General features: G+C 38.4%; 227 protein-coding genes, 1 other RNA gene, 1 pseudogene and 1 other annotated feature (1 of these 230 running past the window's edge). Of the genes and pseudogenes, 57 read left to right on the top strand and 172 right to left on the bottom strand.

Annotation, left to right across the window (positions count from 1 at the left end):
- Positions 1-585: the 5' portion of an MDR family MFS transporter gene (locus MHH44_RS08065; RefSeq protein ID WP_339264260.1), read on the bottom strand. It extends 588 nt beyond the left edge of the window; the window shows 585 of its 1,173 coding nt (coding positions 1-585); its start codon is at positions 583-585; its stop codon lies off the left edge, out of view.
- A 155-nt stretch (positions 586-740) separates the two neighbouring features.
- On the opposite strand from MHH44_RS08065, the gene MHH44_RS08060 reads away from it, so the two are divergent.
- Positions 741-1,988, top strand: coding sequence for an MFS transporter (locus MHH44_RS08060; RefSeq protein WP_340798244.1), 1,248 nt, complete (start codon positions 741-743; stop codon positions 1,986-1,988).
- Positions 1,989-1,992: 4 nt separating this feature from the next.
- Entirely contained in the window at positions 1,993-3,279 is a 1,287-nt protein-coding gene (locus MHH44_RS08055; protein WP_340798243.1) for an alkaline phosphatase family protein, read from the top strand.
- Positions 3,280-3,385: 106 nt separating this feature from the next.
- Here the strand turns inward: MHH44_RS08055 and MHH44_RS08050 are convergent, their stop codons facing one another.
- The gene (locus MHH44_RS08050) at positions 3,386-4,018 is read right to left on the bottom strand and encodes a hypothetical protein (protein WP_340798242.1); all 633 of its coding nucleotides are present in this window, start codon (positions 4,016-4,018) and stop codon (positions 3,386-3,388) included.
- Between the two features lie 183 nt (positions 4,019-4,201).
- Between MHH44_RS08050 and MHH44_RS08045 the strand changes: the two genes are divergently transcribed.
- The 3 genes from MHH44_RS08045 to MHH44_RS08035 are packed head-to-tail and all read left to right on the top strand — an operon-like array spanning position 4,202 to position 7,260.
- The gene (locus MHH44_RS08045) at positions 4,202-5,110 is read left to right on the top strand and encodes a DoxX-like family protein (protein ID WP_340798241.1); all 909 of its coding nucleotides are present in this window, start codon (positions 4,202-4,204) and stop codon (positions 5,108-5,110) included.
- A 1-nt stretch (position 5,111) separates the two neighbouring features.
- Positions 5,112-5,720 (top strand): DUF4166 domain-containing protein, encoded by a 609-nt coding sequence (locus MHH44_RS08040; protein ID WP_340798240.1) that lies wholly within the window; start codon positions 5,112-5,114, stop codon positions 5,718-5,720.
- Positions 5,689-7,260 (top strand): YndJ family protein, encoded by a 1,572-nt coding sequence (locus MHH44_RS08035; RefSeq protein ID WP_340798239.1) that lies wholly within the window; start codon positions 5,689-5,691, stop codon positions 7,258-7,260. Before MHH44_RS08040 ends, MHH44_RS08035 begins: the two co-directional genes overlap by 32 nt.
- A 79-nt stretch (positions 7,261-7,339) precedes the next feature.
- Here MHH44_RS08035 and MHH44_RS08030 read toward each other — a convergent pair whose 3' ends face one another.
- The 6 genes from MHH44_RS08030 to MHH44_RS08005 form a co-directional block, all read right to left on the bottom strand.
- Entirely contained in the window at positions 7,340-8,395 is a 1,056-nt protein-coding gene (locus MHH44_RS08030; protein ID WP_340798238.1) for a YkvI family membrane protein, read from the bottom strand.
- Between the two features lie 327 nt (positions 8,396-8,722).
- Positions 8,723-10,717 carry a catalase gene (locus MHH44_RS08025; protein ID WP_340798237.1) on the bottom strand — a complete coding sequence of 665 codons (1,995 nt, stop codon included), beginning with the start codon at positions 10,715-10,717 and terminating at the stop codon, positions 8,723-8,725.
- Positions 10,718-10,979: 262 nt separating this feature from the next.
- The gene (locus MHH44_RS08020; protein WP_339264251.1) at positions 10,980-11,804 is read right to left on the bottom strand and encodes an MBL fold metallo-hydrolase; all 825 of its coding nucleotides are present in this window, start codon (positions 11,802-11,804) and stop codon (positions 10,980-10,982) included.
- Positions 11,805-11,855: 51 nt separating this feature from the next.
- On the bottom strand, positions 11,856-12,875 hold the full coding sequence (locus tag MHH44_RS08015; RefSeq protein WP_339264626.1) for a Ger(x)C family spore germination protein: 1,020 nt from the start codon (positions 12,873-12,875) through the stop codon (positions 11,856-11,858).
- Between the two features lie 315 nt (positions 12,876-13,190).
- Positions 13,191-13,892 (bottom strand): GerAB/ArcD/ProY family transporter, encoded by a 702-nt coding sequence (locus MHH44_RS21175; protein WP_445683049.1) that lies wholly within the window; start codon positions 13,890-13,892, stop codon positions 13,191-13,193.
- Between the two features lie 44 nt (positions 13,893-13,936).
- Positions 13,937-15,448, bottom strand: a complete 1,512-nt coding sequence (locus MHH44_RS08005) for a spore germination protein (protein WP_339264249.1) — start codon at positions 15,446-15,448, stop codon at positions 13,937-13,939.
- A gap of 251 nt (positions 15,449-15,699) precedes the next feature.
- Here MHH44_RS08005 and MHH44_RS08000 point away from each other — a divergent pair, with 251 nt between their 5' ends.
- Positions 15,700-17,238, top strand: coding sequence for a glycine betaine uptake BCCT transporter (locus tag MHH44_RS08000; protein ID WP_340798235.1), 1,539 nt, complete (start codon positions 15,700-15,702; stop codon positions 17,236-17,238).
- A gap of 101 nt (positions 17,239-17,339) precedes the next feature.
- On the opposite strand, the gene MHH44_RS07995 is transcribed toward MHH44_RS08000, so the two are convergent.
- From MHH44_RS07995 to MHH44_RS07985, 3 genes are all read right to left on the bottom strand, one after another.
- The gene (locus MHH44_RS07995) at positions 17,340-18,197 is read right to left on the bottom strand and encodes a cytochrome c oxidase assembly protein (protein WP_340798234.1); all 858 of its coding nucleotides are present in this window, start codon (positions 18,195-18,197) and stop codon (positions 17,340-17,342) included.
- Complete coding sequence (locus tag MHH44_RS07990; protein ID WP_340798233.1) at positions 18,190-18,669, bottom strand: DUF2243 domain-containing protein; 480 nt, start codon at positions 18,667-18,669, stop codon at positions 18,190-18,192. The genes MHH44_RS07995 and MHH44_RS07990 overlap by 8 nt, the downstream gene beginning before the upstream one ends.
- Positions 18,670-18,783: 114 nt before the next feature.
- Positions 18,784-20,112 carry an amidohydrolase family protein gene (locus MHH44_RS07985; RefSeq protein ID WP_340798232.1) on the bottom strand — a complete coding sequence of 443 codons (1,329 nt, stop codon included), beginning with the start codon at positions 20,110-20,112 and terminating at the stop codon, positions 18,784-18,786.
- Positions 20,113-20,210: 98 nt separating this feature from the next.
- Between MHH44_RS07985 and MHH44_RS07980 the strand changes: the two genes are divergently transcribed.
- The gene (locus MHH44_RS07980; RefSeq protein WP_340798231.1) at positions 20,211-20,726 is read left to right on the top strand and encodes a GNAT family N-acetyltransferase; all 516 of its coding nucleotides are present in this window, start codon (positions 20,211-20,213) and stop codon (positions 20,724-20,726) included.
- A 56-nt stretch (positions 20,727-20,782) separates the two neighbouring features.
- On the opposite strand, the gene MHH44_RS07975 is transcribed toward MHH44_RS07980, so the two are convergent.
- The 3 genes from MHH44_RS07975 to MHH44_RS07965 form a co-directional block, all read right to left on the bottom strand.
- Positions 20,783-21,721, bottom strand: a complete 939-nt coding sequence (locus tag MHH44_RS07975) for a ring-cleaving dioxygenase (RefSeq protein WP_340798230.1) — start codon at positions 21,719-21,721, stop codon at positions 20,783-20,785.
- A 120-nt stretch (positions 21,722-21,841) separates the two neighbouring features.
- The gene (locus tag MHH44_RS07970; protein WP_340798229.1) at positions 21,842-22,435 is read right to left on the bottom strand and encodes an NADPH-dependent FMN reductase; all 594 of its coding nucleotides are present in this window, start codon (positions 22,433-22,435) and stop codon (positions 21,842-21,844) included.
- Between the two features lie 199 nt (positions 22,436-22,634).
- Positions 22,635-23,162 (bottom strand): YceI family protein, encoded by a 528-nt coding sequence (locus MHH44_RS07965; protein WP_340798228.1) that lies wholly within the window; start codon positions 23,160-23,162, stop codon positions 22,635-22,637.
- 318 nt (positions 23,163-23,480) lie between these two features.
- Here MHH44_RS07965 and MHH44_RS07960 point away from each other — a divergent pair, with 318 nt between their 5' ends.
- Positions 23,481-23,966, top strand: coding sequence for an RNA polymerase sigma factor (locus MHH44_RS07960; RefSeq protein WP_008408421.1), 486 nt, complete (start codon positions 23,481-23,483; stop codon positions 23,964-23,966).
- 2 nt (positions 23,967-23,968) lie between these two features.
- Positions 23,969-24,841 carry a DUF3298 domain-containing protein gene (locus MHH44_RS07955; RefSeq protein ID WP_340798227.1) on the top strand — a complete coding sequence of 291 codons (873 nt, stop codon included), beginning with the start codon at positions 23,969-23,971 and terminating at the stop codon, positions 24,839-24,841.
- Positions 24,842-24,989: 148 nt separating this feature from the next.
- Here the strand turns inward: MHH44_RS07955 and epsC are convergent, their stop codons facing one another.
- Together epsC and MHH44_RS07945 are read right to left on the bottom strand one after the other, a co-directional pair.
- Positions 24,990-25,919 (bottom strand): serine O-acetyltransferase EpsC, encoded by a 930-nt coding sequence (gene epsC / locus MHH44_RS07950; RefSeq protein ID WP_340798226.1) that lies wholly within the window; start codon positions 25,917-25,919, stop codon positions 24,990-24,992.
- Between the two features lie 124 nt (positions 25,920-26,043).
- Positions 26,044-27,000 carry an arsenic resistance protein gene (locus tag MHH44_RS07945; RefSeq protein WP_340798225.1) on the bottom strand — a complete coding sequence of 319 codons (957 nt, stop codon included), beginning with the start codon at positions 26,998-27,000 and terminating at the stop codon, positions 26,044-26,046.
- Positions 27,001-27,191: 191 nt separating this feature from the next.
- Between MHH44_RS07945 and MHH44_RS07940 the strand changes: the two genes are divergently transcribed.
- Positions 27,192-28,892: a M3 family oligoendopeptidase gene (locus MHH44_RS07940; protein ID WP_340798224.1), complete on the top strand. Its 1,701-nt coding sequence runs from the start codon at positions 27,192-27,194 to the stop codon at positions 28,890-28,892.
- Positions 28,893-28,971: 79 nt separating this feature from the next.
- On the opposite strand, the gene MHH44_RS07935 is transcribed toward MHH44_RS07940, so the two are convergent.
- The 6 genes from MHH44_RS07935 to MHH44_RS07910 all read right to left on the bottom strand — a co-directional run bounded on the left by MHH44_RS07935 (position 28,972) and on the right by MHH44_RS07910 (position 35,119).
- Complete coding sequence (locus tag MHH44_RS07935; RefSeq protein WP_340798223.1) at positions 28,972-30,981, bottom strand: ABC transporter permease; 2,010 nt, start codon at positions 30,979-30,981, stop codon at positions 28,972-28,974.
- Positions 30,971-31,738 carry an ABC transporter ATP-binding protein gene (locus MHH44_RS07930; RefSeq protein ID WP_065217137.1) on the bottom strand — a complete coding sequence of 256 codons (768 nt, stop codon included), beginning with the start codon at positions 31,736-31,738 and terminating at the stop codon, positions 30,971-30,973. The genes MHH44_RS07935 and MHH44_RS07930 overlap by 11 nt, the downstream gene beginning before the upstream one ends.
- A gap of 20 nt (positions 31,739-31,758) precedes the next feature.
- Positions 31,759-32,175, bottom strand: coding sequence for a hypothetical protein (locus MHH44_RS07925; RefSeq protein ID WP_340798222.1), 417 nt, complete (start codon positions 32,173-32,175; stop codon positions 31,759-31,761).
- 162 nt (positions 32,176-32,337) lie between these two features.
- On the bottom strand, positions 32,338-33,351 hold the full coding sequence (locus tag MHH44_RS07920; RefSeq protein ID WP_340798221.1) for a sensor histidine kinase: 1,014 nt from the start codon (positions 33,349-33,351) through the stop codon (positions 32,338-32,340).
- On the bottom strand, positions 33,348-34,016 hold the full coding sequence (locus MHH44_RS07915) for a response regulator transcription factor (RefSeq protein ID WP_340798220.1): 669 nt from the start codon (positions 34,014-34,016) through the stop codon (positions 33,348-33,350). Before MHH44_RS07915 ends, MHH44_RS07920 begins: the two co-directional genes overlap by 4 nt.
- 215 nt (positions 34,017-34,231) lie before the next feature.
- Complete coding sequence (locus tag MHH44_RS07910; RefSeq protein WP_340798219.1) at positions 34,232-35,119, bottom strand: DMT family transporter; 888 nt, start codon at positions 35,117-35,119, stop codon at positions 34,232-34,234.
- Positions 35,120-35,265: 146 nt separating this feature from the next.
- On the opposite strand from MHH44_RS07910, the gene MHH44_RS07905 reads away from it, so the two are divergent.
- The gene (locus MHH44_RS07905; RefSeq protein ID WP_340798218.1) at positions 35,266-36,639 is read left to right on the top strand and encodes an aminotransferase-like domain-containing protein; all 1,374 of its coding nucleotides are present in this window, start codon (positions 35,266-35,268) and stop codon (positions 36,637-36,639) included.
- Positions 36,640-36,716: 77 nt separating this feature from the next.
- On the opposite strand, the gene MHH44_RS07900 is transcribed toward MHH44_RS07905, so the two are convergent.
- Entirely contained in the window at positions 36,717-37,691 is a 975-nt protein-coding gene (locus tag MHH44_RS07900; protein ID WP_008408444.1) for an alpha/beta hydrolase, read from the bottom strand.
- A 141-nt stretch (positions 37,692-37,832) separates the two neighbouring features.
- Positions 37,833-39,083 carry a helix-turn-helix transcriptional regulator gene (locus tag MHH44_RS07895; RefSeq protein ID WP_339264229.1) on the bottom strand — a complete coding sequence of 417 codons (1,251 nt, stop codon included), beginning with the start codon at positions 39,081-39,083 and terminating at the stop codon, positions 37,833-37,835.
- Positions 39,084-39,273: 190 nt separating this feature from the next.
- Between MHH44_RS07895 and MHH44_RS07890 the strand changes: the two genes are divergently transcribed.
- Entirely contained in the window at positions 39,274-40,566 is a 1,293-nt protein-coding gene (locus tag MHH44_RS07890; RefSeq protein ID WP_340798217.1) for an MFS transporter, read from the top strand.
- A 717-nt stretch (positions 40,567-41,283) separates the two neighbouring features.
- Positions 41,284-42,456, top strand: coding sequence for a hypothetical protein (locus tag MHH44_RS07885; RefSeq protein ID WP_340798216.1), 1,173 nt, complete (start codon positions 41,284-41,286; stop codon positions 42,454-42,456).
- 80 nt (positions 42,457-42,536) lie between these two features.
- Here MHH44_RS07885 and MHH44_RS07880 read toward each other — a convergent pair whose 3' ends face one another.
- Both MHH44_RS07880 and MHH44_RS07875 read right to left on the bottom strand, forming a co-directional pair.
- Complete coding sequence (locus MHH44_RS07880; protein ID WP_008408453.1) at positions 42,537-42,746, bottom strand: hypothetical protein; 210 nt, start codon at positions 42,744-42,746, stop codon at positions 42,537-42,539.
- A 51-nt stretch (positions 42,747-42,797) separates the two neighbouring features.
- On the bottom strand, positions 42,798-43,130 hold the full coding sequence (locus tag MHH44_RS07875) for a redox protein (RefSeq protein WP_340798215.1): 333 nt from the start codon (positions 43,128-43,130) through the stop codon (positions 42,798-42,800).
- A gap of 110 nt (positions 43,131-43,240) precedes the next feature.
- Between MHH44_RS07875 and MHH44_RS07870 the strand changes: the two genes are divergently transcribed.
- A complete protein-coding gene (locus MHH44_RS07870) occupies positions 43,241-43,501 on the top strand; it encodes a hypothetical protein (protein WP_008408455.1) in 261 nt (86 codons plus the stop codon).
- Between the two features lie 263 nt (positions 43,502-43,764).
- On the opposite strand, the gene MHH44_RS07865 is transcribed toward MHH44_RS07870, so the two are convergent.
- The gene (locus MHH44_RS07865) at positions 43,765-44,340 is read right to left on the bottom strand and encodes a 3D domain-containing protein (RefSeq protein WP_008408456.1); all 576 of its coding nucleotides are present in this window, start codon (positions 44,338-44,340) and stop codon (positions 43,765-43,767) included.
- Positions 44,341-44,662: 322 nt separating this feature from the next.
- Between MHH44_RS07865 and MHH44_RS07860 the strand changes: the two genes are divergently transcribed.
- Complete coding sequence (locus MHH44_RS07860; protein ID WP_008408457.1) at positions 44,663-46,009, top strand: MATE family efflux transporter; 1,347 nt, start codon at positions 44,663-44,665, stop codon at positions 46,007-46,009.
- Positions 46,010-46,149: 140 nt separating this feature from the next.
- On the opposite strand, the gene MHH44_RS07855 is transcribed toward MHH44_RS07860, so the two are convergent.
- A complete protein-coding gene (locus MHH44_RS07855) occupies positions 46,150-46,578 on the bottom strand; it encodes a hypothetical protein (protein WP_008408458.1) in 429 nt (142 codons plus the stop codon).
- A 232-nt stretch (positions 46,579-46,810) separates the two neighbouring features.
- The gene (locus MHH44_RS07850; protein WP_340798214.1) at positions 46,811-49,027 is read right to left on the bottom strand and encodes a YcdB/YcdC domain-containing protein; all 2,217 of its coding nucleotides are present in this window, start codon (positions 49,025-49,027) and stop codon (positions 46,811-46,813) included.
- Positions 49,028-49,184: 157 nt separating this feature from the next.
- Here MHH44_RS07850 and MHH44_RS07845 point away from each other — a divergent pair, with 157 nt between their 5' ends.
- Positions 49,185-49,376 carry a hypothetical protein gene (locus MHH44_RS07845; protein ID WP_008408460.1) on the top strand — a complete coding sequence of 64 codons (192 nt, stop codon included), beginning with the start codon at positions 49,185-49,187 and terminating at the stop codon, positions 49,374-49,376.
- Between the two features lie 263 nt (positions 49,377-49,639).
- On the opposite strand, the gene MHH44_RS07840 is transcribed toward MHH44_RS07845, so the two are convergent.
- From MHH44_RS07840 to MHH44_RS07815, 6 genes are all read right to left on the bottom strand, one after another.
- A complete protein-coding gene (locus MHH44_RS07840; protein WP_340798213.1) occupies positions 49,640-49,903 on the bottom strand; it encodes a hypothetical protein in 264 nt (87 codons plus the stop codon).
- A 102-nt stretch (positions 49,904-50,005) separates the two neighbouring features.
- Positions 50,006-50,260: a thymidylate synthase gene (locus tag MHH44_RS07835; RefSeq protein WP_340798212.1), complete on the bottom strand. Its 255-nt coding sequence runs from the start codon at positions 50,258-50,260 to the stop codon at positions 50,006-50,008.
- A 13-nt stretch (positions 50,261-50,273) separates the two neighbouring features.
- A complete protein-coding gene (locus MHH44_RS07830; protein WP_014824219.1) occupies positions 50,274-50,804 on the bottom strand; it encodes a tubby C-terminal domain-like protein in 531 nt (176 codons plus the stop codon).
- A gap of 10 nt (positions 50,805-50,814) precedes the next feature.
- Positions 50,815-52,593 carry a glycerophosphodiester phosphodiesterase gene (locus tag MHH44_RS07825; RefSeq protein ID WP_339264219.1) on the bottom strand — a complete coding sequence of 593 codons (1,779 nt, stop codon included), beginning with the start codon at positions 52,591-52,593 and terminating at the stop codon, positions 50,815-50,817.
- Positions 52,594-52,623: 30 nt separating this feature from the next.
- Positions 52,624-53,274, bottom strand: a complete 651-nt coding sequence (locus MHH44_RS07820; protein WP_014824221.1) for a DsbA family oxidoreductase — start codon at positions 53,272-53,274, stop codon at positions 52,624-52,626.
- 117 nt (positions 53,275-53,391) lie between these two features.
- Positions 53,392-54,753, bottom strand: coding sequence for an aspartate kinase (locus MHH44_RS07815; protein WP_340734919.1), 1,362 nt, complete (start codon positions 54,751-54,753; stop codon positions 53,392-53,394).
- 383 nt (positions 54,754-55,136) lie between these two features.
- Here MHH44_RS07815 and MHH44_RS07810 point away from each other — a divergent pair, with 383 nt between their 5' ends.
- The gene (locus MHH44_RS07810; RefSeq protein ID WP_340798211.1) at positions 55,137-57,311 is read left to right on the top strand and encodes a DNA topoisomerase III; all 2,175 of its coding nucleotides are present in this window, start codon (positions 55,137-55,139) and stop codon (positions 57,309-57,311) included.
- 79 nt (positions 57,312-57,390) lie between these two features.
- Here MHH44_RS07810 and MHH44_RS07805 read toward each other — a convergent pair whose 3' ends face one another.
- The 4 genes from MHH44_RS07805 to MHH44_RS07790 all read right to left on the bottom strand — a co-directional run bounded on the left by MHH44_RS07805 (position 57,391) and on the right by MHH44_RS07790 (position 59,501).
- Complete coding sequence (locus tag MHH44_RS07805) at positions 57,391-57,744, bottom strand: Clp protease ClpB (RefSeq protein ID WP_340798210.1); 354 nt, start codon at positions 57,742-57,744, stop codon at positions 57,391-57,393.
- 60 nt (positions 57,745-57,804) lie between these two features.
- Positions 57,805-58,155, bottom strand: coding sequence for a hypothetical protein (locus MHH44_RS07800; RefSeq protein ID WP_014824224.1), 351 nt, complete (start codon positions 58,153-58,155; stop codon positions 57,805-57,807).
- A gap of 72 nt (positions 58,156-58,227) precedes the next feature.
- Positions 58,228-58,752 (bottom strand): AAA family ATPase, encoded by a 525-nt coding sequence (locus tag MHH44_RS07795; RefSeq protein WP_008408470.1) that lies wholly within the window; start codon positions 58,750-58,752, stop codon positions 58,228-58,230.
- A gap of 50 nt (positions 58,753-58,802) precedes the next feature.
- Entirely contained in the window at positions 58,803-59,501 is a 699-nt protein-coding gene (locus MHH44_RS07790; RefSeq protein ID WP_340799492.1) for a Type 1 glutamine amidotransferase-like domain-containing protein, read from the bottom strand.
- Positions 59,502-59,861: 360 nt separating this feature from the next.
- Here MHH44_RS07790 and MHH44_RS07785 point away from each other — a divergent pair, with 360 nt between their 5' ends.
- Positions 59,862-60,254, top strand: coding sequence for a glucosamine 6-phosphate synthetase (locus MHH44_RS07785; protein WP_340798209.1), 393 nt, complete (start codon positions 59,862-59,864; stop codon positions 60,252-60,254).
- A 59-nt stretch (positions 60,255-60,313) separates the two neighbouring features.
- On the opposite strand, the gene MHH44_RS07780 is transcribed toward MHH44_RS07785, so the two are convergent.
- Positions 60,314-60,790, bottom strand: a complete 477-nt coding sequence (locus MHH44_RS07780) for a sigma-70 family RNA polymerase sigma factor (protein WP_008408474.1) — start codon at positions 60,788-60,790, stop codon at positions 60,314-60,316.
- 1,029 nt (positions 60,791-61,819) lie between these two features.
- Here MHH44_RS07780 and proB point away from each other — a divergent pair.
- The 3 genes from proB to MHH44_RS07765 all read left to right on the top strand — a co-directional run bounded on the left by proB (position 61,820) and on the right by MHH44_RS07765 (position 65,201).
- Positions 61,820-62,902 carry a glutamate 5-kinase gene (proB, locus tag MHH44_RS07775; protein ID WP_340798208.1) on the top strand — a complete coding sequence of 361 codons (1,083 nt, stop codon included), beginning with the start codon at positions 61,820-61,822 and terminating at the stop codon, positions 62,900-62,902.
- A gap of 12 nt (positions 62,903-62,914) precedes the next feature.
- Entirely contained in the window at positions 62,915-64,180 is a 1,266-nt protein-coding gene (locus MHH44_RS07770; RefSeq protein WP_008404720.1) for a glutamate-5-semialdehyde dehydrogenase, read from the top strand.
- Between the two features lie 127 nt (positions 64,181-64,307).
- Positions 64,308-65,201, top strand: coding sequence for a DMT family transporter (locus MHH44_RS07765; RefSeq protein ID WP_008404721.1), 894 nt, complete (start codon positions 64,308-64,310; stop codon positions 65,199-65,201).
- A 70-nt stretch (positions 65,202-65,271) separates the two neighbouring features.
- On the opposite strand, the gene MHH44_RS07760 is transcribed toward MHH44_RS07765, so the two are convergent.
- The 4 genes from MHH44_RS07760 to MHH44_RS07745 all read right to left on the bottom strand — a co-directional run bounded on the left by MHH44_RS07760 (position 65,272) and on the right by MHH44_RS07745 (position 70,250).
- A complete protein-coding gene (locus tag MHH44_RS07760) occupies positions 65,272-66,468 on the bottom strand; it encodes an aldehyde dehydrogenase (protein ID WP_340798207.1) in 1,197 nt (398 codons plus the stop codon).
- Between the two features lie 134 nt (positions 66,469-66,602).
- Positions 66,603-67,724, bottom strand: coding sequence for a virulence factor (locus MHH44_RS07755; RefSeq protein ID WP_008404724.1), 1,122 nt, complete (start codon positions 67,722-67,724; stop codon positions 66,603-66,605).
- Between the two features lie 10 nt (positions 67,725-67,734).
- Positions 67,735-69,621 carry an ABC-F family ATP-binding cassette domain-containing protein gene (locus tag MHH44_RS07750; RefSeq protein ID WP_340798206.1) on the bottom strand — a complete coding sequence of 629 codons (1,887 nt, stop codon included), beginning with the start codon at positions 69,619-69,621 and terminating at the stop codon, positions 67,735-67,737.
- The gene (locus MHH44_RS07745; protein WP_008404728.1) at positions 69,618-70,250 is read right to left on the bottom strand and encodes an HD domain-containing protein; all 633 of its coding nucleotides are present in this window, start codon (positions 70,248-70,250) and stop codon (positions 69,618-69,620) included. Before MHH44_RS07745 ends, MHH44_RS07750 begins: the two co-directional genes overlap by 4 nt.
- Positions 70,251-70,526: 276 nt before the next feature.
- Here MHH44_RS07745 and MHH44_RS07740 point away from each other — a divergent pair, with 276 nt between their 5' ends.
- Positions 70,527-70,679: a hypothetical protein gene (locus MHH44_RS07740; protein WP_008404730.1), complete on the top strand. Its 153-nt coding sequence runs from the start codon at positions 70,527-70,529 to the stop codon at positions 70,677-70,679.
- Positions 70,680-70,837: 158 nt separating this feature from the next.
- On the opposite strand, the gene MHH44_RS07735 is transcribed toward MHH44_RS07740, so the two are convergent.
- Positions 70,838-72,517, bottom strand: a complete 1,680-nt coding sequence (locus MHH44_RS07735) for a formate--tetrahydrofolate ligase (protein ID WP_340798205.1) — start codon at positions 72,515-72,517, stop codon at positions 70,838-70,840.
- Positions 72,518-72,706: 189 nt separating this feature from the next.
- Between MHH44_RS07735 and MHH44_RS07730 the strand changes: the two genes are divergently transcribed.
- A complete protein-coding gene (locus tag MHH44_RS07730; RefSeq protein WP_008404734.1) occupies positions 72,707-72,907 on the top strand; it encodes a cold-shock protein in 201 nt (66 codons plus the stop codon).
- A 42-nt stretch (positions 72,908-72,949) separates the two neighbouring features.
- Here MHH44_RS07730 and MHH44_RS07725 read toward each other — a convergent pair whose 3' ends face one another.
- The 3 genes from MHH44_RS07725 to MHH44_RS07715 form a co-directional block, all read right to left on the bottom strand.
- On the bottom strand, positions 72,950-73,756 hold the full coding sequence (locus MHH44_RS07725) for a VOC family protein (RefSeq protein WP_008404735.1): 807 nt from the start codon (positions 73,754-73,756) through the stop codon (positions 72,950-72,952).
- Positions 73,757-73,839: 83 nt separating this feature from the next.
- Positions 73,840-74,502, bottom strand: a complete 663-nt coding sequence (locus MHH44_RS07720; RefSeq protein WP_065217160.1) for a phosphopantothenoylcysteine decarboxylase domain-containing protein — start codon at positions 74,500-74,502, stop codon at positions 73,840-73,842.
- 14 nt (positions 74,503-74,516) lie between these two features.
- A complete protein-coding gene (locus tag MHH44_RS07715) occupies positions 74,517-75,389 on the bottom strand; it encodes a LysR family transcriptional regulator (RefSeq protein WP_014824237.1) in 873 nt (290 codons plus the stop codon).
- Between the two features lie 227 nt (positions 75,390-75,616).
- Between MHH44_RS07715 and MHH44_RS07710 the strand changes: the two genes are divergently transcribed.
- Together MHH44_RS07710 and MHH44_RS07705 are read left to right on the top strand one after the other, a co-directional pair.
- The gene (locus tag MHH44_RS07710; RefSeq protein WP_340734912.1) at positions 75,617-76,516 is read left to right on the top strand and encodes a DMT family transporter; all 900 of its coding nucleotides are present in this window, start codon (positions 75,617-75,619) and stop codon (positions 76,514-76,516) included.
- 234 nt (positions 76,517-76,750) lie between these two features.
- Positions 76,751-77,746 (top strand): YecA family protein, encoded by a 996-nt coding sequence (locus MHH44_RS07705; RefSeq protein ID WP_008404739.1) that lies wholly within the window; start codon positions 76,751-76,753, stop codon positions 77,744-77,746.
- Between the two features lie 310 nt (positions 77,747-78,056).
- Here the strand turns inward: MHH44_RS07705 and MHH44_RS07700 are convergent, their stop codons facing one another.
- Positions 78,057-78,248, bottom strand: coding sequence for a zinc-finger domain-containing protein (locus MHH44_RS07700; RefSeq protein ID WP_008404740.1), 192 nt, complete (start codon positions 78,246-78,248; stop codon positions 78,057-78,059).
- 111 nt (positions 78,249-78,359) lie between these two features.
- On the opposite strand from MHH44_RS07700, the gene MHH44_RS07695 reads away from it, so the two are divergent.
- Positions 78,360-78,749 (top strand): reverse transcriptase-like protein, encoded by a 390-nt coding sequence (locus tag MHH44_RS07695; protein ID WP_339264201.1) that lies wholly within the window; start codon positions 78,360-78,362, stop codon positions 78,747-78,749.
- A gap of 147 nt (positions 78,750-78,896) precedes the next feature.
- Here MHH44_RS07695 and MHH44_RS07690 read toward each other — a convergent pair whose 3' ends face one another.
- The 28 genes from MHH44_RS07690 to MHH44_RS07555 all read right to left on the bottom strand — a co-directional run bounded on the left by MHH44_RS07690 (position 78,897) and on the right by MHH44_RS07555 (position 109,814).
- Positions 78,897-80,087, bottom strand: coding sequence for an MFS transporter (locus tag MHH44_RS07690; protein ID WP_251688694.1), 1,191 nt, complete (start codon positions 80,085-80,087; stop codon positions 78,897-78,899).
- A 5-nt stretch (positions 80,088-80,092) separates the two neighbouring features.
- Complete coding sequence (locus MHH44_RS07685; protein ID WP_014824240.1) at positions 80,093-80,491, bottom strand: MarR family winged helix-turn-helix transcriptional regulator; 399 nt, start codon at positions 80,489-80,491, stop codon at positions 80,093-80,095.
- 137 nt (positions 80,492-80,628) lie between these two features.
- On the bottom strand, positions 80,629-81,465 hold the full coding sequence (gene coaW / locus MHH44_RS07680; protein ID WP_014824241.1) for a type II pantothenate kinase: 837 nt from the start codon (positions 81,463-81,465) through the stop codon (positions 80,629-80,631).
- Between the two features lie 103 nt (positions 81,466-81,568).
- Complete coding sequence (locus tag MHH44_RS07675; protein ID WP_340798204.1) at positions 81,569-82,639, bottom strand: 3'-5' exonuclease; 1,071 nt, start codon at positions 82,637-82,639, stop codon at positions 81,569-81,571.
- A 190-nt stretch (positions 82,640-82,829) separates the two neighbouring features.
- Complete coding sequence (locus MHH44_RS07670; RefSeq protein ID WP_340798203.1) at positions 82,830-83,408, bottom strand: GNAT family N-acetyltransferase; 579 nt, start codon at positions 83,406-83,408, stop codon at positions 82,830-82,832.
- 21 nt (positions 83,409-83,429) lie between these two features.
- Positions 83,430-84,197 (bottom strand): hypothetical protein, encoded by a 768-nt coding sequence (locus MHH44_RS07665; protein WP_340798202.1) that lies wholly within the window; start codon positions 84,195-84,197, stop codon positions 83,430-83,432.
- Positions 84,198-84,218: 21 nt separating this feature from the next.
- Positions 84,219-85,070 carry an alpha/beta fold hydrolase gene (locus MHH44_RS07660; protein ID WP_340798201.1) on the bottom strand — a complete coding sequence of 284 codons (852 nt, stop codon included), beginning with the start codon at positions 85,068-85,070 and terminating at the stop codon, positions 84,219-84,221.
- A 150-nt stretch (positions 85,071-85,220) separates the two neighbouring features.
- Positions 85,221-86,900 (bottom strand): arginine--tRNA ligase, encoded by a 1,680-nt coding sequence (argS, locus tag MHH44_RS07655; protein ID WP_340798200.1) that lies wholly within the window; start codon positions 86,898-86,900, stop codon positions 85,221-85,223.
- 37 nt (positions 86,901-86,937) lie between these two features.
- Positions 86,938-87,157 (bottom strand) — a binding site (T-box leader).
- 474 nt (positions 87,158-87,631) lie between these two features.
- Positions 87,632-88,393, bottom strand: a complete 762-nt coding sequence (yidC, locus tag MHH44_RS07650) for a membrane protein insertase YidC (RefSeq protein WP_008404756.1) — start codon at positions 88,391-88,393, stop codon at positions 87,632-87,634.
- 204 nt (positions 88,394-88,597) lie between these two features.
- Positions 88,598-89,707, bottom strand: a complete 1,110-nt coding sequence (locus MHH44_RS07645; protein WP_340798199.1) for a CaiB/BaiF CoA transferase family protein — start codon at positions 89,705-89,707, stop codon at positions 88,598-88,600.
- 77 nt (positions 89,708-89,784) lie between these two features.
- Positions 89,785-90,579, bottom strand: coding sequence for an enoyl-CoA hydratase/isomerase family protein (locus MHH44_RS07640; RefSeq protein WP_340798198.1), 795 nt, complete (start codon positions 90,577-90,579; stop codon positions 89,785-89,787).
- Between the two features lie 12 nt (positions 90,580-90,591).
- Entirely contained in the window at positions 90,592-91,353 is a 762-nt protein-coding gene (locus tag MHH44_RS07635; RefSeq protein ID WP_340798197.1) for a 3-hydroxyacyl-CoA dehydrogenase, read from the bottom strand.
- 141 nt (positions 91,354-91,494) lie between these two features.
- Positions 91,495-93,018 (bottom strand): class I adenylate-forming enzyme family protein, encoded by a 1,524-nt coding sequence (locus tag MHH44_RS07630; RefSeq protein ID WP_340798196.1) that lies wholly within the window; start codon positions 93,016-93,018, stop codon positions 91,495-91,497.
- Positions 93,019-93,094: 76 nt separating this feature from the next.
- Positions 93,095-94,297: an iron-containing alcohol dehydrogenase gene (locus MHH44_RS07625; protein WP_340798195.1), complete on the bottom strand. Its 1,203-nt coding sequence runs from the start codon at positions 94,295-94,297 to the stop codon at positions 93,095-93,097.
- A 24-nt stretch (positions 94,298-94,321) separates the two neighbouring features.
- Positions 94,322-95,839, bottom strand: a complete 1,518-nt coding sequence (locus tag MHH44_RS07620; RefSeq protein WP_008404766.1) for an aldehyde dehydrogenase family protein — start codon at positions 95,837-95,839, stop codon at positions 94,322-94,324.
- Positions 95,840-95,895: 56 nt separating this feature from the next.
- On the bottom strand, positions 95,896-96,780 hold the full coding sequence (locus tag MHH44_RS07615) for a R2-like ligand-binding oxidase (RefSeq protein WP_008404767.1): 885 nt from the start codon (positions 96,778-96,780) through the stop codon (positions 95,896-95,898).
- Positions 96,781-96,914: 134 nt separating this feature from the next.
- Positions 96,915-97,295, bottom strand: a complete 381-nt coding sequence (locus MHH44_RS07610) for a MaoC/PaaZ C-terminal domain-containing protein (RefSeq protein WP_008404768.1) — start codon at positions 97,293-97,295, stop codon at positions 96,915-96,917.
- Between the two features lie 11 nt (positions 97,296-97,306).
- Complete coding sequence (locus MHH44_RS07605; protein WP_008404771.1) at positions 97,307-97,714, bottom strand: FAS1-like dehydratase domain-containing protein; 408 nt, start codon at positions 97,712-97,714, stop codon at positions 97,307-97,309.
- 57 nt (positions 97,715-97,771) lie between these two features.
- A complete protein-coding gene (locus tag MHH44_RS07600; RefSeq protein ID WP_008404772.1) occupies positions 97,772-98,944 on the bottom strand; it encodes an acyl-CoA dehydrogenase family protein in 1,173 nt (390 codons plus the stop codon).
- Between the two features lie 36 nt (positions 98,945-98,980).
- Entirely contained in the window at positions 98,981-99,892 is a 912-nt protein-coding gene (locus tag MHH44_RS07595) for an SDR family NAD(P)-dependent oxidoreductase (RefSeq protein ID WP_008404773.1), read from the bottom strand.
- Positions 99,893-99,919: 27 nt separating this feature from the next.
- Entirely contained in the window at positions 99,920-101,206 is a 1,287-nt protein-coding gene (locus tag MHH44_RS07590) for an acetyl-CoA hydrolase/transferase family protein (RefSeq protein ID WP_340798194.1), read from the bottom strand.
- A 23-nt stretch (positions 101,207-101,229) separates the two neighbouring features.
- The gene (locus MHH44_RS07585) at positions 101,230-102,423 is read right to left on the bottom strand and encodes a thiolase family protein (protein ID WP_340798193.1); all 1,194 of its coding nucleotides are present in this window, start codon (positions 102,421-102,423) and stop codon (positions 101,230-101,232) included.
- Between the two features lie 68 nt (positions 102,424-102,491).
- Entirely contained in the window at positions 102,492-103,667 is a 1,176-nt protein-coding gene (locus MHH44_RS07580; RefSeq protein WP_008404776.1) for an acyl-CoA dehydrogenase family protein, read from the bottom strand.
- A gap of 87 nt (positions 103,668-103,754) precedes the next feature.
- The gene (locus MHH44_RS07575) at positions 103,755-104,873 is read right to left on the bottom strand and encodes a thiolase family protein (protein ID WP_340798192.1); all 1,119 of its coding nucleotides are present in this window, start codon (positions 104,871-104,873) and stop codon (positions 103,755-103,757) included.
- Positions 104,874-105,405: 532 nt separating this feature from the next.
- Positions 105,406-107,307: an LTA synthase family protein gene (locus tag MHH44_RS07570; RefSeq protein WP_340798191.1), complete on the bottom strand. Its 1,902-nt coding sequence runs from the start codon at positions 107,305-107,307 to the stop codon at positions 105,406-105,408.
- A gap of 227 nt (positions 107,308-107,534) precedes the next feature.
- Positions 107,535-107,975, bottom strand: a complete 441-nt coding sequence (locus tag MHH44_RS07565; protein WP_340798190.1) for an ASCH domain-containing protein — start codon at positions 107,973-107,975, stop codon at positions 107,535-107,537.
- Positions 107,972-109,585, bottom strand: coding sequence for a ribosomal protection-like ABC-F family protein (abc-f, locus tag MHH44_RS07560; RefSeq protein WP_340798189.1), 1,614 nt, complete (start codon positions 109,583-109,585; stop codon positions 107,972-107,974). The genes MHH44_RS07565 and abc-f (MHH44_RS07560) overlap by 4 nt, the downstream gene beginning before the upstream one ends.
- A gap of 97 nt (positions 109,586-109,682) precedes the next feature.
- Complete coding sequence (locus MHH44_RS07555) at positions 109,683-109,814, bottom strand: RAxF-45 family protein (protein ID WP_008404783.1); 132 nt, start codon at positions 109,812-109,814, stop codon at positions 109,683-109,685.
- Positions 109,815-110,134: 320 nt separating this feature from the next.
- Here MHH44_RS07555 and MHH44_RS07550 point away from each other — a divergent pair, with 320 nt between their 5' ends.
- The gene (locus MHH44_RS07550) at positions 110,135-110,956 is read left to right on the top strand and encodes a squalene/phytoene synthase family protein (RefSeq protein WP_340798188.1); all 822 of its coding nucleotides are present in this window, start codon (positions 110,135-110,137) and stop codon (positions 110,954-110,956) included.
- Between the two features lie 42 nt (positions 110,957-110,998).
- Here MHH44_RS07550 and MHH44_RS07545 read toward each other — a convergent pair whose 3' ends face one another.
- From MHH44_RS07545 to MHH44_RS07535, 3 genes are read right to left on the bottom strand one after another with little or no spacing between them, the layout of a single operon-like run.
- Positions 110,999-111,349, bottom strand: coding sequence for a DUF4181 domain-containing protein (locus tag MHH44_RS07545; protein WP_008404785.1), 351 nt, complete (start codon positions 111,347-111,349; stop codon positions 110,999-111,001).
- A 14-nt stretch (positions 111,350-111,363) separates the two neighbouring features.
- Complete coding sequence (locus tag MHH44_RS07540; protein ID WP_340798187.1) at positions 111,364-112,692, bottom strand: D-serine ammonia-lyase; 1,329 nt, start codon at positions 112,690-112,692, stop codon at positions 111,364-111,366.
- Complete coding sequence (locus MHH44_RS07535) at positions 112,693-113,151, bottom strand: YaiI/YqxD family protein (RefSeq protein WP_039966605.1); 459 nt, start codon at positions 113,149-113,151, stop codon at positions 112,693-112,695.
- A 171-nt stretch (positions 113,152-113,322) separates the two neighbouring features.
- Here MHH44_RS07535 and gdhA point away from each other — a divergent pair, with 171 nt between their 5' ends.
- Positions 113,323-114,690 carry an NADP-specific glutamate dehydrogenase gene (gdhA, locus tag MHH44_RS07530; protein ID WP_340798186.1) on the top strand — a complete coding sequence of 456 codons (1,368 nt, stop codon included), beginning with the start codon at positions 113,323-113,325 and terminating at the stop codon, positions 114,688-114,690.
- A 64-nt stretch (positions 114,691-114,754) separates the two neighbouring features.
- Here gdhA and MHH44_RS07525 read toward each other — a convergent pair whose 3' ends face one another.
- The 3 genes from MHH44_RS07525 to MHH44_RS07515 all read right to left on the bottom strand — a co-directional run bounded on the left by MHH44_RS07525 (position 114,755) and on the right by MHH44_RS07515 (position 116,643).
- Complete coding sequence (locus MHH44_RS07525; protein WP_340799483.1) at positions 114,755-115,618, bottom strand: IS3 family transposase; 864 nt, start codon at positions 115,616-115,618, stop codon at positions 114,755-114,757.
- Positions 115,582-116,145, bottom strand: a complete 564-nt coding sequence (locus MHH44_RS07520) for a helix-turn-helix domain-containing protein (protein WP_340797817.1) — start codon at positions 116,143-116,145, stop codon at positions 115,582-115,584. Before MHH44_RS07520 ends, MHH44_RS07525 begins: the two co-directional genes overlap by 37 nt.
- Before the next feature lie 75 nt (positions 116,146-116,220).
- Entirely contained in the window at positions 116,221-116,643 is a 423-nt protein-coding gene (locus MHH44_RS07515; RefSeq protein ID WP_008404789.1) for a universal stress protein, read from the bottom strand.
- A 176-nt stretch (positions 116,644-116,819) separates the two neighbouring features.
- Here MHH44_RS07515 and MHH44_RS07510 point away from each other — a divergent pair, with 176 nt between their 5' ends.
- From MHH44_RS07510 to MHH44_RS07495, 4 genes are all read left to right on the top strand, one after another.
- Positions 116,820-117,506, top strand: coding sequence for a phosphoribosylaminoimidazolesuccinocarboxamide synthase (locus tag MHH44_RS07510; RefSeq protein ID WP_014824260.1), 687 nt, complete (start codon positions 116,820-116,822; stop codon positions 117,504-117,506).
- A gap of 167 nt (positions 117,507-117,673) precedes the next feature.
- Positions 117,674-119,056 (top strand): Na+/H+ antiporter NhaC, encoded by a 1,383-nt coding sequence (gene nhaC / locus MHH44_RS07505; protein ID WP_340798185.1) that lies wholly within the window; start codon positions 117,674-117,676, stop codon positions 119,054-119,056.
- 160 nt (positions 119,057-119,216) lie between these two features.
- Positions 119,217-119,531: a PadR family transcriptional regulator gene (locus tag MHH44_RS07500; RefSeq protein ID WP_014824262.1), complete on the top strand. Its 315-nt coding sequence runs from the start codon at positions 119,217-119,219 to the stop codon at positions 119,529-119,531.
- The gene (locus MHH44_RS07495; RefSeq protein WP_340798184.1) at positions 119,528-120,241 is read left to right on the top strand and encodes a DUF2812 domain-containing protein; all 714 of its coding nucleotides are present in this window, start codon (positions 119,528-119,530) and stop codon (positions 120,239-120,241) included. The genes MHH44_RS07500 and MHH44_RS07495 overlap by 4 nt, the downstream gene beginning before the upstream one ends.
- Before the next feature lie 130 nt (positions 120,242-120,371).
- Here the strand turns inward: MHH44_RS07495 and MHH44_RS07490 are convergent, their stop codons facing one another.
- Together MHH44_RS07490 and MHH44_RS07485 are read right to left on the bottom strand one after the other, a co-directional pair.
- The gene (locus tag MHH44_RS07490; RefSeq protein WP_008404798.1) at positions 120,372-121,511 is read right to left on the bottom strand and encodes a cation:proton antiporter; all 1,140 of its coding nucleotides are present in this window, start codon (positions 121,509-121,511) and stop codon (positions 120,372-120,374) included.
- Between the two features lie 172 nt (positions 121,512-121,683).
- Complete coding sequence (locus MHH44_RS07485) at positions 121,684-122,544, bottom strand: patatin-like phospholipase family protein (RefSeq protein ID WP_008404800.1); 861 nt, start codon at positions 122,542-122,544, stop codon at positions 121,684-121,686.
- A 155-nt stretch (positions 122,545-122,699) separates the two neighbouring features.
- Between MHH44_RS07485 and pepF the strand changes: the two genes are divergently transcribed.
- Complete coding sequence (gene pepF / locus MHH44_RS07480; protein WP_340734901.1) at positions 122,700-124,505, top strand: oligoendopeptidase F; 1,806 nt, start codon at positions 122,700-122,702, stop codon at positions 124,503-124,505.
- A 103-nt stretch (positions 124,506-124,608) separates the two neighbouring features.
- On the opposite strand, the gene MHH44_RS07475 is transcribed toward pepF, so the two are convergent.
- Positions 124,609-125,823 carry an NAD(P)-dependent malic enzyme gene (locus MHH44_RS07475; RefSeq protein ID WP_014824266.1) on the bottom strand — a complete coding sequence of 405 codons (1,215 nt, stop codon included), beginning with the start codon at positions 125,821-125,823 and terminating at the stop codon, positions 124,609-124,611.
- A 388-nt stretch (positions 125,824-126,211) separates the two neighbouring features.
- Here MHH44_RS07475 and MHH44_RS07470 point away from each other — a divergent pair, with 388 nt between their 5' ends.
- Together MHH44_RS07470 and MHH44_RS07465 are read left to right on the top strand one after the other, a co-directional pair.
- Entirely contained in the window at positions 126,212-127,027 is an 816-nt protein-coding gene (locus MHH44_RS07470; protein WP_340798183.1) for a S1C family serine protease, read from the top strand.
- 75 nt (positions 127,028-127,102) lie between these two features.
- Positions 127,103-127,345, top strand: coding sequence for a hypothetical protein (locus tag MHH44_RS07465; protein WP_340798182.1), 243 nt, complete (start codon positions 127,103-127,105; stop codon positions 127,343-127,345).
- Here MHH44_RS07465 and MHH44_RS07460 read toward each other — a convergent pair.
- From MHH44_RS07460 to MHH44_RS07440, 5 genes are all read right to left on the bottom strand, one after another.
- Positions 127,325-128,341: an inorganic phosphate transporter gene (locus MHH44_RS07460; protein WP_008404804.1), complete on the bottom strand. Its 1,017-nt coding sequence runs from the start codon at positions 128,339-128,341 to the stop codon at positions 127,325-127,327. The genes MHH44_RS07465 and MHH44_RS07460 overlap by 21 nt on opposite strands.
- A gap of 17 nt (positions 128,342-128,358) precedes the next feature.
- A complete protein-coding gene (locus MHH44_RS07455; protein WP_008404805.1) occupies positions 128,359-128,979 on the bottom strand; it encodes a DUF47 domain-containing protein in 621 nt (206 codons plus the stop codon).
- A 391-nt stretch (positions 128,980-129,370) separates the two neighbouring features.
- Positions 129,371-130,177 carry an MBL fold metallo-hydrolase gene (locus tag MHH44_RS07450; protein WP_340798181.1) on the bottom strand — a complete coding sequence of 269 codons (807 nt, stop codon included), beginning with the start codon at positions 130,175-130,177 and terminating at the stop codon, positions 129,371-129,373.
- A gap of 143 nt (positions 130,178-130,320) precedes the next feature.
- The gene (locus MHH44_RS07445; protein WP_340798180.1) at positions 130,321-131,121 is read right to left on the bottom strand and encodes a sulfurtransferase; all 801 of its coding nucleotides are present in this window, start codon (positions 131,119-131,121) and stop codon (positions 130,321-130,323) included.
- Between the two features lie 14 nt (positions 131,122-131,135).
- On the bottom strand, positions 131,136-134,747 hold the full coding sequence (locus MHH44_RS07440) for a dynamin family protein (protein WP_340798179.1): 3,612 nt from the start codon (positions 134,745-134,747) through the stop codon (positions 131,136-131,138).
- Positions 134,748-135,080: 333 nt separating this feature from the next.
- Here MHH44_RS07440 and MHH44_RS07435 point away from each other — a divergent pair, with 333 nt between their 5' ends.
- Entirely contained in the window at positions 135,081-135,542 is a 462-nt protein-coding gene (locus MHH44_RS07435; RefSeq protein WP_340798178.1) for a DUF2691 family protein, read from the top strand.
- A gap of 255 nt (positions 135,543-135,797) precedes the next feature.
- Here MHH44_RS07435 and MHH44_RS07430 read toward each other — a convergent pair whose 3' ends face one another.
- Positions 135,798-136,682, bottom strand: a complete 885-nt coding sequence (locus tag MHH44_RS07430) for a LysR family transcriptional regulator (RefSeq protein ID WP_340798177.1) — start codon at positions 136,680-136,682, stop codon at positions 135,798-135,800.
- 111 nt (positions 136,683-136,793) lie between these two features.
- On the opposite strand from MHH44_RS07430, the gene MHH44_RS07425 reads away from it, so the two are divergent.
- Positions 136,794-137,804, top strand: coding sequence for a DUF2332 domain-containing protein (locus MHH44_RS07425; protein WP_340798176.1), 1,011 nt, complete (start codon positions 136,794-136,796; stop codon positions 137,802-137,804).
- Between the two features lie 95 nt (positions 137,805-137,899).
- Positions 137,900-138,631 (top strand): metal-binding protein ZinT, encoded by a 732-nt coding sequence (locus MHH44_RS07420; protein WP_340798175.1) that lies wholly within the window; start codon positions 137,900-137,902, stop codon positions 138,629-138,631.
- Between the two features lie 84 nt (positions 138,632-138,715).
- Here the strand turns inward: MHH44_RS07420 and MHH44_RS07415 are convergent, their stop codons facing one another.
- Complete coding sequence (locus MHH44_RS07415) at positions 138,716-140,635, bottom strand: penicillin-binding transpeptidase domain-containing protein (protein ID WP_340798174.1); 1,920 nt, start codon at positions 140,633-140,635, stop codon at positions 138,716-138,718.
- A 189-nt stretch (positions 140,636-140,824) separates the two neighbouring features.
- Here MHH44_RS07415 and MHH44_RS07410 point away from each other — a divergent pair, with 189 nt between their 5' ends.
- A complete protein-coding gene (locus MHH44_RS07410) occupies positions 140,825-141,739 on the top strand; it encodes a LysR family transcriptional regulator (protein WP_340798171.1) in 915 nt (304 codons plus the stop codon).
- Positions 141,740-142,201: 462 nt separating this feature from the next.
- Here the strand turns inward: MHH44_RS07410 and MHH44_RS07405 are convergent, their stop codons facing one another.
- The 4 genes from MHH44_RS07405 to MHH44_RS07390 form a co-directional block, all read right to left on the bottom strand.
- Complete coding sequence (locus tag MHH44_RS07405; RefSeq protein WP_008404823.1) at positions 142,202-142,426, bottom strand: sulfurtransferase TusA family protein; 225 nt, start codon at positions 142,424-142,426, stop codon at positions 142,202-142,204.
- A 13-nt stretch (positions 142,427-142,439) separates the two neighbouring features.
- Positions 142,440-143,489: a YeeE/YedE family protein gene (locus MHH44_RS07400; protein WP_340798170.1), complete on the bottom strand. Its 1,050-nt coding sequence runs from the start codon at positions 143,487-143,489 to the stop codon at positions 142,440-142,442.
- Positions 143,490-143,711: 222 nt separating this feature from the next.
- A complete protein-coding gene (locus MHH44_RS07395; RefSeq protein ID WP_087618163.1) occupies positions 143,712-144,059 on the bottom strand; it encodes a DUF6176 family protein in 348 nt (115 codons plus the stop codon).
- A gap of 11 nt (positions 144,060-144,070) precedes the next feature.
- Positions 144,071-144,808, bottom strand: a complete 738-nt coding sequence (locus MHH44_RS07390; protein WP_340799491.1) for a DUF2087 domain-containing protein — start codon at positions 144,806-144,808, stop codon at positions 144,071-144,073.
- Positions 144,809-145,283: 475 nt separating this feature from the next.
- Here MHH44_RS07390 and abc-f (MHH44_RS07385) point away from each other — a divergent pair, with 475 nt between their 5' ends.
- Positions 145,284-146,744, top strand: a complete 1,461-nt coding sequence (gene abc-f / locus MHH44_RS07385; protein WP_340798169.1) for a ribosomal protection-like ABC-F family protein — start codon at positions 145,284-145,286, stop codon at positions 146,742-146,744.
- Positions 146,745-146,796: 52 nt separating this feature from the next.
- Here abc-f (MHH44_RS07385) and glsA read toward each other — a convergent pair whose 3' ends face one another.
- Positions 146,797-147,717, bottom strand: coding sequence for a glutaminase A (gene glsA / locus MHH44_RS07380; protein WP_340798168.1), 921 nt, complete (start codon positions 147,715-147,717; stop codon positions 146,797-146,799).
- Positions 147,718-147,862: 145 nt separating this feature from the next.
- On the opposite strand from glsA, the gene MHH44_RS07375 reads away from it, so the two are divergent.
- The 3 genes from MHH44_RS07375 (at position 147,863) to MHH44_RS07365 (ending at position 150,153) form a co-directional block, all read left to right on the top strand.
- Positions 147,863-148,852 (top strand): S66 family peptidase, encoded by a 990-nt coding sequence (locus MHH44_RS07375; protein ID WP_340798167.1) that lies wholly within the window; start codon positions 147,863-147,865, stop codon positions 148,850-148,852.
- 72 nt (positions 148,853-148,924) lie between these two features.
- On the top strand, positions 148,925-149,377 hold the full coding sequence (locus MHH44_RS07370) for an NUDIX hydrolase (protein WP_340798166.1): 453 nt from the start codon (positions 148,925-148,927) through the stop codon (positions 149,375-149,377).
- Positions 149,378-149,688: 311 nt separating this feature from the next.
- A complete protein-coding gene (locus MHH44_RS07365) occupies positions 149,689-150,153 on the top strand; it encodes a chemotaxis protein CheX (protein ID WP_340798165.1) in 465 nt (154 codons plus the stop codon).
- 278 nt (positions 150,154-150,431) lie between these two features.
- Here MHH44_RS07365 and MHH44_RS07360 read toward each other — a convergent pair whose 3' ends face one another.
- The 9 genes from MHH44_RS07360 to MHH44_RS07320 form a co-directional block, all read right to left on the bottom strand.
- Positions 150,432-152,333, bottom strand: coding sequence for an ATP-dependent DNA helicase (locus MHH44_RS07360; protein WP_340798164.1), 1,902 nt, complete (start codon positions 152,331-152,333; stop codon positions 150,432-150,434).
- A 187-nt stretch (positions 152,334-152,520) separates the two neighbouring features.
- On the bottom strand, positions 152,521-153,660 hold the full coding sequence (locus MHH44_RS07355; RefSeq protein ID WP_340798163.1) for a THUMP domain-containing class I SAM-dependent RNA methyltransferase: 1,140 nt from the start codon (positions 153,658-153,660) through the stop codon (positions 152,521-152,523).
- A gap of 4 nt (positions 153,661-153,664) precedes the next feature.
- On the bottom strand, positions 153,665-155,413 hold the full coding sequence (locus MHH44_RS07350) for a putative bifunctional diguanylate cyclase/phosphodiesterase (RefSeq protein ID WP_340798162.1): 1,749 nt from the start codon (positions 155,411-155,413) through the stop codon (positions 153,665-153,667).
- 198 nt (positions 155,414-155,611) lie between these two features.
- Positions 155,612-155,994: RNase P RNA component class B (gene rnpB, locus MHH44_RS07345), an RNA gene on the bottom strand.
- A gap of 63 nt (positions 155,995-156,057) precedes the next feature.
- Complete coding sequence (gene gpsB, locus MHH44_RS07340) at positions 156,058-156,357, bottom strand: cell division regulator GpsB (protein WP_008404845.1); 300 nt, start codon at positions 156,355-156,357, stop codon at positions 156,058-156,060.
- A gap of 100 nt (positions 156,358-156,457) precedes the next feature.
- Complete coding sequence (locus MHH44_RS07335) at positions 156,458-157,720, bottom strand: ribonuclease H-like domain-containing protein (RefSeq protein WP_340798161.1); 1,263 nt, start codon at positions 157,718-157,720, stop codon at positions 156,458-156,460.
- Between the two features lie 4 nt (positions 157,721-157,724).
- Positions 157,725-160,001, bottom strand: coding sequence for a DEAD/DEAH box helicase (locus MHH44_RS07330; RefSeq protein ID WP_340798160.1), 2,277 nt, complete (start codon positions 159,999-160,001; stop codon positions 157,725-157,727).
- Positions 159,994-160,359 carry a YppE family protein gene (locus MHH44_RS07325; protein WP_008404849.1) on the bottom strand — a complete coding sequence of 122 codons (366 nt, stop codon included), beginning with the start codon at positions 160,357-160,359 and terminating at the stop codon, positions 159,994-159,996. The genes MHH44_RS07330 and MHH44_RS07325 overlap by 8 nt, the downstream gene beginning before the upstream one ends.
- A gap of 99 nt (positions 160,360-160,458) precedes the next feature.
- Positions 160,459-160,689, bottom strand: coding sequence for a hypothetical protein (locus MHH44_RS07320; protein ID WP_008404851.1), 231 nt, complete (start codon positions 160,687-160,689; stop codon positions 160,459-160,461).
- A 181-nt stretch (positions 160,690-160,870) separates the two neighbouring features.
- Here MHH44_RS07320 and recU point away from each other — a divergent pair, with 181 nt between their 5' ends.
- Both recU and MHH44_RS07310 read left to right on the top strand, forming a co-directional pair.
- On the top strand, positions 160,871-161,554 hold the full coding sequence (gene recU, locus MHH44_RS07315; RefSeq protein ID WP_340798159.1) for a Holliday junction resolvase RecU: 684 nt from the start codon (positions 160,871-160,873) through the stop codon (positions 161,552-161,554).
- A complete protein-coding gene (locus MHH44_RS07310; RefSeq protein ID WP_340798158.1) occupies positions 161,541-164,228 on the top strand; it encodes a PBP1A family penicillin-binding protein in 2,688 nt (895 codons plus the stop codon). The genes recU and MHH44_RS07310 overlap by 14 nt, the downstream gene beginning before the upstream one ends.
- A 113-nt stretch (positions 164,229-164,341) precedes the next feature.
- Here MHH44_RS07310 and MHH44_RS07305 read toward each other — a convergent pair whose 3' ends face one another.
- The 19 genes from MHH44_RS07305 to dapB all read right to left on the bottom strand — a co-directional run bounded on the left by MHH44_RS07305 (position 164,342) and on the right by dapB (position 183,613).
- On the bottom strand, positions 164,342-164,692 hold the full coding sequence (locus MHH44_RS07305) for a YpoC family protein (protein WP_340798157.1): 351 nt from the start codon (positions 164,690-164,692) through the stop codon (positions 164,342-164,344).
- On the bottom strand, positions 164,689-165,348 hold the full coding sequence (nth, locus tag MHH44_RS07300; RefSeq protein WP_087618177.1) for an endonuclease III: 660 nt from the start codon (positions 165,346-165,348) through the stop codon (positions 164,689-164,691). Before nth ends, MHH44_RS07305 begins: the two co-directional genes overlap by 4 nt.
- Positions 165,349-165,366: 18 nt before the next feature.
- Positions 165,367-166,098, bottom strand: coding sequence for a DnaD domain-containing protein (locus tag MHH44_RS07295; protein WP_087618178.1), 732 nt, complete (start codon positions 166,096-166,098; stop codon positions 165,367-165,369).
- Between the two features lie 84 nt (positions 166,099-166,182).
- Positions 166,183-167,478: an asparagine--tRNA ligase gene (gene asnS, locus MHH44_RS07290; RefSeq protein ID WP_087618179.1), complete on the bottom strand. Its 1,296-nt coding sequence runs from the start codon at positions 167,476-167,478 to the stop codon at positions 166,183-166,185.
- A gap of 32 nt (positions 167,479-167,510) precedes the next feature.
- On the bottom strand, positions 167,511-168,704 hold the full coding sequence (locus MHH44_RS07285) for a pyridoxal phosphate-dependent aminotransferase (protein ID WP_339264150.1): 1,194 nt from the start codon (positions 168,702-168,704) through the stop codon (positions 167,511-167,513).
- A 13-nt stretch (positions 168,705-168,717) separates the two neighbouring features.
- Entirely contained in the window at positions 168,718-169,200 is a 483-nt protein-coding gene (locus MHH44_RS07280; protein ID WP_008404867.1) for a cell wall elongation regulator TseB-like domain-containing protein, read from the bottom strand.
- A gap of 76 nt (positions 169,201-169,276) precedes the next feature.
- Positions 169,277-172,057, bottom strand: coding sequence for an ATP-dependent DNA helicase DinG (gene dinG / locus MHH44_RS07275; RefSeq protein WP_340798156.1), 2,781 nt, complete (start codon positions 172,055-172,057; stop codon positions 169,277-169,279).
- Between the two features lie 583 nt (positions 172,058-172,640).
- Positions 172,641-173,789, bottom strand: coding sequence for a cation:proton antiporter (locus MHH44_RS07270; RefSeq protein WP_014824291.1), 1,149 nt, complete (start codon positions 173,787-173,789; stop codon positions 172,641-172,643).
- A 167-nt stretch (positions 173,790-173,956) separates the two neighbouring features.
- Positions 173,957-174,295 carry a hypothetical protein gene (locus MHH44_RS07265; RefSeq protein ID WP_014824292.1) on the bottom strand — a complete coding sequence of 113 codons (339 nt, stop codon included), beginning with the start codon at positions 174,293-174,295 and terminating at the stop codon, positions 173,957-173,959.
- Positions 174,296-174,409: 114 nt separating this feature from the next.
- Complete coding sequence (gene lpdA / locus MHH44_RS07260; protein ID WP_340798155.1) at positions 174,410-175,747, bottom strand: dihydrolipoyl dehydrogenase; 1,338 nt, start codon at positions 175,745-175,747, stop codon at positions 174,410-174,412.
- A gap of 136 nt (positions 175,748-175,883) precedes the next feature.
- Entirely contained in the window at positions 175,884-176,462 is a 579-nt protein-coding gene (locus MHH44_RS07255; RefSeq protein ID WP_065216954.1) for a 3D domain-containing protein, read from the bottom strand.
- Between the two features lie 193 nt (positions 176,463-176,655).
- Entirely contained in the window at positions 176,656-177,039 is a 384-nt protein-coding gene (panD, locus tag MHH44_RS07250; RefSeq protein WP_008404875.1) for an aspartate 1-decarboxylase, read from the bottom strand.
- The gene (gene panC, locus MHH44_RS07245; protein WP_340798154.1) at positions 177,032-177,895 is read right to left on the bottom strand and encodes a pantoate--beta-alanine ligase; all 864 of its coding nucleotides are present in this window, start codon (positions 177,893-177,895) and stop codon (positions 177,032-177,034) included. Before panC ends, panD begins: the two co-directional genes overlap by 8 nt.
- The gene (gene panB / locus MHH44_RS07240) at positions 177,895-178,731 is read right to left on the bottom strand and encodes a 3-methyl-2-oxobutanoate hydroxymethyltransferase (protein ID WP_008404877.1); all 837 of its coding nucleotides are present in this window, start codon (positions 178,729-178,731) and stop codon (positions 177,895-177,897) included. Before panB ends, panC begins: the two co-directional genes overlap by 1 nt.
- A 313-nt stretch (positions 178,732-179,044) precedes the next feature.
- A complete protein-coding gene (locus MHH44_RS07235; protein WP_014824298.1) occupies positions 179,045-180,031 on the bottom strand; it encodes a biotin--[acetyl-CoA-carboxylase] ligase in 987 nt (328 codons plus the stop codon).
- Entirely contained in the window at positions 180,009-181,214 is a 1,206-nt protein-coding gene (locus MHH44_RS07230; protein WP_340798153.1) for a CCA tRNA nucleotidyltransferase, read from the bottom strand. The genes MHH44_RS07235 and MHH44_RS07230 overlap by 23 nt, the downstream gene beginning before the upstream one ends.
- Positions 181,138-182,310, bottom strand: coding sequence for an N-acetyl-alpha-D-glucosaminyl L-malate synthase BshA (bshA, locus tag MHH44_RS07225; RefSeq protein ID WP_008404880.1), 1,173 nt, complete (start codon positions 182,308-182,310; stop codon positions 181,138-181,140). The genes MHH44_RS07230 and bshA overlap by 77 nt, the downstream gene beginning before the upstream one ends.
- Positions 182,311-182,394: 84 nt before the next feature.
- On the bottom strand, positions 182,395-182,799 hold the full coding sequence (gene mgsA / locus MHH44_RS07220) for a methylglyoxal synthase (protein ID WP_014824300.1): 405 nt from the start codon (positions 182,797-182,799) through the stop codon (positions 182,395-182,397).
- A 16-nt stretch (positions 182,800-182,815) separates the two neighbouring features.
- Positions 182,816-183,613 carry a 4-hydroxy-tetrahydrodipicolinate reductase gene (dapB, locus tag MHH44_RS07215; RefSeq protein WP_014824301.1) on the bottom strand — a complete coding sequence of 266 codons (798 nt, stop codon included), beginning with the start codon at positions 183,611-183,613 and terminating at the stop codon, positions 182,816-182,818.
- 188 nt (positions 183,614-183,801) lie between these two features.
- Here dapB and MHH44_RS07210 point away from each other — a divergent pair, with 188 nt between their 5' ends.
- A complete protein-coding gene (locus MHH44_RS07210; RefSeq protein WP_008404884.1) occupies positions 183,802-184,668 on the top strand; it encodes a YitT family protein in 867 nt (288 codons plus the stop codon).
- A 134-nt stretch (positions 184,669-184,802) separates the two neighbouring features.
- Here the strand turns inward: MHH44_RS07210 and MHH44_RS07205 are convergent, their stop codons facing one another.
- The 43 genes from MHH44_RS07205 to MHH44_RS06995 form a co-directional block, all read right to left on the bottom strand.
- Positions 184,803-185,483: a zinc metallopeptidase gene (locus MHH44_RS07205; protein ID WP_340799490.1), complete on the bottom strand. Its 681-nt coding sequence runs from the start codon at positions 185,481-185,483 to the stop codon at positions 184,803-184,805.
- Between the two features lie 49 nt (positions 185,484-185,532).
- Positions 185,533-186,132, bottom strand: coding sequence for a DUF1405 domain-containing protein (locus MHH44_RS07200; RefSeq protein WP_340799489.1), 600 nt, complete (start codon positions 186,130-186,132; stop codon positions 185,533-185,535).
- A 185-nt stretch (positions 186,133-186,317) separates the two neighbouring features.
- Entirely contained in the window at positions 186,318-187,112 is a 795-nt protein-coding gene (locus MHH44_RS07195) for a menaquinol-cytochrome c reductase cytochrome b/c subunit (protein WP_340798151.1), read from the bottom strand.
- Positions 187,113-187,151: 39 nt separating this feature from the next.
- Positions 187,152-187,826, bottom strand: a complete 675-nt coding sequence (gene qcrB, locus MHH44_RS07190; protein WP_340798150.1) for a menaquinol-cytochrome c reductase cytochrome b subunit — start codon at positions 187,824-187,826, stop codon at positions 187,152-187,154.
- Between the two features lie 22 nt (positions 187,827-187,848).
- Positions 187,849-188,355 carry a QcrA and Rieske domain-containing protein gene (locus MHH44_RS07185; RefSeq protein WP_251688852.1) on the bottom strand — a complete coding sequence of 169 codons (507 nt, stop codon included), beginning with the start codon at positions 188,353-188,355 and terminating at the stop codon, positions 187,849-187,851.
- 175 nt (positions 188,356-188,530) lie between these two features.
- Positions 188,531-188,974, bottom strand: coding sequence for a YpiF family protein (locus tag MHH44_RS07180; RefSeq protein WP_008404894.1), 444 nt, complete (start codon positions 188,972-188,974; stop codon positions 188,531-188,533).
- A 70-nt stretch (positions 188,975-189,044) separates the two neighbouring features.
- Positions 189,045-189,593, bottom strand: a complete 549-nt coding sequence (locus MHH44_RS07175) for a ReoY family proteolytic degradation factor (RefSeq protein WP_014824302.1) — start codon at positions 189,591-189,593, stop codon at positions 189,045-189,047.
- Between the two features lie 15 nt (positions 189,594-189,608).
- A complete protein-coding gene (locus MHH44_RS07170) occupies positions 189,609-190,853 on the bottom strand; it encodes a tetratricopeptide repeat protein (RefSeq protein ID WP_008404898.1) in 1,245 nt (414 codons plus the stop codon).
- 153 nt (positions 190,854-191,006) lie between these two features.
- The gene (aroA, locus tag MHH44_RS07165; RefSeq protein ID WP_340798149.1) at positions 191,007-192,293 is read right to left on the bottom strand and encodes a 3-phosphoshikimate 1-carboxyvinyltransferase; all 1,287 of its coding nucleotides are present in this window, start codon (positions 192,291-192,293) and stop codon (positions 191,007-191,009) included.
- Positions 192,294-192,305: 12 nt separating this feature from the next.
- Positions 192,306-193,403, bottom strand: coding sequence for a prephenate dehydrogenase (locus MHH44_RS07160; protein ID WP_008404902.1), 1,098 nt, complete (start codon positions 193,401-193,403; stop codon positions 192,306-192,308).
- Positions 193,400-194,500 (bottom strand): histidinol-phosphate transaminase, encoded by a 1,101-nt coding sequence (hisC, locus tag MHH44_RS07155; RefSeq protein WP_340798148.1) that lies wholly within the window; start codon positions 194,498-194,500, stop codon positions 193,400-193,402. Before hisC ends, MHH44_RS07160 begins: the two co-directional genes overlap by 4 nt.
- Before the next feature lie 25 nt (positions 194,501-194,525).
- The gene (aroH, locus tag MHH44_RS07150; RefSeq protein WP_008404905.1) at positions 194,526-194,888 is read right to left on the bottom strand and encodes a chorismate mutase; all 363 of its coding nucleotides are present in this window, start codon (positions 194,886-194,888) and stop codon (positions 194,526-194,528) included.
- Between the two features lie 2 nt (positions 194,889-194,890).
- Complete coding sequence (aroB, locus tag MHH44_RS07145) at positions 194,891-195,976, bottom strand: 3-dehydroquinate synthase (protein WP_340798147.1); 1,086 nt, start codon at positions 195,974-195,976, stop codon at positions 194,891-194,893.
- 1 nt (position 195,977) lies between these two features.
- Positions 195,978-197,159: a chorismate synthase gene (gene aroC, locus MHH44_RS07140; protein WP_340798146.1), complete on the bottom strand. Its 1,182-nt coding sequence runs from the start codon at positions 197,157-197,159 to the stop codon at positions 195,978-195,980.
- Positions 197,160-197,424: 265 nt separating this feature from the next.
- Positions 197,425-198,195 (bottom strand): CheR family methyltransferase, encoded by a 771-nt coding sequence (locus MHH44_RS07135; RefSeq protein ID WP_340798145.1) that lies wholly within the window; start codon positions 198,193-198,195, stop codon positions 197,425-197,427.
- A gap of 80 nt (positions 198,196-198,275) precedes the next feature.
- Positions 198,276-198,515 (bottom strand): hypothetical protein, encoded by a 240-nt coding sequence (locus MHH44_RS07130; RefSeq protein ID WP_008404912.1) that lies wholly within the window; start codon positions 198,513-198,515, stop codon positions 198,276-198,278.
- A 21-nt stretch (positions 198,516-198,536) separates the two neighbouring features.
- Complete coding sequence (locus MHH44_RS07125) at positions 198,537-198,758, bottom strand: hypothetical protein (RefSeq protein ID WP_008404913.1); 222 nt, start codon at positions 198,756-198,758, stop codon at positions 198,537-198,539.
- Between the two features lie 39 nt (positions 198,759-198,797).
- A complete protein-coding gene (locus MHH44_RS07120; RefSeq protein ID WP_008404914.1) occupies positions 198,798-199,013 on the bottom strand; it encodes a hypothetical protein in 216 nt (71 codons plus the stop codon).
- A 153-nt stretch (positions 199,014-199,166) separates the two neighbouring features.
- On the bottom strand, positions 199,167-199,586 hold the full coding sequence (gene ndk / locus MHH44_RS07115; RefSeq protein WP_008404915.1) for a nucleoside-diphosphate kinase: 420 nt from the start codon (positions 199,584-199,586) through the stop codon (positions 199,167-199,169).
- A gap of 293 nt (positions 199,587-199,879) precedes the next feature.
- Positions 199,880-200,854 (bottom strand): heptaprenyl diphosphate synthase component II, encoded by a 975-nt coding sequence (gene hepT, locus MHH44_RS07110; RefSeq protein WP_008404916.1) that lies wholly within the window; start codon positions 200,852-200,854, stop codon positions 199,880-199,882.
- Positions 200,855-200,876: 22 nt separating this feature from the next.
- Positions 200,877-201,578 (bottom strand): demethylmenaquinone methyltransferase, encoded by a 702-nt coding sequence (locus tag MHH44_RS07105; protein WP_008404917.1) that lies wholly within the window; start codon positions 201,576-201,578, stop codon positions 200,877-200,879.
- 25 nt (positions 201,579-201,603) lie between these two features.
- Positions 201,604-202,344, bottom strand: coding sequence for a heptaprenyl diphosphate synthase component 1 (locus tag MHH44_RS07100; protein WP_340798143.1), 741 nt, complete (start codon positions 202,342-202,344; stop codon positions 201,604-201,606).
- 69 nt (positions 202,345-202,413) lie between these two features.
- Positions 202,414-202,629, bottom strand: coding sequence for a trp RNA-binding attenuation protein MtrB (mtrB, locus tag MHH44_RS07095; protein ID WP_008404919.1), 216 nt, complete (start codon positions 202,627-202,629; stop codon positions 202,414-202,416).
- Positions 202,630-202,684: 55 nt separating this feature from the next.
- On the bottom strand, positions 202,685-203,254 hold the full coding sequence (gene folE / locus MHH44_RS07090) for a GTP cyclohydrolase I FolE (protein ID WP_014824310.1): 570 nt from the start codon (positions 203,252-203,254) through the stop codon (positions 202,685-202,687).
- A 338-nt stretch (positions 203,255-203,592) separates the two neighbouring features.
- Positions 203,593-203,865, bottom strand: a complete 273-nt coding sequence (locus MHH44_RS07085; RefSeq protein ID WP_004232618.1) for an HU family DNA-binding protein — start codon at positions 203,863-203,865, stop codon at positions 203,593-203,595.
- Between the two features lie 199 nt (positions 203,866-204,064).
- Positions 204,065-205,579: a stage IV sporulation protein A gene (gene spoIVA, locus MHH44_RS07080; RefSeq protein WP_008404922.1), complete on the bottom strand. Its 1,515-nt coding sequence runs from the start codon at positions 205,577-205,579 to the stop codon at positions 204,065-204,067.
- 97 nt (positions 205,580-205,676) lie between these two features.
- The gene (locus MHH44_RS07075) at positions 205,677-206,399 is read right to left on the bottom strand and encodes a hypothetical protein (protein ID WP_065216962.1); all 723 of its coding nucleotides are present in this window, start codon (positions 206,397-206,399) and stop codon (positions 205,677-205,679) included.
- Between the two features lie 20 nt (positions 206,400-206,419).
- Positions 206,420-206,689, bottom strand: coding sequence for a DUF2768 domain-containing protein (locus tag MHH44_RS07070; RefSeq protein WP_008404924.1), 270 nt, complete (start codon positions 206,687-206,689; stop codon positions 206,420-206,422).
- 143 nt (positions 206,690-206,832) lie between these two features.
- Positions 206,833-207,846 carry an NAD(P)H-dependent glycerol-3-phosphate dehydrogenase gene (locus tag MHH44_RS07065; RefSeq protein WP_008404925.1) on the bottom strand — a complete coding sequence of 338 codons (1,014 nt, stop codon included), beginning with the start codon at positions 207,844-207,846 and terminating at the stop codon, positions 206,833-206,835.
- A gap of 113 nt (positions 207,847-207,959) precedes the next feature.
- On the bottom strand, positions 207,960-209,270 hold the full coding sequence (der, locus tag MHH44_RS07060) for a ribosome biogenesis GTPase Der (RefSeq protein WP_008404927.1): 1,311 nt from the start codon (positions 209,268-209,270) through the stop codon (positions 207,960-207,962).
- A gap of 135 nt (positions 209,271-209,405) precedes the next feature.
- Positions 209,406-209,618, bottom strand: a complete 213-nt coding sequence (locus MHH44_RS07055; protein ID WP_014824312.1) for a hypothetical protein — start codon at positions 209,616-209,618, stop codon at positions 209,406-209,408.
- Positions 209,619-209,652: 34 nt separating this feature from the next.
- Positions 209,653-210,795, bottom strand: a complete 1,143-nt coding sequence (gene rpsA, locus MHH44_RS07050; RefSeq protein ID WP_008404928.1) for a 30S ribosomal protein S1 — start codon at positions 210,793-210,795, stop codon at positions 209,653-209,655.
- A gap of 115 nt (positions 210,796-210,910) precedes the next feature.
- Positions 210,911-211,585: a (d)CMP kinase gene (gene cmk / locus MHH44_RS07045; RefSeq protein WP_008404929.1), complete on the bottom strand. Its 675-nt coding sequence runs from the start codon at positions 211,583-211,585 to the stop codon at positions 210,911-210,913.
- A gap of 176 nt (positions 211,586-211,761) precedes the next feature.
- Positions 211,762-212,415: a flagellar brake protein gene (locus MHH44_RS07040; protein WP_008404930.1), complete on the bottom strand. Its 654-nt coding sequence runs from the start codon at positions 212,413-212,415 to the stop codon at positions 211,762-211,764.
- A gap of 108 nt (positions 212,416-212,523) precedes the next feature.
- On the bottom strand, positions 212,524-213,807 hold the full coding sequence (locus MHH44_RS07035; RefSeq protein ID WP_340798142.1) for a PepSY1/2 domain-containing protein: 1,284 nt from the start codon (positions 213,805-213,807) through the stop codon (positions 212,524-212,526).
- A 14-nt stretch (positions 213,808-213,821) separates the two neighbouring features.
- Positions 213,822-214,610, bottom strand: coding sequence for a spore cortex-lytic enzyme (gene sleB / locus MHH44_RS07030; protein ID WP_008404932.1), 789 nt, complete (start codon positions 214,608-214,610; stop codon positions 213,822-213,824).
- A 219-nt stretch (positions 214,611-214,829) separates the two neighbouring features.
- Positions 214,830-215,501: a glutamic-type intramembrane protease PrsW gene (gene prsW, locus MHH44_RS07025; protein WP_014824315.1), complete on the bottom strand. Its 672-nt coding sequence runs from the start codon at positions 215,499-215,501 to the stop codon at positions 214,830-214,832.
- A gap of 126 nt (positions 215,502-215,627) precedes the next feature.
- Positions 215,628-216,593: an asparaginase gene (locus MHH44_RS07020; protein ID WP_008404935.1), complete on the bottom strand. Its 966-nt coding sequence runs from the start codon at positions 216,591-216,593 to the stop codon at positions 215,628-215,630.
- A gap of 12 nt (positions 216,594-216,605) precedes the next feature.
- The gene (locus MHH44_RS07015) at positions 216,606-217,571 is read right to left on the bottom strand and encodes a YpdA family putative bacillithiol disulfide reductase (RefSeq protein ID WP_340798141.1); all 966 of its coding nucleotides are present in this window, start codon (positions 217,569-217,571) and stop codon (positions 216,606-216,608) included.
- A gap of 42 nt (positions 217,572-217,613) precedes the next feature.
- On the bottom strand, positions 217,614-218,372 hold the full coding sequence (locus MHH44_RS07010) for a metallophosphoesterase (RefSeq protein ID WP_340798140.1): 759 nt from the start codon (positions 218,370-218,372) through the stop codon (positions 217,614-217,616).
- A 180-nt stretch (positions 218,373-218,552) separates the two neighbouring features.
- Positions 218,553-219,260 (bottom strand): LysM peptidoglycan-binding domain-containing protein, encoded by a 708-nt coding sequence (locus tag MHH44_RS07005; protein WP_340798139.1) that lies wholly within the window; start codon positions 219,258-219,260, stop codon positions 218,553-218,555.
- Positions 219,261-219,341: 81 nt separating this feature from the next.
- Positions 219,342-220,787, bottom strand: a complete 1,446-nt coding sequence (locus MHH44_RS07000) for a RecQ family ATP-dependent DNA helicase (protein WP_340798137.1) — start codon at positions 220,785-220,787, stop codon at positions 219,342-219,344.
- Positions 220,784-221,824, bottom strand: coding sequence for a helix-turn-helix domain-containing protein (locus tag MHH44_RS06995; RefSeq protein WP_340798136.1), 1,041 nt, complete (start codon positions 221,822-221,824; stop codon positions 220,784-220,786). The genes MHH44_RS07000 and MHH44_RS06995 overlap by 4 nt, the downstream gene beginning before the upstream one ends.
- Before the next feature lie 102 nt (positions 221,825-221,926).
- Between MHH44_RS06995 and MHH44_RS06990 the strand changes: the two genes are divergently transcribed.
- The 6 genes from MHH44_RS06990 to MHH44_RS06965 all read left to right on the top strand — a co-directional run bounded on the left by MHH44_RS06990 (position 221,927) and on the right by MHH44_RS06965 (position 225,447).
- Positions 221,927-222,175 (top strand): ferredoxin, encoded by a 249-nt coding sequence (locus MHH44_RS06990; RefSeq protein WP_008404945.1) that lies wholly within the window; start codon positions 221,927-221,929, stop codon positions 222,173-222,175.
- Positions 222,176-222,311: 136 nt separating this feature from the next.
- Positions 222,312-223,091 (top strand): enoyl-ACP reductase FabI, encoded by a 780-nt coding sequence (locus MHH44_RS06985; protein WP_269454591.1) that lies wholly within the window; start codon positions 222,312-222,314, stop codon positions 223,089-223,091.
- Between the two features lie 86 nt (positions 223,092-223,177).
- On the top strand, positions 223,178-223,453 hold the full coding sequence (locus tag MHH44_RS06980; protein WP_340798135.1) for an excalibur calcium-binding domain-containing protein: 276 nt from the start codon (positions 223,178-223,180) through the stop codon (positions 223,451-223,453).
- Positions 223,454-223,467: 14 nt separating this feature from the next.
- Positions 223,468-224,166, top strand: coding sequence for a glycerophosphodiester phosphodiesterase (locus MHH44_RS06975; protein ID WP_340798134.1), 699 nt, complete (start codon positions 223,468-223,470; stop codon positions 224,164-224,166).
- A 221-nt stretch (positions 224,167-224,387) separates the two neighbouring features.
- Positions 224,388-224,567: a hypothetical protein gene (locus tag MHH44_RS06970; RefSeq protein WP_008404951.1), complete on the top strand. Its 180-nt coding sequence runs from the start codon at positions 224,388-224,390 to the stop codon at positions 224,565-224,567.
- A gap of 361 nt (positions 224,568-224,928) precedes the next feature.
- Complete coding sequence (locus tag MHH44_RS06965; RefSeq protein ID WP_340798133.1) at positions 224,929-225,447, top strand: YusW family protein; 519 nt, start codon at positions 224,929-224,931, stop codon at positions 225,445-225,447.
- Positions 225,448-225,644: 197 nt separating this feature from the next.
- Here MHH44_RS06965 and MHH44_RS06960 read toward each other — a convergent pair.
- Positions 225,645-226,131 (bottom strand): annotated as a pseudogene (locus MHH44_RS06960) (DUF421 domain-containing protein).
- A 302-nt stretch (positions 226,132-226,433) separates the two neighbouring features.
- Here MHH44_RS06960 and MHH44_RS06955 point away from each other — a divergent pair.
- On the top strand, positions 226,434-226,574 hold the full coding sequence (locus MHH44_RS06955; protein ID WP_340798132.1) for a YjcZ family sporulation protein: 141 nt from the start codon (positions 226,434-226,436) through the stop codon (positions 226,572-226,574).
- Positions 226,575-226,851: 277 nt separating this feature from the next.
- Positions 226,852-227,127: a hydrolase gene (locus MHH44_RS06950; RefSeq protein ID WP_340798131.1), complete on the top strand. Its 276-nt coding sequence runs from the start codon at positions 226,852-226,854 to the stop codon at positions 227,125-227,127.
- A 420-nt stretch (positions 227,128-227,547) separates the two neighbouring features.
- On the opposite strand, the gene MHH44_RS06945 is transcribed toward MHH44_RS06950, so the two are convergent.
- Positions 227,548-227,748 (bottom strand): cold-shock protein, encoded by a 201-nt coding sequence (locus MHH44_RS06945; protein ID WP_008404960.1) that lies wholly within the window; start codon positions 227,746-227,748, stop codon positions 227,548-227,550.
- A 358-nt stretch (positions 227,749-228,106) separates the two neighbouring features.
- Here MHH44_RS06945 and MHH44_RS06940 point away from each other — a divergent pair, with 358 nt between their 5' ends.
- On the top strand, positions 228,107-228,670 hold the full coding sequence (locus MHH44_RS06940) for a nitroreductase family protein (RefSeq protein ID WP_340798130.1): 564 nt from the start codon (positions 228,107-228,109) through the stop codon (positions 228,668-228,670).
- An 84-nt stretch (positions 228,671-228,754) separates the two neighbouring features.
- Here the strand turns inward: MHH44_RS06940 and MHH44_RS06935 are convergent, their stop codons facing one another.
- A complete protein-coding gene (locus tag MHH44_RS06935) occupies positions 228,755-229,168 on the bottom strand; it encodes a MarR family winged helix-turn-helix transcriptional regulator (protein ID WP_008404964.1) in 414 nt (137 codons plus the stop codon).
- A 173-nt stretch (positions 229,169-229,341) separates the two neighbouring features.
- Here MHH44_RS06935 and MHH44_RS06930 point away from each other — a divergent pair, with 173 nt between their 5' ends.
- The gene (locus tag MHH44_RS06930) at positions 229,342-229,845 is read left to right on the top strand and encodes a CarD family transcriptional regulator (RefSeq protein ID WP_008404966.1); all 504 of its coding nucleotides are present in this window, start codon (positions 229,342-229,344) and stop codon (positions 229,843-229,845) included.
- 318 nt (positions 229,846-230,163) lie between these two features.
- A complete protein-coding gene (locus tag MHH44_RS06925) occupies positions 230,164-230,673 on the top strand; it encodes a DUF3231 family protein (protein WP_340799488.1) in 510 nt (169 codons plus the stop codon).
- The last annotated feature ends 13 nt before the right edge of the window (positions 230,674-230,686 follow it).

Genomic DNA, 230,686 nt, shown 5'->3' with positions numbered 1-230,686 from the left:
TCTTTTTTGTTTCATTTCATAGCGGTTTAATATTACGAGTAAAAATATGCCATACAATGCATACATAATGCCGGTAATCAGAAACGGTGTCGCTGGACTTGATAAGCCTGCGACCCATACACCAAGTAGTGGTCCCATTACAGCCGCAATATTAATGGCCGTGTAGCGTACAGAAAATAACCGTCTTTTTTTCGCATCCTCTGTAAAATCAATCATCAGTGCTTGGGTACCCGGTTCAAAAAATGAACGACATAGCCCATTCATTGCATTCAACACGACAAAATACACAGCTGAAGGAGCCAGTGCAAAACCAATAAAGGTAAGACTCCAAATAAAGACTGTAATAATAATAACCGCTTTTCGTCCAAATCTGTCGGTCAAGTAGCCGCCGATCAGTCCGCCAAAGGTTGAGAACAGCGGCGCAATTCCAATCGTAACCCCGATTAATAACGGCGAGGCTTGAAGTTCATTATGTAAATATAAAGCTAAAAACGGGATTGCCATAAAGCTCGCAGTCCGTACAAAAATCGTCCCACTTAATATAATCCATACAAGTGGATGAAAATAGTTAAAAATCCTTGTCATAGCCGGCCTCCTGTAAATTTTTAGAGATAACTTCCATTATACAGAGTTTACGTAAACAATATTTCACTAATATGAAATTTCTGTATGTCTTCAATATTTAATTTCAAGATAATGGTATAATGACTGAAAATAGTAGGTTAGGAGGTTTTAATTAAGTGAAGCTGACAAAAGAAGAAAAGTCCTGGATTTTGTATGACTGCGGGAATTCTGCTTACTCCATTGCGATCACAACCGCCCTTTTCCCGATTGTCTTTGGAATGTTTCAAGGTGTTGACAACATGGATTTAGGCTATTTCAATTCACTTGCAAGCATATTAGTCGCCGTTCTTAGTCCCATTTTAGGAGCCTTTGCGGACTATAAGGATAAGAAAAAGCGTTTCTTCACATTTTTTGCGTTAGTCGGCATTATTTCTACTCTTTCCTTTACATTTATTTCACCCGATAGCGGGCAATGGCAGCTATTAATCGTCATGTACATTCTTTCTTGTATCGGCTTTGCCGGCGCTAATATTTTCTATGATTCTTTTTTAGTCGATGTGACGACAGATGAGAAAATGGATAAAGTATCATCGTCCGGCTTTGCTTTCGGCTATATTTCAAGTGTCATTCCATTTGGGATTAGTTTAGCCGTCATCTTAATTATGGGAATGGATGCCGCAATCGGATATCAAATCGGATTTTGCATTACCGCGCTATGGTGGGGGTTACTGACAATCCCGATGATTAAAGACGTTAAACAGCGCCATTATATTGAACCCGAACCAAATCCGATCGGCAATAGTTTCAAACGATTAGGGCAAACCTTTTTAAATATAAAAGACTATAAAATAGTATTCATGTTTTTAATCGCCTATTTCTGCTATATCGATGGTGTCGATACAATTATTAAAATGGTTGTTCCATACGCGACAAGCGTTTTAGGTTCCGACGGGTTGAATACCTTTATGCTGTTGGCCATTTTACTCGTTATTCAAATTGTAGCATTCCCCTTTGCCCTTCTTTATGGGTCACTCGCAAAAAAATATTCGACTCGGGCGTTAATAATCGTCGGGATTACGACTTATGTCATTGCCTGTATCGCAGCTTTTTTCATTTCGGAAATGTGGCATATCTTTATTCTAGGGATTATGATTGGTTCTGCTCAAGGCGGTATTCAGGCATTGAGCCGTTCCTATTATGGTAAAATTATTCCGAAAGAGCGTTCCAACGAATTTTTCGGTTTCTATAATATTTTCGGTAAATTTGCTGCAATTATCGGACCTTTTCTAATGGCACTGACAACAACGATGACCGGTGATGCCCGATATAGCATTTTATCGATTATCCCTCTATTCATAATCGGGCTCATTGTCTTTTTAATGCTGCCAAAAGATGCGCATGAACAAACTAAATTAGTAAGGTGATCAGATGCAGAAAAAAAGTAATTATGTGATTGTTGTTTCGTATGACGCCTTTTCTAAGGATAATTGGGAAAGTGCAGCGTCTAAACCGAATTTAGCCAAACTGATTGAACGAGGGGCCTCTACAAATTTACTGAAAAGTGTGTACCCAACCCTCACGTATGTCATACACAGTTCCTATGTGACTGGTGTCTATCCAGACCGGCACGGGGTTTTCCATAATAATCCGTTCCAGCCTTTCGTCCCTGAAAACGAGCAAAACTGGCACTGGTTCCGCAGTGATATCCAAGCTCCAACTGTATATGAAGCAGCTCGAGAAAAAGGACTCACGACAGCCGGGCTTTTGTGGCCGGTATCAGGAAAAGCGAATATTAACTTTAATATCCCGGAAATAAAAGCGATCAAAAACGAGAATCAGGCATTAAAAATACTAAAAAGCGGCAGTAAATTGTTTACATTGCAAATGGAAATGAAGTACGGAAAAGTTCGGCAAGGGATTCAGCAGCCTTATTTAGATGACTTCACAACAGTATGCGCAGTAGATACGATTAAGAAGAGAAAACCGAATTTACTTTTAATGCACTTAATTGACCTCGATGATACGAAGCATTTACTTGGAACAAAAGGACCACATATCGAAGAAGTAATCGAACGGATGGACCGTCGGATTGGAGATCTAGTCCAGGCGACAAAAGATGCAGGTATTTATGAAGAAACGACTTTTATAATTGTCGGTGACCATAGTCAGCTCGATGTTCAGTACAAAGTGTATTTGAACCGAATTTTATACGAGGAAGGTCTTATTTATGAGGAAAATGGAAAATGGCATTGGCGCGCATATGTCCAAAGTGCCGGTGGAGCTGCTTATTTGCATGTACAGCCAGGCGATACGGAAGCAGAACAATTAGCTCTTTCTATTTTACAGGAAGCTGCACGCAAAGAAACTTACGGCATCGAAGCCATTTTGAGTACGCAGCAGTTACAAGAGTTTCATGTAGACAGTCAGTTCAGCTATATGATTGAGGCAAAAGAAGGCTATGCTTTTGAAGATGACCATTTACAGGAAGCTGTCATCGACTTACATGCACTCGGTAAAAAGTACGCGACTCACGGCTACTCACCAACTAAACCTGACTATTCGAGCAATCTGATTATTTCCGGCAACAATGTAATTGCCGGCTCAGACATTGGCGAAGCTTGTGTCGTCGATCTCGGTCCGACAATTGCTCATATTTTGGATTTGGATTTTGGAAATACAGACGGCCGAGCATTGACTGAAATATTTAAGCGATAATAATATGATCCAAACCCCTTTTGAATGAATAATCAAAAGGGGTATATTATTTCTTTAAAAACTCACTCCATTTAATCTATTTTAGTTAGTTAACCGGATTTGCCCTTTATGATTTCTTTTTCGGGAATAATGTATATGATAATGTAATCACAAAATCAATGGCCAGAATTAGCAGCCACACCTGACTGAATTTATTAACCCCTTCATTGTTAAAAGGGAAATTACTGTTTTCATCATCGAACCACATTCCGAATAAATCATTAAGGGGCGTTTGCTGCAAACTGTCTGAAAAACCGACTCCAATAGCAAACCCTATATGAACAAGAACAAAAACTACGAAATGCCCCGCAAATTGCTTCCATTCTTTTAACGCATAAGCCTTACCATACAATTTAACAGGATGGAGTGATTCATTGATCGGCTCTCCCCGTTTTTTAGCAACCCACCTTTTAATAAAGGCATCTAGCTTTTTAAAGTCAGATTTCCCGAATGTCATCGCGTACACAATAATGATGACGATGATAATTTGATAAATCGAAAATTCACCTGTTCGCTGGTAATCGAAATAAGCCAAAAGTGCAATCCATAAATCATTCACGATAAAAATTATAAGAACAAACAAACTCAGCTTTTTCAGCTGAAACCAGTAGCGCAAGAGCAAAAAGGCAATCGCACATACCCAGAAAACAACCTCTGCAGTAATGAGGAAAAACCACTTATAATCTAAAATAAAGTCCATTGCTTCCTCCCTTAAAATCGGTTACTTGATCTATCCATTCTTATAATACTTGATAATGTAATAGATTAACATTTATTCTGCAAATTCATTCACTTTAAATTCTGACTAATCACAGAAGAAATATTAGGGTATGATGAATGAGTAGAATACTTTTTTTACATTTTGATAGAGGAGCTGAGTATTTTGAAGAAAAAGCCGATTTATGTGGAAACCGTAATAGACAGCTCGATTGAAGAAGTATGGCATTATACACAGCAGCCTGACCTGCATGAACAATGGGATTTACGCTTTACATCCATCACCTACAATGAAAAACAGCATGCGGACGCGCCTCAAACTTTTACATATACAACTAAAATAATGCCGGGATTGTCAGTTGCAGGTTGGGGTGAAAGTAAAGGAACACATGAAAAGGCAAGTGGTGTTAAAACTTCATCTCTCCATTTCGGGACTCCGCAAGTGATTTCCCCGATTAAGGAAGGACGTGGCTATTGGCAATATATCCCGAATGGCGACCGTGTAACCTTTCTAACCCATTATGACTATGACGTTCGGTTCGGTCGATTCGGGCAAATATTTGATCTGCTGTTCCGCCATGTTATCGGTTGGGCAACTGCACTTAGTTTCAATGTACTGGCAAGATGGATAGAAATCGGAGAAAAACCGGCAACCCAATACCGGCGATTTTTCAGCTATTATTTACTCTGCTTCCTGTTCAGTTTTACATGGCTCTACCAAGGTCTCATTCCGAAAGTGTTGATGAAGCATCCACTTGAAATTGATATGCTGATGAAACTGTCACCGCTAACGTTTGGTCAAGCATCAACGGCCATTATTTGGGTAGGTATTTTGGAGATGATCATTGGGTTACTGTTTTTGGTCCCTAAATTGCAAACGCTGCTGATAAAGGCACAAATTTTATTATTCCCATTGCTGACATTAAGCGCTATTATTGCTGCGCCTTCAGTTGCAACGGCTCCATTTAATGTCGTTACATTTAATATTGGTTTATGGATTGCTTCAATCATTGCTTTACTGCTGACAAAAGAATTGCCGACAGCAAAATTCTGCAAACGGAAAAGAGATGCTTAATATGATTTACGAAACATTGCTGGCCAAAGACTTTAACAGGCTGCATCCAAAACTGCAGGAGAGATACCGCCTTCCATTTGGCCTGCCATTTCATGCACAAGGAACAATGCACGTCATTCATTCAGGACCACGTTTTTTACGACCCTTGTATCAACTATTTACGAAAACAAACTTCCTTTTCCCCGAGTACGGCGAGGAAATTCCTTTTACAATAACGAATACAGCAAGAATGAACAATGAAAAGGAAGCTGAAGTTTATTGGGAGCGCACTTTCCACTTTCCACTGGAAACACGCAAGTTCAATGCGACAATGACGGTCGATTTGGAGCGGCAAATTGTAAAAGATTATTTAGGGGATCCGGCCCTGTTCTACTCCGATTTAAAAATGGATGTTACAAAGGACGGTTCCTTAATGATCCGCTCCGCAGAACAGCGTGCCGTAATCGGTCAGAAAGAAATTGCCTTGCCAAAGAAACTGACAGGCCGAGTTGTTGTAACGGAAGGGTATGATGATGTGCTGGATGTGTATACGATTCATGTCTCCATTTATAATGATCTCATTGGAAGGATGATGATGTATGCTGGTCAATTTACGCCATGTTCTCAGTAGACCTTTAACAATCATTGGCCTTGTTTGTATGGCTTGGCTTCTGTTATTTAACGAAACAACATCTATGTATTATTATTTGACGCTAGCTCAACTTATCTTTGTACCAGTCATGCTGGAACAATTAGTTTTGCTGAAAAATTGGCAAAAGCTGATTATTGTAATCGGCCAATTTGCTGTAACAATGCTGTATTTCACGCAACAGGATTTCCTCATCCTACTTTGTGTGCTGGCTTATTTGCTAAGTACACTTGTCATTGCTTCCCATGGGGTCAACCGATTTTTGAGACGGGGATTTACGAATACGGCTGAAATAATGATTGATATCGGACTGATTTATATTGTGATGGGTGGACTATGGTTTTTGGCATTCCATTTACAGTTGAATACAGGATTTAGTCCAATTATTACATGGCTAACTGCTATTCACTTTCATTATTCCGCCTTTTTACTTTGTATTACAGTCGGATTGATTGGGCGTCTTCATATGACCCGATACTATAAATTTTGCTGTGCCGTTATTGCCGCAGGACCAATGCTAGTAGCTGTCGGAATTACCTTTTCAAGAATTGTCGAAATCATTTCGGTCAGCTTATATGTACTTGCTATTTTCAGTATTAGCTTCTATGTCATGAAATGGCGGTTACCGCCCGTGCAAAGCCTTTTTATCCGGCTTGCCTTTATAACGTTATGTTTTACAATCATTTGGTCATTTTTATACGCTTACAGTAATTTAACTGGAATGATTATTGTAGATATTCCGGATATGCTGGACTTTCATGGGCTTTTAAATTGTTTAGGGTTTGGTATTGCCGTGGTAATCGCTTGGAGTCTTTATACTCCGCCGACAAAGCATAACGATTATTCATTCCCGGTAAGTAAAATCCGAGGCAACTTTTCTCCGACTAACAAGCCGGCTCACGGATTGGTTGATGAGATGTCTTCTTGTATTAATAAAGAGGATATCCCTGTTTTAATCGCTGATTTTTATGAACGTACTACGCAGTTTGAATTAAAAGCATCTGTACAGTGGGCACCATGGTTTAAACCTTTTGCTTTTGTATATCAGTTTATCAGCCGGAAAATGGGACAGTTGAATTTACCCTTTTCTTCAAAAATGATTATGATGGACGGTGAAATTTGGCAAGTCGAGCCGCAAAATGACGGCCGGGAAAAACCGCGCGTCTGGCAACGGTCGATCAATGGCGAACCTGTATTTAATGCGATTTATTCGCAGCATAATGATGCAACCAATACCTATATGAATATCGCCCTGCCCTTGCCATTCTCTTCAATGCACGGAATCTTACAGCTTTCCGCAAAAGACCGGGCACTTTACTTAACAAGTGATGGACAAGGCGATGCAGGTACATATTTGGCGATCGGTTCCTATGTTTTCAAACTGCCGCTCCATGAGTATTTTGTAATAAAAGAACAAAAAGGGATACTTACCGCTACACATGATATGAAACTTTTTGGAATGAAGTTTTTACATATTGATTATACGATACAAAAAAGCCTTAAAGAGCATGAATCAAATTAGAAATAGACAAATGTATAGTAAAAAGCTACCACTTTTCTTTGTTGAAAAATGGTAGCTTTGAGCTTGTACAGATAGATTATTATTGCGCCTCTTTCCTCTTAATAATAAACGGAGCTGCCAATAGCGCAATAATGAGGATAATTCCCAAATAACCGATTAGTGGATAAAAATAACTAACCAGTCCTGTAAACCCTACATAACTTGCCAAATAGCCAATAATCATTGTAATCGTAAAGAATGTTTTAAATTTCTTTGTCCCTGTTTCCGCAAAGCGTGCTGAGAAAGAAAAGAACATTCCAACCGCTGTATTATAAATCATACCAAAAATAACTAATGACATGATTATACCTAGTGTTGGCGATAAATTACTAACTATCCCCAGCATTGGCATGTCCAATGTGCCCACTTCTTCGATTTTCGAAAAAATGGCTAAATGAATTAATAAAATGAGAATTCCTAATACAAGTCCTCCAACTAATCCGCCTAACGCTGCTGTTTTTGGATTTTTTTCAGCCCCACCCATAACAATTGACATCGAAGCACCAACTGCAATATTAAATGAAACGTAATTAATACTGGAAATAAACCAGTTTGGTAAAGTAGTCGGTGTTGCTAGAGCTATATCATTTAGAGATGTAAAAGTCCCATTCATCGTTAGAAAACTGTAAATCGCAATAAATATAACAAAAATAATGAGAATCGGCGTAATGCTTCCAATAATGGAAACGACCCGATTTACTTTCAAAAAACCTGTTAATAATACGAGTATTGTCATAAGAGTCGTACCTACAAAGATCGGTAATCCAAACTGTTGGTTTAAGTTTGAACCGGCACCCGCTAGCATAACGACACCTACACCAAACAACGTAAAGATAAGAATAAAATCGATTACAGTACCAAGATAACGCCCGCTAATTCTGTAAATAACATCTTTATGTGATGTCGTTTTTGTATAACTGCCAAGCCATACTAAAAGCATACCAATGCCTGAAAACAGTACCGTTGATAAGATTGCTCCGAATATCCCGAGTATTCCAAAGCTCGTAAAGTATTGCAGTATTTCTTGTCCTGAAGCGAACCCTGCACCCACGATTACGCCAATAAATGCGCTTCCAATTTTTAATATATTTTTCACACGTCTAACTCCCCTTTTAATCCTTCGATCACTATGTATTTTATTAAAATAATTACTAAAGCTAGATTCCCCATTTTAAATTCTTCATTTATTATAGCCCTTTTCAGTTTTCTCCCTAAATATCCCCCTTCCGATTTTAAATTAACTACAATTTTTATATTATAGCACACTATTATTATGATATTTTATTATTCAAAATATTCATTTTTTATAAATCGAGTAGGAAAATAGAGATATAGATTGAAACATAGTGCAATTAAAAAAACATTTTTCTCAATGAGAAAAATGTTTTTTGGACTTTGTGATTCTTAAGTTTTGTAAGGAGAATCAACCCGTTGCATCTGTTCGGTCAAAGTGGCGGCCTTTTTTCAATGCTTCTACAAATTCCGTGATTTCTGTTACGACACCCGGTGCATTGGCATAGTCTTTATCCATACTTTCAACGGATACATACCCTAATGCTTTGTAATGGTTGAAAATTTCATCAGCAAACGTTTGGACTTTTCGGTTTGGTACTACACCTTCAAAAGTTGCAGCAACGATTAAGCCATCATAAAGTACTGGAGATGCAGTTTCCAGCGTATGGTCAATTTCACGCTGGCCGATTCTTCCTTGCTTATCGCTGATCAATTCAACGACAACCCCCTCTTTTTCCAAAGGTGTAACAAGTTCTTTTAAATTACTGTTTGTATCAACAATAATACCAACCTTTTTTGTTTTTAAATACGGAACTTGATTTTTCAATATACTAACTGCATCAGATGGCAGTTGATCTGCAACTTGCTGGATAGATTCATCTGGTGGTGTAACACCGATATTTTGGGCAATTTGCTCAGCCATTGCACGGTCTACTCGGGCAAACATATCGACTGTGGCCTTGCGGATTTCGATTGTTTCTACTTTCCCCAATTCAAAACTAAAAGCATTAATAATGTGCTGCTTTTCCACATCTGTTTGACTTAACCAGAATTGACGAGCTTGGCTATAATGATCCTCAAAGGATAAGCTTCGGGCTCTTACTTTACGTCCTTCAATTTTTTCCTGATAATGAGCATAGCCGCCTTCATTTTGAGTCACAACATGCGGTGTATTATTTTGCAAGCTGTTTTTCCCGTATGCAACACGGCCCTTATTGATTGTCATACGTCCATAGCCATCACGCTGATTATTATGGAATGGGCATACAGGACGATTGATCGGTAACTCATGGAAGTTTGGCCCACCTAATCGAATCAATTGTGTATCCGTATAAGAGAATAAGCGTCCCTGCAGTAAAGGATCGTTTGAGAAATCGATTCCCGGAACGACATGTCCTACATGGAATGCAATTTGTTCCGTTTCAGCAAAGAAGTTATCCGTATTTCGATTTAATGTCATTTTTCCAAGTTTGCGCAGCGGAATCAGTTCTTCCGGCCAAATTTTTGTTGGATCTAAAATATCAAAATCAAATTTGAATTCATCTTCTTGTGGAATTAGCTGTACAGCAAGCTCATATTCAGGATAATTGCCTGCTTCTATATTGTCGAAAAGGTCACGGCGGTTAAAATCCGGATCTTTACCTGCTATTTTTTGAGCTTCATCCCACACTAAAGAATGTGCACCAAATACAGGTTTCCAATGGAATTTAACGAAGTGTGCTTCCCCGTTGGCATTGACAAAACGGAATGTATTTACACCAAATCCTTCCATTGTACGGAAACTTTTCGGAATTGCTCGGTCCGACATATGCCACATTGTCATATGTGCCGTTTCTTCATTGCTTACAACAAAATCCCAAAAAGTATCATGGGCACTTTGCGCTTGAGGAATTTCATTATGAGGCTCCGGTTTTACTGCATGAACAAAATCTGGGAATTTTATCGCATCCTGAATAAAGAATACAGGGATATTATTTCCTACTAAATCGTAATTGCCTTCTTCCGTATAAAACTTTGTCGCAAATCCTCGCACGTCACGAACGGTTTCTGCTGAACCTCGAGACCCTGCTACTGTAGAAAATCGTACAAAGACAGGTGTTTGTCGACCTTTCTCACCTAAAAAATGAGCCATTGTTATATCTGAAGCATCTCCATAGCTTTCAAATACGCCATGAGCTCCCGAACCTCGAGCATGCACAACTCGCTCCGGAATACGTTCATGGTCAAAATGCGTCATTTTTTCACGGAAATGAAAGTCTTCCATTATTGTTGGACCACGCTCACCAATCGTTAATGAATGCTCATCATTCGTTAACTTTAATCCATGATTTGTTGTTAGCGGCTGCCCTTCATCTTTCGTAGTAAACTGTTTCAATTGCTCGACTTTTTTATTGTTGTTTTCCAATTTACATCCTCCTCATACAAAAATAGCGTATTTATAAGATTAGTTTTCCCTCAACCATCTCTGTTACTTTTCTACCCTATTTTTCAAAAAGTAGTCCAGTGAAATATAATCGTAATATTTTTTCCTTCAAAATTTAGTACTTTTCTATATCTTATAATTATGAATTCCGCCTGTACCAGGTTAAGTTTCATTATCTGCACTGCCACTGTCCCCAACAAAAAATCACCCATTCTCTTATTGAGTAAATGGATGATTTTTATCATTATTTTGCTTTTTTCGGCAGTGCGATTTGTTGGAACTGATCAACGAGCTTCTCCAGTCCATTGGAAAGTTCTGCCCCGCTCATCGGCACACCATGGCCTGTTACCGCTATAGAAGGTTTCAAGGCTGCTAATTTTTTTACCGATTCAAATGCTGCTTCCCAGTCCGGTGTCAAATATTTCGGTGGACCGTTCACTTCTTTTTCCTGAGTAAACACTTTATATAATGATTCTTGCTTGACCGTCACAAAAGCATCCCCTGCAATGAGTGCCCCGTCTCGCTCTCTGAACAATGAAACATGTCCAGGTGTATGTCCCGGTGTATGAATCCACTTGAACCCTTCCATAAATGGCACTGTTCCATCTGATGGCAGTTCCTGAACAAACTCACCTAAGTCAATCGCTTCATTCGGGAACATCGGTGACATTTTAGCAACCAATCCGCTGTCCACACTTGGATCCGGCTCTGGATAATCTTGTTCGCCTGTTAAATACGGTAGTTCCAGTGCGTGGGCAAAAACAGGAACTTGCCAGTGCTCTACAAGTTCAATGATTGCACCAACGTGATCAAAATGACCATGTGTCAAAATAATCGCCTTTGCTTTAGCATTTTCCCCAAATCTATTCTCTGCAACAGCAATTATCTCTTCTGCACTTTTCGGCATACCCGCGTCTATTAAAACAAAGTCGTTACTTCCAGGAATGCTGTAAAAAACAATATTTGCAATTTGAATTGTATGTGCATACAAGTCCGGCAATATTTCCTGGCTTACACCGCTTTGTACAGATGTAGCAGGAATAAATTTATAATCATCACCGTAGTTCATATTTTTTTCACTCCTTTTTCAAATATTCAACTGTATTATGATGCAATACAGTTACTCCAATATACCCGTTTTCACAATTTCAACTTTTAACTTAGCCGAAATATCCAATTCTGAAAAACGTTCGTTCCAATCTTTTTTAAACCATTCTGGATGAAATGCTCGAACGCTACGACCAAGTCCTAGAGCATCACTCTTTGCTTCCTGCAATTTTTTGATAACTTCATTCAGATCATGCTCAATCTTTTCCTTCAGAAATCCTTCCAGCTCTTTTCTTGTACTTTTTTTATCTAAGTTATCCTTTGGAAATTCAGAAACCATAAACTGAATTTTAAGATCGATTACAATTTTATTTTCGGATATGTTAAGCTTTCTTTTTAAGTTATTGACCCTTACTGTTAAAGGACTTTCTTTATATAAATGAGAAATACGCGTCGAAAATCCAAGTGTATCATTTAAAATATTTAACAATAATCCTTCATCAGCTGTTAAAGTCTTGCCAGTAAAGGATTTACCTGAAAACAAGGCAACCCCGTCTGCTTTGGGCCGATTATCCTCCCCCATTTTTAAATAGGGCAAAGCCAAGTCCTGGGCATCTTCGAAAATGATAGAAGTAGCTGTCTGCAAAGTGTAAGGAATAACAAAAGAGTTATCTTCCAGACTTGTTATAAATCGGTCATAAAATTCCCCTGCTGTAGATTGCTTATTTTCGCTTAGTTCAAAAAATGGTTTTAAATCCCCTTGTACAATTGCCATTTTCGAAGTTATTGGACTGTTCGCATCCCGAAAATAAATATCTAAATATTCATAAATATCATGTTTCGCGGTATCCTCTGAGATTAGAACTGTTGATAAGACAGATAAATCCATTGTCTGCTCAACTTTTAGCTCAGCATCCTGTCGTACATCACGAGGCGAAACCCCATCTCCGGTAATAACAATGGTTTTCATTTCTGTTGCTGTAGCTTCCGGATAGGCATAGTAAGCAGTTAAACTTCCTATTGTCCCTTCTATGCCTGTAAGCGATACGACGGATGAATTTTTATAGAGCCTTTCATCCCAGCAACCTGCCAGTATCAGTGGAGTAATTATTAAGATGATTTTTCCGATCCGGATAAGGTTCTCCCCCTCACTCTATTCAAGAGAATAATAATCATCGGCAACAAAAAGGTAAAAAAGATAGTTCCATACACTAAATAGTCTTGGAATAATTCAATTGCTGAAAATCGGATAAGTGAATTAGCAGATACGGCAATAACAGCAAAAAAAATAAGTTGCTTTATTTTCGGTAATTTCACTTTTTTCTCAAAATATAAGAGGCGCATAACGAGTACATAATTGACAATGGTAACTAACGACCATGAAAGCCAAATATATACGAAAAATAAATCAAGCCGTTTTACAAATGTTACTTCCACAGCGTGTAATATATATAAAATCGGTTCGGGAATGATTTTTATTTCGTCCAATGCAAAATACATTAAAGTAAAAGATATCGACAATAAATAAAAGCTCGTTAAAATAATGGAATAAATAGCAATTGTTTTTTTTGGAAATTTTTTCACTTTTCACCAAATATTTTCGAAGTACGAAATACGTTTCCGCTCCACTAAATGCATAAGTACAATAAATGAAGCCTTTAAACCAAGTATTTGATCGATCATAAAAAAGTGGAAGCAAATTGGTCACATTTAAGCTCTTCACCGTTAAAAACATAAATATTAGAAACAAGAAAAGCATTGGAATTAGCACAACACCTATATTAATGGCAGTTTCGGGTCTGCTAATACTCGCATAAAGGCAAACCGATAAAAAGATTGTTATTAAAACCAGTGTAGGTGTATTAGGAAACACCCATATCGTTAATACATACGTAATATAACTGACATAAATCGTAATATAAATGGTCCAATAAATCAGGTAAAGTGCTTTTACAAAATTATTTAAATACATGTATTGATGCATTCGTTCATAAAACAATAATTGCAGAAAGAAAATGAACGCTATAATTAAATATTGTATTGTAGCGTCCCGATGTGCATGCTCGATGATCAGGTTTTGAACAGATATATAGACAAAGCCGGTTTGCATAACGAACATAAGAAGAAATATTTGTGCCTTCGTCAACTGTACAGTCATGCTTTATCTTCCTTTTTTGGAGAAAAGTCTTCTGCCTGTCGTTTAGCTCCATAATAAGGACCACGGAAAAAGATCTTTCTCACTTCTACTGGATCAAATGGAATAATTGGAGAAAAATATGGCCGCTTAAATGAGCTTAAATTCAATAAATGAACAACTAATAAAAATGTCCCGATGACAATTCCAAAGAAACCAAAAAGAGATGCTAAAAACATAAATGGGAAACGGAGCATTCGAATTGTTGTATTGAGTTCGATAGATGGGACAACAAAGCTTGAAATCGCCGTAAACGCTACGACAATTACCATTAAGTTCGATACAAGTCCCGCGCTCACAATCGCATCCCCAATAACAAGTCCCCCGACAATACCAATTGTCTGTCCAATCGATTTCGGCAGTCGAACACTCGCCTCACGAATCAATTCAATGGTTATTTCCATGATCATCGCTTCAATAAGTGGCCGGTATGGTATCTGGTTTATATCCGTCTTCACTTTATTTGCCAGTTCAAGCGGCAGTATTTCAAAATGAAAGCTTACAATGGCTATATAAAATGCTGGTAGAAAAATGGCGGCAACGACACTGAATAGTCTCATCAGCCGATAGAAAGTTCCGACAAATACACGTGCATTAAAATCATCCGGTGTTTGATAAAAAGAAAAAAATGTAACTGGTCCAATGAGTGCATTTGGTGATAAATCCGTCATTATGGCGATTTTACCTTCCAAAATATTGGCAACTACACGATCTGGCCGTTCTGTATTCAAAAGTTGTGGAAAAGGAGACCATACTTGATCTTCCAAATAGTCACTAAGCTGGCCAATGCTATAAAACATATCCACATCAACTGCATTTAATCGCTTTTCTACCGTTTTAAGTGCCTCGTTGTCAACTACATTTTCTACAAACATATAGTAAACTGTTGTTTTGGTCTCATTTCCGAGCGTAATTTGTTTTACAACAAGCTTATTATTTTTTATACGCTTTCTAATAAGTTGCATATTCATTTCAAAATTTTCCACAAAACCTTCATGCGAACCTCTTAATATTTGTTCATTTTCAGGCTCTTCTGGTGTTTTGTGAGCAAATTCTGCATTATTTATTCGTATCATCTGCTTTGACTGCAACAAGATGATTAAAGTCTCGCCATTGCAAACATAATCATTAATTTTTTTCTGATCATATTTTTCAGTAGTAATAGTAATCGAATCTTCTTTCAATAACTGATTCTGTCCGGCGCTATTATCCCCATTATTATTTTCATTCGATTTTTCCCCATCTGTATTTTCACTCGTATCCTGACTTACTTGATTGGACTGTTGAGTTAACTGTTTTAGATTCCAAAGGTTTTGTTCAACATCTTTTTTATTTACTAGTGAAGAGTAATAGCACAAAATTGCGTTCTCATCTTGCCCTAACATGATCTCTTTCACAACAAAATCCGATGAATGGAGGAATTCCTTATTTAGTCGTTTAATTTCCTGCTTAATTTCCAATGTTTGTGTCAATACGACTCCCCCCTTTTTGACACAGTATAGGAAATTTATAAAAAGGTTATTCATTTTAGTTAAAGTCTGCAAATTTGGGTAATATAAAGAAAAACCAGTGTTGTTTCCTTATAAATATTTAATGGCCGAATAATGCTTAAACGTACGATTCTAAATAAGTACTGCACTATTTGCTAAATAATTGAATAAAAATGTTTATTTTTTTCAAACTGGGAAATACATTTATATGTCGCTGAACGGAGGTAATTTAAATGAAAAAAGTAGGCATTGTTTTTTGGAGCTCGTTTACTTTAGTAATGCTGGCTGTTCTGGTTGGTGTACTTGCGCCACAAACATTGGAAAAAGTAACAAAGAATGTCCAAAATTTACTTACTTATAATTTCGGCTGGTATTATTTATTAGTCGTTGCAATCATTATTGCGTTTTGTGTTTTTCTAATCCTAAGTCCTGTTGGTGCCATTCGCCTCGGGAAGTCGACTGACCGACCGGACTATAGCAATGCCTCTTGGTTTGCGATGCTATTCAGTGCGGGTATGGGAATTGGTTTAGTATTTTGGGGTGCTGCAGAGCCATTATCACATTTCGCTATTAGTTCCCCCCAAGCTCCTGAAGGTTCCCAACAGGCATTAAAAGATTCGTTTCGCTTCACATTCTTCCATTGGGGAATTTCCGCTTGGGCCATTTACGGTGTAGTTGCTCTTGCACTTGCCTATTCCAATTTCCGTAAAGGAGCACCTGGTTTAATAAGTTCAACGCTTTTCCCTCTTTTTGGCGAAAAAACAAAAGGTCCTATCGGTTACACAATAGACATTATTGCCGTATTCGCTACGGTAATCGGCGTGGCAACTACACTAGGTTTAGGTGCCCAACAAATTAATGGCGGTCTATCCTATTTATTTGATGTTCCAATAAACTTTACTGTTCAATTAATCATTATCGTTATTGTTACGGTACTCTTTATTGTCTCAGCCTCAACAGGTCTTGATAAAGGGATACAACTATTAAGTAACTGGAACCTCTATTTAGCAGCTACCTTACTATTATTAACGTTATTTATTGGACCTACTGTTGCAATAATGAATGATTTCACTTCGGGGCTTGGCAGCTATTTGCAGAATTTCGTGCATATGAGCTTACGCATGGAACCGGGTGATGCGGGCAGTCGTGAGTGGATTAATGGATGGACCATTTTCTATTGGGCATGGTGGATGTCGTGGTCACCATTTGTCGGTATTTTCATTGCACGTATTTCAAAAGGACGGACAATCCGTGAATTTTTAATGGGTGTTATTTTAGCACCGACACTTGTTAGTATTTTCTGGTTTGCTACGTTCGGTACTACAGCGATAGAAACATACCTTACGAAAGACCAGACACTAGTTGAATTACCGACAGAGCAACTATTGTTCGGTGTATTTGGTAATATGCCATTCGGTTTTATATTATCAATTATCGCACTGTTTCTTGTTGCGATTTTCTTTATTACTTCAGCAGATTCGGCTACATTTGTTCTAGGTATGCAAACAACTTTTGGATCGATGAATCCATCATTTAAAATTAAGCTGATTTGGGGGATTTTACAGGCAGCCATTGCGGCAAGTCTTTTATTCTCAGGTGGTCTGACCGCACTGCAGAATGCAGCGATTATAGTTGCCTTCCCGTTTTCATTTATCATATTACTGATGATGCTTTCACTCTACAAATCGTTAATGGCAGAACGGAAGAAATTAGGACTATATATTCGACCGAAAAAACAGCATACCCCGGATGGTCAGAAAAAAGATGGCTGACTTTCAAATAAAAAAGCGCCGCAAATTTGCGGCGCTTTTTTTTGTATTAGTTGAGGGTGATAAAAGTTTTACCGTTACATGGAGTTGAAAAGACTTTAAGACTAACCTTCCTTTCCATACAAAGCAACCTGTTCTTCCCGATTGAACTCGACTGCAGCACTTCTGCGCGGCTTCGTCGATTTATACCATTGCCAGCAAAAAATAACAATGAGCACCACTTCAATCCAATCCCCTGCATAGTACATGACCATACTCCCCATCTCTGCTTCTTGCCGTGAAACTCCTGCAGGCGGATTCGCATACATATACTTCGACAATATATCATGACCGGCTATCGCAGCAATTAAAACAGCAGCCCGGAACCGGTAAGAATACTGATGGTGGACAGGATCGAAATAAATTATGGAAATTGTGAATACGTAGCCTGCAATGAAAAAATGGAAATGTACAAATAGGGCAATAAACGTATTTTCATGCATGTAAGTATATAAATTCGTTGTATATAACAACCATAGTCCGCCTACATTTAAGACGGCGGCAGTAATCGGATGCGAAATGTATTTTAGCAAACGACTTTTTAAAATGGACGTTAGCTTACGTGCCAATGTAGTGTTTGCTGTTCTGAGCAGCAAAGTCATCGGTTTGGCAATTGCCATAAAAATCGGTGCGATCATGCTTAATAATAAGTGACTTATCATATGTGCCGTAAAATTGGTATGAGCGTTGCTTGCCAACGGACCTACAACGGCCACAAGTGCAAACCCGATCCCTATTGTCCAGGAAACTGTACGGAAAACGGGCCATTTTTTATAGCGCTGGTTCGTTATGAAAACAGCGATTATATATGCCGTAAATAACAGTACAAATAATAATCCGAGCAATAGTTGAACATTGGATACAGGCGCCGAATGGTTCATTTCAGCATGGTTATGACTATGCAACAAGTACAGGCTACTCATTAGCAGTCTTCTCTTTTAATTTACTGTTTTGGGATTTGCGGAATAAAAGAAAAAGTCCGATAAGTAAAATGATAAAGGCGCTGACATTCCATACAATATCGTAAACGATGACATTATCCACATAACGAATTTGGTGAATTCGCATCCATTTATGTTGAATAAGGCCATCATACAACTGGAATACTCCAATCCCTAGTAATACGCCTCCAAGCCAGCGTTGAAAGATTAAGCCATTTCTCCGACGCAGATCCGCAAATAAGAATAATCCTGCAATCGTTGCAAACCAGCTGAATGCATGAAAAATACCATCGGAAATCAACCCAATATCCGTTGTCGATTTATCGTAGAAATGGTGCCATCTTAATAACTGGTGAAAAACGGTTTCATCAATAAAGGCAATCAAACCGACACCAAACAAAATACCAGACCACATGTTACGGCGCGAAACTTCTTTATCGTTGTTATTTTTCATGTACTTTAGAGCTCCTTTACGTGTAATTACTTACATTTAATTTCTCCAAATACTTCACAACATATTCGATAATAGAAATTCCCCTCTTGCCCACAAGACTAAACCTGATGATATCTAATTTCCTGCATTTAATCCTAGTTCTTCAAAAGTTTTAATTAATTCTTTGGTATAATCGTTTATCTCTTGCTCCGTCGGAATATTTTCAAGTAGCTCATGAATGGCATACAGTTTGCCATCCTTTACTATCCGATCGATTTTCATTGTATTTTCTATATCGCTAAGGGGATTTTCATTCAATACTAATAGATCCGCAGTAAAACCTTCTTTTATATCTCCTAAATCAGCTACTTTCAAAGCTTTCGCTGCATTAATTGTAGCTTGTTGAAGGGCCTCTAATGGTGTAAATCCGGCATCAACAAACAGTTGAAGCTCCCGATGTAACGCAAAGCCCGGATATGTAAAGCTTCCCGCAGGTGTATCTGTCCCTGTCACAACAGTACCGCCCATTTTATAATAGGTATAGGCAATTTTTTGAATCGTTTTCGTTTGAATTCCAAACGTAACCTGTCCTTGTTTTGCCTGTACAGCTTGTGGCCAATGCTTAAATAAGTAGTCACTATTTTCCATATGATGAACAACTTCATGTGTTGTTGTCCAATAGTGCTCTGCTAATCGCATCTGATCATATAAAACGATTGTTGGGCAAAGCTTAATATCCTTTTTCAATAATTCTTTACATATGCTTTCTATCAATTGTTCATCCGGCTGTTCCCAAGGTATTGAATCCCAGATCTCTTTCGGTGCATCCATTGACCATTCTGGATACATCGCCTGAATAATACCAGAGCCATGTTCCAGCCAATCAATCCCTATGGCTGCCGCATGAAGTGCATCTACTTTTTTTGAATATAATATATCACTACTTACTTCTAAATTATGTTTTCGCGCTTCACTCACTACTACTTCCATATATTCCGGATCAAGCCAGCCGTAAACTTTAATAAAATGTGCACCAAGCTCTACTTGCCGTGCTACTTCCTGTTTTGCAAGATCTGCATTGTCGACATTAATGTTATAGGCAGTATCATCTCCCCACAACCCTGGAGGTCCGTCAATCATACGATCTGCAGAAATAACGCGCGGTTCTATTTTACTCCCGTTCGCATCGATAAATGGTTTAAGTTCAATAATGCTTCCTGCAGTATTGCGAACCGTTGTAATACCTGCTGCTGTGAAGTAATTGGCAAAGTGTTTTTTTATATGGACATGCATATCAATCAATCCTGGAATCAGCCATTTATTCGTACAATCAATCGCTTCTACATCATCCATTTGAATATTGGGAGCTATTTTTATAATTTCATTATTTTCAATATAAATATCCTGCCTACTAAACTCCCCTGTTTCCATATTAACGATAAACCCGTTTTTTAATAATTTCATATTCAGTCCCCTTTGAATTTCATTCTATTTAATTTTAGTCTAATTTAAATATTCTGGAAATGATATAATTTTCTTACAATAAGATAGAGGTGAATTAGATGAACAAAATCGGTGAAAAAAGTATAGTTAGAAAAGCGAACGAAAGTGATACATCACAAATACTTGCAGTGATGAAAGATGCAGAACAGTCCGGATTTATGCTCTTTGCACCGGATGAAAGAAACATGGCACCAGCTGCTTTAAGCAAGTTAATCAATTCCATTAATCAAACACCAACATCCGGTTTCTTTATCGCAGAGCATCAGGATGAGATTTTAGGGTATCTCCTTTTAAAAGCGGAAACGTTATCCCGCACTTCTCACCGGGCTCAAATTGCTGTCGGTGTACATAGTAAAAGTCGCGGTAAAGGGGTCGGCACCGCTTTGTTCGCCCATATGATTCAGTGGGCAAAACAGGGGCAGCTCCTCCGACTTGAATTAACGGTCATTGAACATAATGAACAAGCCGTCCATCTTTATAAGAAAATGGGGTTTGAAGTTGAAGGCGTAAAAAGCAATTCTTTAATTATTGACGGACAATATGTAAATGAACTATATATGGCAAAATTACTTTAATTCTAAAAGGGTTCTACTCAAGTAAAACTGAGTAAATCCCTTTTAGTGTCACACTATTAATCTAGCTCTCTAACTTTAATCGGGACAAGCGAGTTTTCCAAACGGTCACGGAACTCTTCATATTGCACCGGCAATTTTAATTGCTCGCCCATTGTTTCCGGCGTTTCATCATGCGCAAATCCTGGTGGGTCTGTCGCAATTTCGAATAAAATTTCACCAGACTCACGGAAGTAAACAGCATTGAAATAATTGCGGTCTTTTATTTCCGTTACATGCTGACCTTTATCCAAAGCGTATTGCTGCCATTCTTTATGATCTTGATCGTCGTTTGCACGCCATGCAATATGGTGCACCGTTCCAACACCCATCGCCCCACGATTGCCGACCGTCATTTTAACGTCGACAATATTGCCAATGGATGCTGTTGCTTCTAGTCGTACATAGTCTCCTTCACGGCCAATCTTTTCAAGCCCCATTACGTCAACTAATGTATTAATTGTTTGTTCTGGCTGCGATGAATATAAAATTGCACCGCCAAAGCCTTTGATTGCTACATCCGCAGTGATTCCACCAAACGTCCAACCGTTTGGTGAACCCCCATCACGTTCAACAATTTCTAAATGCAGTCCATGTGGATCGTCGAACTGTAGATAGTTCTCTTCAAATCTTGTTTCTTCTTTAAATAGTATATTGAATTTTGTTAACCGTTCTTTCCAGAAGTCCATTGCTCCCACAGGCACCAAGTATGTCGTCACGCCAACTTGACCATCGCCGATTTTACCTTTATATGCTGCCGGCCAAGGGAAGAAAGTAATGATTGTCCCTGGCTCCCCGCCTTGATTCCCGAAATATAGGTGATATGTTTCTGGATCGTCGAAATTGACTGTTTTTTTTACGAGTCGTAATCCGAGAACACCTGCATAGAAATCGACATTTTCCTGAGGATGACCGACGATTGCTGTAATGTGATGAATACCCGTTGTATGTTTTTTCATATTCATTTCCTCCATTCGTAAAAACTGAACACAATATTCTATTTGATAAAACACTCTGTCCAATTTTTATGTAATTAGTCTAGCACATGAAATAACATGTGCTAGACCGATGATTGTTAATTAACGAATTGTTTTTAAAGCTTTTGACCATGGAATTACTTGGTCTAACATTTCATTAACTGAGTTTTGTTGGTGGACAGCTGGTTTAAAGTCTGTTCCGTTTTCGAAGTCCGTAAATAATGATAATGCCGGGTGCACACGTACATCCGCAACCAATAATTCCCCTAGAATACCGCGTAAATGTTCAGTAGCGCGTGCTCCTCCTACAGAACCGTAAGATACAATACCAGCTGCTTTATTGTTCCACTCTTCACGTAAATAGTCTAATGCATTTTTCAATGCGCCTGTAATTGAATGATTGTATTCCTGAACAATGAATACGAAACCGTCTTGTTTTGCGATTGCTTCAGACCAGCCGCTAGCACCTGACGCATCCCCACCAGGTTCGCCTAGCAATGGTAGTTTAAAGTCCGCGATATCAATAATTGTATAGTTCGCGTCTCCGCGTTTATCCGCTATTTCTTTTACCCATGCACCGACTTGAGGGCTTACACGGCCTTCACGAGTTGATCCTAAAATAATACCGATGTTTAATTTTTCCATTTTTGTTTCCTCCATTTTCTTATTTCCAAATAGTTTACTGATGAATCCCATTTTTTACACTCCTTCAATTATCTCGAAATAAGATATCAATTAAAAATTTGAGGGTTTTAATAGATTGATTTAGGTATGCATATAAATAATTGAAGTTTTGCCTCAAATTTTAACTTTGTACTATTATGCATTCTTATCAGTAACGTAAATCATTATTGCCGTTTTGCTGACAATTTATCCTTATAAATGCCTTCATATTTTAAGCAGCAGGGTTTAATTCTAACTCTACTTTAATTTTGATATCTTTCCCTACGAGTACACCACCTGTTTCTAAAGCAGCATTCCATGTTAATCCGAAATCTTCACGATTAATCTTTGTTTCCGCTTCAAAACCGTATACTTCTACGCCCCATGGGTTCGTACCTTTACCACCGTATTCCACATCAAATGTTACCGGCTTTGTTACGTCTTTTATTGTTAAGTCACCAGTTACTTTATAATCATCGCCGTCTTTCGCAATGTTCGTAGCAGCAAATTTGATTTTTGTAAATTCTTCTGCACCGAAGAAGTCTGCAGATTTCAAATGGTTATCGCGGTCTTCGTTACTTGTATTGATGCTTGCTACATCCAGTTCAAAGTTGATTGTCGCTGTCGTTAAATCCGTTAAATCCTCTGCTTTTACATCAGCAGTATAGTTATTGAATTGACCTTTTACTTTTGATACCATCATGTGTTTTACTTCAAAACCGATTGTTGAATGCGTTTGATCGACTGTAAATGTTGTCATTTTAAATTCTCCTCCATTTTATCTCGATTTCAAGATATATTATAAAAATAAATTTCGAAATTAAATATCTCGAACTTGAGATAAATATAACAAAGGATTTTACAAACGTCAAGTGGTTCTTATAATTTTTTCTTTATTGGTGTTTTGAAGGATTGTAATTGCATTGGCTGCTTATGTGGGGGTTACCTCTTCTTTATAAATTGGTGAATACAAGTGTATAGAATGGTATTTTATAAAAAAAGTTTCACCCTTTTAAACTTTCCACCTACCATCAGTCGTCTTATAATTGTCGACAGAGTAAAAAAGGAGCTTCAAATAATGATTGAAGAATTAGAAAATGCATTTATTACATTTATCCGGACGCAGCAAAATTCGCTATATTTACTGGCATATAGCTATACAAAAAACGAGCAGGATGCACTCGATGTCGTGCAGGACAGTATTCAAAAAGGTTGGCTTGCACTTGAGAAACTGACAAACCGTGATCAGATGAAAAGCTGGTTTTATACGATTTTAGTCCGAACAGCGATTGATTTACTACGTAAACAAAAGCGGGTCGAGCTCATTGGGGACGATTCCCTTCTGCTATTATCTGAGGAAGATTCATACCTCAATCTTGATTTACAGCAAGCATTGCATCGTTTACCTCTACAGCTGCGTGAGGTGGTAGTGCTGCGCTATTTTGAGGATCTGAAAATCGAAGACGTCGCGCACATTTTGACGATTCCTCTAAGCACGGCGAAATCAAGGCTTTATAGAGCGTTAAAGCTATTAAAAATTGAGCTTGAAACGGAGGAGAATTAAACATGAATGATAAATTAAAAAAGCTACACACACAATATAAGGATATACCGATTCCACAGGAACTTGAGATGATGATTGAAAAAAATCTGCAACGTCCTCCTAAGAAGAGAAAACGTAAACTGCCTCTTTTTTTAACATCTGTTGCTGCGGCGGCAATTCTGTTTACAGTAGGCCTTAATACAAATCCTGCGATGGCGAAAAATTTGGCAGATGTACCGGTCATCGGTCAAGTCGTCAAGGTGCTTACATTTACAGAATATGAAATGGTCAAGGATGAATATACAGTTGATATCCAAGTGCCTCAAATTTCTGGTTCTTCTGCTGACATCGAAGCATTGAACGAAAAATACGCTCAGGAAGGTAAATTACTTTATGAGCAGTTCAAGACGGATATTGAGGAAATGGAAGCTGGAAATATGGCAGTGAACAGCGGCTACGTTATCAAAACAGATACCGATGAAATATTGTCATTCGGTCGTTATGTAGAAGTTATTGTCGCCTCCTCTTCATCTGTTATGCAGTACACTACGATTGATAAACAGGCGGAAACGGCCATTACATTACCGAGTCTGTTTAAAGACGATCGCTACGTAGAAATTATTAGTCGCTATTTGGAAGATGAAATGCGCAGGAAAATGAATGAAACAAAAGGTGATGAAATGTACTGGGTAGGCGGAACTGAATGGCATGACGAATCATTTGGTGTCTTTGAAGGCATTTCACCTGAGCAAAACTTCTATATTACAGAAGCAGGTAAGCTTGTGATCTCCTTTGATGAATATGAAGCAGCACCAGGCTTTATGGGACTTGTAACATTTGAAATTCCGACAGAGCTGCTTCAGGATGTGCTGGTGAGCAATAAATATATTAAGTAATAAATAAGCAGGTGTATCCTTTTTAATGGTTACACCTGCTTTCCTTTCTTCCATGGCACATTCTATGATCCCTATTAACGCCATAATAAAAAACGGAATGAAGTTATATGACTCCATTCCATCCCGTTCAACATATTCTTTTTTCCGATTAAATTTCGTATTCGATTACAACTTCTTTACTATTGCTAATATTCGGAGATGGCTGTGAATTATAAACACGTGAATATGGCGGCACCGAATATGTCAGCCAAATATTACTGCCAAGCACCGTATCATGACCAATTGTCGTTTTCCCGCCTAAAATTGTAGCTCCAGCGTAAATGACAACATTATCCTCAATATTTGGATGACGTTTTACACCTTTAATCGGGTTACCGTTTTCATCAAGCGGGAAACTTAATGCACCTAACGTTACACCTTGATAGATTTTAACATTGTTGCCGATTGTGCACGTTTCTCCAACAACGACACCTGTGCCGTGGTCAATGAAAAACGAATGGCCGATCTTGGCACCTGGATGAATATCGATTCCTGTTAACTGGTGTGCATATTCAGACATGATACGTGGAACGATTGTGACATCCATTTTATACAGTTCATGTGCAATACGATGGATAAATACAGCACGTATCGACGGGTAGCTTAACATGATTTCTTCCGTTGATGTAGCAGCAGGATCTCCGTTATATGCAGCCTGGATATCTGTTTGAATTGTTTCACGGATTTCAGGGAAACGGTCCATTAACTTCATTACAACATGATCCGCTTTTTCTCGGCATTGCCCATCACAATTATCAAAGTTTTGGTAGATTAATACTTTCTCGATAATATCACGCAAATCCAACGCTGATTGACGAAGATTATTATTCAGTTTCATCAATGTACGTGTTTCATCGACAACACCTTGATTATAAATCGTCGGGAAGAAAACTTCATAAAAACTATCCAATATATGATGGATTTGATCACGGCCAGTGAATCCAATCGATTTTTCCACTTCAATATGTTTTTTGTTATAGTTGATTAGCTTATTAGCGATTGTTGATGTTTCTTTATTTAACCAGTCCTCGATTTTCATGCTAAAACTCCTTTTCTATTTAAAATACATAGTAATGAAGATTATACTACACAAAACGCGCAGTTTGACCCTTCTTTTCAAAATTGTAAAACAGCTAACGGACAATAGCTAATAAAGTGCTTCTCTATTCATCTCGCAAGATGATAAGTGGAATGATGCGAATATAGATAAGCTCCCCCACAATTTCAACAAGTGTCTGGGTGACAATAATCGCCACAACGAGCGATCGGATTTCCTCAGGCATTGCAAGTGCAAATGGTAATACAACAAGTGAATTACGTGTCGATCCGCTAAAGATCAATGCACGGCCTGTCCGGATATCTAGATGAAGCTTTTTCGCGATGATCTTTGAGATGAAAGGCATAATGATTAAAAATGCTATGTAGATGGGGATTACTTTTAAAATCCATTCAAATGAACCCGACAATTTGCCGATTTGTGAGGCAACAATTACAAAAAGAGTTAAAGCCATAAATGGTACCGGAAGCCACGAAGATATCTCAAAAACACGATCGCCCTCTTTTAATGAAATTTGTACAATAAGTGCAACAACTAATGGAAAAACAATAAATGAGACAAACGCTTCAAAAAATGGAGCCACTTCTACTATATTTGCCGCTTGTTCCCCGATAAACAACCATAAATAAAACGGCAGTAACAGCATTTGTGCAACAAAAAGAAAGGGTGTGGCACTGAGCATCACTTTTTCATTCCCCTTGCCAAGCATTGTAAATACTATGACATAATCTATACATGGAGTGAGTAAAACAAGATAAACGCCTAAAAGTAGTGGCGGATAATCTGGAAGAAACAACGTCAGGGTCCATACGACAATGGGAACCGCAATAAAATTGACTATACAGAGTGCGTAAAAGAAACGCCGGTTTGAAAAAGTTTCTTTTAAAGCTGCAAAAGGAATTTGAACAAACATACTGTACATTAATATTCCAAGGATAAACGGGATTAATTTTTCCAATTCATTTTGAAACTCCAGAAAATTCAATCCTGTAAATCCGGCCAATAGTAAAGTTATGATATATATCGTTACTTGATTCTTTTCAAGCTGTTCTCTTGAAATCATGACAAAAACTCCTTTTACCGATCCATTTCCAATGAGACCATGTTATCCTTTTATTTCTTCTTTTACAAACTGTTCTCTTCATCCTCTTATTATTTAGTAATTTATTTTCAAAAAAAGAATGAATGACCAGCAATCTATAATATAATTAATTCATTAGTCAAAATAATCTGAAGGTAAAGGGAGAATTATTCATGTCTCAAGCGAAAAGTATTAACTATTACAAAGAATTAATTGATTTGAAAGATGTCGAAGGGATTGAAGCCCAGTTTCAACGTTTACTTGATGTTTCAATTGAATCCATCCAGGATCTGGAGAATTGGATCGAGGATGAAAAAAATTTACGCTTTGAAATAGAAGAGGCGTTAACAGGCCATCTTGTCGACTTCTACCGAAATACCGAAGATCCGCATATCAAATCAACCTACCTTCAGGATCAGCAAGTCATTCAGCCTCTTTTAATGACATACGAGGCAAAGTTAAATGATAAATGCTGTGAATCCCCTTATTTCAATGAATTGGATGAAAATCGTTACGGCTTAATGAAACGTTTTCGTGAGTCAAAAGTGAAACTGTTTAGAAAAGAGAATATCCCTCTATTAGTTAAGGAACAAGAACTATGCACAAAGTACAGTGAAATTATGGGTGGTCTCACTGTGGAATGGGACGGAGAGGAAAAACCTTTCCCTTTTATCGAATCGCAGCTTGACAATTTGGACAGAAACATTCGGGAAAAAGCTTATCATTTAATTAGAGCTGCTTACCGTCAAATTAAGCCGGATACGGATGCGCTCATGGATGAACTCGTTCAACTACGCCACCAAATCGCAATCAATGCCGGATTTGAAAATTACCGTGATTATATGTTTGTCGCAAAAAACCGTGAGTACAGTATTGAAGATTGTTACGACTTTCATGAAAATGTTGAAAGGCATATTATTCCGGCTTGGAACAGGCTTGCAGATGTTTTCAAGTCTAAACTTGGTGTCGAAACATATCTGCCTTGGGATAACACTGCAAAACTGTTGAAAAATCCTCCTTACGCTGAGACATCAGAGCTTTTGGACGGGGTTGCTGAAATGTTAGGAAAAACCGACCCGTATTTTTCAGACCGTTTGCAGTACATGAGAGAACACGGATTACTTGATCTTGGAGACCGTAAAGGTAAAAGTCCGGGTGGTTTCTGTGTCCCATTACCTGTTTCCGGTGATACATTTGTTTTTGCAAACTTTAGTCCTTCCTTTTTCTCGCTCATTGCTTTAATCCATGAGATGGGGCATGCGGTGAATGGTTACCTCCAAGCTTCAGAACAGGGCCCTATTGAAGAATTCCAGTGGCGAGCGGAAATAGCTGAATTGTATTCACACGGAATGGAATTGTTATTATTGGATAAATTTAATCTATTTTATCCGGAAGAAGAGGAATTCAAAAGCGCACAACGTGAAGAACTGAGACGGGCATTTACGATGTTATTCGGCCCATTGTCTGGAGATCTTTTCCAACATTGGATGTATACAAATCCTCAGCATACAGCAAAGGAACGTGATGAGAAGTTTTATGAAATTTCAAAACGTTACGGGTTGAGCCCAGTTGATACGACCGGTTTTGAAAAGGTAATTGGCATGAGCTGGATCGGGACCCTCCACTTTATTCAATATCCTTTTTATGATATTGAATACTCGATGTCAATGCTCGGTGCACTTCAATTACTTGAGAATTATCAAAAGAATCCGCAGCAAGCTGTCGAATTTTACAAAAAAGGTGCAAGTGCGGATTACAGTCAATCCATTGCATCGATTTATAAAGAAACTGGCGTCAATTTTGACTTTTCAGAGTCAACTGTTAAACGCATGGGTGAATTCTTGGAAAAAGTGATACAGGATATTAATTCATAATCGCTATCGAGCAACATGAAAAGAGCGAATTCCCTTTACGGAAATTCGTTCTTCTTTTAATTATAGCCATTCATGTAACCTAATTACTACCTTTAACAATGTTCTTTACACCGACATACGTTGCATAGAAATACCCGCCATAAATGATGACAAGAATTAATGAACTGATTAGGACGCTTTCGTAGTTGAAATGGAACATTCCGCTGACCGCCTTGATTCCGACAATGGAATGAATGACAGCCAGACCTAAAGGGAGTAAAAAATAGATGAGACATTGTTTTAATATAGCCCCATTTATCAATTTATCCGTGACACCGATTTTCTTTAACGACTTATATCGTTCCAAGCTGTCACTTGCGTCAGATAACTGCTGCAATGCCATTACGGCCGCGCTCGATATAATAAAGATGAGCCCTAAAAACAGGCCAAGGAATATAAATAATGCTGCTGAACCCTTTTCTTGCTCTTTAATCTGATTTTCTGTACTTCCAATGACTAATCCTGGATTAATGGATCTATATTTATTTTCATCAAGGTCATTAAACAGGGTTGTAAATCTCTGTTCTGATTTTTCATTGTAGCGATCTTCATATATGACATTAAAACTTGTATACTCTAATTGAAGGTTTCCTGTAAAATTATCAGGAATAATAAGATAAAAGAAATTACTGCCCCTGTTAATTTTTATATTTTCTTCAATAGGCACATCATTTTTTATTTTATATGCTTTATCCTCAATGATAATATTTTCTTCATTTTTCATATACTCAGGCAAAGCTTGAATGATCTTGCCATAGGTTGATACAACGAGTATTTCGTCTTCCTTTAAATCAACAGACTCTTGCCCCGTCAGATTGATAATTGCATTATAATCCGATATTTTTAGTGCAGATACCGGACCATACATGTAATTTTCCTGTATAGCAATCTTTTCCTCGTCGCTTAAATACTGTGATAACAGACCCTCAATCGTTAAATCAAGAAGATATTCATCAAAGAAGGCATGTTTTTCATATGCTTCAAATGTAAAGTCTATATTGTTTAAGTAAGCTTCAATATCATTTACCGCGGAATCCTCTTCCTCTTGATTAACAACAAGAAATGCCGAAGCATCAAAAGGAGTTGTATGTGCTGTATTTTTATCAATCGTTCCTTTTAAATCAAACGCGGTAAAGATGAGTGAAATAGTTAAAAAAAGCATTAGACTGATAATTGTCATCGAAAGAAAGTTCGTGTTGACCTTATTGTTTATTTGTCTTAAGACAAAAATATTTATATTTTTAAAATAGAACCCCTTATTCTTTTGCGCAATTTGTATAAAGAAGCTCGATAGGCTGAAAAAGAATAGGAGCGTTCCAAAGACCCCCATTAAGATCGTAATTATCAGATCCGTATCTTCAGCATTTAAGCCTGTCTCTAGGATTCTCATATATGCGAATATCAGAAATGCTACTGATAAAATAAAGGTTAGCACTGATACGAAAGGATTTTTCAGCTTTACTTCTTCATTACGTTTTGAAGCATTTAATAGATCGATCAGTTTGTATTTGGAAATCGTAAACTGGTTGAAAATCATGACAAGTAAATAAATGATGCCAAAGTAGACAATCGATTTCATCATGGCGGCAAGTGAAAAAACAAACTTATATTTATCAAGATCCATAGACAGGATGTTTGCCGTCAGCACTGACAGACCCTGCGATACAATAATCCCAAGTCCAATACCTACGATTAAAGAGACTACACCGATTAGGAGAGTTTCGACAATTAAAATTCTCGAGATTTTCCCTTTTGACATACCTAATGTCATGTATAAGCCAAGTTCTCTTTTCCGCTTTTTGATCAAAAAGTTATTGGCGTATACAATCAAACCTCCAAGAATAATTGATACAAACACTGATGTTCCAGACATAAGCAATTCCAATGATTCACGAAAAATCGTATTCTTGTTCATTTCCTGGATAGCATTTTGCGAGTCAAGAGAGTTGAAACTGTAAAATATACACACTCCCAGAGTTAATGTCAGAAAATAGATTGAATAATCCTTAAAGCTTCTTTTGACATTGTTGATTGCGATTTTAGAGAACATTGCTAACATCGCCTCCAAGTAAAGTCACCACTTCAATGATTTTATTAAAGAATTCCTTTCTCGTATCATTTCCGCGCACTAGCTCATTAAAGATCCGACCATCTTTTATAAACAATATCCTATTGGCATAACTTGCCGTAAACGAGTCATGGGTAACCATCAAAATTGTTGACTGGTATTCTTTATTCAGCTTTTCAAAGGAATCCAACAGTAATCGTGATGATTTTGAGTCAAGTGCACCCGTTGGTTCATCGGCTAAAATGAGGGAAGGCTCAGTTACAATCGCTCTTGCACAAGCGACTCTTTGCTTTTGGCCTCCCGATAATTGAAATGGAAATTTGCTAAGGATGCCCGTAATATCAAGCTTTTCCGCAACGGCTTTAATGAGTTGATCGATTTCCATTGCTTCTCTTTTTTGAATCGTCAAAGCCAAAGCAATGTTTTCATAAGCTGTCAGAGTATCCAGCAAATTAAAATCCTGAAAGATAAAACCTAACTCGTCCCGTCTGAATGCTTCAAGCCCTTTCTTCTTTAAAGTTGTAATATCCTGATTATTGATAATTATTTTGCCAGTTGTAACATGATCAATTGTCGAAATACAATTCAGGAGCGTTGTCTTTCCGCTCCCTGAAGGACCCATAATTCCTAAAAATTCACCTTCATTTACGTTAAAGCTGATATTATCTATTGCTTTTGTAATATTACCTTTGTTTCCGTAGTATTTTTCAATTTTTTCTACACTTAATATCGGTTGCATGCTTTTCCTCCAAGATACATCTATTTTTTCACATCAAATTCGGCTTTTGTTTCCATAATTTTTTTCCCTTTTACATATATCGTGACACCGTAATGCCCTTCTTCAAGACCTTCCGGAACGGATAGCTCGGCAGTGAAATATTTCGCATCGTTCACAAGTACTTCCTCTTCCACTAAAAATCGATTCTCTTGTTTTATTTCGCCTTTATACCAAACCACTTCGGCTTCATTGGTCCAGAATCGGTTTCTCTTTGCGGAAAAATAAACTGTTTCCCCTTGTGTAAATAAATTCGTTATATCAGAAGGTCTGCCCTTATCATCAATCGCTTTTGACGTGACACCTTCTACAATTTTTGGTTCTGTCGCATATTCATACACCAGGAAAATTCCAAGACCTAACAGAAAGATCCCTAATATTATTGGAATTGCTTTTTTCATTTTTTATTCCCCCTAATTGATTTCTAACTGTATCTTATCAATAGCTATCGGGAAGACATATTGCTTTATATTTTATTAAAGTGACATTTTTGCAAGATAAAAAAACGGACTTATAGCAATTGTAATGTACAATCGCTATAAATCCGCTATTCTAAAGTTGAATTACTGCATGAAGACTACACTGCCTAAAGGGAAAATAATACTCACCTTTGTTCCTTCGACAATTTTTGAAGTGATGGTAAGACCTAGACCAAGCTGATCTGCAAGTTTTTTACATAAATAAAGACCGATACCGGTAGACTTCCCGAATTTTCGTCCATTTTCCCCGGTAAACCCCTTTTCAAAAACCCGATGTATATCCTTTTCTGTTATCCCTATCCCGTTATCCTCAATCGTAAGGACAATATTATTTTCATTTTGGACCGTATGGATGATCACCTTTCCATCACGTTCACGGATATACTTAATTGCATTCCCGATCAGCTGATTTATGATAAACTCCAGCCATTTTGCATCACTGAAAACAGTCCCTTCAACTTTTTCAAGATCAATCGAAATCCCTTTACTAATAAAGTCCCTTGAATTTCTCTTTATAACACTTCTTACAAGACCTGCTAAAGACACCTCTTTTATGAGGTAATCCTTGCTCACATTGTTACTTCTTGAATAATAGAGAACCTGCTCAATATATTCTTCAATCTTTTTTACTTCTTCTTGAATATTTCGGGTAACGTTACTATGATTATTTTCAATAATCAGCCGTGTTGAGGCAATGGGAGTTTTAATTTCATGGATCCATGTTTCAATATATTCTCTATACTCATTTTCCCGATCCCGATAACTCTTTACATGCTCATGCATATCTTTGTTTGCCTGACGCAATACCTCATACAATGCCTTACCTTCCACAGTTTCAGGTTCTTTCATAACTTCCGGCAGCAAATATTTCTGATCTAAATTGTCCATAATGCTAGTTATTTCGTTATAAAATGTTTTCTGCTTAAAATATTCGATCATTACATATGTGATGAGAGGGAAAAACCAAATACAGAAAATAAGAAAAACAATTTGGACATTCACCCCGACAAGTATCATAATGCCGCCAATAATGATAAATAAGATGAAATTAATGAGCAGGAAAACGGTTCTGTCTTTAACATATTCTTTTAGTGTCATGGAAGTATATATCCTAACCCGCGTCTCGTTTCAATATTTTTCTCCATACCTAACGCTTCCAGTTTTTTTCTTAATCTCGTAACATTGACCGATAAGTTATTATCATCTACAAAGACATCTGCGTTCCACATAAAATCCATGAGATCGTCCCTTGATACGATTTTTCCTTTGTTTTTATAAAGGCAGGAAAGTATTTTGATTTCATTTTTAGTGAGCTCTGCCTTCTCCCCTTTATAAATAACAGAACCGTTGGATAAATTGAGCTTTAAATCATTATAAACAAGGGTATCCCGTATACTTGACCCCTGAACTCTTCTTAAAATGGTTTCAATTCTCGCCAAAAGAATCTGAGTGTTATAAGGCTTTGTGACAAAATCATCCGCGCCTAAATTCATACTCATCAATTCATCCATTTCATTATCCCTGCTCGTCACGACAATGATCGGCACATCCGATTGCTTCCTGATTTCTCTGCAAATATAGTATCCGTCAAAAATGGGTAGGTTAATGTCCAGCAAAATAAGGTCCGGTGCTTCGTTTAGCGTTTCCTGAATAATATTTTCAAAGTTTGACGGTGCAATTGCCTCAAATCCATATGTGTTTAAAAAGCTTTTCAATTCTTCTCTTATTGTTTCTGTATCTTCTATAATCACGATTTTTGACATACGTTCACTTCCTTTTAACATTTAGATTCCCAGATTAAAATTCATTTACACTTATACCATGCTTAATCATTTATCACAAACATATGTGCAGACAGAGCTATGTAATTTATTTCAACATAAAAATATTTTTATCCTTTTATGGACAACAAGAAAAAGAACGAATCCCCTTATAGGAAATCATTCTTTATAAAATATGAATTATAAACTCTGCAGCCCTATTTCTGCTCCAAGCTTTGTTTATCATCAGCATTTTTCCCCACTATTACGCAAAGCACAACGATCATAGCTAAAACAATTGTAATCCATGTGATCGATTCTCCTAAAAATAATAAAGAAAAACCAATCATTAAAAAAGGCTGCAAGTATTGAATCTGCCCTACCCTAGCTATACCTCCTAAAGACATACCACCATACCATGCTACATAAGCTAAAAACTGACTGACGATCCCTAAATAGAACAAACTGATCCATGCTTCAATAGGCGCATCCAGCATTCTGTCAGATAAGCCAAGGCCTACAGGAATAATAAAAAAGGGTGCACCAATTAAAATAGCCCAGGCAATTACTTGCCAGCTACCAACTTCCTTTGAAAGTTTGCCACCTTCTGCATAACTTAATCCAAGTAATATGACCGCTGCAATCAGCGCAAAGTCTCCTTTATGCAATTGCCCTAATCCTAAATAGATGGCATAAATAATGACCGTTACCGCCCCTGTTGCACTCGCAATCCAATAGCGTTTCGAAGGTCTTTCGCCTCCTCGCCACATCGCAAAGCCTGCTGTCGCAAGCGGAAGTAAGGCCAATTCAATTGCACCATGTGAAACCGGCAATGACTTCATCGCATAAGTTGTTAATATCGGAAAAGCCAGTACAGCTCCAACAGCGACAATAAGTAAGTTCTTAAATTGGCTTATACTCGGTAAAGGCTGCTTTTTCACAATAAATACTGTTCCTACTATAATTGCTGCAATAACTGTCCTACCCAATCCGACAATTGTCTCACCAAAATAAGGGACAGCAATACTTGTAGCCGGTAATGTAAAACTGAAACAAACGATTCCAATAAAGCCTAACAGCATCCCTTTTTTCATACTGATTTCCATTTCGTTCCCCCTTCACAGTTTTAAAAAAATATTCCATAATTAGTTAATACGATTAAGCTAATTAAACAGATTGTAAGGAATATCCGCTCTTTTTAAAATAAGAGAATTCCCCATCTGTCATGGGACAGATAGCAAAGGAGAACTGGATGACAACTAAATATATTGGCATTTTGGAATGGGTCAAACAACAAATACAGAATGAGAAGTTAAAAACAGGAGATAAATTACCATCAATTCGACTGCTCGCTGAACAATTTCAATGCAGCAAAAATACGGTCGCGAAAGCATTACTTGAGTTGGAAAAACAGCATATTATCTACGCTAAACCGAAAAGTGGCTATTATGTAGTGGATAATCATAAAACTTCCGTTCAGCAGGACATTGCTATTGATTTTTTATCGGCCGGTCCAGATCAAAGGATTATGCCCTATGAGGACTTTCAGCATTGTATTAACCAGGCGATCGATCATTATAAAGAACAATTATTTACTTATAGTGATCAACAGGGACTCTTTTCTTTACGTAAGGAGCTTGCGAAGTATTTACAACATTTACAAATATTTGCGAAACCCGATCGACTGGTCATTACGTCCGGATCACAGCAGGCCCTCCATATTCTTGCTGCCATGCCGTTTCCAAACGGGAAAAAGAATGTATTAATTGAGCAGCCCACTTACTTTGGTATGATTGATGCCTTACAAGTAAACGGAATTACAACATTTGGAATTGAAGTGACAATGGAAGGAATGGATTTTAAAAAACTGGAGAAGTTATTTCGCACCGATGATATTAAATTCTTTTACATCATCCCAAGATGCCACAACCCATTAGGACATCATTACACGAATGAGGAAAAGAAAAAAATTGTTGCTCTTGCAGAAAAATACGATGTATATATCGTAGAGGATGATTACTTGGCAGAACTTGATACAGACTTAAAAGCCGATCCTTTGTTTGCATATGAACCTAATGAAAGAGTCGTTTATGTTAAGAGCTTTTCCAAAGTATTTTTGCCTGGACTGCGAATTGCAACAGTGGTTCTCCCTGAAAAAATGATTTCTTCGTTTGTACACAGTAAATTCAGCGCGGATTTCTATACATCGCCACTTTCACAGGGGGCTTTGGAAATCTATTTAAAAAGCGGGATGTTTCAATACCATTTAGAAAAGGTAAAAAAATTATATTCAAATAAAATGAATTTATTATTAGAAGCTTGTTCATTGCATTTACCTACCTATGTACAATTTACAAAGCCTAAAACTGGTTTTTATCTCACCATCTTCTTGCCTTCCGGTATTGATGTCGATAAATTAATATACATGCTGCATAAAAACTATATTTATGTAGATAATGCGTCGAGGATGTTTTTAAGCGAATATAGTCAGAAAGCAATTCGACTAAGTATTTCACAAGTAAACGAAAACAAAATCCATCTCGGACTTCAGCAATTAGCCGCTCATATAATTGATCTGTATGAAAAACGGAATTATAACGTGCTTTCGTTTAAATCCTATCTTTAAATTCAGTAACACCTCTCAAAATAAAAATGCCCGGTTCAATATAGAACCGAGCACTTGTCAATTTAAAAACAATGAATTTATTTCACTTCTTCCACTTGGTCAGCACTTGCTTTCACGCGGTCAAAGCCTACTTTAATTGCATTTACATATTCTTTAATCACTTTTTGAGCAAGTTCTGACTGAGGATTCAGTGATTCAAAACCATGGTATGCACCAGGATATAAGTGGAATTCCACATCAACACCTGCCTGTGCCAATTTAGATACATACGTAATTGTTTCGTCACGGAAAGGATCCAGCTGACCTACACATGTATACGTATATGGAAGATTACGATAATCCTCAGCTCTTGCCGGTGCAGCATAAATCGGTACTTCATCATGCCCGTGCAATTCGGCTAAATAGCATTTCCAGCCAAAATCATTCGTTTTTTGGTTCCAGATCATACCTTCTGTAATTTCGTTCGCAGAAGGTGTATCGTTACTGTCATTAATCATCGGGTAAAGCGGCATTTGGAAACAAATTGACGGATACTCACGGTCACGCGCAAGCAATGTTAAACCCGCTGTCAAACCACCGCCGGCACTTGCCCCGGCTACGCCAATACGACTTTTGTCGATTTGCAGTTCTACTGCATTATCCGCAATCCATGCAAGAGCACTATAGCAATCTTCAAGTGGTGCTGGATAAGGATGTTCCGGAGCTAAACGGTAATCTACGGAAACAACGACACAGTTTGCTGTTTCTACAACTTGTACACAAAGATGATCATTGTCTTCGATGGAACCTAATATATAACCCCCGCCATGAATCCACAGTAAAACCGGTAATTCTTGATCGTGGTGGGCTGGTTTATAAATACGAACGCGGATTTCATTATCATCAATGCCAGTAATAGTTTTATTGATAATATTCACTGTTTCAGTGCTTGTTAAAGGTAATACCGCTTGTGCCATACCTTCACGCATAGCTTCCAATTGTTCTACCTTAAAATCAAAGTCCGTAAATGATTCTAAACCGGCTAAAAATTCTGGATTTACTCGTTTGATCATCTTCATTCCTCCATGTCACAAAAATTAAACTCACCCTACCAATCTATTCAGCCAACTGAATGATTAGAACTTCATATGGAGTAATTTAAACTAATACCGCAGAAAAACACGGATAATCTCTAGGATTATCCGTGTCTTCGATTACTTCATTATTTCTTCATATGCATCGATGATGAACTGGATTTCTCTTGTGACTTTCAAATCTTTCACACCATCCATTGCATATAAAATATCGCGTTTGGCGTTTTCTTTGTCCCCTAGTTTGAAGTAGCATAATGCCCTTACAGCAAACGCCCGGTACATCATCGACAAATCAATCGGGTGCTGATTGTATTCCAATATTTCGATGTCTTTCAAAGTTTGCAGTGCTTCTTCATACCGCTCAAGCATGTAGTAGGCAAAGCCATATTGCCCATTAAAGAAAATGTCCGTGCTGTATAAAAAGCCTTCTAATTCAAAATCATTTTCAAATCGGATCTCAACCGTTTTCTCGTAATCTTTTTCAATTTGATTTGTATATAGAAGCGTTACTAGCCGTTCCATGAGCGTTTCAGTCGGGTCTTCCATAATTTCTGCGAATGCCCGGATTTTCTTTAAATAATAAGTAGCCTTTTCCTCTTCTTCTTTTGAACAGTGAATGAAAAACAAAAAGCGGTAAAAATCATTTAACCGATATACGATTTTCTTCTCTTTTGCCAATTTTAAAGCTCTTTCCAAATAAACTTCCATTTGAACATCATCATTCAGCGCTGCATAGGAAACTGTAATGTTATAGTATAGATCGAGTTTTTCAAGGTCGTCTATCAAATCCCCGTATTTCTCGATATACTTTTCCCCTTCATGTAAATAGCGAAGACCTTCCGCATAATCATTTTCCAGAAACTTAATGTTCCCCATGCGGGAATAAATCTTCAATATTTTTGAATAGCCATGTACTTGTTCATACATTCTGACGAGCTTGACGAATGGCTTTTCCGATAAATCCATTTTCGCAAAGTAGCGCATTGTCAAATACACTTCGTAAATGCGTACTTCCTCAAAAGTTGCCCCCTTAAGGCTGCCATTTTCATGAAATGGATGAATCAGATGATACAGTTCGAGAACTTTTTCGTTTATTTTTTTATCATCATGCTCTTTATTTAGAGCTAAACGTTTTATTTCAACATCACGGTATAATTCTTTCATTTGCTGATGATTTTCGTTTTGCATGAGCTCGGACACATCAATGTCGAGCTGTTTCGCAATATGCTGAAGGCTCTCCATTGACGGCTGTGCCTTCCCGTTTTCAATCAGGCTGAGCATCCCTTTCGTTATTCGGTCTCCCGCTACTTGGGCAAGCGTCATTTTACGTTCTTTTCTTAGTTCTTTTATTTTTGCACCAATATTTAACACGTCGTCACCTCATTAAATACAGTTTACCAAAAATCATTTAAAAGGCGAATATTTTAACCTTATTAAACATTTGATTCAGGTTTTAATGTAACAAAGAGAAATTATTTTAATTAAATTAAACTTTTGTATTGTAATTTTAAAAACTCCGCCATATAATAAGTTTAATTAAATTAAACAAAGGGGTTTGTTTATGAATGAACAACAGAAATTGAAAAAAGCAACGTATCATTTATACACGTTTCTAGTAAGTAAAATGATTGGTGCACTTGGGTCACATGTTTACAGCTTTGGGATCAGTATGTATATTTTATCGATGACAGGCTCTTCGCTCAGTTTTGCGACAAATATTATTTTAAGCTACTTGCCGCGCACAATCATGTCACCGATTGCAGGTCTCTTAGGGGATCGTTTCCCCAGGAAATGGCTTGTGCTCGGTGGGCAAACCGGGGTCATCCTGACAGTAAGCGGCTTATTGCTCTACACGCATGAATTCGGATTATCTTTAATGGCGATTTATATCACAACGGTGTTCAATAGTATTTTCAGTACTTTTTCCGGTGTAGCGTTTTCCGCATCTATTGCCAATTTGGTCGATGAAGCTCGACTGCAAAAGGCGATGAGCTTTAATCAGTTGTCCTATTCTATTTCAGGAATTGGCGGACCGATCTTCGGCGGGATGTTATTTGGTTTTGTATCGATGGAAATGTTCCTTATTATCTTCATCTGCGCTGCTGTAGTGACATTAATGCTGGAATCAACAATGAATTTTGTACTATATAAGAAAGAAACAATAAATGATAATGCTGAAAAAGAATCGATGTTCGAAAGTTTCAAAGCCGGCTTCCGCTATGTCAATACAAAGCCGATTATTAAAGCGATTTTATGGACAGCACTTTGGTTAAACTTATTTTTCACAGCAATCAATGTTGGCGGGGATTATATTTTATTGACGATTTTGAATTTAGATCCAAAATACATCGGTTTTACAGAGGCTGGAGGTGCAGTCGGAATTTTAATTACATCCATTTATTTCGCATCAAGAGCAACCGTCAAATTTCCTTTACTGACAGTTAAACGGTCCGTGTTCGCCTCTTCTATTGTTGTCATTTTATCGGCACTGCCGCTCATTGTAACATTTTCGGTATTGATGAATTTCATTTATTATTTAATTATCATGTTTTTATTTGGAGCATTGGGGGTTATTACAAATACCCCGCTTGGCGTATTGATGCAAACTTCTATTGAAGAAGAATACCGGGGGCGGGTTTTTGGAATTATCGAAATGATGGCGATGAGTGCCATGCCTGTTGGAACACTTGCATTCGGGATTTTATACGAATTCATTCCGGCCCAATATATTTTAATCGTCAGCGGGCTGATTCTAATTGGTATTGTACTATTATTACTGCGCCCTTCTATATTGGAAATGGCTCATCCTGAACTGAAAAAGGCGAAATTAGAAACAGAACCTGTAACTGAATAATATAATCTAGAATTAGGGCTAATTTTCTAAATTTAGCTCTTTTTTTATTAAATTGGAACCTATATTAGTTTGATATACGATTAAAGATTCTGTACAATTTATATTGTATTAATTTCCATAATAGAGAGGCTGATATTTCATTGAATTTCCATAACTATTATTTTGTTTCAGGAGATAAGTATTCAGAATTTCAGCAGCTCCTGTCAAACTACCCATTTCTGGCCGTCCATTTGGAAGATTATAATCAATGTTATAATTTTTATTATCAATTTGTTTATAATCTGTATACATATTTAACTACAGATGATTATGAATTAATAATGGATGACAACATACGTTTTTACTATCCTTTTCAATCGTATATTCATGAGTTAACGATAAAGCAAAGCGAACTTCAGAAATTCAAAAAAAGAAAAAGTAATAATCATTTAATATGCTTACTCTTTTCCGTTCTCCTAAAAAATAAATTAAAGCAGATGATACAAAATCTTGTAGATGAAACAGGTTTTGAATCTGAATTACCGCTGGAACTAATTAACTTTTATGAAAACAATCCAAGTACCTCCTCACCAAGTCTGACTATCAATCAAATCCATATCCAATTTCTAAGCAGTTTAAAGGCGAAAATTATTGTGGACACCTATTTCAGTCAACTGATTACAGATTCTATTGACGGTACAAATCGATATTATTTTATCTATCTAAAGGAGTTTTGATATGCATACCTGTTCCCAATCATCTTTACAAAATAGTTTGAACAACGAATTGCGATTGATCGAAAGCTCTTTAACGCTGAGTATAAAGCATTTTCAGACTTATTATTCAAACAAACAGTTTGACGAAGCATTTGCTCAGCTTCAGTTTATTTTGGCGACCATAGAAAGATCGGGCAACCCGGAACATGTGACAGAAGCGCTTGTTTGCTGTGTTAAATTTGCTTCCATAGTCGCTATTATTCCACAAAGCGACATGCTGATTAACTCAATCATTCACTCAATTGATTCAGATTCTTCCCCTCAAAATCTGTCAATGTGCTACTATTTACTAAGCATCCTGGCACTTGAAAAAAATAATAATCCCGAAGCGGTTCAATATGCTAAAAGTGCGTACTTTTATGCTTTGGAAATGAAAGAGGAACGATTATTTTATGAATGTAATGCACAGTTACAGCTCGTTACCACCCTATTGGAAACGGGAAGCTTTGAGGAAGCAAGGAAATATATTGGCCAGTTTAACTGGTATATTGAACATTGTAAAAATGATGCGGAAGTTGTTTTTGTCCATTCCATTCAGGCAAGTACAAATTTCTTAAAGCAAAATTATGAAATGGCTGTTTTTTCGATGTCTTCATTGTTAAAAAAATTTAATGAATCGAACGAAATTATGTATACTTCTTTTTTAGCCCGGCATTTTTACCGGATAATAAAAAAACATCCGGATTCCAGTGATCTATATAGCGATCTGCTGACATTTTGCAAGGAAATAATTGAACGTCATAATTCATTTATGCCATCTGAAATCAATAAGTCTCAGAGTGTTCTCATATATAATTCAAAGCAGTTTTATCAAATTGCCAATACATTTTTCAGTGAGCACTCTAATGAAAACAATTTGATTTCAATGTATAAATTTAAGCTGAAAAATCATATGAATTTTAGGAAACTGTTTGAGACAATAAATATTGAAACAGCCAACAGTCAATTAATCATCTATCCTTACTGTGAGCAAAAGTTTTTACTCATTACTACCGGAAAATATATAGAAATACTGTCAAACAGCCTGCACTTTAAAAATAGTGTTGTTTATATAGGCTCTGCAGAAAATACTGAACATAAAAGTTTTTATGAACTTTATAATGAACTAAATCTGACAATTGTTAGCGATTCATAATGAACGAAGCAACAGTCAAAAACGCTGACTAGTTTATTGCTAGACAGCGTTTTTGACGTATTTGTATACCGTTTATTTCTTTAGCGTGATTCTTTCGGTGGCTGGCACACTTCACATTTTTGCTGTTTGTTTTCTTTGAATTTTTTCCAAGGTTTTTGGAATGTGTTCCCACAAGCACATTGGAAATCTAATTTTTGCGAAAACCCTTTAAATTCTGTTGATATTAATTTTGTATCTGTATTCTTTTCTACATATTCGCGAATCGAATGGATTGTCCATTTCTTTGACATTAACTACACCTCCACAAGCTATTTATTATAGCATGAAAATTTATCATTTCCTTAATTAAATAACCAATCGACCAAAAAACCAAAACCTTTAAAAGCAAAATAAAGTAAAAGGAAACCAATAACGATAAATCCTAAGCAGCCGAATAAACCAGAAAACATTAAAAGTTTTATATTTGGTCCTTTCCTACCGCCCCATTCCTCTTTTTTATCACTCGTGACGGAGTTAATTGTTTGGCAATGCGGACATTCCTTAATATAAGTCCATTTCTGTTGTTTTTTTCCATTAAATATTTGGATTTCCGAAGAAAAATGATCTGTAGAAAAATCGATCGTCATCCTTTCGTGACAGTTTCTGCATTCAATTTCTACTTTTTTGCCATCCATGACTACCAACTCCTTTTATTTCGTCCTTAACGCAATGATCCTGTAATGAAAATTTTTCAGGCGTATATACATATGGTAAAGGCATCTGCCTATGAATAGGAGGAATATATTTGAATAATGGTTCGGATTCTACACCCTCTTTAGAAGTAATCGCAGCCAGGCTTGCCTATGCAGGTGCTGCTGTTACAACGATTGGCGATGTATTGTCTATGATTTCTGCAGGAATTTCATTAAAGCTGCTTGAGGAGCAAAACGGACAGCAGGCTTCGGCTTCCTATGGCAGCGAATCTGATTTTAAGCAAATGCAAGATGAAATCGATAAATTAATTCGGGAACTTCGGCAAATAAGAAAAATGATGGGCAAACCCTAATCCCGATTAAACAAATATTTTCTTGAATCTGCTTCGATCCGCCGTTCACAATCATCACAACTGATGCTTGCTTGTCGGTTTACTTTATATTGATTATATTTTTTTGTACCTTCCATCAACTTGAATGGCTTCCGGCAATACCGGCAAGTTGTCTCATAAAAAAACATTTCAGATCCATTCCTTCCGCAAAATCTTTTTATATTATAACTTAAAATAAAAAAAACCTATTGCGAAAAGTAAGTTTCATCGCAATAGGCTTTGTTTTATGATTTTAAAAGTTTAACCGTGACTGTTTTTCGACCCCAATTTTTAGCTGTCGATTTTTTACTCATAAAAATATCAATTTTCTTTCCTTTAATGGCACTGCCAACATCACCCGCAACGGCAATTCCATAGCCTTCCACCCATACTTTAGAGCCAAGTGGAATGATTTTCGGATCTACGGCAATAACCTTCAAACTAGGATTTTTACGTAAATTCAACCCGGTTTTCGTAATACCAGAACAGCCTTTGCAGTTAGCTGTGTAAGCCGTTGATGACATCTTAATTGTCTTTTTTACATTAGAAGGATGTGTGGCTGATTTTTTTATTGTCGCTTTCTTTGCTGTCGGCTTATTTTTAATATGGCTTGGTAACTTAAGGACTTGTTTAATTTGTACTTTTGTAGTCTTTAAATCATTCAATGCCATAAGTTCTTTTACTGATGTATCGTATTTCTTCGCAAGCATTGTTAAATTCTCGCCTTTTTTAATTGTATGTGAAGCTGCCTCTGACGTTCCTGCAAAAATGAATGTGCTTGCGACCATAACCGCAATAAATGCTACTATTTTCTTGATCATACTTGAATATTTCCCTCCAGAGAAAGTGTCGTGAAAAATCTTTTTGATTCAACATGACCTAGCATAACCTTCCAATGTTTCAGTGAGATGACATGTTCATGCCGTCAATATTACAATTCGATAACAAATAGTCGAAATATGTCGAGAATATATTACAAATATCTGAATAACTTTATTATTCGCATAAAATAGAACCATATATTAACATTTTTTACATGACTTTTTACCTTCTTTTAAGCGGTGAGTAAAAAACTATCCTATAGTAACAATTTATGCTAATATATTTTTTGTTTTGATTTAAACAATAGAAAGAGTGAACTGATTGGAAAATAGCACGAAAGAATTGAGTTTATTTAAGTTAACTTGGCCATTATTTTTAGAGTTGTTCCTATTTATGCTGATGGGGTTAGCCGATACATTTATGTTAAGTGCTGTATCGGATGATGCAGTAGCAGGCGTTGGAACAGCCAATCAATATATACAAATTGCAATTTTATTATTAGGGGTAATCGGTACGGGTGCATCCATTGTCGTTTCTCAATATTTAGGTTCCCGCCTAATTGCTGAAGCATCCCAAATCGCAGCTTTATCGGTAACACTCAATTTACTCGTCGGTTTAGTCATTAGTGGGTTATTTATATTATTTTCCGATGTTCTAATGAAGATGATGAACCTGCAAGGTGCTGTATTGGAAGCAGCGCAGAGCTATTTGGTCATTGTCGGAGGCTTTATATTCGTTCAAGCTTTAATTACTTCCATGTCTTCAATTATTCGTGTGCAAGGCTGGACGAAGCAAACGATGTACGTGTCGCTTGCAATGAATATTGTACACGTTGTTTTAAACTATATTTTAATCTTTGGTAAATTTGGAATGCCGGAACTTGGCGTGGAAGGTGCAGCAATATCTTCTGTTATTAGTCGTGTCTTGGCATCAGTTGTATTTTTTTGGCTTTTATACCAGGCGTTGGAGGTTCGTATTGAATGGGCAGATTACTATAGGTTGTCCAAAAACTATATTTCAAAAATATTGAAAATCGGAATTCCGTCTGCCCTTGAGCAGGTGCTCTACCAGACCAATCAAATTGTCCTTCTCTATTATGTAACATTTATTGGAGCCGAGGCATTATCTGCCCGTCAGTATGCCGTGAATATCTCGATGTTTACTTATCTTTTTGCAATGGCAATCGGGATGGCGACAGCTATTTTAGTCGGCCGGTATGTCGGAGCAGGCGAGAAAGAACTTGCCTATAGTAAAGTATGGTTTGGTGTAAAATCGGCTTTAATTTTTACATTGTCCATGGTCGCAATTATCATCCTCTTTAGAGAACCGTTCATGCGCATCTTTACTGACAATGAAGAAATTATTCAAATCGGGGCGAGCGTACTATTATTAAGTATTTTACTGGAGACAGGACGTACGATTAACATTACGATCATTAACTCTTTGCGTGCTTCAGGGGATGCCGCTTATCCTGTCCGTATTGGTTTTATTTCCATGATCGTTATCGGTTTATCCCTAGGTTATTTATTCGTCTTCGTTCTTGACTTAGGCCTTGTCGGTGTATGGCTTGCTATTGCATGTGATGAATGGATCCGCGCAGTACTCGTTATTTTCCGCTGGCGCAGTCGGAAATGGGAACGCTATGCCATTGTTAGTTCTGATAAATAGATATATTGAAACATCCATATTCCCTTGTGAGGAGATGGATGTTTTTTTATTTGTAATCCATTTAAATTATCGGCTTCTCACTATTGTATGGCGTAATCAAAACGCCTTCTTCAATTATATTGAGAAGGCGTTTCACATTATTATTTAGATGATTCTTCAGCCGAAGCTTCTTCAGTTGATGCTTCTTCTGCTACAGCTTCTTCAAGTTCTGCATTTTCTTCTGCTAGCAATGCTTCTTCAGCTGCACGACGTTTCGCTTCTTCTGCAGCTTTTTTCGCCGCTTCTTCAAGTGGTTTGTTGACAACACCTAAGCACCAAATAAATTCTTCCCAAGCCATGTTCCAACCTTTGAAAACTTCTTCCGAGTCATCCCATTTTACTGAATAAGCGATCCCATCTTCAGTTTTTACAATCGATAGTGATAAATCTGCTCCAGCACGGTCACTTAATAATTTGATTTTTCCCTCTTCATCAAAACGTTCCTCGATATTATCCTTTTCTGTGAATGAACGGCTTTGTGCAATTTCAAACAGAACATTACTATGAATTCGGTATTTATTTTTTTGCATTTTTTTCCCAACTTCCATTATTGATTCGTTACTTGTACTATCTTACAACGTTTCAAAAAAATTATCGCGATTTTTTTCAGTTTAGCACTTTAAATTATTTTATCACAAGTCGGTACAGTTAAACCACTAACTATTGCACAAAAGAGAACGTATATTCCTTATTTTATGAAAAAAAATAAAAAAAACCCGTGGAGTCTTAAGAAACTTCACGAGTTTAAAACCATTATAAAGGTTAGTAGTAATACGAACCGCTATTGCGTTTTTCTGCTATTTCATATGCAAGTTCAATAATAGATTTTGCAAGCTGTGCATATGTTACTTCTTTTTTCGGTAAGAACATCGATTGTTCCGCACCTTGAAGTCCTAATACATGCGAAATTGCCACATATCCGATTTTTTCCGGATCAACATCAGCCGCATCTTTTATCGTTAACTGATAGATGTCCGCATGCTTTGCCGCTTGTTCAAGACCTAGTGTTCGGATATACCAAACGGCTAATTGCTCATTTGTTACTTTTTGGTCGATGTTTAATTCATCTTCCAGCGGATTTAAAATGCCTAGACGTGTTGCAGTTTCCACTACATTATAATACGGATGATCCGGATTGATTTCATCGAATGAAACTGGTGGCTGCTCCGGACGATATGCATAATAATCCTCATAGAAATAAGTGATGGACTTAATGATAGTTTGAAGCGCCTGCCCTTGTGAAATGGCCGTATCCGCATTGAAAGTTTTCGGATCCTTCACTTCAATTGCACCAGCCTGAATTAAATAATTCAGTTCCTTTTCGGCAGTCGGGTGAGTTACTTTCGCTTTTTCAGTTTGTACATACGGACTGACAATCTCGCCACTGTTGGCATCGATTTGGTAGTACTCTTGTCCCTTTACTGTCGGGACATATACAAGCTCGTATTTACCGTCTTCATTTTGCAGTCGGTGGTAAACAAGTTTAACATCCAGTGCATCTGCAAATAGTTTCTTTGCCTCTTCGCCTGAAACTGTTGCTGATGCATCTGGCCATTCCTCAATATCCAATGGATAGCGATAGAATGATTTCAATTTCCCTTCGTCATCAATTGTTACCGATAGACTGTCACCATTTACAATCAGTCCATTTTTAATTCGTGGGAAATTCACATAATGCACTTTTGATTCCTTATCATAAACCGGATCTGTATGTGCCTTCGCATATTCATGTACGGATGTTGGAGCAAGCTCCTTCACATATTTTTCCGCTGCTGCGAGGACCTTATCTTTATCCAGTCTTGGAACTGTATTTTCCGTTTCATCATCTTCTAGCGGGAGTGGACTATAGAAGTCAGAGTAAGAGATAAGTTCCCCAGTGTTTTTATTGAATTCGATTGATGAACCGAACGAGCCGTTTCGGTAGCGGTAAGAATAGGAAACACTGATTACGGCTTGATCATTCATTTCATGTTCATAGGCATGATCAATTGTGAATTTTGTTGTATTTCCCTGGCTTGCTACTAACTGTTTTGCAATTTCTTTCGCGTCTTCAATTGTAATTGGTGATGGTTCTTTTAATTGGTTTGGCGCAAGCGGTTGTAATGCTACTTTGCCATTTAACGAATCCACTTTGCCTGTTGTAGTTGCCCATTTATTAGAAGTCGCATGTAAACCAATTACATTTGGGGCTGGCAAGTAAACAAGTTTAACAGCAGGCTTGGAAGATGTTAAGGAATAATCAACCGTGTATTGCAAAGTTAAATTTAGTTGATCTTTCATTTTTTCTAACGCTGCTTCTTTTGTAACAACATTTGTCGTCTCTTCAAACGACATGCGTTTTTGATCAGGACTCATTTGTGTGAAATACTGGATTTTACCATCGCCAAGTACACTTACTATCATTGACTGATCCTGGATTGGAATATTTTTTTCGGTTGAAGTGAAGCTGTAATTGTACGTGATCGGCTCAGTAATTAGACGGCTGAAATAACTAGGTGTTTCAGTTGATATCACGTAATTGGATGAAGAGGCCACCTTTTTAACGAAATCTTCTGCAATTTTACGTCCTTGTTCTTCAGTTATTTTACCTGGGAATAAAGCATCCTTCACACTTGCAGGACTGAAATATAAATGCTCAATTTCTAGGTTGTCCGATCTGAATGAAACACTGCCGCTTTCCATCTGTTTATTGACCTTTTTTTGGAACATTAATTCATAACGTGTAGTTAAATCATCAGCATAATGATAACTCATAGAAGTCATTTGGAAATCACTATCAGAGTATGTAGCAAACATCTCCGGTAATTTCGTTTTTAAAATTTTAATCAACTGTTCTTTTGTTACACTTTCATCTGTCATCGCAACATAGATGGGTACCCTTTCTTCTTTCGGATTGACAGAAGCCTCTGCAAGAGCAGGACTGGCAAGCAATCCTAAAGAAACAATCGACATGCCTAAAGCGGTTGTCCATTTTTTCATATTCAATTCCTCCTTTGTTTCTATCTATTATACGCCTAATTATTGGCAATAGTTTCAATATATTGTACATTTTATAAAATTATTACTTTTTTCCAGTAAAATACTATACATTGTGTTCAATAGTAAGTCATGTTAGAATCTTTCAGAGGTGAAGTTCGTGAATATTGTAACAGCAGGAATGCTTGTATCATTTTCCGGCATTATTGTCGTTTGTTTAGGTTTGTTTGGCATCCTACCTAACACTAACCAAACATTGAATTATGTATTTATCGGCATCGGATGGGTGTTTATCCTAATTGGCATCGTCATCCGCATTATCGGTATGAAACTTGAACGGAAAAATAAATAAAAAGAGGCTGGGACAGAAGTAGAAATTTCATAAACTAAGGAGAAAAACCTTATTAAGAAACGGATATTTTATAAAATTGATTGGAATGGAGGGCGACTCCTGCGGGAATAGCGTGACGCCTGAGACTACAGGCTCAGGCCACGCCCGCGGAAAGCGTCCCGGAATGGAAATCAATTTTTACGCTCAGCAAAAAATGCCATTTTTCTCTAAGAGAAAAATGGCATTTTTGGGTTATGTCCCACCCTCTTTTTCCTTTACCTATATCATTTTAAAATCAGTTCCTCTTCAAGCAAATAATATTTTGCTCCGTATATATCCACTTCATAGGTAACGACTCCGGCTGGACTTATATGAATGTTTGTTATTTCCCCTGCTTTATTGATGATATGGGCTTCATAAAATTTGCGATAATGATACGTTTCACTATCCAATTGTTCATCGATTAAGATTATTTTTACAGTGTCCATCAATTGAAACTTCGGCTGATGCTGTTCAAACTCCAGTTCAAATAAATTTAGCTGCCGCAAAAAAATTCACCTGCCAATATGTATTCAACATTACATTCGACAAGTGAATTTAATTCCCTTTATTCAGGCGAAACATGAATCTAATTAATGCAGTCAACTACGTTAATCCTGCATTTTTGGTAATGGCAAAATCGTTTCATTATTTTTCTGCTCTGGCTTTAAATAAATGACAAGCTCTTGCTGATATGTACCATTTTCCAGTAAATAATGATCAAGTGTATGGCTGTCATACTGATAGTTGCCAAATGGAAATGAAACACTTTCGCCTTTTACAGCAGCTAGCAGTCCCGCAACATCCTTACTGACCATCTGCAAAACTTCTTCAGCCGTTTCTGTTAATACAAATACTACATTCATCTTTTTTACTCTCCTATACCCCTATGAATAGTGTCGCCTGCGCAATGGCGATATAAAACGCCGGGTCCTGTACCGGTGCTTCTTCCCATACTACCAGCTTAACCGAAAACATATCCGATTGTTCATTATAAACAGCAAGCCACCTTGCGATAACCTCGTCATTTATAATAAAGTTGGACCAGTCTTCCATTTCTTTATCAATTTTCATCTTAAATTTATCGCTTGATATAAACAGTTCGGGAACGCCAATACGCCAGTTCTCATAATTAATGATATATTTTTCGTTTAAAACAAGATCCTTTCCTTCAAACCACACTTTTCCGCGTCTGAAGATTTTCTTCACTTCGAATAATGATTGTCCATCATTACCAAGCACCGCATATTTCAAAAAATAGCGGTGATCGAAATAGCCGTCCAGCAATTTTTTCAAACCGTTATCATAAATACGCTGAACTTTTAGGATTTGCTCCCCCGCTTCATTGTAAACAGGCTGTTGTTCCGTTGATTTTATATTTCCTAATACTTCGTACGTATAAGTCTGCATTGATTTCCCCTTAATAAATAATCTTAATTTTATTGAGTATCCGTTGTAAAAAATTTTGCTTTTCATCAAATTTTTCCCGTATCGAAAGTGCCTCATCAGGATGGTCGGTAATGACACCATTTACATTTTTCTCGTAAAATTTCTGCATATCCGACTCATCATTAATCGTCCAGACGAACAACTCCATATCACGATCCTCTACTTGCTGCTGGATATTTTTCGTAGCAAAAGACTGCTCCACCGAAATAAAGTCGGCATTTGATTCTGGTAACTTGCCGTATGCGATGGAATACACATGCCCAGTATGAACACGGGGTTCCAGTTCTTCAAGCAGCTCCATTGTCGGTAAATCAGGTGATTGAACATAATGATAATCCAAGGCATCATATTCATCAAGCAGATCAACAAAGCGCTGTAAAAAGTCCTCTGTTTCAAAACCATGAGTTTTCAGCTCAATAAGCAATTTTATATTTAAATCATGACTCATTTCAAGCACTTCCTCAAATGAAGCGATCGTGTCACTGAATCCATCCGCCAAAACGGTTGTTGTGACTAATTCATTTAGCGTTAAATCATAAATAATATCATCTTCACCTGACAAACGTGATAAAGTTTTATCATGATAGACGACAAATTCCCCGTCCTTCGTTTGCTGGATATCGATTTCTACTAAATCCGCATCTGCTTCTTTAGCCGCTTCAATCGCACTCAATGTATTTTCCACACCGCCATCCATAAAGCCGCGATGGGAAACAATATTTGTGTCCGGTTCGTAAATCGTTTTTCCCAAATTGATATAATTAATACCGCTCACCAGGAAAAACGCATATACAGCAATTAGAAAGGACCACTGACGAATTGTTAGTCTAAATGGCTCTTCCTGTATGATTAACGGTTTATGACGTGTTAACTGGAATGCCACCATAACGATTAGCTGAGTAAACAAAACCTGCAATATTGTGAAGAACAGGATGATGACGCCCTGTGCAAGTGTCATTGTAAAACTTGCAGTGACAAGTCCCCAGCTCGGCTTAAATCTTTCAATGATAAAGAGCGGTGTCAATACGATAAATAACGCGAACAACAAAAGCGTTATATTGACGATGACAATAACCCCGATCATCCCGACCGTCTCAATTAGTTTTCTTTTTGAAAACTGCCAGCTCATCTTTAATGCTTCAACTATTGAAACCTCTTGATAAACCGTAAAAAACGGCCATGTAAAAATGAAACGTAAGCCTATAAAACTCAATATAATTATTAGCACAACATATAGAAACGTACCATTACGAGAATTTAAAAGTTCGTCTATAATAAAGCTTGGTATATTTATATTTTGAATCAACGAAACTGGCAAAAATGATGAAATAAGTGGAATCAATAATAGTAAGTAAACTGCAATCAATAATGTCTGCAAGCTGATAAAATAGACAACCTTCTGATTTAACCGTTTTAAAAGCTCTTTCCATGTATATGGAATTCCACGCTGCTGATAGTATGCCAATAGTATTAAAAATCCTAATTCATAATAGATGAATACAATTCCGATAAATAAAATAATTCCTATTCCAAATAACGCAAACGGATTTGTCAGTAAATAAAGGATACTATCTTGCGTAATTACCTGTACTCCGGTAATATCCATGACAACTGCGGTAATCAGCCAGATGATAGGCAGTAAAATGAATGCCTGCACAATCCGTAATATCGCAAACGTCCGTATATAATCGACTCGATAATAATATAGATTTCTGAAAATCAGTTGAATAACGCGTTTAATTCTGTCCACAAGGCTTCCTCCGACTAGTCAATTCTATCTCTATTTTTGGTTTTTCTTAATATATTCCTTTGTTTGAAGCAAAGTATTTGTAAATACTTCCATTGGCTCCACCCCTCTAATTCCGTAATGGTCTTCAAATACGAAAAAAGGGATAATCTTTATTTGAAGTTGCTGTGCTTCATATCGATCCAGCACTAACTCTTCTGTGAATTGTTCTTCTTTTATTATTTTTTGTGCCATGCTCCGATCGATGCCAATCTGTTCGCAAATGGTCAGAAGTGATTCAGTGTCATTTAAATTAAGACCTTCCGCAAAATAATTTTTCATTACAACATCTACAAACTCCAGTTCTTTTTCATAGAGTTTTGCAAGCTTAGTTAAGCGATGCGCATTTTTCGTATTGGCGAGAACTATCTTATCAAAGTTGAATACGACTCCTACATCCTGGGCATGCATTTGCAACGCTTCCATGAACTCCTCTGTTTTACGGAGGTCATTATTTTTCTTTTTAAAAATGGAATCCACATAAGATAACGTTTCCGTTTTTGAAGCGGCAGGGCTTATTTCAAACGCTCTGTAAACGACTTCCGTTTCTTCACCTAAATTTAATTGTTCGATAGCTTGAAATAACTTCGTTTTAGCGATATAACAAAACGGACAAGCAAAATCAGAAAAAATCTCTATTTTCATATTGTCTCCCCCTAATAATTATGTAATTATATCCCTCTATTCTATGGGTTTTTTATTACAATACCCAAAAATCCAAAGAAAAAAGCCGAACCCGACATGGATTCGACTAAATAATATCTAAAATGAAGTAATTGTTGCAAAAAACTCTTCATAAAGTCCCTTTAATATTTGATCTTCATATTCCGAACGAACGCCAAATACAAGACTAACTTCCGAAGAACCTTGATTAATCATCTCAATATTCGCTCCTGTTGCAGAAATCGCAGTGGCTGCACGTGCTGCCAACCCTGTATTATGGCGCATGCCTTCCCCGACAATGACAATCATAGAAAAATTATGGCTGAATTGAACATCATCTGCACATAGTTCCTCCTTAACGCGCTTTACAATTCGCGCTTCAATTTCAGGTGACAGCTGGCTAGAACGCATAATAACTGAAATATCGTCTAAACCAGATGGTGTATGCTCATAAGAAATGTTTTCCTCTTCAATAATTTGAAGTAGCTTGCGGCCAAAGCCAACTTCTCGATTCATTAAATATTTTGATACATATAGAATTGAAAAACCACTATCCGCAGAAATCCCTGTAACCGGGCGATTCGTTGCCGGACGAGTCGGTAAAATTAACGTCCCAGATGCCGAGGGGTTATTTGTGTTTTTAATATTGACCGGAATACCTTGTTTATAGACTGGCATTAATGCTTCATCATGGAACACGGAAAAACCGGCATACGATAGCTCACGCATTTCGCGATAAGTAATTTCCTTAATATCGACTGGATCGTTTACGACTTTAGGGTTAGCAGCGAACACACAGTCCACATCCGTAAAGTTTTCATATAGCTCAGCACCAACAGCTGATGCCAAGATCGAACCAGTAATATCAGATCCGCCACGGTCAAATGTACGTAATACGCCTGATTTTGTATATCCGAAGAATCCCGGGAAAACAATAATCTCCTCTGTATTTTTCAATACACTTAAGTTTTCGTATGCTTCTGGCAATGCATACGTACGTTCCGGGAAGTCATTTAAAATTAGTTTATCTTTTGGACTTATATATTTTGCGGGCATGCCAATTGCATTAAAATAACACGCAATTAGTTTTGCATTGTTATCTTCACCGCTTGCTTTCATATTATCTAAGAATAAGTCTTTGTCTGACCAATTTTCTGTCACACGCCCGCGTATATCTTGCTCAATAATATCTGAAATTGTATTGTCTAAACCAAGATCTTCAGCAATATTACGGTAACGATTTACAACAGCTTTAATTTTTGCTTCAACATCGCCTTTATTAATCACGGTGTTTGCTAAATCTATTAATAAATCCGTCACTTTAATATCATCACTTGAACGCTTACCAGGCGCAGAAACAGCGACAATCTTTCTTTCAGGATTAGACTTCACAATGCTTGCTACTTTTTTGATTTGTTCTGCACTCGCGACAGATGTGCCGCCAAATTTACATACTATCATCTCATCATATCCTTACTCTCAAAATTGATATTTGTACTCACCGAAAAAACATTTGACTTTACACAGTGTACAAATTTATCCTATTTCAGTCAAGACTATTCAGTAAATTCATTAATCTATTTGTCAAAATACGAATAATTCGTCATTTTGTCAATATATTATATGAGATTTTTATATAAAATGATATTTATTTGTTCAATTTTATAACATTTTTACAATAAAAAATAAATATAATTTGTTAGGCAAATGAAGTGTCACAATAGTTAAACAACCTTCCCGTCAATCCCTAGCAATGAAAAAATGTTTGTTCCCCCATTCTACTGCAAATTAATCTATAATTATTAGAAAAGAAGTTGTAATTATTATTAGTAGGAGAAGGATATATGAAAATAGTAATTGCAGAAAAACCAGACCAGGCTGCAAAACTGGCTGCCCCATTTTCATTTACTAAAAAGGCTGGTTATTTTGAAGTAAAGCCAAACACATATTTTCCGGAAGGTGCTCTTATAACATGGGCAATCGGTCATCTTTGTGAATTGAAGGCCCCGGAAGAATACAACGCTTCCTGGAAAAAATGGACGTTGGAAACATTGCCGATCATTCCAGAACGTTTCGAGTATAAAGTAACGAAAACAAAATACAAGCAATTTAATATCATTAAGACACTCGTGAAAAGACCGGATATAAGGGAAATTATCATCGGCGGGGATGCAGGGCGCGAAGGTGAACTTATTATAAGGACCATTTTAAAAGTTTGCGGCGTGAATAAACCAATGAAACGTTTATGGATATCATCTCTAACGGAAAATGCGGTGAAAAACGGATTTGCAAACTTACTACCGGAAGAAAAAACGAGAAATATTTATTTTGAAGCACTAAGCCGTTCCTGTGCAGATTGGCTAATCGGGATTAATACATCGAGATTGTACACAGTGCTGCTTAAACGAAATGGAGTAAAGGATGTATTTTCCATTGGACGAGTTCAAACACCTACACTAGCACTCATTGTAAAACGAGAGCATGAGATTGCAAACTTTAAACCTGAACCGTTTTGGGAAGTGGAAGCGGAATTTAATTTTAACGGCAAGATACTAAAAGCGAAATGGCATAAAAATAGCGTGACAAGGCTTCTAGAGGAACGCCAAGCAATTGCTGCCGCCAATTTTTGCATCAATAAAAACGTAGAAATTAAGAATATCAAAAAGGAAACGAAGGAATATGCGCCACCTCTTTTGTTCAATCTGTCTGCACTACAGGCAACAGCAAACAGAGCGTTTAAATTTTCACCGCAAATGACGCTCGATATTTTACAGAAGCTTTATTTAAAAGGTGTCGTTTCCTATCCTAGATCGGATTCCCAATTTTTAACGAATGAGGAAGCAAAAACATTGCCGGCCATTCTCGGACAGCTAGGTAAGTTAGATCAATATAAAAATCTGTTGCCTCCACCGACAACTTCACTTATGAACAATAAACGGTTCGTGAATGAAAAAAAGGTAACCGATCACCATGCCATTATTATTACAGAACAAGTTCCGAATATGGGAAAGCTCAGTGCCGAGGAAGCAAAGATTTATGATTTAGTTGCAAGACAAGTCATTGCGGCACATTACAATAATGCCGTATTCTCCTATACAACGATTCACTCACTTGTCGATAATCGTGCTGAGTTTATTTCTAAAGGAAAGGTATTGCTGGAGGAAGGTTGGCGCAAAGTCATTCATCATTCGAAAGATAGTGCTGACAAAGATGAACTGCTCCCTCTTCTGCAAGAAAATGAGCAAGGGACTGTCGTGAAGGCAAATGTAAAAAAAGGTGAAACCCAACCGCCAAACCGCTATTCGGAAGGTAATTTAATTACAGTTATGAAAACAGCGGGCAAACATTTGGAAGATGCGGAACTGGAAAAGGTTTTATCGAAAACGGAAGGCTTAGGGACGGAAGCTACACGTGCCGGAATTATTGGTACACTGAAAGACCGGAATTATATCGAAGTGAAGAAAAACCAAGTGTTTGCAACGACGAAAGGAATGCTGCTCATTGAAGCACTAGGTGAAAGCATTTTAACGTCCGCTTCAATGACAGCTAAATGGGAGCAGCGCCTTTCTGAAATTGGTGAAGGGAACGCTTCCCCGCAAGTATTTATGGAACAGGTGAAAAAACTGGCCGATAAATTGATAGTAGATGCAGGCGAACGTGAAAAAGAGTGGGCATTCAACCAAAATGATGTGGAGAAAATTACCGAAAATAATCCATATACGAAAAAGTATAACAAAGTAAAAACGGTTGTCGGTAAATGCATCCTTTGTGATGGATCCATTGTCGACCACGGTACTTTTTACGGTTGTTCGAATTATAAGAAAGCCAACTGTAAATTCTCGGTTTCCAAAAAAATTCTCGGAAAAACAATTACGCAAACGAATTTGAAGAAACTTTTGGCTTCCGGTGAAACAGACTTGATCAAAGGATTTAAAAGAGGCGGTAAAATCTTCAACGCCCACCTCATTTGGGATGAGAAGGAACGAAAGATAAGTTTTAAGTTTACAAATACAAAGTAATCAACTTCCTTTAAAAGATATCCCCCCCCGAAAGTTAGTGTCGAACATTTAACTTTCGGGGTAATTTCTTATCTCTTAATCAATAATTTAACCTGTTATCATTCCTGTATTTTAACCACGCATCTATTTCTGTTTTCATAAATCTTTTCTGATTATCGAGCAATACATAGGGGATGAACTGATAAGTATCATAGCTGCTTAACCCCTCTCTTAACGAATCATCATTCGATATAATGATTTCAATCGATTGTTCGCTTATTTGAAGGTAGTCAGCCAGTTGAGTGATTGTCATCAAATCAGGTATTGAACTATTGACATTTTGTGAATCTATATCGGAATTCTGTATGTTCGTTGAGTTACTTATTATAAAAGCAGATATTACAACAGATAAACCCAACAGTACTGCTCCCATTAAATAAGTCGACTGTTTCATAATAGAACCTCCTACTAATATATAGTTTACAAAACACTTTGCCTTAAAAAAAACCATTTATCATTTTAATTGTAATTGGATTGTTTCTGATTGACTGTTCCACTTTATTGTCGCTTTAAGTTCTGATCCTTCCGTTGCATTCGAACAGCCGTAAGGCATAAAAAACATTCCATTTTCATCTAAAGAGATGGAGGCCCCTTCTTTATTATCCACACTAAACTCCAATTGCTCAGGCAGCGGATCATTATTTAGGTATTTTATATAGCCTTTAGTAGAATTGCAGCTATTATCATCAGTCACTACATATTGAACTCTCCAATTTTCACTTTCACCAAAAAACACATAATCTTTTTGTATGCAGCCAGATAAAAGAGCAACACTAAACAAAAGGATTAACATTCTGCTTTTCATTTAAAATCCCCCTTTTTTACTCTTTTCCACTTACAATTTCCTTAAATAAAAAAACGATATGCAGAGTATGGCTTACTCCTTAATAAAACGGATTACCTGATCTATGTATCTCTCTAAAGGTTGCTTAGTATTTACAACGATGTATAAACCTTCATTTGGTTTCTTACTATTTTCAATGGTAAATTTAAATGTTTCTTCTGAGCTGGCTACTTCAATTTGACTAACCATCCTATTTCGGCTTTTCAATCTATTATTAATTTCTTGAAAATCATTCAGATAACACTCCACGTATTTGTATGTGGTTTTGTACTTTTTTGACAACTCGATGCCTCGATCTACCATTTCCTGATAAAGGCATGGACTATCCAACAAGACATTTTGTCCTTGGGATAAGTGAAATTCCACTAAAGACCAATCTACATTGTAGGCCATTTTACCAACAAGTTTTTCATCGATCGAAATTTCCTCCAGCGACTTCAGTAACGCAGATTTTACAATATCATGATCTATTATGACTGCCCCTGTTCTCTTGGCAATCTGTCGAGAAAGCGTCGACTTTCCAGACCCCGGGAACCCGGACATTTGTACAAAAAACATACTTAAACAACTCACTTTTATCGGAATTTTATTCACTCGTCAAAATTAAACTATTCAGAACCCAAATATTCTGCATGGAGTTCCCTCTCTGTAATGCCCTTTTCCAGAGACACACTGTACGCCTTGGCATTTGGTCTTGAGCTTACGATTTTATGAATTTCCTTTTCTTTATAATGAATCGCAACGCCATCATCTAAAGCAATTCCAGAATGTAATTTATTGGTCTCCATCAGTTTATGATATGCAGGTCTTCTTTCGGTTTCTCCATCGTAATGCGGACAATTACTTCCCTTTAAAAACCCCAAACAGTTAATAGGCTCAAGTCCATCCCCATAGGAATCCGTCACCCCTTGTTCAAACCAACAGATTGCTCCTGCACTCAGCCCAGCTAAAATAACACCTTCCTCCCATGCTTTTCGCAAAATACTGTCTAATCCCCATTCCTTCCACAAAGCTAAAAGGTTTTTCGTGTTTCCACCACCTACATATAAAATGTCTTTTTCTAAAACAAAACTTTCCAAGTCTCGAGAAGGTGGGTTAAATAAAGATAAATGTGAAGGATCACAATTTTGGTCATTAAAAAAACTATAAAATCTTGATATGTATTGTTCGGAATCACCACTAGCTGTAGGAAGGAAACAGATTTTCGGATTAGCAGTCTCCGCTTGTTTTAAAATATAGTGATCTAATAACGGGTTATCGGGTTCCATTGAAAAACCCCCGCCACCCATAGCTATTATTTGTCTCATTTTCATTTATGTACTCCTTTCGTCCATATACACTCAAAACATTATCCTTATGATTTCAAGATTTTCTTCATTTCTCTCCAGCCCAGCCCTTCCTCAGTCACTTTTAACTACTTAATCATTCATATTCTATAAAGTTCGTAATAATCCCTTTGATATCAAAACAATAACTTGGAGCAGCGTCATGAAGGAAGCTCCTCCTTTAACGATATGTTGATTTGAAATACATGTTCAAACGCCATCTAAAAACGATAATAGGGTTATCGACCAACAATAATCCTCACCGAGATAAATATTATCCCAATGTAGAAAATATGAACTTTTCAATGTTATACTAATGATACAAAAAGGAGGATTTATTTTATGGAGAAAAGAAAGCGGACGATTTTTTGGATCATACCAATCGGGGTAATCGGGGTATTTTTTTATTTTTTCGGTCCACAAAAAGCCGTAACTGATAACGACTACATTACATATATTCATGCTACACCCGTTATGGAAAATAGCGATATTACAATAGAAGATGCCCTCAAAAATTATTGTGAAGAAAGCCGCTGGGAATATTTCCAAACTAAAATGATGGAGCATGTAGTAGAATTTAAAGGTAAATGCAACATTGATAACAAAGTACAGCCTGTTAATCTACAGTATGTTGTTGAAAAAGGACAAACAGATTACCGTATGGGGGCAATGCTTGTTGATGGTGAACAGCAATCCGAAGAGCAGCGAACAGCGATTTTGGATATAATTCAATAAAGTATTACAAAGTGGAAACTTCATAAGCTTCCACTTTTTATATACCAAAAACCCTAAAATTATATTAATAAACCTCTTAACTTCGACAATAATCGCTGCCGTCTTTTCTTTATTGTTTCATAATTCAGCCTATACTTGTCAGCAAACTCCTTTACCGAAAGCTCTTTTTCGTACAACGCGATCAACAGAAATTGCTCATCTTTATTTAACTCCTCAAACCATTCGGGCCACTCCATATTAGATGTAATAAAATGATGTTGTTGCGAATTAATGATCATTACGTCTTCTTCCACTGCTAATTCATGCTCAGATACATGATTGGCTTTGGATAACGCTCGAATTATTGCATATTTAACGCTCATGTAAGCAAACATCGCAAAGTCCCCTTTTGTTTCATCAAATTTTTGCGATGCCTGCCATAAAGCGATCCTCCCTACTTGCATATATTCATCAATATCTCGATAAATTTTAAGATTAAAAATGACCTTTTTTATTAATGTTTCATTTTCAAAAATAAGTTGCTCCACATCCAGCATGATTCCAAATCCTTTAAGCTGTGCACAACTGATTATTCCTAGGTACTACAAATTTAAAAAATAATTGAAAAAGAAACAAAGTACAGATTTATCATGAAAAATAACATTTGAATAGAAAATAGTCGTAAAATTCACACTTTTATGCAGTAAATCGGTACAAAAAGGAGATTTTCGCATAGTTTTCAAATAAATCAGACTTAACGATATTGACAAAAAACCGGCTATCATGCATGCTATTAGAAAATATAAAGGCATATTGAAGACGAGTACGTAGCAATTGGCTAAACAAGAGAGCACATTCCACAGGCTGAAAGAATGGCATAGCAAAACCTACCGAACCTACTTCAACAGCTCCTAGAAAAATAGGCGCAGACTCAGCGTTATGAGATGAAGTGGAATGCAAGTATTAGCATTCAATTTAGGTGGTACCACGGAAAAAGCACATTTCGTCCTAATCGATAGGATCGAAATGTGCTTTTTTAATGTAATAAAGTGAAACTTCAATCAGTGGGGAATCCTTACCTCCCCACTGATTGTTAGTTGAACCAATCGGGCTTTTACGAGTAGTTGACCTCCCGCCCAAATGCGGGAGTCTAACTACCCGTTAATGCGGGATAAAGTGAAACTTCAATCAGTGGGGAATCCTTACCTCCCCACTGATTGTTAGTTGAACCAATCGGGCTTTTACGAGTAGTTGACCTCCCGCCCAAATGCGGGAGTCTAACTACCCGTTAATGCGGGATAAAGTGAAACTCAATCAGTGGGGTATCCTTACCTCCCCACTGATTGTTAGTTGAACCAATCGGGCTTTTACAAGTAGTTGACCTCCCGCCCAAAAGCGGGAGTCTAACTACCCGTTAATGCGGGATAAAGTGAAACTTCAATCAGTGGGGAATCCTTACCTCCCCACTGATTGTTAGTTGAACCAATCGGGCTTTTACGAGTAGTTGACCTCCCGCCCAAATGCGGGAGTCTAACTACCCGTTAATGCGGGATAATTTCAATATTTCTATGGAAGGGGATTTTTTGGTGGAAAGAAAACGAGTTGTAGTAAAAATCGGAAGCAGTTCTTTAACAAATAGTAAGGGTGAGCTTGATCATGAAAAATTTCATGACCATGTTGCCGCCATTGCCACAATGAAACAGGCAGGTCATGAAGTCATTTTAGTATCTTCAGGGGCAGTAGCGGCAGGTTTCAAAAAGCTTGGCTACCCTTCTCGACCAATTACCCTTAAAGGGAAACAAGCTGCTGCCGCGGTCGGCCAAAGTATCTTAATCCAAACTTATGCAGATAAATTTGCCACATATAATGTGACGTCCGCCCAAATTTTACTTACACGCTCTGACTTTAATGATAAACAGCGCTATAGAAATGCTTATGAAACATTAACAGAGCTATTGGAGCGTTCAATTATCCCAATTATCAATGAGAATGATACTGTATCTGTTGCTGAGTTGACTTTTGGTGATAATGACATGCTTTCCGCTTTAGTAAGTGGGCTCGTTCACGCAGATCAGTTAATTATTCTAACAGATGTGAATGGGCTCTATACGGCAAATCCTTTAACAAACACAAATGCTGTTCGTATTGATCGTATCGAAAAAGTAACAGAAGAATTGCTTCAATTTGCTTCAGGCTCAAGCTCAAAAGTTGGTACCGGCGGGATGCAGTCAAAACTTGTTGCAGCCAATTATGCCGTCAATACAGGTGTCGAAGTCTTTATCGGCACAGGTATCGGCCATACAAAACTAACAGATATTCTCGATAATAATGGGGACGGTACCTATTTTGAACGCAATGAAAAGTATATACCGACAAATAAACAGTGGGTCCAGCTCTCAAAATCTTCCGGGAAGATTTTTATAGATGAGGGTGCAGTTCAAGCATTGCAATTTGGCGGAAAAAGTTTATTGCCGGCCGGTGTCTATGCATATGAAGGACAATTTGAAAAAGGTGATGTTGTAGAAGTTTTTGACCGGCATAATTGTATCGGGCGTGGAGAAATTCTTTATTCTTCAACAGAATTGGAGCAAGCAATGGGGAAAAGAACGACAGAGCTCATGCATTACCCGATTGAAGTTATTCACCGGAATCAATGGGTCAAAATTTAAGGAGGTCATTTTATGTCAAAAACGATAACAAACGAAGTTGTGGAAAAAGGCAAGCGCGCAAAAAAGGCAAGCTATTTAACAAATACCAAATCAACAGCAGAAAAAAATGAAGCATTAAGAAGTATTGCACAGCAGCTTCTTACCGATTTGGATGTTTTGCTGGCAGAAAACGACAAAGATATTACTGCCGGTAAAGCGAATGGACTCGATCAAGCTACTATAGATCGGATTTTACTGAATGAAAACCGTATTCAGGCGATGAGCGATGCAATCTTACAGCTAATAGAATTAGAGGATCCTGTAGGTGAAGTAGTCGAACAGATTACGAAAGAAAATGGTCTGCGAATTATTAAAAAGCGTGTTCCACTCGGGGTTATCGGCATGATCTATGAAGCACGCCCGAATGTAACGATTGATGCAGCAACACTTTCGATTAAAACCGGTAATGCGGTCATTTTACGAGGCAGCTCATCTGCCAAACACTCTAATATTGCACTCGTTGCATCGATTCACCGGGCATTGGACGCTGTCAGCTATCCGAAAGATGCTGTTTTGCTTATTGAAGATACGAGCCGTGAAACAGCGAAATCTTTATTTACATTGACTGAATACTTGGATGTACTTATTCCGCGTGGCGGGAAGAACCTGATCGATTTGGTCGTGCGTGAATCAACGGTTCCTGTCCTCGAAACCGGTGCAGGGAATTGCCATATTTATTTGGATGAATTCGCTAATATTGAAATGGCAAAATCAATTGTAAAAAATGCGAAAACACATCGTTTGTCCGTGTGCAATGCAGCGGAGAGTTTATTGCTTCACCAGAAATTTTTCCAAAACTACGGTACAGAATTTTTACATTACTTACAGGATGAACTTAAAATCAAAATCTATGGCGATAAAAAAGTATGTGCTTTACTGCCAGAAGCAATTGAAGCAACAGAGGCACATTATGCTGAAGAATTTTTGGCGCTGACATTAAGTGTCAAAGTAGTGGAGGATGTAGTTGAAGCCGTCCATCACATTAATCTGTTCGGAACAAATCACTCGGAAGCCATTATCACGGATGATCGTCATAATGCGGATATCTTTTTAAATTCTGTTGATGCGGCAGCAGTATATCATAATGCGTCCACTCGCTTTACAGATGGATTTGAATTCGGGTATGGCGCTGAAATCGGAATTTCTACTCAAAAGCTGCATGCACGAGGCCCAATGGGTTTACCGGCATTAACATCTACAAAATATTATATTCATGGCAACGGTCAGATCCGTGATTAATATTCACCTTCTGTAAAGTGAAACTTCGATCATTGTCTGGAGGCGGAGTTTTGCCTGTGCCCCACGCTTTCGAGGCAGATACATTTTACTATCCGTTAATGCGGGATAAAGGAAGCAGGTTCATCATATGAATGTACGTTCGATGCTTAAACTTACTATTTCCATGGCTATTTTCGGCTCTATCGGCTTCTTTACAACACAAACCGGATTGCCAGCAGTGGAACTCGTTTTTGTACGCTGTATATGTGCGACAATCTTTTTAGGCGGATTGTGGTTGATTACAGGTGGTCATAAAACAGAAGATTGGAATAGAAGCGAAGTGATGAAAACAATCGTTTGCGGCATATTTCTTGTCTTAAACTGGGTGTTTTTATTTAAAGCGTTCGAAGTTATGTCAATTTCAGTCGCCATTTCGATTTATAATTTAGCTCCGATATTTGTATTAATTTTAGGTTCGATGTTTTTGGCAGAAAAAATGGGCCTACGTTCAATTTGTGCAACAGCTATTTGCTTTTTCGGCAGCATTCTCATTATCGGTATTGAGAGCTTTACAAGCGTTTCGCAATTTATGAATTCAGGATTTATATGGGCGCTTCTTTCGGCCATTTGCTATGCACTGACAATGTTCACGAGTAAAACCATTCATGGCATGTCATCTTATGCACTAACATATATTCAAACGATTACCGGGATTATACTGTTGCTCCCATTTTGCGATTTTGCTGCTTTTGAAGGTTTAACGAATACAAACTGGCTCTACATACTTGGTACAGGTTTAATCCATACGGGATTTGTCTACTATTTATTTTTTGACAGTGTTCGAGACCTCCCTACTGTCATCGTTTCAGTACTCGTATTTGTCGATCCGGTAGTAGCCATATTATTGGATGCTTTGCTGCTATCCTTCCGACCAGATTTATTGCAAGTGCTTGGAATTGTGCTCATTTTTGGAAGTATTTTATACACCGTTTTCTATCCTAAACAAACCATAAACAAGGTAAAAACAAGTAGTTCACAATAAAATCCAAAATAGAAATAAACTCTCAATAGTGGCTGAATTTAAGCGCTTACTATTTAGAGTTTATTTTTTATTATTTAAATTGGGCCAGTTGTTGGGGAATCAATATTTTATCTGCAAACCATATTTGCTGCAGTTTTGTTTTATCCCCCATATAAATAACGACAATTTCAATATTTTTTAACTTTTTGTAGTGGGTTACAGCCGATATCCAATCTTCTTCATTTGGAAAGTCATCAAATAGTAATTCATTGCAGATAAAATAGATTTTGCCGCTACTGCTATGGGATAATTCTAACTTCAACATCGTAAAGGCATAATTAATCACACCTTTATAGTTAATCGGTTCGGTTTTAAGTCCGAATGATTTATCCAGCTCAAAGTAATAATTATAATCTGTAGTATCTTTATGTGTAATCATTTCCTGATCAATTGCGTTTATGAATGGTAAAAAAACAAAATTGTGTTCATGTTTTTGTGAAAATTCCGAAACGGCCAGTGCCAATCCTTTTTGTAAAGTAAGGCTGCGTTTCATTGATATATCTTTTTGAACACAAAATACATATGTACTGTTCGGATCCAGACCAACTTCCAGAAATTGTTCTGTCTGAAATTTGGTTTTCCAAAACAAAACTTCTGAAAAGTGCCTTGATTCAATATAACTCAATAATTTCTTTAAATTCTCATTGCTGATTGTTTCCCATATCGTGTCACCGAATAGCAGTTCTACCGCTTTGGTTTCTTCCAGGGCTTCTTCGAAAATTCTGTCGTAAATAGAATTGAACTTAAATAAATTCAAGTACCAATTATTTTGAATCTTCAAATGCATTTCGTGATAAATGTCCTTATTAACTTGATTATCGGCTTGTTCCTTCACAAATTCATTGTTAAATTTTTCGATCTTCAATGTTTTCCGCATATCCAGAAAATATTCTCTTTTAATTTTTTTCCATATGTATAGTGCTATAAAAAATTTTTTTACAGAGGAATTGGTTAAGTATTCAAAGTTCAATTTATCTAAATTTCTGGCAGAAAAAAATTCCAATATAAAAATTCGCCATTCTTTCAGTCTAATATCTCCATCTACAATTTCACTTTCATACTTTTCTCCAATTTCAAAAAGTGACCAAATATCATGAAAAAATAAATAAAAATCATCACTTTTCAATATTATGGAGTCAGTGCATTGTTCGGAATAAAGTAACTTTAACAGTGCCTCTTTACGCTCAGCGCTTAAAGAGCTAGGATTTTTCAACAATAGCTCCTCCATCATGGACCCACCTCTCTTTAGTATATTTTTAAATATATACCATATTCTCAAATTATACCATTTACCAAACTAAATAATGTAAATTTAAATAAACAAAAAAGCTGCTGACGATTATTTCGTTAGCAGCTTAAAATTTATGCTTTGCGGCTTTCTGTCATTTGTTTCCACACTGAACCTTTAGCCTCTTCTCCGCCTTCAATACGGGCAAGCGCCATTTTTGCCTGTAGTTTTACTTCGAATTCTTTATCTTCACTCGCCATTTTTAATGCGTCAATTGCATGCTCTGTACCTGCTTCATACAAGTACATTGCCGCGCGCCAGCGGACGAGTTTATTTTTGTCACCTAATGCAGCGATCATGGCCGTCTCAAATTCCGGTAATCCTAAATCACTCATACAGTCGCCTGCTGTACGGCGAACGGCTGCACTTTTATCATTCAATGCCTTCGTCAAAGCTGGAACGACCGCTACATCTTCAATCATCCCTAAATAAACGGTTGCAAGGCGTCGTATCGACATTTGCTCATCTTCCAGCGCTTTTTCGAACAAAGGAATATCCTTTACTTCCGGATCCGGTAATTGATCCAACAGCTGGAAGCGTTGTTGCCAATCTTCCACTCGCTCATATTGTTCTAAAGTCACTTCTTTACGCTCATGCGCTGCTGTGACAACTTGTTCGTTAGCAGACTGAACAATAGTTTCCACTCGATCTTGCGGATAAAGTGCATCTACTTCTTTAATCACTTCTTGTACAACTTGTTCTTTATCGCCATAGCGAACACCAAAATCGACCCATTTTCGTTCAAAAATATAATTTTCGTCAGTCACACTGAATTGCAGACGTTTAAAAGCTGTCGTGAAACGGTCTCCAGCGCTAATTCGCACTTCTCCTTCACCATCAAATGCTTTAATTTGCAATGGAATCGCTTTGTACATTTGAACATGCACATTTACTTCCCCATAATGCTCATTCATCTCATACTCCGTGCTTTCCGTTGCCTCTCCGCCAATTGCGCGGCGAATATCGGCTAAAATATTTTCCCAAGCATATTTCGAATTACGTTCAATCGCCAGGAAGTTCGATACATGGTAAATGCCTTTTACACCTTCTACTCCAAAGATGGCTTGCATCTCAGGTGATGCCTCACCAATATTGTCTTTTGTATAATTAAAGCTTTTACCAAATGGTAAATCCTGATCGATGATTACTTTCATTGAATTTGGACTTGGTGTTGGTTCAATTGATAAAATTTTCATTGTTATGCTCCTATCCATTTGCAATTTCGTCTAAATAGCTCCAACGCTCGATTAATTGCTCGTATTCCTGATTTAGTTTTTCAAGATCAGACGTCAGTTGTTGAAGTTTTGTAAAGTCCGAACCAGCTGATGAAATTTCATCTTCAGTTGTCATAATTTTTTCTTCAACCTGAGCAATTGTATCAGCAATCGATTCCCATTCTTTCTGCTCTTTAAATGATAGCTTTTTCTTTTCTGATTTCTGTTTCTCAACTTTTGGCTTTTCCAGCTTCATTTCTTTCGCTTCCTGTTGCAGCTCGGACTCGCGTTTTGCTAAATAATCGGTATAGATATCCAGGCTTTCCGATACACCGCCTTTTCCATCCAAAATCCACAGCTTTTTCGCAATACGGTCCAAGAAGAAACGATCGTGACTGATTGTAATAACAACGCCAGGGAAGTTTTCGATGAAATCTTCAAGAACACCCAATGTTTCGATATCCAAATCATTCGTCGGCTCGTCTAAAAGCAATACGTTTGGCTGCTCCATCAATAGACGAAGCAAGTGAAGTCTTTTGCGCTCACCGCCCGATAACTTGCTGATCGGTGTCCCGTGTGTGTTCAGCGGGAATAAAAAACGTTCAAGCATTTGCGATGCAGAATAACGAACACCGTCAGAATCGGTAATATCATTTGAAGCTTCACGGATATAATCAATCATTCGTGCATTTTCATTCATGGCAGGCAATACTTGTTTGAAATGCAGACGCTTTACAGTGGACCCGACAATGACCTCACCTTTGTCCGGTTCAATTTCCCCTGCAAGCATGTTAAGGAGTGTCGATTTCCCGTAACCATTTGCGCCAATTATGCCAATACGGTCCCCGTGCTGCAGTAAAAATTCGAAATCCTGAATAATGACTCGGTCTCCATAAGCTTTGGAAATCCCATCCGATTCCAATACTTTTTTTCCTAAACGTGTTGTTGCCAGTCCTAATTCCAGATCCGTCTGATCATTCGAACGGTCGATTGATTCATCTAATGCATCGAAACGCTGAATTCGTGCCTTTTGCTTTGTTGTACGTGCCTTTGCACCACGGCGTATCCATTTTAATTCCGAACGGTAGCGGTTACGCAGTTTCGCCTGGGAAGCTGCATTCATTTCTTCACGAATTGCCCGCGCTTCCAGGAAATCCCCATACGATCCTGTATGACGGTATAATGTTTTATCTGCCAACTCATAAATATGTGTTGCTGTTTCATCCAGGAAATAACGGTCATGGGTAATAAAGATGACCGCTCCTTTTAGACGTGCTACCATTTCTTGCAGCCATTCCGTCGATGTGACATCCAAATGGTTTGTTGGCTCGTCCAGTAAATATAAGTCTGCCGGTTCAATTAATACTTTTGCCAATGCAACACGTTTTTGCTGTCCACCCGAAAGGCTCGTTACTTGCTGGTCAAACATGTCGATCCTAAGCTTCGTTAATGCTTGCTTTGCCAAAGCATTGACGTCCCAGGCATTTTCCGTGTCCATTTGTTGCTGTAATCGAAATAGTTCATTTTGCAGCTTTTCCGATTGCGGATTTTGGGACAATGCCGCTACCGCCTCTTCATAGGCACGGTTTAACTGTAATATTGGTGAATCTCCGCTAAATACAGCTTGTAAAACCGTTAAATCTTGCGGAAATTGGGGATCTTGTTCCAAATAGGCAATACGGTATTTATTCGGATGGTCAAATTCCACTGAATCCGCATCTTGTTTTCGAGCGATAATCGATAATAAAGTAGATTTTCCTGTCCCGTTTATCCCGATTAATCCTGCACGTTCCCCGTCATAAATGGTAAATTCAATATTTTGAAATAGCGTTTTTTCGCCAACTGTTTTTGTTAAGTTTGATACGATTAAATGACTCATGAAATCCCGTCTCTTTCTTTTTTTAACTGCTCTAAAAATTGTACCATAAAGGCATGACGTTCTTCAGCCATTTCGCGCCCTTTTGCAGTTACCATTAAATCTTTCAATAATAAAAGCTTCTCATAAAAATGCGTAACAGAGGCTGTGGATTGACTGCGATATTGTTCTTTCGTCATATTTACACGCACTTCTTCTGCATCATCATATAACTTGCGTCCTTTCGCACCACCGTATGCGAACGTCCGCGCAATCCCTACCGCACCAATCGCATCCAGTCGGTCTGCATCCCGGACGATTTTCGATTCAACTGTTGTAATTTCCCGTTCATTGCCTCCATTAAATGAAACCTCTGCAATAACCGTTTGGATATGTTGTTTTTCCTCTTCCGTTAAATCAAGTTCATCCAGGATCCGCTGTTCCTGCTGTTTATCGACAGCATATTTTTCGTCACTGACATCATGCAGCAGCACGGCTAAACTCACGATTTTTCCACTTGCTAAAGGTTCTGATTTCAGTATTGTCATAGCGTTTTGATAGACACGCTCAATATGTTGAAAATCATGGCTTGCATCCATTGTTTCATAAATTTCTTTTACTAATTGTTCACAACGTACGATTACTTCGGACATGTTACATTCACCATTTTCTTTTTATAGTTTACATAATTATATTACCACGAGAAGTAGGATGACTTCAGTTATTTGACATGTTTATTGCTAAAAAATTCCGTCTTCCCCACACTTGCCCTAACCCCCTCCATAGCAACTTTTACACGAAAAATCAAGTATCCTTCATTATGCGGAGATAATTTTTGTCCAAAATGTGAACTAAATGCTTGTTTTTTACAAATTTGTGACATATACTAGAAATAAGGAAACATAAAACAGGGAAAAGGAGTGTTAATTATGCAAAGAATGATGCAAGCTGTAGCACCAAATATGAATGAAAGTCAACGTAAGGGACTAATTGTTATTTCACCAATTTTAATTGGATCGGTTGCATACGGATTAAGTGCCACTTTTATGATTGCGACTAACCTTCTACAAATCATGTTTTAATGGACGAACGTAAATTTAAACTAAATATTCACAGCAAATAAAAGAAACGTATTCGAATGAATAATCAAACGAATACGTTTCTTTTACTTTTATTAATCGCTCAGGCGTTTTTTTGTCCTCAGACAGCAATTTCTTGTCGGTCGCTATATATTTTCATTTTAAAATAATCCAAGTGCACTCCCGTCTTCAGCCACATCCATATCCAGTGCTGCCGGCTGTTTTGGCAAGCCTGGCATTGTCATAATATCCCCAGTTAAGCAAACAAGGAATCCTGCACCTAACTTCGGAAGAATTTCACGAATTGTAACAACGAAATCGGTTGGTCTGCCTACTAAGCTTGGTTGATCCGATAATGAATATTGTGTTTTCGCCATACAGATCGGCAGAGTGTCCCACCCATTTTTTTCGATGACTGCTAACTGTTTTTTCGCAGCATCCGTTAATTGCACACCTGCACCACCATACACCTGTTGTACAATTTTCGTTAATTTTTGTTCCACGGTTTCTTGCAAATCATATAAATGGTGGAAAGTATTCGGCTGTTCAATTACTTCGAGTACTTTTTCGGCAAGCTCAATACCGCCTTTACCGCCTTCTTCCCAAACATTCGTGCGGGCAATCCGAACTTCATTTGCTGCGGCCCATTGTAAAACTGCTTTCAGTTCCTGTTCAGAATCCGTAATAAAACGATTCAAGGCAATTACCGGCTCTAACCCAAAGTTACGAACATTGGCTATATGCTGTGCTAAATTGGCAATACCTTGTTTTAATGCGTCCACATTTTCTTCCACTAAGTTAGCCTTTGCTACACCGCCATGCATTTTTAGTGCACGAATTGTCGCAACAATAACAACAGCGCTCGGTTTAAATCCTGCTTCACGTGCTTTAATATTTAAAAACTTCTCCGCCCCTAAATCGGAACCAAATCCTGCTTCTGTTACTACAATATCCGCAAGTTTACGTGCTGTTTGCGTTGCTGTAATTGAATTACATCCATGGGCAATATTGGCAAATGGTCCACCGTGGATCAGGGCCGGTGTGCCTTCAATTGTTTGAACCAAGTTTGGATTCATTGCTTCCTTCAAAATAAGAGCGAGTGCTCCTTCTACTTCTAAATCACCTACAGTTACCGGATTACGATCATACGTATAACCGATTACAATGCGTGCTAAACGCTGTTTCAGATCTTTCAGGCTTGTCGCCAAACAGAAAATGGCCATAATTTCAGAAGCTACTGTAATATCAAATCCGTCTTCACGAGGTACGCCTTGCATCGGACCTCCTAACCCGACCGTTACATGGCGCAGTGCACGGTCATTTAAGTCCAGTACACGCTTCCAGACAATTCGTCTTGGATCAATGTTCAATGCATTCCCTTGGTGGATATGATTATCAATCAATGCAGATAATGCATTATTCGCAGTCGTAATTGCATGGAAATCGCCATTGAAATGCAAATTGATTTGCTCCATCGGCAATACTTGTGCATAACCGCCGCCGGTAGCACCGCCTTTTACACCCATTACCGGTCCTAATGAAGGTTCTCGTAAAGCGACCATTACTCGCTTATCCAATTGGTGCAATGCATCCGCCAAACCGATTGTTACCGTTGATTTCCCTTCTCCTGCAGGTGTAGGACTTATCGCTGTTACAAGCACCACATTCGCCGTTGCTTCACCACTAATTTTACTTGTATCAATTTTTGCTTTAAAGCGACCATATTGTTCAACCGCATCTAATGGAATTTGTGCATTTTCAGCAATTTCCAAAATTGGCTTCATTGTCGCTTTGTTGGCTATTTCAATATCTGATAATGGTTTTTTCGTAGTTGTTGTCATGCTTTGCCCTGCTTTCTATATGTAGTCACTTTATTATAGTCTGTTTTGTCTGAATTAATAAATATAAAAAGCGATGTAAATCGACAAATTATTGACAGTTCTTATCTTTATAGGATATAGTTTATTCGTAATATTCTGGAATCTTCATGTTTCATCAATTGATTTTGACAGTATCGGAGGAGAAAGCGGATGCACCAAGGCACTGTAAAATGGTTTGATAATGAAAAAGGTTATGGATTTATAGAATCTGCAGATGGTGAAGATGTTTTTGTACACTTTACTGGCATACAAGAAGAAGGATTTCGTTCACTGGATGAAGGACAAGTGGTTGAATTCGATTTAGTCGATGGTATCCGGGGTCCACAGGCAGCGAATGTTATAAAAAAATAGACAAAGCTGTAAACGAAAGATTTTCATCGTTTACAGCTTTTTTTATTTCTTATTAATTTCGTATTGTGCACCATCAATTGTAAAATGCTTTTGCTCTGTCGCACCTGATATGATGACCTTTTTTATGCCGTAGCCATGTTCAAGCATATAATCCCAGGCGACTCCATCACCGATTGGCTTGACAAATATAAGCTTCACTTCATCAAGCAGAATAATTGAATACTCTACATTCTCTTCCTCATTGACCTTTTTTAAAATTGTCGCACCACATAGTTGGGCAATTTGCTCCACTGCATCAAAATTCGGTACAACAAAATGGACAGCCTGAAGCGTTAAATTCCCTAACGGATGTTGCGCTATAATACCGCGGTCCGTCAGTTCTTTGCGTCGAAGTGTATCTGCTTCATCCCATTGAATGAAAAAAGGAAATTCAATTTTCGATTTCGGATGACCAATATAAAGCAGTTGCCAGCTTACTTCAGAGCCGTCTTCCCGTATTCGGGAATAACGTTCCGGTCCAACTACTTCCAAACCTGCTTGCGCAAATAGCTTCGCATCATGTTCAATTGTCGTTGTACGAACAGCAAAACGCGTCAATCCATCACGTCGGCGATTTTCTTTATAGCTTGCATGTAATGAATACTTCTTATTGGCAGCTTCCTGAAACTTTTCTTCATTTTCAATGCCGATCAATTCAATATAAGCCAAATCAAAGTAGCTTAGTGTATTATATGTACCCCACGCTTCATGGCTTCCTCCCGGCACTACATGAAGGCCTTCTTCTTGTAATTTTAACAATGTCTGTTCTGGATATGAAACAAAATGGACGAGATGATCGAACTGGTACATGCTTCAACCTCATTTCAGTTTAAAATAGATTAAATATTCTAAATTATAACATATATAGATAATTGAAAATGAGCAAACTCCATTTAAGAAAGGACATTGATTAATGTAGTTGCAGCGTTCTTTTTCCCATCAACTTTAACAGTCTCCCCTGATTTATGAATAATATAGTGAGGCTCCATCGCACCATATAAAGATTTGGAACTATTTGCGACCATATAATCCGCTTTTGCCGTTTCCATTCTTGCAGAAGCTCGTTCCAACAAATACGTTTCATCATCCGTTGCTTCCAGTTTAAAACCGATTAATGTTGTTTCAGGCGCCCAGTTTTTAATTTGTGCCAATATTTTCGGCGCTTTTTTAAAATGGATAATCGGTGGTTCATCCGATGGCATTTTCCCTTTTTCCGTCAGCTCATGGCCATGCTGATCGAACACTTTGTCAATAAGCCAGTCTGAGCCGGCCACCGCCATAATGACATAGTCAATTTCCTCGGATTCAAGAATTGTTTTCAGCTTTTCTCCTAAGTCCTCAATACCTTCAAATTTAATAAGCTGCATCTTATTTTGATGTTCCGGCAGCTGTGTAAATACACCGTGCATATATATGACGCTCGCACCTTTTTCAAGTGCGGCTTCTGCTAAATAGCACCCCATCGTCCCTTTTGATAAGTTTGTATGGCCGCGGACATTATCCCATTTTTCAAATGTACCGCCACTCGTTATTAATACTTTTTTTCCTGTCAGCATTGTAGTTTCCCCTTTTAGTGTTCTTCGTTTTCCAGCCACTGTTTTAATATCTCCACAAATTTTTGCGATGCCGGTGACAGCTTCTGCTTTGTCGATAAACCGAGGATCCGGTAACTTTCCTGTACTAGAGGCAGTGCCTTTACAGTATCCGGCAGCATCGAAATCGCCATTTCAGGCAGTATGCTAATACCTAGATTATGTTCTACCATTGATACGATGGCTTTTTCGTCATAAAGTTCAAAACGTATATTCGGAAATACACCATATTTCTCAAATGTTGTCATAACATCATTTGTTCCTTTATAGGAAGGCATTATAATCGGGGTATCTTCAATTTCAAATAAATCGATCTCTGCTCTATCATATAGTGGACTATGCGACGACACAATACATAACAGCGGGTCGCGTTTTAGCGGCATAAACTCGAACTGTTTGGAGCTTGTCCGATTTAAAAATCCGCAGTCGACTTCCCCCTGTAATAGCCACTGTTCAATCTCATAATAATCCCCTTCGCGCAATTCAATACGAATACCCGGAAACTGCGAATCCATAATATGAATGATGTTCGGCATCCAATGTGTAGAAATCGTCGATATTAGGCCAATTCGAACTGTCCCTTGGCTTACACCTATAATATTGGATGCGGTCTGCTGCAGATGCTCCTCCGCCAACAATACTTTGCGCATTTCATATAGCATTTTCATACCGTCTTCAGTCAGCGTTACACCTGTACGATTTCGGTGAATTAAATTAAATCCAAATTCCTTTTCCAAACTTGAAACCGCATGACTTACTGCTGATTGCGTCAAGCCCAAAATAGAGGCCGCTTTAGTAAAGCTATGTACTTCCGCCACTTTATTTAAAATTTCGTATTTTACTAAACTCATTATAATTCACTCCACTAATAAATTTTAAACATGAATTATTTTCATATCAATCATTATAAACATTCGTTTTACTAATCACAACATCGTGTTTTATACTGTTTTATAACAGGTCAGATTTGTAGATGATACAACATTTTCAATCTATTAATCTTATAGTTAAATTTGGCGTATAATACATATTTTTACTGGTTATTTAAAACTTACTTTTTAGAAATGTGGTGACATCTTTGAGTTTACAAGGAAAAGCAAATATTTTAATGGTGATTGTTACAATGTTTTGGGGGCTATCGTATACATTCATGGTCATGGGCCTTGAGAGTTTGGAAGCTTTTAATGTTGTGGCACTTCGATGCTTAATCGCATTTATCATTGCAGGGCTAATCTTTTTACCGAAGATGTTGCGTGTAAATATTAAAACTATTTTATATGCATCGATACAAGGCTTTTTATTGTTCACGATATTTGCCTTATCCCTATTAGGATTAAAGACGACTTCTGCAGGTAACGCAGGCTTTATATTAAGTCTAACGGTTGTATTAGTACCAATCATGACAAGCTTCATTGAAAAACGGCTTCCTTCGCGAGCAGTGAGCTTTGCCGTTGTTGCTACGATGATTGGAATTACGGTTCTGACATTGAAAGAATCTCTGACATTCCAGACAGGAGATTTATTGGTTGCGATTGCAGCAGTTTGCTATTCAATCTATTTGATATTAAACAGCAAATTTACTAAAAATGTTGAATCTATTTCTTATGGTGTCTATCAGTTAGGTATTGCCGGCTTGTTTGGCGCAGTGTTCACAATGATGTTCGAATCTCCAATGTTCCCTTCCAATTCTTCAGGTTGGATTGCTGTACTTGGATTAGGTATTATCTGTACGGCATTTTGTTTTATTGCTCAGGCTGTTGTACAACAATATACTTCTCCCACACATACCGGGTTAATCTTTTCACTTGAACCGATTTTCGCAGCTCTTTTCGCCATGATTTTCCTGGGCGAAGGATTGACTGCACAGCTTGTGATTGGTGGCGCATTTATTTTAATCGGCAATACTGTTGCTCAGTTAGAACAATTTATAGCAATGAAAAAAATTCCGGCACCTACTCACTCTGAAACTACGTTATAATAGGTAGAGACATCGCATCGAGCGTGCAATGTCTCTTTTTTTATAAATTAATGATAGAATTAACTCTATTATTGTTCTATTTTTATGTAAAGTTTAATATAATGTAAAATGCAACAATTTTTCTGATAGTTCTAAAAACATAATCAGTTTTCATAATAACAATCTGACGTTATTATTATTAGTAGCAATACTGCGACATTAGTATTTAAAAGTTGTATTAAAGGAAGTGTTACAATGATTGGACGTAATGACCCATGTCTATGCGGTAGTGGAAAAAAATACAAAAAATGTTGTGAAGGAAAAAATCAAGTAACTTCACAAAACGTTTTCCAAGATGAAATCGAAAACGTATTACAAACTTTCTATAGTAATTACCCAGAACGAAAAGATATCCGTGAATTTATGGAATTGGTTCGTACATGGGCACCGAAACTAGAAAAAAAATTACACAAGGAATTAGTGGAAGCTGTTGCTTTGGACGAATACTTCTTCCATCAACGACCTGATATTTGGCAAAACTTCTTAGCAAAAACAGCTAAGAAAGCACTTCGCCCATCTATGATCGAATTATTGAAATCATGGGAACAGCCGATTTTCTTCATCGGAACTGTCGAAGATGTGCAAGATGATTACTTTACAGCTATCTCTGCTTTAACTGGCACAACATATCATATTCAGCGAGAAAGCCACAAATCAATCCCTCTAGGAATGCGTGTGTTCGCCTTTTTATTACCGGATGGTTCAAACAAGGAAAACCACGTATTAGCTGTCTCTACACTAATCTTCTTCCATAAAGAGCATGCGATTTCGTTTGAACAGTTTACAGAAGCGTACAAAACAAGTCGTTTACCTGTTGAGCAATTCACAAAAGAAAACCATTTATTATTATGGGAAGGTTTAGTCGAAAACGGCTATGAAGGGGAAGAATTTACACCTTTCGAGCAGGAAGTAGTCGAACAGTTAAAAGCATTCATGACTGAAAAAGCGATTAATAATGAGAGCTTCGTAGCGTTGGTTGAAGATTATTTAATCGAAAAGCAGCCTACAGCACGTAAAGCGGGAGCGATAGCAGCCGGTGCAGTAAGATTTGGTCAGGAGAACGATTTATTTGATCAAAAATTCACTGTAAAAGAAATTGGCGAAAGCTTCAGTGTTTCCCCATCTTCTTTAAATAAATATTATCAGGAATTAAATGCTTTCTATAATGAAAAGCAACTTGTTAATAGTTAAGTACAAAACAGAAAAGCTACTTTCGAGACGTCGAAAGTAGCTTTTTATTATGCTTTTTTTCATAATAAATTCACAAAAAAACAACTTGTAATATAGTAGTTATGCGCTACTCATTACAAGTTGTCTCTCCCTTTTTAATAAAAAAGGATTAAAAAATAAAGAAATTTTTCAACGGTAACCACTCCGCTGAAGTATTTACCTATTAAGAATAAATCTGTACCAGAGATTTATACTAGGTAAATAAGAAATACTTAATTATTATATCAAAAAAACATTATTATTCAATAGTAAGAAGAATGTTTTAAAATTATTATTTTTCGGAAACTTTCATTATCTCTTTTCCAAGAAACTGAAGCTGTTCCCCTACCGTACAAGATTCAATGCAGAAACGGTGTGCTCCATGTTTACCTCGTTCTTTTCGAAGGTCCTGAATGACTAGACAATCAGCACAGTACATATCCATTAATTCATCAATATCTTTCATAACATCTACTTTATTCAAGTCATGTACCTCCCATTAATTTGTTATACTATTGTACGCTATTTTTTTATTTTCTCCAACTTACATGTATTTGTTATACTTAAATGAACAGAACATAAAAGGAGCGAAATTATGCTAGAAGTCTATATAGATGGTGCCAGTGCCGGCAATCCAGGTCCTAGCGGGATTGGAATATTTATAAAAGGTGAAGGACAGCATGTAAAAATCAGTGAACCAATCGGTAATACGAACAATCATCAGGCTGAATTTACTGCGCTTTTACGTGGTTTGGAAGAAGCATTGAAAATCGGTTCTTCCTTTGTTTCCGTGCGCTCCGATTCAAAAATTGTTGTAAGCTCAATCGACAAAGCTTATGTGAAAAATGAGGACTTCAAACCTTATTTAGAGCAGGCCCTCTCATTGATCGAACAATTTGACCTATTTTTCATTAAATGGATTCCGGAAAAAGAAAACAAAGCAGCAGATGTTCTTGCACGTGAGGCCATATTGAAAAATAGTTAGGGCTCTTCCCTGAAGCAATTTGATAAGCGGTAAAAATTATTAAGAAATCCTTCATTTTCAACCAAATCAATATTCAAAAATCCCTAAAACTAATTGTGGCAAAAAACGATCCATCTATTCCAGTTAAGGAACGATGAATCGTTTTTATTATTGTTCAATTTTGTGTTTTTGACGATTAAGTACCAGCATATAAAGCGCAAATACGACAATGATGATGAATGCCGCAATGTAATATACAAATTCATAGCCAAGTTTCACTGCTACCATCCCCAATAAATATGACCCGATAGCAATCCCTATGTCAAACAGCGTAAAATAAGTGGCCGTTGCATAGCCGCTGCGCTGGATCGATGTTGACTGGATACAGAGTGACTGGAAACTTGTTGTTAACGTACCGTACCCTGCACCGATAAAGATTGCCGATAATAAGAACGGTATTTCCTGATCTGCATTCCCTAGAATAATCAGCCCTAATGCAAAAATAAAGAAGGACGGAATAATAACAAATTTTGCGCCTATTGTATCATAGATTCTTCCTGTAAACGGACGAACCGAAATCATTGCAACTGCAAATACCGCAAAGAAATAACTTGCAACACTCAGCAAGTCTTTCTGCTCGGCATACAGAGATAGAAACGACAGAACACTCGCATAAGAAAACGCGATCAAGCTAGCTAACGCGGCAAGTGGCAAGGCACTTCGTTCAAATAAATCATTAAATGAAAATTTAAAGCTGCGGTCTGTTACTACTGGTTTTGGCAAGTCCTTTGTTTGAATAGTTAATGCCAGTAAACCGCCAATTGCTACCAATACAGATAATACGATAAATAGCATATCAAATCCTGAATATTGAATAATGAGCAACCCAATAAAAGGACCGAATACGACAGCTAAGTTCGTAGACATTGCAAAATAGCCCAATCCTGCTCCTTTACGTCTTTTCGGAATAATATCGGCTGCTAAAGAGCCCGATGCAGTCGTTGCAATACTAAACCATATCCCTTGGAAAAAACGAAGTGCAAGCAAAAGCAGAAAAGGTTTAAAAAATAAGTACAACACTGTGCATGCAAAGTAAAGTACAAGACTTAAAATCAACAATCGCTTCTTGCCAAAGAGATCTAGCAGTTTTCCGCTGAATGGACGAACGATAATCGCTGAAATTAAAAATACCGTGACAAGGAGTCCGGAATCGTCATCCGATTTCCCTAACTCGCCGATAGCATATAATGGCAATGTTGTGATTAATCCGTAAAACACAAGGAATATGGACATATTTGTAAAGAATAGACTAATAAATCGTTTCGTGAAAATTTTATTTGTTTGTTCTTGAAGCTCCATTTATTCTAACCTTCCATCTTTTTTAGTAAGTGAATTAGGAGCACCTGTTCTTCCTCAGACAGATTATCAGTCATTTTTTTCTCGAACGAAACAACGGATGCTTCTATTTGAGGAAATTGTTCAATTGCTTTGGTCGTTAAATCAATCATTTTTTCACGTTTATCCGCTCCGTGAACTCTCTCCACCCATCCAAGCGTCTCCAGACGAGTGACTGTTCGCGTAACAGTTGGCGCTTCTACATCAAGGTATTTCCATATAGCTGTGAGTGTCATTGGTCCGTTTTGATGCAATAAAAAAAGAACCGTCCATTGTGAGCTGAATAGTCCATGCTGTTTTAAAACATCATTTAACTGATTTACTAAATAACGATTTTGCTGAAAAAATATATGAAATAACGGATTCATCGCAATCACTCCTTATTTACCTAACTAAATAATTTACTTTCCCATTCTACGCTTCCTAAAAACCTAAGTAAAGTAATTGAGATAAAAATGGCAAAAAAGAAGCATTTAAACTATGTTGCTAGCCTAAATGCTGTCCTTTATTTTCTGCTGTGCTCACGAATATTCAACAATGCACCAATTGCACCGGAAAATCCGCAATCCTCTAAGAAAATAGGTTTATGTTTTTTTAATATAGTATAATGTTCAATTACCTTTACAAGCTGTTCATTGTCGATCAGCGTTGATCCTATATATACGATATGCTCTGTCTCATGCTGTACGGCAAGCTGAATACTTAACGTGGAAATCACTTCACCGATGAGACCCTGTGTTGTTGCCAGTACATTATTTTGTTCAAATTCACGTTGATCGGTAATCCCGACCTTTCCGAAATTACTGGCTGTTAAATTCCCGTCAATCGGTGTATCCATTCCTTGATAGATATCTTTTACGAGTAAATCAATGCCTTCCCGCTTTCCTTTGAAAGCGTTTGCTTTTATCTCATCAAAATCTGAAATTCCGGTCATAATCGTTGATAGTCCAATCAGGGTACCTCCGCCTACTCCAGTACCGCCAACCCTGGCATGAGTATTGCCATCCATATAATGAATCGATGTACCCGTACCGATATTTGTAATGATACTTTGATCAATTGTGTGGCCTTCTTTCTCCAGCAAATAGCGCACACCTTTTAAAGTTGCTTCAAATTCTACAATATATTCAATCGACTTCATCGTCTTTAAAACGTCCAGCAATTGCTCTGTGCGTCCTCCAGTTAAGCCGATTTCTTCCACTTGAGGATGATTTTCCAACCATTCTTTTACTAAATGCATTTCGTTAGATGGAAAGACCGTTAATTTAAGCTCCTGACGTTCATCTAAATAGGCAAGCTTCGTTAACGTACCCCCTGTATCAATTCCGATCCATGCTGACATAAATTAATCTCCTTTATTATCCCACGAGTGATTCGTCCCCCCCTATCATAACGTAATAGGAGTCGGCATTAAAGAAAAAATTCTCCTAAAAACGGAGAATTTATTATACTTGTATTATATTTTCCTCGATTAATGCCCGTTTATAAAACTCAGAAACAAACATATGCTCATACTTATTAAGTAAACGTAAAACCCTTGCTTCGTATGTATTTGTAGGTTCATCATCCAAATTAAATCTTGCAATAATCTCTTCTTTTTTCAATAAATTTACTAATGTCATCACTTCTGTTTTTGGTAAAGTTACTTGATGTAACTTCAATATTTTTGACATTGAACGTAATGCCGTTCGTGAAATTAAAATTTTACCGGACATATTTTCGGAAATCTGTTGCAACAGCTGCTTTGCCTGCACATTCGGTTTAATCGAAACTTTTTCCACTGTTATCATTTCCCCATCTTCTCCTTGACGTTCAACCATTTGAACAGTAAAAGGAAGCTCATCACGGAAAGTTTCCATTGATTGAATCGTTATCCCGTTATCCTCGATTTTGCAATTTGTCGCAGAAATGACAAGCTCATATGTCGTTTCCAGCATTTTGAAATTTGTCAGCAATAAAATAAAATCATTCGTCTGCTGCTGTTCAATGATTTTATCTCCATCCACTTTAACAAAGATTGAGAGCAGACTTGCCGCATCAGCTAATGCCCGGTGCTGTGTTTCATTTTCCAATCCAAGCTGTGCCATTAACCCGCCTAATGAAGGCTGCTCTTTTAAACCGTTTGCAATCATATATTTTTGCTGAAAATCGATCATTGGATATAAGCAATCGTTTTTTATGTAATTGCGTGACAGCTCTTCTTCTAATACTTTCCGATCAAATTCACCAAATGTTAAAAATACATAATCCTGCTTACACCAGCGTTTAAATTTAGTAAAAGCTTCTTTAAAAGAAGGTGCATCAACTAGCTGCTCTGTAGTAATACCAGTTAACTTTTGAATATGCGCATTCAGCTTTTTGAATTTATAAGGCTGAATAAGCTGCGTAAATGTTTCTGTTGTACCATCTGGCAACCATTTAACCGCACCAATTTCAATAATATACTGCTTACCGCGTATAAGGGCGGCTTCTATATCTATACTTATATATGTTTTCGTTCGTCCCAAATTTTTCACCTACACCGAATATATCTATATTTAATAGGTAATGAGTATTCCTATTAAAGATTAACCTCTTTTATTGTATATGAAAATTTGTGATATGACACGATAATGTTCGTTTATTCCATACAATTCGTGTTAAAAGGCTCGAAAAAATGTGATTTTCTTATAAATACTTATCATTGCCATTAACTAACCTTCAAATTTATTTTAACAAACCATTAATGAACCTGGTTTTTAGTTTTTCCCAATCTTCCACAATGACACTATACATAATGGTATGACGAATTGTTCCTTCTTTTCGAATCATATGATTGCGTAAAACGCCTTCTTTTATTGCACCAATGCGTTCAATGGCTTTTTGTGAACGGTAATTTTCGTGCCCTGTTTTAATTTGAATACGATTTAAATTAAGTACTTCAAAACAGTATTGGAATAATAAAAACTTACAATTTGTATTAATCGCTGAACGCCAAACAGTCGGGTTATACCACGTAGCCCCTATTTCCAGCCGTTTATGGGGAAATGAAATATCAAGAAAAGATGTACAGCCTACAATGTTATCCGTTTTTTTCTCGATCACCGCAAACATATACGAAATGCCTTTTTCTCTTTCTTTAATCGCATTTTCGATATAATTCTCAACTGCTTCCTGCGTAAGCAATGTTACCGACATATGCTCCCAAATCCGCTCGTCATTCGCAGCATTTGCAATAGCTTCAATATCGCTCATTTGGACCGGTCTTATTTTGACGATGTCGTTTTCTACTATTATTTCTTCCATAAATTTCTCCTTTTCACTTGGTCAAATCTCAGCAATTTCAAATAATTGTTCGTCATAATCGAACATTGCATTTTTCATTACTGTACTTTTAAAAAGTTCGGTTACTGTATAAGCAGCCTGCTCAATCGCTGTAGTGCCTACTAATGTCGGATAACTACCCATTAATTGTGTTACAAAATCGTTTTCTAATGTATGGTAGGCTTTAAATTGATGAAGCTTTTTTTGTTCATTTAATATTTGGACTGTTAACGTCAACTCCCGCAATACTTCAAGCATCTTCATCGCATATATTAAATTCCCGCGTCGAACTTCAATACGCAACTTTCTCAAATGATAGGCATATTCAAATGTAATATTGAACTTTTTCATATAAGGCTGATCTTGCTTTAAAAAATTTTCATTTTCTTCAATCATTTTTGACTGAACTCCACCATTACGATCAAAAACAAGTTTCCATAAAGGGGATTTTACATTCAGATGAGTGGTTGATAATACAGATAAATTCATTTCTAGTCCATTTTCAAAGAAAGGTATAAGTAAAAAAATCTCATCGCTGAACTTTCCTTCCTTTATATAAAAAGCACCCATCCTTTGTAGCTCAGCTTTAATGAAATCTTTTGCCAAACTTACCTGTTCTGTCGTTGCTATCATTAAATCAATATCAGAGTATCGATCACTGTAGCCAATAGTTCCAGAGCCTAACTGGATAATGCCTTCCACATCCTGGATTCCTTTAATCTTAGATACTATATTTTGAAAATAATTTTCTCTTTCGTTCTTTGTATACATATAGCATGACTCCTATATTTACTATCGGATGGATTGCAGTTGAGATAGGTTGCGCACAAATTCCGAGAACTTTTCTTCTTCTTCAATAACCGGGTGGTGGTTACTTTCTGCAAATGTCGTCAATGTCGCATTCGCCATTAAATCCGCTGTTTCCACTGCAAATTCATATGGACATTGCGCATCGTATAAACCGCCGTATATATAAGATCTTGTTTTCACAGCCGGTAATTGTGGTCGCAAATCGAAGTTGGGCAGCTCTTTATATGAAAAATAATCCAGTCTTTTCGAAACTGTTTTTCCGCTGTTCGGACGACTTATCATATTGTCATAGTTTTGTTCTTTATATAACGACATAAGCGCCCATTCTTTAGAACCCGCTCTTCTTTGTTCGACCGTTGAAGATGGATCTCGAAGCATCGCTAAAATCTCAAGAATTCTTTTATTGTTCGGATTTTCCTTGCAGTAAATACTTGCGGGATGATGCATATATTCTGCAGAAGCACAAAGACCGCCAGCTACGAGAAATTCTACACTTTCCGGATGCAAAATAGCATAGTTTAATGCCAGCATCCCGCCTGTTGAATGTCCGGCAAATCCCCATATATCAAAACCTAATGCTAAACGTATTGCCTCCAGATCCTCTACGCTATCGTGCATGCCATAATTAAAAACAGACACATCATCCGTTGATTTTCCACAGCCACGTAAGTTCACTAAATGCACTTTATAATACGGGACAAACATTTCCGCAAAGCGATTCCCGTTTTCGTTAAATTCACTGTATAAATGCGTTACACAGACCGGATTCCCTTCGCCTTTTGAAAAAACTTCAAAAATTCCACGCTTCGTTTCAATTAGCTGCTGTTCCCACATAGTCCCACCCCTTATTTTTCCAATATTCTAATAAATTTTCGCATAGTTGGTCTGGGGATACAATGAGTATTTAATATTTTTATCTTTATATTTAAATATCGATTAAATACTGTTGTTGACTTTTAAATCGTTCAAAGAAAATTTTATTCTTTACATACTTTCCGGTGATTTTATTCCCAGTAACTTCAAACCATCCTTTAAAACGGTTGCTACTGCAAAACATAACTGTAAACGACTTTCTAGCTGTTCATCTTCCACTAAAATCTTTGTATTTGCATAATATTTATTGAATATCCGCGCTAATTGCAATACATATTTCGCAATTAAGGAAGGATCTACTTGTTCGAAACTATCTGTAATTACTTGAGGATATTGTTGCAGCAGCTTAATAACCTCCCAAGCTGAATTCTCTAATTCCATCACCGTTACTTCATTACTTGCTGTATACTTTGCTTTTTCTAAAATGGAATGGATCCGGGCGTGCGTGTATTGTACATAAGGACCTGTTTCACCTTCAAAATTCAACATTTGAGGTAATGAAAATTCAATATCGTTTAAGCGGAAGTTCTTTAAATCATTAAATATTACCGCGCCAATCCCTACTTGGTCAGCAACATTCTGTTTATTATTTAACGTCGGATTTTTTTCCTCTATATTTCTCGACGCTGTTTCCACTGCTTCTTTTAATACATCCTTCAATAAAATGACTCTGCCTTTACGTGTGGACATCTTTTTCCCATCTTTCAACATCATTCCAAATGGTACATGTTTCAGATTTCCCGACCATGGATAGCCCATTTTTGAGATAACTTGAAATACTTGTTTGAAATGCAGTGTTTGCTCATTCCCTACCACATAGAAAACTTGGGATGGTTCATATTGCGCCTGTCTATAAAAAGCTGCGGCTAAATCACGGGTAGCATATAATGTTGCACCATCTTGTTTTGTTATTAAACAAGGTGGCATATCTTCAAGCTCAACAACATTCGCACCATCCGACTCTGTGAGTAATTGCTTCTTTTTTAATTCATCAACAACAGACTGCATTTTTTCATTATAAAAAGCTTCCCCTTCATACGTATCAAACTGAATATGAAGCTGCTCGTAAATTTGCTTAAATTCTTGTAGTGAGGCACTTTTAAACCAGGTCCATAATGCCATTGCCCGCGGATCATTATCTTCGAGCGCTTTAAATGCCGATCTTGCTTCCTCATTTAAGGATTCATTTGTTTCTGCCTCATCATGGAACTTCACGTATAGCTTCAAAAGTTCTTCAATAGGTGATTGTTGAACACGTTCTTTTTCTCCCCACAATTGGAATGCCACAAGCAATTTACCGAATTGGGTACCCCAGTCGCCAAGATGATTTATCCGAATGACATTGTATCCGTTCTTTTCTGCAATATTTGCAAGAGCATTTCCAATGACCGTAGAACGAAGATGCCCCATTGAGAATGGCTTTGCAATATTCGGTGATGAAAAATCAATCACGATATTCTTCTGCTGTATTTCTTGTTGTCCATATGATTCGTGAGCGATCATAATTTTGGCCATGACGTCTCTTGTCACCTGTAACTTATTTAAAAATAAATTTATATAGCCTCCAACAACATGAACTTCCTGAATAAAATCACTTTTAATATTGTCGCCTATTTCTATAGCGATAACATTTGGGGCTTTCTTTAAAGATTTAGCAAGCGTAAAGCATGGGAAAGCTATATCCCCTAAATGCTGATACTTTGGCCTTTCTAATAGTTGTTCAATTTCGGTATTTGTTATTATTTTGTGCGGCAAAGCATCTTGAATAATTGATGCAATTTTTTTATACATATTATCTCCTCCCAATATAAAAAGCCCCCGTCTCAAAAATAGAGACGAGAGCTTCAAATTCCCGTGGTACCACTCTAGTTGCCACAAATTGTGACCACTTTCCATTAATAACGAGGTGACTCCCCGGCAGGTCCTACTTATGTTCAGACTGCTTCTCCAAAGTGCGCTTCATTTACATATTTTGCACCAGGCTCTCACCAATCCCCAGCTCGCTTACCAAAACAATTGTAAATTACTGTCTTTTTCATCGAATTTAAATTTACTGAATTATATCCATTAAGGATAATCAATGTCAATATAAATTGTATGTAAATTTAACTACTAAATAACCGATGTTATTAGATAATCTGAGGTGGATATTAGTCAATAGCGACTATATTTTAGAAAATTACCGGAAATATAGTCAGTATGCTAAGTTTTCACGTTACTAATGGGGCTTTCAAATACCTGAAATTGCCTTTATTAGAACAATTGCTACGTTTATTAGAAGATGCTTATGACATATTAGAACAACTGGACGCTTTATTCGACAATCTTGACCACTTATTTGAACAACTGACAACTATATTAGAAAATGAGGTTTTTATTAGAAGCTTTTAAAATATATTAGAACAATCCTCAAGTTTATTAGAAAATAAATTCACTCTGATCGCAACGCATAAAAAAACTACTGAAATCATTGTCTCAGTAGTTTTAGTTCAGTAAGCCTTTAGCAGCGGCATAACTTATATTTATTCATTTCCCTTAGTTTCAGGGATGCTTGAGAAAAATTTGCGTCCAATATAAGTTTGGACAATTAAGAATAACCCTCCGACTGCCCAGTACAGTGGGAGTGCAGCCATCGAAGACAATGAAATAATGACAATCATAATCGGCGATACGTAAATCATCAGTTTCATTTGATTCTTCTGAGCTTCTGGTACGGTTTGAAGCGAGACTTTCGCTTGTACAAAATAAACGACACCTGCGATTGCAGTCATCCAAATATCTGTAGAGCCAAGGTCAAACCATAGGAATGAATGTGTTTTAATTTCAGCTGAATATAAAATCGCATAGTATAAGCCCATAATAATCGGCATTTGTATAAGCGCTGGCAGGCAGCCCATATTTAACGGATTAATATTATGTTCTTTGTAGAGCGACATCATTTCCTGCTGAACTGTCATTCTTTCTTCCGGAGTTTTTGCTGCTTTTAAACGTGTCTGGATATCCTCCATTTGCGGGCGGACAAAATCCATTTTCACTTTCATTGTAGCTTGACTGCGGTAAGTTTTAAGCATAAACGGCATTAGTACGAGACGAATAATTAAAATAATAGCAATAATAGCCAAACCATAGCTGCCGTTAAATAATTCACCAAATGTGTTTAGTGTCCAATCCATCGGACGTACAAATGTTGAATAGAAGAAGCCTTCTTTGTTCTCAACACTCTCACAACCTGCCAGTAAAAGTGGAACGGTTAGAAGGAAAACACTAAGTTTTAAGTTTTTCATAGTTCACCTGCTCAACAATCTTGTAATTCGTTTATATCTTAAAATATTTTTCAAAAAAAGAACAGTAATTACTCTTATAAATATTAAGTATTTTTAATATGAACGCAATAAAAATTAATATTTTTTACACTTGCACTCCCAGATCTCCGGTGTTATGCGGTTTAGGAGACATATTTATACATGTATTCATCCGTATCGCATTCCCTACTTCTTTAACAGGCTTCCTAAAATTTCATTGTTATGTGTTCCTGCATGTACTCCGACTGTCCCATACGAAGCTTTGAAGAGATTGGACTTAATCGGACATGCAATTTGTTTTTGGGTTGTTCCATCCGGCTTTGCTATTTCCACAAACATATCCCGGTCCTTGAAAAGCGGATGTGCAACCGTTTCTTCAAAGGTCAATACCGGTTCAACACAAGCATCCACTTCGAAGAAAATAGATTGCCATTCATCAAGCGTCTTTTGCAGGAAAATACTTTGCAGCTGTTCTTTCATCTTTGCAATATCTTCCGGTTTATTACTCATCGCTAATGGAAGTAAATCCGGATGACCGATTGCCTGACATAACTGCTGTCTGAATTTCGGTTCAAGACTGCCGACAGAAAGGTATCGACCATCCAGCGTTTCATAATAACCATATAACGAGCCGCCGTTTAAAATTAGCTCTTCACGTGGCAGCGGTTTTCCTTCTGCTAAATAATCCTGGGCAAATAAGGCATTTAGCGTTAATGCGCAGTCCGTCATACTAATATCAAGATGCTGCCCTATCCCCGTTTTATCCCGATAAATGACAGCCGATAAAATACCGATCACTGCATGCATTGATCCACCTGCCAAGTCGGCCACCTGAAAACCTATATTTGCCGGGCCATTTTCTTTCGTGCCGGAGTAGCCTTGCACTCCCGACAAGGATACATAATTAATATCATGCCCGCCACGCTCACGATATAGACCTGTTTGACCATAGCCTGTAATGGAACAGTAAATTAAGCCAGGATTGATGGCTTTAAGCGTTTCATAATCGAGACCAAGGCGCGCCATCACGCCAGGCCGGAACTGCTCAACTACAATATCATATTGCTGCTCCTTTAATAGCTCCTTTAGCGATTTGACTACTTCCGGAGACTTCAAATCAACCGCCAGCGACTTTTTAGAGCGCTGCAAATATTCATTCGGCCCCCATTGCTTCCCTTCTTCTACCGGTTTGGTAACATGAACAACTTCCGCTCCAAGATCCGCCAGCATCATCGTCGCAAACGGGCCTGGCAATAATGTGGAGAAATCCAGCACTTTTAATCCTTTTAACAGCATAAATCTTTCATCCTTCCATATTAAATTAAAGGCCGTACTGAAAGCTGAACTTTCAACACGGCCCCCAAATGTTCCATTTATTGATTTGTGACTGGCTTCAAAAAATTTGGAGGGCGCTTTTCAAAGAACGCGCGGATGCCTTCATTTACTTCCCCTGTAGTAAATGTTTTCGCGAAGGCTTCCCGTTCTACTAATAACCCTTGTTCTAACGGCAATTCTTCCGCGGCTAAAATACTCTTTTTAATGAGGCCGATTGCTCCAATGGCACTTTGAGCAAGCGATGTTGCAAATGCGATTGCTTTTTCTTCCACTTCTTCCGGAGCTGCCGCTTCTGTAATTAAGCCGATTGCTGCTGCTTCCTCTGCTTTTAAACGTTTGCTTAAATACATTAATTCGCGCGCTTTTGCTCCGCCTACTAATCTCGTCATACGCTGTGTACCGCCAGCACCAGGCAATAATCCCAATGATGCTTCCGTTAATCCGATTGTGCCGCCACCCATTATACGGAAGTCGCATGCAAGCACGAATTCACAGCCACCGCCTAATGCATGACCATTTATTGCTGCAATAGTTGGTACCCGCAATGCTTCCAACCGGTTGAAAATACCCTGCACATGTTTTGAACTTTCAGCAAAATCCACGTTATCATCAGAGCTGCCCATTGTACCCAGGTCTGCACCTGCAATAAAGATTTTCGGGTTGGCCGATTTGAACACAATGGCCCGGATTGCCGGATTTTTTTCGACTTCCTCTATCAGTTGCACTAAGTCCTGCTGAATTCCTGCATTTAATGTATTGGCAGGCGGATTATAAATTGTTACGACGTGTACACCGTAGTCAAGCTTCTCAATCGTCATTGTTTCAAGGTTCATCCGTCATCCTCCTTATCTTGGGGCCATGCGAATCGCTCCATCGAGTCGAATCGTTTCACCATTTAACATTGGATTTTCAAAAATGGCCGTTACTAAATGGGCATATTCATCCGCTTCCCCTAAACGGGACGGGAATGGAATTTGTTTTCCTAACGCTTCCTTAACTGCTTGAGGCGCACTGTTCATTAAAGGTGTATCGAAAATTCCCGGTGCAATCGTCATAACGCGGATGCCATAGCTAGCCAAGTCCCTTGCGATTGGTAATGTCATCCCTACGATTCCACTTTTGGATGCAGAATAGGCAGCCTGACCGATTTGTCCATCGAACGCCGCGACAGAAGCTGTATTCACAATAACCCCGCGTTCCCCGTGTTCATTCGGTTCATTTGTCATCATGGCAGCTGCAGCTAAACGGATGACATTAAATGTACCAACTAAATTAACTTGGATAATATAATTAAATTCATCTAATGGGAATACACCTTTTCTGCCCACTACACGTGTTGAAGTACCAAGACCTGCACAATTCACAACACCTTGGATCGAACCGTATTTTTCTACTGTACCGTTAATTGCTGCCTGTACGTCTTCTTCCTTCACAACATTCGTTTTAAAAAATAAACCATTCAATTCATCGGCTACCGCTTGCCCCTTTTCTTCGTTTAAGTCCAATATGATAGGATAGCCTCCAGCAAATGCAATCTTTCGGGCAGTTGCTTCACCTAAACCAGATCCTCCACCCGTCACGATAATTGCCTTTTGGTCAAAATTCATCTATTAACCCCTCCTTATTCCTGTTCAATCATTAACCTATTTGTCATTTAGGGCTACGCAATAAGCGGCTCGTCCATAACGACATAATCTGCGTTCTAGTTCATGTACTGAAGTTTATGAACTCCGACCAGCCGACGCTTCTTATTTAGGCATTGCGTTTTTGTCTAAGTCTTTCAAAGCGGTCTTCAGAATTTTACCTGTTCCGGACTTTGGAATTTCTTCAATGAAAATTATATAATCCGGCACTTTGTATTCGGCAAGTTTCGCTTTGCAGTATTCACGAACATCATCTTCTATTAGCTCGGTGTCTTTCGATACGACATACGCTACCGTTTTTTCACCGAATACCGGGTCCGGTCTGCCGATTACAGAGCATTCTACGACCGCCGGGTGCTGATAGAGCAGCTCCTCTATTTCACGAGGATAAATATTAAACCCGCCACGAATAATGATGTCCTTTTTACGGTCAACGATAAAGTGATAGCCTTCTTCATCACGGTACGCCAAGTCTCCTGTATACAACCAGCCGTCCCTAATCGTATTTGCGGTCTCGTCCGGCTTCTTGTAGTACCCCTTCATCATATTCGGCCCTCTAAATAAGATTTCGCCTACTTCATGATTGGCTACTTCATTGCCTTCGGGATCTACCAGTCTCAAATCGATTCCCGGTAATGGCATCCCGACTGAATTGACTTTTTTCGGTAAGCTTCGGTGTGTTGTCATCAGCATGACCGTACTTTCGGTTAAACCATATCCTTCAGAAATACTGACACCGAACGATTCATTCGTCTTATGCAATAGCTCCGCTGGTAAACTTGCCCCACCTGAACCAGCTGTCCGTAATTTTGAGAAGTCCAGTTGCTCTACTAAATGAGGAACCTGAGCAAAAAAGGCATACATTGTCGGCACACCTAAAAATATTGTAATTTCATGTTCGGCAATCGCTTTTAATGTTTCAACCGGGTGGAAACGTTCTTCCAAATAGATTGCACATCCATGAGCTATCGGTGCCAGGAAGCCTTGAAGTTTTGCATAAGCATGGAACAATGGTAATACACATAGGACACGATCACTTGGAACTAACTGGTTGTATACGGCTGCTGTAATCGCCATCCAGTTTAAATTACCGTGTGTTATCATGGCGCCTTTCGGATTACCGGTTGTACCGGAAGTATAGATGATTTGTGCGACGTCAGATTCATGAAGGGGGACAATTTCTGAAATAGAGGCAGATGTATCTAGCTGATGCCATGATAAATATCGTTCATCTACATGATCACCGTAATTAATAATTGTTTTGACTGTTTTGAATTGATCCATTGCGTTTTCGATAACCGGTTTCGCCGTATCTTCAATAATCAACAATTCAACTTCCGAATCGTTTACGATATATGTTACTTCCTGCTCTTTAAATGTAGGGTTGATCGGAACGACCGTACCTCCATTTGCTAAAATAGCAAAATACGTAATAATATATTCCGGACGATTTGTCATCATTAATGCCACATTCGCACCTTTTGTGACACCCTGATCTTTCAATCCTGCAGCGATATTGTAAACTTTATCTTGTAATTCTTTATAAGTAAGTAGAGCTCTTTTGAAGTGGATGACAGGTTGATCTGGCAAACGGGAAGTTGTTGAAGTAAGCAATTCAACAATATTCATAATAGTAACCTCCTACTTTCAAATTTTCGATCAAAGGAAAGGAGGCCCCCCTTTCCTCAAGAGCGCTTTCTTTAAATTAAATACTTACTTTAGAACTGATTACTTCTTTAGAAACGTTTACAATGATGTCATCAGGAATACGGAAACTTAACGACGAAGGATCGTTTTGAACAGCAGGCACAAGTTGCGGAATATCTGCCGCATCAATATTAAACTCGTCAAAGCTTGGCGGCAGATTTACTGCATTTCTTAAGTCAACAATTACATTTATGCACTCATCCAATGTATCTTGCGGATTTTCTGCGTTTGGAATAATTCCCAGTGCAGGTGCAAATGCATTCACTTTCGGTAAATACATGCTCGGCATATTTTTCATTACACTCGGCATGAGAACTGCATTTGCCAGCCCATGTGGAATGCCGTACTTCGCGCCATACGTATGGGCTATATTGTGGATTGGGATATTGGCCATCGCCGATTGGAAACTTGTAATAGCCATTGCACTTGCTTGTAGCATATTCGCACGTGCAGCCACATTTTTCCCATCACGCACAGCCGTAGTCAAATTTTCGACAATGATTTTTGCGGCATGCAGTGCAAATGCATCCGAGAAATTCGTTGATTTTGTTGAGAAAAATCCTTCTACAGCATGTGTCAGTGCATCCATACCAGTAAACGCTGTTACTCTTGGCGGTAAACCAACAGTTAAGTCAGGATCTAATACCGCAATATCAGAACTCAAATACGGATTCATTAAATTGCACTTCAGGTTCAGCAATTCATTGAATACTACTGAAATACTGGAGATTTCAGAACCCGTTCCAGCTGTAGTAGGAATTGAAATATGCGGAATACCAAGCGGCTTTGCATCCGGCCAAACTTCTAAAACGTTCCCTGTTAAAATATACTCAACTTCGTTAACACCATTGTAAAGAGCCCATTTGACAGTTTTAGCTGTATCAATAACACTCCCGCCGCCAATTGCAATAATGGAGTCGCCATTGCATTCTTTAAAATATTTCAGGCCTCTGTTAATATTGCTCGATTTCGCATCTTGCTGAATATCATCAAATACACCAGCCAGCTTTATGCCAGGAACCATATCAAATAAGCTTTTGATTTTTTGTGTTAAGCCTGCATCCGTCAATCCTTTATCAGAAAATAGAACAGGGCGCTTTCCACCTAAACCTTGGATTAGATCGGGTACTAAAATATGTGAACCTGCACCACTTCGGATTTCAGGGCGATGTGTGAATTCAAAATAGGAAGTCGTTTTCATCGTATCTCTCCATTCATTTTTCGATTAAAAGATTAGTCCTAAAGCTGGGCGCTGTGCATTTTCCGTCGTAAGTGAAGTGCAAATATTTTTAAGCTCTGTGTAGTCATCAAACACTTGAGCTCCCTGTTCACGACCTAAGCCACTTTGCTTATAGCCACCGAATGGAGCATCTGTACGGAAAATATGCCAGTCATTGATCCAGATTGTTCCGGCATTGATTTTCGTAGCAATTTCATTTGCTTTCGTCACATCACGGCCCCAAACACCGCCTGTTAATCCATATTCCGTATCATTTGCGATGGCGATTGCTTCTTCTTCTGTTGAATATTTAATCACGCATAATACCGGCCCAAAGATTTCTTCTCTCGCAATCTTCATATCATTCGTCACATCTGCGAAAATCGTCGGCTCGATGAAATACCCGTTCTCCAGCCCTGGACCTGCTGCACGTTTACCGCCACATACAAGTTTTGCTCCCTCATCAATACCAGACTGAATATAGTCGAGGATCTTATTCATCTGTGTTTCCGAGATGACCGGTCCCATTCCAGTCGTCATATCAAGCGGCTGTCCAAGTTTTATTTTCTTCGTTGTCTCAACTAGTTGTTGCACGACAATGTCATAAATGGATTCATGTACGATGAGACGTGTACTCGCTTCGCATACTTGTCCTGAATGGAAAAATACGCCGAGCAGAATTCCTGGGATAGCCACTTCGAGATTTACATCAGGAAGCACGATTGCAGGCGCCTTCCCTCCAAGTTCAAGCGTAACTTTCTTAACTGTACCTGCAGCTTGTGCCATAATTTTTCTGCCTACTTCTGTAGATCCAGTAAACGCCACTTTCGATACATCTGGATGTGTAACAAGTGCATCGCCCACTTCAGCTCCAGGACCTGTTACGACATTAATAACCCCTGGTGGAATACCTGCTTCAACTGCTAATTGTGCAAGCTTCAATGTACCTAATGGTGTATTGGAAGCCGGCTTAATAATGATGGAGTTCCCCATCGCAATTGCCGGTGCGATTTTCCACATCGCTAAAACTAGCGGGAAGTTAAATGGTGTAATCGCCGCTACTACTCCGAGTGGTTCGCGAACAAGCAGACTACGATTTGCACCTAATTGTTCGTTGACCGGAAGAGCTGTTACTGCCTCATATTTCAGCGATAAATCCGCTGTTTGAGTAAGAGAAAGCACTAACTGCCGAATATCTGCGCCACCCAATTTACGTAGTGTCGCCCCCGTACTAATCCCTTCTAAGAAAATGATTTCCTGCGCATGCTGTCTGATTTTCCCCGCAAATTGCATCATGATCTGTGCACGTTCTGCCTGCGTTTTCCCTGACCAGACACCTGATTCAAAAACTTCTTTCGCATTTTGAACCGCATTATTCACATCGTCCTGATTTCCTTTTGAAACTTTCGCTACGACTTCTGAAGTAGCCGGATTGATCACATCAAAAAATTCACCTGAAGCAGGTGGTGTCCATTCACCATTGATAAACTGCGGAAAGATCTTAACTTGTACGTCTGTCGTCATCCTTCATCCCCCTCTAAATAGCAAACTGTTTATTACAGCGTCTGAATGAATACTTCCTATACTTCTTCTAATGCAATGTCCGTATTATAGATTTCTTCTAACGTCTTTCCTTTAGCTCGGGAAAGCACTGTCAGACGTGCCTGTAATTGCTTCATGGCAAATTCCATCGATTTTCCTCGTTCAATTCCAAGACTTGTTACTTGTTTGTCTTCTTTTCCTTCTGTTAACATCATCGCAATCGGTAACAGCTCCTGCAGTCTTTGCTGTACGCGTTCAAACAGCTCCAGTTCAGGATTCTCACTAATTAGGCGCTGAATGAGGAATGTACCAAAACCTATATGACGTCCTTCGTCACGCTTAACGTTTCGAATTCCTGATATAAATCCCGGGAACAAATTTGCGCTTGATAGTGCTTCATGGAAGAACCAGTAACCTGTTTCAGCCAAAACACCTTCTGCAAAAATATTATACGTAACCGCAGCATCTATCATTGCTTCCGGTGACTGATCTTCAATCAATCTGCCCATCACTGCTGGCAGCGTTTCATCAAATAGCTTCCGGTAGCCTGGTGTCAGTAAATGAGTCAAATCATCCTTTACGCCGATTTCTTCCAGGAACAGACTGAAAAATTCAGCATGCTTCGCTTCTTCAAAAAGGAAAGTTGTTAAATAAGATTCCTCTTCGAACCATCCCTTTTTAGAAACCGCCATAATCATCGGTAAAATATCTTGTGTGACCGCTTCTTCACCGCCAATAAATTGAGCAAACTGAGTAAGCACCTCTAATTGCTGTTCTTCATTTAATTTCTTCCAATCTTCTTTATCTTGCGTAAAGTCGATATCTACCGGATTCCAGATTCCGAACTTTTTTGCCTTTTGATACAAATTATACGGTAGTGAATTTTTGTTGATTTCCTGTTTAGTAGTGACGTATTCTCTCATTGCGAGCTCCTCCTTAAATTTTGTTTGTTACTCCATAACTGCGTAATGATAAAAGAGATTCTCCTGTAAATATTGCAGTCAACATCACAAATTTTACGTAACGAGTCATCTCTCTAGAACAACGTTGGATGCAATTATTTTTTTATTTCAAAAAATGCTTTCACCTTTACTTCAGCAGATTCATTAACTGCTTCTGCCTCACAAATCCAGCAAGTTTCATTTTCATCGACAACACGGCCTTGTATAGTTATTCTTTCTCCTGGTCTTGTCATTGCTTTAAATCTCGTTGTGAATTTCTTCAGGTTCTTTACTTCAAACCATTGCCCAATTGCCTGCCCGACAAAGCCCATAACCAACATGCCATGTGCAATGACCCCGCCTAAACCCGCTGCCTCTGCAAATGGGACAACGGTATGGATCGGATTGAAGTCTCCGGATGCACCTGCATATCGAACGAGCTGCGTATGCGTTATTTCTTCCTTCTGTAAAGGTTCCAGCGTCTGGCCTATTTCCATAAAATAACCCCCTAATGCCTTTCGATAATCGTGGATCGACTGATTAAAACCGTTTCACCATGTTTATCCAAATAATCTTTTCGTATGATAAAGAAGTTCATCGCCGCTTTTGAATAAGCTTTTTCAATGACCCCATGTACTGTAATTTCTTCATCGGGAACGATTTCCCTGAAATATTCATACTCCTGCTCGCCATGGAGAACCTTTTTCATGTTTAAATTTAATAGCTCGGACGAGGAAGCACCTCCACCCCAAAAGTCGATTACTGTCGGGAATGTAGGTGGAACCGCTTCACCATTCAAATACTCCTCTTTCACATCACCAATCGCTTGGGCCAATTCTTTGATTTTTCCTTTTTCAACTCGAAAGGTGTAGGCTTCTAACTTCAGACCAACTTTTTCCTTAAGCCCTATACTCAAAAAATTACCTCCTCCAATTTAATTTGTCGTTATTTTCAGATATTTCAAATCAGATTACTAGATTGATACGGGCGGTGCTTTCTTCAAATATTCTTTATGAATTTGAGCAGCAATAATATTTTTTTGAATTTCAGATGTGCCTTCATATATTTTTGTAATACGTGCATCCCGATAATATCTTTCAACAGGGAACTCTTTCATATAACCGAGGCCACCATGAATTTGCACAGCTTTATCTGCTATGCGATTATAAATTTCCGAACCTAAAAGTTTTGCCATCGCTGCCTCTTTGATGACATTCATCCCCTGGTCCACCATCCATGCCACTCGGTACGTAAAGGATCTCAATGTTTCGATATCCAATGCCATTTCCGCCAAGTAATGTTGAATGATTTGCTGTTCAAAAATCGGCTTTCCGAACTGTTCACGCTCATGCGCATATTTGACGGATAGCTCAAAAAGCTTTTGCGCTGAGCCTAAGTTTCTCGCCGCGAGCCCAGCACGACCATTTGCCAAAATGGTTAAGGCATTGACATAACCTAATCCTTCTACACCAAGCACATTTTCGACCGGCACTTCACAATCCTCGAAGAAAATCTCAGAAGAATGGGATCCGCGAAGCCCCATTTTTTCTTCTGTTTTTCCAATGATTAAACCAGGAGCGCTTTTATCCACAAGGAAAGAAGTAATTCCTTTTGCGCCTTTAGTTGGATCGGTTACAGCCATTACCGTAAAAACCCCTGCAATCGGCGCATTTGTAATATACTGCTTCGCGCCATTCAGAATGTATTTGTCTCCTTTACGAACGGCCGTTGTTTTTAAAGCTGCTGCATGAGAACCCGCAGTCGTTTCAGTTAAAGCAAACGCACCAATAATTTCACCCGAAGCCATGCGGGGTAAATATTTTTGCTTTTGCTCTTCCGTCCCCAATTCCACAATCCCGACCGATCCAATTCCTGTATGTGCACCGATTACCGTCATATAACCGTTCGATGTACGGCCGATTTCTTCAAAAAGACTACATTTCCCGACCATATCAATGCCTGTACCACCGTATTCTGCAGGGATACTTAGACCGAACAACCCCATTTCTTTTGACTTTTCCATAATATGGTCCGGTATTCGGTCTTCACGATCAATCTCTCCTGCAAGTGGATCCACCACATTGTCTATAAACTCTCGAATTGTTTTTTTCATTTCGATTAAATCGGGTGGTAGCTGAAAGTCCATTTTTCTCTCTCCCTTCCAATTTAACAGTCCAAACAATTACACTAATGGGGCATACGGGAAAACTTGCGCACTAGCTTCAAGCGGTGTAAAACTTGATTGAAGCGAGCCTTTGATTGCACTTAAGCTATCAACGGACCAGCCTTTCGCATTGAATACCGAGCGAATCGGACGCGGCTGAGAAAACACCATAATTTCCTTACCTCGTACACCAAATATTTGACCGGAAATATCGGCAGCTTCATCCGATGCCAAAAAGGCAACTAATGGCGCAATATGAGCTGGCGAAAGCTGTTTCAGTCTTTCCACTCGCTCTTTTTCATCCTCTGTCTCTGTAGGGATTGTCCCGATTAATCGGCTCCATGCAAACGGGGCAATCGCATTCGATGTAACATTATACCGGGCCATATCTAACGCAGTACTTTTACTTAATCCGACAATCCCTAATTTAGCAGCTGAATAATTGGCTTGCCCCACATTACCGATTAACCCGGATGTGGAGGTGAAATGAATAAAACGCCCACTTTTTTGTTCTTTAAAGATTGTTGATGCCGCTCGTGTCATATTAAATGAACCCTTTAAGTGAACCGCAATTACTGTATCCCACTCTTCTTCGCTCATTTTAAACAACATCCGGTCACGTAAAATACCTGCATTATTCACGACGATATCTAAGCGGCCAAATCGTGATAATGCTGTGTCTATAATATTGGAAGCAGATTCATAGTCAGCAACGGAATCATAGTTGGCTACAGCATCTCCGCCAAGGTCCTGTATTTCCTGCACCACTTCATCTGCAATTTTTGTATCATTTCCTTGCCCATCGGATCCGCCACCTAAATCATTGACTACAACTTTTGCTCCTTCTTTCGCTAGAAGTAAGGCAATATCTCGTCCAATACCTCGACCGGAACCTGTGACAATTGCAACTTTATCTTTTAAATTCGACATAGTTAACATCCTTTCTTATTTGGCTCATTACACTAATTGTTTGTATTCTTCCGTAAGAGCAGCCCGGAATTTCGGATGCGCAATGGCAATTAGGTTTTGCGCCCGTTCACTTAAAGATTTTCCAAACAGTTTTGCAATACCATACTCTGTGACAACGTAGTCGATTTCAGACTTTAATGACGTCACGTATTTTGTATGAATCTTTATCCTGGATTCCGCTCCGTTTTTCGCCGTAGAAGGCAGCGCAATAATTGCTCTTCCACCTGAAGAAAGCTTTGAGCCGTGAATGAAATCCATTTGACCTCCAACCCCTGCAACAACATGGGAGTCCTCAACTTGCTCGGCATTGATTTGGCCGGACAGGCTTACTTCCAACGCCGAGTTAATTGAATAAAAATGACTTATTTTCGATATAATCGCTGCATTATGGGTGTAACTTACCGGATACAGTTCAACGCTTTTATTTTGATGACAAAACTTATATAAATCATTTGTTCCTGTAAGTGTTGTGCAAACGGTTTTATGCCGGTTGATCTCTTTTCGTTCATTTGTAATAACTCCAAGATTAATGAGCTGCATAATCTCATCGGAAATCGAACCCGAATGCACTCCTAATCCTGCTTTGGACTGGAGTGACCGGACAATACTAGCAGCGATTTTACCGACGCCAACTTGTATCGTCGCATAATCAGGGATTAGCGTTGCCACGTATTTACCGATAGCTAATTCTTCTTTAGCCGGATGACTGTTTGGAATCGTGAGTAACGGTCGGTCAGATGGAACAAACTTGTCGATCTGGGATACATGGACGAGAGTTTCTCCAGATGTATAAGGAAGATTGCTGTTTACTTCCGCAATTACAACCGTCGCTTCCTTTATCAATGTCTGTACAACATCTACCGAAAGACCAAGACTACAAAAACCGTTTGCATCTGGACGGGAAACCTGAATAAGTGCAACATCAATTTTCTCTTCTTTGATCCACCGGGGGATGTCCGAGAAATTTACAGGAACGTAATCACAATTATTATTTTCGTATGCTTTTTTCAATAAGGTTGAATTTAAGAATGTTCGAATTCTAAAGTGTGGGTGACATATGGGATCCGCATATTTACACGGACTCCCTAAAATGATGGTATATAATAAAATCTCTTGTAATCGCGCCTTTTGACGAATCAATTCTTCTACAAGTACTTGAGGTTCATTACACATCGGTGCCAAAAATATCGTTTGAGAGGATTCAATAAGTTGGATTGCGTTTTCAGCAGTAGTACATTTTTTTGTATAGTGGGGTTTCCAATCGGTATTGTTCATCGTGATCAGCTCCGGTTCCGTATCTACAACTGCATATTTTCAACAATTGTTGTAATACCAAGACCGCCGCCAATACAGAATGTAACTAGACCGTATTTTTCTCCACGTCTTTCCATTTCATGAAGCAGCTTCGTCATTAATACACCACCTGTGCCGCCAATCGGATGACCAAGTGCGATTGCGCCCCCATTTACATTTACTCGGTTTATATCCATGCCAAGTTCCTTGATGACGGCCAAGGATTGAGCTGCAAAGGCTTCATTTAATTCTATTAAACCGATTTGATCAAGTGTTAAATCCGCTAATTGCAATGCTTTTCTAGTTGCCGGGGCAGGGCCAATTCCCATAATTTCCGGTGAAACTCCTGATACAGCTTGCGCAATAATTTTCGCCTTAGGTTTTTTATCATACTGTGCAGCTGCTTCTTCCGACATAAGCATAATCACACCCGCACCATCATTACGACCGCTTGTATTCCCGGCAGTAACTGTACCGTTTTCTTTAAAAACCGGTTTTAATTGAGATAATTTTTCGATTGTTGTTTCCCTCGGATGTTCGTCTACTTTAAATTCGAGCGTTCCTTTTTTCGTCTTCACTTCAAATGGGACGATTTGATCCTTGAACAATCCCGTTTCGATGGCTCTTTTTGCATTCTCCTGGCTCCTTATGGCAAACTCATCTTGTTCACTTCGGGAAATGGCGTATTTTACAGCCAAGTTTTCAGCAGTCATTCCCATTGTTAATGCACCATATGTTTCAATTGGCTGGGCACGTGGTTGACTTTCAGTGTTCGAATCGAGAATTTCACCGTTTCCAGCACCGTAACCGTAACGGACATTCCGCAAATAGTATGGGGCTGTGCTCATGCTTTCAGCTCCACCCGCAATAATAATATCCGAAAGCCCACACATGATTTGCTGAGCACCGCTATTCATTGCCTGCAGACCTGAACCGCATTGCCGGTGAACTGTATAGCCGGTAATTTCAATCGGAAAACCTGCACGTAAAAGGGCTAAGCGGGCTAGATTAGGCGAATCAGTACTTTGCTTTGCTTGTCCGATAATGACTTCATCGATTTTATCCTTACCAATTCCGGTACGAACAGTAATTTCGTCCAACACTTTTGCCGCAAGATAATCTACCTCTACATTTTTTAATGTTTCGCCCATACGACCAACTGCTGTACGTACAGAGTCTATAATTACGGCATTTTTCATTGCGTCTCACCTCATTAATTCATATTACGTATCATGTGTTTATACTTGATGAAATAATTTCGGATTTATTACAGCCCCAAATTTTTGGCAATAATGACTTTCATAATTTCGTTGGAACCGGCGAAAATTGGTGTAACGGCAATATCCCGGAATCGTCTCGCAATCTTATATTCTTCCATATAGCCGTAGCCGCCATGTAATTGCATACACTCTACTGATATTTTGCGAGCCATATCCGTTGTCCACCATTTGGCCATTGATACTTCCGTCACGAGATCCTGTCCTTCTAAATGGCGTAAGATCAAATCATCCACAAATGTTTGGCCGATTTTTACTTGTGTCGCAATTTCCGCCAGTGTAAATTGTGTATTCTGGAATTTACCAATTGGTTTACCAAACGCTTCCCGCTCTTTTACATATTGCAACGTCAGATCCAGCATATCTTTTGCAGCGGTAATTGCCCCTACTGCCGTGAGCAGACGTTCTTGCTGCAATTTTTGCATTAAATACAAGAACCCTTTTCCTTCTTCCCCAAGAAGATTTTCTGCAGGTACTCGTACATTTTCAAAAATCAGTTCTGCTGTATCCTGACTATGCATACCAACCTTGTCTAATTTTCTTCCACGGGAGAAACCTTCCATCCCTCTCTCAATGATCAATAGGCTTACCCCATTATGGGCAGGTACCGCTTTTGGATCTGTTTTACAGGCGATGATGATGACATCGGAAAGAATTCCGTTCGTAATGAATGTTTTTTGACCATTTACAATATAGTCTGATCCATCTTTCACAGCAGTCGTCGTCATTTTTTGTAAATCAGACCCTGCACCCGGTTCTGTCATCGCAATTGCTGAAATCCATTCACCGCTTACAAACTTCGGAAGGTATTTCATCTTCTGCTCTTCTGTTCCAAAAGAAGTGATATACGGTGTTACGACATTGCTGTGCAGACCAATCCCACTTAAGCCGCCGCCGACTTTTGATAATTCCTCGGACAAAACAATATCAAAGATAAAGTCTAAGCCCGTCCCACCGTACTTTTCCTCTACGCTTGGACATAAAAATCCTTGACTGCCTAGCTTCAACCATAATTCACGCGGTACAATACGATCGTTTTCCCATTGTGTAAAATAAGGATCAATTTCTTTTTCTACAAATTTTCTAAGAGAATCCCTGAACATAATATGATCATCATTAAAAAATGTACGGGACTCTTTTCTAGATTTCGCCAATGTTTTATTCATTGAATTCACTCTCTCTTCATCATATTTTTAACACCTTTTTATATTGAAAGCGATTACAAATCTTTAAAATATGAATATCGCCTTTATTTAAATTCTCTCAATAATTGTGGCATTGGCCATGCCCATTCCTTCACAAATCGCAAGCAGGCCGTAACGTTGGTTATTACGCTCCATTCGATAAAGCATCGAAGTTAATAATTTCGTTCCGGTTGCGCCAAGTGGATGACCTAGCGCAATTGCACCACCTTCCGGATTCAGTTTCGACAAATCCGCTCCCAGCTCTTTTGCCCAAACTATTGGTACTGGAGCAAATGCTTCATTCACTTCATACGTATCGATCTCTTCAATCGTTAAGTTTGCCTTTTGAAGGACACGTTTTGTCGCTTCAATTGGGCCTGTCAGCATAATTGTCGGGTCAGAACCTACGACAGTACGCGCGATGATTTTTGCCATCGGTTTCACACCGAGTTCCTCTGCCTTATCACTGGACATAATGAGTACAGCCGACGCACCGTCACTCATTTGTGATGAAGTTCCGGCAGAAATAAATCCGTCTTCTTTAAACAGCTTCCTTAAGCCTTGCAGAACTTCAACGGTTGTTCCGGGTCTCGGGCCTTCATCGGTATCCACATCACCAATCGCTACAACTTCATCGTTAAAGTAGCCGGCTTTGATTGCTTCACTGGCACGTTGTTGGCTCAACACAGAATATTCATTAATTTCCTGCTCTGTTAATTGCCATTGTTCTGCAATTCGCTCTGCGGATAAACCTTGGTGGATCAACTCATATTTTTTAATACGGTCACTTTTACGCGTACCCTCCATATTGGATCCCATCGGTACTCGACTCATGCTTTCAATACCACCCGCAATGACAATGTCCATATCGCCAGAAATAATCGCTTGTGCCGCAAAATGCACTGCCTGTAAACTCGAGCCACATTGCCGGTCAATCGTTACACCAGGCACTTCAATCGGAAAGCCTGCCATCAGTGCGGCAATTCGTGCGATATTTCCGCCTTGCTCCAATGTCTGGGAAACACAGCCGAAAATAACATCATCTACAAGTGCCTTTTCAATTCCTGCTCGACTTACTACCTCCTCCAGTACATCTGCAGCTAAATCATCTGCTCGTACTTCTGCTAAGACGCCATTTCTTCTGCCTACCGGTGTTCGTGTTGCAGCGACGATTACGGCTTCTCTCATACACTCATTCCCCCTTAGTATATTGGGTGGCGAATTGCTTAGATCGCCTCATAAAAACTCTAAAATCGTTTCGCTTTCCCAAAATCCACTATATGTTGCTTATACAAAAAGATTACAACCTATTAAGCAATTGAATATCTGTCTCTTAATTTATATAGATAATCAGGTGAAAATATTCTCAACAATTTAGTACTTTTAAATAGTAAAATTAACTGATACCACGATTAATGTTATGGTTTTAATAACAAATCATAATTTCACTTTATATTCCAATATAAGTTAATACATCACATCAGACGGTAATTAAAATATCTATTCATTGTGTTATATGTAAAATGAACATTAATTCCAATAGTGAATTATTATGAAACAAATAGAGTTTTTCGAGTATATCGATGGATTTTGAAAAGTATTTTTCTTTACTAGGATATTTATAATTATTTTTTAAGCCATAATAAAAAGGCATCATCCATTTGAATTAATCAAAATAGATGATGCCTGAGTATATTTATTCAATTTTAAATTGTTCTGCTTATTCTTTTATACTTCCATCTTTGGAATGAAAGCGTAATAAATCCCCATTAACAACTTTATCTGAATAGTGAAGTTTTTCTTCTACCATCGCTTTTAATTTATCTGCTGTTTCCATTTTCGATTCATCGAGCATTTCGCCTGTTTTCGGATCGTAGTATTTGCCGTCCAATGAATAGATCGTCGGGCTGACAAAATTACCGTTTCTGAACGGAACGATTTCGCTATGCTCTTCCGATAGCAGGTCTGTCCCAAAATGAATATTGTTTTTCGTTTCAACACCAAGTAAATGCAGTACTGTCGGAAGAAGGTCTATTTGGCCACCATACGTATGGTTAACCCCGCCTTCCATACCCGGCACATGAATAAAGAGAGGCACACGCTGTAAATCGGCATTTACAACAGGTGTCACTTCTTCACCAATAATTTGTTCCATCGCTTTATTATGGTTGTCGGAAATTCCGTAATGGTCTCCGTACATCACAATCATTGTATTTTCATACAGACCGGATTCTTTTAAATACGTAAAGAACTGTTCAATTGCTTCGTCAGCGTATCGAGCTGTCTGGAAATAATTATCGACACTCGTATCACCTGTCGTCGCTTTCCCGATCGACACTAAATCCTGGTCAATCTTATATGGGAAGTGATGGGCAACCGTGATGAATTTTGTATAGAATGGCTGCGGCAATGTTTCTAGCAAGCTTTGCGACTGCTCGAAAAATGGTTTATCCATTAAACCGTACTCCGCCATATTTTTCGAATCGGCTGTATCATATGAACTTTCATCAAAAAATTCATCATAGCCAAACTGATTATAAATCATATTTCGGTTCCAGAAGCTGCCATTATTACCGTGGAATACTGCAGACGTATACCCATAATCTTTTAGAATCGATGGTGCGGCTTCAAACGTATTTTGTCCTTTCGTAATAAAGGCCGAGCCTTGTGGCAATCCGAATAAAGAATTCTCTAACATAAATTCAGCATCGGACGTTTTGCCCTGCGCTGTTTGATGATAAAAGTTATCGAAATACATTGTATTTTCATTTTTAACCAATGAATTTAAAAACGGTGTAACTTGTTCGCCTTCAAGCTCATAGTCAATTAAAAATGACTGCATAGATTCCAAATGTAAATAAATAACATTCATATCTTTTGCTTTACCAAAATACTTCTCGTTTGGTTGAGATGAAAATGAATTTGTATAGTTTATTATTTCCGCAATATCACTGCTGTCAGCTGAAGCACGCTCTGAAGATGCTTCAAACGTTTTAACAGAATCATAAATTGAATAATTGTACATTCCTAAATATTTTACGATATAACTGCGGTCAAAGCCTCGGCTCAATAAATCCGGGCGATCTGCTTCCGCTAATTGCAAGTTAACAATAGACAATATAATTGCCGCAGCCACAACTGCTACCGGCATTTTGAATCCGATTTTGCCGGATTGGAAATTAATTTTTTTTGAAAAACGAATATAGATCAACACGAAAATATCCACAAAAAATAATACATCATAAGGTTTTAATAAAGTTAATACACTGCCGCCTAAATCCCCGAAATTTTGTGTTTGAGATATCGTAGGTAGTGTAATAAAATCGCTGAAGAAACGATAATATACAGCATTTGCAAATAAAAGAATTGTCATCAACGTATAGATGAAGATCAATACTGTCAGTTTTCTTTTTCCTTTAAACAGAAATGCAACTGATAAAAATAGTAGCGCAGATCCCAATGGGTTGATCAATAAAAGAAACTGTTGGAGCGGCCCCTCAACACCCAGCTTAAACTGCGTCACTTGTGTAATGTAAGTTTTCGCCCATAGCATTAAAACGGCCAGAACGAAAATCGCTAGGAAATTATTTAATAAGCTTTTATTTTTTACTAAGTTTTTCACCTTGTAATCACTCTTTCTATTCAAAACATTTTTCCCTTTATATAGAGAAAAACAAGATTTAATATATCAAAAAAACATTAACCTATGCAACTATTATGTAACGATGTCCGATAGCAATTGTTGCCAGGAAATGTTGTTCTTGAACAAAAACAGTAAAAAAATGGAGGTTGCCTAAGCAAATCCCTCCATTTTTTAGGTCTAGCTATTAATATTGTAGCTTTCTAATCTTATTTAGGAAAAACTTTTTTAAAGCGGTCACAAACAGTCAGCATTTCCTCGGTAAATTCCAGACCTTGCGCTGAGAGTTCTCTGCTAAAAAACGCGACATGTGCTTCCTTCCATTCCTCATAAGTACCTTCTCCTTCTGCCAAAGCAAAATCAACAGGTACTTCATTGAATGGGTATATTTCAATAGAATAGGATTGTATGATCGCTACCGGTTCATCCTTACTGTTTAAAACAATTTGATAGTCCCCAATTTCCGGTAAACTTTCCCCTTCTCGTTCATACAACGGAAAACTCGAGCAAGTTGCGGTTTTAGTGCCCTCCTCGACAAGTCCTGCAAGCCAATCCGCCTTTTCACCAAATTGAAATGCTTCTTTATAACGGATATTTTCCATACCTTCCGAATCACAATAATGCTGCCAATATGCTTCTATATTATTCATTTGCTTAACTCCTTTTGTTTCGACTGCGCCCATTCAAATGGACCATCATGAACGGTTAGCTGCTGATTTTCCAGCCAAGCCGTTCTCGTAAATAGTTTTTGCAAAAAATAGCGGTCATGGCTAATTGCAAGAATGGTTCCTTCAAAGTTCTCCAATGCTTCTTCAAGCGCTTCTCTCGACTCAATATCAAGATGGTTCGTTGGTTCATCCAAAACGAGAACATTGCATTTTTGAATCATTAATTGAGCTAGTCGAAGCCTCATTTTTTCCCCGCCGCTTAGTTGATCCACTTTTTTAAATACATCATGACCGTAAAACAAAAATTTGGCGAGCATATGCCGAGCATCAAATTCCGTTAGCGAAACTTGCTCTCGGAATGCATCGATAAGACGCTGCTTGCCGTTCAATTGGTCAAACTGCTGTGCAAGGTAACCGATTTTTAAATTGCTCCCTTGTCTTGCCTCTCCATCAACAGGCGCAATTTCCCCTAATAGAATTTTTAATAACGTGGATTTTCCCGTACCATTATTCCCAACAATAGCTACCCTATCTTGAAAATGTATCGATAAATCAACATCCATAAATAAAAAGTCATGTTCAAACCCGTGGGAAATGTTTTTCAGCATAAACACTTCTTTGCCAGTCCGGTCTTCGATTTTCAATTGTAAATTCATATGGCGCTCGGTTTTTGGCTTCTTGACGATTTCCATTCGTGCCAGCATTTTCTCCATTACTTTCGCTTTACGGTATAAATCAGGATTGGGAGGAGACGCTTCATTCGCCCATTGTCGTAATCGGCGAATCGCCTCTTTCATCTTCTGAATCTTTTTTTGCTGTTCTTCATATGCCGCAAACTGTTGCGCTATTTTTGCTTCTTTATTATTAATGTACTGATCATAGTTACCCTTACTTACCCAAATTTGGCCATCTTCAATTTCTGCCACATACTGAACAATTTTATTTAAAAACATCCGGTCATGCGAGATCACAACAACGGTACCTTTGAAGTATTGCAAATAATCTTCAAGCCACTGTGTTGCAGCAAGATCCAAATGATTTGTCGGTTCATCCAACAGCAAAATATCAGGCTGCTGCAATAAAATTTGAGCGAGCATTACCTTTGTTTTTTCTCCTCCGCTCAGCGCATCAAAAAGTTGATCTAATAACTTTGTAATCGCGAGTCCATTGGCGATCGATGCGATTTTCGCTTCGATTTCGTATCCGCCCTTTGCTAAATAATGCTCTTGCAGCTCACCGTACTGATTTAAAATCTTCTCCGATAAATCAGTTGCCATCTGCTTTTCCAAATGAGCTAAACGGTCTTTAATTTGATGTAATTCAGCAAATGCTTTTGACAATACATCAAAAACGGATGTATCCGTGTATCGGGGAATTTGATGCAAGTAGCCGATTGTTTGACCTTTCGATTTTATGATCCGTCCTTCATCCGGCTGTTCAATGTCTGCCAGCACTTTAAATAATGTCGTTTTTCCGCTGCCGTTTCGACCGACAATTGCGATACGTTCACCAGTATTTACTTCTATAGAAAGATCCTTAAAAATGGTATTGCCACCGATAATTTTCGTAATGTTTTCTGCTTTTAACTGCATATTTCTACGCCTCCATGGGCGCAGCTAAAAAACAAAAAGACTGCTCATTAACGAGAGCAGTCTTTTCAGTATTGGTGAAAAGAATGAAGTTAATTAGCTACGCATTATTTTTAAATTGTCTAAAAAAGGACACACCTATCCCGTTAGACCCAAATTTAAAAGTAATGACACGTGCAAAATACATAGCTGTATCCACTTTTACACCTGTCTCAATCGCCAACTTCTTCATTCCGTTCACCTCCGTCCATTTGAATTGTTCTAATATTACCATATTTCAATAAATATGTACATACTGGAAATGAGTGCTTATTTTTGGGACGGGATTCTACTTTTCGGCGGTTTCGTTCTACTTTCTGGTTGAGATATTCCACTTTCTCACTCAAACTTTCTACTTTCCTCTCTACTTGTTCCACTTTCGAGCCCTGATGTTCTATATCCGCCTTATCCTCCTCCCCCGATCAAGAAAAGCCGCAACTTTTATTTTCCCTTTTTATAAATTTGCGTTACGATAATAAGTGGATGCAATTTAGAATGGAGGAAGTTTTCCTTATGTCGAATAAAGCTTTACAAAAAGATGCAATGCGCGTATTAAAAGAGACGAGCCGTACATTTTTTATCCCCATTACTTTTTTAGATAAAGAATTAAAATTAACGGTTGCCTCGGCCTATTTAGCGATGCGAGCGATTGATGAAATTGAAGATCATGAAGATGTTTCCAATGAAATGAAAAATGCAACATTATTAAAAGTAGCGGAATTATTGAAAGCCTCTGTCTTCGATAACAATGCTTACCTTGATGCCTTGGCACCTATAAAGGACAAAATGCCTGAAGTGACACTACGTCTTGCAGACTGGCTGGAAGTTTGCCCTAAAGGAGCTTTCTCTATTGTCACATCTGCGACGAGTGAGATGGCGGAAGGGATGGCAAAATGGGCGCTCGCAAATTGGCAGGTGCATACGAAAGAAGACTTGGACGACTATACCTACTACGTGGCTGGTTTAGTCGGTGTCATGCTTTCGGAGCTTTGGGAATGGAGTGCCGGCACGAAAACAGACCGTGAACTGGCAATCGGCTATGGTCGCGGGTTACAGGCAGTAAACATTCTACGTAATGAGCAGGAAGATTTGGATGAGCGCGGTGTCAGCTTCGTACCCGATGGCTGGACGCGTGCTGAACTATTTGCTTATGCAGAGGAAAACCTGGCAAAGGCCGACCTTTATATGAAAGATTTAGATAAACGTTCGATTAAATTATTCTGTAGACTGCCTTTAGCATTGGCGCATAAAACATTGCAGGCCATGAAAGAAGGACGAGAAAAAATGTCCCGCTCAGAAGTTGAAGCGACAGTTGAAGAAATCCAGGTAGACTAAAAAGAAGTGTGTTGAGGGGTTCTCCCCCAACACACTTCTTTCTTACATAATAATGGCAATTGCGATACTGCAAATTGCACAAAGCACTACATAAGTAAATGAAATAATATGACGACGCTTTTCTCTTCTTAACCAAAACTCCAATAATCCACGAACTATAAATAAAATCATAATGAACGCAAACAATACAGAATATAATGTTTTTTGGTCAAATAGATTAATAGTTACATACGATAAAAACATGAAACATAGGAAGATTTCCAAGAAGAGATGCCAAATCCCCACATACTGATCCATAAATTTCTCGTTTTTTGGGATGTTATATTTTTTACGTAAGTTTAAATCGAGTAAACCTGCTCCAAAAAATGCGATGATCACTACTACAATTAACACAAGCGACTTCCCTTCTATATCTCTGTTTGTAAATACTGCTGTCGTAATTCTTCAGGCACTAAATCGCCGCCTGTTGACCATATAATATGTGTGGCGTTTTCCATTTTATCTGTAAGCCCATGCTTTTCAATGTATGAAGTGCCCTGCATCATTAATTCGATCGGACCATAAACTCCCGCATGTGCTGAAGGTTCCATAAAAATGTTTTCCGTCTCAAACATACCTTTTAAACTTCTAAATAAAAAGCTGTCATCCACAGTATAACATCCGCTTATAACGGATTCCATCAATGTTCCGACAAATCGTGAAGGCCGCCCTACCGCCAATCCGTCAGCTTCCGTCCGATTGGACAATCCAATATCATTCACACTAATTTTGTCATGCATACCGGTCATCAATCCTAAAAGCATACATGGTGATGCAAATGGTTCTGCAAAGAAAATATGAATATATTCACCGTAAATTTGTTTTAAAGTATAGGCAATTCCTCCAGGCGCACCGCCAACACCGCAAGGCAGATAAACAAATAACGGATGATTTGCATCGACTGTAATTTTTGCTTGCTGTAGCTGTTCTTTCAGGCGCAGACCCGCTACTGAATATCCTAAAAACAGATCGATGGAATTTTCATCATCAACGAAATGGCATGTTGGATCCTGTTCTGCTACTTGGCGGCCGTTTTCCACGGCAGACGTGTAATCAGATTCGTATTCGATTACTTCTACTCCTTTTTCGCGCAGCAGTTCTTTTTTCCATTCCTTTGCCTCTATCGACATATGCACCGTTACCTGGAAGCCAAGCTCTGCGCTAATAATACCGATACTCAGACCTAAATTGCCCGTTGACCCGACCGCTACTTTATATTGACTAAAAAATTTACGGAATTCTTCACTATGGAAATTTGCGTAATCATCTTGTTCTGTTATCATACCGGCATCGATTGCCAGCTTTTCGGCATGACTCAACACCTCGTATATACCGCCACGCGCTTTAATCGAACCGGCGATCGGTAATGCATGATCACATTTAAGCATTAATTTTCCGGGAATATTAAAACCGCGTCTTCCTTCTATAAGTTTTTTCATCGACGCAATTTCTTTTAATTCCGATTCAATAATACCGTCTGAAAATTTCGTAATTGGAAATGCGACCTTTATATAAGAAGAAAAACGCTTCAATCTATTTTCTGCGTCCTGGATCATATCGAGTGTTACTTGTTCGGATACTTGACTATCTTTAGCTACATTTTCATTTTCCCAAAATACGTATTGTTCGGATTGCAGCTTTTCAATTAACGGAAAGCGCGCTTTTAATGCGTCTAAATTTAAGATTTGCTGATTCATTTATGATTCCTCCTTCTCAAAAATCGCACGTTCACAAATTTGTCGAAATTTTGTTTCAAAAGCCAAATTATTTTCTTCCGTGCGCTTTTTCGGTCCTTTCGTACGTCCCCCTGCACGTCTTATTTTCGCACTTTCAAATCGAAATGCCAACAGTTGATCTATGTTGTCTGACGTCAGTTCTTTCCCGTTGTGATTGATCACAATTCCACCTTTTGCTATACACATCGCAGCAAGACCATAATCTCCTGTTATGACAATATCTCCTCTCTTTAAGACACTGAGGAGCTTAAAATCAACAGAATCTGGTCCCTTGTCGACAATAATTGTTTTTGCACCCTCCCGTTCCATTCGATGTGATGTATCGCAGAACAAGATTGGTCTTATCTCATATCGAGATGAAATAAACAGCGCTAAATCAACAACCGGGCAAGCATCTGCATCAATTAATAGTTGTAAAATAGTTCATCATCCTTTCCAAAAGCAACTCCAAATCATTATATCAATATAATAATTGAAAACGTTTTCTCTTTTTTAACATCGATTTCACACAGTGATGTTACATAAAATATAATTGAATTGTTTGATAATTCATACTAATGTATACTTATTAATCCATTTGGGGGTATAGACATGACGACAATGACAACAACGAGTAATGCACAGCAATATGTTGATGGAGTGTTTGAAAAATTAAAATCTAAGAACGCACATCAATTAGAATTCTTACAAGCAGCGGAAGAAATTTTCCTTTCTCTAGTTCCTGTATTCGAACAACATCCTGAATACATTCAACATAACATTTTAGAACGTATCGTTGAGCCCGACAGAATCATCTCTTTCCGTGTCGCTTGGCAAGATGATCAAAACCAAGTACAAGTAAACCGCGGATACCGTGTTCAATATAATAACGTTATTGGGCCATATAAAGGTGGTTTACGCTTCCATCCTACTGTAAACGAATCTATTATGAAGTTTTTAGCCTTTGAACAAATTTTCAAAAACGCTTTAACTGGTCAACAGATCGGCGGAGGTAAAGGCGGTTCCGACTTTAATCCAAAAGGTAAATCAAATGCAGAAATTATGCGCTTCTGCCAAGCATTCATGACAGAATTATACCGCTATGTTGGTCCTGATGTCGATGTTCCGGCCGGAGATATTGGTGTAGGTTCACGCGAAGTCGGCTATTTATGGGGGCAATACAAGCGAATTCGCGGTGCATATGAAGCAGGTGTATTAACAGGTAAAAAACCTGGCTACGGCGGTTCATTAGCACGTACAGAAGCAACAGGATACGGTTTAGTATACTTTGTTGAAGAAATGCTTCGTGAAGCAAAACTTTCAATTAACAACAAAACAGTTGTCGTTTCAGGATCTGGAAATGTAGCAATTTATGCAATTGAAAAAGCCCAGCACTTTGGAGCGAAAGTAGTGGCCTGCTCAGATTCTTCAGGTTACATTTACGATCCGGAAGGCATTAATTTAAAAATTGTTAAACAGTTAAAAGAAGTTGAAGGGAAGCGTATTAAAGAATATGTAAATTATCGTCCAAATGCTCTTTATACAGAAGGCTGTGACGGTATTTGGACAATTCCATGTGATATCGCCCTTCCATGTGCGACTCAAAATGAAATTAACGGCGATCAGGCTCGTACGTTAATTGCAAATGGGGTAAAAGTCGTTGCAGAAGGTGCAAATATGCCATCGAATTTAGATGCAATCAATGAGTTTTTAGCGAGCGATGTATTATTTGGTCCTGGTAAAGCAGCAAATGCAGGTGGTGTTGCCGTATCAGCACTTGAAATGGCTCAAAATTCCGGCCGTAATTACTGGACTTTCCAGGAAGTTGATGAAAAACTGCATAGCATAATGAAATCAATTTTTAAAGAAAGTTCGGATGCAGCGAAAAAATACGGTTATGAAGGCAATTTAGTTGTCGGTTCAAACATTGCCGGCTTCATTAAAGTAGCAAACGGTATGCTTGTAGAAGGCGTTTATTAATTAACAAAACCCGCAATTTCCTTCGATTAAGGAGGGTAGTGACCCCTTAAAGTTAGAGTTTTTATTATGCAGCTAATTGGCTGGTATGAGTTCGGTATTTTACCGGGCTCATGCCGGCCAGTTTTTGTTTAATTCGATCATTATTGTAATAACTGATGTACTTCACAATTTTCTTCTGTAACGCTTCATAGGAAATCAATACTTCCCCATAATACATTTCTTGTTTGAGTATGCCAAAGAAGTTCTCCATGGCCGCATTGTCTGCACATGTTGCTTTACGAGACATGCTTTGGAAAATCTTGTTTCTCTTTAATGTTTTCACCCATTTGTTATGTTGATAATGCCACCCCTGATCCGAATGAATCGTTGTTCGATAATTCGCCTGCTCATGAATAATCGGAAGTGTTTGGTCAAGTGCCTCCATTACGAAATCGAGTGTAGGGCGTTTCGACATACTGAAACCGAGTATTTCACCGTTGAATAAATCCATGATGGGACTTAGATACAATTTTTCATCATCTGTACACTTAAATTCGGTTATGTCTGTTACTAATTTTTGAAGGGCATTTGGTGTGATAAAACGTCTGTTTAATCGATTCTTTGCGACCTTACCCACAGTTCCTTTATAAGATTTATAACGAGATTTACGCCCGAATTTCTCACATTTCAAATTCATTTCATTCATGATTCGCTGTACTTTTTTATGGTTGATTATGTGTCCTTCTGCCTTTAATTCTGCGTGAATTCGGCGATAGCCATATCGACCCTCATGTTTCTCAAACGTCTCTAAAATCAATGTTTTCCATGCTTTATCCGGATCTTCCTGATTCATTTGTTTGATATGATAATGATACGTTGCTTCTGGAATGTCCACTCGTTTTAAAATATCTATCAATCGGAATCCTTCTTCTTTGAGTCCAAAGGTAATCGCTGCTTGTGCTTTTCGAGAAAGGCATCCGGATTCTCTCGAAAAGCCTTCAACTTTTTTAAATACGCAACCTCCAAACGAAGCAGTTCATTTTCGCGCTCTAACTGTTCCTCACGTGACAGTTCTTTTTCTTGCTTCTTTTGTGTAGTTTTTGATTTTTTAGACATAGATGGGCGCCCCTTTGCTTTTTCTTGCAGGCCCTCTATCCCTTCTTTTAAAAATTTACTGTACCAATTTGCGATTAAACTTGGATTATTCATATTAAATTGAATCGCTGTATCTAGATAAGAAGCACCTGTTTGTTTCATAAAGTTTAATATATCTAATTTAAATTGAACAGAATAAAACTGCTTCTTTTTCTTAATCGATAGGCTACCTTGACCAAATTCTTTAAAAGCACGCACCCAACGTCTTACTTGAGATTCTTCAGCGACGCCATGTTTCCTAGCTGTTACTCGATAACTTAATGAACTACTCAGGTAGTCTTTAACCACCATCAATTTGAATTCTTCGCTATATTTAACCATAGAAAAACACCCCAAAAGTTAGTTTTTTAACTCTAACTTTTGGGGTGCAGCACCGAGTATTGCGGGTTTATTTTTTTAACGTACTACTAAAACATCACATTTGGCGCTGCGTACAACATTTTCCGATACAGAGCCGAGTAGGAAGCGTTCTGCACGGTTTAAACCAGTTGCTCCGACAATAATCAAATCGGTATCGGCCAAGTTCGTCAATACTGCTTTCGGCGACCCTTCTTCAACTGATACTTGTACATTTTTAACGCCGGCTTGCTCTGCTATAACCTTGTATTCCTTTAACTGATCAAGAGTTTTTTCCGTTAGAGCCTTTGCATACTTTAGATCATATGCTTCCACTGAGCCGAAAGAATGTGTATCAATTACACTTACTAAATGCAATGTGGCATCTGTCAATCGAGCAACGTTCATACCGCGCTCAAAAGCAACTTTAGCTTTTTCCGAAAAGTCTATTGCCACAACAATATTTTTATACGTTTTTAGCATCTAAATCACTCCTTGTCTAAAATTAGTATAACAAATGTTACCATTACAATGTAAACAAAGGGGCACACTTCCCATAAGGTTAGACGTCTTTCTTCAAAATACGAACATTTTTATGTTATTAATATAAAATCATTCGTGTTATAATAAATCTGAAATTACTATTGGAGGTATCTCACGTGGAATTAATTTATACAGGTAAAACAAAAGATGTATTTAAACTAGAAAATGAACTTTTTTTATTAAAATTCAAAGATGATGTAACTGGAGAAAATGGTGTTTTTGATCCAGGTGCAAATACAGTCGGTTTAACAATTGATGGTGCCGGGCTTGCCGGGTTAAAACTTACTTCCTTCTTTTACTCTAAATTAAATCAATTAAATGTACCGACACATTACGTAGAGGCAAATTTTGATGAAGCGACAATGACGGTTAAACCAGCAACTGTTTTCGGAAAAGGTTTGGAAGTTATTTGCCGATTTAAAGCAGTCGGTTCTTTTTTACGCCGCTATGGTGCTTATGCAACAGAAGGTCAGGATTTGGATTCATTTGTAGAAGTAACAATTAAAGACGATGAACGACTCGATCCTCCTATTTCAGAGGATGCACTCGCAATGCTTGGTATTTTAACTCATGACGAATATACAATTTTGAAACAACGCACAATCGAAATTTCAAAATTTGTTGCGGCTGAGTTAGAGAAAAAAGGATTAACACTTTATGATATTAAATTGGAATTTGGCCGAGATGCAAAAACAGGTGAAATTTTACTGATCGATGAAATTTCAGGCGGTAATATGCGTGCATATCAAGGTGATACATATATTGAACCATTACAATTAGAAAAGATTATGCTTGCTGAATAATTTCAAATATTTTTAATACTTTTCATCAAGCGCTAGAGGGACATTCCGGACTATCCGGTATGTTCCTTTTATTTTTACCCCCTTCCCTTTTTCTATATAAAATGCTACACTTACTTTTGTACTTCAACGCGTTGAAGCGCGAAACTACATAGCGAGGTCTAATCATCATGAATGCAAAACAACATGTAAAACCACATTTTTTTGAAGCACTTATTTTAATTTTATTTATTATTGCACTCATCTCTTATAGCATTATGAAACTCGGCAGTGTCCCGCATATTCCGATTTTCATAGCCATTATTATACTGATCATGTATGGTGTTCTGCGAAAAGTACCGTACCGAATCATGGAGCAAAGTATGATTGCTTCTGTTTCAACAAGTATAGGCGCAGTTTATATTTTTCTGTTGATCGGTGTTTTAATCAGCAGTTGGTTAATAAGCGGGACAATTCCTACACTATTGTATATAGGTCTTTCAATCATTACTGCGAGCTTTTTTTATGCAGTTGTCTTCCTTATTACAAGCATTATCGGCACAGCAATCGGCAGTTCGCTTACTACCGTTGCAACAGTTGGTGTTGCAATGCTAGGAGTTGCAAGTTCTATAGATGCTTCGCTTGCGATTACTGCAGGAGCGATTGTTTCCGGAGCATTTTTCGGGGATAAAATGTCACCGTTGTCCGATACGACGAACTTGGCGGCGACTGTTGCCGGTATTGACTTGTTTATGCATATTAGAAATATGATGTTCACGACCATTCCGGCATTTATTATTTCGCTCATCGTATATGCCTGGATTTCTCCCAAAAGCCAGCATATGGACACAGAGCTTATTACAAGCTTTAAAGAAACACTGCTTGCAACAAATCTAATTCACTGGTATGCAATCATTCCGCTTGTCGTTCTTATTGTGTGCACGATCTTTAAATTACCAAGCCTTGCTACATTAGCGATAAGTGCTATTTCCGGTATTGTGTTATCTTACTTCCACAGCACGATCCCGTTAAGCGAACTGTTTGCAATTTTATATAACGGCTATTCAATGGAAACAGGAGTCGACGCAATTGATTCATTACTGACTCGAGGCGGAATGAACAGTATGCTGTTTACGATTATTTTGATTGTGCTGTCCCTTTCTATGGGCGGACTGCTATTTACGCTTGGTATTATCCAAACATTGCTGCAGGCGCTTCAAAACCAGTTGAAATCGGTCGGATCTGTTATTACGGGAACAGCTTTTACAGCAATCGGAATTAACGTTACAATCGGTGAACAGTATTTATCGCTGTTATTAACAGGTGAAGCATTTAAGGAAAAATTCAAAGCCGTTCAGCTTCATCCGAAAAATTTAGCCCGTACAATTGAGGATGCAGGTACTGTCATCAATCCGCTCGTTCCATGGAGCGTGTGCGGTCTGTTCATTGCTTCTACATTGAATATTTCTGTCATCGACTATTTACCGTTCGCATTCTTTTGCCTGTTAAGTCCAGTCATTACGATTTTGTTTGGCTGGTTGAATATTACGATTACGAAAATCAGCAATAATTAAAAGATCGCCTGCTCCGTTATAGAACGAGCAGGCTTTTTATTTTCCCGCATTCCCACTCCCCCATCAAATTAATCGATAATTCTGTTTACATATATATCATAAAGTGATATATTGTTTTCAGACATATATATCACTTTATGATATATCGGGAGGTGACATAGTGAAAAACAATGAGCAATTGACCGATTCAATGTTTCATATTATGGCCGCATTAACAACGCCCCAACACGGATACGCGATTATGAATTTAATTGAAGAAACATCAAAAGGGAATATTTCAATCGGTCCAGCTTCAATGTACACGATTATAAAAAAACTTTTACAAAATGATTGGATTTATTTATACGACGATACGGATTCAAGGCGTAAAGTGTATTTACTGACGCAAAAAGGCAAAACCGTTTTAAAAGAGGAGTTAACAATTAGAAAGCTGATGATTCAGTTAGCTGAAAGAGGAATGGAGGATGAAGTATGACAAAAACGAAGTATATGATGTCTGGTGGATTAGCATTTTCTGAGCAAAAGGATTTGGAAAAATTGCATAAACTTTCGCTTGAAGGTTGGCATGTCCGAAGTTTTTCATTTTTAGGCTACACACTTGAAAAAGGTGAATGTGCTGATTATGTATACAGTATAGATTATCGAACACTGGAAAATACGGATGAAGAATACTTTGAACTTTTCAAAGATGCAGGCTGGTCACTTGTGGATTCTGCAGGTGATATCCATTTATTTCGTGCTGCTCCCAACACGAAGCCGATTTACACAGACCGTGATACAACGATTGAGAAGTATAAAAACCAAGTAAAACCATTACAACTTGCTTCGTTGATACTTGTTCCAAGTACAATCATTTCTTGGATGATTACACAACAAGCGTTTGGCATCATTCACACAATTTCCTTTATATTAGCTCTTCTAATTACCGTAATTACGATCCCTTTACTCTGGACTGCACTGACTGCATTCGGGAATCAATGGAAAGCAGAAAACAAAAACGGTTTCGTTATAGCTAGGAAGTTGATCCCTGCTATCGCAGTATTAATTGCGATTTTTGCATTGTTACAATCGGACTTAAAAGCAGTACAGATTGTAGCTGCTGCTGTCATTGGTGCAACCGTCTTTGTAGCGTTTATTTCCTTATTAATGTCTCTTTATCATCTGATTAAAGTCAGGAAAGCATAATATATTAAGGAATCGGTTGAGACAGAACTAGAATCCAGTGAATAAAGCTCCCCAGAGTAGAAAAGCAGCAATTTTCTCAAAAGAAAATTGCTGCTTTTCATTTTTCCCTAAGTTTTCAGCATGCTACAAACTAAACTGCAATTCGCTTCCCGAAAATTGCCTTTAAAAGAGGTGGTGTCACAATTGTTGTTACGATAATTACAATTATAATGGACGTATAGTAATTAGCCGGCAGCAAGCCACCTTCAAGTCCCATTGCAGCCAATATTAGTGCAACTTCGCCTCGCGAAACCATTCCAGCACCAACACCCATCGATGATTTCGTATTGAATCCGGCTAATTTTGCACCTAATCCAGAGCCGATAAATTTCGATACGACTGCTATAATGGAAAACACGACGATAAACCCGATTTGATCGCCAATTCCATCGAATGAAACGGCTAACCCGATACTGACAAAGAAGAATGGAACAAAAATCCCGTATGCAATCGGCTCAACCTTATGCTCAATTTCATTTTTAAATTCTGTTTGTGCAATCGCAATCCCCGCAAAGAAAGCACCAATAATACCTGCTATACCTAGGAATTCTGCAAAATATGACAAGCCAAAACAAATAATCAGGCCAGCGCTTAATATCGATTCTGTAACTTTAAATTTCTTAAATATTCTAATGAAGTGTGGGATAAACCATTTTGCAAGCACAATCAAGATGGCGAAGAATAATACTTTCTTACCGATCAATACACCGATATTTGTATCAGAACCGGCAAAGAAACTCATCGCAATTGCGATTAAAATAACGACTACAATATCATCCAATACGGCCGCACCGAGTAATGTTGACCCTTCTTTACTATTCAGCCAGCCAAGCTCTCTTAATGCCTGTACCGAAATACTGACAGATGTAGCAGAAAGTAATAAACCAATAAAAATGGATTCTCCTACAGACATTCCGTAATACTGTGAACCTGCATAACCTAAAATAATCGGCAGGATAATACCACCTAAAGCAACATAAATCGCCGCTTTTTTGTTTCTATTCATTTCCTGAAGATCCGTTTCAAGACCAGCTAAAAACATTAAAAGTAAAACACCTATTTGACTAAATACGGTCAACAGTTCAGTATCATGAACCCAACCAAGAAGGGCTGGACCAAGAATAATACCAACAATTATTTTCCCCAGTACAGATGGTTGCCCAATTCTTGCAGCAAGATTTCCAGCGAGCTTCGTAGCAAATAAAACTAACGCAATTTGTAAAATAAACATAAATTTCCCCTTTCAATGCAAAAAAGACAAGGCGGTGCCATAGTTGACTATGGCTCCACCTTGTCTTGCACTTATTATTTAATTTAATGTTCTTAGCTTTATTTTAATATAATTACCCTCGCTATTGCAAGTATATTCTATATTAAACTATGCTAGTATTCTTATTTCTACCTTATCCAATCCCCAAAAACATCTTTAATTCAGGCATTTGTTTTTGTGCCTGTTCATAGCCCACCGCATAATTGGCTTTCATTTGATCGACTTTGCTTTCAAAGCTTTTGATTGGGCGGTCCGGCTTAAAAATGAATGCTTCCTGATCCGTCTCTTTTTGAGCGATATATTGCATTGTTTCATTATACATATCCGCACGATGTCTCATTGCAGCCGCGAGTCTTGGGTAACGTTTTTGGAAAAGCTTCGTTGCCCACTGATTCGTTTTCGAGGCACTTTTTATATAGCCAGGTTCCCTCGTCAAAATTAGCAAATGCTTGTTATATCCTTTTTCGATGGCACGTTTAATTGGAATCGAATCGGATAGTCCCCCATCATAATACGGAACATTGTCAATTTTAATCTCGGGAAAAAGTATTGGAATCGCACATGTTGCCTGAAGTATATCACATGTTTTTGTCATACTATGCGCACTTTTATACTCTACCTTTCCGGTATATGCATTCGTTAATCCGAACTCCACCTCACCCGGGTAGTTGTAATAAGCATCCCAATCAAATAAATCAAGCTGATTCGGCACAATATTATAGGCAAAATCCAATCCAAAAAGACTTTTTTCTTTTAAGAAATTTCGCGCTCCCATATAGCGTGGATCATTGCGATACGTCGTTAACACACGCATTGTCCGTTCAGGCTGATTTGACATATAGGACACCGCGTTAATGGCACCCGCTGAAATCGCTGCAATATACGGCATCTTTATTTGTTCCTCCATTAGAGCATCTAAAACTCCTGCTGTGAAAACTGTTCGAAATGTACCGCCTTCAAGTATTAAACTACAATCCTTTATTTCATGCATCATCGTCACACTCTTTCCCCTATTTCCATCTTTCCTCTATTTTACTATATGCCTTAAATAATATAAAAAATATTTCTTAATCAAATTTTCGCTACTTCCTAAATATTCAGAAATATGGTATTATTTATTTCGAATATCGTAATATTAGGAGGCTACTTATGTCAATGTTGAAACGTAGTGATGTACCGGTTGAAGAAACTTGGAATTTGGAAGATTTATTTGCTACAGAACAGGCCTACACAGCGGCAATCGAAGAGTTAGGGCAACTTGTAGAGGAAACTGCTGCTGAACTCGCAGGGACAATTACAGATGTACAAGGTGCGATTAAGGCAATTGAGGCAACGGAAAAAATTCAGGAGAAGATGGTGGTCATTGGGACATATGCGAGTCTTTCACATAGTGTTGATCAGACGAGCACCGAAAATCAGATGCGTGCTGCTAGCTTCGGTTCTTTCGCTGCAAAACTTGCAACCAAGCTATCATTTGTAAAAAGTGATTTGCTAGCCTTGGACGAAGCCGTTTTAAAAGAAGCACAAAATACAAAACCGAAATACGCTAACTTTATTAATAAATTATTAGTACAAAAGCCGCATCAATTACATCCCGAAGCGGAAAAAGCTCTAGCTGCATTCGGTGCAACATTTGACGCGCCATATGAGCTTTACAATACAACAAAATTAGTCGATATGCAGTTCCCGAATTTTGAAGTAGATGGTGAATCATTCCCGCTTAGCTACAACTTGTTTGAAGGCGATTGGGAGCTTGAAACAGACACGGATAAACGTCGCGCTGCATTTGAAGCCTTTTCAAAAAAACTGCGTGACTATCAGCATACGACTGCCAAAACATATAATTCACACTTGACGATTGAAAAAACGGATGCAGACCTTCGTGGCTACGACAATATTTTTGATTCATTATTACAGTCACAGCAAGTGGACCGCTCGATGTATAACCGTCAAATCGATTTAATTATGAATGAGCTAGCACCACATATGCGTCGCTATGCTAAACTTCTGCAAAAAACACATCAGTTGGATAAAATGACATTTGCGGATCTTAAAATTTCATTGGACCCATCATATGAGCCGAAAATTACGGTGGAAGAATCTCGTCAATATATGAAAGACGGGTTATCTATTATGGGCGAGCATTATACGAATATGATCGATCGTTCTTTTGATGAGCGTTGGATCGATTTTGCACAAAATGCCGGAAAATCAACTGGTGCATTCTGTTCAAGCCCATATGGTGTACACCCGTATGTATTGATTTCTTGGACAAGCCGAATGAATGAAGTATTCGTTTTAGCCCATGAACTTGGTCATGCCGGTCATTTCTATTTGGCAAATGAAGAGCAAAACATTTTTAATGCAAGACCATCACTTTATTTCATCGAAGCTCCATCAACAATGAATGAAATGCTTATGGCAAACCACCTATTAAAAAATTCAACTGATGCGCGCTTTAAACGTTGGGTCATTTCAACAATTATTAGCCGTACGTACTACCATAATTTCGTGACACATTTACTTGAAGCAGCTTACCAACGCAAAGTATATGAAATTATCGATGCTGGAGGAAGCGTCAATGCACCTAAACTAAATGAATTAAAACGTGAGGTGCTTGAGCAGTTCTGGGGAGATACAGTTGAAGTAACTGAAGGCGCAGAATTGACATGGATGCGTCAGCCACATTACTATATGGGCTTATATCCATATACGTACTCTGCAGGTTTAACTATTTCAACTCAAGTTTCACAACGGATTTTAAACGGTGACGAAGCAGCAGTTGAACAGTGGATCGATGTATTAAAAGCAGGTGGCACGAAAACACCTGTTGAACTTGCTCAAATGGCCGGTGTCGATATTACGACTGAACAGCCATTACGTGACACAATCGCATTTATCGGTGATTTAATTACGCAATTGGAGCAACTGACTTCTGAGCTTCAAACAGTTTAGCGTGATCCTACAATCAGTGGAGATTATCTACATCCCACTGATTGTTCGTCCTCACTATATTAGATTGCAGGGTGTGCTGAATTTACTTTCAAGCACATCCTTTTTAGATGGCTACCGAAGTGTTGATAAAATCCTCTTGCTGGAACAATTCAGATACCCCTGATTCGATTGCAGCTGATCCAACCGCTTTCGCAACTACTCCTGCAACCCGTTCGTCCATCGAACTTGGGATAATGAAATCTTCATTCAGCTCTTCGTCTGTTACAAGCGAAGCAATAGCCTCAACTGCCGCCAGCTTCATCGATTCATTTATATCCGTTGCTCTTACATCCAATGCACCACGGAAAATACCAGGGAAAGCTAACATATTATTCACTTGGTTAGCATGGTCAGAACGGCCGGTACCGATAATTTTCACGCCCCACTTTTTCGCATTTTCCGGCGTTATTTCAGGATCCGGATTTGCCAATGCAAAGACAATTGGATCTATAGCCATCGATTTAATATGCTTTTCCGTTAAAATATTTGCTGCCGAAACCCCGATAAAAACATCTGCCCCTATTAATGCATCATCTAAAGTGCCGCGTAATTGATCCGGATTCGATAAATTAGCGACCTGTTCTTTCACCGGATTCATACCTTCAGGACGGCCTTCATAAATAATGCCCTTCGTGTCACACATTACGACATTTGTATAACCCATCTGAATTAGGATACGGAGAATCGCAATACCTGCAGCTCCAGCTCCGTTTATGACAACCTTTAATTTCGCGACGTCTTTTTTCACAAGTTTCACCGCATTAATTAAACCTGCCCCTACGACAATTGCTGTTCCGTGCTGGTCATCATGAAATACAGGAATTGAACATTCAGCACGCAGTCGGTCTTCAATTTCAAAACAGCGTGGTGCTGAAATATCCTCCAAGTTGATCGCACCATATGTCGGTGAAATCGCTTTTACAATATTGACAATCTCGTCTACGTTTTTAGTATTTAAGCATACCGGCACCGCATCAACATTTGCAAAGCGCTTTAATAATAACGCCTTCCCTTCCATTACCGGTAAGGCAGCTTCCGGTCCAATATCCCCTAATCCTAAAACCGCGGTTCCGTCTGTAATAACCGCTACTAAATTTCCTTTCATCGTATAGTCATACACCGTTGAAGGATTCTGCTCAATTGCAAGACAAGGGGCGGCGACACCCGGTGAATAAGCTAAACTCAAATCATATTTATCCTGAACCGGAACTTTTGCACGAATTTCCATTTTCCCTCCAAAATGTTCGTGCATTTCAAGCGACTTTTTCATTAAATCCATAATTACCATCCCCTTCTAATTTTTGAAGTCCTTTGTAATTACGAATGTTAACCTCTACCTTTTATTTTGTCAACAATAGCTTTCGGAATTTATAATAAGTTCTTAAAATACTCTATAAACATTGATATAACAACGTTTATAACGATTAGCAAACGCTTATTTAACTTGTGATTTTAAACACAATCAATTATTCTATAATAATAAATGTAAGGGCTGTCATTTTCAAAACCGCGCTTTATCAAGGTGAAGTATGTGATGAATTGCACGAAGTATTTTCAATTTAGTAATATGAAACACTTCACAAACTTCACAAAAAAAATTTGAACAGCACTTTTTGTCTCCATTTCCGCGTACATTTGTTACACTTATACATAACGGAGGGAACACAATGACAGAAAAAACACATACCGAGGAACTGACAGAAGATGAATTTTTGGAACTTGTTTTGGAAGAACAGGAAAAGGCGCTTGCAAAAGCACGAGAGGAACGGTTAAACCCACAGCCGAAAAAACCGAAAAAGCAAAAACCATTTGTTCGGATTGTAGTATGGCTGATGGCATTAACATTAGCTTTTAGCACGTTTGCTGTGATTTTCAATGTGTATTCCATTCCTGCCATCGAATTTTTAAAAGTATCGGCACAATTATCAAATCAGGAAAATATCCAAACATATAAACAATCTGTTGTCACAATTGATACCGACTCCGGAAAAGGAACAGGATTTGCGGTATCGGATAATGGCTACATAATTACGAATGATCATGTCATTGAGGATGCATTGACGATTACCGTTGTCTTTCCTGATGACTCACTCTATAAAGCTGAAGTAGTTGAAACATATGAAAAATATGATCTCGCACTGTTGAAAGTGGATGCGGAAAACTTGCCATTCCTGTCACTTTCCCCAACGAGCGATTTCCGTAAAAATGAGCCTGTCTATTTTATCGGCAATCCGCTTGCATTTAGCGGGATTGCAAATAAAGGAACGGTTATTGGCTATACGACTGCTGCTGACATCCAGCCCGATATCATTATGATGGATGCTCCTGTTTATCGCGGAAACAGCGGTAGCCCGGTCATCAATGAAAACGGACATGTAATCGGCGTTGTGTTTGCAACAGGTACTCGTGAAGGTCACGGGAAAGTCGGATTGTTTATCCCGATTGAAAATGTGCATGAGCTGTTTCAAACTTATTTGAAGTGATAAGGAAAGTCGATCACTCAGCTTAAAGGTTTCGGAACCATCGCGGGGCAGTTCAGTATATTAGAACTTTTGTGAATGATATTAGAAGAGTTGGATACTATTTTAGAACTTTCATATCGTTTATTAGAAGATCAATCGCTCATATTAGAACAAACGTTCCTTTTATTAGAAACTCCGTGTTATATTAGAACTTTTCGCTCTATATTAGCACATCCTGCAGGTTTATTAGAAAATGCCACCTCACCAAAACAGCAAAAAACGGCTGCTCAATTTCAATCATTGAGCGCCGTTTTAAAATTAGAAAATCAGGCTAATTAAGAAGTAGAATAATGCGGCCATTAATGCGGAAATTGGCAATGTGATAAACCACGTGATTACAATTTTACGCGCCATTCCCCATTTAACACCTTTCACACGTTGAGCTGCACCAACACCCATAATTGCAGAAGAAATTACATGTGTTGTCGAAACTGGTAATGCGATGACTGTTGCACCAAAAATAATTGATGCAGAAGTTAAGTCAGCCGCTACCCCGTTAACCGGACGGATTTTCATAATTTTACCGCCGACTGTTTTAATGATTTTATATCCGCCTACTGACGTTCCTAGACCCATCGCCAGTGCGCAGGCAAAACGTACCCAATCCTGAACTTCATCAGTCGATTGCCAGTTTGCTGCGATTAAAGCCATTGTAATAATACCCATCGCTTTTTGAGCATCGTTCGTACCATGTGTAAACGATTGTAACGCCGCCGTACCGATTTGCGTTAATCGGAATGCTTTCGTTGTCCCATATAATGGTGAACGGTGGAAAATAAATTTGAATAGTTTCATGACGATAAAACCAAGAGTCAATGCTAAAATCGGCGAAATAATTAACGCCTGTAAAATTTTAAAGAAGCCTTCATAGTTTAAAATATTCATACCTGCAGAGGCAACTGCTGCACCAGCAATTGAGCCGATCAGTGTATGGGAAGAACTTGATGGAATACCGAAATACCAAGTTAATAAGTTCCATGTGATGGCAGAACATAATGCTGCCAATATTACTACAGACCCTGTTGTATCCCCTTCAAATGCGTTTAAAGAGAACGGGTCCACAATTCCAGATGCTACAGCTTTTGCTACACCTACGAACGTCATCGCACCTACGAAGTTCATCACTGCCGCTAACAGAACAGCTACACGAGGTTTTAATGCACGTGTCGATACAGATGTGGCGATTGCATTCGCTGTATCATGGAAACCGTTAATAAAGTCGAATGCCAGCGCAAAGATGACAACGAGTACGGTAATGATTAATAACGTATCCATAATTTACTCCTTTTTCATTATGCATTTCGCATAATAATTGATTCGATTGTATTCGCTACATTTTGGCAGTAGTCTGCAATTTCTTCTAACTGCTCATATAAATCTTTAAAGATAATTAAGCGAATTGGATCTTTCTCAATCTGAAATAGTTCAGTAATGGATTTACGGAAAATTTCATCACATTCACGCTCATAGTCCTTAATCAGGATGGCATGTTGACGCATACCGATTAAGTCTTTTTTATTTAATAATTCCATCGCCTTTACAGCTTCATCTGATGATTTAGCGATATAGTCTACGAAGTCGCGCATATACTGATTTACTTCTGTAAATGAGTACATTTCAAAGTGGGCAATTGTATTTTCGATGCCATCCAGAATATCATCCAATTTAATGGCTAATGATAAAATATCTTCACGCTCAATAGGTGTCATAAACGAATCGTTTAATTTAACGATTAATTCATGGATCAGCTTGTCTCCCGCTGTTTCATATGATTTCATTTTAATCTGAATTTGTTTCAGTTCTGATACTGTAGTAATTGTCGATTCTTTTGCATAGTTGGCACCTTGTTGTACATTTTTTGCAATATTTAATAATCCTTCAAAAAATGGATCTGGTTTTTTTGAGTTGAACATCGAATAAAATCCTCCTAAAATGAAGTTTGTAAATTAAAACCTAGGTTATCATAACACCGATTTTTCAATATCTTCAACATTAATTTATGTTATTTACAAAAGCTTTACAATTGTGAAACATAACTTTTTTAACATATCCGGTTAATTTCAGTCGATATTTAATGTAATATTCTGAAACTAACCGAAATTTATTAATATAGTGCCTATTTCCGGCTCTTTCGACAGCATTGCTAATAAAATTTCACTTTTATTCTTCAGTACCCATTTTTATGTCATGTTAATTGTAAAGCTAATGTAAATTTTAAGTTTCATAAAAGTTATTTTTTCACCTTCAATTTTCATTAAAAAAAGCCTAGTAAGTTTCTACTTACTAGACGATGAACCTATTTCCTTATTTGTTTAGGACAGAAGATACGATATGTGCTGCGTCCCATTCACCTAAAGACAGTTTTGTAATCGGATACTTTTTACTGAAAAGCTGTGATGTAATTTCGGAAGTGGTCAAGCCCTCTTCGTTCATCATTTCTATTTTATAACTTAGCTCTTTTAAGTAATGAAGTTTTCGCATTAAAGCATCTCTTCCGTTTTCAATATATCCCGCATGATTACAATACACTTCAAGAAAATCATACGTTAATACTTTCTCCAGCGATCGGATAATTTGAGGAATACTTTCTTCACGCAGGACTACTTTTGTTTTCGGTGTCACATACAGATCACCTGTAAAGAGTTGACCTGTCGATTCATTCAAATAGGCAACATGGTCTTCTGTATGTCCGGGAGTTTCAATTACTTTCCAATTCGTCGTTCTAGATGAAAAAGAATCTCCGACAGGCTGTGCAAGAAACGGCAGCCTTGCCCCCCAGAAAAGCTTACGATATAAAGGATAGCTTGCCTTCTTCCCGCATTCTTCTATGTTGAGCGGATGCATAAATATCGGCAATTTATATGCTTTTTGTAAAAAATGAGCGCCTCCGGAGTGATCTTCATGATAATGAGTCAACATAATCCGGTCAACGTCCATCTGTTCAAAAAAGGGCTTAAACTGCTTAAGAAGCGATGCAGAACCTGTATCAATTAGGATACCGTCCACTTCAAAACAATGTACATTTAAATAAACCGCTTGAAACTGGACAGATCCATTGATCATTTTCACACCGTTCTTTTCGCTCAGCTCTATTTTTTTCTTAAAAAACACATTTCTCACTCCTTTGACCGTTATTTTTCTACAATACCACTTTATCATAAATATTGGAAATTAGACCCAACTCTTTGTTAAATTTTTGTACGACAAAAAGCCGTTATGTAAAACTTGTTTACATAACAGCCTGTTAAGCAGTGTCAACCTTTTTCGACAGAGTGATGATGTACCCAATCACTATAGCCTGCCATATAAATTTTTATATTTTGATAGCCTGCTTCCTTTAATACTGTATATACCGGTGTAGCAGTAACACCTGACCCGCAGTACACAACTACTTCCTCATCTTTTGGAACTTCCTTGAGGAGAGAAGACGTAATTACCAATTCAGAGCCATTACGCAACTGTTCCCAATCATAGTTTTTTGCTGTCGGGATATGTCCTGCCACTTTATCAAACGGCTCTGTTTCACCACGGTAACGCTCCGGTGCGCGGGCATCAATTAATGTCGCTTTTCGCTTGCCTTCAATAATATGCAGAATATCCTGACGTTTTAATAAAATATCATCATTCCACTGTATATCAACCTTACTTTCCTTAAATACTGGTACTTCTGTCGTTACAGGGAATCCTGCTTCCTTCAGTGCTTCAAAACCGCCATTAACGACATATGCATGTTTGAAGCCTGCATAATGCAATATCCACCAGGCGCGTGTTGCATTTGCTGCCGCCCCTTGATCGTAAATATAGATGGCATCATTGTAATTTAAACCGTGCTTTTCAAACAAAGCCTGAAGCTGCTCCTTTTCAGGAAGCGGATGTCGGCCTTCTTGTTTCGATAAATCTGACAGATCGGTATTTAAATCCCAGTATACCGCCCCTTCAATATGGCCCTCTTCATACATCTTTCTGCCTGACTCTACATTGCTCATATCAAATCTTGTATCGATCAACCGACCTGTTCTTTCCATTCGATTTGCGGTCACAAAAATATTCGTCATTAAAAAGATCCTCCTTACGCTTGTAGTTGCGCGTAAATATCCTTCCAAACAGCTAAGCGACTTTCTTCCTGAAGTAATAAACGTTCTGTCTCAATCTGCTCGACTGCCTGTTCAAGCATATGCTGGCGCAATCCTTCTGCTTCAATGGCGATATGGCTTGCTGCCCACTCCATAATTTTAGCTTTTTCCTCATCCAGATAGTTTTGCGCATTTGGTTTTGTTAGTTGCTCCAGCGCATCACGCAATTGCTCTTTTTCATTCTTTTCAAAGAATGCTTTTACATTTTTAAAGTGGGATTTCACCCCTTCATATGGTGCTGGATCTGAAAATGGACCTGTAAAATCCAAAATTTCAGGTTCTTTTGATTCATAGCTTAAAAACGCGAAGCTTGGGTTTAGTTCTTTTAATTCACGCGATTCCTCTTTGAACAGTTCTTTCATTTTCTTCTCGACAAATTGTGCTAAACGGAAATTCGTTACCCGCAACTCCTGAGCGAAGTCGAAGCTTAACGCCTGCAGCACTTCTTTTAATGCTGTTTGCAATGCTTGCTGTGCCGGCATTTGCGCAAAAGTGGACGGATTGTAGCTTTCACGGTAGAAGTCTGGATAGCGGTAGTACACACGTTGCAGTACGTAATATAACAGTTCCTCCAGTTCTTGCTTTGTCTCACTTTCAATCATCGCTGTTTGGGTTGTCTGGAATTTGGAACGTACTAGCTTTTCCAAATGAGCCAATTCTTCAAGTCGTTCATCTTTACGTTTCAAGTTTTCTTCTGTTTGTGTAATTAAATCATTTAGGCGTGCTTCTGTTTTCTCCACTTCTTCCTGTAATGCCTGAACCGCAATACCCATCAGTTCGTCATTTAGGAAGTGGTGGAATGCATCTTCAAATGGTGCCATACCCGACTGATGTTCGAGCTGCTCCTGCTTTTCTTTTAACGCCAGTAAACTCGATACTCCGTAAAGTCTCGGGAAACGGATACCGAAGCGTTGAAGTTCTGAACGAACATAGCCTTTTACTTCTTCCTCTTCTTCCATTGTCGAAGCTAAGTCAATGGCATTCACGATAAAGAACATTTTGTCCAGTTCAAACGCATCTTTAACACGACCTAATTGGATCAAGAACTCACGGTCCGCTTTTGCAAATGCATGGTTGTAGTATGTTATGAAAAGAATGGCATCGGCATTTCGAATGTAATCGAACGCTACACCTGTATGGCGTGCGTTGATCGAGTCTGCACCTGGTGTATCTACTAACGTTACACCCATACGCGTAAGTGGTGAATCAAAGTAGAAATCAATATTGTCTACGAAACAAGAACGGTTTTCCTGGGCCACGTATTTTTCAAAATCATGACGATTAACCCGTAATGTCGTTCCAAGTTTTGTGATGAATGTTTCATAACCTTCCGAATAAGCACGGATAAAGGATTTATGAACATTCAGGCGCTCATCTGTTAATGGAACAGCCAATCCTTCTTCTGCACGATCATACGCTTCTTTTAAAGATGATACTTGGATGCCAATTGCTGCATATGAGCCTTGAATATCTTCAAGTAGCTGTGCTTCATTTTTCAGATGAACATCTGCTGTTTCGTGCGGATGTTCCGGTGTGACAGGACGAATTTTATTTATTGCCGCTGTCGTCGGGTTTGGTGATACAGGTAATACACGCTCTCCCATCAAAGCATTCGAAAAGCTTGATTTACCCGCACTGAATGCACCGAATAAGGCAATCGTAAAGTCACGTTTTTGCAGACGTTCCACTTTTTTTGTCAAGAAGCTCGATACTTCTTTAAAGCCTTGTACATCTTTAATAATATGCGCTGTTTTCAATGCTTTTTCGGTTACCGTGTCAACATTTAATCCTGTTCCCGCTTTTTCCTCTGTTTGTTCAGCAGCAATTTCTGTTTCCTGATTTTTTAACTGCAGCATCGATTCATCAAAGGGACGAATATCTTTCAATGCCTGCTCATGTTCGCGCTTCCAATTTTCCAAATAAATTTTGGATTCTGCGCGAATTTCATTGGAAACTTGTTTCATTAATGTGTTGTTGAACACCTGGAATTTCTCGATTTGCATAATATGCTGAAGCGCATTCACTTTTTCGGACATTGCATTAATTTTCAGTTTAACAGGCGCTGCCGCTTCACGCGCTACTTGCTCCAATGTTTCTTTTTGTTCAAGTTTCCATGCATCTGTTGTTTGGACAAAGTATCGTTTTGTCGCCTCAGAAACTCGATTCGCAAAGTTTAGTACCGCATCTCCTGTAATAACCGCGCTTTTTTGAACTTGTTCCTCAATAATCGAGAACGGAAAATTAAATTCCTTCTTATCAATACTTGCTGCCCGTTCGTCATTCAATGCACCGACATCTTTTAACGCTTGCTTCATCAATGCTTTAATATGACCTGTAATTTGTGATTGGACAACATGGTTAAAGCCTGCATATGCATCTTCCTGACGACGTGCTTTCTCTTCCGCTGTTTTCTTTTTCGCAGTAAACAGTCCGCCTACTTTAAAGTCATCTTGTTGACTTTCTAAATAGGCACGCAGTTTATCACGGACATCCGCCGGCATAATTGCAGCATTTGCAAGCAAGTCTTTACGTTTTTCATCAAACTGCATATCAAATACATCAAACGAGAAAAGTTCTGTTTGACGCGTCAGTTTTTCATATTGCTCTAAAATATCATCACGGTGCTGCCAGTCATCTTCAGAAACGAGTTCAGCATATGTTGTGAAGCGGTCTTGCTTCTCCTCTTCCAAATACGCTTCATGCTCGTGCTGCAGCTTTGTCAGTGTATTTTCTGCTGTTAAAATCAGCTGTTCCTGCCAGTCATTCATCGAATCCATAACGATTTTTTTCACTTGATCAAAATCATTGTTCGGAAGCTCTTTTTCACGTAATGATGTGAAGAAAATATTTTTCGGGTAAACACCCCATGCCGCAAATGAGTTATGAACTGATTGCTTGAAATCTTCAAACGAAAGTTCCGCTTCACGGTGCTTGTCAATTTGATTGACGATTAAATACACATTCGGATTGTATTTCATCAACTGTTTTGTAAATTGGAAGTTCAGCTCAGATTGCACATGATTGTAGTCCATTGTGTAGAACACCATATCGGCAATATGCAAGGCAGACTCCGTACTCATCGCATGTGCATCGTCCGTTGAATCAACACCCGGAGTATCCATAACAGTTACCCCTTCAGGCAAGCTTGAAGTACTATGTCCGATTTCAATTTGTGATACCAATTCGCCGTTTTTGCTCAATTCTTTTACTTGTTTAATATCATAGCCCGCTTCAAACTTTACCGGCTTTTCATTATGCAAATAAAGAATCGCAAAATCTTCATCCGATTTGTGCACTTTAACAATGTTCGCACTTGTCGGAATTGGGCTTGTTGCTAAAATGTTTTCCCCCGACAGCGCATTGATCATACTCGATTTACCCGCGGAAAAGTGACCGGCAAAACCGATGACAAATTCCTTTTGTAAAAGCTTTCGTGCAAACAGATGGAGCTTTTCAATTCGTTCTGTATCTTCATTTTCTTTATAAATTATGTATTGTAATGCCGATTGCTGTAACAATCCCTGAATTTTCTCGTCAAACATCGTCATATTACGACCCCTTTATATCAATTTATATCTTTTTGCCTTAAATTCGTCACATTTCTATAGTACCATGCCCAGTCAATAAAATCGGCTAGTATTTTTTTAAAATTATTGTTTTCTGCATATTTTCGTTAAATATTGACTTTTCCTTAATTGAATTGCTATTTCGGAATAACCAGGTTATTATACTCAATTAAACGCATCATCATGTCCGTTTTATTAAAAATCACAAAAACTCATCATTACCCAACATAATATCAGTATAATGAGAAAATAAAAAGATTGGAGCAGCAAATGGGGACTTATTTAAACAATTGAGAAGTAGGAGATGACGAAGCAATGAGAGGTTTATCCTTTGAGATACCGAACCGGCATGGCCGATATTTATATGAAATTTTAGAAGCTATCGACATAAGGGATTACTTTTGGAAATCAGAAGCCGAAGAAGCATATTATATTGAAAATAATCAGTTGGATGAAGCCATGTTCCCGCAGCCTTATACATATACCGGTGAAGAACTGTATAACCGAATTTCCGTAAAAGACTATTATGTACTATTTGCAGACTTAAAAGCATTTAAAGATAAATTACATGTGCAGGACATTGCTACATATGAAGAGTTCCTTAATTGCCAGTGTGAAATCGTTCTTTTAATTGTTGATAGTGCCTATGTAACGATCTATGTAAAAGATCAACATGTAACTGAACGGATTTACAGAAAAGCGGTTCAGAATAGGTACGAAAATATAGCGTACATAACGGATGAGAATGACCTTCGTACAACATTGACCTCATTTTAAATAAATATGTGAAGCCATAATTTCTATTGTTTCACCTTTTTTTATTAAATATAAATTCACAAATAAAAAAGATGACCAGTCCCGCCATTAAAATATAAAATGAACTATTTAAATCAGCATTGTTTATGTATGAATAGATAGAATGTGCAAGTAGGGTAACCGAATAAAAAAAAATCCAAACTGCGCAGCTTTTTTACTATTTCTTTTTTCAATGTCTGTCATTTTTTTAAAAAACAAACTATGCTCCCCCTCTCCTCAATTTTCCAGTAAACTATTTCGGATAAAACTCGTCAAAGGAATAATTTTAATAGAATTTCTTAAGTGGCTCATATAAATATCAACTGGATTAATAGTCCCAATCGGACCTATATCCACTACCCTTAATAAATCCGCTTCAATTTCCTCTGAAATTAAACTTTCAGGCAATAGCCCGATACCTAAACCTTCCTTAATTAATTTTATAGCAAAAATAACATCCTTTATTTTGTTGAATTTCTTTATCTCGTACTCGTTATTTAACCATTCAACTACAGGAATATGTTCATTTAAATAACCTATATAAAGCGGATGCTCATTAAAAAGTGCTTTAAGCTGTAAATCCAACTGCTTTTCCATGAGCTGTAATTTAGAAGAATATACCAGTCTTAATGGTGAACGGTCAATACGCTCCGAATGAAACTCTTTAGAAATAAATTTGTGTAAACCTAGTGCTACATCTATTTGTTGTCCTTTTAGTGCACTTTCTAACTGTACCTGATCTTCCATAACAATTTCTACAATGTATTGTTGATGCAATTCAATAAAATCATGTATTCGATCTAATAGATTCGTATACAGCAAGGCGGGTGAAACTGAAATTATTAATGGAACAGCCGGATTTAGTGTTTCAAGGTGAATTTCTTTTGTACTCGCTTCTATTTGAGCCACAAGTTTTTTGGCCATAGGATAATATTTTTCGCCAATTGCAGATACCTTAACCTTTGTATGTTCCCGGTGAAACAATTGAACCCGTAAATGCTCCTCCAATAACTTCATATGTACAGTGATACTTGGTTGAGAAATAAACAGTTTTTCTGCTGCTGCTCGAAAGCTCCCTTCTTCGACAACTGCTATAAATGTTTTTAGCCACTTGATATCCATGTTCATCACCCTCTTATTAAGATTAATAATCAAATACATTAAAATTCATTAATTCCGTTAATTGTAAGTCTATTATACACTGTAAGCAATACACGAAATGAGGTGTTTCAAATGGAAAAACTAGTCGCCGCTTTCGGACGTTTCGCCAGCCATGAAGCAAAAAACAATAGTCAACTTTACGAATATTGGTGTAAAAGGATTATGACAAATGAGCAACTATTAAATCTCATTATGCATATTCCGGAGACGCAGCCAAAGCCTAATTTATTTTTTGGGTCTGTGCAGTATTTATCCGTACAAAAAGAAACCCCTTTGAAACGAATATTCGAAAGTCCTTTCGAAGTGGATTTGGAAGCAAGCTTTCAATTACTCATCGATTTCTGTTTAACACATTCAGATGAACTGTTGCAGTTGTTTCATACAAAATCCGTTCAAACAAATGAAGTACAGCGAGCCAGCTATCTTTTCCCGATTTTCTCGGAAATAGCCGAAGAAGTGGAACTTCCGTTAACATTATTGGAAATCGGTACAAGTGCAGGACTTTTGCTTAATTTAGACGGGTATCGGTATGAAATCGAGCAAGAACCGCCGATCACATTTGGTAATGAAAATAGCCCTCTCACTCTTTTTGCTAAAAACTACGGCACTTCTATAACTTCTGTAAAAAACTTGGACATTTTATACCGCATTGGAATCGATTTAAATATTATAGATTTACAAGATTCCGAAGAATATTTATGGCTGAAAAGTTTAATTTGGCCCGAACAAATTATACGGAAAGAAAATTTAGAGAAAGCAAGGGCGATTCACCGGCAATATTCAAAGCTTTTACTAACTGGTGATTTTAGAGAGGTTATTCCCCCTTTATTTGATAATCATGAATTTAAAGGTAGCCAGATTATTATTTTCCACACACATGTGGCAAATCAGTTTCCCTCAAAATTAAAAACGGAATTACTGACAATGCTGCAGCAACTAAGCCATATTCAAAGCATCTATCACATTTATAACAATATGGATGATGCTGATTTACATGTGGATTACATTGCCGGTGGTGTAATTCAAACCGTCAAATCACTAAAAGATACAGACGGGCATGTGAAGTTTTTCAGCTGGAATTAAAACCTTAAATAGTAATTATTACGATTATCATTGACAAGCAAGGGTCAACTATATAATATTATAAATCGTAACAGTTACTATTTAGGAGGTAAGTTATGAAAAGGAAATTAAATTGGTTAAGTATGCTGGCATTTAGCTTCATGCTGGTAGGTTGTGCAGGAAATACCGACGAAAAGGAGAATACCGCTTCTATTGAAGTAAAGGGAGAAGCTGCAAAAGAACATGAAAGTCAACAAGAACAAGAACACGACCATGACCATGAACATCAGCATGAATCCGACGAGGAACAAAAAGAAATTTACAACGGCTATTTCGAAGATGAACAAGTACAAGATCGTCCATTAAGCGATTGGGCCGGTGACTGGCAATCGGTCTATCCATATTTGCAGGATGGCACATTAGATGAAGTATTTGAACATAAGGCTTCCCAGGATGGCAGCAAAAGCTTTGAGGAGTTTAAAGATTATTATGAAATAGGCTATAAAACAACTACCGACCGTATTGTAATAGAGGATAATTTTGTTACATATTATGATCACGGTCACGCCCACAAAGGAGAATATAAATATGATGGATTTGAAATTTTAACGTATGAAAAAGGTAATCGCGGAGTCCGGTTTATTTTTAAACATGTGGGAGATGAAAAAGGAGTACCTGCTTATATTCAGTTCAGTGATCATATTATTGCGCCTCAAAAATCGGGGCATTACCACATCTACTGGGGTGATGACCGTGAAGCCTTATTAAAGGAAGTAACGAATTGGCCAACCTATTACCCTTCGCAATTGGATGGCCATGAGATTGCACACGAGATGATAGCCCACTAATATAGTTCATTAGAAATCAGCAAAAAACAACCATTTGCCCTTTGAGGAAATGGTTGTTTTCAATAATTTTTTAAATTTATCTATCTATTTTTCTAAATAAAGATGAAGAGTGCCATCCAGTTCCAATACACTTTCAGGCTCCGGTAACTGCGCTTTTACTGTCTCACCTTCACCATGTACTTCGATCTGATAAGGATATTCCAACTCCATAATTTCATTAACTGGTACACCTACTAAATCAGGTACACGCTCTGTAATTTTATCACCCCAACGATATTGCTTTTCTAATTGACCTTCCCGATCTTTTTCTATTCCCAAAATAGGTGCAATATCTTCAATAATCTGTCCAACAATCGGCGCTACAATTGTACTGCCGAATACCAATTCCCCTTTTGGACTATCAACCGCAACATATACGACAACTTCCGGATCATTTGCTGGTGCGAAACCAATAAATGATACAATATAGTCCCCATCTTTATAACGTCCATTTTCGACTTTTTGAGCAGTACCCGTCTTCCCTCCGATTCGAAGTCCATCCCGGTATGCAGCTCTCCCTGACCCATTTGCTACAACAGACTCCAGCGCATCTCTTACTATTTTAGAAGTTTCCTCACTGACCACATTACGTTTTAAGTTCGGTTTATTTTCGATAACCACTTCTCCACTTTCCGGATTATAGACTTTTGAAACAACATACGGTGTAAACAGTTTTCCACCATTTACCGCAGCAGCAACTGCTTGAACTTGTTGAATTGGTGTCACCGAAATACCTTGCCCAAAAGAAGTGGTGGCATGTTCAACTGGTCCAAATGCCTCTTCAGAAAATAAAATACCAGACGCTTCTCCGGCAATATTAGAACCTGTTGTTTTACCGAACCCAAAGTTCTTGATGTACTTCATTAACTTGTCAGCACCTACTCGTTGCCCAAGCTCGATAAATCCTGGATTACAGGAATTTTCCACGACTTGTAGAAACGTTTCCTCTCCATGACCATCGCGTTTCCAACAGCGAAGTCTCACACCTTCCACCATTGTGTAACCTTTATCAAAATAAGTATCCTTTTCCAGATTCACTACATTTTCTTCAACAGCGGCACTCAATGTTATAATCTTAAACGTTGACCCTGGCTCATAAGTCATCCATACCGGCAAATTTCGATTGTAAATGGATGATTCTACTTCTTCAAACTTTGATGGATCATATGTAGGATATGAAGAAAGTGCTAAAATTTCACCAGTTTTAGGATTCATCGCAATAGCTAGTGCCTGTTCCGCATTATATTTTGTCATAGCTTGTGATAGTTCCCGTTCTATTACTTTCTGAACTTCTAAATCAATTGTTAAACCTACCGTTGCTCCTTGCTTCCCTTCCCGCCATTCATCATTCACATGGGGTAATGCCTTCCCTTTTGCATCCGTAAATAACTTGATCGCTGCATCTTTTGAAGTTAATAGTTTATCATATTGATATTCAATTCCTGCAAGTCCTTGTGAATCATATCCAGTAAATCCGACTAGTCGGGATAACAAGTTACCGTACGGATAACTCCTGTCATAATCTACACCACTATAGAGTCCGTCAATTTTCAATTCCTGAATTTTAACCGCCTGTTCGTATGAAATATTTTTCGCTTCTGGTGCAAGTTTGACCAGGTAACTTTTAGAATTCATTTTTTCGAATAATCTTTTTGCATCCAAATTTAGCACATCTGCAATTTGATTTGCAGCTTCTTCGATATTATCATTCTGTGTTGGCATGAAATACAGTGTTGGAGCCAATTCGTTTGTAACAATAACTTCACCGTTACGGTCCGTAATTTCTCCCCGTTCTGAAGTAAACGGAATTTCCCGATCCCAATTCGTTTTTGCAAGTTCAGTTAGTTTATCATGCTGAATAACCTGCACATAAAACAGTCTTATAAAAACGATAACGCCGAAAAGTATAAAAGCCGCAAAGATTAACCTCAATCTATTTTTAGAAATAGTTGAAATCCACTTCAAAAAATCACCTCAATATTCACGTTATGAATAAAAGCGAATTTCTATTCAAGCAACAATAAGTGAAACCGTTACTTAGAAAAATTTAAAATACTCATCTTTCTATTTATCTATATATAATTTACAATAGATATAGCTTATAAAATACATATATATGATAGTTTATAACTATAATAAAGCGAGGCGTTCTTAATGGAATTACGACAGTTAGAGTATTTTTTAATGTTATGTGAAGAGATGCAATTCACAAGAGCAGCTGAACGGCTTAATATTGCACAGCCAACTTTAAGTCAACAAATTAAAGTGCTCGAAAATGAAGTAAATACCCCATTGTTTCACCGGATCGGCAAGAAAATCACCCTTACGGAAGCTGGTCAGATCCTTTACCGCCAAGCACAAACAATCTTTCAAACATTGCATACGACGAAAATACAAATGCAGCAATTGGCTTCACTTGAAAAAGGGATTCTTCGTATTGGCGCATTGCCCGGTGAATTGACCAATATTGTGTCAGATTTAGTATTAAAGTTCATGCATAAATTTCCGCATATACAAGTAACCGTTACTTCCGGTGAAGATATTCATACATTATTGAAGAACAATAAAATCGATATCGGCTTTTCGTTTTCACCACTGATTGAAAACTACGATGAGCAGTTTGTGGAAATCCCTTTATACACTGAACAGTTCTGTTATGTAGAAAGCAAAGATAGCGCTGCACAACATGAACCCGTACAATTGCGTGACATTCTAAACGAACCACTTGTTTTGTTTCCAAATGCCCACCTGTGCCGGCGAATTTTAAATGCTGCGGCTAAATCGGACAAGTTAACGATTGAGCCGAAGTTTGAAACATCGAGCATTCCCGCTATTTTTCAATTTGTCGAGCAAGGTCTTGGTGGAACGATTGTAGCCAAAACATTGTTTGACCTTCACGTGTCGGATAAACTGCACGCTCATATCATTCAGCATCCTTTACTGGAAAGAGAAACATTGCTGATCTATCAAAAGGAGCGCCTGCAATCTCCTGCTTTTAAAGCATTTCTTGATTTATTGGAACCTGCGCTGACAAATTATCAGTTGTCTTTTTCCGCCAATTCATTATGAGGGACTATTCGGTAGTCCCTTTTGTCTTTTATTAAGAGCGGAGAGCGGCTGTAGTTGGGCGGTTTTCTAATATATTTGGAAATCTTCTAATATATTTTTATTTGTTCTAATAAAATGCCGATATTCTAATATATCAACCGATTCTTCTAATAAGTGTTCGGAATGTTCAAATATCACCTTGGGATTTTCTAAAATCTCTCCAACTTTTTCTAATAACCCCTATTTTGTTCTAATAAAATCCCAAGCCAAGTACTTTTCTATCGCACCCGCCGTCAAAAATAGTGGTTGGCACGCTTTTTTCTAATCCATATGGTAGATTTTCTAATATCCCTCCGACTTTTTCTAATAAACATCCCTATTGTTCTAATAAAAAACCAAAGCCAACTAATCCCCCGCACCTCCCCAACCGAATAAAAAAAAGCAGCACCTCAAAATTCGAGATGCTGCCCCACAGTCTTAAAATTATTTTTTCTTAATTGTAATTGTCCAAGAAGCTTCGCCTAATTGCTCGTAGTTCGTTACTTCATGGCCGTCTTCTGCTGCCCAGCGTGGAATTGATTCTGTACCTTGAGTACAATCGAATTGTACTTCCAGCTCATCGCCTGTGTTTAACTCTTTAATTGCTTCTTTTGCTTCGATTAACGGAAACGGACAAACCATACCTAATACTTCTAATGTTTTTTTCATGTAAATTCTCTCCTTAAGCACGCGCTGCTGCACGTTTTTTTGATGGACGCACAAATACGAAGTACGATGCTGTCCAAGTACCCAAAATCATGAATAGTAAAGCAACCCAACCTGACCAAGTCATCATTGATGTCATTACAAGACCGTTCCCGATTGAACAGCCGCCTGCAAGACTTGCGCCGAACCCCATTAAAATACCGCCGGCAGAGCTTCGTACAACTGTTTTTGTATCTGGTGTACGTAATCGGAATTCACCGCTCATTTTAGCAGCGAAGTAAGAACCGAATAAAATACCCATTACAAGGAATACACCCCAGTTAATGATGTCTAAGTCCCCAGTCACTAAAAACTGCAGAATGTTTGCTGAAGGTGTTGTAATCCCTAAACCGAAAATACGTCCTGATGCGGCACTTAAAGGCCATGCCAATGTTGCGATCAAACCGATTAAAGTTGCTGTCACATACGGATTCCAGCGTTTTTCGAATAAAATATGTGCCAAGCCTGTTTTCTTAGGTTTCAAGCCTGGAATTTTCACACGTGGTTTGCGTAATTCACGGTAAACAATGAACGCCACCAATGCAACAAATGGAATGACTAAAAACCAGACATTAATGCCAAATGTTTCGGCAATTGAATCAGTACCTACTACCGGTGTACGTGCATCAACTGTAAATTGTGCTAATGGACCTGACTTCATAATAGCTGCCATCAACATGTAAAATGCTAATGCTATCCAGCTTCCGATTAAGCCTTCACCCGCACGATACCAAGTACCTGTTGCACAGCCACCAGCTAAAATAATTCCAATACCGAAAATAAACGCGCCGGCAATTGTTGCCCACAATGGGAGCTGCCCTGCTGTATATTCAAACGCCCCTGCCTCAATTAGTAGGAATACACCTACCGCTTGAACTGCAATGGCTACTAGTAAAGCATAAAACATACGATTATCTTTTGCGATGTACATATCCCGGAAACCACCTGTTAAACAGAAGCGTCCACGTTGCATCACAAAACCTAATAGAGCACCACAAAGGATACCCGTAATTGCCATTTGCAACAAAATAATTCCTCCTATTTATAAAACCAAGTTTATCAATAGGGATATAATATAATATAATACTACTATAATACAAGTATTTTGATTGATATTAAGATAATCGTATAGTTTTAGTCGGTTTTCTTGTTTAAAGGACAAAAATGAACGATTTTTATTAAGGGATATTCAACAACAATCACTTCTATTATAAAGTTCCTTTTCCTGAAATCATGAGTAATGGCTTCGTTAATCATTCATACTAGCCCGAACTTTTTCAGGAATCATTACAACTTTTGTTGTTAAATCCACCGAACCAAAACTTTCATCGATGCATTCATCCCAGTATTCCAGATGTTTTTTATCGATCCAATGTGCGGAATCTTCTACATCCAATCCACCGTTTCCTTGAACAGAATACCAGTATAAATATTCTTCACCATTCAAATGTTCATGAAAAATTGTTTCCACAAACATCTTTTCCCCCTCCAGTGTTACGAGTACATCTTCCATGTGATTGTTTAAAAAATCAAGCCATTCCATAACTTTGGGGGTTTTCCCTTCTTTAACACGATATCGTGTCAACTCCACCTTCATCTCGTGCCCCCCTATTTTTTCACCCAATACTCCGAACCATCGTCATTGCGTTCCATAAAGCCGTATTCAATCAAATGACGGCGCAGCGATACAAAATCCTCATGAACAGTCTTTAAAATTTCATTTACCTCTTTTTCATGGTAGTGTTTACCCTCTTCAAAACGTTTTAAAATATGTTGCAGGATAATAAGCTTCTTCTTTTCCTTACTTGGAATTGTTTCAATCCCGGCGTCCAATCCGTTTTTAAAATAGGTAGTCAGCACTTTTTCTCGTTCCTTCTGTTCAATACTGTAACGTTCGTCCACTTGTCTCGCTCCTTTATGAATCTGATAAGGTTCAGGGTTTTTCATTAACTGCATAAGGGCAACAAAAATTTTCGCCTGTTTTTCCTTTTCGCGAAGTTTAAACCGATGCTGGCGAACTGTTGATACACTTGAAACATTGCTATCATTTACGATTTCCTGATCTGTTTTACCTTCGAAAAAATGCTGCATCATTTCAATTTGAACATCTGACAACCCGCTTACTTTTTTATCTAAAGCAAGCAAAGCGTGAAATGGTGAAATATGTGCGCGCTCAATATGCTTTTTAATCATGCCTTCCGCTGTTAGAAAACGTTCGTCATAAGGAAAAACTTCATCTAAATGATAGGATTCTTCACAAAACAAACATTGATATCGTTCCTGTTTCATTTCATATCCTTTTATAAGTGCTTCCGTTGAAATATTTTGAATTTCCAAAAATATCACCTCTATAACATTTATAATATACGTTATTATATTTGTAAACGTTTTTATTTTTTGTTTATAAAACACAACTGATTCACCTTTATAATTTTCTTCGCGGAAAATCGGATTTATTGTATCCTTGAAGCAAATTGGCTTTACTTCAAGACAGGTTTTTCGGAGGTCGATGCACTCTGGAGTTATTTGTTACAGGAATAAAGAGGGTTGAATTTCCAATCAATCTATGCCATACTACTAGTAATTTACTGGAAAGGAAGTTGAATGGCTGATGGATAAATAATTCTATTTTACACGTAAAATGTATACGCATTTTCACATAAAATAGGATTAGTCTGCCCATTTATACTTCCTTTAGCGAACTTAAAGGCTTATTTACGTATGAATACTAATCCTTCTGACTTTTTCAGAAGGATTTTTTATATATTGATATCTTTGTGAATGCGTATACTTTCAAATCAACATTTGGGGGTATGCATATATGCCGATAGAAATGAAAAACGTATCGTTCAGCTATGACTTGCTGGATGAACCATTATTTAACAACATTAACATAACGATCGATAATTCCTGGAAACTCGGACTAATAGGACGCAATGGTCGTGGAAAAACAACTTTATTACGTTTACTGCAAAACAAATTGCCTTACAGCGGAACGGTTACGAGCGACGAAGAATTCCAATATTTTCCTCTTGCCATCCGTAATTCAAAAGTTAGTACGTATTACGCAATTGATGAAGTAATGCCTGTAGAGCTATGGAAGCTAGAGCGGGAATGTAGGCTTTTGTCGCTTGATCAATCGTTGTTATGGGCGCCATTTGAGCAATTATCAGGCGGTGAACAAACGAAAGTAATGCTTGCGGCCGTCTTTTGTGGAGAAAACCGTTTTTTGCTGCTCGATGAACCGACGAATCACCTGGATACGAAAGGCCGATCCATTGTGGCAAACTATTTGAAAAAGAAAAAAGGCTTTATTGTCGTCAGTCATGACCGGCATTTTATCAATGAAGTAGTGACGCATATTTTAGCGATTGAAAAAAGCCGGCTTAGCCTATACAAAGGGAATTTCTCCATCTATGAACAGGAAAAAAAGCTACAGGATGAGTTTGAACTCGAGCAAAATCGCTCATTAAATGCTGAAATAAATCGCTTGCAAAAAACGGCGCAGGAAAAATCGAACTGGGCCGCGCAACGCGAAAAACCTTCTGGCAATGATCCATTTGGGAATGCTATTGCAAAGCGCATGAATAAACGGGCAAAGGCGATTGAAAAACGGACACAGGAGAAAATTGAAGATAAAACAAAACTGTTAAAAAATATCGAGACGGTAAGCGATTTGACGATTATCTGTCAATATAAGCATCGGAATCCTGTGCTTCGGATGAAAAACTTTACGTTAAGTTACAGTGACCAACCGCTGTTCCACCCTATTTCCTTTGAACTATTTCAAGGAGAACAAGTTGCTATTGTCGGACCGAACGGCAGCGGGAAAACATCACTTGTTCAATTTTTACAAGGAACATTTTCCGGTACCGCTAATGGTGAAATACTGATGCCGCAAGGGTTGAGCACAAGTATAATTCGCCAAAATTATGAGGATAACCGGGGGATATTAAAGGATTTTGCTTCGGATCATGAAATCGACTACACCTTATTTTTGAACAATTTACGTATTTTCGGATTTAACCGTGATGTTTTTCAGGTGCCTATTGAAAAGATGAGCATGGGTCAGCAAAAGAAAGTCGAATTTTCAAGGTCGCTCGGACTCGAAGCTGAATTTTATATTTGGGACGAACCGCTCAACTATTTGGACGTCTTTAACCAGCAACAAATCGAGAAAATGATCGCTCACTTTAAACCGACTTTATTATTCGTGGAGCATGATGCAACATTCGTAAAAAATACAGCAACGAAAGTTATTGAGCTCATCCCTTATCATTAAATTAAGAAAGGAACATTCCTTCATCTATTATGATGGAATGTTCCTTTTTGTACTATAAACAAAACAAATCATATTCCTTTGACAGATGCATCAGAAACTCGATGCCCGCCACACTATTGCCGACTTGATCAATTGCGGGTCCATAGATGCCGATTCCAATTGGCCCTTGCAGCTGTTCAATTTCTGCATTACGCACAACGGCAATAATTGCACCGGATACTCCGCTTTTGGCTGGTAATCCAATGAATGCCGCAAATTTTCCGGACGCATTGTACATTCCGCATGTAATCATTAATGCTTTCGCAATATTAATGACTCCCTTATTGCAAATAGCTTCACTTTCTTTTCCATTTGTCGCAAAATAAAATGCTAATTTCGCTAAATCCGATACATCTACTGAAATCGAGCAAAGCTGTAAATACACTTGAAGCGCTTCTTCCACATCGGATTTCAAAAAACCGTTCGCCTGTAATATATAGGCGATTGCGCGGTTATAATCAGCGGACTGGTATTCCGAAAAATACACTTCATTATTAATATGCACTTTCTTTCCGATAATTTGTTCTAAAAAAGTCGTCACAGATTTCACTTTTTCGAACATTGTCTTACCTGGAAGTAACGAGGCAATTGTTATTGCTCCTGCATTAATCATCGGATTGAACGGCTTATTATTATGGCTCTCCAGGCGGACGATCGAATTAAATGAATCTCCTGTCGGCTCCACATCAACATAGTGCATGATTTCCTCTATCCCGTGATAATTAGCAGCAACCATAAAACTGATTACTTTCACGACACTTTGAAGCGTAAAAGTTTCTGTACAATCCCCTAATTCGATTTCATGTTCTGCACTTAGTAAACTTACAGCAAATAAATCACCATTTGCTGCAGCAAGCGCCGGTATATAAGATGCGACCTGACCATTAGCTGTCCTTTGCTTTGCCTGTTCATAAATCATTTGTAATTTATTCATTGGACACTAGTTGCTGTAACTAGCTGCTCACCTCCCCATTTTCTATCATATACGCTATATTTATTATTTCCTTTTTTCCATTCGAATATATTGTATAATTTTAACATATACCGAAAACTATAAATTAGCAAAGATAGGTGATTGTATGTTTCAACCATTGCAACGAGGAGATAAAATTGGTATTTTTTCATCTTCTGTCCCGGCAACCTCTACCGCAAAATTACGCTACGGTCGCGGTAAAGAATTTTTACAGGCAAAAGGATTTCATATTATAGAGGGAAATCTAACAGGTAAACAAGATGGTTATCGGTCAGGTACGCCAAAAGAACGAGCTGAAGAATTCAATCAACTACTAAGAGATCCTTCGATTAAAATGATCATGTCCTCAATCGGTGGGACAAATTCAAATAGCCTGCTCCCCTATATCGATTACGAAGCGTTTAAAAATAATCCGAAAATTGTGATCGGATACTCTGATACTACTGCAATTCTATTGGCCCTTTTCGCAAAAACAAATATACCTACATATTATGGCCCTGCACTCATCCCGTCATTTGGCGAATTTGAGCCGCTTGTCCATGAAACTTACAATTATTTCAAACACTATTTTTCTCAACCAAGCGTTCCGTATACGATTCCAATGTCACCTGTCTGGTCAGATGAAATGATAAACTGGCTAACTTATGAGAAGCCAAAAACACTCTATTCAAATAAATGGATTAGCTTTCATGAAGGTGTTGTCGAAGGACGACTAATTGGCGGCAATAATAATACAATGTATGGCTTCATCGGGACACCTTATTTTCCTGTTATTAAAAACGGCGATATTTTATTGATTGAGGATTCTTTAAAGAGTGCGTCAACTGTAGAAAAGAATTTGGCCATGTTGAAACTGCACGGGATCTTTGACAAAGTTGGAGGTATAATCCTCGGGAAACATGAGCTCTTTGATGATGAAGGAACCGGTAAACAGCCGCTTGATCTGTTATTGGAACAGTTGGATGGAAAAATAATTCCTATACTTGCCGATGTCGACTGTGCCCATACCCATCCGATGTTTCCTTTAGCAATCGGCAAAAAAATACGTCTCGATACAATCACTCAAACGATTACCTGTATTGAACATTGGCTTTAGTAAATTAACGCAACCTATTTTGTCTATGAAACGTTTATTGTAAAAATAACCAATGGAAGTGGGAGAATTTCAATGAGCTATATAATGAATCTACGCAAAAAAATTGGCACTACACCTATTATTATGGTGGGTGCCTGCGTGATTATTTTAAATGAACAAAGGCAATTACTAATGCAGCTTCGTAAGGATAATGGATGCTGGGGACTTGCAGGTGGATCAATGGAATTAGGTGAAACATTGGAAGAAGTCGCTATACGAGAAATGTACGAGGAAACTGGACTTACAGCACATAGTCTACAACAGTTTGGTATATTCTCCGGCAAAGAATTATACTATCAATATCCACATGGAGATGAAGTATATATAGTTGCAACAACATATATTTGTGATGATTATTCCGGTACATTACGTTTAGATTCAGATGAAGCAATAGATTTAAAATTTTTTCCCTTCAGTGCTCTGCCTGAAAAAATCAGCCCTCCCGATCAAATAGTTATCCAAAAGTATTTGGAAACTATTAATTGAACTAAATGGTTTAGCTTCCACATAAAAATCGCATTGTCCACGTGACAATGCGATGAATAATTTCAATATTTACTTTCTAATTCGCTACATTTTTTAATACATAGTTTCCAATTGCTACATAAACGATCACTGTTGCCCCAATAAAAGTATACAACATTTTAAACACCGCCCTATTTACTGATAATAATTATCATTTTCATTATATATGCTCTGAAATTGTCTGTCAATACAGTCTCTTTTAAATTTGTTCTATACATATACCGAAGCAACATGTTAATATGAATTAAAAGTCTAGGAAGGAGAAATAAATATTGAGTAATTCGACGCATATTCAAACCATTTTAAATGGGACAATAAATTCATTAAAAACTATATTACCTATGATTATAGATGTAAAATCTCCTTCCATCATAAATGAACCGTATGAACAACTTGAGATGGGTGTGCTTATAGGATTAGTTGGTGATATTAAAGGACGCATTATCATTGACGGTTCACCGGAAAAATTTAGTTCACTCGGCTCTGCAATGTTCGGAATGCCTTTGGAAGGTGCTATGCTGGAATCTTTTACAGGGGAACTCGGCAATATGATTGCCGGTAATTTATGTACATACACGGTCCAACATGATTTGGAGCTTGATATTACGCCACCTACCGTGATGGTTGGACATACGAAATTATATGGTTTTAAGCAAGCATTTAAAATACCCGCAACAATAGAAGGTATTGGAGATTTTGTTATTCTCTATACAATCGATACTGAAGAAGACGAGTAATTAGTATTACCTTTTGTTGACTATTTCAATAAAAGGTTTTTTTATTTGAAGAAATTTACGTATATTAGAACATCTCTACACTTTATCAGAACAATTCACTAGTTTATTTGAACTTGTCAACCCCATTTTAGAAAATATGATCTACTTATTAGAAAATCAGCATTATATTAGACGATTTTTCATTATATTAGAACACCCTTACGTTTATTAGAAAAACCTGCCTCCCAAGAAATTTCTTAACAAAAACCCGTTCGAATAAACGAACGGGTTAAGTAATACTATTGTGGCTCTACTGCCAAAATGTCTACAAAGTTTGGTTTCACTTTTACTTCTTCATTATTTAATAAGATATGAATGTCACCATGGTCATTCGATGTACGAATTAAACGGCCCATTCCTTGTTGAAGTCGAAGCTGCATGAATGGTAACTCCACTTCTTCAAAAGGATTTTGTGCAAATGAACGTTTTGCATCAAACAATGGATCATGCGGCGGGAATGGCAAGTCGAAAATAATAACGCGCGTTAACGCTTCTTCCGGTAAATCCAAGCCTTCCCATAAATGATAGGAACATAATGTCTTCACTTCACCGTTTTGGAACTCACGGACGATTGCCGAAAGCTCACGGTCGCCTTCAAATGCGATATTCAATCGCTCCATTAAACCTACATTTGATTTAAAGTGATTCATTGCCTGTTTTGATTTAAATAAAATTAACGTTTGTTTACCATCTTTTAAAAGCTGCTCTACTTTTGCCGTTTTTTCAGATTGAGAAAGTTCATGTAAATAAATTTTCATTACTTCTTCGTAATCAAACGGTGATGGGACACTGAAGCTTTGGTATTGTTCGATGCCTAAGCTTGATGCGATATAGCTGAAATCCTTATTCACCGAAAGTGTAGCCGATGAGAACACGATTGGCATTTTTTTCGAGAATAATGTTTCGGAAAGGACATCGGTAATTAGGCGCGGCATAATGACGAGCGTCTCTTCGCCATCCGTGTCCTCCAGCCAATCAACAGCATCACCTTGTGCAACAAATATACGAATTGCCGCAACATAATGCTCTAAAAATTCTTCTGCCATATTCAGCTCATATTCAGGAATCATATAGAGTTCCGATTCAAAAACGAATTCTTCCAGCAATTGGTCGACATTTGCAATAACGCGTTCGCCCAACTGGATCAGTCGCTCTGATTTCACAATACGTTTACGTTCTTCTTCTGATTTAATGACATCTTCACGCAACTGGTCAAAAAACAGTTCATGGTGATCTTGTAAATGTTCCATCGCATATAAAGTACGCTCACGGACACCATCTACCATTAATCGTTCCAATAACTCGACAATCGTATAAGCCTGAACTTTATACGTTAATGCCTTTTGAGCTGCATATTCAAGTAAATGTCCTTCATCAAGCACCATCATTGAAACTTCCGGTAATAGCGGCAATTGTCCTTCACGCTCACGTGATTCCTTAGTCGCCAAATGTTCCATTAAGAAATCCTGCGAGCAAATAATAAGGTCCGTCGATTTACGGTAATGGGCACGGTGCAATGTTTGACCGCATCGATTACGTAAATCACAAACCGCACATTGCATGATTGAATTGTAGTTTACTTTCTCCCAGTCTTCATCTGTCACTAACGGATAGTCCGAGCGCTCCCCGTATGGCTGCACCGCAATCATACTGCCTTGTGCATACACACCATCCGGAATTGAAAACGCAATATCATCAATCCAATCTTCCGTTTCCGTTTTTTCAGCTTCTTCAAAACGCTTTAAACATAAATATTGGTCACGTGATTTTGCAAGACGGACATCGATATCAAGTCCTAATACATCACGAAGTTTATGAATATCGCCGCCCTCTTTTACGAGCTGGTCGATTAAAGTTTCATCAGCACAGGCAATTAATGCCGGTTTTCCTGTATAACGCGCATATGATACGGCCGGTAATAAGTAGGCAATTGTTTTTCCTGTTCCTACACCCGCTTCCGCAAATAATACATTCTTTTCTTTTAAAGCTTGCTCTATTTGGTAAGCCATGAATATTTGTTCGTCACGGCATTCAAATCCTCGTTCTGGTAGCTCATCATATAATACGTCACCGAGCCAATCACCTAACGAATCAAAGAAAGTTTTTTCTCTTGAAAGTTCAAAAGGTAAAGATTTTCTCAAATGGATGTTCCCCCTCAATATGAGGCGGAAGGAAACATTACAGTTCCTTCCGCAAATACTAACATTTTACAATTTATATTAAAAAATTCCGTACTCATCATTATACAACGATTTACATAAAAAAGACTAATAATATGCAACAAAAAGAGCGTTCTCCGAAATGTCTTTTCGGACACGCTCTTCGTTATTAATTTTCGCGCTTAGATTTTTGACCCCAATACTGGTATAAATCTGTGCGGATGAATCCGTTGAATAATTTACGCTTTTTCGTCGCTTTTTTACCGTAATGTACTTCTAAGTCTTCCATTGATGACAGCATATACACTGACCACGTAGGGTAATTTTGCATAACTTGTCCAAACTGGCGCAGCATTTTCTCGATTTCTTCCACTTCACCGATACGCTCACCATATGGTGGGTTTGTAACAATAACCCCGTCTGTCAGCTTCGTTGTGAAATCTGTCGCCTGCATTTGCTTGAATGTCAATAAATCGCCAAAGCCTGCTTCAAGTGCATTTTCTTGCGCAATGGCAACCATTTTATGATCGATATCTGTACCGATTATCGTTAATTCCTGATCATAATTCGCTAAAGAATCCGCTTCATCACGCGCTTTATCCCAAATATCCTGCTTCATCCATGGCCATGATTCCGAAATAAATTCACGGTTATAACCCGGTGCAATATTTTGGCCAATCATTGCCGCTTCCAATGCAATCGTTCCCGAACCACAGAAAGGATCTACGAACGGACGGCTTGGTGACCATTTTGAGATTTTTACTAATGCTGCTGCAAGTGTTTCTTTTAATGGTGCTTCACCTTGAGTCGTGCGGTATCCGCGCTTATGCAAACCGACCCCGGATGTATCGATCGTTAATGTTGCCATATCTTTTAAAATCGAAATTTCGATTTTAAATGTCGGGCCGGACTCATCTAAAAATCCTAAACGTTTATATGCAAGCTTCATTCGTTCAACAATTGCTTTTTTCGTGATTGCCTGACAATCCGGTACACTGAACAATGTCGATTTTACCGATTTTCCTGATACCGGGAAATTTGCATCCACCGGTAAGTATTTTTCCCATTGAACCGCTTTTACGCCTTCAAATAACTGGTCAAAAGTTTTAGCAGGGAATTGGGCAACGACGATTTTCACACGGTCTGCTACACGTAGCCATAGATTCGTGCGTGCAATCGCCATCTCATCCCCTTCAAAATATACTTTCCCGTTATCGACACGTGTTTCATATCCTAGTTCACGTACTTCTTCTGCTACGATTGCCTCTAGGCCCATCGCTGCTGTTGCAACTAAATTAAATTTTGTCATGCGTTTAAATCCTTCCTTGATACTCAACTTCCCAAAAATGGATAAAGTCAATTAATTCTTCCATAGGCAAAGGTTTACTGTAGTAATACCCTTGAATATAATCACAGCCCATCGATTTAAGCAGTTCGACTTGCTGACTTGTTTCCACACCTTCTGCCACTACTTTCATTTTCAGGCGATGCGCCATTTGAATAATCGCATCGACAATTGCCTGCTTATCATCAAGCGAGCAAATATGCTGAATGAAGCTGCGGTCAATTTTCAGCACATCGAGCGGGAACCGTACCAAGTAACTTAACGAAGAATACCCCGTCCCGAAGTCGTCGATTGAAAGCTTAAAACCTAACTGTCTTAGCTTTACTAATTTACTCACGGTCTCCTGCGCACTGTTCATCACTGTCCGCTCTGTCACTTCGATTTCAAAACTTTGGGCCGAAGTATTATTACGCTCTAAAATTGTCTGAACCGAATCCAAAAAGCTTTGTTGCTGAAAGTGGATGCTGGAAACATTTACTGCGATCGGAACATTCGGATAACCAGCAGAAACAAGCTGATGATAGCCTTCACATGCAAGCTCAAAAATAAGCTCACTCAATGGGATAATTAAACCCGACTCTTCGGCATGTTCGATAAATTCAGCAGGTGATACAAAGCCAAGTTTCTCACTGTTCCAACGTACCAATGCTTCAATCCCGACAATTTCGTTTTTTCCTGTACAAATTTTCGGCTGGTAGGCAAGCGTAAATTCTCTGTTTTCAATCGCTTTACGTAACTCACTATCAAGTGTCAGCACTCGATTCGAATCCGTTTCCAACTCGTCAAAGTAAAACGAATAGCAATTACGCCCATTATCTTTTGAAAATGACATAGCACGATCTGCACGATTCAACAGCTGTTCTGTTGTCGTACCGTCTGCCGGATAAATACTGATTCCCATACTTGTCGATATATAGACATCCTGATCATGAACTTTAATCGGCGCTTCAAAAACTCTGAGTACCTGTTCCGCAAATTTTGCAGCTTCTCGTGGATGCTGGATATTTGCTAATGTAATGACAAATTCATCTCCGCCAAAGCGCGCTAAAATATCCTTGTTTTTCACTAAAGCCTTTACACGTTTGGATACCTCTATCAATAACTGATCACCAATGGCATGTCCGAGCATGTCATTTACTTGCTTAAAACGGTCTAAATCCATAAAAAGAATGGCATGTTGTATCGGCATCATCTTGTTTTCTGTTACTTCCAGCAATGCTTTCATACGTTCAATATAGGCAAAACGGTTGCAGACTTCAGTTAATGAATCATGAAGAGACCTTTTTTCAAGTTCGTCTTCCACGATTTTACGTTCCGACAAATCAGTAAAAATGCCGCAGTAATTTGTGATTTTCCCTGCCTCATCTTTAATCGCTAGTATTGTCAGCCACTCCGGGTATAATTCACCCGTTTTGCGTCTATTCCAAATTTCGCCTTGCCATATACCTGTCTTGCCAATTTGTTTCCACATATCAATATAAAAAGCTCTGTCATGCACACCAGACTGCAAAATAGATGGTTTTTCCCCTTGCACCTCTTCTAATTTAAAGCCTGTTACAAATTCAAAAGCAACATTAATCGATAAAATTCTTCTATACCGATCGGTAATCATTATACCTTCCGCAATATTTTCAAAAACTCTTTCGATTAATTCTTTTGGGAACTGAGACAGTGCCAGTTCTTGTATGATGGATCTATTAGACTTCAATTCGCTCAAGAAATATCACCCTTAAATAAAAAACAATTTTATATATATATTCACTCCGGCAGAAATAAGTGTTGTTTTATAGATTTTGATCCGTAATCGCCCGTTATGAGCCTTCATTTTTAAAATTATAATAATTTTTTCTACTAAGAAAGGCTCTCCACAAAAGAATGGAGAGCCCTTTTATATGTTCAGAAAAAAGCATCAATAATCAATAAGCCATGTTTTGTTCCTAAGTACTCAAACAGCTTGCGCCTCGTACGATTAGGTAGTAATCATCTATCTACGGCCATGCTGACCGTCCCTCCATCCGTTCAATTCCTTCAGGAGAGTGCCCCTACCATAATTTGGGTTTCTCACTCATGGGGTTTACCTCGTTCCACCTTATAGCTTTCACTATAAGCTCCGTCACTGTGGCACTTTCAGGAAGTTTTGTCCATATCTAAAAGACTTAGGAGTTCCTTCCGCCGTCAAGAGAAATTCTCTTGCCTTACCTTATTTTTTCAGTAAGCACGAACACTACGGGCATCGCAGCACCGTGTGAGCATGGACTTTCCTCTACGACATAAAAGTCGCAGCGATTACTCGAATATTGATGTATGAATAAAGTATACTGCAATAATAGAAAAAAAACAATATTCCCATGAATAGTTTAACTATTCGTAAAGCTTACTCCCGAAAACATGCTTCTCCAAGTTTGAAAGTCGCTTTAAAATATCGAAGTTTGTACTATTTGCTGTTGGAGCAGGAGCTACCGCCGATTTGCGGCTTGAGTTTGCCAGCTCTTGCTTTAAGCGCTCGTTCTCCTCTTCTAAAGAAGCAATCTTTGCAGTAAATGTGTCATAATCTTCACGAATTACATCCAAAAATTGATCCACTTCGTCAATGTTATAACCTTTCATACTCTTTTTGAATTCTTTTTCCAATATATGGTCAGCTGTTAATTTAATATCCATTATTCCTCGTCCTTCCATCACGCTACTTCTTTGATTTATTATAGCATAGGTCTGACAAATGGGACGACTACATATGTTCTAGTTGTCGAAAAATTTTTCATTATTTGTCGAAAAAATTTTTATTTCTTTTATTGGCCAAACGACTAAGCCTTTTCTGCCAATTCTTTTGCTGGTTTTGAAGATGGGTTTCTTTTTGAAACGGGATTTCAGGAAGTAGATTATTCCCTATTTTTGTATAATTGTATGCCTGTTCGTAGTCCTTTACTTTATGTTCATATAGAATGGCTAGCTGTTCGTATGCCTGCAGCTGTTTTCTGACAGGGATTGCCGGAAGGGCTGTTTGAAACGATTGGATTGCCAGATCCGTTTCTCCAATGCGCTTCAATTCATACGCTAAATAAAAATGCGCATAACCGGTATCTTTTGTTTCGAAATGTGCTGTCACTGCCTGTAATATTTCCGTACTAGTTTGCCGCTTTTTTAAATCGCCATACCATTTTCCGATATTCGTATACGTTGTTGCCGATTCTGTTGATATATCATCGAACAATAAATTTGTTGAATGAATATACAAAGTGATCAGCGACAGTAAATCCCATTCATTATGCAACAGTACTTTCATTAACGTTTCCGCATTCCCGCTTTTTACCGCATCAAAATAAATTATCGGTGCTAAATGACCTGGTATATCTCCTTTTCGGTAAAAGCCGAGCTTGTCCTGTTCCACTTGGGTAAGCTTCATACGCGATAAATCATCTTTCCAAAGACGTTTTGTACTATGCAGTAGATCAATTTGCCGCTGTGATTTCAAAGGCGGTAAAAATTGCTGATTCAACGTCCAGCGCACTTGAAGCTGCGGCCAGTCGAAGCTTTTTCCGTTATAGGAAACAATCGTAACATTTCGCTGCCATAGCTTTGATTCAAAAAGAAGTGCCGCTTCATTCGAAGGATCCGCCAATACATACTGTGTTAGCTTAAAACCTTCATCATCCGCCTCCAAAAAACCGAGCAGAAATATGTGGGTACCCGCACCTTTTAAACCGGTTGTTTCTGTATCAAAAAACACTATCGTTTCATTACCGCTTATGGCGAACGGATGATCTTCGGCTTCGAACTTCCAGCGTTTTAAGGAATGAAAAAATTCCCCGAGCTTGTAGTCGCCGTGCTGATAATCAAAAGGATAATGCACTTCCCGTTTAAAAAGCATACCGAATTCATTTTCTACCCGTTCAAGCCCTGCCTGCTGCCACTGCTCGCTATATAAAGGCGGTTCAGGTTTTATGAATTTTGGCTTTTCTTTTTTTTGCTCCGTTTTTTTACCAAGCAGTTTTTTCATTTGCAATAGTTTATTTTCATACGACATGTTCTCACATCATTTCGTTTATTAAAATATTTAATACTTTCATTACTTGTTTTTTGTTTTCACCTAAACTATCCTGCGCACCAATGCATGAAGGACAACCTTGCTGACACGGACAGTTCTCCACATGCTTTGCTGTTCTTTCAAGCAGCGACAGCAATACATCGTACACACGTTCACTCAAGCCGATTCCACCGGGATAACTGTCATAAATAAACAATGTCGGCTTTTCATTATGAATCGCTTTTACTTGCGGGACAACCGACACATCCGACCGGTCACAATGGATGAATAGAGGGATAAAGCTCCCCATTGCATAGGCAGCCCCTGTCAGTGCATCGGTCAGCTGCTCTTCTGTCCAATTAGCCGGTAAGTCAAAGCTCATCCATGTCGCATTTGTATGCATTTCCATCGGAGGAATCGAAATCGGACCGGATCCGATATTATCATGTGTATTAAAACGGATTTTCTTAAATATAGTAGGAATGGCCAGAATACTTACATCTCCGTAACTTACTGTCGAGTTTTTAAATGGTGCCGATTTATCTTCACTCAGCACTTTCAGCTCGACAGCCAAATTCGCATCCGTAAAATAGTCGACATCCACTTCACGAACGAATGCCTTTTTCTCTTCCCAATCGAGCTTTTCAACTTGGAACTGAATCCCCTGGTGCAAATAGATGGCTTCTTCATGTAAAAGAGTCATTGCACTGTACGTATCCATTTCCCCGATTACTTTCGTATTGGCAGGTGTTGAGATATCGATAATGACGACATTTTCCTGTGCGGCAGATCGCAGCGAAATTTCATGAGCCGGGAAACGGTCGCTCATCCAATGCCATTTCGTACTCGTACGCACAAGCACGCCTTCTTCTTCTAAATAGGCTAATAGTTCCTGAACTTCATATTCCCCGTACGTCTCTTCCATCGAGAATGGCAGTTCAAACGCCGCACATTTTAAATGCTCCATTAAAATTAACAGGTTTTCCGGGTTAATACGTGCTTCTTCTGGTGAACTTCCTAATAGATAGCTAGGATTTTGGACAACATATTGGTCCAATGCCGTCGATTGCGCAACATACACAATGAGCGCCTCGTCTTGACGTCTTCCTGCCCTACCCGCTTGCTGCCAGGCACTCGCAATATTCCCGGGGTAACCGGTCATAATACATGCCTGTAATTGGCCGATATCGACACCCAATTCTAGTGCATTCGTACTGACAACCATTTGAATCGACCCAGTCCGCAAGCCTTTCTCGATTTCTCGCCGTTCACTCGGTAAATAACCGCCACGATAGCCTTGAATGGATTCATCCATAATTTTCTTTGCTGTTAATGTCTTTAAATACGTAACGAGCATTTCCACACGAACTCTTGACTTTGCAAAAATAATCGTTTGAATACCCGCTTCAAACAAGCGCTTTGAAATATCGCGTACTTCGAGCACGGCACTGCGTCTAACGCCAAATGTCGGATGGACGATCGGCGGGTTGTAAAAAACAAATGTTTTCTTCCCTACAGGTGCACCTGACTGCTCGATCAGCTCATGCTTACTATTTGTCAGGCTTTCTGCTAATTCTTTAGGGTTTTTGATCGTGGCACTCGTACAAATAAAAATCGGATTGCTTCCATAAAATTCGCAAATACGCTGAAGTCTTCTTATAACATGCGCGACATGTGAACCGAACACGCCTTTATACGTATGCAGCTCATCAATGACGATATACTTTAAGTTTTCAAAAAGGGATACCCATTTCGTATGGTGCGGTAAAATGCCTGAATGCAGCATATCCGGATTTGTCATGACGATATGACCGGCTTTTCGAATTTTTTGGCGAATGCCTGGTGCTGTATCTCCATCATATGTGTAACTTAATATATCCTCATCCATCAGTTCAATCAGTTCATTAAGATCTGATTTCTGATCCTGTGCAAGCGCCTTAGTAGGAAACAAATAAATGGCGCGACTTGAGCGATCTTCTAAAATTTGCTGTAAAACCGGCAAATGGTAGCAATACGATTTCCCCGAAGCAGTCGGTGTAATCGCAGTAAAATGCTTTTGCTGTTGTGCATAGTCGAATGCTTGACGCTGATGGATATAAAGCTGCTCAATGCCGCGCCCATGCAATGCTTTAATAATCGATGGGTGTAGATTGGACGGAAAGTCTGCATACTGGGCCTGTTTTTCATCGATCGTATGCATGGCGACAATATTTTGCTTCATTTCCTCGTCATATTGCCACTCGTCGACAAGCTGGGAAATGGTTCTTTTCTTACTAAGCACCGTCTTCACCTTCCTCAATCTTCGTTGCGAGTAGCTTCAATGTATATTGGGCAGATTGGATTGATTGAATAAACCGTTTTTTGCTCGTTCCTTTAAAGAAAGACTGTACAACAAATTGTTCCATCGCATCGGCTGCGTGGTCAATTTGTTGTACATATAAATTTTTTGGGTACGTACTTTTTATCCAATTTGTCGACTGCTGCTGCCATTCGTGAATACGTGTATGGACTTCATCGACATGTGGCTTGACCTCTTGAAAGAAATCCGGCTCCTTGTCTAAACGTCGCATTTCCTGAAAACGATGTAAACACGCATCACATTCTTCTATTAATTGGTATGTTTTATCTATTAATTGCATAAAGTGCACCTCGAATGATTTCATCTGTTTTAGCCTTGCAGCGGAAATTACTGTAGTTCGCTGCTAAGACAATATTTTAATAGTCTTTGCCCATTCAGGCTAAAGTATATTTGTTCTTAAGTGTATCAAATTCTCATCGTTTGTACTACTTATATGCGAACAGGCATTCTTTACTTGACTCTTTGTTTCTGCTAAGCTAACTTTTTGATAAACTGAGAGTAGATTGGTTAAATGCTCCACTTTCATTCTTAATTGCTCGCGTTCCATTTGCAAAGATAATAATGTTTGTGCCATTTCAACTTGTTCGATTAAGCGTGATAATTTCGACATATAATGCCCCCTTTTCACAATGATTCTTTCTTTTTTTACGGAATCCTTGTCATGTGGCAAAAATAGTGTCCATTCGCTAAAAGAAGTTATATTTTGCATAGCTTTTACAAAATTATTAACGGGTACATTGTTTGTGATACACTATTAAAGTATTATTTCTTCCAGGAAAGAAGGTGATTCCATGGTGATTCGTTATCCAAACGGTAAACTCTATGAAAGTGCGCCAAAGATTGAGACAAAAAAGGAATCCGCCAAATCTCAATCGGTTGCAAAAGAAAAAAATAAAAGAGCCGTCAATTACAGTAACCGTGGAAAAAGCTTAGAAGATGACCTAAATGAAACAAATATGTTTTATTTACATAGGAATATGGCAAATATACACAAGAAACCTGTTCCTATACAAATCGTCAAAGTAGATTATCCGGCAAGAAGTGCTGCGGTTATTAAAGAGGCTTATTTCCGCACACCTTCAACGACGGATTATAATGGCGTATGGAATGGATATTACATTGACTTTGAAGCAAAAGAAACGGATAGTAAAACATCCTTTCCATTAAAAAACATTCACCCTCACCAAATGGACCATATGCATTCCGTGACAAACCAGCGAGGAGTTGCATTCTTCATTGTACGATTCAGCACGTTAAACCGTAACTTTGTCATTTCGTATCATGTTGTGGCAAAATGGTTTTCAGCAATGGGTGAAGGTGGAAGGAAATCCATACCAATCGCCGTTTTTGAGCAGGATGCCATCGAAATTTCCGAAGGTTATGTACCAAGGCTCGATTATTTACAGGCGGTAAAAAAGTTAATCGCAAACTACAATGTTTGTGAAAGTGAGGAGAAACAACGTGACGGAAAATAGAAAAACACGCGAACAAATTAAGCGCGAACGTCAACAAAAAAACAAAAAATCCAGAAAACCGAAAACTTCTGCAGGAAAATGGATTAAGCGCATTGTTTTAGCAATCGTTTTAATTGGGGTAATTGGTTTCCTAAGTGGTGCTGCATTATTTGGCTACTATGTCAGCAAAGCACCTGAATTGGATGAAGATGCATTAAAGGATCCGATCTCGTCGGAGTTTTATGATATAAATGGAGAACTTTTTGCAACAATTGGTGCAGAAAAACGAAATTATGTAAAATATGAAGATATACCACAGCAAATGATTGACGCGATTATCGCAACAGAAGATGCACGATTTTTCGATCACTTCGGTGTTGACTTGTGGCGTCTTGGCGGTGCCGTACTTGCCAACTTCCGTGATGGTTTTGGTGCTCAAGGTGCGAGTACAATTACACAGCAAGTTGTAAAAAACTCGTTCTTTACCAATGAGAAAAAGTTGGAGCGTAAAGCGCAGGAAGCTTGGCTCGCAATTAAGCTGGAACGTCAATATAGTAAAGAAGAAATTTTCGAAATGTACTTTAATAAAATCCTAATGTCAGGTAGAATCCATGGCTTTGGTACAGCAGCAAAAGAATTTTACGGAAAAGAATTAAGTGAACTATCATTGGCTGAATATGCTCAATTAGCAGGGATGCCTCAAAGTCCGAACAATTATAATCCATATAAAAAGCCGGACCGTGCAAAAAAACGTCGTAATATCGTTTTAGGCTTAATGGTTCAGCACGGTAAAATTACTGAAGCTGAAGCGGAAAAAGCGAAAAAGGAACCTATTACAGGTGGGCTCATTCCTGAAGAAGAGCGTGTAGCAAACAATACTACTAAATATCCTGCCTTTTTGGATGTCGTTTTAGCAGAACTTGAAAAAAACGGTGATAGCGAACTGACTTCCGAAGGGATCAAAGTTTATACAACGCTAGACCCAAAAGCACAGACGATTGTAGAAGATTTGATGAACAATGACAGCAACTTCCCTACTGAAGAGATTCAGGCCGGTGTTGCAGTCATCGATACACCAACAGGTGAAATTCGTGCAATTGGCGGCGGACGCAATTACACAGGTGAATTTAACTATAACTTTGCCTACGATATGACAACCCGCCAGCCTGGTTCGACTTTAAAACCTTTAATTGATTATGGTCCTGCCATTGAATATTTAAAATGGTCGACTGGTCAAACTACGGTCGATGAAAAAATTACGTATTCTGGTTCAGATCAGGTTATCGGAAACTGGGATGGCCGCTATTTAGGGACGATGACAGTGCGTGAAGCGCTCTATACATCACGAAATATTCCGGCGGTGAAAACTTTCCGTGAAGTTGGTCCGGACCGCGCCAAAGAGTTTTTAGGCAACTTAGGTATTGAATCAAGCGGATTAACAGAATCTGAAGCTTTAGGTGGAGGACGCGTCAATATTTCTCCTGTCCAAATGGCTGCTTCATATGCAGCATTCGGCAACAACGGTACTTATAATAGTCCGCATGCCATTACTAAAATTGTTTTCCGTGATGGAAAAACTTCAAAATCGTTTAAACCGAAAACCAAAAAAGCGATGAGTGATTATACTGCTTATATGGTAACGGATATTTTACGTGATGTAGTTAGTAACAAACGCAATGCCTCTGCAACACGTGCGATGGTATCAGGCGTTGATATCGCAGGTAAAACAGGTACAACAAACTATGGCTCAGATGAATTTGAAAAGTTCAATTTAAAGAATGGCTCAGTACCAGATACATGGTTTGCCGGGTATACAACAAACTACTCGATCGCTATTTGGGGCGGTTATTCACAGCGTAAAGATGCCATTACAACATGGGAAGAGCGCTGGTTGCCACAAACATTGTTCAAATCGATCATGACGGATTTAAATCAGCATAACCCGTCATCATCATTTAAACAGCCAAGCAGCGTTGTATCAGCTTCGATTGTAATCGGATCGAATCCTTTAAAACTGGCAAATGAATATACACCTGCTACACAAAAGGCAACAGAGCTGTTCGTTAAAGGAACAGAGCCAACTGAATATACAGAGGAATTTGTCCCTCAAACTTTAGATTCACCTACTAGTTTACAAGCGTCATACAATGATGCAGCACAACTGGCAGATGTAACATGGTCACATTCTTCACTTGACGGTTCCGGTGAAGATACGGATCCCGTTACATTTGAAGTATCGATGAAAGTTGATGGCGGTCCGGCAACGGTCATTTCTACGACAAGCGCAACCGCAATTCAAGTACCGAACATCGAACGCGGTAAAGAGTATACATTTACAGTTACAGCGATTTCAGGTGATTTACGAAGTGATCCGGCAAGCGTTGCATTATTCGTGGAAGGTGACCAGATAACAGAACCTGAAGATCCGAATGACTTCATTGAAGATCCGAACGAAGCTGAACAACCTGAACAGCCGGGTAATGGGAACAACAATGGGAATAATGGAAATGGCAACGGAAACAACGGGAACGGGAATGGAAATAATGGGAACGGTAACGGAAATAACGGCAATGGAAATGGCAACGATAATACGGTAGAGCCAGATGAATCCAATCCTGAACCACCAGCACCGAACCAGCCTAGCCCACCCGCTTCAGGCGGCGAAACAAGACCTGAAGACTCAGAAGACGATTAAAATAAAAAACATCAATTTTTCTCATTAAGGGAAAAATTGATGTTTTTTTCTTTTATATATAATTCGCAATTCATGAAATACGTGAAAATAAGCGAAGAAATTTTCAGGTTAGTTTACTTTTTCATTCTCAGTCTTGCACAGCGCTTTTTTGTTTCTTTATAAAGTTCGTCCAATTGACGATAACATGCATATTGCCCAGGACGTGCTTTTATAAACTGCAGACGTTCCATCCCATTTATTGGCATGAGCTCATACTCGCTATGTACTGAAAACGGTGTTTCTGTAATTGAACCGCCCACAATAAACTGTTCAAAATGTTCGATACCTTCCACCATGAATTGCTGTGCTGTTCCATCACGTCGTTCATGGGCTGCATGAATCGTCTCACGCATTGTCTCCCACTCACTGTACCACGCGTCCACCACTTCTTTTGAAATTGCCTCTTGTTGTACTGAAATCATCATATTTTTACCAAACCTTTTTTCAAACGCTTCTGCCCTTCCCTACAGTCATCCAGTAACGGACATGTTCCGCAACCCGGATTTTGCGCTTTACAATGATAGCGACCAAAGAAAATAATTTGATGGTGTGCACGGCTCCATCGTTCAATCGGTGTTTTTTTCATAATTGTTTCTTCTACTTCCAATACACTGTCTTTCCATCGACAAAGTCCTAATCGCTTCGAGACACGCTCTACATGTGTATCGACAGCCATCGCAGGAATATCAAATGCAACCGACAAAACGACATTTGCTGTTTTACGGCCTACACCTGGCAATGTGACTAGTTCTTCACGAGATCCCGGAACTTCTCCACCATATTCATTTATCAGACGTGCACATAGTAATTGAATATTTTTTGCTTTGTTACGGTAAAGTCCAATTGAACGAATATCATTCTGCAGCTCCTCAAGTGACACATTTAAATAATCCTGTGGTGTTTTATATTTTTGAAATAATTGTTTTGTCACTTTATTGACGAGGACATCCGTACATTGTGCAGATAATAATGTTGCAATCGTCAACTCAAACGGATTGTCATGCACTAATTCACAATGTGCATCGGGATACATGCGATCCATCTCATCTAAAAAGTGATTCCACTTTGCTTTTGTTATCATATTAAGTTGAATGTCCTCCTATTCTCGCTCCTCTAACCAGTTATAGAAAGAAACTTTCTCCGTTTTCTGAACCGCATCTTGCTGATGTACCGGTTGAACCGGTGAAGCTGTCATCGTATTTTTCCGGTATTGCTCACTATGTTTTTCAATTTGTGCGAGTGTCTTTATGTTGCGCTTCTTCCACTCGATCAATATACGGTCAATATAGCGTAAGTTCACTTTATCAGCCAGTACCGCTTCTTTTAATGCGGCTTTTATGATTTCAGGACTATGCTGGTCCAAGTCCATCCACATACCGATTGTTTCGATTTCCATTGGGGAAAGCAGGCGTCCCAGCTCTTGTTCAAACAGCTGGAAAATTTTTGCCTCATCTATTTTGTTGGCAGTTGAAACCTGTTGTTGTTCTTTTGACTGCAGCAAATCCAATAGTCGTTCCCATAAAGGATAAATCGAGTATTTCTCGGCAAGCCGTCCAGATTCATCAGTACTTTGAGAAATTTCGACAAAGCCTTTTTGCATTAAGCGTTGTATTATTTGAGAAATAGCCGTCAATTGGAAATTGGTCCGCTGCATTAAATCATTTGGTGTCGGAAAGTCGATGCCTTCCTGTTCGAACGTTAGTAAATGCAGAATAATTAATGCTTCGTCATCTTGTATATTTAGTTCGCTATAATGTTTAAAAAATAATTGTGGAATAGTAATTTGCAATTGCTCCGTCCAAACGCGGATTCGATTAAAATTTTTAGACATAGTTGAATCCCCCTTTGTGCGCTCGTAACGAGAAAACGCCCGGCAAAATTCCGGACGTTTTCTCGTTGTATAAATTAAAATTAATTATGGATATAAACGGTTTAATAAACGTGGGAACGGGATGGATTCACGGATATGCTCTGTTCCGGAAATCCATGCAACTGTACGCTCTAACCCTAAGCCGAAGCCTGAGTGAGGTACTGCACCTTGTTTACATAAATCTAAATACCATGCATATGCATCCATTGATAAGTTATGTTCTTCCAAACGTGACTTCATTAATTCATAATCATAAATACGTTCAGAACCACCGATAATCTCACCATAGCCCTCCGGAGCGATTAAGTCTGCACATAAAACTACATCATCGCGCTCTGGGTGTGGCTGCATGTAGAACGGTTTAATACCGATTGGGTAGCATGTGATAAATACTGGTTTGTCATAATGGTTGGCAATTGCTGTTTCGTGTGGTGCACCGAAATCATCACCCCACTGAATATCATCAAAGCCTTGCTCATGTAAAAACTCGATCGCTTCATCATAAGAAATACGCGGGAATGGTGCTTTCACGTTTTCAAGTTTAGATGTATCACGGCCTAGACGCTCTAAATCAAGCTTACAGTTTTTCAGAACAGATTGTACGATATGTGATACATATTGCTCCTGTACTTCCAAGCTTTCATCATGTTCGACAAATGCCATTTCAGGCTCGATCATCCAGAACTCGATTAAGTGACGACGCGTTTTTGATTTTTCTGCACGGAATGTAGGACCGAACGAGAAAACTTTTCCTAATGCCATTGCAGCAGCTTCCATGTAAAGCTGACCTGATTGGGAAAGGAATGCATCTTCATCGAAATATTTCGTATGGAACAGCTCTGATGTCCCTTCAGGTGAAGAACCTGTTAAAATTGGCGGGTCCATTTTTGTAAAGCCGTTCTCATTGAAAAATTCATATGTTGCACGAATAATTTCGTTACGTACTTTCATGATCGCATGTTGTTTACGAGAACGTAACCATAAGTGACGGTTGTCCATTAAAAATTCTGTACCATGCTCTTTTGGTGTAATTGGGTAGTCTTTAGCAGGACTGATTACTTCGATACCTGTAACATTTAACTCAGCACCGAAAGAAGAACGCTCGTCTGCTTTAACTTCACCAATCACATACATTGACGTTTCCTGTGTCATGCCTTTAGCTACTGCAAACAGTTCTTCGCCTACTTCTTCTTTCACGACTACACCTTGTGCGAAGCCTGAGCCATCACGTAACTGAAGGAAAGCCAATTTACCGCTAGAACGTTTGTTAGCTAACCATGTACCAATTTTTACTGTTTCGCCAATATGATTTGGCATATCTTTAATCATAATTTTTTTCATAAAGTCCTCCAAAGCTTAAGTTGCAGGCTCGCTTAATCTTGCCATTTTGCTTTAACAAATGCATCGATTCGGCGAACTGCCTCTTCTAATAGTTCTAAAGATGTCGCATACGATAAGCGTATTGTCGCGGGTGCACCAAATCCTGAACCTGGAATGACCGCAACATTTGCTTCTGTTAATAGTGCCGATACAAAATCATCCACTGAAGTGTAACCTGTTTTTTCGGCTGTTTCTGAAACATCCGGCAATAAGTAGAAAGCACCCTGTGGCTTTAATACTTTTACGCCGGGAATTGCTGCTAATTTCGGGAAAATCGCCTCTAAACGTGATTCAAACGCTTGTCTCATCTTTTCTACTGTATCCTGCGAGCCGTTATATGCTTCAATCGTTGCATATTGAGCTGTAGTTGTAGCATTTGAAGTAGAGTGAGAGGCTAAATCCGTCATCGCTTTAATGATTGTCGCATCACCAGCTGCATAGCCAATGCGCCATCCTGTCATAGAGTGAGATTTTGCAACACCGTTCACAACAATTGTACGTGCTTTCACTGCGTCTGAAACTTCCGCAATTGAATAATGCTCTACTCCATTGTAAACAAGCTTTTCATAAATTTCATCTGAAACGATTAAAATATCCATTTCTTCTGCCACTTGTGCAAGCTCTGCCAATTCTTCTTTCGTATAAATCATACCAGAAGGATTGGATGGCGAGTTTATAATTACAGCTTTTGTTTTTTCTGTAACAGCATTACGTAATTGCTGTGCTGTAATTTTAAAGTTTTGTTCCTGTGTTCCTTCTACATATACGGGTACACCGCCAGCAAGCTTCACTTGTTCAGGATAAGATACCCAGTAAGGAATCGGGATAATTACTTCATCGCCCTCATTTAAAATAACCTGGAACAATGTATACAGAACGTGTTTTGCTCCGACACCAACGATAATCTCATTTGCTTTGTATGTAAGGTTATTGTCACGAGCCAATTTATCAATAATTGCTTTCTTTAAAGCAGGTAACCCTCCAGCCGGCGTATATTTTGTCAGACCAGCATCCATCGATTTTTTTGCTGCATTTAAAATATTCTCCGGTGTATTAAAGTCAGGCTCCCCTGCACCTAAACCAATTACATCAATACCTTGCTCCTTTAACTCTTTCGCTTTAGCTGTAATCGCTAAAGTAGAAGATGGTGTTAAAGTTTTTACACGATTTGCCAACAATTGTTTCATGTTGCTCTCTCCTCTACAAATTCAATATGCGTTTCCACCATTGCCCGTCTTCAAATAGAAGGTAGACATAATTCAAGCTGCCGGATTCACTTTTATAGGTAATTTCCCATACCGGACCCGGCTCCTCGAATCCTAACTTCATATGAAGAATCTCTTTCACGGCAGTATCATCCTGAAAAACAGACAACGCCTGTTCTTCTGTAATGCCATCCGCTAAAAATACTTCTTGCATTGAATTCTCATCTAAACTCATCGGGACGAAGACTGCTTTTTCCTTCCCATACTCATCCACTCCGAAAACAGTGACATATGGCTTATTCCCATTGTAAACATAGGAATCATCAACAACAGCAAGTGCTTTCGTATCCAGCGCAAAACTTTCCGCCTTTTGTTCTATTTCACTAAACGGTGCATTGGCTTTCCAAAATACGAACACTGAAATAACAAGCGACAAAGATAAAATAAAGACAACCGAAAAGATAATCCAGTTTTTCATAACTGCACCTTGCATTCCGATGTATTTGAATGTTGTTTAAAATTTTGTTTCATTTTTGTCAACCTGCTTTCCTTCCTCATCGTTTTTCATTATACCAATTTCCTAAGCTTTGTACCATACTGTGTAGAGGCAGTTTTTGTATAGAAATTGGCGGTAATGACTCGATAAACTGCTGTCCGTATGATTTTGTTTCAATCCGGCGATCCAAAACGATAAACACCCCTTTATCATGGCTGGAACGAATTAACCGGCCGAACCCTTGTTTGAACCGGATAATAGCATCCGGCAGCGCAAGCTCTGTAAAGGAATTGCGTCCTTGCTGTGTTATATAATTGGCCCGCGCTTTAAATGCAGGCTCTTCCGGAGAAGAAAACGGCAGCCGCACGACAATAACTGCAGACAAACCGTCCCCCGGCACATCGACCCCTTCCCAAAAACTGTTCGTTCCAAATAATACGGAATGATTAAACTTTTGGAAAGACTTTAATAAGCGCATACGGCTTCCGGATGTGACACCTTGTGCAAAAATCATATAGTCGCTTAACAATTCACTTTCCTGTATTAGATTGACCGTTTTACGCAGCATGTCCTGAGATGTGAATAAAACAAAACATCTACCATTCGTCATTCGCACTGTATTTGTGACCGCATGTGCGACCTCTTCAATATATTCGGATTGTGAAACGGCCTGAATGTCCGGCATGTCATTGACAATATACAATTCCGCCCCGTCATAATAACTCGGGTCCGCATGCAGCTTTTCAATCGGGATCGACGGATCGATTCCCAGCTGGTTCGTAATAAATCGCTCATTACTTGGCACTGTTAACGTTCCGGATGTCCAGACGATGCCGCTTTTTTCACGGATTGGATCAAAAAGTTTTCCAATCGTCGATGTCACTTCGATCGGTTTTTTATAAAGCTGGATACTTCCCGGAACACTGCGCTGGTCCAATTCCAGCCAACATGAATAGTCGGGATCCTGGTTTAAAAATACATCATCCCACTCTGCAATTTTAATCGTAAACTCATTGACGATATACTGCCATTGCTCAATTAAATATTCATGCTCTGGCGCAAGCTCCTCCACACTAGAAGTGAACTTCCGTATAAGCTCGGTCGCCTCATCCACCCATTGCTGCACAGTGAGCGAAACTTTTATTAAAACTTCACGCCCCAACTGTAATTCAGAAATGAAGACTTCAATTTTCTGTTGTTTAGACTGGTGATTTGCAACCCTCACTTCTCGAAGCAATGCCGCCATTGCTGTATCAAACGCATTGACCATTTGAATATAGCGCTTTTCCAGCTGATCCAGTGTTTGATAATTCAGCAGCTGTTTCTTAATTGCAACCCGACGAATTTTATAAAACAGCTGTTCATCTTCCTGTATACCAATTTGTCCAAATAAATATTTCCAATTCATATAAGTAAAGATTTTTTCATGCTGATTGATTGCAGCTTGAATAAACTGATGCGCTTCATCAATTATCCATCCGCCTAATGAATTAAAAATCTGCTCATTGCGAACCAGATCACTTAGCAGCATTGCATGATTTGTCACAATAATGTCTGCCTGACGACTATTTTGAATTGCCCGTGAGTAAAAATCATAGAGCGGCATTGTCGTTTTCGGCAATGCGCTCTTTCGGATTTTATCAAGGAGCAGCTGGCCGCCGCCTGACACATTCAGCTCACTTAAATCACCAGTCTCCGTTTTCGCCAGCCAGATCAGTGTTTGCAGTACTGTAAAAGTCTGATCATAGGATTCATCCTGGGTTTTTAGCTCTTTCTCGAACTTTTCAACGTCGATATAGTGATTCATCCCTTTTAATAAAGCCATTTTAATCGGATGGCCAAGTGCCTGTTCCAATATCGGAATATCATTTTGCATAAGCTGATCAAGCAAATGAGAAGTATAAGTACTAATTCCTATTTTTTGATTCGTTTTCTTAGCATAATAAATCGATGGCACTAAATACCCCATCGTTTTTCCGATGCCCGTTGATGCCTCGATAACGTGCTCCGCATTTGTGTTGAGTGCATGCCAAATGCTGTCCATCATTTGAAACTGCTGCGGGCGCTCTTCAAAATCGGGAATTCCATTTAATAATAAAGTCATTTTTTCATCAGTCGTCTGCGGATAAACAAGTTCATCCCCATCACTCTTTGGCGTTGGTGCCATTTTGCGAATTGCGATTTTACGGTAAAAGACATGCCCTTCATCCGTTATTGCTTTGTTGCGTTTGATGACAAGCGCATCAAAAAACAGCTGGGCCAAATCTGTTCTCAAACGGAAAGAACGTTTATGCAATTGTTCCAAAGTAACGAGCGGCAATGTTAACAGCTCTTCCCAACAATGTTTAAGCAGGTACGCTGTTGCGAGTGCATCATCATCCGCGCGGTGTGCACTTTGCAGCACGATATTAAAATCGTTCGCTAAATCCGATAATTTGTAGCTTAACGACATCGGGAACAAAATTTTTGTTAGTTCGACTGTGTCAATTTTCTTGCCGTGCCACTTCGATAGGCCTGCACGGTTAAATTCTGCCTGTAAAAAGTTCAAGTCAAAATCGGTATTATGGGCAACGAATACTGCCCCTTCCAGCAGCTCATAAATATAATCCGCATACGCCTCAAATGGTAAAGCATCTTTTACATCTTCGTCTGTAATATTAGTTAAATCCTGTATAAATAACGGGATCGGTTTTCCCGGATTGATAAATGTAGAATATTTTTTTACGATTTCCCATCCTTGCATAATGACGATCGCGATTTGTATCATACGGTCGCCGCTTGCAGGAGAATGTCCTGTAGTTTCTATGTCGACAATCGCATACTTTTGACTTTCCTTCATTTTTCTTCAACTCACAGTTCAAGTAATATAACGGCATTTTATCATACTGGAGGCGATGAGGTCATGTAATTGGATAGAACGGATGAACGTGGCGGTGGAATGCTGCCATCGTAAATATAGAGTCGATGCCGATATATGAACGTTCTAAATGTTCTAATATATTTTAAAATCATCTAATAAATTTTTATTTGTTCTAATAAAATTACGATTTTCAAATATAACCGCCAACTGTTCGAATAAACATCCATATTGTTCGAATATCATTTCAAGTTCATCTAATATCCACCTAAAGTTTTCTAATATAAGCTCAATTGTTCTATTAAATATTACACGCAGCTTCTCTTTTGCCACTAACGTATTACTTTTCATTTTTTAGGCAAAAAAACCTAGTGCCGCCTCAAGGACAACACTAGGTTAATATACTATGTATAGGTGTGCAGGGGCTCATCTCCCTGCACAATTCAAAAGCTTCCCAGCAAATCCGTGCTGTTGGTGGAGGCTTTTGTTGTGAAGACTAAATCTTCACAGAGGTTTTGGCACCTAAAACATAGAATACAACAATTTAAGGAATCTTTCAACTAGATTAATCCATTAAATTTGAACGATTTCCGAAAATTCCTTTTAACATTGGTGGTGTAACCAATGTTGTAATAATAATTACGATTACCATTGGCGTATAGTCTTCCGCCGGCAGTAAACCACTTGATAAACCCATACCCGCAAGAATCAATGCAACTTCACCACGAGAAATCATCCCTGCACCGATACCTGCAGAAGATTTCCAGCTAAAGCCTGCCAATTTCGCACCAATACCAGATCCGATTAGCTTAGATAAAATTGCAACGATTGAGAAGATCACCAAAAACCAAATATTTTCTGTAATCCCATCAAATGTAACAGATAATCCGATACTAACGAAGAAGAACGGCACGAAAATTCCGCTCGCAATTGGTTCAACTTTATGCTCGACTGTCTCTTTATATGGAGTGCGTCCGATCGCAATACCGATAAAGAACGCTCCGATAATTGTAGCGATACCAAAGTAATGCTCACCTATGTATGCTAACGCAAAACAAGCAATAAGCGCTCCGCTTAACAGTGCTTCCGTAACTTTCAGACGGCTGAACGCTTTTAGGAACGGTGGAATAACCCATCTCATTACAACAAATAATAAAACAAAGAAGAATACTTTTCCGCCGATTAATACTGGAATTGAAACATCATCCCCTACAAGGAAACTCATTGCAATTGCGATTAATACTACGACGATAATATCATCCAGTACGGCAGCACCTAATAATGTAGAGCCTTCTTTACTCTTCAGCCAACCGATTTCGCTTAATGTTTGAACTGAAATACTAACTGATGTAGCAGCTAATGTTAGTCCGATGAAAATTGCCTGACCTTGTGTAAGTCCAAATGCCAATGCTAGCGGATAACTCATAGCAATCGGTAAAATGACCCCGCCAATTGCAACAAAAATTGCCCCTTTCATATTTGCATTTAAATCTTCCAAATCGGTTTCTAAACCGGCTAAAAACATTAATAGAATAACCCCTATCTGACTGAATGTTTGCATAACTTCACTGTCAGTAATCCAGCCAAGCATAGCAGGACCGATAATAATACCGATCAGGATTTTCCCAAGTACTGAAGGTTGCCCTAGACGCACTGTAAAATGCCCTGCTATTTTTGTTGCCAATAGTACGATAACTATTTGAAAAATAAACATAATATCCCCCTTTTACTATAGAAAAAGGCATGGTGCCGCCAGTTTTGACTGACTCCACCATGCCTCGCTTCATATAAGATTAGTTTTATTTTAAACAATAAAAAAGGAAAAAGCAATAACATTTTATCATTATCTGAATATTCCTTATTCAATAACAAAGAGATAGATTAGAAAAAACCCGGCAATACTTCTCGTTGAAAATATTGATTTTTTCTTAACCAAACATTTAAAATATGGCGATGTGTCAGCAGCTTTCTCCGTGAAGCATGCCTTCTTTGCGCTTCCTGCAGACTTTCGAGCAATATCCGTGTTTCCGTCAGACATTGTTCCGGATCAGTAATTACTTGTAAAGCCGGACTAATAAGCCTATGTTCCTGCAAAAGTGCAAGCACTTTTGCAAACTCTTGTCCCATCGCAATATAGTTTTCTTCTATATTAAAATCAATACATTGATATAATGTGTTTTCCACTTCTTTTTCTACAAGCTCCATTGACTGATTTTCCATATGTCACCTCATGTTGGAATTGTATACAACAAGTATAGTAGAATTCAGCACAATAAAAAAGAAATTGGATCGAAAAAAAGCTACGGAGCATCTTATCTGCACCGTAGCAACAGGTTATTTTGCATGAATTGCTTTTCCGAAAACCGAACGTGCCGCATCTCCAACATGTTCACTCACTGTCGGATGCGGGAAAATGAGTCTTGCCAGATCTTTTACTGATCCTCCCAATACTTTTGCCGCCAGTATGGAGTTAATCATTTCTGTAGCTCCATCACCAACGACACATGCGCCGTAAATATCGCCTTCAGGACTCGCTACAAACTTCATAAAGCCCTGTGTATTACCTTCGAGCAGTGCTTTAGGGTTTGTAGGTAAATACATCTTTGTAACAATACTATCTGCAGGTGCTTCATGCTCCAGCATGCCAAATGTTGCAATTTCAGGATGCGTATAAACGCATCGCGGGATTTCCTGCTGATTGATCACTTTCGGATGCTTCCCTAAAATATAATCCACTGCATGTACCCCTTCTGCGCTTGCAGAGTGGGCAAGCTGGAATCCGCCAACTAAATCCCCTATCGCAAAAATACCGGGAATACTCGTTTCATAATGGTTATTCACTTTGATTAAACGACCATCCATTTGCATTTCCAGCACTTCCGCGATTTCAGTGTTTGGACGGCGCCCTGTCGCAAACAGTAAATTTTCGAACGGGAAATTTCCGATTGATGTTTGAACATATTCAGCATGGATTTCTTCGAACGTAAAGTCTGTCACAAGTTCGATTCCCAGCTGTTTCATTTTTTCTTTAATAATCGGTCGTGCATCCGGTTCTTCTGTTTGCAATATATCTTTACTATGGTTTAATACGGTTACTTTTGTTCCCATTGGCGCTAGCGCAAATGCCATTTCAATTGCAATGACCCCGCCTCCGATAATTGTTAATTGTTTCGGCAGCTCCTGGATCGAAAAAAACGTATCGGTTGTATGATAATTTGCATTTTCAAGCCCTTTAAATGGCGGAACAAATGGGCGGCTGCCTGTTGCTAAAATGACATGATCTGCTGTAAATGCCTGATTACCGATAATCACTTTTCGTTCTGCGGTTACAGTCGCTTTCCCCCGAAACATAGTAATCTGCGCATTTTCGATAAACGTTTCAATATTTGATAATAGTTCGTCAACAACTCGATCTTTTCGCTGCATTAACTTCGGAAAATCAATATTAATCGTCGGTACTGTCACACCCCAATCCGTCCCGCGCCGAATTTCCTGTACCAATTTGCTATGCTCAAGCATAATTTTCGATGGAATACAGCCGACATTATAACAAGCCCCGCCGACTTTATCTTTTTCTACAAGCGCTACTTTCAGCCCGCTTTTTGCCGCATGAATTGCTGCAACATATCCACCGGGACCTGCTCCAATAACAGCTAAATCAAAGTTTTCCATATATACCACCTCATTTTTCACATTAGCATTACAGTTCAGGGAATGCAACAAATCGTATACCTATTTTTATTTTATTCGAAATATTCGGTCAAAAAAAGCAGCGAAGTGCCAACTGCACCCGCCGCTTTTTCATCCATTACTTCAATACTTTAATTTCCACATTTTTACGTCCCCAATTAAGGGCTATTTTTTTTGTTTTGACAAATACATCAATACGATTTCCTTTAATCGAACCGCCCGTATCACCGGCAACCGCTACCCCATATCCTTCCACCCATACTTTTGTACCAAGCGGAATCACCTTTGGATCGACTGCGATTAGTTTTATATCCGGGTTTTTCTTCAAGTCAATTCCGGATGCCGTCTTTCCCGAACACCCTTTGCAATAGGCTGTAAAAGCACTTGCTTCAACAGTTAATGTTTTGACAACCTCATAGTCATCAATCGTTTCCTTTTTTTTCTCTTTTTCAGCCGGTACTTTTTTATTTTGAATATGGTCCGGTAATTTCAGCACGAAACCTTCCGTAACTTCTTCAATATCTTCAACCTCATTTAGTTCTAGCAATGTATATACTGATGTGTCATAAAGATCTGCAATTTCATCCAATTCTTCCCCTTTCTTCACTGTATGCGTAGCTGCGATTGCTCCGCTCGCGAAAAATAAGGTAGTGACCATAAAGAAGGCAAAGCTAAATAATAGTTTATTTTGAAACATACTAATTATTTCCCCCTGTATCTTTTGTCTATTTTGTAAAATAAAGCTAAATCCAAGTCTACACATTTAATATTTCAAAAAGATTACAGGGAGATAATATAAAAATTACAAAAATATCCTTTTCAAACCGAAAATGTAATATAAAAAAAGCTGTCATATAGGAATAATCCATGACAGCTTTTCATATGTTCATTTACAAAATTGTCGCTTCCGGTTCGTATGCGATTATTTCTTTAATTGTATTGCTTTCCCCCATAATGGCAACAGTTGGGGTATGTTCGGCAACTTCTTTATTATCCACATACACGTAAGAAATGATGATGACAATATCACCTTTTTGAACAAGACGGGCCGCTGCTCCATTTACGCATATAACTCCTGAACCGCGTTCCCCGGCAATAATATATGTTTCAAAGCGCGCACCGTTGTTGTTATTGACAATATGGACTTTTTCATTCGGCAGCATTCCAACTGCATCCAAAATATCTTCATCAATTGTAATGGAACCAACATAATTTAAATCTGCCTGTGTCACTTGGGCACGGTGGATTTTACTGTTCATCATCATTCTAAACATGGATTACTTCCCCTTTTAACGAAAAAATTAAATTATCGATTAAACGTGTTTCACCAATATGAACGGCAGCTGCAACAACGATTTGTTCAGTCTGATCATCGACTTCCTGTAAATCCGGGTAGGATAATATCATCAAATAATCAACGTGGCCATCCGTGTTGTCATGTATTATTTTCTTAGCCAGTGAAATGGCCGATTCCACACTTCCGGATTCCAACAGTTCCCTTTTTGCCAGTTGGAGCCCCTGCTGTATTGCAGGTGCCTGTGAACGCTCTTCAGCAGACAAATAAATATTGCGGCTTGATTTGGCTAAACCATCCTCTTCACGTATTACCGGAACAACACGGATCGTTACCGGAAAATTGTAATCGCGCACCATTGTTTGAATGATTGCCACTTGCTGGGCATCCTTTTGTCCGAAATAAGCACGGTCCGGCTGCACTAAATTAAAGAGCTTCGCTACAACTTGCAAAACTCCGTCAAAATGACCAGGTCGGGTCGCCCCGCATAAAATATGTGCCTGACGTCCTGCTCGAATAGTGATTCCTCCATCGTGCGGATACATTTCCTCTACAGAGGGTGCAAATATATAATCTACCCCTGCCGATTTTGCCAGTTCTGTATCACGCGGTAAATCTCTTGGATATGATTCAAAATCTTCATTTGGACCAAATTGTGTTGGATTGACGAATATGCTCATGATGACAAGCTCATTTTCGCTGCGTGCATGTGCTGCCAATGTTAGATGCCCTTCATGTAAATAGCCCATTGTCGGGACAAGACCAATCGACTGCCGGTTGTATTTTGCCGTTTTAACTACTTCACGCAGCTGGGCAATTGTTGTTAATACATTCATTATTTTACGCCTCCGTAAAGCTCGATTAGCTCCGTTTCTTTCATTGTGAAACTTTGTTGTAATGTCGGGAAAGCACCTGATTTTACTGCGTTTGTATAACTTGTAATCCCCTTCTCCACCTCATCACCTACTCGTGCAAATGCTTCAACAAATTTTGGTATGTGATGTTTTCCGTATTGCAATAAATCATGGAATACAAGTACTTGGCCATCCGCTTTTACACCTGCACCGATGCCAATCGTCGGAATCGTTAATTTTTGCGATACAGCTTCCGTCAACTGATGCGGAATACATTCAAGTACGACGGCACATGCGCCTGCTTGTTCAACGAGTAAAGCATCCTTTATTAACTTTTCTGCTTGCTCAGCTGTTTTGCCTTGCACTTTATAACCGCCAAGTACACCTGCCGATTGTGGTAGTAAGCCTAAATGTGCAACTACCGGGATACCGGCATTCGTTAATTTCTTAATAACAGGTACGATTTCATCTGCACCTTCAACTTTGAGGGCATTCGCATTCGTTTCCTGCATCATTTTCACAGCTGTTTTCAATGTTTCATTGATATCTCCGTGATAAGAACCGAAAGGCATATCGACTACGATAAAGGTATCCGGTGCACCACGGCGAACCGCTTTACTATGGTGGATCATATCTTCTACTGTCACACGCATTGTGGATTCATAGCCCAATACGACCATCCCGAGGGAATCCCCGACAAGAATCATATCAACACCTGCCGCTTCTGAAAATTTCGCTGCCGGATAATCATAAGCGGTAATCATGACAATTTTCTCGCCTTGCTCTTTCATTTTTAAAAACTGTGCTGTTGTTTTCATGTTCTTCCTCCTTAAGTGGAAAGAAAACAAAAATACCCTTCTATCTAAAATTAGACAGAAGGGTAGTACCATACGTAAATTCAATACATTCCATACTTAAAATGGAAATAATCCAACGACAAGTATAAAATGAATTCATTTATGCGAGTTTTCTTCCGTCTCTGTCTTGTGTAGATCAAAGCAGATTTTTTAAATGTTGACTAGCAGTTGCAGGTACAGTTCTATTAAGATACTGTCCTAAAGCTACTATAACAAGTTTGCAAGAAAACGTACAGAATAAATAATTAATGGAAATAATATTTCTACTTAGCTTTTACGGTAAAAGTTCAATATCCGCAGAGTAAATGCCTTTAATTTCCCCGTTCGCTTGACGAATTTCCAGGACACCGCTCTCAGTGATACTGACAGCTTCCCCTTCAACAACTTCCCGCAGTGTCGTTGCTTTTACACGCTTTCCGATTGTCCCCGAAGACTGTTCCCATAGCTGTTTTATTTGACCGAAGCCATTTTTCACGTATTCATCACTGTATTTCTCCAAAGATTCAAGCACATTGGCGACGAAATGTACACGTTCAATCGGTTCTCCTTCTTCAATCGCAATCGAAGTAGCAATCGTTTGTAACTGTTCAGGAAAATCATCTATCTTCTGGTTGACATTGATGCCTATACCAATTAACAATGCCTGGATACGATCAGCCTCAGCTACCATTTCAGTCAAAATTCCCGTTGTTTTTTTGCCGTTAATTAAAATATCATTCGGCCATTTGATTTCAGGAGTGAAATTTTTAAAACTGGATTTCATCGCTTCAACAATGGCTACAGCAGTGACTAGGGTAAATTGAGGGGCTTGGTGCGGGGCAACATCCGGACGAATGATGACCGTCATCCAAATCCCTTGCCCTTCTGTAGATTCCCATTCACGCATCATCCGCCCTCGCCCTGCTGTTTGATGCTCAGCGATGACAACCGTGCCATCCGGTGCACCAGCTCGGATAAGTTCATGCGCAACAAGCTGTGTCGACTCAACCGTTTCATAATAATGTACTTGGCGGCCATAACGTTCCGTCGTCAAAAATTGCTGCAATTGTCCCATATCCACTTTATCCGGTACAGATAGAAGTTTATACCCGCGTTTTTTTACTGTTTCAAACTCATAGCCTTCCTGCTTCAATGTTTGCATATGTTTCCATATAGCAGTTCGAGACACATTTAGCTCATCCGCCAACACTTGGCCGGAAATCGGTTCTCCTTCCGCAGTCAAAAACCGTTTCAAAATTTCATCCTTCATCGTGAAATGCATAAAACCATTCCTTTAATTGTTGTTTATCATTTTGTACTTCCTCATTTAAGACCGCTTCTACTGCTGCATCTAATGTCTGTTTAATCCAACTGCCGCGCTTTTTTGAGGACCAGTCCAACAAGTCTTTTCCTGTAATCGCAAGCTCATTTACATGCTGAATTGGCAATCCATTTTTTCGAGCCACTAATTCTTCATAACTCAATTCAAGTTTACAATTTTGCCAAATAGTAAACTGGAAGGACGTTTTAAGAACGATTGTATCATAGCGTAACAAATCAACAAGGCTCATCCCATTGCGTAAGCTTTCATAAGCATCCAAAACTGTTTTTACGAAAAGCTTATCCTTATTTGAACAGCGATACTTCGTAAGCAACGATAAATCGCTGCCGTTTACTAAACAAAAATATGCCCACCCAACTTGGCGATCTTCCGAATAATAATGTGCCCAATTAGAAGCAGTAAAATTGCCATGCAAGTAATCGCCCAATGTCGTTTTTTCCATGTAATCAATGCCGAATGACGCATGAGCAGATATAAAAATCTTTGAAAGTTCAACTTGAATGCGCTCGATTGCAACATACTCAATTGAAGCTGCTTTTTTCCTGATTGCTTCGAATGTATTTTCCTCGATTGAGAAGTGAAGCTGTGCAGCAAATCGGACAGCACGCAGCATTCGGAGAGCATCTTCTTCAAAACGCTGATCCGGCTCACCTACCGCACAAATAACTTTGCTATCGATATGTTGGCGGCCATTGTAATAATCGATGTACTCTCCTGATTGGCTAAGTGCCATCGCATTCATTGTAAAATCCCGGCGTTTTAAATCTTCTTGTAAATTACGAACAAATTCGACAGTATCCGGACGACGATGATCACTGTAAGTAGACTCTGTCCGGTAAGTTGTCACTTCGATTGGCTCTCCACAGTCCAGTACAATGACCGTTCCGTGAGCGATTCCAACATCAATTGTTTGTGAAAAGATCGTTTGAATTTCTTCAGGCATTGCACTCGTTGCGATATCGACATCATTATTTTCCTTTTTCAAATAATAATCACGTACCGCTCCACCTACAATAAATGCTTCAAAGCCGGCATGTTCAATCTTTTTAATGACTTCCTTTGCCGCTTGCCATTGTTGCGGAATCATTCTTTTTTTCAACCACACTTTCATATATCCGTTCATATTGTTCAACCATTTTTGTTTGATGGAACTGTTCGCGTACTGATTGTAGTGCGGCTTCTTTGAAAGCTTGATGTTTTTCTTCATCCTGCAGCAGTTCGACCGCATAATCCGCGACAGCCTGGGTATCACCAAGTGGCACCAAATAGCCGTTCACACCATCATTGATCACTTCAGGAATCCCTCCGATTGCAGTACCGATACCTGGTACACCGCATGCCATCGCTTCCAATAATACGAGCCCAAACGATTCTTTTTCTGAAAGCAATAACTTTAAATCACTGATTGCAAAAAGTTCTGTAATGTTTTCCTGCTTTCCTAAAAACAAAACATCATCCGTATAAGGTGAATCTTTAACCATATCTGTGACACGATGCTTTTCCGGGCCATCCCCGACTAATAATAATTTCGCCGGAATACGCTCACGAATCTTCAGAAATGACTCGACTACATCCGGCAGATTTTTTATTTTACGGAAATTCGACACATGGATAATTACTTTTTCATGCGGCAAAATACCAAATTGCTCTTTTAGATTGCCAGGGTCCACTGGCTTAAATACATCCTCATCGACGAAGTTATAAATTGTCTCAATCGGTTTTTTCGTATCGATTAAAGCATACGTCTGCTGTTTTAACGATTCCGAAACAGTCGTCACTGCATCCGAACAATCAATTCCATACTTGATTGCCTGCGCCAGCGTAGAATCTTCTCCCAAAACAGAAATATCTGTTCCGTGAAGTGTTGTGACAATACCAAAGTTCTCGCCGCTCATATGACGGGCCAATACCGCACAAACCGCATGAGGAATCGCATAATGAACATGTAATAAATCGAGTTTTTCCTCTTTTATAACATCAGCCATTTTACTTGCTAATGCAATATCGTATGGTGGGTATTGAAATACCGAATAATTATTCACTTCAACCTCGTGGAAAAAGACGTTTGAATAAATTTTATTAAGTCGAAATGGCACACTTGATGTAATAAAGTGAATTTCATGTCCTCGTTCTGCCAACATTTTACCTAGCTCTGTTGCAATTACACCCGAGCCTCCCACTGTCGGGTAACATGTAATACCAATTTTTAATTTCTTCATTCGGCTCCCCATCCTTTCAACAATACGATTTTAACTTTCTTCAAAATGATTTAACACATTTATAAAGTAAAATTGACTGGCTCTTTATTTTCTGCGCTCTTCTAAAATGCGCCAGTCAACAAAACCTTCCTGAAGCCCTTTTAATAAAATTTCCGCTGTCCCCATATTTGTCGCAAGCGGTATATGATACAAGTCGCATAACCGCACTAACGCCATAACATCCGGTTCATGCGGCTGCGCTGTCAATGGATCTCGGAAGAAAAATACCATATCCATATCATTATTGGCGATCATCGCACCAATTTGCTGATCTCCCCCAAGTGGACCTGAGCGAAACTTCGTAATCGGAAGTGCTGTTTCGGCTTCAATCATTGTACCCGTAGTGCCAGTCGCATATAGATCATGCTCTTTCAAAATACCGCGATAAGCAATCGCAAACTGAATTAAATTATCCTTTTTCCGATCATGTGCTATTAATGCAATTTTCATTATTATCAACTCATTTCTAAATGATGTTCTCTAATCCATAGATTAATGTATTGGTTTTCATTACCTCTTCAATACTAAATGTAACACCGCTCATAAAGCTTCCGCGATTTAAAGAATCATGACGAATCGTTAATAATTCACCTGTGCTGCCAAACAGTACTTGCTGGTGCGCTACTAAACCTGGAAGTCTTACTGAATGGATGTGCATTCCGTCATAGTTTGCGCCTCTTGCACCAGTATGTGTTTCTTTTTCATCCGGATGCCCTTGCTTTTTCGCCTTTCGTACTTCACTGATCATTTGCGCTGTTTTAATGCCGGTACCAGATGGCGCATCAAGCTTTTGATCATGATGCATTTCGATAATTTCCACATCCGGGAAATATTTTGCGGCATCTTTGGCAAATTTCATCATTAATATTGCACCAATCGCGAAGTTCGGCGCAATAATACAGCCTAATTGTCTTTCGGTTGCCATTTGCTGCAGTTCTTCAAGTTGTTCTTCGGTAAAACCTGTCGTCCCTACAACTGGACGTATATTATGTAGTAGTGCCTGTTTTGTTCGTTCATAAACACAAAGCGGATTTGTTAAATCCAAAAGCACATCCGGCTTTGTCTCACGCACAAGCTCAACAAAATTTGTATAAATCGGAACTTCATAATGATTCGGAAACTCTTCAAGTAGGCCCAGCGATGTACCGACCTCTTTATAGTCGAGTGCTGACACAAGTTCCATCCCGTCATTATTCATGATTGTATGTACTGCTTCTGTACCCATTTTGCCTCGTGCACCGGCAATTGCTACTCTAATTGTCATACTAAAATAACTCCTTTTTACTTTTAGTTGCTTTATCCTTGTTTATTTATTTTGAGTAATATGTTGCGTCATTCAACCGTTCATCCATATTGTTGTCAAATGCGACAAAATCAAACATAATAAACAATGTAACCTTTTTTCTGCTCCAACACATATATTCTTACTCAACCGATTTTAGGAGGTTTACTATGCAAGGAATAAAAATACAGAATATCATCGGAATTCTGATAGGATCCGCAATATTCAGTTTCGGTTTTGTCCACTTTAATATGCAAAACCAACTGGGTGAAGGTGGATTTAGTGGTATTACACTTATTTTATATTTTACACTAAATTGGGACCCAGCATTAATGAATTTACTATTAAATATTCCAATGTTTATTCTAGGCTGGCGTTTACTAGGGAAAAAATCATTTATCTATACGATCATCGGTACACTTAGCGTATCAGTATTCTTAAAAATCTTTCAAATTTACGAAGTCGATATGAACTTGCAGGATGATTTATTCCTTGTATCGTTGTTTGCAGGGGTATTTGTCGGAATCGGTTTAGGGATTGTGTTCCGATTCGGAGGGACAACTGGCGGGGTCGATATTTTAGCCCGTTTGGCAAATAAATATCTTGGTTGGAGTATGGGTAAAACGATGTTCGGCTTTGATTTCTTTGTCATAATCCTTTCCTGGATGACGTTTTTGGATGCCCGCTCGATGATGTATACATTAGTAGCCGTTTATGTAGGCGGTCGTGTCATCGATTTAGTGCAGGAAGGTGCCTATTCAGCAAAAGGCGCGTTTATTATTTCTGTTAAGTCTGATGAAATCGCAAACTTAATTACAAATAACATGGACCGCGGCGTAACCGTTTTTGACGGACATGGGCATTTTACAAAAGAGCATCGCGATGTTCTGTACTGTGTCATCGGCCGAAACGAACTCGTCCGGTTAAAAAACATCGTCCACGGCGTTGATCCACATGCATTTGTTTCCGTCATGGATGTTCGCGATGTAACAGGAGAAGGCTTCACACTGGATGATAAAAAGCAGCCTATCCATTAAGCCTTTTTTATAAAGTCCGTTGATTTAAGTGGACATACTTAGGTTAATGTTTGAATAATTATCAAAAGAAAAAGTCATTTTCCCTAATGAGAAAATGACTTTTTTCTTTTTTTTCAACTTTTTTACGTTAATGATTAATCTTCAGAAGACATGCCTGTGTAAATCAGGATTAAACGTAATAGCTCCATTATTGCTACAGCTGCTGCTGCCACATATGTCATTGCCGCTGCATTTAAAACTTTGCGTGCTGAGCGTTCTTCAGTATTGTTAATAATACCTAAAGATACGACTTCATTCATTGCACGCTTGGATGCATCGAACTCTACCGGTAATGTTACCACTTGGAACACAACACCTGCTAATAATAAAGCAATACCTAATAACAGGAAACCTGAAGATGAAGCTAAAATACCGATCAATACAAAAATCCAAGACATATTCGATGAAATATTAGCTACTGGCACTAATTTCGAACGTAATGTTAAAAACGAATAAGCCTCTGCATGCTGCATCGCATGACCAACTTCATGCGCTGCTACTGATGTACCGGCGATTGAAGAATTATAATAGTTGTCTTCAGACAAAGCAACCGTCTTAGTTGCAGGGTTATAGTGATCGGCCAAAAAACCTTTAGTCGGTACTACACGAACATCTGTTAAACCATGTTGATCTAAAATATAACGTGCTACTTGAGCACCTGTCATTCCTTTTTCAGCTGGAACTTTAGCAAACTTTTTGTACGTACTCTTTACCTTCATCTGCGCATACAACGGTAACAGCAAAATGATGATAAAGTAAATAATATACAACACTATTATCGAACTCCCTTTCTATCTCTTTCTATTCTTTAATTTTAAAGGCTTTCTAGTCTTGTTGCAAATATTCACGCTTACGACTTTCGAGAAAAGCAAAGATTATGCATGCCATCGAAAGCCAAAAAGTGAAGTACCCAATCTCGCTCGGATACTGGTAAATAACTCGGTAAAATGGCATTTGTCCAAACAAATAGTCGATTATATCGTTATGCAATGTCCAAATGGCCGCAACCATCACGTGCCACATTTTAAATCGATAATTCGGTAAATAAAGAACAGCCTGTACAGCCATTAAAAAATGTGAGGCCACAAGCATCCAACCGTCCGTTCCCAACTGTCCATTCTCCGCAAATGTGAGAAGATTCATCGCAACTGCCCATAATCCATATTTAATCAACGTGATAAAGGCAAGAACTTCCATTATTTTAAAATTTTTGCCGATCAGCCAACCAATAATAGCAAAACAGAAAAATAAACTTGCAGTGGGCGAATCCGGTACGAATATATAGTAAATCGGTTCTGTCACTGCCAACTGCCCTCGGTACCAGTAATAGCCGTAAATCGTACCAAGCAAGTTAATAATAAGCAGTAAGGTTAAAAAGGCACGATGGTTTAACACGTACCATAATTGCATCATATATGCTTTCATTTGTTCACCTTTTTCTCCTTCATTCTTCATCATTCCGTATTATGTATTCTGTGCAACTAAACTAAATATTGTACGTCTTTAATTATATATGTTCTCAATTGATACGCAAGCGCTCACTATAACATTGCAACTAAATGAAAATTAAAAAGAGAGTCAATATTCTGACTCTCCAGTGCAAAAAATTATTATTCAGCTTCTTTTAATCCTGCAATAAATTCAGCCAATACTTGAAGTTCTTCCTCTGTACCTGTAAATGCTCCACCAGGCATACCGCCACGGCCATTTACAATTACGTCCTGGACTTCTTCAGCTGTTAATTCATTGCCAAGAAGCATTGGTCCGGATACCCCTGCCAGGTCTCCACCATGGCACCCTATACATGATGCTTGGGCCTGATAGATTTCATAGCCTTCGGACGTTTCATCTACTTCAACATCCGGAAGTAAGCCTAAATGCTTATCCGTAATTTCCCCCTGTGCATCAACTGCTTCCCAATCAGTTGCCTGAACAGATTCCCATGTTGTATAAATAAGTGCTGCTACTGCCAACAACATAAATGCTGTCGGTAATGGTCGTTTAAATGGTCGACGTTCAGGTGTTCGATCTAAAAATGGCACTAATGCTAATGCACCAAATGCAATACCTGGAATAACCATTGCGCCAATGACGTTATATGGACCAGATGCATAAGAGTATTTTAAAAGTTGATACATTGACAGGAAATACCAGTCCGGTAATGGTATATACGATGCATTTGTTGGATCTGCCGGGCCTTCAAGTGGTGAAGGATGTGCGACAGTCAATAATAAATAACCGATTAGGAAAACTGCACCAACCATCCATTCTTTTAATAAGAAGTCAGGCCAGAAAGCTTCTGTTTTTCCTGGATACTCGGAATAATCTTTTGGCACGTTCGGCATCCGGTTACTCGCTTTTACACGTGAATCACCTACGAACTTCATACCTTTTCCGCGTTGCATAGTGTCCCCTCCTTAAAAAATAGTACAATTAGTTTCGAATCATAGAGGTCCTGAAATACCTTGGCGGCGGATCATGATAAAGTGAACTGCCAGTAGAGCAAATAATGCTGCCGGTAAGAAGAATACATGAATGGCAAAGAAACGAGTTAATGTTTGCGCCCCGATAATCGTGGAATCCCCAGCTAATAATATTTTTATTGTCTCACCTATAAACGGAACAGATGCAGCAATTTCGATACCTACTTTAGTTGCGAATAACGCTTTCATATCCCATGGTAATAAATAACCTGTGAAACCTAAACCTAACATAATGGCAAAAATACCTACACCAACTAACCAGTTTAATTCACGGGGTTTTTTATATGAACCTGTGAAAAATACACGAAGTGTATGTAAGAACATCATAACAATTACTAAAGATGCCCCCCAATGGTGCATACCACGAACGATTTCACCGAATGCTACTTCGTTTTGTAAATAGTAAACTGATTTCCAAGCATTCTCTACATCCGGTACGTAATACATCGTTAAGAACATACCTGATAGAATTTGGATTACTGTAATAAAGAATGTTAATCCCCCGAAACAGTAAACGAATGCTGAAAAGTGATGGGCAGGGTTAACGTGCTCTGGCACTTCATGGTCGGCAATATCACGCCAAATAGGAGTAATATCTAAACGTTCATCGACCCAATCATAAATTTTATTTAGCACTGTGTCGTACCCCCTAACTTATTTAGTTACTGTGTGTGTTAGCGATTTTTTTCCCAAGCATTAAAAAACCATCATTTTCTGACACTTCATACATATCCAGTGGTCCAAGAGGCGGTGTACCTTTAACGTTTACACCTGTTTTTTCATAACGTCCCGCATGACATGCACAGAAGAACTGATTTGCGTGTTCTGGATTACCTTCCCAGTTTACAGTACACCCTAAATGCTTACATACAGGTGAGATTGCGATGATTTCGTCACCTTCTTTGTAAACCCAAGCAGCATCTGCTACTTCTGATTTGTACCAACCATCCGTCTGTTCATACGAGAAGTCCACTTTAACTGGAACTTCTGTAATTTCGGCAATTTTTTTGCTTGTTTGTACAAAATCTCCATCTTCTTTTGACTGAAGAATTGGGTCAATAGCAAAACGTACCATTGGCATTAACATTCCTGCCGCCATAAATCCACCTACACCAGTAATTGTATAAGTTAAAAATTGACGTCTTGTAACTCGATTCCTACTCATCCTTTTCCCCCCTCTTACTAAAAGGTCAGTCCAACGGACATATACTTTTTAAAATAGTAAATAACTAGGACATATCTATGATATATCAACTGAATAAGTTGGTCAATATAGCATTCATTTCCAAAAGTGTAGTTTGTGAACATTTAATGAAACAAATGTTGCAGATAATTGCTCGTTAAATCCATATTTTCGTAAAAGTTGGGATGACTTGTTTTAACTGATCTTCCAAAATTCGCTGCTTAACGGCTTGATCCATGGACTCAAGCGGGATAGCTGGAAGCCAAATAATATTTAAATATTCTTTATATTCAGTCCATGAATGGTCACAGGTAATAAAGACCACTGCTTTAAAACCTGCTTCCTTCAGTTCTTTTTCCAATGTAGCTGGCATTGTATCTGACTTGGATCCCATCGTATATGAAAAGGGGGGGAATAATAAAAGACGACCTTTAAACTGCTGTTCTATGAAATTCGTCAACGTCATTAAATATTCTGAAGCAGAACTGCTCTGCTTCATTCCTTGATCCGAAAAATCCAAATGTACGAGCGGGACAATCGCCGTATCTATAAACTGCTTTTGTGCCTGAAACTGCTCTACATCTTTTACAATAAAGTTCATATTCTTTCCTCCTAGTACATATAAAACTTCTGAAAATAGGAAAGAAGTAATTTTTTTATAAAGTTCAAAATTACTTCGTATGCTTTAATGCCTGCAATAAATTAGATAACTCGAAAAAACGCTCTTTATTGCCCGAATCCAGCGCTTCATCAATTTCTTTCAATAATTGCTGTTCCTGGAACTCTAGAACACTATTTTCCAGCAAACGCTCTGCTGCTAGACGGTCTTTTTCACTGATAAAGATATCAGCAGGTACATAAGGATTCTCCTCCAGTACCGCCAAATACAGAGGATCAGGCGGTACACTAGGAAAATTCAACTGAAAATAAATTGCTTCATGAGCATTAATACGTAAATCATGGAATGCTTTTTCAGCATCGGATGTCATAATATTTTCTTTATAAAATCGGAATGGGATGCTCGTCGTCTCAATTGTCGACATAACAATGGAACGCGGGCAATAATGTGCTTCATCAACAAAGTGAACGTTTTTCAACAAGTCATCATTACTTAGTAAGTAATTTAAAATCCATACACCTTCACGTCTTTTTAACTGGAAATTTTTCAAAAACCACCTGATAAACAACTTTTTGTCATTCAGTGGTACGGAATATGTCAACATGCAATCCTCCCTTTACTCAAAGCGTTCTAATAAATCAGTCCATTGCTGTTCAGAAGGCTGTAATTGGACAAGTCGCTCTGCAATTTGTTTTGCTTCATCACGCTTGCCGTCCTCAACTAAAAACAGGAAGTACTTCTCTAAAAATTCAACATCATCGTTAAATTCATTATATGCCTCTTTATAAATTTCGTATGCTTTTTCGAACAGTTCTTCTTCATTATAAGCATTGGCCACAAATGGATATAAAGCGACCCATTCGAACTCATTTTGATGCAACTGTTCATATAGTGAAATAATTTCTTCATAACGTTGTTCCGTATTGTAAACAGACATTAATACTAAAATTGCTTCCATATATTCTGGATCCAAGGCAATAGCCTCACTTAAAAACTCTACCGCTTCTTGTTGTTTGCCATTTTTTATCGCCATTTTCCCCGCAAATAAATAGAGGGATTTATCGTATTCATCTCGTTTAAGACCTTCTTTAATCACTTTTAAAGCACGCTCATTATCCTCGAGCATTGCATAACTTTCCGCCAGCAGTAAATAAGCAGCGAAATAGTCAGGGTCCAACTCTTTTAAATCTTCCAATTGTTTTATAGCAAGCTCATATTTTTCCGTCTGGAAGGCTGCATAGGCCGAGCCAAACAGTAAATCTGCTGTAACTTCTTCTTCAAGTGCTTCCATATAATAATCGAGGGCCGTTTCATAACCTGCACCTGCACGGTAAACTTCCGCAAGACGTTGGGCTAAAATTATACCGGCAAACTTTTTATCGATTGCATAAAGCTCCTCATAAATTCGAACAGCCTCAGTAAAACGTCCTGTTTCAAATAATAATTCCGCTTTGGCAAATTGCAGTAAAGGTTCATGGGGTAAAATTTGCAGCGCATCATTAATTCGTTGTTCCGCCACTTCAAATAATCCCTGCATCTGATAATAGTCCGCCAATACTAACAATGCTTGAGGATATTCTGGTGCATCATCGGCAATTCCCATTAATAAATCAAGGGCATTATCCTCTTCACCTAGCTCAATTAGCACACTTGCTCGGTCGATTGAAATTTGCGCTTCCTCAGGAAATAAAAATTGCAAATGCTCAAATACGCGGTCTGCTTCATTTAAAAATCCATAATGCATAAGTGCTTCAGCTACTTCATATTGTGCTGCGGGTTCAGCATCCATTAAAAAAGATTCAAGAAGTCGGTTAATCTCCTCTAAATTTCCTTCTTGAATCGCTTGTAGTAATAGTTCCATGTGTAGTTCACCTTTTTCTTTTGTTCTCAATATTATGCTACATGACGAAGCAATGCATCACAAGAAAAAGAATCTGGATGTTTTATAAAATTCATCTTGGCAAAGTGAAAAGGAGATGTAAAAAGTGAGTTCTTTTTACATCTCCGCAAATCATTATTTTAAAATATTATTGATATGATCAAAAAAAGTTGGGTAGGAAACAGCGATACAGTCCGCATCATCCAATTCCACTTCTCCGTCCGCAATAAGGGCAGCGATTGCACCCATCATGCCAATTCGATGATCACCATATGTTCTTAAACTTCCGCCATGTAAAGGTGTTGGGCCTTCGATTATCATACCGTCATCTGTTGCTTCAATATTTGCTCCCAGCTTCTTTAACTCATTGACAACGGCATCAATACGGTTTGTTTCTTTCACTTTAAGTTCTTCCGCGTCTTTAATAATCGTTTTACCGGCTGCTTGTGTGGCAAGCAGCGCAATAATCGGAATCTCATCGATTAAGCGTGGAATAATAGCCCCTTCCACCGTCGTTCCTTTCAGATTGGAAGTTTCTATTGTGATTGTGGCAGTTGGTTCTGCCGCATTCTCGTCACCGATAGCAACCGACATTTTCGCACCCATCTTTTGAAGCACTTCCAAAATGCCGTCACGAGTCTCATTGATCCCCACATTTTTTAGAACAATTCGGCTGTTTTTCGCGATTGCACCAGCAACAAGGAAAAAAGCAGCCGAGGAAATATCGCCTGGCACATTTACATGTGTCCCATTCAGTGTTTGGCCGCCCTGCAGTGACACGACACCATCCTCAACTGTTACTGTTGCACCGAACTGTCGCAGCATACGTTCTGTATGGTCACGTGAAATCTCTTCCTCACGCACAACCGTTGTACCTTCTGCACGGATACCGGCAAGTAAAATAGCTGATTTCACTTGGGCACTTGCAACAGGCATTTTATAGTCAATTGCTTTTAACGGTCCACCCTGAATGGCAAGTGGCGTATACTGACCATTGTCGCGTCCGGCTATTTGCGCACCCATTAAGCGCAATGGATCTGCAACACGGCGCATTGGACGCTTACCAATCGATGCGTCACCTGTCATGATCGTATGTAATTTCGTGCCGGATAACAGGCCTAACATTAAACGTGTTGTCGTACCGGAATTTCCTGTGTAAAGCACTTCTTTCGGTTCTGTCCAACCGTCGATTCCTGGACTGTTTATCGTTACATCTGTTCCGTTCACTTCAATGTCTACCCCAAGCTTTTGGAAGCAGTCAATTGTACGCAGACAATCTTCTCCTAATAAGAAGCCGCTGACAGTCGTTTTTCCTTCTGCAATGGAGCCGAACATAACCGACCGATGCGAGACTGATTTATCACCTGGTACTGTAATATCTCCCCGTAATGACGGTTGACTGTATTGTAATGTTGTACTCATATGAACCCCCCTTTAAGAAATATAAGTATCGAACTTCGCCTTGTGCTCAATGCATTGTGCAGCACGTTCCCGGTCTTCGTTTGTCTGGAAACTAATGACTAAAATACCGAAAACATCGACACGTGTTTCAACGATACGAATATTTGTAATACTAATATTATTTTCTGCCAATAAGCCTGTCACCTCTGAAATGACCCCTGGATAATCCGGGATATCGACATATAAATCATACGGCATATATAAGGCACCGTTTGCAACCGGCAAGCTGTCCCGGACATCACGCGCTTCACTGAAGTAATTTTCGATTGCTTTCGCATCACCTTCAGCTAATAAATTGCGTACCCGCTGCATTTCTGTAAGCCAATTATCAAGCTGATCGACTAGTTCCTGCTTGTTTTGCATTGTAATGTCACGCCATAAAGCAGGGTTCGAGGAAGCAATACGTGTAATATCACGGAAACCCCCGGCAGCTAACGAAGAGGTCATCGGATACGTCTTTTTTTCACTATTTAGCTGATGTACTAAAGATGCTGCGATAATATGAGGGAAATGACTGACAACAGCCGTCATATGATCATGTACCTTTGCATCGACAACGACCATTTTACCGAGCGTAAATTTTAACAGGTCGTCCAATGCCGCAAGCTTTTCAAGTTCTTCTCCTTCATGAGGAGTCAGCATATAGTAGGCATTTTCCAGTAAATACGGCTTCGCTGCTGTAATACCGCTTTTATGGGAACCTGCCATTGGGTGCCCCCCGATAAATGTAATGCCCATTTGTCTCAGCTCTAATGCTTTTTCCATTATTTTCGCTTTCGTACTGCCTGTATCTGTAATAATGACATTGCGTTTTAATTCCCATGACTTTAACTGGTCCATAAAATCGAGTGTGATATTTACCGGTGTACCGAATATAATTACGTCTGCTTCTTTTGCAAACTCTGCAGGATTTTTAACTACTTCATGAACGACCTGTAATGTGTCTGCTAATTGTCGCGTTTGTTCATGAGCATCATAGCCGAACACTTTTGTATGTGGTGCCTTCTGCAGAGCCATCGCTACAGATCCACCAATTAACCCTAGTCCGATTACGAAGACATTTCGTGTCATGCAAGTACTCCTTGCTCATTTAAGACTTCTCCAAGCAATTTTAAAAATCTCGCATTTTGAGCTTCCGTACCGATTGTCACCCGAATATACCCTTCCAATCCTAGTGCAGCACCGCTTCGGATAATAAATCCGCGCTTCATCATTTCTTCAAATACTACATTACTCGGAGCCTTCACTTCAAACATCACAAAGTTTGTTTGAGAAGGGAAATAATTTAATCCGTGCTGCTCGCAGAACTCTACAAACTGCTTTTTGCCGATTTCATTTGCTTCACGACAGCTGGCAATGTATTCCTGGTCTTGAAGAGCGATTTGCGCAACTTGCTGACTTAGGATCGTATTGTTGAACGGCGCACGCACAGGATCAAGCTTCGCAATAATATCAGCCTGCGCAATCCCGTAACCGACACGGAAAGATGCCAATCCATACGCTTTTGAGAATGTGCGCAGTAAAATTAAGTTCGGGTAGTCACGGAAATAATGCAATGTATCTTTATAAGAGGCATCGTTAATGTATTCCACATATGCTTCATCCAATACTACAAAAACATCCTTAGGCACCTTTGCCAAGAAGGCACTTAATGTGTCATCCGATACGATTGTACCTGTCGGATTGTTCGGATTACATACCCAAACAACTGATGTTTTCTCATCAATTGCTTCTAGCATTGCTTCTAAATCATGGACACCGTTTTTCAATGGTACTTTACGCACTTCTGCTCCTTCAATCTCTGCATTATGCCAGTATTGAGAAAATGACAGGTCTGCCATGACTGTATTCACACCCGGATAAAGTAATGCCCGGGTAATGATTGCGATTAAGTCATCTGATCCATTCCCTAAAATAAGTTCATTTTCTGCAACACCATAAAAATTCGCCAACGATGTACGTAAGCTTTGTGCATAGCCATCTGGATAAATTGCATGATTGGACTCATCTTTTTGTAAAAATTGTTTTACTTTTGGTGAGCTGCCAAAGGGATTTTCATTTGAAGCAAGCTTCACGACTTCATCTAAACCGAAAAGCTTCTTTACTTCCTCGATTGGTTTACCCGGTTGGTAAGCTTTCATTCCAAATAACTGTTGTTTCCACTTCATCTTCAACGTCTCCTCTAACTTGCAATTATTTCACTAAATCTGGTCTTAACTTTACCGCATCTTCTAAATATACATGATGGATTTCTTTTTGTGGCGTATCCGTATTTACATGTAGTAATACTCGAATACATAATGGCAATGCACCCGGCACATCCATTTCATGCATACACATAATCGGCACATACTGCCATCCTGGCATCGTCCGTACCGATTTGGCAGGAAAGGCAGAATGAATATCCGGTGTTGTAGAGATTGTCACAGAGGCAATATCTTCCGGTTCAATCTTATTTTGTTTCGCAACTTCTTTCACAAGTCTTGCCGTTTCTCCCCATACATACTCGGCTTTATCTTCAACAATCGTAATTGCGCCGCGAATTCCACGAATCATTGCTACACCTCCGCTAATAATGCTCTTAGTTGACGATCAATTTCTCTGCATTGTTCAAGTTCAACTTTTTGGACAAATGGCTGTCCGATTGTTTCAAGCAGTACGAACTGCAATTGACCGTAGTCTGCTTTTTTATCTTTCAGTAAATATTCAGTCAGTTGTTCAAATGTAAATTCCTGAACAGCTTCAAACGGATAGCCATTTTCCATAGCAAAATGTAAAAAGCGCTTTGTAAATTGATGATTTACTTTTCCGAATTTCTCACTTAATAAAAGTGAAAAAATAAGGCCGATCATGACAGCTTCTCCATGGGCGACACGTCCATAGCCTGCAGCTGCTTCAATTGCATGTCCGTAAGTATGGCCTAAGTTAAGATACTTTCTGACAGACTGTTCTGTTTCATCCTGCTCAACAATAGTCGCTTTCACTTGAATGCCATGCGCCAAATAATTCGCCAATAGATCTTCCGGAAGTTCCGTAACATGATCACCTTCCAGCAGTTCTTCTACCCATTGTGCATCGGAAATCAGAGCATGCTTAATTACTTCTGCCATCCCTGAGCGCACTTCTTTTTCGGATAGGCTATGTAAGAATGTTATATCGAAAATTACGGCTTCCGGCTGGTAAAATGCACCGATCATATTTTTCCCTAATTCATGATTGATGGCTGTCTTTCCGCCAACAGCTGAATCATGCGCCAAAATTGTTGTCGGCACTTGGATAAACGGAATACCCCGCATATAAGTGGCTGCAACAAAACCGGCTAAATCACCGACTGCACCACCGCCGAACGCGATAATGAGTGATTTTCTAGTACACTTTTGCTTAAGTAAATATGTTTGGACCCTATTGTAGTTATCAAAGCTTTTACACTTTTCCCCTGCAGGCATAACATGTACTTCGAATATATAAGGGAAATTCGCTTCAAAATAGCTTTGCTGTGCTGTCCAAACATTTTCGTCTGTCAATACGATGATTTTATCGGCTTTAGTAAACAAGTCATGTTGTGCTGTTAAAGCTTCATGTAATATCCCTTTCCCAATCGTTACAGCATATGAATGTGAAGGAGTTTTTACCGGAATCTCCATATTAATACTCCTTCGTGTACTGACGCATTTCATCCAACTGCGCCTTTAATTGTGGTAATTGGTCACTATGGAACTGCTCAACAATTGCATTTGCGATTTCCCAGGCAATAACATGTTCCGCAACGATCGATGCTGCAGGTACTGCACAGCTGTCAGAACGCTCGACACTTGCTTTAAACGGCTCTTTCGTTTCAATGTCCACACTTTGCAACGGTTTATATAATGTTGGAATTGGCTTCATCACACCACGTACGACAATCGGCATTCCTGTCGTCATACCACCTTCCAAACCACCTAAACGATTTGTTGCTCGCGTATAGCCTTTTTCTTCATCCCATAAAATTTCATCGTGTACTTCCGATCCTTTTTTGCGTGCCATTTCAAAACCGATCCCAAACTCGACACCTTTAAATGCATTAATACTCAGCATTGCTGATGCCAGCTTTGCATCCAACTTACGATCATAATGTACATAAGAACCGATTCCAGCAGGTAAGCCTTCTACAATGACTTCTACAACACCGCCGATTGAATCCCCAGCCTTCTTCGCTTCATCAATAGCTGTAACCATTTTTGCCGAAGCTTCCGGATCGATACAGTAACATGGGTCATTTTCAATAATTGCACGGATTTCATCTGCTGTTTTTCCTTCTAATAAACTGCTGTCTGCTTTAATACCTACAATTTCCGTAACATGAGAAACAATCGAAATCCCAAGCTCGTTTAACAATGCTTTTGCCACGGAACCAACTGCAACACGTACTGTTGTTTCACGTGCACTTGAACGCTCCAGTACATTCCGTAGATCACGGTGACCGTATTTCATTCCTCCGACTAGATCAGCGTGACCTGGACGTGGACGTGAAATTTGACGTTTAATTTCAGATGGATCGATATCTTCCGGCAACTTGGCCGCACCCATAATTTTTGTCCAGTGTTTCCAGTCATCATTTGTTACGACTAATGCGACTGGTGAGCCTAATGTTTGCCCGTGACGGACTCCTGATACAATTTCCACTGTATCTGTCTCAATTTGCATGCGACGACCACGACCGTGACCACCTTGACGACGTTTTAAATCATAATTTATTTTTTCTGCTGTTACTGGAAGTAATGAAGGCAACCCCTCGATAATTGTTGTTAATTGTGGTCCGTGTGACTCACCTGCTGTTAAATAACGCATTAAACACTTTCTCCCTTCAACTCGCTAAAGTATGTATTTTTCACTATAACATATTTCAAATTAAATAACAGTACTGTTTCCGCTATTAAACAAGCTATTTTAGAATATTCTGAACGTTCCAACTAAAAAACGCCACATTTATCAGCAGAAAGAAACAAAAATACGCTTTTCGCTCTATTATCCGAAAAGCGCATTCATATATAGCTTTCTAAAGTATATCTCAACTTAAGCTTCTACGTTCGACAGAGCATCTATTATTGTACTATTATTTTTTACGGTAAAAAAATGTATCTTCAACTTCAAAATCATATTTTGCAGGATTAAATATCTGCTCTGTTGACCCTACAAATAAAATGCCACCTGGACGCAATGCTTTACTGAAGTTTGCATAGATCTGATCTTTCGCTTCTTCAGTGAAATAAATCATTACATTCCGGCAAACAATCAAATCAAAATTCGATTCATAAGGATCATTTAGTAAATTATGTTTCTTAAAATTAACCGTACGCTTAATCTCATCTTTCACTTTGTAAAACGGACCTTCTTGGGTAAAATACTTTGACTGAACAGGTCTTGGCACTTCTGCAAGAGACCGTTCCGGGTAAAGGCCCAACTTCGCTTTTTGGATAACATTTTCATCCAAATCCGTTGCCAGTATATTCACTTGGGATAACGGTAAGTGGTGGGACAACACCATCGCCAAACTATACGGCTCTTCTCCCGTTGAACAAGCAGCGCTCCATATTTTCAGACGTTTGTTAGATTGCAGCAGTAAAGGGAAAATTTTATTTTGTAATATTTCCCACCGTTTTCCGTTCCGGTAAAACTCTGAAACGTTTATTGTCATACGATCCAAAAATTCATTCATCAGTTCACGGTCTTTTATCAATGCATTATAAAAATCAACAAAGTCCCGATATCCCTTTTTTTCATATAATGATGTTAACCGACGTTTCATTTGCGCTTCTTTATAAAGGGCTAAATCAATGCCCGTTTTGCGCTTAATGCCATCAATAAATTGTACATAATCTGACATTATTCATCTTTCCCCTCATCTAACGTATGCCTATTATAGCTGAAAATTTCAGAACTCGAAACAGATTTCGCCCATAAACGTTAATCAATGTGTCTTTCCAGCAAAAGTTGTTTCGATTGTTCAAGTTCCAGCTTCATCTTTTCCGTTTCAGAATGGTAGCTCTGCAAACGAATCTGTTCAAGTTCGGCCTCTTTCTCCAACATTCTAATTTGCAGTTTCATACTCGATCGTTTATGTGCTGTCAGTATTGCGGTTAATGCAATCAAAGCCCCTGACCCGAAAATAATACATATAATAATAATATCTTCCATACGTTTCATTACGCTCCTCTAATGATTATTTTACTTGTCTGATCGATCTGTTAATTGTGTTTCAAGCAGTAATTGCTTTGTCTGTTCCAATTCAAGCTGCATCTTCGCTGTTTCTTTATCGTAAGTTTCGAGTCTAAGTTTTTCAAGTTTGATTTCTTTATCGAGACGCTTTAGCTCTATATTTTTATTTTTCGTATACGTGTCTGTTAATATTCCTACTACAGCGATTATTGTAATCATTGCCCAGAACATGGATGTCACCCCTTATGAATAGTTAAATTAGTAGAATAATTACTTTTGGTTATGCTCCAACAATATTTGCTTTGAATGTTCCAATTCCAGTCGCATTTTTTCTGTTTCTTTATCGTAATTTTCAAGACGTAATTGTTCCAGCTCAATTTCTTTCGTTAATTTATTTACTTCAATCCGTTTACTTTCATTGCGTGCATCGGTGATGACTGCAATCGCCCCTACTGCCATAACTGAAATAACGGCCAAAACCCACATATACATCCCCCTAATCTATCAGTACTTTTTATACGTATGTATTCCAAAAATAGTTTCATTATTCCGATTTATTATACCATTAATAGTCCATGTTTTTCCTGTTCCATATAAAAAAAGCTACCACTTAAAAGTGGTAGCTTTTTGTAAGTTTTATTATTCAGCGATTCCTTCTGGGAACCATAAACCGATTTCACGTTCAGCAGAAGCTAAAGAGTCAGAACCGTGGATTACGTTGTGTGATAAAGTTACAGCGTAGTCACCGCGGATTGTACCAGGAGCTGATTCTTCTGGCTTTGTAGCACCCATCATGATACGAGATAATTGGATAACGTTTTCGCCTTCCCAAACCATACCGAATACTGGGCCTGAAGTGATGAAGTCTACTAATTCACCGAAGAAAGGACGCTCAGCGTGCTCTGCATAGTGTTTTTCAGCTAAATCACGAGTTGGTACCATTAATTTTGCTCCGCGCATTACGAAACCGCGACGCTCAAAACGGTCAACGATATCTCCGATTACTTGACGTTCTACGCCATCTGGTTTAACCATTAAAAAAGTTTTTTCGATTGCCATTATAAACACTCCTTAAATTTGAGTAAAAGGTTTTACACCTACCGATAAATATTACCAAAATCCTACTCATACTGCAACAAATATTAGATTTGCCCATAAATTGGTTCATTCAATAACATATGTTGATTTCCATTGCGGGTCGGACGCTTTCCGCGGGCGTGGCCTGAGCCTGTAGATTCAGGCGTCACGCTATTCCCGCAGGAGTCGCCTCCCCTCCATTCCAATCAACTTGCGTTGATATTAAATTTTGCCATCACCAACTTATGATGATTCTATCAATTGGCTAGATTATTTTAAGATTTTCTCTTACCCATAAACAGCGCAATATCACGCAATTTTTTCTTCATTGGGTGCTTCGGCAATGCCTCGATTTCTTTTAAAGCCTTTTTTAAATACAAATTACTAATATGGGTTGCTTCTTTTATCGCTTCCGAATTCCGGACAAGGGCCAGCATATTTTGGCGCTCTTCTTCTGTTAATCCAGCTACTGCCACTTTCGTCAAATAAGGGGCAAGCTGCGGATCATCTTTCATCAACAATATCGGCAATGTGACATTCCCGTTCATTAAATCACTGCCAGCCGGTTTCCCGAGCTGCTTGTCTGTCGCTGTAAAATCTAATATATCATCTACTATTTGAAAGCTCATTCCTACAAAATAACCGTAACGTTTTAAATGCCTTGCTGTTTTTTCATCGGCACCACTTACGACTGCCCCAAGCTCACAACTTGATTCAATCAATAAAGCAGTTTTACGTTTAATACGTCGGAAGTAATCTTTCAAGCTTTGATCTAAACGAAACTTATCCTCAATTTGAATGACTTCACCATTTACTAGCTCAACCATTGTTTTAGCTAATATTTGATGGGCTCTTGGATTTTCAATGCTTGTTACATATTGTAATGCACGTGCAAATATAAAATTTCCTGTATACATCGCCACACGGTTGTTCCACTGTGCTTTCACTGTCTCCCGGCCACGGCGCATATCTGAATTGTCAATGACATCATCATGCACCAATGAACCCATATGAATCAATTCCAGGGGAACGGCAATGTTTTTCATTCGGTCAATATTATAGTCACCAAACTTGGCACTTAGTAACGTAAATACTGGTCGAATACGTTTTCCACCAGCTTGCAGTAAATGGACTGAGGCATCATTCAATAAGTGTGAAGATGAATTCAACGCTTGTTCCAATTCGTTTTCGATGACTTCTATATCTGATTTAATATCGGCATATAGCATTTTGATTTTCATCTTTTCCACGCGTCAAAACCTACTCCCACTTTTATTTCTTCTTAAAACCCATGTGCATAGCTGCTGCCCCACCGCTATATGGTTTATATGTGACATTTTCATAACCGGCTTCCCGGAACATTTGCGCTAATTTTTTCATGCCTGGAAAATCATTCGCAGACTTTTGCAGCCATGAATATTCTTTATAGCTTTTCGCAAAAATCTTTCCGAACAGCGGCATAATATGATTAAAGTAAAAACGGAAAAGTTGGCGGTATACCGGAATTTCGGATTGAGAAGTTTCCAGACATACGACCATTCCGCCTGGTTTAACGACCCGATTCATTTCACGCAATACTTGCATATAGTCCGGTACATTTCGTAAGCCAAAACCAATCGTCACATAATCAAATGTATTATCTTCAAATGGTAGTTCCATTGCATTTCCGTGAATCAGCTCGATATTCGGGATATTCTCGGTTTTCTGCTTGCCGACCTTCAGCATATTCTCACTGAAATCCAGCCCTTTTACTACCCCTTCTTCACCGACTGCTTTCGATAAAGCAATTGTCCAATCAGCTGTACCGCAGCAAACATCAAGACATTTCGAACCTTTTTTTACTGCCATACGTTTCATCGTATCTTCACGCCATCCAACATGCATTTGGAAGCTAATGACCGAGTTCATTTTATCGTAGCTCTCTGAAATGTTTTCAAACACTTCATGAACATGTTGTTCTTTCGATTTCGCCATTTTTTTCAAGACCTTTCTAAACTCACTAAAAAGTGATGTATTGCTCAATGGAATGTTTTAATTCATCTTTTAAATCGATATTCGTCAAGTCTTCTCTCAATTGTCGCTCCATGTCATATAAATGATCCTGTAAGGCTTCAATAATAGAGTCCATCATAATTGAATCAGCTGCAAACGCCTTATATAAAAAACATGGCTGTCCTTTTTTCAATAAATCCAGCTCTTTTTTCAAACGAATATATGTTAACGTTCGTTTCATCAATTCTGCATAAGATGCGAAACCATATACATCATAATATTGGGCAATCAATTCGCTTTCAATCACCATCAAACTTTCAATCCACTGTTCAAATGACCGTTTTTGCGCTTCATAAAGACGTATTTGGTGCTCACAACGATTTACGATTCCTTCCGACAGCTTTTGGATTAAGAAAATATTCCCTGATTGTGCGAGTAACTGATAATACCGACCACTATAATAATCACCGGAAAGAACAAGCAGCTGCTGTTCTTTGCTCGTCGCTTCCACTTCCTTCACTTTTTCGTGCTCTGTCAGTGAAGCATGTACAATCCCAACTGTAACTGCGCTTATTTGATGTTCATCGTTCATAAGAGCACCATTTAAAAAAGGAAGCTGGATGAAAAACAGCTGTTCTTCTTGTAAAGTCGGTTGTCCAACGTTTTGAAGTAATGCTCTATGATGAACATGCTGAAGAATATTAGATTTTAGCGTCTGAACCGATTGTGTAATAGATGTTGCATTCATAGAAATTACTCCATTTCAATGTTATAAAGCATAAGTACGATTTTATATTTACCTAAAAATTACGATATGCTATTTTTTACTTTGAACCGTACCGTGTGCAGAGTGAATTTTAGCTTTACCGCGAATTTTCATTGCCGATGTATGTTCAGTAAACTGGGCGATCATAACTTCACCAGCATCCAGCTTTTCTGAATGGTGGAATTTAGTATCTGTCCCGCGTGTTAAACCAATAACATGTACACCATCTTCTTCTGCTTCGATAATAATATATTCTGATTGTCCCATTATACAATCTCCCCACATGTTAATTTCTTTGTCTATAATACCATATTTGTTATTATTATTTCATTTGGATGAATGTATTCACTTCATTGCGCTTTACTGCATCCTGTTCATAAATACCTCGCGCTACAGCCGTAACTGTTTTAGCGCCCGGTTTTTTTAATCCGCGCATCGTCATACACATATGTTCCGCTTCCACTACAACATAAACGCCTTTTGGATTCAGCATTTCCATAATTGTATCCGCTACAGTTGAAGTAATACGTTCCTGAAGTTGTGGACGGCGTGCTACTGATTCAAGGCAGCGTCCAAGTTTACTTAAACCTGCAACTTTTCCGTCTTTAGGTATGTAGGCAATATGGGCTGTTCCGTAAAAAGGAACTAAATGATGTTCACACATTGAAAAAAATGGAATATCTTTTACTAAAACTAGTTCTTCATGATCTTCATGGAACACTGTACTGAAATAATCACGCGGATCTTCTTGTAAGCCGCTGAACATTTCCGCATACATTTTCGAAACACGTTTTGGTGTATCCAGTAATCCTTCACGCGTCACATCTTCCCCAACTGCTTCCAAAATCATCTTTACTGCTTCTTCTATCTTATTTAAATCGACATTTGACATGAAACAAATTCCTCCTACAAACCAAAACGTTTATTATGTATAAATTTATATAAAGTGAAACTTCAATCAGTAAGGTTTTCCCCTACGGATTAGAAGAAACACAAGCTAAGTACCCGTTAATTGCGGGAAAATTAATTTTTAATCTATATTAAATTTTTCACTATTTGTTCATACCTAAGCGAAAAAGGTTAAATACACTCTTGAATCGTAGCACATTAAGCTCATAAGTTCAAAACAGTTATACTATTTTTAGCATAGTTAGGTAAAAACAACTGAAATCAAAAAAGAGCAGCTCTCAGTTAGACTGAGAGCTGCTCTATGTACCTCGAGAAACTGAATTATTTTACAGCGTCCTTAAGTGCTTTACCTGGCTTGAAAGCAGGTACTTTAGAAGCAGCAATTTCGATTTCCTTACCCGTTTGTGGGTTACGACCTTTACGTGCTGCACGCTCACGAACTTCAAAGTTACCAAAACCGATTAATTGTACTTTGTCACCCTTTGCAAGAGCATCTTGAATTGTATCAAATACAGCTTCAACTGCTTTAGAAGCGTCTTTTTTAGAAAGACCTGCAGCTTCAGCAACAGAGTTTACTAATTCTGTTTTATTCACACCATTCACCTCCTCTCAAAGGGTCATGAATCTAAATCCTGTAAAAAGATTAACATACAGAAAACCGCGACGCAACTGAATTCCTTCATGTTTTGCATATATTTCATCATTTTTTGAAAAAAAACTAAAATTACAGGACAATTCACCTATAAAAGTGAACCGCCCTGTAATTGTAAGTACTTCCTATTCAATTAGTATGTTAGATAATAAACGTGATTAAACCTCTTTCGCCTTCATTTATTAATCTTTCCAGCATGAGGCGCATTCTGTTTTTCGCATGTGTCGGAACACTTTTCATTTTGAAACGAATACTTTCCGTCAATACTTCATGGAGCGGTGTTCCGAATAATTGTGTTTGCCATAATGCCTGACGGTCAAATTCATAAGCATGCTGCAAGTCTTTCAGCAGGTGCTGACTGTGGAATTCAGATCCGATCAACGGCGAGAATTCCGCTTCCATATCAATTCGAATAATATGATAAGAAGGAGCTTTCGCCTTCATACGAACACCATAGAAATTGTTTTGCTCAATCAGCTCCGGCTCGCTCGGATCAAATTCATCCATCGCAGGCAATGTGACACCATAGCCGTGTTCCTTCGCTTGTTCAATCGCATCGCGGAATCTTCGCTGTGCCGCTTTTGCTTCTGAAGCTTCCTTAATAAATAGGAGCCACTCTTTCTTTGTATCGACTGGTTTTTCAAGCCATTCTGTACACGCTTCCTTATAGTAATCGTTGTGAATGTTGACACGTAATGTCGCAATCCCCTGTCCAGCATCAATATTTTCAACGGTACAACTTTCTACAAAATCAATTTCGCGAAGCAGTTGACTTGCTGCTTCCACATCACGGATTTTCATTGCATCATCTTGTAATTGCGCCGTTGCAAATGCCAATGTTTCATTTAAATGGTGAGTATCATCTAAAACATCCAACCAATCCGGTTTTTCAACTTGAATTTCATTCACATTAAACTCAAATAACGCTTCTTGCAAAATAAGCATCACATCGTTCAACTGCATATGTTGAATGGCTGTCGGAATAACAGGAACATCATATTTTTGTGCCAGGGCATTCTGTAAATGTAGTGTTTCAGTAGAATGCGGTGTCGTACTATTGAGAACAATAACGAAAGGCTTTCCAATCTCTGTAAGCTGCTCAATAATTTGCTGTTCCGCTTTTTCTACAGCCGCTCGTGACATGCCGTTTACTGTTCCATCTGTTGTCACAACAATCCCGATATTGGCATGATCCCGAATTACTTTATCCGTACCGATTTTAGCAGCCTCTTGAAACGCTATTGCTTCATTATGCCAAGGTGTTTGCACATACTTCGGTCCTGACTCATCTTCATAGCCTTTTGCGCCATCAATCACATAGCCAACACAATCTACCATTCTAACGCGAAACGGTATTGCACTTTCCCCAAAGGCAACCGTAGTTCCCTGTGCTGGGACAAACTTTGGCTCAGCCGTCATAATTGTAGGTCCAGGTGAGCTTTGAGGAAGTTCATCCATCGCTCGCATGCGGTCCTCGGCATTTTCGATATTAGGTAAAATCACGCCTTCCATTACCTTTTTAACAAACGTCGATTTCCCTACCCTAACCGGTCCTACAACGCCGATATAAAGATCACCATTCGTACGCTCTGCCAATTGCTGAAAAATATGCTCGCTAATTGTATTGCCTCCTTTATATACCGTAATCTTCTCCAATTAGAAGTATTCATTATCAAAACACTATATGTACTGACATTTTTAAATATGAAAAAGGTGTGCAGAAAGATTTAACTTTTTACACACCTTTTTTTGTTTAATTTTCTTTTTTCGTTGGATCATACATAATGACAGGCTCATTGTTTTCATCTACCGTGTACGGCAATGAGTAAGCTGGAACGACCGGGAAGTTTTCCACCAAGATTCCGCGAATGTCTTCTCCCGGCTCCGCTGTTATATTATTGTCTTTCATATACGTATATAAATCGATTGAATAATCGACATACAAGTCCCCTTCAGCAGATACGACAATCGGCAGCTGATTGTTCGAATAAGGACTTTGTACAGTTATATCTTCTTCATAGCCAATATTCTTAAAGTTAACCGTGTAGACATGCTCAACTATTTTATCTTTGAATTGCGGATATGTTGTTCCTTTGAAGCGGATATTAATTTCGCGAATACGTTCCGGTGTGCGTAAATCGACGAGCTTTACTGTTGGATTTTCTTCCGGATCCCAAATAATATATTGAAAAATACCGCCCTTTTCATAGGAATTTGCAGGAGGGGAGCCAATATATTTTGGAACAAGCTTTTCAAAGTCGATTAAGTATTTAATGAAGATGTCTGTATCCTGGTCACGAGTTTTAATCGGAAGAACCCCTGTATCTTCGCGATATTCATTGACCGCACGCTGTACGCTGGCAAGCATATCGACATCCGGCCTTAAACTGGACTGGTCAAAATTTGTCGGTGAGCCGCAGCCGGTCAACACTAAAATGACCAACGACAATAGAACAAACCATTTTGATGATCTCATATTATGTATTTCCTCCTATATTAGTTCGGCCATGTAAGCACGACAAGAACCATTAACAATGTGCCGATAAAAAACATGACATAAGCTACTAATTTCAATAAAAATGACAAAACCATATTATGTACCCACTTACGGACTGCTGTAATAATGAGAATTGATACTAACAGTAAACCAATCGAATAAAAAGAAATCCACATAACATCTAACGCATGCATACTCGCTAATGGGCCACGTGCAGAATTTAAAAGTAAATTTGATAGTGGATTCATGAGCTGCAGATTGTGTTGCACATTAAAACCGCCTTTCCATTTATTGTTGATACTGCTAATAATTATAGCCTTTTCAGGTAAAAAAAAACAGGAGGCATACAAGTATCCCTCCTTATTTGTGACAAATTATTAAATTAATTGGAAATCCTGAAAAATATACTAGTTCAGCTCATCTCATCAATTTCGCTTTTTTTCGTCCGCAGCATTAATGATTCAACCAATGCTCTCGGTTCCATATTATTGAACAGCACATCATATAGCGCTGATGTAATTGGCATAGAAACATCGTATTTTTTTGAGAGCTGATATGTCGCCTTCGTTGTCCGTACACCTTCGACAACCATTCCCATCTCATCCAGTACTTGCTCAAGCTTCATTCCTTTTCCGAGCATATTGCCCGCGCGCCAGTTTCGGGAATGGACACTTGTACATGTAACAATTAAATCGCCCATCCCAGTCAGTCCAGCAAACGTAAATGGGTTGCCCCCCATTTTAACACCTAGCCGCGTAATTTCTGCGAGACCGCGTGTAATCAGGGCAGCCTTTGCGTTATCACCGAAATCAAGTCCATCCGTCATCCCTGCAGCAAGCGCAATAACATTTTTAAGTGCCCCGCCAATTTCAACACCAATTACATCATCATTCGTGTAAACACGCAAATATTGATTCATAAATAAATCCTGCACTTTTTCTGCAGCTTCTAAGTTTTCGCAAGCAGCAGTTACCGTAGTCGGGTGTTTCAAAACGACTTCCTCCGCGTGAGAAGGACCAGATAAAACAACGATATCACTTACCGCATTTTCAGCAAGGCTTTCTTTCATCAGCTCTGAGATACGCATTAATGTATCCGGCTCAATCCCTTTAGATACATGGACAAATAATGCTTTTTCAGTTAAATACTCCGAAATGTTGCCGCAAACTTCGCGAATCCCTTTTGTCGGTACTGCCATAACAATCGTAGAACCGTGTTGCGCTGCCTCTTCTAAATTTGAAGTCGCCTTTAAATTACTTGGCAATATCGTATTCGGCAAATATTTTTTATTTGTATGCTGTTCATTAATCTCAGATGCCTGATCTTCGCGATGCGACCAAATTAACGTATTATGGCCGTTTTCAGCTAAAACAACGGCCAGTGCCGTTCCCCAGGAACCGGCTCCTAAAACTACTACATTTTCCATTAAAAAAACCCCCAATTTCACTTAAAGTCATTTAAAATTTATCCTTCAAGTCAAACCCTATTATGAACAAAAACGCTAGTTCATTTACATAAACTAGCGCTCTTTTTATTGATTTAGTCACGAGCACGTGTAATTAAACGTATCGGAGTTCCTTCAAAGTCGAAAGTCTCTCGGATACGGTTTTCTAAAAAGCGCTCGTATGAGAAGTGCATCATTTCCGGTTCATTTACGAATACAACGAATGTCGGTGGTTTAATCGCCACTTGTGTTGCGTAGTAAATACGTAAACGACGCCCTTTATCTGTTGGTGCAGGATTACGTGCGATCGAATCTTCAATTACTTCATTTAAAATTGATGATTGAATACGCATTGCGTGGTTTTCACTAACACGCTTAATAATCGGTAAAATATTGTGTACACGCTGTTTTGTTTTAGCAGATACAAACACGATTGGTGCATAATCTAAAAACAGGAAATGCTCACGAATTTGTTCTGTAAAGATATTCATCGTTTTCTCGTCTTTTTCAATCGCATCCCATTTGTTTACAACAATAATGACTGCTTTACCAGCTTCATGTGCATAGCCAGCGATTTTTTTATCCTGTTCCTGAATGCCTTCATCTGCATTCAGAACAACTAAAACAACGTCTGAACGCTCGATTGCGCGCAGTGCACGTAGTACCGAATACTTTTCTGTTGATTCATAGACTTTCCCTTTTTTACGCATACCCGCTGTATCAATAATGACATAATCTTGTCCATCATATGAGTACGGAGAGTCGATTGCATCACGAGTTGTCCCTTGAATTTCACTTACAATAACGCGGTCCTGACCTAAAAAGGCATTCACAAGTGAAGATTTCCCAACATTCGGACGCCCGATTAAAGAGAATTTAATCGTATCATCATCATATTGCTCTTCATCCGGCTGCGGGAAATGTTTCGCACATTCATCCAATAAATCCCCTAAGCCTAATCCGTGCGAACCTGAAATTGGCCAAGGCTCACCGAAACCTAATGAATAGAAGTCATAAATCATATGACGCATATCCGGGTTGTCGATTTTATTAATTGCCAAGACAACCGGTTTTTTTGTTTTATATAAAATTTTTGCTACTTGCTCATCTGCAGCCGTAACACCTTCACGTCCATTAGTCATGAAAATAATAACGTCCGCCTCATCAATCGCAATTTCCGCTTGTTGGCGAATTTGCTCTAAAAACGGCTCGTCTCCAATTTCAATACCACCAGTGTCGATAATATTAAATTCATGTGCTAGCCAATCAGCCGAACTATAAATACGGTCACGTGTTACACCTGGGATATCTTCCACGATCGATACACGTTCTCCAACAATTCTGTTAAAAATTGTCGATTTACCTACGTTCGGACGTCCTACGATGGCGATTACTGGTTTTGTCATCTGTACTTCATCCTTCCAAACTCTTGTCTTTCCGTATTATACACGAATTTGACTATTATATCATTTTTTCACAACATTCAAAATCGATTTCGATTTATCGACAAACTTTTCGAGGCGCATGATTTTCTAAAATACTCAAAAATTATCTAATATATTTTTATTTGTTCGAATAAGTAGCCAGCTTTCTAATATATTTCCCGAAAGTTCTAAAATGAATGCCACTTGTTCAAATAATGCTTGCAGTTCTTCTAAAATATCATTTTCTTTTTCCAATAAACTAATAGATCGTTCTAATAAAATTCGCCTCACAGCTATACCAATAGATTTCCCCAGCAAAAAACCGCCCATATAAGGAATCCTTACACGGGCGGTTTTGATCTTATTATTTTTTAAATCCTTTTAGCTGATCACCGATGACATCGCTGAATGAGAAGCCTTTATTTTCTTCCGGCAGCTCATAATCGAAATCCTCGTCACTCGCTGAATCTTCCTGCAATGCTTTAATGCTCAGTGCAAGTCGTTTTTCCGCCTCATTTACCTCAAGTACTTTTACTTCCACCTCTTGACCGTCTTTTAGAACTTCATGTGGTGTCGTAATATGCTTGTGGGAAATTTGAGAAATATGAACAAGTCCTTCTACTCCAGGGAATACTTCTACAAACGCGCCGAATGTAACAAGACGTTTTACAGTACCTGTTAAAATTGCGCCTTTTGAAGCCTTCTCTTCAATGTCTGTCCAAGGACCAGGCAACGTATCTTTGATCGATAATGAAACACGTTCATTCGGAATATCCACTGAAAGCACTTTTACAGTTACGGATTGTCCTTCCTGTAATACCGTCGAAATATCTTCAACATGTTCATGCGCTACTTGTGAAATATGGACTAATCCATCAATGCCACCCAAATCAATGAACGCACCGAATTTTGCCAAGCGCTGAACTGTACCTTCAAGCATATCACCCTGATGGATGTTTTGAATCACTTGTTGCTTTTTCGACGCTTTTTCTTCATCCAGTACTGCACGATGAGATAAAATGAGTCTGCCTTTTTCTTTATCTAACTCTGTAATTTTTAAACGTAATGTTTTGCCTTTGTAATCCTCAAAATCTTCGACAAAATAATCTTCAACGAGTGAAGCCGGAACGAAACCGCGTACGCCTAAATCGACGACAAGTCCACCTTTCACTACATCTTTCACTTCTGCTTCGAATACTTCACCAGATTCGAATTTCGCTTTTAAATCATCCCACGCATGCAGTGCATCTACTTTGCGTTTCGATAATACAAAATTCTCTTCTTCAACTTTCGTAATCATAAGCTCTAGCTGATCGCCAACTGAAACTATATCAGAAGCTTTTTCAATGTGTAAGCTTGAAAGTTCGCTAATAGGTATAATCCCGTCGAATGGTGCCCCCTCGACCGAAACCGTTACTGACTTCTCTTCAACCTGTTCAGCAACACCTTTCACAATATCTCCTTCTTGAAATTTTTGGTTTGACCCTAAATTCATTTCCTCAGACATATGTAGCCCTCCTTCGCGTATTCCACTTTTATTTTATTCGATAAGTTCTACAAAGACAAAAAATAACCCTTTATTTTCAGAAATTTCGTACGTTAGCTTCATTTTTTAATAGCAGTTACTGCATTTTTTGCTGCGCTAATTTCAAAATTTCCTGTGCCGCTTCATCAATTGATAAATTCGTCGTATCTAAAAATAAAGCATCTTCTGCTTGGATGAGCGGTGAGGCTTCACGTTCACTATCAAGCTTGTCCCGTAAAGCAATTTCCTTCTGTAATGATTCGATTGTTGAAGGAATACCGCGGCGTTCATTATCAAGGAAGCGTCGATGCGCACGTTCCTCAACTGTTGCAGACATGTAGATTTTAAGCTCTGCATCTTTGAGTACATGTGTCGCAATATCTCGTCCATCCATTACAACGCCGCCATCAGCAGCCAGCTTTTGCTGCATCGCTACGAGAATTTCACGAATATTCGCGTGTGCCGCAACTTCTGAAACATTTGCTGTAACTTCATTTGAACGTATAGCCTGTGACACATCTTGTCCATCCACAAAAACGAGTTGTCCCTGCTCAGACGGTTGTAATGTAATCGCCGTTTGCTGCAGCATTTTTTCAATCGCTTCTGCGTCATGTAATTGTATGTTTTCTTTCATCGCTTTATACGTCACTGCCCGATACATTGCACCTGTGTCGATATATGTAAATCGAAGTGCTTCGGCTACAATTTTTGCAATGGTACTTTTCCCCGCACCTGCAGGACCATCAATTGCAATTTGAATTTTTTTCATCATAATTAATTCCCTACTTTCCGTTGCTATTGTATCATAACCGAAAAAATTTTTACCTTCTTTACGCTATATTTTTTTGAAAAAAGCTGCTCCTCCATACATACCGGATCAACTTCCGTCACATTAGTTTTACTTATTTAAAAAGGTCTAAAAAGTATGATACTTTTTAGACCTCTCGCTTATAATTCATTCATTTCTTTCTTGCGGATCATTACTTGTCGTTCGAAGCAAAAACGGACAATTTGCTGCTTATCATAATCATCCGTATCCGTGAAATTCAATGAAGCCATCATCATTTCATTACGATTGAACACGTTCACTACTCTCGCATCTGTTTCTACATATCGAATTTCACCATTTATAAATGGCAGGACGACAAAAGCCTTGACTGTATCACCTTCAGTAAAATTGACCGGTGACTTAATATGAATCAATGACCCTCCAGCGCTAATGTCTTCAGCTGCAAGCTGAAATTTCTGTCCTTCATGTTCAATTGCAATATCTACAGGTGTTTCCACACGAACATATTCGCGACGCTGAATTTTAATAAATTCTTCAGCAGGTGGACATGCAAGCAGTATCATCTGAACATTGCCGCCTTTACGTCCTAAAACTTCCGTATTAAAGCAGTAGCTTTCTTTTTTTTCCGTACTGAATGTTGCACGGAATTGTGCGCCATCAATTAAAAAAGCAATTTTTTTAGTTGCCGTATTAATTGGATAATCGATAAAAATCATATTGTCCTGTCGATCGACAACACGACATTTAAATTTTTCGACCCTTTCCGTATAGGTTGGCTCCAGCGTTAGTTGCGTTCCAATTTTTAGTTCCATTTGCCTCTCCCCATAAGAAATTATTCATACTTTATTATCTCATGGGAATGTAAATATAGCTATATTTTTACAATTAATTTCACTGGACCTCGCACCTGATTCAAGGTACTAAAATACTTTTTCATTTTTAATTACTTCATGTGTTTCCGCATCGATTACAACACGATACGTATCCTGTGTCTTATTGTCGAGCCTTGCAATAACCTCATAACATTTACGAAGTTCCAGATTTCCATTGCCTGTATAAATTTTTTGCACTTGTTCAACACCTACATGATCAGCAAAAAATTTATCCCAATCTATCGGTACTTCGCTTTGTTCTTTAATTTTTTCTTCCTGAATATATTCCATTGCATTGACACCTAAAATCTCGGCGTTATCCTTCGCAATTTTCACTTGAATACTATCCGGGTAAATTAAAGCTTCATCATCTCCATACACTCTTGTAAATACGAGATGCCATGCTTCATGATTTTCTCGTGATTCGGAAAGCTTCACATCAGTGTATCCCACTTTATTCATAAAACTTTTTGCCGTATTTAAAATTTCTTCATGTGAACGCGCATCCTTTTTAACCGGTCGTTCAAGCAGGAACGAAAGAAGATGGCCTCCACTTTCCGTTATGTCGGCATACCCGATTTTGGAACCATGGATAAATTGAATATGATAGAACGGGTATGGTGCATCATCACTGCTTTTCGTAACCGTTACAATCGAATCGTCGATATTCGGGAAGAAGTTTTTAAATTTTTGAATGGCTTCGTTTTTCGTAATTTTTTTATCTTTTAAATGCTGTAATTCACGCTTTTTTTCATAGTCCGATTCACTCGCCGTTAATGGAAAATCGGTTTCATTATATGTTTTCAATTGTTTTGATACGTTCATAAATGGTGAATCTTTAAGATTGGTCGTTTGATTCGTTGACCATTTTTTTAAATTACCATCATTTTCATAAAATGCGACTGTGGCAATATTCCATTCCTCTGCGAAAGAATGTAAATTGGAAGCAACCGTTCCCATTTTATTGCGCCAGTTTTCGTAGTCTCCCGTAGCAGCCGCTTGTTTTGCATTATCACCGATTTTCCCTAAATAACGCATCCATTCATTTTGAACTTCTGCCTGGATCGGCAAATTCGCGACAGTTTTTCTTAAATCACTGCTCATCCGCCAAATGGAATCCAATTCATTATTTAATGCTTTTTCATCCTTAAAGAGTAAAGATTGTTCCACTGTTGTATGCAATGTCGATAACTTTTCAGTCGCTGCCGAGAGATCCCTTGATTGGGTAGCATAAACAGCTCGCTCCAAATCTTTATTCTGTGTAAATAAATCAAAGGATACAAAGGCTAATATAACAACAAATAAACCTAATAAATATGCAAATTTTTTCATGTTTTTACCCCCGCCTATAAGCAGAAAATATGCTCACCAATTTGTTTGATTTGAGGTCTCGACCAAATCCATTTACTCGTCGCTGTAACTGGATTAAAATAATACAATGCATTCTCGGATGGGTCCCAGCCGTTGATCGCATCCAGTACTGCCTGTTTGGCACGTTCATTTGGAGTAAGCCAAATCTGACCGTCCGCAACCGCTGTGAAAGCTAACGGCTGGAAAATAATTTCCGAAATCGTATCAGGAAATTCAGGGGATTCCAAACGATTCAAAATTACAGCTGCAACAGCAACTTGTCCTTCATACGGCTCGCCTCGCGCTTCCCCATACACTGCATTCGCTAAAATTTGCAAGTCCTGTTCTGTATAGCCTGGCGGCAGCTGCATGGAGGTTGTATTATTTGCACTTGTACCGCCATTTCCGCCTTTTTTCACCTGGTTTTCCAATGCTATTCCGCCGTAATACGTAAAGCTGTTCCCTGCATTGATTTGTTTATGAACCCATGCTTTATCAAAATCCGAATTATTTTCAAGCTTTTCCTTCGTCGACCTTCCGGCAATTCCGTCTACAGGTAGCCCGTACTGCTCCTGAAAATTACGAAGCGCCCAATACGTTCCGTAACCAAATTTCCCGTCAATTTTTCCATTATAGTAACTTAAATATTGAAGTCGTGCCTGTAACTCGATTACATCGTCACCAAATGCACCCCGTTGCACATCCTGACCTGAAAATGCAAATGTATGACTTACAAAACTACTTGATATAATGAATACGAACAAGACGATTTTTTTCACTGACATTTCCACTCCTTTTTCAGTAGGATGGAGAAATTTGAAAAGTTTATACATTGTAAAGTTGCTTTTTTAAGTCTATTGAAAATATTTTCTTTACTCGTTTTTCGTTTGCTAATAAGATTTTTTACATAGAAAAAGGTTTGCTACAAAAACATTTGTAACAAACCTTTAATAAATGATTGCTATAGGATAAAGTGAAACTTCAATTTCGAGACGGATAAATTCCTACCCGTTACTGCGGGATAAATGTTCAATTAGATGTTCGTGTGCCTGCTTTACTTTGCGCAGAGCAAATGTCCATAAGAACAGCATAAACGGCAGCATCGCATACAAAAAGTATTCTTCTAACATTAATATCGAATTATAGATAATATGAAGTCCAACAGGTGCAAAGAGTGCAAGGGCGATATACCTCTTCTGTATTTCTTCACTTGAAAACTTCCCTTTTCCGTAATAGTAACCCATGACTACACCGAACAGTGCATGACTCGATACAGGCAATAACGCACGCATAAAAGCTTGATCTATTCCGAAAGATAGTAAGTAGAGAACGTTTTCCACAGTAGCAAAGCCTAATGAAACAGCTGCCCCATACAAAATACCGTCATAAGGATCATCAAACTCAATATGGCGTAAGATTACGGCAAGAATAATGAGCCATTTCACAAATTCTTCTATCGAACTGGTAAATACGGCATTGATAAAGAATGGATTCGAAAATGTCTGTTCTTCTTTTATAACGAACTGTATAAATAAAACGGGGAATGTAATAACCCCGCCATATATGAAGGAATGCATTAATGTACGCCGTGGCTCGGTATCCATCTCATTGCGTAAATAAAAGTAGCTTAAAAGGGCTAAACCCGGCGCAATCGCTGCTGATAAAAGTATAAACATCATGCCGGCTCCTTTCGATTCTAGGCTCTTATTAGTATAGCACTATTTTTTCAATGCAGTGTAGCATACCCATTTTTTGTCTAGAAAATATAAAAACTCGGCTACTTTCACACCGAGTTTTTATTGTTAATGCATAAATGTATCAAAGTTCTTATTACCGTTTGCAATCATTAACAGGAGCTTGAGGCGTGCTTTTTTCGGATCAAAGTCCCCGCCCATAATGACACCGGCATCCTTCAAATAATTCGCACTACTGTAATAATCATAAGTCGGGAAAACACGCCCTTCTTCTGTCGATGTCGTCAATACAACTTTCGTCCCTTTTTGGCATAGCTTTTCGATCGCGCCCATCATTTTTGGGGCAACTTGACCTCGACCGGCACCGACAAGCACCACACCTTCAACATTTGCTTCGTAAAGGGCATCCAAAATAATAGAACTTGCTCCAAGATAGGCAAATACAATCTCGACAGCAGGATAGCTTTCTTTTATTTCATATACTTCTTTATGGGTTGGCTTCTGGTATATAATTACCTCGTCGTTATCGATAAATCCAAGCATGCCATAGCCAATTGCCCCAAAGCCGTTAATACTTGATGAGTGCATCTTCTTTACGTATTTGGAATGAATAATCTTTTCATTAAAGACGACGCAAACCCCTATATTTTTTGCTTCTTCATTTGAAGCAACCAATAATGAATTACGAAGATTGGAATAAACATCTGTACCAATATCGCCAGGTGATTTTTGTGAGCCCGTTACAATAATTGGACGTTCATCATGAATTGTCAGCTCTAAAAAGTAGGCTGTCTCCTCTAAGCTGTCTGTACCATGCGTAATGACAATTCCGCTCACCGATTGATCATTAAAAACATTTTTAATCGTTTGATTCAGTAAATTTAAATTTTCAAATGTCATATGCATCGATGGGATTTGATAGAGATCAATCAATTCAATATCCATCTCATTTTCCAGCTGGCACATTGATAAAATGGCTTGGCCATCCAGTTTGCCGGACTCGAGTTTGTTTTTATTATTGCGAGTACTCGCAATCGTTCCGCCTGTCGTAATAAGCACTACTTTTTTCTTCACAATATTCACCCCTTATGTAGTTTGACGAGCAATTTTTTGAGCAATCAAATTCCCATGAAAGCGACCATTTTCTATAAAGATTTCATTTGCATTATTTCCTGCAGCGATGACACCGGCAATAAATAAATTTTGTACATTTGTTTCCATTGTTTCGGGATCGAATGTCGGTCTTCCTGTTTGTTCATCAATTTCGACGCCCATTTCACGGATGAAGCGGTGGTCAGGATGATAACCGGTCATTGCAAATACGATATCATTATCAATTGTTTCTTTTTGGCCGGCTATTTCGACAATGACTTCGTTTTCTCTAATTTCTTTCACTTCTGTATTAAAGTGCATCGTAATTTCTCCTTCTCGGACAAGACCTAAAAATTCCGGCAATACCCATGGCTTAATGCTGGCAGAATAATCATTGCCCCGATAGATAACCGTCACATGTGCACCTGCTTTATTGAGTTCCAATGCCGCATCAATTGCAGAGTTTTTCCCGCCGATCACTAACACATTCAAATCAAAAAACGGGTGTCCTTCTTTAAAATAATGATGAACTTTCGGCAAACTTTCTCCAGGTATATGCAAATAATTTGGATGATCGTAATAGCCTGTTGCAATGACTACATATGGTGTTTCATAGCTGTCTTTGTCTGTCTTGACATTGAATATTCCATGCACCTTTTTAACACTTTCCACTTTTTCAAAACGATTCACATGAAGTTTTTTTGCCTTCACCACTTCACGATAATAGACAAGCGCCTGATTGCGTTTTGGTTTTCGTTGTTCAATAATAAACGGTACATCACCGATAGCCAGTTTTTCACTCGTACTAAAAAAAGTTTGATGTGTCGGATAATTGTATATCGCATTGACAATATTACCTTTTTCGATAATGATTGGGGACAATCCGATATTTTGTAGTTCAATCGCTGCAGCTAATCCACAAGGACCTCCACCAACAATGATTGCTTCTACCTTTTGCATACTAACATCTCCTTATTCCAATTCCTATAGATCGCTATTCACTTATTCCAATTCCCCTTGCTCAAATTTAATTGTAATAAGATGACTTTCCGGTTTAGCACAGAGGCGCAACGGGACAAGAGTCGTACCATACCCATTGCTGACAAGTTCATAGCGGTTTTTGATTTTTTTAAAATATCCGTGTGGCTGCAATCCAAATTTCCCAAGGCGGATTTGCCCGCCATGTAAATGTGCTCCAATACTGAGCAGTGGCTGAAACTGCTTATGTACTTTGCCGAACAACTCCGGATTATGTGCAATGAAAACGGTGTTCTTTTCTTCACATTGCTCGATTGCACGCTGGATGTTCTGTTCTCCCGGGCGATATGAGACCGCGCTGACTGACACATCATTTTTACTTTCCAGCTTAACTGACCCATTCTCTATAATGCGAATATGATGGTCTGCAAGTAGTTGTCGCAGCTTTTGTTCACTGAATTCGATATCATTATTTCCCCATATAAAATAGGTAGGGCCCAGTTTTGTGAGCGTACGGATATTGTGAAGTACCGTTTCTTCAGATGTCCGGCGATCGACAAAATCTCCTCCTATGAGGACAGCCTCTATCTTTTGATCAATCGAATCAATCATTGCCTCATTAATTTTGCGCGCATGTGTATCCGATATGAAAAAAAGGTTGATTGTTTCACTCTCGCCTGTTGCCTTCACTTCATGTGAGTGGATATTATTTTCATGCCCTTCTTTATACATATAGAGAAGCACTAAAATACAAGCGATTCCAATAATACTTATTATGACCATACACGGTCCTCCAATTCAAAAAAGACTAATTATACAATAGCCTTTTTTAACGTTTTGATAACCATTAATTTAACATAGTGTTTATAAAGTTTGCTAAAATAATAAATTTCCTTCATAAAGAAAAAGACGACAGCCGGAACGGTTCGTCTTTTTACTAGTCGTTATACAAGATAGAAAAAATTATGGAACAATTACTAAAACCTGCCCCGTCGCAATACTGTCGGATGATAAATTGTTGGCAGCTTTTATTTTATTAACATATTCAGCACTACCATTGCCGTAGTACTTTAATGCAATACGATATAAATTGTCAGTCGATTGTACAGTATGTGTTTTTTGCTGTGCTTTAGCCGCTTCCTGAGCCGCTTTTTTCTTCGCTTCCTGCTCTTTAGCTTTAGCCGCTGCTACTTTCTGTGCTTCTTCCGCCTTTTTTATTTCTTCTGCTTCTTTTGCTGCTTTTTCTTTTGCGATTCGTGCTTCCGCCTTTTTCGCTTCTTCAGCAGCTAATTTTTCTTTTTCCGCTTTCACTTTCGCCTCATCCACTTCGGCTGTATTGTCATCCTTTTTTTCTTCGTCATCGTTAGTAGCAGATGGCTGTGTTTTCGGATCCTGCTTTTGAATCTCCACTACTAAGTCGTCCTTCTTATCCGCATTTACGTTTTCACTTGCAGATGTGTTCGGTTCATAGATCAACCACACATAAGCTAAAATAACTAAAGGAATAAAAATTAAGACAACTGTTAAAACCGTCATAATTGGGTTTGTTTGTTTTTTTCCGCTTTTCTTTCGATGTCGGCTAACACGTGACATTTTTGTACCTGACTCGTTATGTAGGTCAATCTCTTGACGATGCTCCTCTACCTTTTCCCGGTAATCTTCTTTTGTCATGGCCTGCACCCCTCCAACTACTAAAAATTATAACTTTATTATGACCAATTTCTACATAAAAGTAAACGGTTCGATAGTAGATTAAGAGTTTATTAACAATATTTTCTTAAGGCGATGTTGCCAATTTGTCATTTTAATCATAGTTTTTGAAATATCTCTCTCTTCCACAAGTTCAGAAATTTCAATTCCGCAGTTGGAACAACAATATTCCTGCTGCTTTGTTAATTGTTGACCAAAGTATTGAACTACTTGCTTACGCATACAATCCGAATGTTTAATAAGCTTTAATACGAGCTGAACTTCTTCATATTTCTTTATCTGTAAATTCATCATCCGGCTCTTTACTTCCTCAGCTGATTCACGTGCCAGCCAATAACTTAATACACGGAATACCACTTCTGACATTTCGCCATTTGCAAGCAATGACTGCGGCTGTTCCCCAGTGGCCATCACTTCAGTAAATCGGTCTACATGTATATTTTTCGGCAAATCTTCTGACGCAATAAACTTTGCAAATTGCTCATCTCCCTCACAATATAACAAAAAAGCAACTGCTTTCTTGCCATCTCGACCCGCCCGGCCAATTTCCTGCATATAATTCGATAACGTTGCAGGCATTGTTTCATGAATGACTTGACGGACGTTCTCTTTATGGACACCCATCCCAAATGCATTTGTCGCAACAATCCATTCAAGATGTCCCGCTAAAAATTGTTGCTGTATAAACTGACGGTCCTGTGCTTCCTTACCGGCATGATAAGCGGCCGCTGAAATATTTTGCTGTAAAAGCTGTAAACTGATTGCTTCTGCTTTTGAGCGGGATTGTGTATAAATGATGCCTGGACCGGCTGTATTTTTCACATGTTCAATAATCCATTCAATCTTTTCTTCACGCTCTGAAAACAACTTTTTTACTAAATGAATATTTTCCCTGTTTACAGCGTGTACGTAGTGAAAAGGTGATTTCATTTTCAGATAGGATTGAATATCTGCCAATACGGTATCTGTTGCTGTGGCAGATAACGCGAGTATAGGGGGACGGTTCGTTTCCGATAATATTTCGCCAATCCGTAAATAGTCCGGACGAAAATCAAACCCCCACTGTGAAATACAATGTGCTTCATCTGCAACAATCAACGAAAGTTCCATCTCCTGAATCCGCGCCTTTACTTGAGGCTGCAATAGCATTTCGGGAGAAGCGAAAATAAACCGGTACTCGCCCAAAAAGTGAAGTGCATATCTTTTCTGGTCCACCGTTAGAAATGAATTTAATGCAACAACCCGTTTTTCCCCCATTTGCTTTAGCTGATCCACCTGGTCTTGCATGAGCGATAAAAGCGGCGACACAATAAGTACCGGTTTTTCAAATAAATAGCCCGGCAGTTGGTAACATAGAGACTTCCCCATGCCGGTCGGTAAAATGGCAACAACATCTTTGCCATCCATAATATTTCTTATAATCTCTTCTTGCCCTGGCCGGAATGCATCATATCCGAAATATTGCTTTAAGGCACTTTGTAATTTCATGTAGGGGACGCTCCTTTCGCCAACGTTAGCCGCAATTGAAAATAGCTGAGTTGCGGTAGTAATTCCTTTAATGTTTTTAATCGTTTCGTATCGTAATTTTCGACTGCATCCAAAATTTGTTTCTGTTCTTCATTTGTTACAAATGGTTCGATTGAAAAGTTCGGTTCATTCATCGCAAGCTCGACAATATGATCTTCAATCGTACTCATTTTCAATCGTCGAATATGACTGATTTCTTCCAATGTTCTACCCGCTCTGTATAACTGGGCGGTTGAGTTGGTCGAAGCAGTCAATACTACTTCCACTCGTATATTTTGCATGATTTCATTTAATAGTGGGTATTGTGATTTTTCACGGTACAACTCATTTAACCAAGTATGCAATGCACTTATATAATGCAGCTGAACATCCATTTCCTGCATGTTATAGCCAAAAGCAAGTTGTTGCCACGTAAATCCGGGTTCATTATAGCCTGTCAGTCGATACATGAGTATATCTTTCATATTTTCTTCTATTGCGCTTTTGGACAAACTCGCCGTCATTTCGCTGTAAATCGCCTGTTGCAGGATGCCGTTCTGATAGTGGTGGCGTACTAAAAACTGGCGTACCCATTGCTGTGTCTGTTCGTTCTTTTCGATCGGTATAAATGCCTTTTTATGATGCTGCTGGTGTGACAGGCTTTGGATAATAAGCGCAAGTCTGCCGAAAAACACATGTTCATTGCCACGGTAATGCCAGCCATCAAAAGAAAGAGACAGCGGTTGTACCGCAAGTTGTTTTCCTTGTTCAGTCATTGTATAAAAACCGTTTTCTTCTATTATAATAATACTCTTGGCAAACATGAGATCAATTTGCTCATCAAATTTATGACGTGCTAGTTTTGGGAGCAGCCCAAAGTAGGAATATAAATTAAAGAGCCCTACATCATGAATTGTCTGACCCGACCGCTTACCCTTCAGTAGATGATATGCGGCGGAAACAGTACGTTCCTGTTGAAAAGTATGTAAAATTTTTAAAAGAATTTGTTGGATTAGCATATCAAATCCCCCATTTTAGTAGTATTAGGTTGAAAAGTACTGAAAACAGCATTAGAATAAGTAAGAGCTTTATGGAAACGAACGGATAAAGGAGAGGTAACAATGCCAAAATATACTATCGTAGATAAAGATACTTGTATCGCTTGTGGCGCTTGTGGCGCTGCTGCACCAGATATTTATGATTATGATGATGAAGGAATCGCTTTCGTTATTTTAGATGATAACATGGGTACTGCTGAAGTTCCAGAAGATCTACTAGAAGATATGCAAGATGCATTTGAAGGCTGTCCAACAGATTCTATTAAAGTTGCAGATGAAACATTCGACGGCGACTCGCTAAAATTCGAATAGTTTATAAACGAAACGATTCTTTTTCAAGGATCGTTTTTTATTTTGCCCTATTTTTCTCATTGCGCATCTAGAATTGAGATGTTATAGTTAATATTAGTAGTAGGTACTAATATTAACTAACTATTTTAGGGGTGTCATTATGGATTTATTACAATTAAAAGGGAAAAATATTGTCGTAATGGGTGTTGCCAATGAGCGCAGTATTGCTTGGGGCATCGCAAAGCGATTATTTGATGTTGGAGCAAATGTAATTTTCACATATCGGAAAGAACGTTCAAAAGGAAAAATCGAAAAGCTTTTAACAAATTACGAAGATCATAATGCAACAGTTATTGAATGTGACGTAAACAGCGACGAAAGCATTGAAAAAGCATTCAATCAAATTGGTGAGCAATTTAAAGTAATTCATGGCATTATCCACTCTGTAGCCTTCGCACATGCCGAAGACCTGCACAACCGATTCGTCGAAACAACTCGTGATGGCTATGCCTTTGCACAAGATACAAGTGCTTATTCGCTGATTGCTGTAACAAAAGCTGCAAAACCTTATATGACAGAAGGCGGCTCTATCGTAACGATGTCTTATTTAGGTGCACAGCGTGTGCTTGACGGCTACAATGTAATGGGCGTCGCTAAAGCAGCACTTGAAGCATCGATGCGCTATTTGGCAGCGGATGTTGGTGCAGAAAATATTCGTGTAAATGCGATTTCAGCTGGTGCTATCCGGACATTGGCAGCAAAAGGTGTGCCAAGTTTCAATCAGATCCTGCACAAAATCGAAGAAACATCTCCGTTAAAACGCAACACAAACCAGGAAGAAGTTGCTGACATGACGATCGTGATGTTAAGCCATCTATCCCGCGGTGTGACTGGCGAAACGATTTATATCGATAGCGGTTATAATATTATGGGTTAGTCCTGAGCGAATTCACTACCTCCCTTGTGAATTCGCTTTTTTCTATGGTAAAATATTGGAAAATACAGGTTTGGGAGGTTTTTCCAATGAAAAAGTATATTTCCGCATTGTTAATGGGTACTGTTTTAATAATAAGTTTCTCGTTTTCGACAATGGAAGTAGAAGGAGCTGCAAAAGTAAAAGCAGTCGCTTATAAAAATTGCACAGAATTAAACAAAGTTTACAAAGGCGGCGTATCAAAAGACGCAAAAACAACGAACAAAGGCGGAAAAACAAAATATAAACCATTCGTATCACCCGAACTTTATAAATTAAACGAGAAAAGTGACCGCGATAATGACGGCATTGCTTGCGAAAAATAGGAGTTGTGAAATAGATGAAAATTCTCGCTCACCGTGGTTACAGTGCCAAATATCCGGAAAATACGATGATCGCTTTTCTGGAAGCCGCAAAGTTGAATATTTGGGGAGTTGAATTTGATGTCCATTTAACAAAGGACAACCAGTTAGTCGTCATTCATGATGAATCAATCAACCGGACTTCAACGGGGAAAGGATTTGTGAAAGATATGACGCTGGAGGAATTGCAAACATTCGATTATGGCTTATGGTTTGCTCCGGAATTTGCGGGTCAAAAAATACCTACATTGGCGGAAGTACTGACAGTTTTCAAAGCGACCCCTTTCCAGATCAATATTGAGATTAAGTCAGACATTTTTGAATATCCAGGCATTGAAGCGCTCATTGCAAATGAAATACATGCCTTTGATTTAGTAGATCGGGTCATTATTTCTTCCTTTAATCATGAAAGCATTGCACGCTTCCAGCAAATCATGCCTAATGTGAAAACCGCATTGCTATTTGCTTCGCTTATTATGAACTTAGAGGAATATATAAAGAAGTTCAATACTGATGCTATACATATCCCCTATTATTACGGGATGCGATCCATTGTTCAGCAAGCCGTTAAGAACGGGATAATCGTCCGAGCTTATACAGTAAATGATGCCGCAATAGCCCGGCAAATGGAATCACTCGGCATCGATGCTGTTTTTTCTGATGTAGTAAACCTATGAAATAACTAAAACCTGTTTCAGAGAAATTCTTCTGAAAACAGGTTTTTATGTAAATATTTAGATTATTATTAGAAAAACGCTTTCAAAGAGCTAAAAATCGTGAAGTTCATTTTATCGTCAAACTTTAAAAGTTTTACTCGTTTTCACTCCCATCTCCTTTGAAGTCAGACGTCTGTTTACTGTATATTTATAGTAACAACTAACGATTCGGAGATGAAATTATGAATACGGAAATTTTGTCATTTGTAGAAAAAATGGAAGCAGCTTTACTTAATGATTTAGTCACAACAGACTCTTCTGACTTATATGAAATTGCAGTTGAAATGATTGCTCAGCATAAAGATTCTTATAAAAATATTTGCCAAGCGTATGAAGTAGTTAAGCATAACTTAGTAGGCTAAGCTATTTTAAAGTTAATACATGGTACATACTCTTTTGTACCCTAAAATAAAAATAAACTTTCCGCAATTTAGTGGAAGGCTTATTTTTTATTTTTCAATGTACTGTATAATGTCTGAGTTAAGACTTAATTTCATTAATTTTTACTTCTTTTGTTTTGTGTAGATTTACTATTTGACCGGTGTCCTTAACTTTAAATTCAATAAATGTGGCATAGTTCTGAATTTACATTTTGAAAGGTATTCTCGCAAAATTCGGCAAGAAGGCATTTTTAATTGAAGTAAACATGGATAGATCATTTTAATTTGGGAATACTCTTTTTTAATAGTATTTATTAATGACACTTTTAAAGGAGAGAGTTTAATGAAATTATTTAAAGGAATTCTTACAATGCCATTATTATTGGGATTATTGTATGCCTGTAACAATGAAGATGCCAATGTAGATAAGGATAAAGAAGTTATAGGAAATAATAGTGTGGTTGATGAAACAACGAATAATAATGCTACTAATAATACAGAAAATGAAGAAGATGAACGGACTGGAATAAAAGTTGCAGATGTAAATTATACTTTTACTGATTTTGATTTAGACGTAGAATATGCAGACCATAAATCATACGATGTTGAATATGAGAACGATGGAAACAATATTTATGCTGAACTAGATGATGATCTTAATGGTGTTAAATATAATGGCGATAAAGCCTACAACATTTTTGCCGATGCATTAAAACAACTTACATTTGATAAAAATACCAGTGATGAGGATGTTCGTAAAGAAGTTCTAAAGGCATTTGCTCTAGATGAAAATTATCAGTCATTTGAACTTGAAGTAAAATTCCAAAACGGTGAAGAAAAACATTATCATCATAATAAATAATTGTGCTAAGAGGGCTATTCTATAGAACTCTTCCCTATTAAGCAGAAAATCGAAATTGCATGGTGCAATTTCGATTTTTTGTGAACTGAAATTAGTTATGTCGTCGCCACTTCAATGTCACTTTTACTGAAATTCTTAATTACCTCTTTTCAGAAGCCAATGCCCCCAATTTCCCTATAAAACAAATGGTTAATCATTTATTCTTTATCAATTGGAGATTGAATATGATTCTCATATGTATCAATATACATATTTCCATTACCGGATAATACTGCGTATAATACATTACTTTGAACCAAGTTACGTTGCTTTAATTCAGAATGTAACCATTGTTCGGTTAAGTTATTCTGATCTAAATTCTGCTTCATTACTTCTCCATCCATAATTAGTTCAATTGGTAAATTAAATTCAGGGGTTATCGGTATCATTAAATCTTGTTTATTTACATTTCTAAATTGAGGCTTTTCTAATACTGTTAATGTCCCATTTGTCTCTATAATTGCAAATAATACCTCTTCGATATTAAAGACATCAGTTCGCCGATATAGCTCCTAAAGAAATTGTTGCAACAAAATCAAACATGGTCATTTGGGAAATCGTTTGTTTACCTAGTATTCGTATCCCTACTAGTAACAGTCCGAAAGAAGTAAACGACCTCAAAATTATCTCAAAATGTTCAAGCATTTTATACCTCATTTAACTTTTTTATACAGGTTTTACCATTCCCTTTTTTTCTAAATCTTAATTTTAAGGAAAGGTTCTTATTTGCTCGGTTTAGATGTTATTATTCTTAGTAATTTTATTTTAAGAAATAATTACAAATTAAAAAAGAGGGTCATTGATTCACCCTCTCAATACAAATCCAGACAGCATATTTATGATGTATATTAAAAACTCAAACTCTTTAACTTTATTAATTGTTTTGTTCCTTTGCCCTACCTTCTCTCCTTTTAATGAATAATATAAGAAGAGAAGGAGGGATTCTCATGGGATACTCAGGATATGGTAATTGCTATGGAGAATACAACAGTTCTAGCAATAACAATAGTTCAACATTCGTTCTAATCGTTGTACTTTTCATACTTCTGATTATTGTCGGTGCTTCTTTCATACAAAAAGAGTGTTAACAAATAAATAGTAAGTGCAAGGCACGATGGTCAATGCTTGTCACCTCACTAACGATTTTAGGATCACTTCCCCCCCAGTGATCCTTTTATAGTCCTTTCCTTAGATACATATTTACTTCACACTTACTCACTGAACAATTTTTCTTTTACCTATAAATTATTTATCAAAAGTTCTTTATTCTCACTAGTTACGTTACCTAACTCGTTTCATTTTCATATCATATTCTAATAATGTAATGCTAGCTTTACAAATTCAGATAAGAAAAGGGTGTTACAAATGGGTTGTAATTGTAGTAAATGTACAAGTGAATTAAGTTCTTACAATAATAAGAATCGTTGTAAAGGTTGTATCTGTGACCTATTAAGAGAATTAAGAAAAGGGACAGAAGTTGACGTTTTCTTATCAGGAGGTCAAATATTAGAAGATGTTGTTTTTAAAAGATTTGACCATAATCATTGCTGTGCAGTCTTCATTGATCCTACAACAGAACGTGGTTCAACACTTATCGTAGACTGTCAAAAAATTGATGCGATACGAATTGAAGCAGACTAAGTAATCAGAGGGCCACTTTCTTTAAGAAAGTGGCTTTTCTTCTGAATTCGATTTTCTCTACATTCTGTTTCAACTACTAAATCCACTGAACCACCAAAAGGCATATGGCTGACAATCCAATCCGTCATACTCCACTTACTACTCGGATAATGTTAAAACCTCGGAATTTCCATAACCCTCCCCCCTATAAACTCTTGCCAATTTATCGTCAAAGTCGTATTTATCATGCTAACTTGCCGTTAAATTCCCGGTAAAATAAGATAAATTGTAAATCCTTACTACCTGTAGATACGACAAAATTAATAGCAGTATAAATTTCATCTGCAAAATTTAAACTGCAATATTTTTTAAATGAAAATATACAAAAAAAAAGAGGAATCCTAATGTAAGGATCCCTCTTTTATGATTACATCATTAAAATTAAAGTTTTACGATGTTTGTAGCTTGTGGTCCACGTTGACCGTCTTCTACTGAAAACTCAACTTTTTGACCTTCTTCAAGAGTTTTGAAACCGTCGCCTTGAATAGCTGAGAAGTGAGCGAATACGTCAGAACCGCCTTCAACTTCGATGAAACCGAAACCTTTTTCTGAGTTAAACCATTTTACTGTACCTTGTGTCATTTAAATGACCTCCAATTAATTAAATTTAATAAGATCGCAATTCTTCCAAAAGAAAAAAATTCACATATTACAAAAAGTACCAACTAAACCACGAATACTTTTTGTAATAGGTGAATTTAATGTCTTGTAACTATCTCATTGACCTTAGTATATAGCAAAAAATTGCATTTGTCTACTATTAAAAACAACTTTATCTGCTTCTGCCTTTCTTACAATAGATGACCTGGATTTCCATTAATAATTTGCAATTACTAACTAATAATCATTTACTTACTTTTTGTAAGCATTTTATTTGCAATTATATTTTCGTGTTGGTTAATATAGGAGATGTATTACATAGAACTAGGAGGATTTTTTCATGGTATTACAAGCAAAAGAATTTCGAACTGCGGAGCACGACATTTCTGAAGTATTTTTAAATCGTTGGTCACCGCGCGCCTATGCAGACACACCTGTTGCAGAAGATGTATTAAACCGTTTATTTGAAGCAGCTCGTTGGGCTCCTTCAGCAGGCAATAACCAACCTTGGCGTTTTATCGTAGCGAAAACAGAAAAGGATTTAGCAAAGTTCCACCCTGTTTTAATGGAAGGTAACTTAGTATGGGCAAAACGTGCACCCGTTTTAGTATTAGTCGTTTCAGACAATACAAAAGGTTCACATGAGTTTGATTCAGGTACAGCATGGGGCTTCCTTTCACTTCAGGCAGCTAAAGAAGGATTAATCACTCATCCAATGAGCGGTATTTATAAAGATGTGGCGAAAGAAGCGTTTAACATTCCGGATACGTTTGATGTGCATTTAGCAATTGCTATTGGTTACAAAGGCGATAAAGAAATGCTCTCTCCTGAATTACAGGCACGTGAGACACCATCAGGCCGACGCCCATTAAATGAAATTGTATTTGAGGGTTCGTTTAAATAAGCAATAAAATGTATTGAAGTAACCGCATGAAGGAAGTACTCTTTCGTGCGGTTTTCTGTTGTCTTCATTTTGAAAGTATCGCATTTAAATTTTCAAGAGCGGCTTTTTGAGCATTTCCAGCAGCATTTCATATTCTTTATCCCCGATCGTATCTCTTACCATCTTTTCTATTTCCAGCTCCATCTTTTTGCTTTCATTAAAAATAATGATTCCCTTTTCGGTCAAATGAGCCATCTTTTGAACTTTCGACCCTTTTATTAATTCGGTCGTAATTAATTCCTTTTCTTGTAAGGAAGTCACAAATTTATGAACCCCTTGCTTTGAAATGTCCAATTGTTTAACTAATTCAGGTACTGTTACATAGCCCTCATATATGTTTTTCAGTACAAACCATTCCGAACTCGTTATATGAAGGTCATTATTTTCATTCCACATCATTTCAGCCATTTGGCGCAAATGTTTATGTTGGCGATACAATAATTCTATAAAGTCAATCATGGCTTTTTCCCTTCTTTCTATCAACATCATTCTTAAATATTCTCAAGCATCATACTAAAGGAAAAATATTAATTCAAGTTCACGATACTAATAGGACATTTAAGTCAACTTAGTTGACTTAAATGCAAAATTACTTTAAAATTAAATTTATAACTTTTTCCGGAGGCGTATATATGTATAAAATTGGTGACTTAACGTTTTATAAATCCCATGGTATTTGCCAGATTGAGGGCATTGTAGAACAAAACTTCACAGGAGAACCTATGCTTTACTATGTTATGCAATCAAAAATTAGACCGGGAGTAACACTATATCATCCAGTTGAAAGTAAAAACTCACAACTTGAAAAAATATTGAGCTATGATGAAGCAGTTCAAATTATGGATTGTTTCTCAAATGAACCAAGCGAATGGAACGACCGCAGCACAAACCGTCAAAGAAATCACGCAGAAATCTTAAGTGCGAACAATCATCTAGAAGCTGCCCAGTTAATGAATACTCTCCTAAGAAAAGATTTAGAATTACAAAAAGACGAGAAAAAAATAACATCCCAAGATTCACAAATTTTACAACAACTGTCAACGATTATATTAGATGTCCTGGAAATCGCGCTTAAAAAGCCAAAGGATACGATTGAAAAGGAAATTTACAAAAGAGTCCAAGGACCTACTACCTGATTTTCAAAATCAGCTTTCCTTATTAACGAGTTGAAGTAAATTCCGTTTACTTCAACAATACTCGTTACGGATTGATTTACCACTTTATACATAAAAAACACATTCAATTAAGGCGTTTGCTATTTTAATGCAAGCGTCTTATTTTCAATTCACTTTTAAGTCATTAGGTGAATTTTTTTGATTATTAGTTCACTTCCTTTGTTATCCAAAAACAGGTGCTGCAATCATATTTTTTTCATTTATAAATGAATTAAAACACTTTTAATGCTCATACTACCGTTGTATGAAATACACCTAATTTTGAAGGGAAGTGTAATGATGGGAATTTTAACAGGAAACCCGAAAGACGAACCGTTACATTATGGGGAAGTTTTCAATATTTGGACAAGTTTAGCTGCAGGGTACAGTATGATTGCCGGATATCAGACATTTTATAACCATGCCGGTGATCAGGACTTGAAAAAAATAATCGAAGACTTTATCCAATTTGCAAGAGATGAAGTTAAGCAATTAGAAAAAATTCTTAAATTAAATGGAGTTGGACTCCCTCCTGCACCACCGGAACGTCCTGAAGCACGTATTGAAAATATTCCGCCAGGAGCAAGATTCAATGATCCTGAAATTAGTGCCGCATTATCTGTAGATGTTGCTGCAGGTTTAGTAAGCTGCAGCCAGGCTATGGGTATGACAATGCGGGAAGATATCGGATTGATGTATGGTCAATTCCATACAGCAAAGGCACAGCTTGGGGCAAAGTTATTACGCTTAAACAAAGCAAAAGGCTGGCTAATCCCACCTCCATTGCATCTGCACCATCCGTTGCATTAATGAAAGAAAGTAA

The organism is Solibacillus sp. FSL K6-1126 (genome assembly GCF_038003445.1).
Taxonomy (GTDB): Bacteria; Bacillota; Bacilli; order Bacillales_A; family Planococcaceae; genus Solibacillus; species Solibacillus silvestris.
The sequence above is the reverse complement of the archived record's forward strand: the minus strand, read 5'-3'. Positions and strand labels throughout refer to the sequence as shown.

Coding starts and splice junctions, on each gene's coding strand:
- MHH44_RS08055 (WP_340798243.1), top strand. CDS start 1,993: ATGCAGAAAAAAAGTAATTATGTGATTGTTGTTTCGTATGACGCCTTT.
- MHH44_RS08050 (WP_340798242.1), bottom strand. CDS start 4,018: ATGGACTTTATTTTAGATTATAAGTGGTTTTTCCTCATTACTGCAGAG.
- MHH44_RS08040 (WP_340798240.1), top strand. CDS start 5,112: ATGATTTACGAAACATTGCTGGCCAAAGACTTTAACAGGCTGCATCCA.
- MHH44_RS08035 (WP_340798239.1), top strand. CDS start 5,689: ATGCTGGTCAATTTACGCCATGTTCTCAGTAGACCTTTAACAATCATT.
- MHH44_RS08020 (WP_339264251.1), bottom strand. CDS start 11,804: ATGAACTACGGTGATGATTATAAATTTATTCCTGCTACATCTGTACAA.
- MHH44_RS21175 (WP_445683049.1), bottom strand. CDS start 13,892: ATGCAAACCGGCTTTGTCTATATATCTGTTCAAAACCTGATCATCGAG.
- MHH44_RS08000 (WP_340798235.1), top strand. CDS start 15,700: ATGAAAAAAGTAGGCATTGTTTTTTGGAGCTCGTTTACTTTAGTAATG.
- MHH44_RS07995 (WP_340798234.1), bottom strand. CDS start 18,197: ATGAGTAGCCTGTACTTGTTGCATAGTCATAACCATGCTGAAATGAAC.
- MHH44_RS07990 (WP_340798233.1), bottom strand. CDS start 18,669: ATGAAAAATAACAACGATAAAGAAGTTTCGCGCCGTAACATGTGGTCT.
- MHH44_RS07985 (WP_340798232.1), bottom strand. CDS start 20,112: ATGAAATTATTAAAAAACGGGTTTATCGTTAATATGGAAACAGGGGAG.
- MHH44_RS07980 (WP_340798231.1), top strand. CDS start 20,211: ATGAACAAAATCGGTGAAAAAAGTATAGTTAGAAAAGCGAACGAAAGT.
- MHH44_RS07975 (WP_340798230.1), bottom strand. CDS start 21,721: ATGAAAAAACATACAACGGGTATTCATCACATTACAGCAATCGTCGGT.
- MHH44_RS07970 (WP_340798229.1), bottom strand. CDS start 22,435: ATGGGATTCATCAGTAAACTATTTGGAAATAAGAAAATGGAGGAAACA.
- MHH44_RS07965 (WP_340798228.1), bottom strand. CDS start 23,162: ATGACAACATTTACAGTCGATCAAACGCATTCAACAATCGGTTTTGAA.
- MHH44_RS07960 (WP_008408421.1), top strand. CDS start 23,481: ATGATTGAAGAATTAGAAAATGCATTTATTACATTTATCCGGACGCAG.
- MHH44_RS07955 (WP_340798227.1), top strand. CDS start 23,969: ATGAATGATAAATTAAAAAAGCTACACACACAATATAAGGATATACCG.
- epsC (WP_340798226.1), bottom strand. CDS start 25,919: ATGAAAATCGAGGACTGGTTAAATAAAGAAACATCAACAATCGCTAAT.
- MHH44_RS07945 (WP_340798225.1), bottom strand. CDS start 27,000: ATGATTTCAAGAGAACAGCTTGAAAAGAATCAAGTAACGATATATATC.
- MHH44_RS07940 (WP_340798224.1), top strand. CDS start 27,192: ATGTCTCAAGCGAAAAGTATTAACTATTACAAAGAATTAATTGATTTG.
- MHH44_RS07935 (WP_340798223.1), bottom strand. CDS start 30,981: ATGTTCTCTAAAATCGCAATCAACAATGTCAAAAGAAGCTTTAAGGAT.
- MHH44_RS07930 (WP_065217137.1), bottom strand. CDS start 31,738: ATGCAACCGATATTAAGTGTAGAAAAAATTGAAAAATACTACGGAAAC.
- MHH44_RS07925 (WP_340798222.1), bottom strand. CDS start 32,175: ATGAAAAAAGCAATTCCAATAATATTAGGGATCTTTCTGTTAGGTCTT.
- MHH44_RS07920 (WP_340798221.1), bottom strand. CDS start 33,351: ATGACACTAAAAGAATATGTTAAAGACAGAACCGTTTTCCTGCTCATT.
- MHH44_RS07915 (WP_340798220.1), bottom strand. CDS start 34,016: ATGTCAAAAATCGTGATTATAGAAGATACAGAAACAATAAGAGAAGAA.
- MHH44_RS07910 (WP_340798219.1), bottom strand. CDS start 35,119: ATGGAAATCAGTATGAAAAAAGGGATGCTGTTAGGCTTTATTGGAATC.
- MHH44_RS07905 (WP_340798218.1), top strand. CDS start 35,266: ATGACAACTAAATATATTGGCATTTTGGAATGGGTCAAACAACAAATA.
- MHH44_RS07900 (WP_008408444.1), bottom strand. CDS start 37,691: ATGATCAAACGAGTAAATCCAGAATTTTTAGCCGGTTTAGAATCATTT.
- MHH44_RS07890 (WP_340798217.1), top strand. CDS start 39,274: ATGAATGAACAACAGAAATTGAAAAAAGCAACGTATCATTTATACACG.
- MHH44_RS07885 (WP_340798216.1), top strand. CDS start 41,284: ATGCATACCTGTTCCCAATCATCTTTACAAAATAGTTTGAACAACGAA.
- MHH44_RS07880 (WP_008408453.1), bottom strand. CDS start 42,746: ATGTCAAAGAAATGGACAATCCATTCGATTCGCGAATATGTAGAAAAG.
- MHH44_RS07875 (WP_340798215.1), bottom strand. CDS start 43,130: ATGGATGGCAAAAAAGTAGAAATTGAATGCAGAAACTGTCACGAAAGG.
- MHH44_RS07865 (WP_008408456.1), bottom strand. CDS start 44,340: ATGATCAAGAAAATAGTAGCATTTATTGCGGTTATGGTCGCAAGCACA.
- MHH44_RS07855 (WP_008408458.1), bottom strand. CDS start 46,578: ATGCAAAAAAATAAATACCGAATTCATAGTAATGTTCTGTTTGAAATT.
- MHH44_RS07850 (WP_340798214.1), bottom strand. CDS start 49,027: ATGAAAAAATGGACAACCGCTTTAGGCATGTCGATTGTTTCTTTAGGA.
- MHH44_RS07835 (WP_340798212.1), bottom strand. CDS start 50,260: ATGAATGTAGTATTTGTATTAACAGAAACGGCTGAAGAAGTTTTGCAG.
- MHH44_RS07830 (WP_014824219.1), bottom strand. CDS start 50,804: ATGCAGACTTATACGTACGAAGTATTAGGAAATATAAAATCAACGGAA.
- MHH44_RS07820 (WP_014824221.1), bottom strand. CDS start 53,274: ATGAAAATAGAGATTTTTTCTGATTTTGCTTGTCCGTTTTGTTATATC.
- MHH44_RS07815 (WP_340734919.1), bottom strand. CDS start 54,753: ATGATAGTATGTAAATTTGGCGGCACATCTGTCGCGAGTGCAGAACAA.
- MHH44_RS07810 (WP_340798211.1), top strand. CDS start 55,137: ATGAAAATAGTAATTGCAGAAAAACCAGACCAGGCTGCAAAACTGGCT.
- MHH44_RS07805 (WP_340798210.1), bottom strand. CDS start 57,744: ATGAAACAGTCGACTTATTTAATGGGAGCAGTACTGTTGGGTTTATCT.
- MHH44_RS07800 (WP_014824224.1), bottom strand. CDS start 58,155: ATGAAAAGCAGAATGTTAATCCTTTTGTTTAGTGTTGCTCTTTTATCT.
- MHH44_RS07795 (WP_008408470.1), bottom strand. CDS start 58,752: ATGTTTTTTGTACAAATGTCCGGGTTCCCGGGGTCTGGAAAGTCGACG.
- MHH44_RS07790 (WP_340799492.1), bottom strand. CDS start 59,501: ATGAGACAAATAATAGCTATGGGTGGCGGGGGTTTTTCAATGGAACCC.
- MHH44_RS07785 (WP_340798209.1), top strand. CDS start 59,862: ATGGAGAAAAGAAAGCGGACGATTTTTTGGATCATACCAATCGGGGTA.
- MHH44_RS07780 (WP_008408474.1), bottom strand. CDS start 60,790: ATGCTGGATGTGGAGCAACTTATTTTTGAAAATGAAACATTAATAAAA.
- MHH44_RS07770 (WP_008404720.1), top strand. CDS start 62,915: ATGTCAAAAACGATAACAAACGAAGTTGTGGAAAAAGGCAAGCGCGCA.
- MHH44_RS07765 (WP_008404721.1), top strand. CDS start 64,308: ATGAATGTACGTTCGATGCTTAAACTTACTATTTCCATGGCTATTTTC.
- MHH44_RS07760 (WP_340798207.1), bottom strand. CDS start 66,468: ATGGAGGAGCTATTGTTGAAAAATCCTAGCTCTTTAAGCGCTGAGCGT.
- MHH44_RS07755 (WP_008404724.1), bottom strand. CDS start 67,724: ATGAAAATTTTATCAATTGAACCAACACCAAGTCCAAATTCAATGAAA.
- MHH44_RS07750 (WP_340798206.1), bottom strand. CDS start 69,621: ATGAGTCATTTAATCGTATCAAACTTAACAAAAACAGTTGGCGAAAAA.
- MHH44_RS07745 (WP_008404728.1), bottom strand. CDS start 70,250: ATGTCCGAAGTAATCGTACGTTGTGAACAATTAGTAAAAGAAATTTAT.
- MHH44_RS07740 (WP_008404730.1), top strand. CDS start 70,527: ATGCAAAGAATGATGCAAGCTGTAGCACCAAATATGAATGAAAGTCAA.
- MHH44_RS07735 (WP_340798205.1), bottom strand. CDS start 72,517: ATGACAACAACTACGAAAAAACCATTATCAGATATTGAAATAGCCAAC.
- MHH44_RS07730 (WP_008404734.1), top strand. CDS start 72,707: ATGCACCAAGGCACTGTAAAATGGTTTGATAATGAAAAAGGTTATGGA.
- MHH44_RS07725 (WP_008404735.1), bottom strand. CDS start 73,756: ATGTACCAGTTCGATCATCTCGTCCATTTTGTTTCATATCCAGAACAG.
- MHH44_RS07720 (WP_065217160.1), bottom strand. CDS start 74,502: ATGCTGACAGGAAAAAAAGTATTAATAACGAGTGGCGGTACATTTGAA.
- MHH44_RS07715 (WP_014824237.1), bottom strand. CDS start 75,389: ATGAGTTTAGTAAAATACGAAATTTTAAATAAAGTGGCGGAAGTACAT.
- MHH44_RS07705 (WP_008404739.1), top strand. CDS start 76,751: ATGATTGGACGTAATGACCCATGTCTATGCGGTAGTGGAAAAAAATAC.
- MHH44_RS07695 (WP_339264201.1), top strand. CDS start 78,360: ATGCTAGAAGTCTATATAGATGGTGCCAGTGCCGGCAATCCAGGTCCT.
- MHH44_RS07690 (WP_251688694.1), bottom strand. CDS start 80,087: ATGGAGCTTCAAGAACAAACAAATAAAATTTTCACGAAACGATTTATT.
- MHH44_RS07685 (WP_014824240.1), bottom strand. CDS start 80,491: ATGAATCCGTTATTTCATATATTTTTTCAGCAAAATCGTTATTTAGTA.
- coaW (WP_014824241.1), bottom strand. CDS start 81,465: ATGTCAGCATGGATCGGAATTGATACAGGGGGTACGTTAACGAAGCTT.
- MHH44_RS07670 (WP_340798203.1), bottom strand. CDS start 83,408: ATGGAAGAAATAATAGTAGAAAACGACATCGTCAAAATAAGACCGGTC.
- MHH44_RS07665 (WP_340798202.1), bottom strand. CDS start 84,197: ATGTATACAAAGAACGAAAGAGAAAATTATTTTCAAAATATAGTATCT.
- MHH44_RS07660 (WP_340798201.1), bottom strand. CDS start 85,070: ATGTGGGAACAGCAGCTAATTGAAACGAAGCGTGGAATTTTTGAAGTT.
- argS (WP_340798200.1), bottom strand. CDS start 86,900: ATGTATAAAAAAATTGCATCAATTATTCAAGATGCTTTGCCGCACAAA.
- yidC (WP_008404756.1), bottom strand. CDS start 88,393: ATGAAAAACTTAAAACTTAGTGTTTTCCTTCTAACCGTTCCACTTTTA.
- MHH44_RS07645 (WP_340798199.1), bottom strand. CDS start 89,707: ATGCTGTTAAAAGGATTAAAAGTGCTGGATTTCTCCACATTATTGCCA.
- MHH44_RS07640 (WP_340798198.1), bottom strand. CDS start 90,579: ATGAACCTTGAAACAATGACGATTGAGAAGCTTGACTACGGTGTACAC.
- MHH44_RS07635 (WP_340798197.1), bottom strand. CDS start 91,353: ATGAATTTTGACCAAAAGGCAATTATCGTGACGGGTGGAGGATCTGGT.
- MHH44_RS07630 (WP_340798196.1), bottom strand. CDS start 93,018: ATGAATATTGTTGAATTGCTTACTTCAACAACTTCCCGTTTGCCAGAT.
- MHH44_RS07625 (WP_340798195.1), bottom strand. CDS start 94,297: ATGAAAACGACTTCCTATTTTGAATTCACACATCGCCCTGAAATCCGA.
- MHH44_RS07620 (WP_008404766.1), bottom strand. CDS start 95,839: ATGACGACAGACGTACAAGTTAAGATCTTTCCGCAGTTTATCAATGGT.
- MHH44_RS07615 (WP_008404767.1), bottom strand. CDS start 96,780: ATGAGAGAATACGTCACTACTAAACAGGAAATCAACAAAAATTCACTA.
- MHH44_RS07610 (WP_008404768.1), bottom strand. CDS start 97,295: ATGGAAATAGGCCAGACGCTGGAACCTTTACAGAAGGAAGAAATAACG.
- MHH44_RS07600 (WP_008404772.1), bottom strand. CDS start 98,944: ATGGACTTTCAGCTACCACCCGATTTAATCGAAATGAAAAAAACAATT.
- MHH44_RS07595 (WP_008404773.1), bottom strand. CDS start 99,892: ATGTCGAATTTAAAAGATAAAGTTGCAATTGTCACAGGTTCCGGTCGA.
- MHH44_RS07590 (WP_340798194.1), bottom strand. CDS start 101,206: ATGAACAATACCGATTGGAAACCCCACTATACAAAAAAATGTACTACT.
- MHH44_RS07585 (WP_340798193.1), bottom strand. CDS start 102,423: ATGAAAAATGCCGTAATTATAGACTCTGTACGTACAGCAGTTGGTCGT.
- MHH44_RS07580 (WP_008404776.1), bottom strand. CDS start 103,667: ATGAATAAAACATTGGCGAAATCTAGAAAAGAGTCCCGTACATTTTTT.
- MHH44_RS07575 (WP_340798192.1), bottom strand. CDS start 104,873: ATGAGAGAAGCCGTAATCGTCGCTGCAACACGAACACCGGTAGGCAGA.
- MHH44_RS07565 (WP_340798190.1), bottom strand. CDS start 107,975: ATGAATAATATAGAAGCATATTGGCAGCATTATTGTGATTCGGAAGGT.
- abc-f (WP_340798189.1), bottom strand. CDS start 109,585: ATGCAGTTAAAAGCAGAAAACATTACGAAAATTATCGGTGGCAATACC.
- MHH44_RS07555 (WP_008404783.1), bottom strand. CDS start 109,814: ATGAAGAAGTTGGCGATTGAGACAGGTGTAAAAGTGGATACAGCTATG.
- MHH44_RS07550 (WP_340798188.1), top strand. CDS start 110,135: ATGTCGAATAAAGCTTTACAAAAAGATGCAATGCGCGTATTAAAAGAG.
- MHH44_RS07540 (WP_340798187.1), bottom strand. CDS start 112,692: ATGAATCAGCAAATCTTAAATTTAGACGCATTAAAAGCGCGCTTTCCG.
- gdhA (WP_340798186.1), top strand. CDS start 113,323: ATGACGACAATGACAACAACGAGTAATGCACAGCAATATGTTGATGGA.
- MHH44_RS07520 (WP_340797817.1), bottom strand. CDS start 116,145: ATGGTTAAATATAGCGAAGAATTCAAATTGATGGTGGTTAAAGACTAC.
- MHH44_RS07515 (WP_008404789.1), bottom strand. CDS start 116,643: ATGCTAAAAACGTATAAAAATATTGTTGTGGCAATAGACTTTTCGGAA.
- nhaC (WP_340798185.1), top strand. CDS start 117,674: ATGAATGCAAAACAACATGTAAAACCACATTTTTTTGAAGCACTTATT.
- MHH44_RS07495 (WP_340798184.1), top strand. CDS start 119,528: ATGACAAAAACGAAGTATATGATGTCTGGTGGATTAGCATTTTCTGAG.
- MHH44_RS07490 (WP_008404798.1), bottom strand. CDS start 121,511: ATGTTTATTTTACAAATTGCGTTAGTTTTATTTGCTACGAAGCTCGCT.
- MHH44_RS07485 (WP_008404800.1), bottom strand. CDS start 122,544: ATGATGCATGAAATAAAGGATTGTAGTTTAATACTTGAAGGCGGTACA.
- pepF (WP_340734901.1), top strand. CDS start 122,700: ATGTCAATGTTGAAACGTAGTGATGTACCGGTTGAAGAAACTTGGAAT.
- MHH44_RS07475 (WP_014824266.1), bottom strand. CDS start 125,823: ATGGATTTAATGAAAAAGTCGCTTGAAATGCACGAACATTTTGGAGGG.
- MHH44_RS07470 (WP_340798183.1), top strand. CDS start 126,212: ATGACAGAAAAAACACATACCGAGGAACTGACAGAAGATGAATTTTTG.
- MHH44_RS07465 (WP_340798182.1), top strand. CDS start 127,103: ATGATATTAGAAGAGTTGGATACTATTTTAGAACTTTCATATCGTTTA.
- MHH44_RS07460 (WP_008404804.1), bottom strand. CDS start 128,341: ATGGATACGTTATTAATCATTACCGTACTCGTTGTCATCTTTGCGCTG.
- MHH44_RS07455 (WP_008404805.1), bottom strand. CDS start 128,979: ATGTTCAACTCAAAAAAACCAGATCCATTTTTTGAAGGATTATTAAAT.
- MHH44_RS07445 (WP_340798180.1), bottom strand. CDS start 131,121: ATGACGAATATTTTTGTGACCGCAAATCGAATGGAAAGAACAGGTCGG.
- MHH44_RS07440 (WP_340798179.1), bottom strand. CDS start 134,747: ATGACGATGTTTGACGAGAAAATTCAGGGATTGTTACAGCAATCGGCA.
- MHH44_RS07435 (WP_340798178.1), top strand. CDS start 135,081: ATGAGAGGTTTATCCTTTGAGATACCGAACCGGCATGGCCGATATTTA.
- MHH44_RS07430 (WP_340798177.1), bottom strand. CDS start 136,682: ATGGATATCAAGTGGCTAAAAACATTTATAGCAGTTGTCGAAGAAGGG.
- MHH44_RS07425 (WP_340798176.1), top strand. CDS start 136,794: ATGGAAAAACTAGTCGCCGCTTTCGGACGTTTCGCCAGCCATGAAGCA.
- MHH44_RS07420 (WP_340798175.1), top strand. CDS start 137,900: ATGAAAAGGAAATTAAATTGGTTAAGTATGCTGGCATTTAGCTTCATG.
- MHH44_RS07410 (WP_340798171.1), top strand. CDS start 140,825: ATGGAATTACGACAGTTAGAGTATTTTTTAATGTTATGTGAAGAGATG.
- MHH44_RS07405 (WP_008404823.1), bottom strand. CDS start 142,426: ATGAAAAAAACATTAGAAGTATTAGGTATGGTTTGTCCGTTTCCGTTA.
- MHH44_RS07395 (WP_087618163.1), bottom strand. CDS start 144,059: ATGAAGGTGGAGTTGACACGATATCGTGTTAAAGAAGGGAAAACCCCC.
- abc-f (WP_340798169.1), top strand. CDS start 145,284: ATGCCGATAGAAATGAAAAACGTATCGTTCAGCTATGACTTGCTGGAT.
- glsA (WP_340798168.1), bottom strand. CDS start 147,717: ATGAATAAATTACAAATGATTTATGAACAGGCAAAGCAAAGGACAGCT.
- MHH44_RS07375 (WP_340798167.1), top strand. CDS start 147,863: ATGTTTCAACCATTGCAACGAGGAGATAAAATTGGTATTTTTTCATCT.
- MHH44_RS07370 (WP_340798166.1), top strand. CDS start 148,925: ATGAGCTATATAATGAATCTACGCAAAAAAATTGGCACTACACCTATT.
- MHH44_RS07355 (WP_340798163.1), bottom strand. CDS start 153,660: ATGACAAAATTTAATTTAGTTGCAACAGCAGCGATGGGCCTAGAGGCA.
- gpsB (WP_008404845.1), bottom strand. CDS start 156,357: ATGGATATTAAATTAACAGCTGACCATATATTGGAAAAAGAATTCAAA.
- MHH44_RS07335 (WP_340798161.1), bottom strand. CDS start 157,720: ATGTCGTATGAAAATAAACTATTGCAAATGAAAAAACTGCTTGGTAAA.
- MHH44_RS07325 (WP_008404849.1), bottom strand. CDS start 160,359: ATGCAATTAATAGATAAAACATACCAATTAATAGAAGAATGTGATGCG.
- MHH44_RS07320 (WP_008404851.1), bottom strand. CDS start 160,689: ATGTCGAAATTATCACGCTTAATCGAACAAGTTGAAATGGCACAAACA.
- recU (WP_340798159.1), top strand. CDS start 160,871: ATGGTGATTCGTTATCCAAACGGTAAACTCTATGAAAGTGCGCCAAAG.
- MHH44_RS07305 (WP_340798157.1), bottom strand. CDS start 164,692: ATGATGATTTCAGTACAACAAGAGGCAATTTCAAAAGAAGTGGTGGAC.
- nth (WP_087618177.1), bottom strand. CDS start 165,348: ATGATAACAAAAGCAAAGTGGAATCACTTTTTAGATGAGATGGATCGC.
- MHH44_RS07295 (WP_087618178.1), bottom strand. CDS start 166,098: ATGTCTAAAAATTTTAATCGAATCCGCGTTTGGACGGAGCAATTGCAA.
- asnS (WP_087618179.1), bottom strand. CDS start 167,478: ATGAAAAAAATTATGATTAAAGATATGCCAAATCATATTGGCGAAACA.
- MHH44_RS07285 (WP_339264150.1), bottom strand. CDS start 168,704: ATGAAACAATTGTTGGCAAATCGTGTAAAAACTTTAACACCATCTTCT.
- MHH44_RS07280 (WP_008404867.1), bottom strand. CDS start 169,200: ATGAAAAACTGGATTATCTTTTCGGTTGTCTTTATTTTATCTTTGTCG.
- dinG (WP_340798156.1), bottom strand. CDS start 172,057: ATGAAGGAAAGTCAAAAGTATGCGATTGTCGACATAGAAACTACAGGA.
- MHH44_RS07270 (WP_014824291.1), bottom strand. CDS start 173,789: ATGTTTATTTTTCAAATAGTTATCGTACTATTGGCAACAAAAATAGCA.
- MHH44_RS07265 (WP_014824292.1), bottom strand. CDS start 174,295: ATGGAAAATCAGTCAATGGAGCTTGTAGAAAAAGAAGTGGAAAACACA.
- lpdA (WP_340798155.1), bottom strand. CDS start 175,747: ATGGAAAACTTTGATTTAGCTGTTATTGGAGCAGGTCCCGGTGGATAT.
- MHH44_RS07255 (WP_065216954.1), bottom strand. CDS start 176,462: ATGTTTCAAAATAAACTATTATTTAGCTTTGCCTTCTTTATGGTCACT.
- panD (WP_008404875.1), bottom strand. CDS start 177,039: ATGTTTAGAATGATGATGAACAGTAAAATCCACCGTGCCCAAGTGACA.
- panC (WP_340798154.1), bottom strand. CDS start 177,895: ATGAATGTATTAACAACAATTGCCCAGCTGCGTGAAGTAGTTAAAACG.
- panB (WP_008404877.1), bottom strand. CDS start 178,731: ATGAAAACAACAGCACAGTTTTTAAAAATGAAAGAGCAAGGCGAGAAA.
- MHH44_RS07235 (WP_014824298.1), bottom strand. CDS start 180,031: ATGCATTTCACGATGAAGGATGAAATTTTGAAACGGTTTTTGACTGCG.
- MHH44_RS07230 (WP_340798153.1), bottom strand. CDS start 181,214: ATGAACGGATATATGAAAGTGTGGTTGAAAAAAAGAATGATTCCGCAA.
- bshA (WP_008404880.1), bottom strand. CDS start 182,310: ATGAAGAAATTAAAAATTGGTATTACATGTTACCCGACAGTGGGAGGC.
- mgsA (WP_014824300.1), bottom strand. CDS start 182,799: ATGAAAATTGCATTAATAGCACATGATCGGAAAAAGGATAATTTAATT.
- dapB (WP_014824301.1), bottom strand. CDS start 183,613: ATGACAATTAGAGTAGCAATTGCCGGTGCACGAGGCAAAATGGGTACA.
- MHH44_RS07210 (WP_008404884.1), top strand. CDS start 183,802: ATGCAAGGAATAAAAATACAGAATATCATCGGAATTCTGATAGGATCC.
- MHH44_RS07200 (WP_340799489.1), bottom strand. CDS start 186,132: ATGAAAGCATATATGATGCAATTATGGTACGTGTTAAACCATCGTGCC.
- MHH44_RS07195 (WP_340798151.1), bottom strand. CDS start 187,112: ATGCAACGCGGAAAAGGTATGAAGTTCGTAGGTGATTCACGTGTAAAA.
- MHH44_RS07185 (WP_251688852.1), bottom strand. CDS start 188,355: ATGAGTAGGAATCGAGTTACAAGACGTCAATTTTTAACTTATACAATT.
- MHH44_RS07180 (WP_008404894.1), bottom strand. CDS start 188,974: ATGAACTTTATTGTAAAAGATGTAGAGCAGTTTCAGGCACAAAAGCAG.
- MHH44_RS07170 (WP_008404898.1), bottom strand. CDS start 190,853: ATGGAACTATTACTACAAGCGATTCAAGAAGGAAATTTAGAGGAGATT.
- aroA (WP_340798149.1), bottom strand. CDS start 192,293: ATGAGTACAACATTACAATACAGTCAACCGTCATTACGGGGAGATATT.
- MHH44_RS07160 (WP_008404902.1), bottom strand. CDS start 193,403: ATGACACGAAATGTCTTCGTAATCGGACTAGGGTTAATTGGTGGATCT.
- hisC (WP_340798148.1), bottom strand. CDS start 194,500: ATGAAGTGGAAACAACAGTTATTTGGAATGAAAGCTTACCAACCGGGT.
- aroH (WP_008404905.1), bottom strand. CDS start 194,888: ATGATTCGTGGAATTCGCGGCGCAATTACGATTGTTGAAGATAAAGCC.
- aroB (WP_340798147.1), bottom strand. CDS start 195,976: ATGGAGATTCCGGTAAAAACTCCTTCACATTCATATGCTGTAACGATT.
- aroC (WP_340798146.1), bottom strand. CDS start 197,159: ATGCGTTATTTAACAGCAGGTGAGTCACACGGACCACAATTAACAACA.
- MHH44_RS07135 (WP_340798145.1), bottom strand. CDS start 198,195: ATGTCAGATTATGTACAATTTATTGATGGCATTAAGCGCAAAACGGGC.
- MHH44_RS07130 (WP_008404912.1), bottom strand. CDS start 198,515: ATGAAACGTATGGAAGATATTATTATTATATGTATTATTTTCGGGTCA.
- MHH44_RS07125 (WP_008404913.1), bottom strand. CDS start 198,758: ATGTTCTGGGCAATGATTACAATAATCGCTGTAGTAGGAATATTAACA.
- MHH44_RS07120 (WP_008404914.1), bottom strand. CDS start 199,013: ATGTGGGTTTTGGCCGTTATTTCAGTTATGGCAGTAGGGGCGATTGCA.
- ndk (WP_008404915.1), bottom strand. CDS start 199,586: ATGGCAATCGAAAAAACTTTTTTAATGGTTAAACCAGATGGCGTAGAA.
- MHH44_RS07105 (WP_008404917.1), bottom strand. CDS start 201,578: ATGGCGAAATCGAAAGAACAACATGTTCATGAAGTGTTTGAAAACATT.
- MHH44_RS07100 (WP_340798143.1), bottom strand. CDS start 202,344: ATGAATGCAACATCTATTACACAATCGGTTCAGACGCTAAAATCTAAT.
- mtrB (WP_008404919.1), bottom strand. CDS start 202,629: ATGGGACAATCAGAATATATTATTATCGAAGCAGAAGAAGATGGTGTA.
- folE (WP_014824310.1), bottom strand. CDS start 203,254: ATGTCAAATGTCGATTTAAATAAGATAGAAGAAGCAGTAAAGATGATT.
- MHH44_RS07075 (WP_065216962.1), bottom strand. CDS start 206,399: ATGAGATCATCAAAATGGTTTGTTCTATTGTCGTTGGTCATTTTAGTG.
- MHH44_RS07065 (WP_008404925.1), bottom strand. CDS start 207,846: ATGGAAAATGTAGTAGTTTTAGGAGCCGGTTCCTGGGGAACGGCACTG.
- der (WP_008404927.1), bottom strand. CDS start 209,270: ATGACAAAACCAGTAATCGCCATCGTAGGACGTCCGAACGTAGGTAAA.
- MHH44_RS07055 (WP_014824312.1), bottom strand. CDS start 209,618: ATGGGCGGTTTTTTGCTGGGGAAATCTATTGGTATAGCTGTGAGGCGA.
- rpsA (WP_008404928.1), bottom strand. CDS start 210,795: ATGTCTGAGGAAATGAATTTAGGGTCAAACCAAAAATTTCAAGAAGGA.
- cmk (WP_008404929.1), bottom strand. CDS start 211,585: ATGATGAAAAAAATTCAAATTGCAATTGATGGTCCTGCAGGTGCGGGG.
- MHH44_RS07040 (WP_008404930.1), bottom strand. CDS start 212,415: ATGGAACTAAAAATTGGAACGCAACTAACGCTGGAGCCAACCTATACG.
- MHH44_RS07035 (WP_340798142.1), bottom strand. CDS start 213,807: ATGAAAAAATTTGCATATTTATTAGGTTTATTTGTTGTTATATTAGCC.
- sleB (WP_008404932.1), bottom strand. CDS start 214,610: ATGTCAGTGAAAAAAATCGTCTTGTTCGTATTCATTATATCAAGTAGT.
- prsW (WP_014824315.1), bottom strand. CDS start 215,501: ATGTTTATACTTTTATCAGCAGCGATTGCGCCGGGTTTAGCCCTTTTA.
- MHH44_RS07015 (WP_340798141.1), bottom strand. CDS start 217,571: ATGCAAAAGGTAGAAGCAATCATTGTTGGTGGAGGTCCTTGTGGATTA.
- MHH44_RS07010 (WP_340798140.1), bottom strand. CDS start 218,372: ATGGTCATAATAAGTATTATTGGAATCGCTTGTATTTTAGTGCTTCTC.
- MHH44_RS07005 (WP_340798139.1), bottom strand. CDS start 219,260: ATGACAAAAGAAGATTACCGGGAAAAGGTAGAGGAGCATCGTCAAGAG.
- MHH44_RS07000 (WP_340798137.1), bottom strand. CDS start 220,787: ATGAAATTACAAAGTGCCTTAAAGCAATATTTCGGATATGATGCATTC.
- MHH44_RS06995 (WP_340798136.1), bottom strand. CDS start 221,824: ATGCTAATCCAACAAATTCTTTTAAAAATTTTACATACTTTTCAACAG.
- MHH44_RS06990 (WP_008404945.1), top strand. CDS start 221,927: ATGCCAAAATATACTATCGTAGATAAAGATACTTGTATCGCTTGTGGC.
- MHH44_RS06980 (WP_340798135.1), top strand. CDS start 223,178: ATGAAAAAGTATATTTCCGCATTGTTAATGGGTACTGTTTTAATAATA.
- MHH44_RS06975 (WP_340798134.1), top strand. CDS start 223,468: ATGAAAATTCTCGCTCACCGTGGTTACAGTGCCAAATATCCGGAAAAT.
- MHH44_RS06970 (WP_008404951.1), top strand. CDS start 224,388: ATGAATACGGAAATTTTGTCATTTGTAGAAAAAATGGAAGCAGCTTTA.
- MHH44_RS06965 (WP_340798133.1), top strand. CDS start 224,929: ATGAAATTATTTAAAGGAATTCTTACAATGCCATTATTATTGGGATTA.
- MHH44_RS06955 (WP_340798132.1), top strand. CDS start 226,434: ATGGGATACTCAGGATATGGTAATTGCTATGGAGAATACAACAGTTCT.
- MHH44_RS06950 (WP_340798131.1), top strand. CDS start 226,852: ATGGGTTGTAATTGTAGTAAATGTACAAGTGAATTAAGTTCTTACAAT.
- MHH44_RS06945 (WP_008404960.1), bottom strand. CDS start 227,748: ATGACACAAGGTACAGTAAAATGGTTTAACTCAGAAAAAGGTTTCGGT.
- MHH44_RS06940 (WP_340798130.1), top strand. CDS start 228,107: ATGGTATTACAAGCAAAAGAATTTCGAACTGCGGAGCACGACATTTCT.
- MHH44_RS06935 (WP_008404964.1), bottom strand. CDS start 229,168: ATGATTGACTTTATAGAATTATTGTATCGCCAACATAAACATTTGCGC.
- MHH44_RS06930 (WP_008404966.1), top strand. CDS start 229,342: ATGTATAAAATTGGTGACTTAACGTTTTATAAATCCCATGGTATTTGC.
- MHH44_RS06925 (WP_340799488.1), top strand. CDS start 230,164: ATGGGAATTTTAACAGGAAACCCGAAAGACGAACCGTTACATTATGGG.